At 40.8% G+C, this 230,686-nt stretch carries 247 protein-coding genes, 1 pseudogene, 7 riboswitches and 1 other annotated feature (1 of these 256 cut by a window edge); of the genes and pseudogenes, 62 read left to right on the top strand and 186 right to left on the bottom strand.

Features of this window, described 5'->3' with window-relative positions; all coding sequences use genetic code 11:
* Positions 1-307, bottom strand: partial view of a YceD family protein gene (locus MHI20_RS01235; protein ID WP_268355677.1) — the 5' portion only. 212 nt of this gene lie to the left of the window's left edge; the window shows 307 of its 519 coding nt (coding positions 1-307); its start codon is at positions 305-307; its stop codon lies beyond the left edge, outside the window.
* Between the two features lie 206 nt (positions 308-513).
* Here MHI20_RS01235 and MHI20_RS01230 point away from each other — a divergent pair, with 206 nt between their 5' ends.
* On the top strand, positions 514-1,761 hold the full coding sequence (locus MHI20_RS01230; RefSeq protein WP_363368245.1) for a nucleotidyltransferase: 1,248 nt from the start codon (positions 514-516) through the stop codon (positions 1,759-1,761).
* Positions 1,762-1,793: 32 nt separating this feature from the next.
* On the opposite strand, the gene MHI20_RS01225 is transcribed toward MHI20_RS01230, so the two are convergent.
* Positions 1,794-2,822, bottom strand: a complete 1,029-nt coding sequence (locus MHI20_RS01225; protein ID WP_017359372.1) for a SepM family pheromone-processing serine protease — start codon at positions 2,820-2,822, stop codon at positions 1,794-1,796.
* Positions 2,823-2,826: 4 nt separating this feature from the next.
* Positions 2,827-3,606, bottom strand: a complete 780-nt coding sequence (locus tag MHI20_RS01220) for a patatin-like phospholipase family protein (RefSeq protein ID WP_017367186.1) — start codon at positions 3,604-3,606, stop codon at positions 2,827-2,829.
* 156 nt (positions 3,607-3,762) lie between these two features.
* Here MHI20_RS01220 and ylbJ point away from each other — a divergent pair, with 156 nt between their 5' ends.
* Positions 3,763-4,971, top strand: coding sequence for a sporulation integral membrane protein YlbJ (gene ylbJ / locus MHI20_RS01215; RefSeq protein WP_056704698.1), 1,209 nt, complete (start codon positions 3,763-3,765; stop codon positions 4,969-4,971).
* Positions 4,972-4,984: 13 nt separating this feature from the next.
* On the opposite strand, the gene coaD is transcribed toward ylbJ, so the two are convergent.
* The 9 genes from coaD to MHI20_RS01170 all read right to left on the bottom strand — a co-directional run bounded on the left by coaD (position 4,985) and on the right by MHI20_RS01170 (position 10,046).
* The gene (gene coaD, locus MHI20_RS01210; RefSeq protein ID WP_007499803.1) at positions 4,985-5,467 is read right to left on the bottom strand and encodes a pantetheine-phosphate adenylyltransferase; all 483 of its coding nucleotides are present in this window, start codon (positions 5,465-5,467) and stop codon (positions 4,985-4,987) included.
* Between the two features lie 3 nt (positions 5,468-5,470).
* On the bottom strand, positions 5,471-6,028 hold the full coding sequence (rsmD, locus tag MHI20_RS01205) for a 16S rRNA (guanine(966)-N(2))-methyltransferase RsmD (RefSeq protein WP_340936347.1): 558 nt from the start codon (positions 6,026-6,028) through the stop codon (positions 5,471-5,473).
* A 312-nt stretch (positions 6,029-6,340) separates the two neighbouring features.
* Positions 6,341-6,613: a YlbG family protein gene (locus tag MHI20_RS01200; protein ID WP_008345023.1), complete on the bottom strand. Its 273-nt coding sequence runs from the start codon at positions 6,611-6,613 to the stop codon at positions 6,341-6,343.
* Positions 6,614-6,678: 65 nt separating this feature from the next.
* The gene (locus MHI20_RS01195) at positions 6,679-7,128 is read right to left on the bottom strand and encodes a YlbF family regulator (protein ID WP_007499807.1); all 450 of its coding nucleotides are present in this window, start codon (positions 7,126-7,128) and stop codon (positions 6,679-6,681) included.
* 57 nt (positions 7,129-7,185) lie between these two features.
* Positions 7,186-7,593 (bottom strand): hypothetical protein, encoded by a 408-nt coding sequence (locus MHI20_RS01190; protein ID WP_007499810.1) that lies wholly within the window; start codon positions 7,591-7,593, stop codon positions 7,186-7,188.
* Between the two features lie 73 nt (positions 7,594-7,666).
* A complete protein-coding gene (locus MHI20_RS01185; RefSeq protein WP_017359376.1) occupies positions 7,667-7,915 on the bottom strand; it encodes a YlbE-like family protein in 249 nt (82 codons plus the stop codon).
* A gap of 19 nt (positions 7,916-7,934) precedes the next feature.
* Positions 7,935-8,348 carry a YlbD family protein gene (locus tag MHI20_RS01180; protein ID WP_024720298.1) on the bottom strand — a complete coding sequence of 138 codons (414 nt, stop codon included), beginning with the start codon at positions 8,346-8,348 and terminating at the stop codon, positions 7,935-7,937.
* A 109-nt stretch (positions 8,349-8,457) separates the two neighbouring features.
* Entirely contained in the window at positions 8,458-9,501 is a 1,044-nt protein-coding gene (locus MHI20_RS01175; RefSeq protein ID WP_008345031.1) for a CAP domain-containing protein, read from the bottom strand.
* A gap of 122 nt (positions 9,502-9,623) precedes the next feature.
* On the bottom strand, positions 9,624-10,046 hold the full coding sequence (locus tag MHI20_RS01170; RefSeq protein ID WP_205474900.1) for a CBS domain-containing protein: 423 nt from the start codon (positions 10,044-10,046) through the stop codon (positions 9,624-9,626).
* 161 nt (positions 10,047-10,207) lie between these two features.
* Between MHI20_RS01170 and MHI20_RS01165 the strand changes: the two genes are divergently transcribed.
* Positions 10,208-10,573 (top strand): YugN family protein, encoded by a 366-nt coding sequence (locus tag MHI20_RS01165; RefSeq protein ID WP_008345035.1) that lies wholly within the window; start codon positions 10,208-10,210, stop codon positions 10,571-10,573.
* 238 nt (positions 10,574-10,811) lie between these two features.
* On the opposite strand, the gene ctaG is transcribed toward MHI20_RS01165, so the two are convergent.
* From ctaG to cyoE, 6 genes are all read right to left on the bottom strand, one after another.
* Positions 10,812-11,690, bottom strand: a complete 879-nt coding sequence (ctaG, locus tag MHI20_RS01160) for a cytochrome c oxidase assembly factor CtaG (RefSeq protein ID WP_017367183.1) — start codon at positions 11,688-11,690, stop codon at positions 10,812-10,814.
* Positions 11,691-11,720: 30 nt separating this feature from the next.
* Positions 11,721-12,050 (bottom strand): cytochrome c oxidase subunit IVB, encoded by a 330-nt coding sequence (gene ctaF / locus MHI20_RS01155; protein ID WP_003211520.1) that lies wholly within the window; start codon positions 12,048-12,050, stop codon positions 11,721-11,723.
* A gap of 2 nt (positions 12,051-12,052) precedes the next feature.
* The gene (ctaE, locus tag MHI20_RS01150) at positions 12,053-12,673 is read right to left on the bottom strand and encodes a cytochrome c oxidase subunit III (protein ID WP_412055227.1); all 621 of its coding nucleotides are present in this window, start codon (positions 12,671-12,673) and stop codon (positions 12,053-12,055) included.
* A complete protein-coding gene (ctaD, locus tag MHI20_RS01145; RefSeq protein ID WP_007499823.1) occupies positions 12,673-14,544 on the bottom strand; it encodes a cytochrome c oxidase subunit I in 1,872 nt (623 codons plus the stop codon). Before ctaD ends, ctaE begins: the two co-directional genes overlap by 1 nt.
* Before the next feature lie 188 nt (positions 14,545-14,732).
* Positions 14,733-15,800, bottom strand: a complete 1,068-nt coding sequence (coxB, locus tag MHI20_RS01140; RefSeq protein ID WP_039168612.1) for a cytochrome c oxidase subunit II — start codon at positions 15,798-15,800, stop codon at positions 14,733-14,735.
* A gap of 278 nt (positions 15,801-16,078) precedes the next feature.
* Entirely contained in the window at positions 16,079-16,996 is a 918-nt protein-coding gene (gene cyoE / locus MHI20_RS01135) for a heme o synthase (protein WP_007499825.1), read from the bottom strand.
* Positions 16,997-17,385: 389 nt separating this feature from the next.
* Between cyoE and MHI20_RS01130 the strand changes: the two genes are divergently transcribed.
* The gene (locus MHI20_RS01130) at positions 17,386-18,309 is read left to right on the top strand and encodes a COX15/CtaA family protein (RefSeq protein ID WP_024720295.1); all 924 of its coding nucleotides are present in this window, start codon (positions 17,386-17,388) and stop codon (positions 18,307-18,309) included.
* 39 nt (positions 18,310-18,348) lie between these two features.
* Here the strand turns inward: MHI20_RS01130 and MHI20_RS01125 are convergent, their stop codons facing one another.
* The 5 genes from MHI20_RS01125 to glsA all read right to left on the bottom strand — a co-directional run bounded on the left by MHI20_RS01125 (position 18,349) and on the right by glsA (position 26,363).
* Positions 18,349-19,782 (bottom strand): cryptochrome/photolyase family protein, encoded by a 1,434-nt coding sequence (locus MHI20_RS01125; protein ID WP_340936337.1) that lies wholly within the window; start codon positions 19,780-19,782, stop codon positions 18,349-18,351.
* A 299-nt stretch (positions 19,783-20,081) separates the two neighbouring features.
* A complete protein-coding gene (gene pyc, locus MHI20_RS01120; RefSeq protein WP_041092203.1) occupies positions 20,082-23,528 on the bottom strand; it encodes a pyruvate carboxylase in 3,447 nt (1,148 codons plus the stop codon).
* 79 nt (positions 23,529-23,607) lie between these two features.
* Positions 23,608-24,819: a putative lipid II flippase FtsW gene (gene ftsW, locus MHI20_RS01115; protein WP_008345051.1), complete on the bottom strand. Its 1,212-nt coding sequence runs from the start codon at positions 24,817-24,819 to the stop codon at positions 23,608-23,610.
* 210 nt (positions 24,820-25,029) lie between these two features.
* On the bottom strand, positions 25,030-25,311 hold the full coding sequence (locus MHI20_RS01110) for a YlaN family protein (protein WP_003212509.1): 282 nt from the start codon (positions 25,309-25,311) through the stop codon (positions 25,030-25,032).
* Between the two features lie 122 nt (positions 25,312-25,433).
* Positions 25,434-26,363: a glutaminase A gene (gene glsA, locus MHI20_RS01105; RefSeq protein WP_019743436.1), complete on the bottom strand. Its 930-nt coding sequence runs from the start codon at positions 26,361-26,363 to the stop codon at positions 25,434-25,436.
* Between the two features lie 120 nt (positions 26,364-26,483).
* Between glsA and MHI20_RS01100 the strand changes: the two genes are divergently transcribed.
* The gene (locus MHI20_RS01100; RefSeq protein WP_340936334.1) at positions 26,484-26,966 is read left to right on the top strand and encodes a peptidyl-prolyl cis-trans isomerase; all 483 of its coding nucleotides are present in this window, start codon (positions 26,484-26,486) and stop codon (positions 26,964-26,966) included.
* Between the two features lie 15 nt (positions 26,967-26,981).
* Here MHI20_RS01100 and MHI20_RS01095 read toward each other — a convergent pair whose 3' ends face one another.
* Positions 26,982-28,304, bottom strand: coding sequence for a PhoH family protein (locus tag MHI20_RS01095; RefSeq protein ID WP_340939186.1), 1,323 nt, complete (start codon positions 28,302-28,304; stop codon positions 26,982-26,984).
* A 140-nt stretch (positions 28,305-28,444) separates the two neighbouring features.
* Here MHI20_RS01095 and MHI20_RS01090 point away from each other — a divergent pair, with 140 nt between their 5' ends.
* Together MHI20_RS01090 and MHI20_RS01085 are read left to right on the top strand one after the other, a co-directional pair.
* Positions 28,445-29,062: a YhcN/YlaJ family sporulation lipoprotein gene (locus MHI20_RS01090; RefSeq protein ID WP_039168625.1), complete on the top strand. Its 618-nt coding sequence runs from the start codon at positions 28,445-28,447 to the stop codon at positions 29,060-29,062.
* A 309-nt stretch (positions 29,063-29,371) separates the two neighbouring features.
* Positions 29,372-29,602, top strand: coding sequence for a YlaI family protein (locus tag MHI20_RS01085; protein ID WP_340936331.1), 231 nt, complete (start codon positions 29,372-29,374; stop codon positions 29,600-29,602).
* A 29-nt stretch (positions 29,603-29,631) separates the two neighbouring features.
* Here MHI20_RS01085 and MHI20_RS01080 read toward each other — a convergent pair whose 3' ends face one another.
* A complete protein-coding gene (locus MHI20_RS01080; RefSeq protein WP_045034298.1) occupies positions 29,632-29,913 on the bottom strand; it encodes a YlaH-like family protein in 282 nt (93 codons plus the stop codon).
* Between the two features lie 96 nt (positions 29,914-30,009).
* Positions 30,010-31,848: a translational GTPase TypA gene (gene typA / locus MHI20_RS01075; protein WP_012009833.1), complete on the bottom strand. Its 1,839-nt coding sequence runs from the start codon at positions 31,846-31,848 to the stop codon at positions 30,010-30,012.
* 113 nt (positions 31,849-31,961) lie between these two features.
* Here typA and MHI20_RS01070 point away from each other — a divergent pair, with 113 nt between their 5' ends.
* Together MHI20_RS01070 and MHI20_RS01065 are read left to right on the top strand one after the other, a co-directional pair.
* Positions 31,962-32,141, top strand: coding sequence for a DUF5325 family protein (locus MHI20_RS01070; protein ID WP_003211596.1), 180 nt, complete (start codon positions 31,962-31,964; stop codon positions 32,139-32,141).
* 273 nt (positions 32,142-32,414) lie between these two features.
* The gene (locus tag MHI20_RS01065) at positions 32,415-33,050 is read left to right on the top strand and encodes a hypothetical protein (RefSeq protein ID WP_340936329.1); all 636 of its coding nucleotides are present in this window, start codon (positions 32,415-32,417) and stop codon (positions 33,048-33,050) included.
* 43 nt (positions 33,051-33,093) lie between these two features.
* On the opposite strand, the gene MHI20_RS01060 is transcribed toward MHI20_RS01065, so the two are convergent.
* The 4 genes from MHI20_RS01060 to MHI20_RS01045 all read right to left on the bottom strand — a co-directional run bounded on the left by MHI20_RS01060 (position 33,094) and on the right by MHI20_RS01045 (position 36,069).
* Positions 33,094-33,387 (bottom strand): anti-sigma factor family protein, encoded by a 294-nt coding sequence (locus MHI20_RS01060; protein ID WP_024720289.1) that lies wholly within the window; start codon positions 33,385-33,387, stop codon positions 33,094-33,096.
* A complete protein-coding gene (locus MHI20_RS19185; protein WP_445661732.1) occupies positions 33,384-34,829 on the bottom strand; it encodes a sigma factor-like helix-turn-helix DNA-binding protein in 1,446 nt (481 codons plus the stop codon). The genes MHI20_RS01060 and MHI20_RS19185 overlap by 4 nt, the downstream gene beginning before the upstream one ends.
* Before the next feature lie 111 nt (positions 34,830-34,940).
* Positions 34,941-35,747: an inositol monophosphatase family protein gene (locus MHI20_RS01050; RefSeq protein ID WP_100324953.1), complete on the bottom strand. Its 807-nt coding sequence runs from the start codon at positions 35,745-35,747 to the stop codon at positions 34,941-34,943.
* A gap of 133 nt (positions 35,748-35,880) precedes the next feature.
* Positions 35,881-36,069: a hypothetical protein gene (locus MHI20_RS01045; RefSeq protein ID WP_008345085.1), complete on the bottom strand. Its 189-nt coding sequence runs from the start codon at positions 36,067-36,069 to the stop codon at positions 35,881-35,883.
* Between the two features lie 287 nt (positions 36,070-36,356).
* On the opposite strand from MHI20_RS01045, the gene MHI20_RS01040 reads away from it, so the two are divergent.
* Positions 36,357-36,992, top strand: coding sequence for a DUF1054 domain-containing protein (locus MHI20_RS01040; RefSeq protein WP_045034227.1), 636 nt, complete (start codon positions 36,357-36,359; stop codon positions 36,990-36,992).
* 27 nt (positions 36,993-37,019) lie between these two features.
* Here MHI20_RS01040 and MHI20_RS01035 read toward each other — a convergent pair whose 3' ends face one another.
* On the bottom strand, positions 37,020-37,289 hold the full coding sequence (locus MHI20_RS01035; RefSeq protein ID WP_113766998.1) for a UPF0223 family protein: 270 nt from the start codon (positions 37,287-37,289) through the stop codon (positions 37,020-37,022).
* Between the two features lie 190 nt (positions 37,290-37,479).
* Here MHI20_RS01035 and MHI20_RS01030 point away from each other — a divergent pair, with 190 nt between their 5' ends.
* Positions 37,480-38,952 carry an aminotransferase class I/II-fold pyridoxal phosphate-dependent enzyme gene (locus MHI20_RS01030; RefSeq protein ID WP_110487304.1) on the top strand — a complete coding sequence of 491 codons (1,473 nt, stop codon included), beginning with the start codon at positions 37,480-37,482 and terminating at the stop codon, positions 38,950-38,952.
* 43 nt (positions 38,953-38,995) lie between these two features.
* Here MHI20_RS01030 and MHI20_RS01025 read toward each other — a convergent pair whose 3' ends face one another.
* A complete protein-coding gene (locus tag MHI20_RS01025; protein WP_003212464.1) occupies positions 38,996-39,115 on the bottom strand; it encodes a GapA-binding peptide SR1P in 120 nt (39 codons plus the stop codon).
* A gap of 318 nt (positions 39,116-39,433) precedes the next feature.
* Between MHI20_RS01025 and MHI20_RS01020 the strand changes: the two genes are divergently transcribed.
* A complete protein-coding gene (locus tag MHI20_RS01020; RefSeq protein ID WP_223255627.1) occupies positions 39,434-39,814 on the top strand; it encodes a hypothetical protein in 381 nt (126 codons plus the stop codon).
* 326 nt (positions 39,815-40,140) lie between these two features.
* Here MHI20_RS01020 and lpdA (MHI20_RS01015) read toward each other — a convergent pair whose 3' ends face one another.
* From lpdA (MHI20_RS01015) to MHI20_RS00995, 5 genes are all read right to left on the bottom strand, one after another.
* Entirely contained in the window at positions 40,141-41,553 is a 1,413-nt protein-coding gene (gene lpdA / locus MHI20_RS01015; protein ID WP_003211097.1) for a dihydrolipoyl dehydrogenase, read from the bottom strand.
* A 4-nt stretch (positions 41,554-41,557) separates the two neighbouring features.
* Positions 41,558-42,901 (bottom strand): dihydrolipoamide acetyltransferase family protein, encoded by a 1,344-nt coding sequence (locus MHI20_RS01010; protein WP_008345100.1) that lies wholly within the window; start codon positions 42,899-42,901, stop codon positions 41,558-41,560.
* Positions 42,902-43,009: 108 nt separating this feature from the next.
* Positions 43,010-43,987, bottom strand: coding sequence for a pyruvate dehydrogenase complex E1 component subunit beta (pdhB, locus tag MHI20_RS01005; protein WP_007498597.1), 978 nt, complete (start codon positions 43,985-43,987; stop codon positions 43,010-43,012).
* A gap of 3 nt (positions 43,988-43,990) precedes the next feature.
* On the bottom strand, positions 43,991-45,106 hold the full coding sequence (gene pdhA, locus MHI20_RS01000; protein ID WP_007498599.1) for a pyruvate dehydrogenase (acetyl-transferring) E1 component subunit alpha: 1,116 nt from the start codon (positions 45,104-45,106) through the stop codon (positions 43,991-43,993).
* Between the two features lie 567 nt (positions 45,107-45,673).
* Entirely contained in the window at positions 45,674-46,342 is a 669-nt protein-coding gene (locus tag MHI20_RS00995; RefSeq protein WP_327855279.1) for a YkyA family protein, read from the bottom strand.
* Positions 46,343-46,577: 235 nt separating this feature from the next.
* On the opposite strand from MHI20_RS00995, the gene MHI20_RS00990 reads away from it, so the two are divergent.
* Positions 46,578-46,757 (top strand): YjcZ family sporulation protein, encoded by a 180-nt coding sequence (locus tag MHI20_RS00990; RefSeq protein ID WP_026050085.1) that lies wholly within the window; start codon positions 46,578-46,580, stop codon positions 46,755-46,757.
* Positions 46,758-46,869: 112 nt separating this feature from the next.
* On the top strand, positions 46,870-47,427 hold the full coding sequence (gene def / locus MHI20_RS00985) for a peptide deformylase (protein WP_008345111.1): 558 nt from the start codon (positions 46,870-46,872) through the stop codon (positions 47,425-47,427).
* A 38-nt stretch (positions 47,428-47,465) separates the two neighbouring features.
* Here the strand turns inward: def and MHI20_RS00980 are convergent, their stop codons facing one another.
* Positions 47,466-48,245: a Cof-type HAD-IIB family hydrolase gene (locus tag MHI20_RS00980; RefSeq protein WP_340936319.1), complete on the bottom strand. Its 780-nt coding sequence runs from the start codon at positions 48,243-48,245 to the stop codon at positions 47,466-47,468.
* Positions 48,246-48,639: 394 nt separating this feature from the next.
* On the opposite strand from MHI20_RS00980, the gene MHI20_RS00975 reads away from it, so the two are divergent.
* Together MHI20_RS00975 and rnjA are read left to right on the top strand one after the other, a co-directional pair.
* Positions 48,640-48,849 carry a DNA-dependent RNA polymerase subunit epsilon gene (locus tag MHI20_RS00975; protein WP_008345114.1) on the top strand — a complete coding sequence of 70 codons (210 nt, stop codon included), beginning with the start codon at positions 48,640-48,642 and terminating at the stop codon, positions 48,847-48,849.
* 5 nt (positions 48,850-48,854) lie between these two features.
* Complete coding sequence (gene rnjA, locus MHI20_RS00970; protein ID WP_008345116.1) at positions 48,855-50,522, top strand: ribonuclease J1; 1,668 nt, start codon at positions 48,855-48,857, stop codon at positions 50,520-50,522.
* A gap of 99 nt (positions 50,523-50,621) precedes the next feature.
* Here the strand turns inward: rnjA and ade are convergent, their stop codons facing one another.
* The 5 genes from ade to MHI20_RS00945 all read right to left on the bottom strand — a co-directional run bounded on the left by ade (position 50,622) and on the right by MHI20_RS00945 (position 55,904).
* Complete coding sequence (gene ade / locus MHI20_RS00965) at positions 50,622-52,352, bottom strand: adenine deaminase (RefSeq protein WP_041507360.1); 1,731 nt, start codon at positions 52,350-52,352, stop codon at positions 50,622-50,624.
* Between the two features lie 263 nt (positions 52,353-52,615).
* The gene (locus MHI20_RS00960; RefSeq protein ID WP_008345123.1) at positions 52,616-53,284 is read right to left on the bottom strand and encodes a potassium channel family protein; all 669 of its coding nucleotides are present in this window, start codon (positions 53,282-53,284) and stop codon (positions 52,616-52,618) included.
* 37 nt (positions 53,285-53,321) lie between these two features.
* Entirely contained in the window at positions 53,322-54,164 is an 843-nt protein-coding gene (locus MHI20_RS00955) for a gamma-glutamylcyclotransferase (protein WP_045034222.1), read from the bottom strand.
* Positions 54,165-54,191: 27 nt separating this feature from the next.
* Complete coding sequence (locus tag MHI20_RS00950; RefSeq protein WP_110487262.1) at positions 54,192-55,481, bottom strand: ATP-binding protein; 1,290 nt, start codon at positions 55,479-55,481, stop codon at positions 54,192-54,194.
* A gap of 144 nt (positions 55,482-55,625) precedes the next feature.
* A complete protein-coding gene (locus MHI20_RS00945) occupies positions 55,626-55,904 on the bottom strand; it encodes an AbrB/MazE/SpoVT family DNA-binding domain-containing protein (RefSeq protein WP_017359400.1) in 279 nt (92 codons plus the stop codon).
* Between the two features lie 276 nt (positions 55,905-56,180).
* Between MHI20_RS00945 and mreBH the strand changes: the two genes are divergently transcribed.
* From mreBH to MHI20_RS00930, 3 genes are all read left to right on the top strand, one after another.
* The gene (gene mreBH, locus MHI20_RS00940) at positions 56,181-57,188 is read left to right on the top strand and encodes a rod-share determining protein MreBH (protein ID WP_017359401.1); all 1,008 of its coding nucleotides are present in this window, start codon (positions 56,181-56,183) and stop codon (positions 57,186-57,188) included.
* Between the two features lie 74 nt (positions 57,189-57,262).
* On the top strand, positions 57,263-57,394 hold the full coding sequence (locus MHI20_RS00935; RefSeq protein WP_003210922.1) for a protein YkpC: 132 nt from the start codon (positions 57,263-57,265) through the stop codon (positions 57,392-57,394).
* A gap of 106 nt (positions 57,395-57,500) precedes the next feature.
* Positions 57,501-58,733, top strand: coding sequence for an aminopeptidase (locus MHI20_RS00930; RefSeq protein WP_008345134.1), 1,233 nt, complete (start codon positions 57,501-57,503; stop codon positions 58,731-58,733).
* Between the two features lie 40 nt (positions 58,734-58,773).
* Here MHI20_RS00930 and MHI20_RS00925 read toward each other — a convergent pair whose 3' ends face one another.
* Entirely contained in the window at positions 58,774-60,393 is a 1,620-nt protein-coding gene (locus MHI20_RS00925; protein ID WP_007498620.1) for an ABC-F family ATP-binding cassette domain-containing protein, read from the bottom strand.
* A 144-nt stretch (positions 60,394-60,537) separates the two neighbouring features.
* Here MHI20_RS00925 and MHI20_RS00920 point away from each other — a divergent pair, with 144 nt between their 5' ends.
* Positions 60,538-60,813, top strand: coding sequence for a hypothetical protein (locus MHI20_RS00920; protein ID WP_008345136.1), 276 nt, complete (start codon positions 60,538-60,540; stop codon positions 60,811-60,813).
* A gap of 63 nt (positions 60,814-60,876) precedes the next feature.
* On the opposite strand, the gene lepB is transcribed toward MHI20_RS00920, so the two are convergent.
* From lepB to MHI20_RS00880, 8 genes are all read right to left on the bottom strand, one after another.
* On the bottom strand, positions 60,877-61,449 hold the full coding sequence (lepB, locus tag MHI20_RS00915) for a signal peptidase I (RefSeq protein WP_034647709.1): 573 nt from the start codon (positions 61,447-61,449) through the stop codon (positions 60,877-60,879).
* Between the two features lie 210 nt (positions 61,450-61,659).
* Entirely contained in the window at positions 61,660-63,552 is a 1,893-nt protein-coding gene (locus tag MHI20_RS00910; RefSeq protein ID WP_008345139.1) for a PTS fructose transporter subunit IIABC, read from the bottom strand.
* A 13-nt stretch (positions 63,553-63,565) separates the two neighbouring features.
* On the bottom strand, positions 63,566-64,477 hold the full coding sequence (gene pfkB / locus MHI20_RS00905; protein WP_100324945.1) for a 1-phosphofructokinase: 912 nt from the start codon (positions 64,475-64,477) through the stop codon (positions 63,566-63,568).
* A complete protein-coding gene (locus tag MHI20_RS00900; protein WP_008345143.1) occupies positions 64,474-65,229 on the bottom strand; it encodes a DeoR/GlpR family DNA-binding transcription regulator in 756 nt (251 codons plus the stop codon). Before MHI20_RS00900 ends, pfkB begins: the two co-directional genes overlap by 4 nt.
* 335 nt (positions 65,230-65,564) lie before the next feature.
* Positions 65,565-66,758 (bottom strand): ABC transporter permease, encoded by a 1,194-nt coding sequence (locus tag MHI20_RS00895; RefSeq protein ID WP_024719554.1) that lies wholly within the window; start codon positions 66,756-66,758, stop codon positions 65,565-65,567.
* Positions 66,759-67,445: an ABC transporter ATP-binding protein gene (locus MHI20_RS00890; RefSeq protein ID WP_061418958.1), complete on the bottom strand. Its 687-nt coding sequence runs from the start codon at positions 67,443-67,445 to the stop codon at positions 66,759-66,761.
* Positions 67,442-68,548 carry an efflux RND transporter periplasmic adaptor subunit gene (locus MHI20_RS00885; RefSeq protein WP_340936310.1) on the bottom strand — a complete coding sequence of 369 codons (1,107 nt, stop codon included), beginning with the start codon at positions 68,546-68,548 and terminating at the stop codon, positions 67,442-67,444. The genes MHI20_RS00890 and MHI20_RS00885 overlap by 4 nt, the downstream gene beginning before the upstream one ends.
* Positions 68,549-68,568: 20 nt before the next feature.
* On the bottom strand, positions 68,569-69,189 hold the full coding sequence (locus MHI20_RS00880) for a YIP1 family protein (protein WP_193804261.1): 621 nt from the start codon (positions 69,187-69,189) through the stop codon (positions 68,569-68,571).
* Positions 69,190-69,707: 518 nt separating this feature from the next.
* On the opposite strand from MHI20_RS00880, the gene MHI20_RS00875 reads away from it, so the two are divergent.
* Positions 69,708-70,085: a Rok-like winged helix domain-containing protein gene (locus MHI20_RS00875; protein ID WP_039168668.1), complete on the top strand. Its 378-nt coding sequence runs from the start codon at positions 69,708-69,710 to the stop codon at positions 70,083-70,085.
* 47 nt (positions 70,086-70,132) lie between these two features.
* On the opposite strand, the gene moaD is transcribed toward MHI20_RS00875, so the two are convergent.
* Genes moaD through MHI20_RS00845 form a run of 6 tightly spaced genes read right to left on the bottom strand, consistent with a single transcriptional unit; the run spans position 70,133 to position 74,263 of the window.
* Complete coding sequence (moaD, locus tag MHI20_RS00870) at positions 70,133-70,366, bottom strand: molybdopterin converting factor subunit 1 (RefSeq protein WP_008345159.1); 234 nt, start codon at positions 70,364-70,366, stop codon at positions 70,133-70,135.
* On the bottom strand, positions 70,359-70,850 hold the full coding sequence (locus MHI20_RS00865) for a molybdenum cofactor biosynthesis protein MoaE (protein ID WP_045034216.1): 492 nt from the start codon (positions 70,848-70,850) through the stop codon (positions 70,359-70,361). Before MHI20_RS00865 ends, moaD begins: the two co-directional genes overlap by 8 nt.
* Positions 70,843-71,370, bottom strand: coding sequence for a molybdopterin-guanine dinucleotide biosynthesis protein B (gene mobB / locus MHI20_RS00860; protein WP_045034297.1), 528 nt, complete (start codon positions 71,368-71,370; stop codon positions 70,843-70,845). Before mobB ends, MHI20_RS00865 begins: the two co-directional genes overlap by 8 nt.
* Positions 71,352-72,626 (bottom strand): molybdopterin molybdotransferase MoeA, encoded by a 1,275-nt coding sequence (locus MHI20_RS00855; protein ID WP_340936304.1) that lies wholly within the window; start codon positions 72,624-72,626, stop codon positions 71,352-71,354. The genes mobB and MHI20_RS00855 overlap by 19 nt, the downstream gene beginning before the upstream one ends.
* A gap of 9 nt (positions 72,627-72,635) precedes the next feature.
* Positions 72,636-73,652, bottom strand: a complete 1,017-nt coding sequence (locus MHI20_RS00850; RefSeq protein ID WP_045034214.1) for a thiazole biosynthesis adenylyltransferase ThiF — start codon at positions 73,650-73,652, stop codon at positions 72,636-72,638.
* A gap of 29 nt (positions 73,653-73,681) precedes the next feature.
* The gene (locus tag MHI20_RS00845) at positions 73,682-74,263 is read right to left on the bottom strand and encodes a molybdenum cofactor guanylyltransferase (protein ID WP_019743805.1); all 582 of its coding nucleotides are present in this window, start codon (positions 74,261-74,263) and stop codon (positions 73,682-73,684) included.
* A gap of 84 nt (positions 74,264-74,347) precedes the next feature.
* On the opposite strand from MHI20_RS00845, the gene MHI20_RS00840 reads away from it, so the two are divergent.
* Positions 74,348-75,265, top strand: coding sequence for a sigmaE regulated sporulation protein (locus tag MHI20_RS00840; protein WP_340936300.1), 918 nt, complete (start codon positions 74,348-74,350; stop codon positions 75,263-75,265).
* Positions 75,266-75,327: 62 nt separating this feature from the next.
* Here MHI20_RS00840 and MHI20_RS00835 read toward each other — a convergent pair whose 3' ends face one another.
* From MHI20_RS00835 to ahpA, 3 genes are all read right to left on the bottom strand, one after another.
* Positions 75,328-75,909 (bottom strand): Rok-like winged helix domain-containing protein, encoded by a 582-nt coding sequence (locus tag MHI20_RS00835; RefSeq protein ID WP_007498648.1) that lies wholly within the window; start codon positions 75,907-75,909, stop codon positions 75,328-75,330.
* Between the two features lie 481 nt (positions 75,910-76,390).
* Entirely contained in the window at positions 76,391-76,849 is a 459-nt protein-coding gene (locus MHI20_RS00830; protein WP_008345174.1) for a TlpA disulfide reductase family protein, read from the bottom strand.
* Between the two features lie 276 nt (positions 76,850-77,125).
* On the bottom strand, positions 77,126-77,668 hold the full coding sequence (gene ahpA / locus MHI20_RS00825) for a biofilm-specific peroxidase AhpA (protein WP_007498654.1): 543 nt from the start codon (positions 77,666-77,668) through the stop codon (positions 77,126-77,128).
* A 271-nt stretch (positions 77,669-77,939) separates the two neighbouring features.
* Between ahpA and MHI20_RS00820 the strand changes: the two genes are divergently transcribed.
* Positions 77,940-78,749 (top strand): mechanosensitive ion channel family protein, encoded by an 810-nt coding sequence (locus tag MHI20_RS00820; RefSeq protein WP_096881345.1) that lies wholly within the window; start codon positions 77,940-77,942, stop codon positions 78,747-78,749.
* A 22-nt stretch (positions 78,750-78,771) separates the two neighbouring features.
* On the opposite strand, the gene MHI20_RS00815 is transcribed toward MHI20_RS00820, so the two are convergent.
* The 15 genes from MHI20_RS00815 to fadH form a co-directional block, all read right to left on the bottom strand.
* The gene (locus MHI20_RS00815) at positions 78,772-79,014 is read right to left on the bottom strand and encodes a YkuS family protein (RefSeq protein WP_003211408.1); all 243 of its coding nucleotides are present in this window, start codon (positions 79,012-79,014) and stop codon (positions 78,772-78,774) included.
* A gap of 50 nt (positions 79,015-79,064) precedes the next feature.
* Positions 79,065-80,243, bottom strand: a complete 1,179-nt coding sequence (locus MHI20_RS00810) for an N-acetyldiaminopimelate deacetylase (protein ID WP_144716501.1) — start codon at positions 80,241-80,243, stop codon at positions 79,065-79,067.
* A gap of 34 nt (positions 80,244-80,277) precedes the next feature.
* Positions 80,278-80,988: a 2,3,4,5-tetrahydropyridine-2,6-dicarboxylate N-acetyltransferase gene (gene dapD, locus MHI20_RS00805; protein ID WP_008347987.1), complete on the bottom strand. Its 711-nt coding sequence runs from the start codon at positions 80,986-80,988 to the stop codon at positions 80,278-80,280.
* A gap of 109 nt (positions 80,989-81,097) precedes the next feature.
* Entirely contained in the window at positions 81,098-81,523 is a 426-nt protein-coding gene (locus tag MHI20_RS00800; RefSeq protein WP_414642621.1) for a flavodoxin, read from the bottom strand.
* A 49-nt stretch (positions 81,524-81,572) separates the two neighbouring features.
* Positions 81,573-82,466, bottom strand: coding sequence for a WD40/YVTN/BNR-like repeat-containing protein (locus tag MHI20_RS00795; RefSeq protein ID WP_073414345.1), 894 nt, complete (start codon positions 82,464-82,466; stop codon positions 81,573-81,575).
* Positions 82,456-82,932: a flavodoxin gene (locus tag MHI20_RS00790; protein WP_008347992.1), complete on the bottom strand. Its 477-nt coding sequence runs from the start codon at positions 82,930-82,932 to the stop codon at positions 82,456-82,458. The genes MHI20_RS00795 and MHI20_RS00790 overlap by 11 nt, the downstream gene beginning before the upstream one ends.
* A gap of 190 nt (positions 82,933-83,122) precedes the next feature.
* Positions 83,123-83,530 carry a DUF4275 family protein gene (locus MHI20_RS00785; protein WP_340936287.1) on the bottom strand — a complete coding sequence of 136 codons (408 nt, stop codon included), beginning with the start codon at positions 83,528-83,530 and terminating at the stop codon, positions 83,123-83,125.
* 96 nt (positions 83,531-83,626) lie between these two features.
* Positions 83,627-84,508, bottom strand: coding sequence for a LysR family transcriptional regulator (locus tag MHI20_RS00780; protein ID WP_039168691.1), 882 nt, complete (start codon positions 84,506-84,508; stop codon positions 83,627-83,629).
* Between the two features lie 96 nt (positions 84,509-84,604).
* Complete coding sequence (gene cbpB / locus MHI20_RS00775) at positions 84,605-85,048, bottom strand: cyclic-di-AMP-binding protein CbpB (protein ID WP_007498671.1); 444 nt, start codon at positions 85,046-85,048, stop codon at positions 84,605-84,607.
* A gap of 146 nt (positions 85,049-85,194) precedes the next feature.
* Complete coding sequence (abbA, locus tag MHI20_RS00770) at positions 85,195-85,386, bottom strand: antirepressor AbbA (protein WP_008347999.1); 192 nt, start codon at positions 85,384-85,386, stop codon at positions 85,195-85,197.
* A 149-nt stretch (positions 85,387-85,535) separates the two neighbouring features.
* A complete protein-coding gene (locus tag MHI20_RS00765) occupies positions 85,536-86,051 on the bottom strand; it encodes a ribonuclease H-like YkuK family protein (RefSeq protein ID WP_024719568.1) in 516 nt (171 codons plus the stop codon).
* 139 nt (positions 86,052-86,190) lie between these two features.
* On the bottom strand, positions 86,191-86,433 hold the full coding sequence (locus MHI20_RS00760; protein WP_003212254.1) for a YkuJ family protein: 243 nt from the start codon (positions 86,431-86,433) through the stop codon (positions 86,191-86,193).
* Between the two features lie 184 nt (positions 86,434-86,617).
* The gene (locus MHI20_RS00755; RefSeq protein WP_335352726.1) at positions 86,618-87,514 is read right to left on the bottom strand and encodes a manganese catalase family protein; all 897 of its coding nucleotides are present in this window, start codon (positions 87,512-87,514) and stop codon (positions 86,618-86,620) included.
* 260 nt (positions 87,515-87,774) lie between these two features.
* The gene (locus MHI20_RS00750) at positions 87,775-88,995 is read right to left on the bottom strand and encodes an EAL domain-containing protein (RefSeq protein WP_024719569.1); all 1,221 of its coding nucleotides are present in this window, start codon (positions 88,993-88,995) and stop codon (positions 87,775-87,777) included.
* Positions 88,996-89,059: 64 nt separating this feature from the next.
* A complete protein-coding gene (gene fadH, locus MHI20_RS00745; RefSeq protein ID WP_019743904.1) occupies positions 89,060-89,824 on the bottom strand; it encodes a 2,4-dienoyl-CoA reductase in 765 nt (254 codons plus the stop codon).
* 139 nt (positions 89,825-89,963) lie between these two features.
* Here fadH and MHI20_RS00740 point away from each other — a divergent pair, with 139 nt between their 5' ends.
* The 3 genes from MHI20_RS00740 (at position 89,964) to MHI20_RS00730 (ending at position 92,826) form a co-directional block, all read left to right on the top strand.
* Positions 89,964-90,821 carry a metallophosphoesterase gene (locus MHI20_RS00740; RefSeq protein ID WP_340936283.1) on the top strand — a complete coding sequence of 286 codons (858 nt, stop codon included), beginning with the start codon at positions 89,964-89,966 and terminating at the stop codon, positions 90,819-90,821.
* A gap of 156 nt (positions 90,822-90,977) precedes the next feature.
* Complete coding sequence (locus MHI20_RS00735) at positions 90,978-91,475, top strand: L,D-transpeptidase family protein (protein WP_041507380.1); 498 nt, start codon at positions 90,978-90,980, stop codon at positions 91,473-91,475.
* A 73-nt stretch (positions 91,476-91,548) separates the two neighbouring features.
* Positions 91,549-92,826 (top strand): MFS transporter, encoded by a 1,278-nt coding sequence (locus MHI20_RS00730; RefSeq protein WP_340936282.1) that lies wholly within the window; start codon positions 91,549-91,551, stop codon positions 92,824-92,826.
* A 209-nt stretch (positions 92,827-93,035) separates the two neighbouring features.
* On the opposite strand, the gene MHI20_RS00725 is transcribed toward MHI20_RS00730, so the two are convergent.
* Entirely contained in the window at positions 93,036-93,212 is a 177-nt protein-coding gene (locus MHI20_RS00725; protein ID WP_162837046.1) for a hypothetical protein, read from the bottom strand.
* Between the two features lie 165 nt (positions 93,213-93,377).
* Here MHI20_RS00725 and MHI20_RS00720 point away from each other — a divergent pair, with 165 nt between their 5' ends.
* Together MHI20_RS00720 and MHI20_RS00715 are read left to right on the top strand one after the other, a co-directional pair.
* On the top strand, positions 93,378-93,593 hold the full coding sequence (locus tag MHI20_RS00720) for a hypothetical protein (RefSeq protein ID WP_058337408.1): 216 nt from the start codon (positions 93,378-93,380) through the stop codon (positions 93,591-93,593).
* 477 nt (positions 93,594-94,070) lie between these two features.
* On the top strand, positions 94,071-94,532 hold the full coding sequence (locus tag MHI20_RS00715; RefSeq protein ID WP_007498684.1) for a YkyB family protein: 462 nt from the start codon (positions 94,071-94,073) through the stop codon (positions 94,530-94,532).
* Positions 94,533-94,567: 35 nt separating this feature from the next.
* Here MHI20_RS00715 and MHI20_RS00710 read toward each other — a convergent pair whose 3' ends face one another.
* The 3 genes from MHI20_RS00710 to MHI20_RS00700 form a co-directional block, all read right to left on the bottom strand.
* On the bottom strand, positions 94,568-95,476 hold the full coding sequence (locus MHI20_RS00710) for a chemotaxis protein (protein WP_024719666.1): 909 nt from the start codon (positions 95,474-95,476) through the stop codon (positions 94,568-94,570).
* A gap of 73 nt (positions 95,477-95,549) precedes the next feature.
* Entirely contained in the window at positions 95,550-96,860 is a 1,311-nt protein-coding gene (locus tag MHI20_RS00705; protein ID WP_007498688.1) for an MFS transporter, read from the bottom strand.
* 124 nt (positions 96,861-96,984) lie between these two features.
* Positions 96,985-97,524: an RDD family protein gene (locus MHI20_RS00700; protein WP_282900922.1), complete on the bottom strand. Its 540-nt coding sequence runs from the start codon at positions 97,522-97,524 to the stop codon at positions 96,985-96,987.
* Between the two features lie 300 nt (positions 97,525-97,824).
* On the opposite strand from MHI20_RS00700, the gene MHI20_RS00695 reads away from it, so the two are divergent.
* Positions 97,825-97,977, top strand: a complete 153-nt coding sequence (locus MHI20_RS00695; protein ID WP_017367142.1) for a hypothetical protein — start codon at positions 97,825-97,827, stop codon at positions 97,975-97,977.
* Between the two features lie 64 nt (positions 97,978-98,041).
* On the opposite strand, the gene MHI20_RS00690 is transcribed toward MHI20_RS00695, so the two are convergent.
* Entirely contained in the window at positions 98,042-98,926 is an 885-nt protein-coding gene (locus tag MHI20_RS00690; protein WP_178930096.1) for a cation diffusion facilitator family transporter, read from the bottom strand.
* Between the two features lie 294 nt (positions 98,927-99,220).
* Here MHI20_RS00690 and MHI20_RS00685 point away from each other — a divergent pair, with 294 nt between their 5' ends.
* Positions 99,221-100,393 (top strand): aminotransferase A, encoded by a 1,173-nt coding sequence (locus MHI20_RS00685; RefSeq protein WP_007498694.1) that lies wholly within the window; start codon positions 99,221-99,223, stop codon positions 100,391-100,393.
* A gap of 25 nt (positions 100,394-100,418) precedes the next feature.
* Here the strand turns inward: MHI20_RS00685 and MHI20_RS00680 are convergent, their stop codons facing one another.
* Positions 100,419-102,245 carry a PAS domain-containing sensor histidine kinase gene (locus MHI20_RS00680; protein ID WP_041507383.1) on the bottom strand — a complete coding sequence of 609 codons (1,827 nt, stop codon included), beginning with the start codon at positions 102,243-102,245 and terminating at the stop codon, positions 100,419-100,421.
* Between the two features lie 156 nt (positions 102,246-102,401).
* Positions 102,402-104,525 carry a peptidoglycan D,D-transpeptidase FtsI family protein gene (locus MHI20_RS00675; RefSeq protein ID WP_138278460.1) on the bottom strand — a complete coding sequence of 708 codons (2,124 nt, stop codon included), beginning with the start codon at positions 104,523-104,525 and terminating at the stop codon, positions 102,402-102,404.
* A 336-nt stretch (positions 104,526-104,861) separates the two neighbouring features.
* On the opposite strand from MHI20_RS00675, the gene MHI20_RS00670 reads away from it, so the two are divergent.
* Positions 104,862-105,659 carry a CAP domain-containing protein gene (locus MHI20_RS00670; RefSeq protein ID WP_340936279.1) on the top strand — a complete coding sequence of 266 codons (798 nt, stop codon included), beginning with the start codon at positions 104,862-104,864 and terminating at the stop codon, positions 105,657-105,659.
* Between the two features lie 114 nt (positions 105,660-105,773).
* Here the strand turns inward: MHI20_RS00670 and MHI20_RS00665 are convergent, their stop codons facing one another.
* The 17 genes and pseudogenes from MHI20_RS00665 to MHI20_RS00590 form a co-directional block, all read right to left on the bottom strand.
* Positions 105,774-106,646 (bottom strand): NAD(P)-dependent oxidoreductase, encoded by an 873-nt coding sequence (locus MHI20_RS00665; protein WP_340936278.1) that lies wholly within the window; start codon positions 106,644-106,646, stop codon positions 105,774-105,776.
* Positions 106,647-106,659: 13 nt separating this feature from the next.
* Positions 106,660-107,445 (bottom strand): SDR family oxidoreductase, encoded by a 786-nt coding sequence (locus MHI20_RS00660; RefSeq protein ID WP_340936277.1) that lies wholly within the window; start codon positions 107,443-107,445, stop codon positions 106,660-106,662.
* Between the two features lie 76 nt (positions 107,446-107,521).
* Positions 107,522-108,469: a methyl-accepting chemotaxis protein gene (locus MHI20_RS19180; RefSeq protein WP_370529227.1), complete on the bottom strand. Its 948-nt coding sequence runs from the start codon at positions 108,467-108,469 to the stop codon at positions 107,522-107,524.
* A pseudogene (locus MHI20_RS19175) lies at positions 108,461-109,483 on the bottom strand (cache domain-containing protein); the annotation flags it as partial. The pseudogene MHI20_RS19175 and the gene MHI20_RS19180, both read right to left, overlap by 9 nt.
* A 115-nt stretch (positions 109,484-109,598) precedes the next feature.
* Positions 109,599-110,627 carry a spore photoproduct lyase gene (splB, locus tag MHI20_RS00650; protein ID WP_007498710.1) on the bottom strand — a complete coding sequence of 343 codons (1,029 nt, stop codon included), beginning with the start codon at positions 110,625-110,627 and terminating at the stop codon, positions 109,599-109,601.
* A gap of 80 nt (positions 110,628-110,707) precedes the next feature.
* A complete protein-coding gene (locus MHI20_RS00645; protein WP_034646394.1) occupies positions 110,708-110,950 on the bottom strand; it encodes a transcriptional regulator SplA domain-containing protein in 243 nt (80 codons plus the stop codon).
* Between the two features lie 98 nt (positions 110,951-111,048).
* Positions 111,049-112,767, bottom strand: coding sequence for a phosphoenolpyruvate--protein phosphotransferase (ptsP, locus tag MHI20_RS00640; protein WP_008348058.1), 1,719 nt, complete (start codon positions 112,765-112,767; stop codon positions 111,049-111,051).
* Positions 112,767-113,033 carry a phosphocarrier protein HPr gene (locus tag MHI20_RS00635; protein ID WP_003211078.1) on the bottom strand — a complete coding sequence of 89 codons (267 nt, stop codon included), beginning with the start codon at positions 113,031-113,033 and terminating at the stop codon, positions 112,767-112,769. The genes ptsP and MHI20_RS00635 overlap by 1 nt, the downstream gene beginning before the upstream one ends.
* Before the next feature lie 93 nt (positions 113,034-113,126).
* Positions 113,127-115,226 (bottom strand): glucose-specific PTS transporter subunit IIBC, encoded by a 2,100-nt coding sequence (gene ptsG / locus MHI20_RS00630; RefSeq protein ID WP_024719659.1) that lies wholly within the window; start codon positions 115,224-115,226, stop codon positions 113,127-113,129.
* A 202-nt stretch (positions 115,227-115,428) separates the two neighbouring features.
* Positions 115,429-116,283 (bottom strand): glucose PTS transporter transcription antiterminator GlcT, encoded by an 855-nt coding sequence (glcT, locus tag MHI20_RS00625; protein WP_144666397.1) that lies wholly within the window; start codon positions 116,281-116,283, stop codon positions 115,429-115,431.
* A gap of 55 nt (positions 116,284-116,338) precedes the next feature.
* On the bottom strand, positions 116,339-117,328 hold the full coding sequence (locus MHI20_RS00620; RefSeq protein ID WP_340936273.1) for a LacI family DNA-binding transcriptional regulator: 990 nt from the start codon (positions 117,326-117,328) through the stop codon (positions 116,339-116,341).
* A gap of 292 nt (positions 117,329-117,620) precedes the next feature.
* On the bottom strand, positions 117,621-118,715 hold the full coding sequence (locus tag MHI20_RS00615; RefSeq protein ID WP_039169129.1) for a M24 family metallopeptidase: 1,095 nt from the start codon (positions 118,713-118,715) through the stop codon (positions 117,621-117,623).
* 104 nt (positions 118,716-118,819) lie between these two features.
* Positions 118,820-120,739, bottom strand: a complete 1,920-nt coding sequence (locus tag MHI20_RS00610; RefSeq protein WP_340936271.1) for a heavy metal translocating P-type ATPase — start codon at positions 120,737-120,739, stop codon at positions 118,820-118,822.
* Positions 120,740-121,033: 294 nt separating this feature from the next.
* The gene (gene stoA / locus MHI20_RS00605; protein ID WP_045035136.1) at positions 121,034-121,522 is read right to left on the bottom strand and encodes an endospore biogenesis thiol-disulfide oxidoreductase StoA; all 489 of its coding nucleotides are present in this window, start codon (positions 121,520-121,522) and stop codon (positions 121,034-121,036) included.
* Positions 121,523-121,576: 54 nt separating this feature from the next.
* Entirely contained in the window at positions 121,577-122,893 is a 1,317-nt protein-coding gene (locus MHI20_RS00600; RefSeq protein WP_041507392.1) for a polysaccharide biosynthesis protein, read from the bottom strand.
* Positions 122,894-123,006: 113 nt separating this feature from the next.
* Positions 123,007-123,660 (bottom strand): cell wall hydrolase, encoded by a 654-nt coding sequence (locus MHI20_RS00595; protein ID WP_045035134.1) that lies wholly within the window; start codon positions 123,658-123,660, stop codon positions 123,007-123,009.
* Positions 123,661-123,966: 306 nt separating this feature from the next.
* Positions 123,967-124,161 carry a hypothetical protein gene (locus MHI20_RS00590; protein WP_056704847.1) on the bottom strand — a complete coding sequence of 65 codons (195 nt, stop codon included), beginning with the start codon at positions 124,159-124,161 and terminating at the stop codon, positions 123,967-123,969.
* 167 nt (positions 124,162-124,328) lie between these two features.
* Between MHI20_RS00590 and MHI20_RS00585 the strand changes: the two genes are divergently transcribed.
* Positions 124,329-124,517 carry a YkvS family protein gene (locus MHI20_RS00585; protein WP_003211747.1) on the top strand — a complete coding sequence of 63 codons (189 nt, stop codon included), beginning with the start codon at positions 124,329-124,331 and terminating at the stop codon, positions 124,515-124,517.
* A gap of 124 nt (positions 124,518-124,641) precedes the next feature.
* On the opposite strand, the gene MHI20_RS00580 is transcribed toward MHI20_RS00585, so the two are convergent.
* The 6 genes from MHI20_RS00580 to MHI20_RS00555 form a co-directional block, all read right to left on the bottom strand.
* Positions 124,642-124,860, bottom strand: coding sequence for a hypothetical protein (locus MHI20_RS00580; protein WP_061418803.1), 219 nt, complete (start codon positions 124,858-124,860; stop codon positions 124,642-124,644).
* 258 nt (positions 124,861-125,118) lie between these two features.
* Positions 125,119-125,616 carry a preQ(1) synthase gene (gene queF, locus MHI20_RS00575; protein WP_003211403.1) on the bottom strand — a complete coding sequence of 166 codons (498 nt, stop codon included), beginning with the start codon at positions 125,614-125,616 and terminating at the stop codon, positions 125,119-125,121.
* 15 nt (positions 125,617-125,631) lie between these two features.
* The gene (gene queE / locus MHI20_RS00570; RefSeq protein ID WP_024719652.1) at positions 125,632-126,363 is read right to left on the bottom strand and encodes a 7-carboxy-7-deazaguanine synthase QueE; all 732 of its coding nucleotides are present in this window, start codon (positions 126,361-126,363) and stop codon (positions 125,632-125,634) included.
* Positions 126,356-126,796 carry a 6-carboxytetrahydropterin synthase QueD gene (queD, locus tag MHI20_RS00565; protein ID WP_039169139.1) on the bottom strand — a complete coding sequence of 147 codons (441 nt, stop codon included), beginning with the start codon at positions 126,794-126,796 and terminating at the stop codon, positions 126,356-126,358. The genes queE and queD overlap by 8 nt, the downstream gene beginning before the upstream one ends.
* Positions 126,797-127,453 (bottom strand): 7-cyano-7-deazaguanine synthase QueC, encoded by a 657-nt coding sequence (gene queC, locus MHI20_RS00560; protein WP_008348090.1) that lies wholly within the window; start codon positions 127,451-127,453, stop codon positions 126,797-126,799.
* 159 nt (positions 127,454-127,612) lie between these two features.
* Positions 127,613-127,657, bottom strand: a riboswitch (PreQ1 riboswitch).
* Between the two features lie 71 nt (positions 127,658-127,728).
* Positions 127,729-128,772, bottom strand: a complete 1,044-nt coding sequence (locus MHI20_RS00555; RefSeq protein WP_058337417.1) for a YkvI family membrane protein — start codon at positions 128,770-128,772, stop codon at positions 127,729-127,731.
* Between the two features lie 245 nt (positions 128,773-129,017).
* Here MHI20_RS00555 and MHI20_RS00550 point away from each other — a divergent pair, with 245 nt between their 5' ends.
* The 3 genes from MHI20_RS00550 to motB all read left to right on the top strand — a co-directional run bounded on the left by MHI20_RS00550 (position 129,018) and on the right by motB (position 133,241).
* Positions 129,018-131,123: an ATP-dependent Clp protease ATP-binding subunit gene (locus tag MHI20_RS00550; protein WP_061418800.1), complete on the top strand. Its 2,106-nt coding sequence runs from the start codon at positions 129,018-129,020 to the stop codon at positions 131,121-131,123.
* A 563-nt stretch (positions 131,124-131,686) separates the two neighbouring features.
* A complete protein-coding gene (gene motA, locus MHI20_RS00545; protein ID WP_008346088.1) occupies positions 131,687-132,481 on the top strand; it encodes a flagellar motor stator protein MotA in 795 nt (264 codons plus the stop codon).
* Positions 132,474-133,241 (top strand): flagellar motor protein MotB, encoded by a 768-nt coding sequence (motB, locus tag MHI20_RS00540; RefSeq protein ID WP_024719648.1) that lies wholly within the window; start codon positions 132,474-132,476, stop codon positions 133,239-133,241. The genes motA and motB overlap by 8 nt, the downstream gene beginning before the upstream one ends.
* A gap of 186 nt (positions 133,242-133,427) precedes the next feature.
* Here the strand turns inward: motB and MHI20_RS00535 are convergent, their stop codons facing one another.
* Positions 133,428-133,883, bottom strand: a complete 456-nt coding sequence (locus MHI20_RS00535; protein ID WP_003211701.1) for a MarR family winged helix-turn-helix transcriptional regulator — start codon at positions 133,881-133,883, stop codon at positions 133,428-133,430.
* Between the two features lie 204 nt (positions 133,884-134,087).
* Here MHI20_RS00535 and MHI20_RS00530 point away from each other — a divergent pair, with 204 nt between their 5' ends.
* Positions 134,088-135,587, top strand: coding sequence for an ATP-binding protein (locus MHI20_RS00530; protein ID WP_340936259.1), 1,500 nt, complete (start codon positions 134,088-134,090; stop codon positions 135,585-135,587).
* Positions 135,588-135,638: 51 nt separating this feature from the next.
* Here MHI20_RS00530 and MHI20_RS00525 read toward each other — a convergent pair whose 3' ends face one another.
* The 6 genes from MHI20_RS00525 to MHI20_RS00500 all read right to left on the bottom strand — a co-directional run bounded on the left by MHI20_RS00525 (position 135,639) and on the right by MHI20_RS00500 (position 140,675).
* On the bottom strand, positions 135,639-135,881 hold the full coding sequence (locus tag MHI20_RS00525) for an aspartyl-phosphate phosphatase Spo0E family protein (protein ID WP_008346101.1): 243 nt from the start codon (positions 135,879-135,881) through the stop codon (positions 135,639-135,641).
* 301 nt (positions 135,882-136,182) lie between these two features.
* Positions 136,183-136,713, bottom strand: coding sequence for a 1,2-dihydroxy-3-keto-5-methylthiopentene dioxygenase (locus tag MHI20_RS00520; protein WP_024719646.1), 531 nt, complete (start codon positions 136,711-136,713; stop codon positions 136,183-136,185).
* Between the two features lie 16 nt (positions 136,714-136,729).
* A complete protein-coding gene (locus tag MHI20_RS00515) occupies positions 136,730-137,362 on the bottom strand; it encodes a methylthioribulose 1-phosphate dehydratase (RefSeq protein ID WP_340936258.1) in 633 nt (210 codons plus the stop codon).
* Entirely contained in the window at positions 137,326-138,021 is a 696-nt protein-coding gene (locus tag MHI20_RS00510) for a 2-hydroxy-3-keto-5-methylthiopentenyl-1-phosphate phosphatase (RefSeq protein ID WP_340936256.1), read from the bottom strand. The genes MHI20_RS00515 and MHI20_RS00510 overlap by 37 nt, the downstream gene beginning before the upstream one ends.
* The gene (gene mtnW / locus MHI20_RS00505) at positions 138,022-139,239 is read right to left on the bottom strand and encodes a 2,3-diketo-5-methylthiopentyl-1-phosphate enolase (RefSeq protein ID WP_340936255.1); all 1,218 of its coding nucleotides are present in this window, start codon (positions 139,237-139,239) and stop codon (positions 138,022-138,024) included.
* 99 nt (positions 139,240-139,338) lie between these two features.
* Positions 139,339-139,440, bottom strand: a riboswitch (SAM riboswitch).
* Positions 139,441-139,484: 44 nt separating this feature from the next.
* A complete protein-coding gene (locus MHI20_RS00500) occupies positions 139,485-140,675 on the bottom strand; it encodes a pyridoxal phosphate-dependent aminotransferase (protein WP_268361423.1) in 1,191 nt (396 codons plus the stop codon).
* A 164-nt stretch (positions 140,676-140,839) separates the two neighbouring features.
* Positions 140,840-140,997: riboswitch (SAM riboswitch) on the top strand.
* Between the two features lie 80 nt (positions 140,998-141,077).
* Between MHI20_RS00500 and mtnK the strand changes: the two genes are divergently transcribed.
* Positions 141,078-142,271, top strand: a complete 1,194-nt coding sequence (mtnK, locus tag MHI20_RS00495; RefSeq protein ID WP_045034961.1) for an S-methyl-5-thioribose kinase — start codon at positions 141,078-141,080, stop codon at positions 142,269-142,271.
* 6 nt (positions 142,272-142,277) lie between these two features.
* Positions 142,278-143,339, top strand: coding sequence for an S-methyl-5-thioribose-1-phosphate isomerase (gene mtnA / locus MHI20_RS00490; protein ID WP_017367119.1), 1,062 nt, complete (start codon positions 142,278-142,280; stop codon positions 143,337-143,339).
* Between the two features lie 24 nt (positions 143,340-143,363).
* Here the strand turns inward: mtnA and MHI20_RS00485 are convergent, their stop codons facing one another.
* The 3 genes from MHI20_RS00485 to MHI20_RS00475 all read right to left on the bottom strand — a co-directional run bounded on the left by MHI20_RS00485 (position 143,364) and on the right by MHI20_RS00475 (position 146,276).
* Positions 143,364-143,498 (bottom strand): hypothetical protein, encoded by a 135-nt coding sequence (locus MHI20_RS00485; RefSeq protein WP_017359454.1) that lies wholly within the window; start codon positions 143,496-143,498, stop codon positions 143,364-143,366.
* 89 nt (positions 143,499-143,587) lie between these two features.
* Complete coding sequence (locus MHI20_RS00480; protein WP_041507397.1) at positions 143,588-144,079, bottom strand: methylated-DNA--[protein]-cysteine S-methyltransferase; 492 nt, start codon at positions 144,077-144,079, stop codon at positions 143,588-143,590.
* 1 nt (position 144,080) lies between these two features.
* On the bottom strand, positions 144,081-146,276 hold the full coding sequence (locus MHI20_RS00475; protein ID WP_041507398.1) for a PAS domain-containing sensor histidine kinase: 2,196 nt from the start codon (positions 146,274-146,276) through the stop codon (positions 144,081-144,083).
* 293 nt (positions 146,277-146,569) lie between these two features.
* Here MHI20_RS00475 and MHI20_RS00470 point away from each other — a divergent pair, with 293 nt between their 5' ends.
* On the top strand, positions 146,570-147,589 hold the full coding sequence (locus tag MHI20_RS00470; RefSeq protein WP_017367116.1) for an acyltransferase family protein: 1,020 nt from the start codon (positions 146,570-146,572) through the stop codon (positions 147,587-147,589).
* A gap of 32 nt (positions 147,590-147,621) precedes the next feature.
* Here MHI20_RS00470 and MHI20_RS00465 read toward each other — a convergent pair whose 3' ends face one another.
* The 5 genes from MHI20_RS00465 to htpX form a co-directional block, all read right to left on the bottom strand.
* Positions 147,622-147,804, bottom strand: a complete 183-nt coding sequence (locus MHI20_RS00465) for a hypothetical protein (RefSeq protein ID WP_008346122.1) — start codon at positions 147,802-147,804, stop codon at positions 147,622-147,624.
* Positions 147,797-147,961 carry a hypothetical protein gene (locus tag MHI20_RS00460; protein WP_017367114.1) on the bottom strand — a complete coding sequence of 55 codons (165 nt, stop codon included), beginning with the start codon at positions 147,959-147,961 and terminating at the stop codon, positions 147,797-147,799. Before MHI20_RS00460 ends, MHI20_RS00465 begins: the two co-directional genes overlap by 8 nt.
* Positions 147,958-148,485 carry a DUF421 domain-containing protein gene (locus MHI20_RS00455; protein ID WP_045034960.1) on the bottom strand — a complete coding sequence of 176 codons (528 nt, stop codon included), beginning with the start codon at positions 148,483-148,485 and terminating at the stop codon, positions 147,958-147,960. Before MHI20_RS00455 ends, MHI20_RS00460 begins: the two co-directional genes overlap by 4 nt.
* A gap of 297 nt (positions 148,486-148,782) precedes the next feature.
* On the bottom strand, positions 148,783-150,129 hold the full coding sequence (locus tag MHI20_RS00450; RefSeq protein ID WP_007498761.1) for a TrkH family potassium uptake protein: 1,347 nt from the start codon (positions 150,127-150,129) through the stop codon (positions 148,783-148,785).
* Between the two features lie 143 nt (positions 150,130-150,272).
* Positions 150,273-151,172 carry a protease HtpX gene (htpX, locus tag MHI20_RS00445; RefSeq protein ID WP_008346130.1) on the bottom strand — a complete coding sequence of 300 codons (900 nt, stop codon included), beginning with the start codon at positions 151,170-151,172 and terminating at the stop codon, positions 150,273-150,275.
* 279 nt (positions 151,173-151,451) lie between these two features.
* Between htpX and MHI20_RS00440 the strand changes: the two genes are divergently transcribed.
* Together MHI20_RS00440 and MHI20_RS00435 are read left to right on the top strand one after the other, a co-directional pair.
* Positions 151,452-152,168 (top strand): DUF1836 domain-containing protein, encoded by a 717-nt coding sequence (locus tag MHI20_RS00440; protein ID WP_045034959.1) that lies wholly within the window; start codon positions 151,452-151,454, stop codon positions 152,166-152,168.
* A gap of 124 nt (positions 152,169-152,292) precedes the next feature.
* Positions 152,293-152,487 carry an alpha/beta-type small acid-soluble spore protein gene (locus tag MHI20_RS00435; RefSeq protein ID WP_008346135.1) on the top strand — a complete coding sequence of 65 codons (195 nt, stop codon included), beginning with the start codon at positions 152,293-152,295 and terminating at the stop codon, positions 152,485-152,487.
* Positions 152,488-152,526: 39 nt separating this feature from the next.
* Here the strand turns inward: MHI20_RS00435 and MHI20_RS00430 are convergent, their stop codons facing one another.
* The 4 genes from MHI20_RS00430 to MHI20_RS00415 form a co-directional block, all read right to left on the bottom strand.
* A complete protein-coding gene (locus MHI20_RS00430) occupies positions 152,527-153,720 on the bottom strand; it encodes an anti-sigma factor domain-containing protein (protein ID WP_045034958.1) in 1,194 nt (397 codons plus the stop codon).
* Positions 153,717-154,472, bottom strand: a complete 756-nt coding sequence (gene sigI, locus MHI20_RS00425) for an RNA polymerase sigma factor SigI (RefSeq protein WP_008346139.1) — start codon at positions 154,470-154,472, stop codon at positions 153,717-153,719. The genes MHI20_RS00430 and sigI overlap by 4 nt, the downstream gene beginning before the upstream one ends.
* Before the next feature lie 215 nt (positions 154,473-154,687).
* Positions 154,688-155,479 carry a TerC family protein gene (locus tag MHI20_RS00420; RefSeq protein ID WP_045034957.1) on the bottom strand — a complete coding sequence of 264 codons (792 nt, stop codon included), beginning with the start codon at positions 155,477-155,479 and terminating at the stop codon, positions 154,688-154,690.
* Between the two features lie 32 nt (positions 155,480-155,511).
* Positions 155,512-155,682: riboswitch (yybP-ykoY riboswitch) on the bottom strand.
* A 78-nt stretch (positions 155,683-155,760) separates the two neighbouring features.
* Complete coding sequence (locus tag MHI20_RS00415; RefSeq protein ID WP_045034956.1) at positions 155,761-156,375, bottom strand: DedA family protein; 615 nt, start codon at positions 156,373-156,375, stop codon at positions 155,761-155,763.
* Positions 156,376-156,623: 248 nt separating this feature from the next.
* Between MHI20_RS00415 and MHI20_RS00410 the strand changes: the two genes are divergently transcribed.
* The gene (locus tag MHI20_RS00410; protein ID WP_045034955.1) at positions 156,624-159,047 is read left to right on the top strand and encodes an EAL domain-containing protein; all 2,424 of its coding nucleotides are present in this window, start codon (positions 156,624-156,626) and stop codon (positions 159,045-159,047) included.
* A 235-nt stretch (positions 159,048-159,282) separates the two neighbouring features.
* Here the strand turns inward: MHI20_RS00410 and MHI20_RS00405 are convergent, their stop codons facing one another.
* From MHI20_RS00405 to MHI20_RS00395, 3 genes are all read right to left on the bottom strand, one after another.
* The gene (locus MHI20_RS00405; RefSeq protein WP_088004396.1) at positions 159,283-159,747 is read right to left on the bottom strand and encodes a MarR family winged helix-turn-helix transcriptional regulator; all 465 of its coding nucleotides are present in this window, start codon (positions 159,745-159,747) and stop codon (positions 159,283-159,285) included.
* Between the two features lie 356 nt (positions 159,748-160,103).
* Positions 160,104-160,268, bottom strand: a complete 165-nt coding sequence (locus tag MHI20_RS00400) for a hypothetical protein (RefSeq protein WP_008346148.1) — start codon at positions 160,266-160,268, stop codon at positions 160,104-160,106.
* A gap of 38 nt (positions 160,269-160,306) precedes the next feature.
* Entirely contained in the window at positions 160,307-160,462 is a 156-nt protein-coding gene (locus MHI20_RS00395) for a hypothetical protein (RefSeq protein ID WP_008346151.1), read from the bottom strand.
* A 192-nt stretch (positions 160,463-160,654) separates the two neighbouring features.
* Between MHI20_RS00395 and MHI20_RS00390 the strand changes: the two genes are divergently transcribed.
* Positions 160,655-160,984 carry a MerR family transcriptional regulator gene (locus MHI20_RS00390; RefSeq protein ID WP_007498778.1) on the top strand — a complete coding sequence of 110 codons (330 nt, stop codon included), beginning with the start codon at positions 160,655-160,657 and terminating at the stop codon, positions 160,982-160,984.
* A 257-nt stretch (positions 160,985-161,241) separates the two neighbouring features.
* Here the strand turns inward: MHI20_RS00390 and MHI20_RS00385 are convergent, their stop codons facing one another.
* Positions 161,242-161,604 carry a cupin domain-containing protein gene (locus MHI20_RS00385; protein WP_081105410.1) on the bottom strand — a complete coding sequence of 121 codons (363 nt, stop codon included), beginning with the start codon at positions 161,602-161,604 and terminating at the stop codon, positions 161,242-161,244.
* Between the two features lie 208 nt (positions 161,605-161,812).
* Here MHI20_RS00385 and MHI20_RS00380 point away from each other — a divergent pair, with 208 nt between their 5' ends.
* Positions 161,813-162,676, top strand: coding sequence for a LysR family transcriptional regulator (locus tag MHI20_RS00380; RefSeq protein ID WP_039170301.1), 864 nt, complete (start codon positions 161,813-161,815; stop codon positions 162,674-162,676).
* Between the two features lie 133 nt (positions 162,677-162,809).
* Here the strand turns inward: MHI20_RS00380 and MHI20_RS00375 are convergent, their stop codons facing one another.
* The 9 genes from MHI20_RS00375 to MHI20_RS00335 all read right to left on the bottom strand — a co-directional run bounded on the left by MHI20_RS00375 (position 162,810) and on the right by MHI20_RS00335 (position 169,603).
* On the bottom strand, positions 162,810-163,208 hold the full coding sequence (locus tag MHI20_RS00375) for a hypothetical protein (protein ID WP_007498783.1): 399 nt from the start codon (positions 163,206-163,208) through the stop codon (positions 162,810-162,812).
* Between the two features lie 101 nt (positions 163,209-163,309).
* Positions 163,310-164,668 carry a magnesium transporter gene (gene mgtE / locus MHI20_RS00370; protein ID WP_007498785.1) on the bottom strand — a complete coding sequence of 453 codons (1,359 nt, stop codon included), beginning with the start codon at positions 164,666-164,668 and terminating at the stop codon, positions 163,310-163,312.
* A gap of 207 nt (positions 164,669-164,875) precedes the next feature.
* Positions 164,876-165,039: riboswitch (M-box (ykoK) riboswitch) on the bottom strand.
* Between the two features lie 131 nt (positions 165,040-165,170).
* Entirely contained in the window at positions 165,171-165,314 is a 144-nt protein-coding gene (locus MHI20_RS00365) for a hypothetical protein (RefSeq protein WP_008346168.1), read from the bottom strand.
* A gap of 174 nt (positions 165,315-165,488) precedes the next feature.
* Positions 165,489-166,007, bottom strand: coding sequence for a PepSY domain-containing protein (locus tag MHI20_RS00360; RefSeq protein ID WP_008346169.1), 519 nt, complete (start codon positions 166,005-166,007; stop codon positions 165,489-165,491).
* Between the two features lie 93 nt (positions 166,008-166,100).
* On the bottom strand, positions 166,101-166,790 hold the full coding sequence (locus MHI20_RS00355) for a PepSY domain-containing protein (protein WP_041507401.1): 690 nt from the start codon (positions 166,788-166,790) through the stop codon (positions 166,101-166,103).
* A 66-nt stretch (positions 166,791-166,856) separates the two neighbouring features.
* Positions 166,857-168,206 (bottom strand): ATP-binding protein, encoded by a 1,350-nt coding sequence (locus tag MHI20_RS00350; RefSeq protein WP_039170294.1) that lies wholly within the window; start codon positions 168,204-168,206, stop codon positions 166,857-166,859.
* Between the two features lie 3 nt (positions 168,207-168,209).
* Positions 168,210-168,896, bottom strand: a complete 687-nt coding sequence (locus MHI20_RS00345) for a response regulator transcription factor (RefSeq protein ID WP_008346176.1) — start codon at positions 168,894-168,896, stop codon at positions 168,210-168,212.
* Between the two features lie 199 nt (positions 168,897-169,095).
* On the bottom strand, positions 169,096-169,299 hold the full coding sequence (locus tag MHI20_RS00340; protein WP_008346178.1) for a helix-turn-helix transcriptional regulator: 204 nt from the start codon (positions 169,297-169,299) through the stop codon (positions 169,096-169,098).
* Between the two features lies 1 nt (position 169,300).
* Positions 169,301-169,603: a hypothetical protein gene (locus tag MHI20_RS00335; RefSeq protein ID WP_041092341.1), complete on the bottom strand. Its 303-nt coding sequence runs from the start codon at positions 169,601-169,603 to the stop codon at positions 169,301-169,303.
* A gap of 460 nt (positions 169,604-170,063) precedes the next feature.
* Between MHI20_RS00335 and MHI20_RS00330 the strand changes: the two genes are divergently transcribed.
* The 3 genes from MHI20_RS00330 (at position 170,064) to MHI20_RS00320 (ending at position 174,386) form a co-directional block, all read left to right on the top strand.
* Positions 170,064-171,023 carry a S8 family peptidase gene (locus MHI20_RS00330; protein ID WP_007498796.1) on the top strand — a complete coding sequence of 320 codons (960 nt, stop codon included), beginning with the start codon at positions 170,064-170,066 and terminating at the stop codon, positions 171,021-171,023.
* A 112-nt stretch (positions 171,024-171,135) separates the two neighbouring features.
* Positions 171,136-171,328, top strand: a riboswitch (cobalamin riboswitch).
* 156 nt (positions 171,329-171,484) lie between these two features.
* Entirely contained in the window at positions 171,485-173,773 is a 2,289-nt protein-coding gene (metE, locus tag MHI20_RS00325; protein ID WP_041092339.1) for a 5-methyltetrahydropteroyltriglutamate--homocysteine S-methyltransferase, read from the top strand.
* A 142-nt stretch (positions 173,774-173,915) separates the two neighbouring features.
* Positions 173,916-174,386, top strand: coding sequence for a nucleoside deaminase (locus tag MHI20_RS00320; RefSeq protein ID WP_008346184.1), 471 nt, complete (start codon positions 173,916-173,918; stop codon positions 174,384-174,386).
* A gap of 76 nt (positions 174,387-174,462) precedes the next feature.
* On the opposite strand, the gene MHI20_RS00315 is transcribed toward MHI20_RS00320, so the two are convergent.
* Positions 174,463-174,879, bottom strand: a complete 417-nt coding sequence (locus MHI20_RS00315) for an organic hydroperoxide resistance protein (protein WP_340936235.1) — start codon at positions 174,877-174,879, stop codon at positions 174,463-174,465.
* Positions 174,880-175,040: 161 nt separating this feature from the next.
* Between MHI20_RS00315 and MHI20_RS00310 the strand changes: the two genes are divergently transcribed.
* Positions 175,041-175,487, top strand: a complete 447-nt coding sequence (locus MHI20_RS00310) for a MarR family winged helix-turn-helix transcriptional regulator (RefSeq protein ID WP_024719627.1) — start codon at positions 175,041-175,043, stop codon at positions 175,485-175,487.
* A gap of 33 nt (positions 175,488-175,520) precedes the next feature.
* Here MHI20_RS00310 and MHI20_RS00305 read toward each other — a convergent pair whose 3' ends face one another.
* The 6 genes from MHI20_RS00305 to purU all read right to left on the bottom strand — a co-directional run bounded on the left by MHI20_RS00305 (position 175,521) and on the right by purU (position 181,090).
* Complete coding sequence (locus tag MHI20_RS00305) at positions 175,521-175,949, bottom strand: organic hydroperoxide resistance protein (RefSeq protein WP_007498801.1); 429 nt, start codon at positions 175,947-175,949, stop codon at positions 175,521-175,523.
* 176 nt (positions 175,950-176,125) lie between these two features.
* Positions 176,126-176,260, bottom strand: a complete 135-nt coding sequence (locus MHI20_RS00300; protein WP_008346190.1) for a hypothetical protein — start codon at positions 176,258-176,260, stop codon at positions 176,126-176,128.
* A complete protein-coding gene (locus MHI20_RS00295; RefSeq protein ID WP_024719625.1) occupies positions 176,250-177,386 on the bottom strand; it encodes a Rap family tetratricopeptide repeat protein in 1,137 nt (378 codons plus the stop codon). Before MHI20_RS00295 ends, MHI20_RS00300 begins: the two co-directional genes overlap by 11 nt.
* 124 nt (positions 177,387-177,510) lie before the next feature.
* Positions 177,511-178,758: a glutamate-5-semialdehyde dehydrogenase gene (locus MHI20_RS00290; RefSeq protein ID WP_041092333.1), complete on the bottom strand. Its 1,248-nt coding sequence runs from the start codon at positions 178,756-178,758 to the stop codon at positions 177,511-177,513.
* 12 nt (positions 178,759-178,770) lie between these two features.
* A complete protein-coding gene (proB, locus tag MHI20_RS00285; protein ID WP_061420873.1) occupies positions 178,771-179,868 on the bottom strand; it encodes a glutamate 5-kinase in 1,098 nt (365 codons plus the stop codon).
* Positions 179,869-179,924: 56 nt separating this feature from the next.
* Positions 179,925-180,144: a binding site (T-box leader), on the bottom strand.
* A gap of 43 nt (positions 180,145-180,187) precedes the next feature.
* Positions 180,188-181,090: a formyltetrahydrofolate deformylase gene (purU, locus tag MHI20_RS00280; protein WP_340936225.1), complete on the bottom strand. Its 903-nt coding sequence runs from the start codon at positions 181,088-181,090 to the stop codon at positions 180,188-180,190.
* A gap of 163 nt (positions 181,091-181,253) precedes the next feature.
* Between purU and MHI20_RS00275 the strand changes: the two genes are divergently transcribed.
* Positions 181,254-181,439: a hypothetical protein gene (locus MHI20_RS00275; RefSeq protein WP_017359125.1), complete on the top strand. Its 186-nt coding sequence runs from the start codon at positions 181,254-181,256 to the stop codon at positions 181,437-181,439.
* Positions 181,440-181,472: 33 nt separating this feature from the next.
* Here the strand turns inward: MHI20_RS00275 and MHI20_RS00270 are convergent, their stop codons facing one another.
* Both MHI20_RS00270 and MHI20_RS00265 read right to left on the bottom strand, forming a co-directional pair.
* Positions 181,473-181,787: a DMT family transporter gene (locus MHI20_RS00270; RefSeq protein ID WP_017367096.1), complete on the bottom strand. Its 315-nt coding sequence runs from the start codon at positions 181,785-181,787 to the stop codon at positions 181,473-181,475.
* The gene (locus MHI20_RS00265) at positions 181,784-182,113 is read right to left on the bottom strand and encodes a DMT family transporter (protein ID WP_024719620.1); all 330 of its coding nucleotides are present in this window, start codon (positions 182,111-182,113) and stop codon (positions 181,784-181,786) included. Before MHI20_RS00265 ends, MHI20_RS00270 begins: the two co-directional genes overlap by 4 nt.
* A gap of 66 nt (positions 182,114-182,179) precedes the next feature.
* Positions 182,180-182,289: riboswitch (guanidine-I (ykkC/yxkD leader) on the bottom strand.
* 199 nt (positions 182,290-182,488) lie between these two features.
* On the opposite strand from MHI20_RS00265, the gene MHI20_RS00260 reads away from it, so the two are divergent.
* Positions 182,489-183,532, top strand: coding sequence for a bifunctional transcriptional activator/DNA repair enzyme AdaA (locus MHI20_RS00260; protein WP_029575425.1), 1,044 nt, complete (start codon positions 182,489-182,491; stop codon positions 183,530-183,532).
* An 18-nt stretch (positions 183,533-183,550) separates the two neighbouring features.
* On the opposite strand, the gene MHI20_RS00255 is transcribed toward MHI20_RS00260, so the two are convergent.
* From MHI20_RS00255 to MHI20_RS00235, 5 genes are all read right to left on the bottom strand, one after another.
* On the bottom strand, positions 183,551-184,096 hold the full coding sequence (locus MHI20_RS00255; protein WP_041507405.1) for a GNAT family N-acetyltransferase: 546 nt from the start codon (positions 184,094-184,096) through the stop codon (positions 183,551-183,553).
* Positions 184,097-184,117: 21 nt separating this feature from the next.
* Positions 184,118-184,606 (bottom strand): small multi-drug export protein, encoded by a 489-nt coding sequence (locus MHI20_RS00250; RefSeq protein WP_007498817.1) that lies wholly within the window; start codon positions 184,604-184,606, stop codon positions 184,118-184,120.
* Positions 184,607-184,716: 110 nt separating this feature from the next.
* Entirely contained in the window at positions 184,717-185,469 is a 753-nt protein-coding gene (locus MHI20_RS00245) for an HAAS domain-containing protein (protein ID WP_041507406.1), read from the bottom strand.
* Between the two features lie 4 nt (positions 185,470-185,473).
* Positions 185,474-185,800 carry a PadR family transcriptional regulator gene (locus MHI20_RS00240; protein ID WP_019743451.1) on the bottom strand — a complete coding sequence of 109 codons (327 nt, stop codon included), beginning with the start codon at positions 185,798-185,800 and terminating at the stop codon, positions 185,474-185,476.
* A 114-nt stretch (positions 185,801-185,914) separates the two neighbouring features.
* A complete protein-coding gene (locus MHI20_RS00235) occupies positions 185,915-186,436 on the bottom strand; it encodes an acyl-CoA thioesterase (protein ID WP_008346212.1) in 522 nt (173 codons plus the stop codon).
* Between the two features lie 179 nt (positions 186,437-186,615).
* On the opposite strand from MHI20_RS00235, the gene MHI20_RS00230 reads away from it, so the two are divergent.
* Positions 186,616-187,476, top strand: coding sequence for a dimethylarginine dimethylaminohydrolase family protein (locus MHI20_RS00230; protein ID WP_056407837.1), 861 nt, complete (start codon positions 186,616-186,618; stop codon positions 187,474-187,476).
* Between the two features lie 61 nt (positions 187,477-187,537).
* Here the strand turns inward: MHI20_RS00230 and MHI20_RS00225 are convergent, their stop codons facing one another.
* The 10 genes from MHI20_RS00225 to proG all read right to left on the bottom strand — a co-directional run bounded on the left by MHI20_RS00225 (position 187,538) and on the right by proG (position 197,933).
* Entirely contained in the window at positions 187,538-188,506 is a 969-nt protein-coding gene (locus MHI20_RS00225; RefSeq protein WP_008346217.1) for an ABC transporter ATP-binding protein, read from the bottom strand.
* Complete coding sequence (locus MHI20_RS00220; RefSeq protein ID WP_041507408.1) at positions 188,496-189,413, bottom strand: C40 family peptidase; 918 nt, start codon at positions 189,411-189,413, stop codon at positions 188,496-188,498. The genes MHI20_RS00225 and MHI20_RS00220 overlap by 11 nt, the downstream gene beginning before the upstream one ends.
* Entirely contained in the window at positions 189,413-190,492 is a 1,080-nt protein-coding gene (locus MHI20_RS00215; RefSeq protein WP_041507409.1) for an enolase C-terminal domain-like protein, read from the bottom strand. Before MHI20_RS00215 ends, MHI20_RS00220 begins: the two co-directional genes overlap by 1 nt.
* Positions 190,489-191,430, bottom strand: a complete 942-nt coding sequence (locus MHI20_RS00210; RefSeq protein WP_041507410.1) for a S66 peptidase family protein — start codon at positions 191,428-191,430, stop codon at positions 190,489-190,491. The genes MHI20_RS00215 and MHI20_RS00210 overlap by 4 nt, the downstream gene beginning before the upstream one ends.
* 114 nt (positions 191,431-191,544) lie before the next feature.
* Positions 191,545-193,164 carry a peptide ABC transporter substrate-binding protein gene (locus MHI20_RS00205; protein ID WP_041507411.1) on the bottom strand — a complete coding sequence of 540 codons (1,620 nt, stop codon included), beginning with the start codon at positions 193,162-193,164 and terminating at the stop codon, positions 191,545-191,547.
* Positions 193,161-194,174, bottom strand: coding sequence for an ABC transporter ATP-binding protein (locus MHI20_RS00200; protein ID WP_041507412.1), 1,014 nt, complete (start codon positions 194,172-194,174; stop codon positions 193,161-193,163). Before MHI20_RS00200 ends, MHI20_RS00205 begins: the two co-directional genes overlap by 4 nt.
* Before the next feature lie 7 nt (positions 194,175-194,181).
* Entirely contained in the window at positions 194,182-195,144 is a 963-nt protein-coding gene (locus tag MHI20_RS00195) for an ABC transporter permease (RefSeq protein WP_024719611.1), read from the bottom strand.
* Positions 195,141-196,076: an ABC transporter permease gene (locus tag MHI20_RS00190; RefSeq protein WP_008346233.1), complete on the bottom strand. Its 936-nt coding sequence runs from the start codon at positions 196,074-196,076 to the stop codon at positions 195,141-195,143. The genes MHI20_RS00195 and MHI20_RS00190 overlap by 4 nt, the downstream gene beginning before the upstream one ends.
* Before the next feature lie 18 nt (positions 196,077-196,094).
* Positions 196,095-196,919, bottom strand: a complete 825-nt coding sequence (locus MHI20_RS00185; protein ID WP_041092312.1) for a M55 family metallopeptidase — start codon at positions 196,917-196,919, stop codon at positions 196,095-196,097.
* A gap of 189 nt (positions 196,920-197,108) precedes the next feature.
* Positions 197,109-197,933 carry a pyrroline-5-carboxylate reductase ProG gene (proG, locus tag MHI20_RS00180; protein WP_100324906.1) on the bottom strand — a complete coding sequence of 275 codons (825 nt, stop codon included), beginning with the start codon at positions 197,931-197,933 and terminating at the stop codon, positions 197,109-197,111.
* A gap of 169 nt (positions 197,934-198,102) precedes the next feature.
* Between proG and MHI20_RS00175 the strand changes: the two genes are divergently transcribed.
* Positions 198,103-199,422, top strand: a complete 1,320-nt coding sequence (locus MHI20_RS00175) for a S1C family serine protease (protein ID WP_268356845.1) — start codon at positions 198,103-198,105, stop codon at positions 199,420-199,422.
* A 41-nt stretch (positions 199,423-199,463) separates the two neighbouring features.
* On the opposite strand, the gene MHI20_RS00170 is transcribed toward MHI20_RS00175, so the two are convergent.
* Complete coding sequence (locus tag MHI20_RS00170) at positions 199,464-200,414, bottom strand: ring-cleaving dioxygenase (protein ID WP_340936204.1); 951 nt, start codon at positions 200,412-200,414, stop codon at positions 199,464-199,466.
* Positions 200,415-200,743: 329 nt separating this feature from the next.
* Here MHI20_RS00170 and MHI20_RS00165 point away from each other — a divergent pair, with 329 nt between their 5' ends.
* Positions 200,744-202,069: an APC family permease gene (locus MHI20_RS00165; protein ID WP_268356844.1), complete on the top strand. Its 1,326-nt coding sequence runs from the start codon at positions 200,744-200,746 to the stop codon at positions 202,067-202,069.
* 13 nt (positions 202,070-202,082) lie between these two features.
* Here the strand turns inward: MHI20_RS00165 and MHI20_RS00160 are convergent, their stop codons facing one another.
* The 18 genes from MHI20_RS00160 to ggt form a co-directional block, all read right to left on the bottom strand.
* A complete protein-coding gene (locus tag MHI20_RS00160; protein WP_024719605.1) occupies positions 202,083-202,412 on the bottom strand; it encodes a hypothetical protein in 330 nt (109 codons plus the stop codon).
* Positions 202,413-202,475: 63 nt separating this feature from the next.
* Complete coding sequence (locus MHI20_RS00155; protein WP_007498849.1) at positions 202,476-203,432, bottom strand: sugar-binding transcriptional regulator; 957 nt, start codon at positions 203,430-203,432, stop codon at positions 202,476-202,478.
* Between the two features lie 92 nt (positions 203,433-203,524).
* Positions 203,525-204,310, bottom strand: a complete 786-nt coding sequence (locus MHI20_RS00150) for an SDR family NAD(P)-dependent oxidoreductase (RefSeq protein WP_327859506.1) — start codon at positions 204,308-204,310, stop codon at positions 203,525-203,527.
* Positions 204,288-204,983 (bottom strand): SDR family NAD(P)-dependent oxidoreductase, encoded by a 696-nt coding sequence (locus MHI20_RS00145; RefSeq protein WP_268431435.1) that lies wholly within the window; start codon positions 204,981-204,983, stop codon positions 204,288-204,290. The genes MHI20_RS00150 and MHI20_RS00145 overlap by 23 nt, the downstream gene beginning before the upstream one ends.
* Positions 204,984-205,014: 31 nt before the next feature.
* Entirely contained in the window at positions 205,015-206,397 is a 1,383-nt protein-coding gene (gene lpdA, locus MHI20_RS00140) for a dihydrolipoyl dehydrogenase (RefSeq protein WP_045034935.1), read from the bottom strand.
* A 12-nt stretch (positions 206,398-206,409) separates the two neighbouring features.
* Positions 206,410-207,732, bottom strand: coding sequence for a dihydrolipoamide acetyltransferase family protein (locus MHI20_RS00135; RefSeq protein ID WP_045034934.1), 1,323 nt, complete (start codon positions 207,730-207,732; stop codon positions 206,410-206,412).
* Between the two features lie 17 nt (positions 207,733-207,749).
* Positions 207,750-208,730, bottom strand: a complete 981-nt coding sequence (locus tag MHI20_RS00130; RefSeq protein WP_026050078.1) for an alpha-ketoacid dehydrogenase subunit beta — start codon at positions 208,728-208,730, stop codon at positions 207,750-207,752.
* A 31-nt stretch (positions 208,731-208,761) separates the two neighbouring features.
* Positions 208,762-209,745 (bottom strand): pyruvate dehydrogenase (acetyl-transferring) E1 component subunit alpha, encoded by a 984-nt coding sequence (gene pdhA, locus MHI20_RS00125; protein WP_048001645.1) that lies wholly within the window; start codon positions 209,743-209,745, stop codon positions 208,762-208,764.
* Positions 209,746-209,924: 179 nt separating this feature from the next.
* Complete coding sequence (locus MHI20_RS00120; RefSeq protein WP_163116631.1) at positions 209,925-210,956, bottom strand: alcohol dehydrogenase catalytic domain-containing protein; 1,032 nt, start codon at positions 210,954-210,956, stop codon at positions 209,925-209,927.
* A complete protein-coding gene (locus tag MHI20_RS00115; protein WP_008346260.1) occupies positions 210,953-211,399 on the bottom strand; it encodes a hypothetical protein in 447 nt (148 codons plus the stop codon). The genes MHI20_RS00120 and MHI20_RS00115 overlap by 4 nt, the downstream gene beginning before the upstream one ends.
* Positions 211,400-211,461: 62 nt before the next feature.
* On the bottom strand, positions 211,462-211,740 hold the full coding sequence (locus MHI20_RS00110) for a PTS sugar transporter subunit IIB (RefSeq protein WP_017367077.1): 279 nt from the start codon (positions 211,738-211,740) through the stop codon (positions 211,462-211,464).
* A gap of 19 nt (positions 211,741-211,759) precedes the next feature.
* Positions 211,760-213,133 (bottom strand): PTS galactitol transporter subunit IIC, encoded by a 1,374-nt coding sequence (locus tag MHI20_RS00105; RefSeq protein ID WP_007498866.1) that lies wholly within the window; start codon positions 213,131-213,133, stop codon positions 211,760-211,762.
* 50 nt (positions 213,134-213,183) lie between these two features.
* On the bottom strand, positions 213,184-213,651 hold the full coding sequence (locus MHI20_RS00100; RefSeq protein WP_008346265.1) for a PTS sugar transporter subunit IIA: 468 nt from the start codon (positions 213,649-213,651) through the stop codon (positions 213,184-213,186).
* Between the two features lie 240 nt (positions 213,652-213,891).
* Positions 213,892-214,623, bottom strand: coding sequence for a sulfate/molybdate ABC transporter ATP-binding protein (locus tag MHI20_RS00095; protein ID WP_024719598.1), 732 nt, complete (start codon positions 214,621-214,623; stop codon positions 213,892-213,894).
* A gap of 15 nt (positions 214,624-214,638) precedes the next feature.
* Positions 214,639-215,508 carry a sulfate ABC transporter permease subunit CysW gene (gene cysW / locus MHI20_RS00090; protein WP_041507422.1) on the bottom strand — a complete coding sequence of 290 codons (870 nt, stop codon included), beginning with the start codon at positions 215,506-215,508 and terminating at the stop codon, positions 214,639-214,641.
* A gap of 5 nt (positions 215,509-215,513) precedes the next feature.
* Positions 215,514-216,359 (bottom strand): sulfate ABC transporter permease subunit CysT, encoded by an 846-nt coding sequence (cysT, locus tag MHI20_RS00085; protein ID WP_024719596.1) that lies wholly within the window; start codon positions 216,357-216,359, stop codon positions 215,514-215,516.
* 11 nt (positions 216,360-216,370) lie between these two features.
* A complete protein-coding gene (locus MHI20_RS00080) occupies positions 216,371-217,402 on the bottom strand; it encodes a sulfate ABC transporter substrate-binding protein (RefSeq protein WP_340936189.1) in 1,032 nt (343 codons plus the stop codon).
* Positions 217,403-217,664: 262 nt separating this feature from the next.
* Positions 217,665-219,419, bottom strand: a complete 1,755-nt coding sequence (ggt, locus tag MHI20_RS00075; protein WP_035700423.1) for a gamma-glutamyltransferase — start codon at positions 219,417-219,419, stop codon at positions 217,665-217,667.
* A 227-nt stretch (positions 219,420-219,646) separates the two neighbouring features.
* Between ggt and MHI20_RS00070 the strand changes: the two genes are divergently transcribed.
* From MHI20_RS00070 to MHI20_RS00045, 6 genes are all read left to right on the top strand, one after another.
* Positions 219,647-220,105 carry an ASCH domain-containing protein gene (locus MHI20_RS00070; protein WP_073414248.1) on the top strand — a complete coding sequence of 153 codons (459 nt, stop codon included), beginning with the start codon at positions 219,647-219,649 and terminating at the stop codon, positions 220,103-220,105.
* A gap of 206 nt (positions 220,106-220,311) precedes the next feature.
* Entirely contained in the window at positions 220,312-220,929 is a 618-nt protein-coding gene (locus MHI20_RS00065) for a DUF47 domain-containing protein (RefSeq protein WP_017359157.1), read from the top strand.
* Between the two features lie 15 nt (positions 220,930-220,944).
* Entirely contained in the window at positions 220,945-221,943 is a 999-nt protein-coding gene (locus MHI20_RS00060) for an inorganic phosphate transporter (RefSeq protein ID WP_340936185.1), read from the top strand.
* Between the two features lie 148 nt (positions 221,944-222,091).
* Positions 222,092-222,862 (top strand): type II toxin-antitoxin system SpoIISA family toxin, encoded by a 771-nt coding sequence (locus MHI20_RS00055; RefSeq protein WP_017359599.1) that lies wholly within the window; start codon positions 222,092-222,094, stop codon positions 222,860-222,862.
* Positions 222,831-223,007 carry a type II toxin-antitoxin system SpoIISB family antitoxin gene (locus tag MHI20_RS00050; RefSeq protein WP_281215410.1) on the top strand — a complete coding sequence of 59 codons (177 nt, stop codon included), beginning with the start codon at positions 222,831-222,833 and terminating at the stop codon, positions 223,005-223,007. Before MHI20_RS00055 ends, MHI20_RS00050 begins: the two co-directional genes overlap by 32 nt.
* A 99-nt stretch (positions 223,008-223,106) precedes the next feature.
* Positions 223,107-223,238: a hypothetical protein gene (locus MHI20_RS00045; protein WP_255290884.1), complete on the top strand. Its 132-nt coding sequence runs from the start codon at positions 223,107-223,109 to the stop codon at positions 223,236-223,238.
* Here MHI20_RS00045 and MHI20_RS00040 read toward each other — a convergent pair.
* Positions 223,227-224,126, bottom strand: coding sequence for an N-acetylmuramoyl-L-alanine amidase (locus tag MHI20_RS00040; protein WP_017359601.1), 900 nt, complete (start codon positions 224,124-224,126; stop codon positions 223,227-223,229). The two genes, MHI20_RS00045 and MHI20_RS00040, sit on opposite strands and share 12 nt — an antisense overlap.
* Positions 224,127-224,437: 311 nt before the next feature.
* Here MHI20_RS00040 and MHI20_RS00035 point away from each other — a divergent pair, with 311 nt between their 5' ends.
* Complete coding sequence (locus tag MHI20_RS00035; protein ID WP_281215411.1) at positions 224,438-225,022, top strand: ImmA/IrrE family metallo-endopeptidase; 585 nt, start codon at positions 224,438-224,440, stop codon at positions 225,020-225,022.
* On the opposite strand, the gene MHI20_RS00030 is transcribed toward MHI20_RS00035, so the two are convergent.
* Complete coding sequence (locus MHI20_RS00030; RefSeq protein WP_047945590.1) at positions 225,013-225,636, bottom strand: poly-gamma-glutamate hydrolase family protein; 624 nt, start codon at positions 225,634-225,636, stop codon at positions 225,013-225,015. The two genes, MHI20_RS00035 and MHI20_RS00030, sit on opposite strands and share 10 nt — an antisense overlap.
* A 245-nt stretch (positions 225,637-225,881) precedes the next feature.
* Here MHI20_RS00030 and MHI20_RS00025 point away from each other — a divergent pair, with 245 nt between their 5' ends.
* Positions 225,882-226,253, top strand: a complete 372-nt coding sequence (locus MHI20_RS00025; protein ID WP_017359605.1) for a DUF5412 domain-containing protein — start codon at positions 225,882-225,884, stop codon at positions 226,251-226,253.
* 39 nt (positions 226,254-226,292) lie between these two features.
* Here MHI20_RS00025 and MHI20_RS00020 read toward each other — a convergent pair whose 3' ends face one another.
* Positions 226,293-227,117, bottom strand: coding sequence for a methyl-accepting chemotaxis protein (locus MHI20_RS00020; RefSeq protein WP_019743472.1), 825 nt, complete (start codon positions 227,115-227,117; stop codon positions 226,293-226,295).
* A gap of 221 nt (positions 227,118-227,338) precedes the next feature.
* Here MHI20_RS00020 and MHI20_RS00015 point away from each other — a divergent pair, with 221 nt between their 5' ends.
* Positions 227,339-228,808, top strand: coding sequence for an NAD(P)/FAD-dependent oxidoreductase (locus MHI20_RS00015; RefSeq protein WP_340936167.1), 1,470 nt, complete (start codon positions 227,339-227,341; stop codon positions 228,806-228,808).
* A 32-nt stretch (positions 228,809-228,840) separates the two neighbouring features.
* Here the strand turns inward: MHI20_RS00015 and hag (MHI20_RS00010) are convergent, their stop codons facing one another.
* Together hag (MHI20_RS00010) and hag (MHI20_RS00005) are read right to left on the bottom strand one after the other, a co-directional pair.
* Positions 228,841-229,662: a flagellin Hag gene (gene hag, locus MHI20_RS00010; RefSeq protein ID WP_024719584.1), complete on the bottom strand. Its 822-nt coding sequence runs from the start codon at positions 229,660-229,662 to the stop codon at positions 228,841-228,843.
* Between the two features lie 288 nt (positions 229,663-229,950).
* On the bottom strand, positions 229,951-230,686 hold a 736-nt coding region (hag, locus tag MHI20_RS00005; protein WP_340936164.1), incomplete at its 5' end, for a flagellin Hag.

Here is a 230,686-nt window from a genome sequence, read left to right as displayed (position 1 = left end):
CTACAACAGATACGTCTTCATCTTCTATATCGTCTGTCTTATGAAGTACAAATAGTTCTTTTGTTGAAATCGCAAATGGATAATTTACATCAACAAGCGTTCTTGAACAAGGCAATGTCATTTCACCTGTGATGGTTAAATCAAATGCGACTTGCTTTGATTCGATCACTCCAGTCCCATTCACCTCTACTGGTGAAATACGACGTATATCTGAATGAAGGCTAGTAAGTTCATTTAAGTCAACCGTCTCATGAAAATCGAAGCTGTTTTTAGCTTTTTGATGTAACTGATAAACTGTCCATTTCAATTGTATCACCTCTAAGAGCAACAAACATGATTATAGCTTTCATCATGCTATTTGTCAATATTTTTTCTTTACAGTCCTTCATGATGTCAAAGGGCTGTTTGACATCAGTTCTCGGAATGCCTACACTGAAAAAAATGGTCTTCATTTTTCCCTTATGCTACTGTAGCACAGACCATTTAACCATAGCAAGAAAGGCGGAACATCTATTGAAAGCAGTGGGAGTCGTTGTCGAGTACAATCCATTTCATTATGGGCATGCCTATCATGTGAATCAGGCGAAAAAACAAACCTCCTCAGATGTTGCCATTGCCATCATGAGCGGTTCTTTCCTCCAGCGCGGGGAGCCTGCCATCGTCTCAAAATGGGCACGTACAAAAATGGCACTGCAAAACGGCGTAGACATTGTGTGTGAGCTTCCATACATATATGCCGTACAAAAGGCAGAAACCTTCGCCAATGGCGCTGTGTCCATCCTCGATGCATTAAAATGCCATTCTCTTTTTTTCGGCAGTGAGGATGGAGAGATCAACGCATTTGAGCGCACAGCACACGCTTGGCATGAAAAAAAGGCAGAGATTGATCTTTTAACAAAAGAAAAGGTGAAAGAAGGTCTTAGTTATCCCGCAGCAGCAGCAGGTGCGTTTCAAGAGGCCATTCATACTGAACACTTACTGGATTTGTCCAAACCAAATAACATTTTAGGCTTTCATTATGTTAAAGCCATCTTAGAGAGAGCTCCTCACATGCAGCCTTTTACGTCTCAAAGAATTGCATCTGATTATCATGATGAAGAACTGCCTGACAACCAAAAAATCGCAAGCGCCACAAGTATCCGAAAAGCTTTAAAAGAACAGAGCTCATTTCAAGCAGTCACGCCCTACCTCCCGGACGCTACTTTAAAGCAATTACACGACTATCATTCTTCATATGGTCTTTTACATACGCAAGAAGCCTATTTTCGCTTTCTGAAACATGTTTTTCATACAATGGATACGAGTGAACTAGAGGGCATATATGAAATTGAAGAAGGCATTGAACACCGCATGCAAAAAGCCATGACACATGCATCTTCCTACGAGGAGTATCTATCACTTGTCAAAACAAAACGATATACGTGGACAAGGTTACAGCGGATGAATACGCATCTATTAATGAACGTGAAGAAAAAGACGATGCACGAGCTGCTTGAAAAGAAAAAAGCGCCCTATATTCGTTTACTTGGAATGACAAGGAAAGGACAACAGTACTTGTCTCTTGTAAAAAAAGAGTTGGATGTACCACTTGTGAGTAAACTGTCTTCCTTTTCACATCCCGCCCTTGATCTTGATATTCGCGCTTCAAGGGTGTTTAGCCTTCCCATCTCTGAACCCATGCAAACAGAATTAACAAAAGCAGAGTTTAAAACATCACCGATTCGATATGATGAAGAGAGCGGACTCTTTTCATCTCGATAGAAAAAAGCAGCCTGATTGCAGGCTGCTCTTTTTTATGATGCTTTCTCTTTTAATTTGTTTAAATAGTTTAGTGCGTCCTGCATGGTATCCACAGGAACGATTTTCATATCACTTTTAATATCTTTTGCTGTTTTGACTGCATTTTTGTAATCAGAGTTTGGGTCACCTTTATCATTCGGTGCAAAGAAGATGTCTTTCCCTGCTTTGTCTGCTGCAACAACCTTTTGATCAATTCCGCCAATCGGTCCGACTGTACCATCTGCATCAATCGTTCCAGTTCCTGCGATCGCATAGCCGTGTGTTTCATCTTCTTTTGTCAGCTGATTGTAAATTTCAAGTGACATCATTAAACCAGCCGATGGACCGCCGATGTTTTCAATATCCACTTTCACAGAAGGAGACACTTTCACATGACGGTCTGTAAATAATGATACGCCAATTCCCACTCGTTTTGGCTCTTCTTTAAATGGTTTTAACGTCACGTTCTGCGTGATTTCTTTGCCATTACGTTCAAGTACAAAACGGACAGTCGTGCCTGCTTTTTTACTGCTGATATACGAAACCATTTTATCTGCTGACTCATATGTATGGCCGTCGACGCTTTTGATCTTATCGCCAACTTCAATCTTCCCATATGCAGGCATTCCTTTCATCACATAGCTCGCATATACCCCATTAAACGTATAATCTACTTTTTTTCCCGCTTTTGTATAAGCGGCAATCATCGCATTTTCTTGAGAACTTTTCATGAGCTGCAGCTGCCGTTTCATATAATCCTCATCAGACTCTCCGTCCGCTTTAATATTTTCTTCTGGAACGATTTCGTCATACTTGTTCATTTTTGCAAGCAAATACGTATATGGATTGGCTGGACCTACTTTAATGGTCATAAGAGAAAAGCTGCCCTTCTCGCCATATCCTCCGTCCACTTGAATGTGTGGCGCAATTTCTGTTGCATCACCTGGCTTTGTGACGTAATAGGGCAGTTTCACAAAAGTTAAGCCAAATAAGACTAGAACAACAGCAAAAAAGCTGAGCCAGCGAATATTTAATTTTTTCATTCGATTAACACTCCCATTTATCAATGACATCTTTCAGTTTTCCTTTTAGTTGGTCGGCGGCGAGTTCACCTGCTTCAATCATTTCTTGAACCTGTGTAAACGCACTAGAGCTAAAGGTCTCGAGCTTCGGCCGAATCATGAGATCTGCATGAATGGTTTGGTGACGAACCAATTCATTTTGAAGGATGTCCAAACTTTGCATAATGACATCCGATAATCTCGTTGCCTTTTCTGTTTTTTTCACCCTTGATACATCAGAGGCGATAATGAGATCTGCCCCCATTTCTTTGAGAACAGAAACAGGAATGCGGTCCACTACCGCTCCATCCACCAATTGCCTGCCGCCTATTTCATGCGGAACAAACACACCCGGAATGCTAATGCTTGCCCTGACTGCTTGTGAGACAGATCCTTCTTTGAACACAACCTTCTCCCCTGTCTGAAGGTCACAGGCGACAATTGCAAGAGGCACGCGCATTTCTTCAATATTCTTCCCATATGTAAACGTGTGAATCAGCTGCAAAATTCGATTTCCTTTTAACAGACCGATTTTTGGCAGTGTATAGTCAGCATAATACTTTCTTCTGAAGACAAGTGCAAGTTTTTTCATTTTTTCTACGTCTTGTCCTGCTGCATAAAAGCTCCCCACAAGAGCACCAATACTGCTTCCTGCGATCATATCCACCTGAATTCCTTGTTTCTCAAGACTAGATAAAACCCCGATATGCGCCATCCCTCTGGCACCCCCGGAGCCCAGCGCAAGCCCGATAATCGGTCGTTTCATGAATCCACCCTCCTCTTTCTATGCATATATACGAATCTATAGGTCTAAACATGCCCCTTCTCATCGTATAGTAATAGAAGACAGGCTCGGCTAGCATCTCTTTTTCTTTAATCACGAGCTCGCCAATAGATTATAACGGCAAGGGGCGACATCTCCATGAAAAAATGGAACACTCTGTTCATCGCTGCTTTTTTTATCTTTTTAACAGCCACTGTGATTACACATCCACAAGCCTCTTTGCAAGCATCGAAAAATGGACTTGCAATGTGGTGGGAAGTGGTTTTTCCATCGCTGCTACCTTTTTTTATTTTGTCCGAGCTATTAATCAGTTTCGGGATTGTCAGATTTGTCGGCGTATTATTAGAGCCATTTATGCGGCCTATCTTTCGGGTGCCTGGTGTCGGCGGATTTGTACTGGCGATGGGAATGGCCTCTGGTTTTCCTTCTGGCGCTAAATTGACGACAAGACTTCGGCAGGAAGGACAGCTGACAAGAATTGAAGCAGAACGCCTTGTGTCATTTACCAATTCTTCAAACCCTTTGTTCATTTTTGGAGCAGTGGCTGTAGGATTTTTTCATCACCCAGCTTTAGGCATTGTGTTAGCCTGTGCACATTATTTAGGAAATCTCGCGGTTGGGGTGACAATGCGCGGATATAAAGCACGTCATGATGCGCACCTCAGAAGCCGAAAAGGATTTTTATTGCCTCCAATTCGAGAAGCATTCAGCGCTCTTCATACGGCAAGACTTGCAGAGAAAAGACCACTTGGCCAAATATTAAGTGACGCTGTCATGTCATCTGTTCAAACGCTCTTTATGATTGGCGGCTTTATCATTTTATTTTCTGTCTTTAGTCAAATGCTCGCTGTCGTTCATGTGACAGATCTTCTCTCTATCGGGATCGGCTCTATACTGAAAACGATGCACCTTCCGCCGGAATTAGATCTAGCCATGATTGCGGGTCTATTTGAAATCACATTAGGAAGTCAGCTCACAGGATCACAAGAGGTTTCCATGCTCGCTAAAACAATTGTGGTCAGCTTTATTTTAGGATTTAGCGGATTCTCCGTTCAAGCTCAGGTAGCCGGGATTTTGGCAGCCACCGATATACGCTTTAAACCGTTTTTCTTCGCCCGTTTGCTTCACGGTATTTACGCAGCCGTCTTTGCTTTTTTGTTATTCAAACCCCTTTATGTCTCTAAAGCAGACATGGCGCTTCCAGCAGGGGCATTTGAAACAAGCGAGCAAGTCGTGATGTTTAGCAGCATGTTATGGAATCAGCTTGTATCTGCTGGTCCCCTCATCACCTTGTTCAGTCTGATCGTGTATATTGCACTCTATTATCAGAAATTAAAAAATGGATGAGTGCACAATGCACTCATCCATTAAATTTCTCTTTCAGCGCAGCTTCGACCTCTTGCGGTACAAGCTCTTTGACTGATCCATGATATTTCGCTACTTCTTTAACAATGCTTGAACTTAAGAAGGAGTATTGATTATTCGTCATCATAAAGAACGTTTCAATGTCATCATTCAACACTTTGTTCATTGATGTCCCTTGCATCTCGTATTCAAAGTCCGTCACCGCTCTAAGTCCGCGTAAAATGACTTTCGCCTCTTTTTGTTTCGCATAATCAACGAGCAGTCCATGAAAGGATTCCACTTTGATATTTGGTAGCTCCTTTGTTGCTTGACGAATGAGTTCACATCGCTCTTCAACAGTAAACAACGGCTTTTTTGACGAGTTATTGAGGACGCACACATATACTTCATCAAAAATCTTTGCCCCTCTTTTAATAATATCCAAATGGCCCAATGTGACTGGATCGAAGCTACCCGGACAAACGGCTATATTCCCCATGCTTTAATTTCCCCGCTTTCTATAGATCGTAATGCCAGTCATTCCGTACATTTCCTGCCTTGAGATATGCAGCTGTCCTGCTTCCTCTGGCAGTGTCACATCTTTATCATGCTCACACACAATGACGCCATCATCTGCTAATAAGGAATGCTCATCAATCGTATCAAGAAGTGCTTTCAACTTTTGATCTTTATACGGCGGATCAAGGAAGATGGCTTGAAAAGATTCTTCTCGCTTCACTACAGCGGCGAGTGCACGGTTTGCATCATTTCGAAACACTTCACTTTGATCCATCAGCGACAATTGATTCAAGTTGCCTTTAATCGTCTGAATCGCCTTCATATCTCGATCCACAAATATACAATGATCGAATCCTCTAGAAAGCGCTTCAATACCTAAACCACCACTTCCAGCAAATAAATCAAGGGCCCATCCCCCATTAAAATACGGTCCAATCATATTAAAAATGGATTCTTTTACTTTATCTGTTGTTGGTCTTGTTGATTGGCCAGGTACCGCTTTAAGTGTACGGCCTTTTTTTGTTCCAGAAATCACTCTCATTTTTCCACCACTTTTTCTGCTTGCATCTATTGAATATTATTTGATGACAAAAAATTCAACATTATCTTACCATATCCACTCCACATGGGACAATGCACTGAATTCCATTCATTTTCTATGTATAGATCACAAAAGAGAGGGTCATACTACTGTTAACAGCATCTGATGTGGTGCTGTTGCCAACCGCGGAGAAGACTTACGTTTCCCCATAAGTTCTTCCTCCGGTTTCTCCTCTCCCTTTGCCTTCTCCTTAATGAATCATTAAGAATAGAAGGACCCCGCGGGTGATGCCGCGGGGATTTTTTTGTGTCTTTAAAAGCCCACCTTATAATCATACTCTTTTGCTTTGTCCAATTTCGATTCGTACTCTAATTTAATAAAAGGTTTATAGGAAGGCTCAACACGTTTTACAAATGGCAATGAACTGAGCTTTGCCATGTGGCGCTCAAGATCATTCATATCACAATAAATCACTGCATATTTCATTTTCCTTGAAATATAGTGAACATTCCCAAATTTCCTTAGCGCTTTTGACTGCTTTAACGAATGCAGCCAAACGACCATCCCTTGACGTTTGGTATCCATCTTTTCACCTGCCGCTTTTCAATTCTTTCCGTTCATTATGTAAAAGACGAGACGTTCAAGTCTCGTCAAGATACTTTACAGCCACAGCTGCCTCCTGATCCACAGCCACCGCCGCATGATGATAGACCATCAAAATATGGGTTCCCTGTTGGAACTTTAATATATGCTGATACAGCTTGACCGATTTCAATACTAATCTCATCTAAGATGGATTGAATCGCTGTTTCTGCTTTTTTGAAATCAACCACTGTATCGTGAAGATCTAGCTTTCTTTTGACCTCACGCATTTCTTTTGAGATCGTTCTATAGTCCGGATGGTATTTGCCGAACCGCTGCACATCTTCATATTGCTCTTTTACTTTTGTAAAATGGGCAATAATTTGTTGGGCTTCTTCGTCTTGCTGGAGACGCTTAAAGCAGTTGCGGTAATGTTCAGCCTCCTCCGACTGAAGAATCATGGCAGCCAATTGATTTGCTTCCTCTTGGAGCTCCACAGATTCGATTGTCGCATACATAAATGTTGCACCTCCAATTCATAGTTTACCACGAAACCTATGGATCAGAAAATGCTTTTACGTGACAAATACATCCCACGTCTCTCTTTTCTGCTTATATTCAGGGTGACGAGAATTTAGCACAACGGTCATTTTATGCTTTCCTTTTGAAAGGTGCTTGACCACAAACGCCGCAGTATACTCATTGCCTGCCCGTTTCCCGTCTACATACACTGTAAAATATCCCGCCTTCTTATCCTTTTTCAAGGGTGAAGGTTCAAGGTGAAAATCTTGAAGTGTACTTTCTATATACACAACAGATCCCTGCACTTTGTATTTTAAAAAGCCTTGCTGCTTCATTTCACTTTGCGTCTGTTGCATGACTGGTACTGCTGGTTCTTGCCTAGTTACTTGCTCTTGATCATGTTGACTTTGACATCCGGTGAGAAGAAAAAGCAATGCGCATATTGACAGCATCCATTTCATGTTCTGATTCTCCTTTCGTCTACTTTCATAGGATGCTCATGAAATAGACATCTTAATCAACTCAAAAAAAGCCTCACCCGGCTCCATTTTGATTGCGCATTGCTTGGAACATCTGGATCATCATTTCAGCCATTTGGACACTATTGCTCAACTGGCTCACACGATGAGGAATGGTTTTTTCGTAAAAGTTCATTTTATCTAATTCAAACGAAGTGACATTTTCAGGATGCCGCGTTAACTGTCTATACCAGAGTGGGCGCTGCCTGATGAATTTGATTCGATCCTCTTCGGCCATGACAAACTCTTGTACTTCTCTCCGCACCAAAAGCATCCCCTTTCAATTAATCTTTCCTGAAGGAGAATGGGTGCTGGCTGCCTCCAGATGAACCCTTCTTTGAGCCATTTGATGAAAATTGACCGAGTAAGCTTTGTAAAGAGGAAATAGACTGGCTCATTTTATTAATTTGTTCATTCATTTGATCAGCGTCCATTTTTTTCACTGCAGAAACCATTTTAGACATAAAATCTGCTTTTCCCGGTTCACTTTGCTTAGCGGCTTTTTCTTCTTTTGCTTCTTCCGTTTGTGTTTGCCGGTAAGGAGACCACATGTCATCTTCCTCACCAAACATGACCCAATTCTCGTATAAACTTTGCCAGCTTTTTTCTTGCGTCTGCACTTCTTGAATTAATTTCGGATGGCGTCTGACGAACTGTTTAAATTCATCAATGGATGTTTGCTTTTGCTTATTTGTCATATCCTCACCCCCCATACAAATGCCTACTATACTATATACATCTGGGTCTATTTTGGTGAGCCCTTTTCATAAAAAAACAGCCGCCATCTGTGCGCAGCTGTTTAGAGGATTAAGACGTTTTCTTAATGAAGTTTTGTGTATAATACTTTTCTTTCACACCAACGCCAAGGTGCGTGTAATCTTGATTTAACAATGCCTTCCGGTGACCTTCGCTATTCAGCCAGCCTTCTACAGCTGCAGGGCCATCAACATAATTATACGCAATGTTTTCCCCCGCAAGCTGAAATGCGACCTCGCCTCTTTCTAACCGGTCTTTCAGCGTGCCATATTTTTTAGATTCATGGGAGAAATAATGATGATCCTTCATGTCCTCACTATGCATGAATGCCACTTCAGAGGTTTCATCGTCCCACTTTAAGGTCGGCAGTTTGTACTTATGGCGGATAATATTGGTCATATCAAAAATTTGTTTTTGACTCGACGCTTCAATATCCTTCCACTTTTCGCCTGATATCGCCTCAGGTTCAATTAATTGACCTCGATAAACGACTTCATACGGCTTTTGTTTGACAAATGTATCTGCATTAAAGGCTCGAATGCTCGAAAGAGTGCTTTCAAACTTATCCATGTAGAGCTGGACATACACATCATCTCCCACTTTCACCGTCGGCCTGGTATTCATATCATCTTCTGAGAATTCAAAGCGATATGAATTTCCCTCGTCCTCTACATGAATGTAAGGAGCGATTTGTGTTTTTTTAAATACTTCACTTGTGGCTTGACCGATTTTAAACGGCTCAACATTCAGCCCATCCCCTGTCGCAAACAAGGTCACCACTTTACTGTCCTTTACCCCTACTTGAATATAGTGCTTCTTCGATTGATTGTATATCCACCAGTCATAATCATATGCGGAAGGATCAATGCGATCTGGTTCCCCTAGCTGTTTAAGCACTTCGTTTGAAGACTTCCCCATAAAGGACATGAGACCTTTTTTCGGAATGTTGATCGGCTTATCGCTAGATGTTTCTTCATTAGACACCTTCGGCTCATTGCTGTTTTCTTTTTCTGGTGAAGATCCATATTGAATAAACAGAACGTACGTTCCAGATATAATCAGGAGGATGAAGAGTGTTTTCAGCACAGTTTTCAAATAAACACCTCCGTTAAATTGGCAAGGTACAAAAAGTACCTTCTACTGTCATTTAAACAAAACTTGCTCCATTTATCAACGACAATACAGCCTATTTAACACGAATTTAAAATATGCCCCTCCTAATGAAGAAATCCTTGGCCATGATCCTGGTCTTGTTGAGAGATTTCCGTCAGGGCATCACCTGCACGATCGTTTGATAAATCTTCAACTGATAAATCCCCAAGGGCTACGATTCCTGTGAGTGCCCCGTTTTTGACAACCGGGATACGGCGGAGCTGATGTTCTGACATCAACCTGACAATTTCTTCTAGGGTTGCATCTTCTTCAGCTGTCAAAACTTCCTTTGTCATGATGGCACCAACCTCTTGTGAGTTCGGCTTTTTCTCAGCAATACCTCTAAGTACAAGGTCGCGGTCTGTGACAATACCAACAAGCTGATCTCCGTCGACTACTGGAATGGCACCAATGTCATTATCTTTCATTTTGACTGCCGCTTCATACGCATTGTCGTCCTTTTGCAACGTCACTACTTTTTTCGTCATGATATCTTTGATTTTTTTCGTTTTCACGTTGATTCCTCCATCCGTTATTTTCTTTATTACTGTAACCAGCTTATAAAAGAACATACCCTTCACAGTTGAAAGTTTAACGCTTTCATACTATGATTGTCAGTAAAGGGAATTTTTATAAGGAGGGGTTTTGGGTGAAGTTTGAAGGTACGGGGATTGAAAAGGTATCAGCTGACTTAAATAAATTGGATTTCATTATGGAAAGTGAAGGATTTGTACGAGCCGATCAATGGGATTATGAGCGTGTGACGTACGACAGGAAGTATAACATGGTAGAGGGGACGTTTTACTTACGGATCTCTGGCTACGCCACTGAGGGAGATGTCGGCTCCAAAAAAGCCCACATCCAGCTGCTGACACCTTTACTTGGAAAGCACTATTATCCGCATGGTGTTGAATATGGAGAAGGCGAAGATTTCCCTAAATCTCTTATTCAATCCAGCAAAAAAACGCTGAACCAATTGAAAGAAAAACTAGAAGCGATAACTGCTGAAGCATAAAAGAAGCACAGCCCCTACGGCTGTGCTTTCAGCGTGTAGACAAACCCTCGCATTCGTTGTCAGTCCTGTGCGCTGGTGCTCACGAATGCCAAATTCGCTCCGCTCCAGTGCTCGTCCTTCCTAGGACTGCAAAGGTTTTCTATCACGCTGAAAAAAAGAAGACAAAGGGCTAAAATAAAGTTCATTTTAGCCCTTTGCCAACAATCTGGAAGCACAGCCCTACGGCTGTGCTTTTCATTTATTCATATTTCGGAATGAGCGCATCTGGTACGGCATCTTTCGCTCTTTCTTTTCTCGCCCAGTCAAAGAAGACAACAGCAAGAATCGATCCGTATACAATCTCCTGAATGATTTTCATCAAAATAGCACCTAGCTGCTGATCTTCTAGCAGCGGCAATGTATGAAACATGTCAGGTCCCGTAAGCGCAAGACCTGCAAGCATATCACTCGGTACACATAGGTGCAGTGCTTGTATCCATGCGCCGGCATCTGAATAAGTGGCATAGATAGGCGCTTCACTAAACATAATGAGTGCGCAGGCAGGTGTCATTAAAATCCCATCTGCCATAATATATCCAAGCTTTAAAATGCCTGTAATCTGCGGCTGACTTTGCACTTTATGGACAAGCGGCCACCACATGAAAAAGGCAGCGATAAAAATGACAACCGTCATCAATGCGTGATAAAACGGATCTGTTTTGACAAAATCGAACACAAGCGGAATATGATACAGCGAAAACAACCCGTTAAAACCGAGTAAGGCAATCAACGGCTTAGAAAACAAGCGGAAAATCGGCTGAATACCCCGTGTTTGAATGATCCGCTCCCAAATCGCCGCAGGTAAACCTGTAATAAGAAGGGGCGGGATGACCAAATAGAGCACTGCCATTTGCGCCATATGCGCACTGAACATAATATGCCCCATTAAATCAATCGGGCTCCCCTTCACTGCATAAAGCAACACAAGCCCCGTGAGAAACAGCGTTTTCTCTTTCACCGTCGCACGGTGCTTACCCTTCGTCACGAGAAGCAGATAAAAAGCGGCTGCTGCTACAATACATGTCAAATAGTAAGGACTCCATAATGCACGAAATCCAAATATCTCTAAGTTTTCCATTGCTGCGCCTCCTTCAAGGGCAAAGCGAGCTTACCACCAAATAATGGTCAAAAAGGCTAAAACGGTAATAAACGCGACAAACACACCTGAGTAAAGAAACAACGCGGGTGTTTCATGCCCTTTTTGGTTCATGTGCATAAAATAATAAAGCTGAAAAGCGACCTGAATCACTGCAAGCAGTAAAATAAAAGGGACAGCGAACCAATTTCCGACGTCTTCAGAGGCGATTGTTAAAAAGGCAACAAACGTTAAACCAATCATCAAGCCGAAAGAAATGAGCTGATGCTTCATTTCTTCGGCATTTTTCTTTTTCCGATAGACAAGATCGACTTTGGACTGATTTGTGTTTTTATTTCCCATTCTTATCCCACCATTCCCATTAAATATACAACGGTAAAGATGAAGACCCACACAACATCAATGAAGTGCCAATAAAGGCTTGCCACATAATATTTTGGTGCATTGTATAAATCGAGTCCGCGTCTCATATTCCGAATCATCAGAGCGGTGATCCAGCAAAGTCCAAATGCGACGTGAGCCCCGTGTGTTCCAACAAGCGTATAGAAGGAAGAGCCAAGTGCAGAGCTCGTAATGGTAAATTCATACGCATGCACATAATGATAAAACTCATAAATTTCTACCCCTAAAAATCCAGCACCTAAAAGAACGGTTACACCTAACCAAAGCTGCATTTTTTTAAAGGCAAAGTTTTTCATATGATACATAGCATACACACTCGTTAAACTGCTCGTTAACAGAAGCATTGTGGCAATAAAGACAAGTGTGAGGTCAAACATTTCAGTTGTTGTTGCGCCGCCTGCATTTGAATTTTTCAGCGCCAAATAAGTGGCAAACAAAGATGCAAACAGGACCGTTTCTCCCCCAAGAAACAACCAGAACCCGACGAACTTATTCTTTCCTTCTAACGTGGCTTTCTCAGGAGAAGCCGGAAAGGTTTCCACTGTCATTTTTTGTGGTTCCATTATGCTTTCACCCCTTTGTCATCGTCATCCGTCAAATCTTCTTTGTGAATATGGTATCCATGATCATCTTTAAGAGAGCGAACGAGCATGGTCGCAAACGTGATGCCAAGACCAATGAAAATCACCGGTAGACCCCAGCTGTGTTCTTGACGATACATAAAACCAAACGCTGACACAAATAGACCGAATGAGATAATGATAGGCAAGATGGAATTATTCGGCATGTGAATATCATCGAGCGGTTCAGATGCTGTCATTCCTTTTTTACCATCCATTTTCTCAATCCATAATGGATCAAGTCCCCGCACAAGAGGCAGCTGCTTAAAGTTATATTCTGGCGGAGGTGAAGATACTGCCCATTCAAGCGTTCTTCCATCTCCCCAAGGATCGCCCGATACACGCTCCCCTTTTGCTGTCGTCCAGATGATATTAATCAGCATGATGACAACTGCTACAAACATGAACAGTGCCCCAATCGTACTCACCAAGTTCCCAAGGTCTAGACCCTGACCTGGCAAGAATGTAAAGACTCGGCGCGGCATGCCCCAAAGACCGAGAAAATGCTGGATAAAGAACGTTAAATGGAAACCGACGAAAAACAGCACAAAGCCAATTTTCCCAAGCTTCTCATTCAGTATTTTCCCAAACATCTTCGGCCACCAATAATGCACACCAGCTAAAATACCGAAGACCACACCACCGATAATGACATAGTGGAAATGCGCCACAACGAAGTACGTGTCATGGAACTGATAATCCGCTGCTGCTGCTGCAAGCATGACGCCGGTTACACCGCCAAGTAAGAATGACGGAATGAACGCAACGGAATATAGCATCGGCGTTGTAAACTTCACATTACCGCCCCATATGGTGAGCAACCAGTTAAATACTTTAATTCCAGTTGGCACCGCAATCGCCATTGTGGCTACGGCAAAGATCGCATTGGCAATTGGACCAAGTCCTGTTGTGAACATGTGATGCGCCCACACCATGAATCCAAGGAAACCAATTAATACAGTCGCAAACACCATGGACGAATAACCAAACAATCTTTTTCTTGCAAACACCGGAATGATCTCAGAGAAAATCCCAAATGCCGGCAAAATCAAGATATACACTTCTGGGTGTCCAAAAATCCAGAACAAATGCTCCCAGATGATTGTATTTCCTCCGAGCTCTGGATTAAAAAAGCTCGTATCAAACATTCGATCAAGCATCAGCATCGCAAGCCCTGCTGTCAGCGGCGGGAATGCGAATAAAATTAGTGCAGATGCCACAAACGTCGTCCAGGTAAAGAGTGGCATTCTCATATACGTCATACCTGGTGCTCTCATATTAATAATCGTTGCAAGAAAGTTGATTCCGGCAATTAGCGTACCAATACCCGCTATCTGCAACCCTAAAATATAGAAATCCATGCCGTGCCCTTCTGAATTCAGCGTGAGCGACGCATAGGCAGTCCAGCCTGCATCAGGTGCTCCGCCCATAAACCATCCAAGGTTTAAGAAAATACCTCCGAAAAAGAACAGCCAAAAACCAAGTGAATTCACAAATGGAAACGCTACGTCACGTGCACCAATTTGAATGGGTACAACCGCATTCATTAATGCAAATAAAAGCGGCATTGCTGCAAGGAAAATCATCGTTGTTCCATGCATAGTCATGACTTCATTGTAAAACCCTGCACTCACAAAATCATTTTCAGGGATGGCTAGCTGAATACGGATAATCATCGCTTCCAGGCCACCAATTAAAAAGAAAAATCCCCCTGCCACTAAATATAGTATGGCAATTTTTTTGTGGTCAACCGTCGTTAAGTAATCCCATAAGACAGCGCCAAACCCCCGCTTTTTAGCTATTGTACTCACCATGAAATCCCCCTCTTATCTCCCATTTGCCCCTTTTCATATCAATGTCTATCTTCACGCTCTAAAAACAGACTATATCTGACAGATGACTTATTCTTGGATGTAGAGACTTATTCGGGAGCTCTTAACAAAAACTTCACATAGATCGTATACCCTTTTGAATGTGCGCAACTTCAAGCTGCTCAAGGCATTTACTGTATTTTAAGACCTTTTAAATACTCGTAGAGTGCGTCTGCTTCTGAGTCATTTAGTTTAGGGTACGTCCCTGTCATCTTATTACCTGGTTTAAAGCTCTCTGGATCTTTCAGCCATGCTTTGACATTTTCTTTGTTCATGTCTTTAATTCCAGCTACTTTTGTCCGCTCTCCGAAGGTTGCAAGGTTTGGTGCAGTCCTTGCCGCCTCTGGCCGTTCATCTCCAGGCTCTACCGCATGACAGCTTAAACAGTTTTTCTCTTTAAAGAGTTTTTCACCCTCAAGGGCTAGATCTGACGTAGATGCAGGCTTCTTATAATCTGTCATCTTTTTCGTCCAGCCTAAAAACTCATCTTGAGAAAGCGTTTTAACTTTAAAGTCCATTAAAGCATGTGATGGACCACAAAGCTCTGCACATTTCCCATAGAAATATTCTCCAGCATCTTTCGTTCGTTTTGAGTCAAACGTTAAATAAAACTTGTTCTCGTTGTCTGTATTTGTATCAATTTTACCCCCAGCTGATGGAATCCAGAATGAGTGTTTCACATCAGATGCTTTCAGCTTAAAATAAACCTTTTGATCAGTTGGAACAATCAATTCCTGACTTGTCACAATCCCATAATCAGGGTATTCAAATTCCCACCAATATAAGCTGGCTCTTACATTCACTACAAGTGTCTTTTCAGGATCTCGTTTTTTCTTATCCATGGCGCTTGTATCCCCTAGCTCAAGCGTGTATGCCACAACAGGTACAACGAGAATAATGAGTAGAAGTATCGGAATCGCTGTCCACGTAATTTCGAGGTTACGGTTCCCTTCTACCTGTTTAGGAATCGTATCTTCTCCCACTTTAGAACGTTTGAATTTAATGATGACGTAAAAGAAAATGATCGATACAACAATAACGACAAGAACCATAATAAGTGTACTCAGTACCGTTAGGAAAAACTGTTTATCTGCTACTTCCCCAACTGGCTTGAGTGTTGATAAGTATGGTTCACCGCAGCCCGCCAAAACGAGCGTCAGTAAGAGAAACAGTGAATAAACACGCCATTTTCTTATCATAATTTGTCCCAACCCCTTTTGCTTGATCTCCTTTGCCTTTCGCTTTTACCTCTTATTTATAAAATCACCTTTCACCCATCCATAACCCCCGCCTCTTATAAAAGCACTTACATTTCCTCTTTTCATAAAAAAATGATGTTTTTACTCAAAATACCATCTATGTATAAACAGAAAGCCGCCTAAATAGAACTGAATATCAGGCGGCTTTCATAGTTGTAAGAAAATGTTGTGTTATAAGATATAGCCATTGTTTTGATGTGATCAAAGTGTATTTCACTCTAGAATAGTGTAATAATAATCATCGCAACGAAAAAGATCGTTAAGTAGTTTAATGAATAAACGAACATGAGTGTTGACCACTTCATGATATCTTTCATTTTAAAGCCCATAAGCCCAATGACGAGCCATCCAATGTTCAGCAATGTGCCAAGTGCGACAATCGGCCATCCTAATCCACCTAAGAAAAATGGAAGCGGAAGAAGACATGCTGTCCAAATGATGATTTGGCGTTTTGTGACTTCAAAGCCGTAAACAACTGGCAGCATTGGAATACCTGCTTTGCGGTAATCTTCCGTTTTCTTAATCGCAAGTGATAAGAAATGCGGAATTTGCCAGATGAACATAATCATAAACAGGACCCAAGCCGTTGTGTCGATGGTGCCTGTAACAGCTGTCCAGCCAATTAATGGCGGAACCGCACCAGATACACTCCCAATGACTGTATTAATGGTGTAATGACGTTTAGACCACATCGTGTATAGAACTGCATAAGTAAAGACACCGATAAATCCAATCACTGCTGATGTAACAGTTGTCATCAGAAGCATAATCAGTCCAAGTACAACAAGCAGAATACCAAATGCATACGCTTGACCTGGCTGAACTTTACCTGTCACCGTCGGTCTTGTTTTTGTTCTTTCCATTAGTATATCAATATCACGGTCAAACGCATTATTAATGGCGCATGAACCGGCAATAATAAGAGAAGAACCAATCATTGTTAACAGCACAATATCAAGATTCCCAAGGAAACTCATATCTGTAAAATAAAAAGCAAGCCACATTCCAGTAAATGTTGTAATGAAATTGGAATTGACGATGCCCATTTTAATAAGAGCAAGAAAATCTTTTAAAGCGGTTGTTTCTTCTATTTGTCCATGAATAGCTGCTTCCGCGGCTGTTTTGGAATTTGCCAATGTGTATAACCTCCCTTGCCCAAACCTTCAAACGAACGAATAAAACGTAAAATCGTTACAACTCTATCATACAAGATAAAGAGCTGTAAAAAAACATCCTATTAAATAATAAACGACAAACTTGAAGTTATTTGTGAACTTTTCGTGAATTTATTAGGATGTGCGTTTCAGAAGGCGGTGCAAAATGAAATATTCTCTCCTCTATTTCTATCAGACTGTCAAAGAAAGATCAAGCACTCTAAATCTGTAAACTTTGTGAACTAACATATCATTTTTTTGTGAACTTTGGTCATTATGAATTGCAACAGAACACGCATTTGGCTTAAACTTGAGAGCATGTGAGGTTTTCATTTAGATCAGAAGTTATTTAGAGAAGGTGAAATCATTTGATGAAATTTGCTTTAAGGTTATTGAGCGTTGTCACAACATTTGTGATGCTGATCGTTCTGATTGGCGGTGCGCTTGTGACGAAAACTGGCTCCGGTCTTGGCTGCGGCAGACAGTGGCCCCTTTGCCACGGTCGTTTCTTTCCAGAAATGAACCCTGCTTCCATTATCGAATGGAGCCACCGCATGTCAACAGGAGTTTCCACCATTCTTGTATTGGCACTGGCGGTCTTATGCTGGAAAAAAATCAGTCCAGTATTCCGTGAAACCAAGTTTTTGGTCATCATGTCCATTATATTCTTACTGCTTCAAGCACTGTTAGGGGCACTCGCCGTTGTGTTTGGTTCTAACGCACTTGTCATGGCACTGCACTTCGGTATTTCACTGATTTCTTTTGCTTCCGTTTTACTGCTGGCACTGCTTGTGTTTGAAGCCACCAGATCTGAAACAAAGCTTGTGAAGCCGCTTCATATCGGCAAAAGAATGCAGTTCCATATTTATGGGTTGATCACATATACGTATATTGTGGTGTATACGGGCGCCTATGTGAGACATACAAAATCAAGTCTTGCATGCTCTGTCTTCCCATTTTGTTCAAAAGACGGCGCACTTCCAGCGTATTTTAATCAATGGGTTCAAATGTCTCACCGAGCAGCAGCCCTTCTTTTATTCGTCTGGATATTTGTTGCGATGTTCCATGCCCTTAAACATTATAAAGAACAAAAGCAGCTGTATTATGGATGGATCATTTCAGCCATTCTGATTACACTTCAAGCGATCTCTGGTGTCATGTCTGTTTATTCTCAGCTCGCACTCGGTTATGCGCTTGCTCATTCATTCTTTATTTCTTGTTTGTTTGGGGTACTATGCTACTTCTGCTTACTCATTGCCCGGTTTAAATATGAAAATAGAGAGCCTTTCAGATAAACATACAATCCCCCTTTCATCCGAAAAGGGGGATTTCTTTTATGTTTGTTTCGCTTCTTCAAATAGCGAAATGGCCTTTTTTCGTCTTTCTTGATGATCGACTGTAGGCAGAGGATATGTATCCCCCAACACACATCCCGATTTCATTTGCTCATCTATCGGCATTTTACTCGGTTCATGAATCCATTTTTCATTCACATGCTTTAGTTCTGGTACATACCTTCTAATATATTCTCCGCTTGGATCAAATCGTTTCGACTGGGTCGTTGGGTTAAAAATACGGAAGTAAGGAACAGCATCCGTTCCGACAGAGGCTGCCCACTGAAATCCTCCAATATTCGAAGCCTCATCATAGTCGACAAGTTTTCTCGCAAAATACGCCTCGCCCATTCTCCAATCGATGAGATAATCTTTTGTCAGAAATGAAGCCGTCACCATTCTCAAACGGTTATGCATCCAGCCTTCTTCATTTAACTGTCTCATCCCAGCGTCAACGAGCGGGAAGCCTGTTTGTCCTTTACACCAAGCTTCAAAAAGTGTCTGATCATCATTCCATTTTATATGTTGAAAGGAGGAGTTGATTTCTTTTTCTTTCATCTCTGGATAATGCGCAAAGATCATATGATAAAAATCACGCCACGCTAGCTCTTTCATAAATGTTTCCTTGCCCTTATCTTCAAAAAGTTCTTCCTCATTGACCGCATGAAAGATTGTGCGAATAGAAATGGTTCCGGTTTTTAAGAACCGAGACAGCTTGCTCGTCCCAAAAACAGACGGAATATCTCGTTTCTCGTGATAATGCGTCAATCTTTCTTGAATAAAGCCGCCTAGCGTGCTCATCGCTTTGTCTGATCCAATCTGATCGAATTTCCTTGTACATTTCTTGATGATGTCCCTTAGTTTCTCATCTCCCTTTTCAGAAAGTGACTCATCACAAATCGTATGCTTGCTGCTCAGAAATGATTTGTCAACTTTTATCACAGACTGCTTCTCCTGCTTCCTCCACGCTTGATAGTATGGAGTAAACACTTGATAATGAGAACCATCCGCTTTTAAAATATCTCTCGCCCCATGCAGATGCGTATCTTGCCACTTTGACACATGAATGCCCTTTTCTTCTAAGAAACGGGTCACTTGCTCATCACGTGTTTGACCATTTCCTACTTCGTCTTCATTAAAAAAGACCGCATTGATGTCATAAGCATTCATGAGCTTTTGAAAAGCGGACAAAATATCATCATGAATGAGATGAACATACATGTGAGATTCTCTCGCTTCCTTGACGAAATTGGCCAAGTTTTGAAAGAAATGTTCGTTGTTCAAATCCAGTTCCATTTCTGTAAAAAACGGATCTAGATGATAAAAAGCAAATAATCGGTACTGATGTTTTTTTGCATATGTGATCGCTTTTGATAAGGCGATATGATCATCCAATCGCATATCTCGGCGAAACCAAATCACGACAATTTCCACTCTTTCTTCACCTCATTCTATAGTGTAATCACTCTAGCGGGCGGCTGCACATTTTAATGCGCTCAAAAAAAGACACATCGCAGGGGATGTGTCTTGGATTGTTGACAAAGGGCTAAAATGCTCTTTATTTTAGCCCTTTGTCTTCTTTTCAGCGTGATAGAAAGCCCTTGAAGTCTAGGAAGAACGAGTACTGGAGCGGAGCGAATGTGACATTCGTGAGCGCCAGCACGCAGGACTGACAAAGAATGCAAGGGTTTGTCTATACGCTGAGACACATCGCAGGGGATGTGTCTCACTCATTATTCAGGCTTTAAGACAATCAACAGATCTCCAGTTTGAATCCCTTCTCCATTCGTGACATGAATTTCATCCACGACTGCCGAGAACGGTGCTTGTACCGTCGTTTCCATTTTCATCGCTTCATTGATCATCAAATGCTCACCTTGGGAAATTTTCTGTCCTTTTTCAACAAGTACTTTGATGACAGTGCCTGGCATTGATGCCGCAATGTGATTTGGATTTGAGCGATCTGCCTTCATTTTTTCTTGAACGGAGGATTTGATGCTTTCATCCTTAATGACCACTTCACGCGGCTGTCCATTCAGTTCAAAGTAAAGCACTCTTGTAGCGTCCGGATTCGGTTCTCCAATGGACACGAGTTTGACAATGAGGGTTTTCCCTTTTTCAATTTCTACCTCAATTTCTTCACCAAGTCTCATCCCGTAGAAGAAGGTTGGTGTGTCAAGAACAGAGATATCTCCATAGCTTTCTGCTGTTTGAACAAATTCAGAAAAGACTTTCGGGTATAAAGCATATGCAATGGCATCTTGTTCTGTCAACGTCAGATCATGTGATTCTTTGAACTGCTTTTTGATCTCTTCAAAGTCCACAGGCTTCAGTTTCTCACCCGGTCTGACAGTAAGCGGCTCCTCCCCTTTTAAAATCAGCTTTTGCAGCTTTTCTGGGAATCCGCCATGAGGCTGCCCTAAATAACCTTTAAACAATTCAACAACCGAATCTGGGAAATCCAGTGTTGCTCCTTTTTCATAAACATCCTCTTCTGTCAGATCGTTTTGCACCATATAAAGTGCCATATCTCCGACCACTTTAGAAGACGGTGTCACTTTCACAATGTCACCAAACATGTCATTTACACGTCTGTACATTTCTTTTACTTCATTCCAGCGTTCGCCAAGGCCGACACCTTTCGCCTGCTGCTGCAGGTTACTATACTGACCGCCAGGCATTTCATGCTCATAAATTTCTGTATGCGGTGAATTCATTCCGCTTTCAAACTCATGGTAATATTTTCTGACGGAATCCCAATATTGAGAAAGACGTTCAACCGCTTGAACATTCATTTCTGGCTTTCTTTCATGTCCGTCTAAAGCATAATATAATGAGCTCGCACTTGGCTGTGATGTGAGACCCGCCATAGAGCTGACTGCAACATCAACAATATCAACACCTGCATCAATCGCTCTTGCATAGGTGAAGAGTCCATTTCCACTCGTATCGTGTGTATGAAGATGGATTGGAATCGTGAGCTCGTCTTTTAGAGCCGATACAAGCTCATAAGCCGCTTGCGGTTTTAATAATCCCGCCATATCTTTAATGCCTAAAATATGAGCGCCTGCGGATTCAAGCTCCTTCGCAAGAGAGACATAATATTTCAAATCATATTTCGGACGTGATGGATCAAGAATATCACCTGTATAACAAATCGCTGCCTCTGCCACTTTGCCGGATTCACGAACAGAATCAATGGCAAGCGTCATACCTTTGACCCAGTTTAGACTGTCGAAAATACGGAAAACGTCAATGCCTGCCTCTGCCGATTCCTTTACAAATGCTTTAATCACATTATCCGCATAGTTTGTATATCCGACAGCGTTTGAAGATCTTAATAGCATTTGGAACAAAGTGTTTGGCACTTCTTGACGAAGCTCTTTCAATCTTTCCCAAGGATCTTCTTTCAAGAAACGATATGCCACATCAAATGTAGCACCGCCCCACATTTCCATACTGAATAACTCTGGCCATAAGCCTGCTGTTGGCTGCGCAACTTTCTTTAAGTCGTGCGTTCTAAAGCGTGTTGCAAGCAGCGATTGATGTGCGTCTCTAAAGGTTGTATCTGTTAAGAGTACACCGCTTTGTTCTTTCACCCAATTGGCGAGTCCCTCAGGTCCATGCTTGTCTAACAATTGTTTTGTTCCAGAAGGAATCGTTTCATGGACAGCAAGTTTCGGCACATTTGGTTGATCAAAATGAGGCTTCTTATTTTCCGAAATACCAGGGAACCCATTAATGGTAACGTTACCAATATAAGTAAGCATTTTCGTTCCGCGGTCTTTTTGCTTAGGGAAGTTAAATAGCTCAGGTGTTGAATCAATAAACGATGTATCATATTCCCCTCTTAGAAACTTCTCGTGCTTTGCGACGTTTTCAAGAAACGGGATATTTGTTTTAATGCCGCGAATCCTGAATTCTTGTAAATTTCGGACCATTTTAGCCGCAGCTTGATCAAATGTAAGTGCCCAAGTTGACAGCTTGACCAACAGTGAATCGTAATAAGGTGTAATCACCGCACCTTGGAAGCTGTTCCCTGTATCAAGACGTACACCAAAACCACCGCCTGAACGGTAAGCCATGATTTTTCCTGTATCTGGCATAAAATCATTCAAAGGATCTTCTGTTGTGACCCTTGATTGAATGGCAAATCCATGTGTAAAGATATCTTCTTGTTTTGGTATCCCTACTTCTTTGCTGTGAAGGTCATGTCCTTTTGCGACAAGAATTTGGGTTTGGACGATATCGACACCTGTGATCATTTCTGTGATCGTGTGTTCCACCTGGACCCTAGGATTGACTTCAATAAAATAAAACTCGCCATTTGCCACTAGGAATTCTACAGTCCCTGCATTGATATACGATACATTCTGGGCCAGCTGAACAGCCGCTTCACAGATGTCTTCACGTAATTGATTAGAAAGAGACACACTTGGTGCAACCTCAATGACTTTTTGATGACGCCTTTGAACAGAGCAGTCACGCTCGTATAAATGAATGATATTGCCGTGATTGTCTCCAATCACCTGCACTTCAATATGTTTCGGATTTTCAATCAGCTTTTCAACATATACTTCGTCATTTCCAAAAGCCGCTTTCGCCTCTGACTTTGCACGGTCATAGGCTTCGTTCAGCTCCTCTTTTGATCTGACAATCCGCATACCTCGGCCGCCGCCTCCAAGTGAAGCTTTAATAATAAACGGGTAACCGTATTCTTCACCGAATTTTTCGACTTCTTTGACCGAATCAACTGGCCCGTCACTTCCTGGAATGACTGGAATTCCAGCTTTTTTCGCTTCATCTCTCGCTTTTACTTTATCTCCAAACATATCTAAATGTTGAGAAGTTGGGCCGATGAATTGGATGCCTTCCTCTTCGCATCGTCTTGCAAAATGAATGTTTTCAGATAAAAATCCGTATCCTGGATGAATCGCATCCACGTCATTTCGTTTTGCAATTTCGATGATCCCCTCGATATCAAGGTAGGCATCAATCGGCTTTTTCCCTTCTCCAACTAGATATGCTTCATCGGCTTTATAGCGATGATAAGAGCCCGAGTCTTCTTTGGAGTAAATGGCCACTGTACGTAAGTTGAGCTCCGTACAGGCCCTAAAGACTCTGATAGCGATTTCCCCTCTGTTTGCAACTAGAACCTTTTGAATTGTTCTCTGTGACATTCTCACTCCTCCATATCCCTTAAAATTTTATATGTACTCTATAATAAAGGAAGAAATGAAAACTGTACACTTTTGTTTTCTAAAGATTCAAAGTTTTCTGCAATCCATTTTTTTGAATCGATGGTTTGCTGATTGATTTTTTCTTTTTATAACGCTCTTTATATTCAGTAAACATGCTGATATTCAGCAATATTCCCATACATCCACTCAGTAAAATGATAGAGGATCCCCCGTAGCTGATAAACGGAAGTGTGACCCCAGTGATCGGAATGAGACCTGAAACACCGCCCAAATTAATACACGTTTGGATGGCAATCATTGAAGAAATTCCTATTGCAAGCAAACTTCCAAACGGATCTTCACACTTTCTCGCAATGTAAAAACCTTTCACGACAATAAAGCCAAGGAGAGCAAGGACAAAAAATACACCGAAAAAACCAAGCTCTTCCGAGATAATTGCCATGATAAAATCTGTATGAGGTTCTGGAAGGTATCCATACTTTTGTACACTCTCTCCGAGACCAAGCCCAAAAAAGCCGCCTGATCCAATCGCATAATATGAATTAATCAATTGATGCCCAGAAGCGCCTGCGTCTTTAAATGGATCTTGGAAACTCTCAAAACGTCCAAGACGATTCTGCGTGAAAATTTTATCCCAAAAAAGAATAATAAACGGTGTCACAACAACCATCACCGCACTAAATAATGCGAGCAGCTTGGCCAGCGTTTTACCGCTAAACCCTGAGCATAAAATCATCGCAAGGGCAATCATACCAATGATAAAAGCTGTCCCATAGTCTGGCTGCAAAATAATAAATCCGCATAGGATGGAGACAACCACAATTGGAGGTGTAACCCCTCTTAAAATATGGTCAATATAATGCTGCTTCTTTGCATAGACAGCAGCAAGATAAATGATGACAACGATCTTAACGAATTCTGCTGGCTGAAGACTAAAAGGCCCAAATTTGATCCAGCTTCTAGCATTCCCTGCAATGTGACCGCCAAAATACACATAAATGAGAGAAAACACAGATAGCAAAAGCATCACAATTTGGAATCTTTTATTTAAGAGCAGCTGATACGGAATGAGGGCTGTAAAAATCAAGATGACCGCCCCGACAATCATAAATAAAAGCTGTTTCTTGAAAAAATTATCTGGCGCAGCATCATATCTGATCACAGATGTAATCATACTTGAGCTATACACCATCACCAAGCCGAATGCGCTAATTAATATAATGGCGAACAATAATGAGTAGTCATACGATTTTAGCATTCTCTTTAACATATAATCCTCTTCCTAACGTCTATTTCTATCGCTTGATATTCTCTTCTCTTAGCTGTTCTTATTCTACTACATTTTCTCCGTTTGATCCCGTTTTACCTCTTTATATTGTTCGTCTTTCATGAGACAATCAAGTCCGTTTGGCATCAATCAAAATAAAAAGGCGGACAAAAAAACTCAAACTTATGTTGTGGAAGTTTGAGTTTTCAATCATTATTTTTTTGTGAACGCATCATGAAGTGCGGATAGTTCTCTCTCAAGTTTATCGAGTAGTTTTTTGCCTTCATGTTGATCAACTAATCCAAGCCGGACAGCGAAATCAATTTCTCTCGATAATCCGAACATTTGAGTATCTAAAACCTCTTCATAAAGAGGACATTGCGGCATCGTTAAGTTGTCCATTTGCACTTGGATCAATTTTAAAATTTTATCTGCATCCAATTTTAATAAAGCCAGTGCTTTTTGCCGATGATCGACTAAAATTTCTGACGCCAAAAGTATCCCTCCGTTCCCCAGGCGAGTACCTAATTCTTCTATTTATCATAAAGCGAAACGCCCAAAATTGCAAGCAGATTTGTACAGTTCGCTCTGTAAAAATAAAAAGAAGCCATTCGTCATTAAAAGATACTCATCTCATATTTTTCACTCATGAGTTCAAGCAGCTTAATACCCGCAATACTATTCCCTTTTTCATCCAAAGCAGGCCCAAATATACCTATCCCAAAGTCGTATGGCGCCGCCCCCATAATTCCGCCTGAAACACCACTTTTAGCAGGGATTCCGATATTGATCGCAAATTCCCCGCTCGCATTGTACATACCGCATGTGACCATAAACGTTTTACAAATTCTAGCAACATCTTTCGAAAGGATTTGCTTTCCTGTCTCCGGATGCCTGCCATCTAATGAAAAAACACACGCGATCTTCGCCAAATCCAGGCTATTCATCATGACGGCGCACTGCTTCGTATAGACATCCATCACCTCTTCTACATTCCCTTTAATGATATGATATTGCTTCATATAATAGCACATTGCGCGGTTAATCATTGATGTTTCAAATTCGGATGCAGCGGTTTCTTTGCAATATGTAATGGTGGTGTCATTGGCAAGCTCTCTAATAAAACCAAGCAGCCGGTTCAGCTGATCTTGCGGCGTTGCCCCTCTTATTAAACTTGTAACGGCAAGTGCTCCTGCATTAATCATTGGATTAAGCGGCTTATTGGGGCTTGCAGTCTCTAGTTTAATCATCGAATTAAACGGGTCGCCAGTCGGTTCTTGTCCAACATATTGAAACACTTTTTTCGGTCCTTCTTCTGAGAGCACGAGCGCCAGGGCTAATACTTTTGAAATACTTTGCAGGGTGAATCGTTTATCAACATCTCCCGCTGAGTGGCACGTATTACTCACATGATAAACAGCGACAGATAAATCCGATTGATCCGCTTTACCGAGTGCCGGAATATAGGATGCTACCTTTCCATTTTTGGCCACCTTTTTTGCCTCTTCTACAAATCGCTGAAGCTCTTCATTGTCACGACATGCCATGCCCAAAATCCTCCCTATTTTTCGTCTAATCATAGTGTGTACAAGGAGGTGCATGTTTATGAAAGTGACAAAGCGGGCGAAAACTTCTATAATTTATGTTGGAAAGGGGTTGTCTTGAACATGAGCATTATTCAAATCAAGGGGAACGTACAATACAAGATCACCATTGATCCGAGTGTATGGATTTTTGATGACCGTAAATTTTTAATGGATTCATTTTTTGAGAAAAGTGCAGCAAACGAAGAGCAGCAGCTAGATCAGGAACTCGATCAAGAGCGGGTCATAAGAGAAGGTCAAACACTTCCACCCACATTAAAAACAGAGAAAAAGTACGAAAAAGAAAGACTTGTCACAGGCAGCTTCGGGATGAAACTTGGCGACATGATAAAAAATGCAGAACCGCTCGAACAAGCGGAGACGTGTGAATTTGTCACAGAAACAGAAACAATTGCTGTTCCGCTCTCTAAGGCGATGGATAGCATTGCCCATTTCAGCCAAAATGGAAAGCCTATAACAGAAGAAGGACCAATCCACGTATATTTCGAGGATCAGTCCAACATCACTCATCCGATTAAAGGCGTCAAAGAGTTAATCATTACATAAGATGACGGGTCTGGACTATAATAAATCAGCTGCAAGCTGTGCAAGTCCAGACCTTTCTCCTTTGACAAGCTTGACATGTCCAGATATTTGCTGCCCTTTGAAACGCTCAATGACATATGTGAGCCCATTATTTAAGCTGTCTAAATAAGGGTGATCAATCTGCTCTGGGTCTCCCATCAGCACAATTTTACTTCCCTCACCAACCCGCGTTAATAATGTTTTCACTTCGTGTTTTGTTAAATTTTGCGCCTCATCGATAATGATAAATTGATCAGGGATACTTCTCCCGCGAATATACGTTAAAGCTTCCACTTGAATTGAACCGATGCCCGCTAGTATCGCATCGAGTTCACCAGGTTTTTTTGTGTTAAATAAAAATTCTAGGTTGTCATAAATCGGCTGCATCCACGGTCTGAGCTTCTCTTCTTTTTCGCCTGGCAAATACCCTAAGTCCTTACCGACAGGAACAATAGAGCGGGCCACGATGAGCTTTTTAAACATGCCGAGGTCCTCTGTCTGCATTAATCCAGCAGCAAGTGCAAGCAGTGTCTTTCCTGTTCCCGCTTTTCCGATAAGTGTCACAAGCGGAATATCGCGGCGTAAAAGTAACTCAAGCGCCATCGTTTGCTGGACATTTTTTGGGCGAATTCCCCAAATATGTTCTTGGTCATAAATAAGCCGTTTCACATGCTCTGCTTTTTGATCAAGCATCCCCAAAGCAGAACCACCCTCATTTCCCTTCATAATAACAAATTGATGAGGGTTTAATGGCGTTTGGGTGACGTCTTTTATCGGTAACTGATTTTGCTTATAAAATGTATTCAGCTGCTCAGTCGGAATATAGAGCTCGAGATAGCCGTTATCAATGTCTTCATTTTGTAGCACTCGATCGCTTAAGAAATCCTCTGCTTGCAGACCAATGGCATCCGCCTTTACTCGCACTAGGACATCTTTGCTGACCAAAATAACAGGCCGGCCATCCGGTTTTGTTTCTTCCTCTAAGCTCAAATTCTTCGCAACAGCCAAAATCCGGTTATCGTTTGTTTTTTCGATGAAAATTTCTTGAAGTTCATGGAAAGAGCGATGATTCAGCTCAATACGCAGCGTTCCTTTTGACTCCAGCGTAATTTTTTCATGCAGTTTCCCTTTCGATCTCAACCCGTCGATTAAACGTGAGACACGTCGTGCATTTTGCCCAACCTCGTCCATATATCTCTTCTTCGAGTCTACTTCTTCTAACACTACGGCCGGAATCACGACCTCGTTGTCTTCAAATGAAAAGATTGAATTCGGATCCTGTAATAACACATTTGTGTCTAATACATAAATTTTACTCAGGTCCTTCGCCTCCTGATCGGGGTTTCATTCATCCTTGTCTTTCCAAAAACGATTGTTAAAATATATGTTTTCATGAATAAAGTTAGAAGGTTAATTCAACAATAAAATAAATCATGCAGTTTGTGAAGGAGGGAATACACATGCGACTATTTTTGACGTTATTCATGGTTCAAACCATTCTTTTATTAGGCGCTTGCCAGCATCAAGAGAAGCCTTTGGCACAAGAACATCAAGACGGAAACAAGCATTTAGTAAGAGTATCAGACTCATCCAAGAAAAACACTGACAAAGCCCGCCCATCAACAGATGTGGCAAAGCACCTAGTGAATGTGACTGAGCATGTAGCAGATGTAAATGACGCAACAGCGATCGTCATCGGCAAGTATGCTGTCGTCGGCATTGATGTAAAAGATGATTTAGATAGAAGCAAAGTTGAAACCATTAAATATTCAGTCGCCAAAGCTCTGAAAAATGACCCAGAAGGTGCGAATGCTGTTGTCGTCGCTGATCCAGATACAGTGAGCCGTTTAAAGGAAATGGGCAAAGAAATACAAGCTGGCAGGCCAGTAAGCGGAATTATGGACGAACTAGCAGCTATTGTGGGCCGTGTTATGCCAGAAATGCCTCGAAATGAAATCGACCGTAACGAAATAGATCCGACAAATGATCCGAACCATCAGCTCAAACAACAAGATCAAAAGCAATTAGAAAAAAACCAAAATGATCAATCAAACCATCATATGAATCAGAAGAAATAATGAGAACGGCTTATATCTATTGTGATATAAGCATCAGATTGTTGACAAAGGGCTAAAATGAACTTTATTTTGGCTCTTTGTCTTCTTTTCAGCGTGATAGAAAACCTTTGCAGCCCTAGGAAGGACGAGCATCGGCGCGGAGTGAATTTGACATTCGTGAGCACCGAAGCGCAGGACTGACACCGAATGCGAGGGTTTGTCTACACGCTGCGGCTTATATCTCTTGTGATATAAGCCTTTTTTATGCTGATTTTAAGTGGCTCAAAAAACATGCTATAATGAAGGCATGACCAAAGTGAGGTGAAAATGATGAGAGTGAAGTGCTCATTATGTGAAAAACTTGAAACCATTAATAATGATACACTTGTTGCTAAACGGTTAAGAAATCGACCGATTCATACATATATGTGCGATGACTGCCAAGAAAGAATTAAAGTAAAGACAGAGGCACGCATCAAAACTGGCAGATTCTCTCTTTATCAAGATCCTGCGACGAAAGAGAAAAAGAAGAAAAAAGGAAAAAAAGAACAGAAGACATAAAAAAGACCTGACACAAGTTCAGGTCTTTTTTACGTACTTACTGTTCCTTCTTTTTTCGCACGATGCAGCCGTATTTTATAAATAATCAAAATGACAGCTGCCACAACCAGGCCTTCTGCGACTGGCAAGAAGATACCTAGAAATGTGAGAAACGTGCAGCCAAAAATCAAAAACAAATAAATGACAAGTGCTTTTAAAATCGGTAAACGTCTAGCAAATCCGAGTTTAAAAACAATAATCGCTAAAACAAGGATGGTGCCATATAAGAGCCACATCCCTGTTTGCGGATTTTCATCGACACGAAACAGCATCGCGAAAAAGGATAGATTCTCACTTACTTCCTGATCATTCAAAAAGATTCCCTCCCCTTATCTTTCAGGGTTCTATCTTTTTAATTCTTCATGGAATTAAGATAATCCTGCTAGCTTTTTCTTCTTCGCAGCTTTCTCACGTTCGTTTTTATCTAAAATTTTCTTTCTTAAACGGATCGATTCCGGTGTAACCTCACAGTATTCGTCTTCATTTAAGTACTCAAGAGATTCCTCAAGTGACATAATACGTGGTTTTTTCATACTAACCGTTTGATCTTTTGTCGCTGAACGTACGTTTGTTTGTTGTTTCATACGGCTCACGTTGACAACAAGATCGTTTTCACGGTTATGCTCACCAACAATCATTCCTTGGTATACTTCAACACCCGGCTCAACGAAAATCACACCGCGCTCTTCAACGCCTTGGATTCCGTAAGCAGTTGCTTTACCTGTTTCCATTGAAACAAGTACACCTTGACGGCGTCCGCCAACTTGACCAGACTGCATCGGCTGGTAGCTGTCAAACGTATGGTTCAAAATACCAAAACCACGAGTTAATGAAAGAAATTCAGTTGTATATCCGATTAAACCACGTGATGGCACTGTAAAGATCAGGCGAACTTGACCATTACCATTATTGATCATGTCAATCATTTCACCTTTTCTTGCGCCCATTGATTCCATGATAGAGCCAGTGTGCTCTTCTGGTACATCAATTTGAACGCGCTCAACAGGCTCACATCGAACACCGTCAACTTCTTTTACAATAACTTCTGGCTTCGATACTTGCAGTTCAAATCCTTCACGTCTCATATTCTCAATCAGAATGGATAAGTGAAGCTCACCGCGTCCTGATACGACCCAAGCATCAGGTGAATCCGTTGGATCTACACGAAGACTTACGTCTGTTTGAAGCTGCTGTTCTAAACGCTCTTCAATTTTACGTGACGTCACGTATTTTCCTTCACGACCTGCAAATGGGCTGTTGTTCACAACAAATGTCATTTGAAGTGTCGGCTCATCAATACGCAGGATCGGCAAAGCCTCTTGGTGTTCTACCGGGCAGACTGTTTCTCCTACGTTGATGTCTTCCATACCAGATACTGCAACAAGATCTCCAGCTTTCGCTTCATTGATTTCCACTCGTTTTAACCCTTGGAAACCAAAAATCTTCGTCACGCGGAATTGTTTTACACTGCCATCCACTTTCATTAGAGCAACTTGCTGTCCTACTTGCATCGTTCCTCTAAATACACGGCCAATTCCAATTCTTCCAACATAATCATTGTAATCAAGTAGCGCCACTTGGAATTGAAGCGGCTCTTCATGGTTGTCGACTGGGCATGGGATATGGTTGACAATCGCTTCAAACAACGATTCCATGTTTTCATCTTGCTTACTAGCATCGTTACTTGCTGTACCATTGATTGCTGATGCATATACAACTGGGAATTCAAGCTGTTCTTCTGTTGCATCCAATTCAATGAACAAGTCAATGACTTCATCGACTACTTCAGCTGGACGAGCAAAATCACGGTCAATTTTATTGACAACAACAATTGGTGTTAAGTTTTGCTCAAGTGCTTTTTTTAGCACGAATCGTGTTTGAGGCATACAACCTTCATATGCATCCACAACGAGAAGTACACCATCTACCATTTTCATGATACGCTCAACTTCACCACCGAAATCGGCGTGTCCTGGTGTATCTAAAATATTAATGCGTGTATCTTTATAATGGATCGCAGTATTTTTAGCTAAGATCGTAATACCGCGCTCTCGCTCTAAATCATTTGAATCCATGGCTCTCTCAGCGATATTTTCATTCGCACGGAAAGTACCAGCTTGATGGAGCAATTGGTCAACAAGCGTCGTTTTACCATGGTCAACGTGGGCAATAATTGCGATGTTGCGAAGGTCTTTTCGAAGTTTCACATTTTCATCTCCTAAAATAATTAGATAACTTTCATATTATATCACAATCCCCTTTAAATGCCGATCGTTTTTCTGTAAACTTATATTAACTCTAAAAAAAGGGATGGAGACAAATGAAACAAATCAAATGGCTTCTATTATTATGTGCATTACTTGCGGTTGTCAGTATGGCGTTTATTGGGGTAACTCTTGCAGAAAAAAACGTGCTGGGTATTTGTCTAAGTATTGTGTTCGCCATGATTTTCATGGGTACAGGATTTACATTAAAACGAAAATTAAACGTACAATCATAAAATTTATGAAAAGCCTTTTACATTTTACATGTAGAAGGCTTTTATTTTAGGTAAAAACAAGACCAACCACCTATGTAATCCTAATGATTCAACTAAAAAATTCATATAGTGTTGGCAAATCTAAGCAATCTGAACTCTTCCATTTTTCGACAAGAACTTTTATAGTTCTCCAAAATCAAACACAAAGTTACATTTTTCCTATTCTTCCACAAAGTTTCTCATGGTATGCTGTTCTTGCAACAAAATTTAACAGAAAAGGGAGAGAAAAGAAGCATGAAGAAGTTTTTGAGCAAATCGCTCAGCTCTGTTGTATTTTTCGCTTTAGCTATCATTTTTACTTTCACAACAGTAGCTCCTGGGCAAGCAAGTGCTGCAACTTTCAAAGGGATTCCTTTTGAGCAGCAACAAATTATTAAAGAATTATTGGAGAAAAACGAGCGTGTCATCAACATTCTCATCAATTCATTTGTTGAGGAAGACAACAACTACACATTTGATGTGAAAAAAGCTGTTGAGCTCGGTTTGACTGAAGAAGAAGCGGCGACTGCTGAGAAATTCTTAGATCGCGCAGCTGTTCTTACAATCGTTTTCAGTGAAAGCATCTCTAAAAACGAAAAAGGGAAATTGGTTTTTGATGCAGCGAAAGCTGTTGAACTTGGTCTTACTAAAGAAGAAGCAACTAAATTCGAAAAGCTTTTCAAATCAGTGATCAGAATTGCTGATCTTGCTGGTGATGCACTTGTTCTAGACAAAAAAGGAAACGTTGTAATTGATTCTAAAATCGCTAAAGGTCTTGGATTCAGCTCTACTGAATTACTTGTTTTCAACCAATTGCTTAAGAAAGTTCCTCAAGAGCAATTAAAAACATTCTATGATGCAGTTCAAATTGCTAAAGAAAAATTGAACTAAGCTCAAAAACCCCCATCCGGTTCATCCAGATGGGGGTTCTTTCTTATATCCAATAGATCAAGAGCATGATGAGATAGACGATACTAAAAACGATACTTGCCCGTAATAACAGTTTTCCATAGTAGCGCTTTTCAAGTTTTCTTTTTTCTTCTTTTTCATCTATGAACGGTATGAAATCTGTTGACTCTGCAATAGAGACTGGTTCTTTCATTTCTTCATATAGATGAAGGCATTTTTTGCATGAACGTAAGTGCTCATTCACTAATTGATTTGTTTCTTCACTCGTGTCCCCTTCTATATAAAGTGGTAATAGTTCTTCAATCAAATAACAGTTCATTTGTTGAACTCCTCACAATGTAGCTTTCGTTTCAGCTCTAATCTTGCTCGATGAAGGGTTGTCTTTACTTTAGATAAAGTCCAATTCAAAATTTCCGCTACTTCTTCATACGATAATTCCTGAATATCTCTTAAAATGAGGACTTCTCGGTAAGAATCCTTCAATTGAAAGATGGCGTTCCCATATTGCGCTTGTCGAAGCGTCTCTTTTTTCCAGGTGGCAAACGCTAAGCTCTCATCTTTATTCTGAGACATTTTTGGCAACAGAAGAACGCTTGTCTCCCCGTCTTCTTTTTCAATCACTACACGGATGCGGTCTAGATCAACGGATCGGCCGCTCCTTTCAAAAAATTCAATGGTTTTTTCCCTATATTCTTTATCGGTCAAATGCTGACCCTTTGCGCGACCATGATAAAAATAGCTGTTTAATTCACCTGTAAACGCAGAAACATTCACTTCATACTGATCGGCTGCAAACACGTAGTTATCAGAGATCGGCTGTTTAATAGTCGTTGAATATAATGTAGTGTCCGCTGGTACAAACTTTGAAGCGAATGCTTTTGCACTTGCTTCAGATAAAGGGCGATATTCTTCTGAGAAAGTATCTGTCAGTTCCGTTTTAGTAAATTGAAACATGATATGTGGAAGATTTAAGATCGGGTTCAGCATCAGCATAAAAAAGACGACAATTCCCCAAGCACCCCACTGTCTCAACTTCACCTTGTTTTGTAGTAACGCACATAACGAATGTAATGTCATAAAGCTTCCTGCGGCCGCTACTAAAATCACAATGGATTTAAACGAAGATTGCAGCTCATGCTTCGAGATAGAAGGATAAAAAATATACAGCAGCGCAGCGAAAATCAGGCCATAGAAAAACAGCAATTCTTTCCACTTCTGATGCCAAAACAAACGAAAGAATAGGTAAAGTACCAAAGCGGCAAAGCCAATCATAAGCACAATGGTCATCAAATTTCTCCATACCAGCTCCGTATCACCGCTGAGAAAGAACTTTTTGCTTTCAACTAACACAATAAATACCGTTTGACATAAAGGCAGAAGTAACACAGATAAATCAAACGCAAAAAACATGCCCCTATTTTTTAAATAAGGAAGAGAAATCACATAAAAAAGTGATGCAAGCAAGACATAACCATAGATGAGAAATTGCATGAAATCTGTCAGCACTTCAAATGTTTCGATCGTATACTGTCTAGCTAGCACTTGGTGGATCATCTCAAGTGTCATACGCCCTAGCAGAACTACTCTTAATATGATTCCAGCATAAAATACATAACTACTCTTCTTTTCTTTCCATATGGGAAGTGTAATAAAAAGGACAAATAGTCCAAGCACACACCATTGAATCATGTGGATACTGTACTCATTTAAAATAAAAAACCTTTCAAAATGGAGGGATAAATCACTAAACAAATCAAACATCGCTACACAATCCTTTACTTCAAATTAAGGCCTCGTTCGTATAGACATTTGACTTGTCAAAAAGTTTCATCAAATACAAAAAATCACTTCATTCTCATGAAGTGATGTTGTTTATTTTTTATTTCCGCTTCCTTTTATGTAATCATGCAAGATTTTTTCACAGATGGATCGATTTCCAGCAACAATGCTATTTTTCTCTAGAAATGTCAAGCGTTCGCCGTGAATATTCGAGTAAACAGCGCCTACTTCATCAAGTAACACACATCCAGCCGCATAATCCCAAGGCGCTAACCTTAACGTGACATATGCGTCGCTTCTTCCGCTTGCAATATAAGCTAGTTCAAGTGCAGCTGACCCAATCGTTCGTGTTCCTCTCACATCGCGTACGAGACGGGCAAACGGCTTAGCGTCAAAATGGGGGCTTTCAATCGCCCATGTTGGGTTAATGCCGACAATGGCTTTTTCAATGGCAACATCTTTTAAAGGCGGGAGTAAGGTATCGTTCATATACGCCCCTTCTCCTTTGACTGCATGATAGAGCTCGTCATGGATGACGTCATAAATAAGGCCGATTTTCCCCACACCATGTTCAAATATCCCAATTGAAATGGCAAAATTTCGTTTTTGATGGATAAAGTTCATGGTGCCATCAATTGGATCAATGATCCATACTATCCCGTCTAGAGAGGTCACTTCTTCCCCTTGGCCCTCTTCTCCTAAAATATGATGATCTGAAAATGTCGACTGTATCTTTTCAATAAAGAAACGTTCTGTTTCTTTATCGATGTTTGTGACAAGATCATTTGGATTTGATTTTGTTTCAATTGATAGACCTTCCTGCATGGATGCTTTAATGCGGCTACCCGCTTCTTTTACCCAAAGCTTTGCAAGTCGGTCAATTTCCACCCAGTTTGTCATCGGACTGTAAACCTCTTTTCTATGTAGTACCTATTTGTATTAGCATACTGATATTATGTACGTAAAAGCAAGAAAAAAGCAGCTTCATACAAAAACGAACCGATGAATTGGTTCGTTTTTACCTCACCTTGTTTTACCCTTGAAGCTGCTCCCATTCTTTTCTTAGGCGCTCAAGCTTTCGTTTGCTGCGTTCTACCTGGATATCATCTTTTTGCTCGATGGCTTCATGAAGCGTAGAAAGCTCATAATCAACCTCTAATCTCCACACAGCGATGCGATTCTTCTTCTCTTGTCTATACCCATGCTTCACGATTTGCTTCACTGGTCAACGCCCCTTCCAGAGAATGATTCATTCCTTGTCAGTTTTCATTGATAAAAAATACAATCGATAAGAGAAATGGTTCTTGCTTATATCGTATGAAGCGATCGCATAACCGCAACGACATTCTGAAAATTGTGTTTTTACCTATTTGTTATGTACCACAAAATCGAAGTTTTTAAACGCCGAACCAAGATCCCTGCTATCTTTCTCTTTAAAGTGCATCTTTTTTTGAGCTTGACCCAAGCTATGATAAAATATGATCAGCGAAAAGATACAGGAGGCATAACATGAGTGAAATGCGTTTTAGAGATGAAGATTTTGAAACATTCACAGTAGACGGTTTAGATGAACGTATGACCGTATTAAAAGAGAGAGTCCGTCCAAAGCTTGAAGCACTTGGTGAACATTTTGCACCGCTTCTTTCTTCTATTACAGGTGACGAAATGTTTGTCCACGTGGCAAAACATGCAAGAAGATCAGTCAACCCGCCAAATGACACTTGGGTGGCTTTCGCTAACAGTAAGCGTGGGTATAAAAAGCTCCCTCATTTTCAAATTGGGCTTTGGAAAACTCATGTATTTGTATGGTTTGCGCTCATTTATGAATCTCCAGTGAAAGGTGAATATGGGCAACTATTCGAAAAAGAGCTGGACACGATCCAAAAGAAAATACCTCAAGACTTTGTTTGGTCTAAGGATCATATGAAACCGGACGTCCTCCGCCACAGCGAACTTGATGCTGAACAGCTGAGAACACTATTTGAACGTGTTCAAACAGTCAAAAAGGCCGAACTCCTTTGCGGCATCCAGCTTCCTAGAGAAGAAGTTATTCAAATGAATAATGAAGAATTCTTATCAAAAATTGAAGATGCCTTCCGCACAGTAACTTATCTATACCGCTTTACACAAAAAGAATCTGTATAAAAAAACGAGCCAATATTGGCTCGTTTTTTACATCCGTATCATAGCTGTTTCTTCAGCCTCTATTGCACTTTTTACTGTGCGATAAGGGGAATACCCACTTCCCTTTTCAAACGCCGCACAATGCGTCTTTTCTTCTGCTTTTGATGGTACAACTTCTTTAAATCGTTTATAAGCCTCTAGTAACGCTTGTTTCGCAATTCCTGTTTCATAGGCTTTTTCAACGGCTTGAAAAAATGAAATGACCGCCATCTTTTCTTCAGTTGTCCAGTCGACGTCCATTGGATATTGATATTCCATTTACTTGTCCCTCACTTTAATCCACATTTCTTATTTGAACTTTTATTATAGCATCTGTTTGATCAGAATCCGATTGATTTTATGCTTTACATTCCGATCAGTTCATAATATAATTCTTTTGTTTTATGCAATGAAATCTGCTGTTATTGGGATAATAATAGCAGGTATTTCGATGAAGGTGGGAAAGCAATTGTCACAACATGATACACCCTTATACACTGGACTAAAAAAACATGCTTCAACCAATCCAGTCCAATTTCACATTCCAGGCCATAAAAAAGGAGCCGGAATGGATCCTGAATTTAGAGCATTCATTGGAGACAATGCATTAAGCATTGACCTTATTAATATAGAACCTCTTGATGATTTACATTCGCCTCGAGGAATGATCAAAGAAGCACAGGAGCTTGCAGCAGAAGCATTTGGTGCAGACCATACGTTTTTCTCTATACAAGGAACAAGCGGTGCGATCATGACAATGGTGATGACCGTCTGTGGCCCTGGAGACAAAATTATTGTTCCACGTAATGTCCATAAATCGATTATGTCTGCTATTGTATTTTCTGGTGCAGTACCTGTTTTTATTCACCCGGAAATTGACAAAGAGCTTGGCATCTCTCATGGCATCACGCCAGAGTCAGCTAAAAGAGCGCTGACTAAACATCCAGATGCGAAAGGGCTGCTTGTAATTAACCCAACGTATTTTGGCATTTCAGCTGATTTAAAAACCATTGTAGAGATTGCTCATTCATATGACGTACCTGTTCTTGTAGATGAGGCACATGGTGTGCATATTCATTTTCACGATGAGCTTCCATTGTCTGCGATGCAGGCGGGAGCTGATATGGCAGCAACAAGTGTGCATAAACTTGGCGGCTCTCTCACCCAAAGCTCGATTTTAAATATAAAAGAAGGGCTTGTTTCAAAGGATCGAGTACAATCTATTTTAAGCATGCTGACAACTACGTCTACTTCTTATTTGCTTTTAGCCTCCCTGGATGTCGCTAGAAAGCGATTAGCGACTGAAGGAAAGGCACTTGCAGATGAAGCCATTCGATTAGCTGAATCAGCAAGAACTCGTTTAAACGAAATTGAAGGTATTACTTGCATTGGTCAAGAAATTCTCGGTTCACCTTCTACTTACGATTATGACCCAACAAAATTAATCATCTCCATTAAAGACCTTGGACTGAATGGCCATGATGTGGAGAAATGGCTGAGAGAAAGCTACCGAATTGAAGTAGAGCTCTCTGACCTATACAACATTTTATGTATCGTAACGCCTGGCGATTGTGATGAGACGATCGATACGCTTGTAACGGCTATGGAGGAAATTGCGGCCACCTCTGCACGTCAAGGCGGCAAACAAGCCGTGACAGAAGTGTTATTGCCTGAGATCCCTTCGCTTGCGATGACGCCGCGTGACGCTTTTTACGCAACAACGGAAGTCATTCCATTTAAAGAAGCGGCTGGCCGGATCATTGCAGAATTTGTCATGGTTTATCCGCCTGGTATTCCTATTTTTATACCAGGAGAAATCATCACAGAAGAAAATATCTCCTATATCTTTAAAAATATCGAAATCGGTCTTCCTGTTCAAGGACCTGAAGATTCCACACTAGATATGATTCGTGTCATTAAAGAACAAAAAGCCATTTTATAAAAAAGAAACATGCAGCCCCAATTGGGGCTGCATGCTTTTTTATTTATTCAGAGGCTTCATCACAGCAATGACAGTGACCACATGTTCCATAAAGTGTTGTCACTTTTTCATTTTCAAATTGATCAATGGTTTCATTGCAATCTTGACAAATAATTGTACCCACTTGTACATTCCCCTTTTCTTTACTCAAAGTTTGAAAGCGTTTAATCTATTTCATATCTCTATAATATGATGTCACATTTAAGTTGTCAACGGTTAATTGTATGACACATTTAATCATTTTTTATAAAAATATGCTTTTTTCTCATCATATTGAGGAAACGTTTCAAATGTATTTTGCTTCATATCAATTCTGTAACAATTGAGTAACAATCGAAAATTGTCAAAAAGGACGTGATACACTAGAGTGACTAACAGGGAACTGGCTCCTAAAAATGTTGGTACAACCCCAAAGGATTTTGAGGTGAATAGATTGAATTTTATGAGGACCCTTCTCATTATATTCCCTATGCTCTTTGTACTTAGTTCATGCTCATTTGCGTATATCATACCGAATCAGACAGACCAGGTCAGTCATATTCAAAAGCCGAGAATTCTCTTTTTTACTGATGCAGAAAATCTTGATAAAGAAAGTCCTTATTATGACGCAGTGCTCGATTTAAAAAATGAATATCCGAAGGAAATGTCCAAGATGATTGTCAAAGAAGATCGTAAAGGCTGGAAAAATGAAGTAGACGAACTGCCGGCTATTTTACTTGTCAATAATGAAAAGGTCATTGTGAAGGTGGAAGGTAATGTCCGAAGTAAAGAGGATATCTTATCACCCATATGCCAAGCATTAGATCGAGTGAATACAAATTAACGGTTCGACTTTGCACTTATATATCCATATGAAAAAAGCCCTCAGCTCATGAGGGTTTTTCGTTTTCAGCGAGGTTTCACATACATAAAAAAACCCTCTCCATGTGGAGAGGGCTTCAGCGTGTAGACAAACCCTCGCATTCTTTGTCAGTCCTGCGTGCTGGTACTCACGAATGTCAAATTCGCTCCGCGCCAGTACTCGTCCTTCCTAGACTTCAAAGGTTTTCTATCACGCTGAAAAGAAGACAAAGGGCTAAAATCAAGTTCATTTTAGCCCTTTGTCAACAATCTGAAACCCTCTCCGTGTGGAGAGGGTTTCAACGTTCATTATTTTACGATATGGATTGGGCTTCCGATTGCTACTTCAGCCGTTTCCATTGTAATTTCACCTAAAGTTGGGTGAGCGTGAATTGTCATTGCGATATCTTCAGCTGTCACACCAGCTTCAATTGCAAGGCTAAGCTCTGAAATCATATCAGAAGCACCAACACCTGCGATTTGTGCACCGATAACTAGACCATCCTCTTTACGAGTGATCATTTTCATGAAGCCATCAGTTGCATCAAGAGAAAGTGCACGTCCGTTCGCTGCGAATGGGAATTTCGCTGCAACGATGTCGATTCCTTCTTCTTTTGCTTCTGCTTCAGTGTATCCAACAGTTGCAAGTTCTGGCTCAGAGAATACAACAGCAGGAATACCAAGGTAATCAATTTCAGCTGGCTCTCCAGCGATTGCTTCAGCAGCAATTTTACCTTCGTAAGAAGCTTTGTGTGCAAGTGGTGGTCCATCAACGATGTCACCAATTGCATAGATGTTTGAAACGCTTGTACGGCATTGTTTGTCAGTTTTGACAACTCCACGGTCTGTCAATTCAACACCAACTTGCTCAAGACCAAGCTCATCTGTGTTTGGACGACGACCAACAGTCACAAGTACGTAGTCAGCATCGACAGTTTTTTCTTCACCTTTTACTTCGAAAGTAACAGTGACACCGTCAGATTTTTCTTCAACGCCTTTTGCAAGAGCGTTTGTGTGAATTTCAACGTTTCCTTTTTTCTTCAGGTTACGTTTCACTAATGAGCTCATTTGCTTTTCAAAACCTGGAAGGATTTCGTCTCCACCTTCAAGGATGACAACTTCTGTTCCAAAGTTCGCATAAGCAGTACCAAGCTCAGTACCGATGTATCCACCACCGATGACAACTAACTTTTTAGGTACTTCTTTAAGCGCTAAAGCACCAGTTGAGTTAATCACGCGGTCTGTGTATTTAAATGTAGGCAATTCGATTGGACGAGATCCAGTTGCAAGAATTGCATTTTTAAATGTATAAGTCTGCGCTGAATTTTCATCCATGACACGTACAGAGTTGCTGTCTACGAAATAAGCTTCACCTTTGACGATGTCTACTTTATTTCCTTTTAGAAGACCTTGAACTCCACCTGTTAATTTGTTTACAACAGAAGCTTTCCACTCTTGAACTTTTGTGAAATCAACTGTTACGTTTTCAGCTTTGATACCCATGTCTTCAGAATGCTTTGCATTCTCGAAACGATGTCCAGCATTGATCAATGCTTTTGAAGGGATACAGCCGACGTTTAGACATACGCCGCCAAGTGTTCCTTTTTCAACGATTGTTACTTTTTGTCCTAGCTGTGCAGCACGAATAGCAGCTACATATCCACCAGGACCTGCACCGATGACAAGAGTATCTGTTTCGATTGGGAAATCTCCTACTACCATGAATTTACGCCTCCATTAAAATTAATTGTGGATCATTCAATAAACGCTTGATGTGGTTAAGGGCATTTTGCGCAGTAGCTCCATCAATCATACGGTGGTCAAAGCTTAGGGAAAGAGCTAAGACTGGAGCTGCAACGATTTCGCCATCACGAACAACCGCTTTTTCAGCGATACGGCCAATACCAAGGATCGCTACTTCTGGGTGATTGATGACTGGAGTAAACCATTGTCCACCAGCAGAACCGATGTTTGTGATTGTGCAAGATGCACCCTTCATTTCAGCTGGAGCCAATTTACCATCACGTGCTTTTGTTGCAAGCTCGTTGATTTCGTTAGATACTTCGAAAATCGCTTTGCGATCTGCATTTTTCACAACTGGAACAAGCAAGCCTTTTTCAGTATCAGCTGCAATTCCGATGTTGTAGTAATGCTTTTGAACAACTTCATCTGTTTTATCATCGATAGAAGTGTTAAGTACTGGGTACTTTTTCAAAGCAGAAGTTAGAGCTTTTACAACGTAAGGCAAGTAAGTTAACTTGATTCCTTGATCAGCTGCAACTTGTTTGAATTGTTTACGATGTGCAACAAGGTTTGTTACATCAACTTCATCCATTAATGTTACGTGAGGAGCTGTGTGCTTAGAGTTCACCATTGCTTTCGCGATCGCTTTGCGGATTCCGCTCATTTTCTCGCGAGTTTCTGGGAATTCTCCTTCTAGAACTGGAGCTGCTGCCGCTTTTGGAGCCGCTTCTTCTTTCGCACTTTCAGCTGCTTGAGGTGCTGCTTCTTGAGTTGCTGCAGAACCGCCATTAAGGAAGCTGTCGATATCTTCTTTTAGCACGCGGCCATTTTTACCAGTACCTGCAACTTTGTAAATTTCAACGCCTTTTTCACGCGCATATTTACGTACAGATGGCATAGCAATAACGCGTTTGTTAGGATCAGCATCTACTTGCTCTTGTGCGCCAGCACCAGTTGCTGCTGCCGCTTCTTCTTGAGCAACTTCTTTCTTTTCAGGCTCGTTACCAGCTTCAGCAGTACCTTGTACTTGAGCTTCAGTTTTCGCTTCGCCTTCTTCTTCGCTGCCTTTAAATTGAAGATTTTCGTAACCAGGTGCATCAAACGTAATGATTGTTTGTCCTACAGTTGCAACTGTTCCCTCTTCAACTTTTAATTCTAATACTTTTCCTTTAACAGGTGAAGGAATTTCTACAACTGCTTTATCATTTTGTACCTCTGCTAAAACGTCATCTTCATTGATTTCGTCGTTTGGTTTTACAAACCACTTAACGATCTCACCTTCGTGGATACCTTCTCCGATGTCCGGAAGTTTAAATTCAAATGCCACTGTTTTTCGCCTCCTAGATTATGTTAAACCCTTGTTCTGTCAACATTACACGGTCATGTAATTGATAAAGGGGAAGAGAAATAAATTCTTTTCCCCTCTGTCATTTAATTAAAATTCAAGAACTTTCTTAGCTGTTTCAAGCACGTCTTTATGGTTTGGAAGCCATACGCTCTCAGCTTGAGAGAAAGCAAATACAGTATCAGGTGCAGCTACACGAAGTACTGGTGCTTCTAGGCTAAGAATTGCTCTATCATTGATTTCAGCTACTACGTTTGCTGCAATACCAGCTTGTTTTTGTGCTTCTTGAACAACGATCGCACGGCCTGTTTTTTCAACAGAAGCGATGATTGTTTCAATATCAAGCGGGCTCACTGTACGAAGGTCAACGACCTCAGCAGAAACGCCTTCTTTTTCAAGTTCTTCAGCAGCTTTAAGTGATTCGTGAACCATTGCACCGTAAGTGATGATTGAAAGGTCAGAACCTTCACGTTTCACGTCAGCTTTACCGATTTCAATTGTGTACTCTTCTTCAGGAACTTCCTGACGGAAAGAACGATAAAGTTTCATATGCTCAAGGAATACAACCGGATCGTTGTCACGGATTGCAGAAATTAATAGTCCTTTTGCATCGTAAGGTGTTGAAGGAATAACAACCTTGATACCAGGCTGTTGTGCAATAAGACCTTCTAAGCTGTCAGCGTGAAGCTCAGGTGTGTGAACTCCTCCGCCAAATGGAGAACGGATTGTCACTGGAGAATGCCAGCGTCCACCAGAACGGTAACGCATACGAGCCATTTGTCCAGAAACAGAATCTAATACTTCGTAAACGAATCCGAAGAATTGAATTTCCATTACTGGGCGGAATTCTTGTAGTCCAAGGCCAATTGCAAGACCGCCAATACCAGATTCAGCAAGTGGAGTATCGAATACACGATCCTCACCAAACTCTTTTTGCAATCCTTCAGTCGCACGGAATACGCCGCCGTTTTTACCAACGTCTTCTCCGAAAACAAGAACGTTTTCGTCATTTTTCAGTTCTGTGCGTAACGCATCAGTGATCGCTTGAATCAATGTCATTTGCGCCATGGCTTACTTCGACTCCTTCTGTTTGTAGATTTCAAGCTGTTCAACCAAGTTAAATGGTTTCACATCGTACATGTTTTCAATCAAATCAGTGACTTTCTGCTTAGGCTGTTCGTCAGCTTCTTTGATTGCTTGTTTGATTTGTTCTTTTGCATCTTCGATAACTTTATTCTCTTCTTCTTCAGACCAAAGGCCTTTGTTTTCCAAGAATTTGCGGTAGCGTACCAATGGATCTTTTTGCTCCCACTCATTTTCATCTTCTTTTGTACGATATCTTGTTGGATCGTCACCAGCCATTGTATGTGGGCCGTAACGGAATGTAAGAGTTTCAATTAATGTTGGACCTTCACCATTTACAGCACGCTCACGAGCTTCAGCAGTCGCTGCATATACAGCTAATGCATCCATACCGTCAACTTGTACGCCTACGATACCAGCTGCAGCTGCTTTTTGTGCAATCGTTTGTGCAGCAGATTGCTTTTCAACAGGTGTAGAGATCGCATATCTGTTGTTTTGGACAACAAAAATCGCTGGCGCTTTGTAAGCCCCTGCAAAGTTAATACCTTCGTAGAAATCACCTTGTGAAGCTCCACCATCACCAGTGTAAGTGATTGCAACAGCATTTTTACCGCGCTTTTTCAAACCAAGAGCTACACCAGCAGCTTGAATGATTTGTGCACCGATAATAATTTGCGGAGAAAGTGCATTCACATCTTCAGGCATTTGGTTTCCAACAAAGTGTCCACGAGAGAACAAGAATGCTTTTGTTAGTGGAAGACCATGCCAGATTAATTGTGGTACATCACGATATCCTGGAAGAATGAAATCTTCTTTCTCAAGTGCAAAGTGAGTTGCAAGCTGAGAAGCTTCTTGTCCAGCTGTTGGCGCATAGAAGCCAAGACGTCCTTGACGGTTCAATGAAATTGAACGTTGATCTAATACACGTGTAAACACCATACGGCGCATTAATTCTTTTAATTGGTCATCTGAAAGATCTGGCATTGCCGCTTCGTTTACGACTTCGCCTTTTTCGTTTAAAATTTGGAACGTTTCAAACTGCTTTTTGATGGCATCGAATTGCTTTTTGCTATCAACAATTGCTTTTTTTGTTTTTGCAGCCATTCTAAAGTCACCTCTTCCTTTCTTTTAACAGTCAATTTGTCGTGAATCCATTTATACATACAGATATAGGATAACCCAAAATGCTCATATGACTCCTGTATATAATAGCCACAAAGATCATTGTCGAAACATTGGATGATCGCTTGCTTTTGAGTTTTTCTAACTGTATTAACGATAGTTCACAAAAAACTAATACAACTTCTGTTAACAAGGAATAGTTTACAACAAGAAAAATAGTCCGTCAATTGATTTAACGGCTTTATTTAAATAAATGTATTCGCTTTACTTTTTATGGTGACCTGTATCAATCTGTTTAATCAACAGCACAAACTGTACTAGTATAGAGTGGATCACTGTACTACAATAGCACATGTTTGTTTTTGTCGAAAAATAAAAAAAGAGCTATTTTCAGCTCTTTTGAACTTGATGGACAAAGGGCCAAAATGAACTTCATTTTAACCCTTTCTCTTCTTTTCAGTTTGACATCTTGGAAAAACGAGTAACGACACGCAGGCACTTTGGGAGTAGCAGCGATAAACAGAACTAGCAAATATGGAAGTACTGTTTTTAGCTGTTTTGTGATTCTTTCTGAGCTGTTTTGTATAAAGCTTGTTTATATTCGTTCAATTGATCTGTATATTGATTGAACTTCTTGCTTTCTTTTCTAACTTTACTATAGGAACGATTGACTGTTTTCAGTTTGGATTTCAGTTCGACGTATCCTAAGTCTTTTCTTTTTAAGGATTCATACAAGTGCTTGTCTTGTTTCAGCGCCTTTTGATACTCACGGTAAAGCTGATCATACGATGCATATCTTTTTTCAATTGATTTGACTGTTTGTTCTGCTTTGTCTTTTACTTCTGCATCTTTTATCTGTCCAGCGAATTCCTTTACAGATTGAAATTCTTTTTTCGATTGATCCATGCTGTCTTTTTCTGTTTTTAAATGTTCTTCACGCTTTTCTGCCGATGCTAATGCTTGATCAGACAAGTTTGAGACTGTTTTTGTGTGGTCTTTTGTTGTTTGAATCATTTTTTTATACAACTGCTGCTCTTTTTTTTCATAGCTTTGCAGTGCGCCTTGTTCTTTTTCAAAGGATGCTTCTTTTTCGCTCATTTTTGTCATGGCATCTTGCATCTCATAAAGCGGATTTTGACCTCCGCAGCCCGCAAGCAAGAGGGTGCATATCCCCGCTAAAGTTGCACCTGCTTTTATTCTTCTTTTCATCTGTTTCAATTACAAGGTCCCCCTTTACATCTCCACATACCACTATAATTTTTCAGGGCGGTTGTGACAAGGAAAGAGGATGGTTTTTTGAGGGGAAAGAAGATTTTTTTCATGCTCTAGGCTCATGACTATACAAATAGTGCATTCATACATAGTTTATATTACACGCTTCGCCTTCACTTATGAGAGGCCGAGTGTATTTCCAAAGGAGGTCAAAAGTATGTCTAATTATAGTCATGGAAGTATGTATGGTGGATACGGCGGTTACGGTTATGGATACGGCGGCGGTTGTTGCTATCCAAGTTATGGTGGTGGATACGGTTGCGGTTACGGTGGTGGACGTACATTCGCTTTAATCGTCGTCCTATTCATTCTATTGATCATTGTTGGCGCAGCATTCTTAGGCGGCGGTGGCTGCTGCTAATGGCTGAATAAGCCTCTGACCGGTCTCATACGACCGGTCTTCTTTATTTCATTGCATATGTTGTGTATCATTTTATATACTTTACATACAAAGGAAATAGGAGTGAAGTTTTGTGATTACCATGGATGATATCGTACGAGACGGGCATCCCGTCTTAAGACAAACAGCTGAAGCGGTCGAACTCCCGCCAACAGAAGAAGAAAAACAGCAATTAGCTGACATGATTGAATTTGTCAAAAACAGTCAGGATGCAGACATTGCTGAAAAATATGAACTTAGACCCGGTGTTGGCCTAGCAGCTCCGCAAATCAATATCAGTAAACGAATGATCGCTGTTCACTGTGAAGACGAGGGCGGAGAACTTTACAGCTATGCATTATTCAATCCTCGCATTGTTAGCCATTCAGTCAAAAGAGCTTATTTAGCTACTGGAGAAGGCTGTTTATCTGTTGATGAAGCCATCCCTGGATTCGTCCCGCGCTATGAAAAAATCAGGGTGAAAGGTACAACGCTTGAAGGTGAAGATATTGATATTCGCCTCAAAGGGTTTCCGGCCATCGTTTTTCAGCATGAAATTGACCACTTAAATGGCATTATGTTTTATGATCATATTCAAAAAGATCATCCATTCGCCGAGCCAGACAACGCGGTTGCGATCGGCAGATCATAACATAAAAACAAGACCCGTCCATCAGCGGGTCTTGTTTTTTATTCATCAATAAGGCCTAATTCATTCACAGCGTGGAATATGCCATCCTCATCTACAGGTTTGGTGACAAAGTCAGCTAATGTTTTTAATTCATTGACTGCATTCCCCATCGCAACGCCTGTTCCAACAAACGAAATCATTTCTCGATCGTTCAGCCCGTCACCGAAGGCAATTGTGTCCTTTTGATCGTACGGAAGTCTTTCAATGACTCGTTTAATTCCTTCAGCCTTTGATCCACCTTTTGGCAGGACATCCGTAGACAGCTCATGCCACCTGACGAGATCAATTTCTTCACGGAACGCTTCATATAGATGTTCCTCTTCTGCTTTACAAAATAACAGCATTTGATAAATGACGTTTTCTTTAAAGAATGACAAATCGTGCTCGGGATGCTCTGTTTTTAAAGTGCCAATCCCTTCATGGATAAATGGATGGTTGGGCACAGACGCCTTCATCGTCTTCTCTCCCATGAAAACAAGCGGATGATCATGTTGATCCGCTGTTTCATAAATTTTATCCATCAGCTCTTGCTTAAGCGGATTGCCGTAAATGACTTCTCCTTCGCACATGACATACTGACCGTTATAAGCAATAAATGAGTCAAGCCCTATTTCTTCTAAAATAGGCTGGATGAGAAAAGGCGATCGGCCAGATGCAATGAAGAGATGATGCCCTTTTTCTTTTAATAAACGAACAGCTCGCTTCGTTGATTCAGGTATTTTTTTATCATGGTCATATAAAGTACCGTCGATATCAAAGAAGATGACTTTTTTATTCATATCTCGTCTCCTGTCTCTTGTTATGTATACCCTCTCCCCTTCATCATACAGAAAGATCTTCACTGACGAAACCACTTCCTCTTAAAACGCCCATTTCCCACATATAACCATGTAACATTAAGTGGAAACATCATATAATACAAGTATATAGAGAGAACGGAACAAATGGCTGAATGAGACTCATACCGAAAGGAGGCGATCCGCGATGCTTCGTCGTCTGCGCAAGAAAATTCGAAGACAATGGAAGGACATGCTTCGTAAAAAATCGATTGCTTAAAAGGATCTTCCGCACATTTGCTGAAGGTCCTTTTTTCTCTGAGACTTTTCTTATGCGCGTTTTTTTAATATAATAGAATAAGCGAGTGTAACATACGGTATTTAAGGAGAGATTTGGATGATATATAAGGTATTTTTTCAGGCAAGTACGACTGAGGTACCTGTGAGAGAACACACAGATTCACTATACGTTGAAGCGGTTTCTGAAAGAGACGTACGCGATAAGTTGAAAAAACATAACTACAATATTGAATTCATTCAGCCTGTAGACGGTGCTTTTTTAGACTATGAACGAGAAAGTGAAAATTTTAAAGTATTGGAGCTATGAGAGGAATGAAATTTGTAAAAAACGATCAGGCGGCAGTTTTTGCACTCGGCGGATTAGGCGAGATCGGTAAAAACACGTATGGCGTTCAATTTCAAGATGAAATCATTTTGATTGATGCTGGTATTAAGTTCCCTGAAGATGAACTTCTTGGAATTGATTACGTCATCCCTGACTATACGTATTTAGTTAAAAACGAAGATAAAATCAAAGGTCTTTTTATTACTCATGGACATGAAGACCACATCGGCGGTATCCCTTATCTTCTCAAGCAAGTGAATATTCCAGTTTACGGAGGCAAACTCGCAATCGGCCTACTTCGTAACAAATTGGAAGAGCATGGTCTATTAAGACAGACCAAACTTCACATCTTTGAAGAAGAAGATACGATCAAATTTAGAAAAACAGCTGTGTCTTTCTTTAGAACGACGCACAGTATCCCAGATTCTTATGGAATTGTCGTGAAGACACCTCCTGGTAACATCGTACATACAGGAGATTTCAAGTTTGACTTTACTCCTGTTGGCGAGCCTGCCAATTTAACGAAAATGGCTGAGATCGGGAAAGAAGGCGTTCTTTGTCTTCTATCTGACAGTACAAATAGTGAAATTCCAGAATTTACGATGTCCGAAAGACGTGTAGGTGAAAGCATTGATGACATCTTCAGAAAAGTAGATGGACGTATTATCTTTGCTACATTTGCATCTAACATTCACAGACTTCAGCAAGTCATCGAGTCAGCTGTTGCCAACGGCCGAAAAGTCGCTGTGTTTGGGCGTAGCATGGAGTCTGCCATTGATATTGGACAAGAGCTCGGATATATCAAATGTCCAAAAAACACGTTCATTGAACACAATGAAATCAACCGCCTTCCAGCAAACAAAGTAACCATTCTTTGTACTGGTAGTCAGGGCGAACCGATGGCCGCTCTTTCTCGTATTGCCAACGGTACGCACCGCCAGATTTCAATTAACCCTGGAGACACTGTTGTCTTCTCGTCTTCACCGATCCCAGGTAACAATATTAGCGTAAGCCGTACCATTAACCAGCTTTATCGTGCTGGTGCTGAAGTCATTCATGGCTCACTCAATAATATTCATACCTCTGGACACGGCGGGCAGGAAGAACAAAAGCTGATGCTCCGTTTAATTAAACCAAAATTCTTCATGCCGATTCACGGTGAGTACCGCATGCAAAAAACGCATATTAAACTTGCAAATGATTGCGGAATCCCTGAGGAAAACTGCTTTATCATGGATAACGGTGAAGTTCTTGCACTGAAAGGTGACGAAGCAAGTGTCGCTGGCAAAATTCCATCAGGCAACGTGTATATCGACGGTAGCGGTATTGGTGATATCGGCAACATCGTGTTAAGAGACCGCCGCATTCTTTCAGAAGAAGGTCTTGTCATTGTTGTTGTCAGCATGGATATGAAAGAATTCAAAATTTCTGCAGGTCCTGATTTAATCTCAAGAGGTTTTGTCTACATGAGAGAATCTGGAGACCTCATTAATGACGCGCAAGATCTCATTTCAAAGCATCTTGAAAAAGTAATGGAACGTAAGACGACTCAATGGTCAGAAATTAAGAACGAGATTACTGACACTCTTGCTCCTTTCCTTTATGAAAAAACAAGACGCCGCCCAATGATCTTACCGATTATTATGGAAGTGTAATGACGTACAAGGAGACACAGCCAATTGGCTGTGTCTCTTTTTTATGCGTAATAAAAAAACCCGCATATCTGTACGATACGTGCGGGTTCAGTCATTGTTTTACGATTGAATCGGGAGATGCTGAAAACTTCTCACATCAAACAATCCTTGTGTTGTCATTTTCACATCAGGAATGACTGGCAGTGCTAAGAAGGATAATGTCAAAAACGGATTAAAGTCTAAGACAAAGCCTGTTTCCTTTAAAGCATCATGAAGTGCATGAAGGCTTTCATTGACCGTATGTGCAGGTTGATCTGATAATAAACCGGAAATCGGTAATGGAAGCGTATGAAGAACTTCTCCGTCTTTTACAACGGTCAAACCGCCCCCTGCTTCTTTTAACGTCTCAATGGCTTTGATCATATCAGCATCATTTGTTCCAACGGCAATTAAGTTATGCGAGTCATGGGCAACTGTTGTTGCAATCGCCCCCTCTTTTAAACCGAAACCGCTGACAACCCCTATCCCAATTTCAGATAGACCTTTATGGCGTTCGACAAGTACTATTTTTAATACATCTCGATCAATATCACTCGTAAATTGTCCATCGCTTCCAGAAGGAGATATTTGTTCTAATTTCGTTTCAAGCTGATTCGGTATAATGCGAATGACATTCATCTTTTGATGATCTGTTATAGACAGCGTTAGATCTTTCTCTTGAACGTCCACTGCATGTACCGATTGCATGAGCGAAGAACTTGGCGTGATCTTGTCGACACTTGGCAAATATTCTCCATGTTCAGAGACCAATTCTCCTGCAATAAAGACGCTTGTAATTCCTACCTCATGTAAGTCAGAAATGAGCATAAAGTCCGCGTCAAAGCCTGGTGCAATCGCTCCCTTTGTTTTGAGACCGAAGCACTCCGCTGCGTTTAAACTTCCCATTTGATATGCTAAAAAGGGGTCCAATCCTTCTTGTATCGACATCCGTACTTGTTCATCAATACTTCCTTGAGCCATTAAATCATCTAAATGTTTATCATCCGTACAAAAGAAAAAGCGTCTCGCATTCTTCTCATTGACAGCAGGTAATACGTTTTTCACGTTTTTAGCAACAGAGCCTTCTCTCAGCATGACATACATGCCTCTTTTGACACGTTCAAGGGCCTCTTGAGCTGTTGTCACCTCATGATCCGTTTGGACATTAGCTGTTCGGTACACATTAATTAATCGGGCCGTTAATCCTGCTAGATGGCCATCAATGAGTTTATGTTCATGTTGAGCATCAAGCAGTTTTTGAAGCATATCTTCTTCCGCTTGTTCCACTGCGACATAATCCATCACTTCGGCAAGACCAAGCACTTCTTTCTCCTGATAAAGAGGCTTTAAATCTTTTGCTTTTAGTGTAGCACCTGATCGTTCAAAGCTGACTGCCGGTACACAGGATGGCAGCATGAAATATATATTTAGAGCAGCTTTTCTCGCTTCTTCGAGCATAAAACGGATACCTGCAACACCGGATACATTGGCAATTTCATGCGGGTCTGTTACAACAGTTGTCACACCGTGAGGAACGACAGCTTTGGAAAATTCAGCAGGAGTCACCATCGAGGATTCGATATGAACGTGGCCGTCAATGAAACCGGGAACAAGCATTTGACCTGTTGCATCCAGCTCCTGTTCTCCTTCATACTCCCCAATTCCTACTATTTTTCCATTTTCAACAGCGACATCAGCGTCTATCCATTCCTGGTTAAACACGTCCATAACCTTCGCATGTTTAATCACTAGGGCTGCTTTTTTTCTCTTTGCAGCTACCTCAATTTGATGTCTGAAAAGCTCCTTATCCAACGACACTGCCTCCTCCGAGTAAACAATATAATGTTTCTTATCGTAAACGAATCTGTTTGCCCAGTCAATGACATTTAGAGAAAATCAACCATATCAAAAGATTGATTTTTATTTCTGAATAGTGATAATTGGCTGAAAAATAACCATGTTCTATTTTGCTGTTCTTTTAGAAAGTAAACGGCTCTTTTCCACTTTGTTCTCTCCCGCAATGTCCGCCCCATATGTACACTTCTAAAGCAAAAAAACACCCCTTCTCGGAGTGTTTAATAGTCGTTCTGCATTTCCCGTTTTTCAAAGCGCCCGATATCTGCCACTGCCCCAATGACAATGAGGATATCTTCTTTTTGAATCATTTCATCTGCGAGCGGTGAAACGATCACTTCTTTCCCGCGTTTAATTGCCACGATATTGATCCCGTACCTTGCACGAATGTCGAGATCTAACAAAGAGTGCCCAGCAAGTCTGCTGTTGGCTACGATTTCAATGAGGCTGTACTCATCTGACAGCTCTAAATAATCAAGCACGTTGTTAGAAATAATTTTATGTGCAATCCGTCTGCCCATGTCTCGTTCAGGATGGACAATACGGTCCGCACCAATTTTATTCAAAACCTTTTCATGGTAGTCATTTTGAGCTTTCACTGTGACCATTTTGACACCAAGTTCTTTCAGCATAATCGTTGTTAAAATACTCGCCTGAATGTTTTCACCTATCGCCACGATCACATGATCAAAATTGCGGATGCCTAGGTTTTTTAGGACAGATTCGTCCGTCGAATCACCAATCACGGCATGTGATGCAATTTTAGCATATTCGTTCACACGATCTTCATTCATATCCATGGCCATGACTTCAAGTCCTTCTTCGCTTAGCGCCTTGCAGATACTTCCGCCGAAGCGTCCAAGACCAATGACTGCATATTCCTTTTTCATGTTCAGACTCCTTTTATATCACTTACCATGCATTTTACTACGGTTTCATTAATGAATCCATATGCGACCGTATTTTTTTACGAAACGCTTCACTTAAGTAAAGGTCTGCTCCTTTTTCGATTTCACTGCGATAATGACCAGGAGGCGCAATTTCTTCGCTCTTTTTTAAAACGAGAAACGTTAAGCAGTCCTCATACACTTGATCACCTACTGTGACATCGACAAATGCTGGACGATAAGTTCCTTCATTTACACCTTCTCGTTTGTACAAATAACGAATGGCATCAAAAGGTACTTCATATAGAACACCCTCTGTTTCTCCGCCGTCTTCTACCATATCTGCTCTTGATCCATCAGGGCGCACCAATGTAAACCTTGTGGTAAAACGATCAAGTGTGCCGCCGCCGATGATTTGTTTGAAATAATGTTCCACTTTCGCAAGCTTAAACCTTGCATCATCCATACAGGACCCATAGGCAAAATAATAGAAGGAAGACGGTTTGCGCTCCCATAGTTGATATGACTTCCAGCAGCCGCTTTCAATCTCCTTTAGACTCGATGCCTTCTGCTTACATATTGTATAAGCAACGGCTGACCTTGGCCCCTGGTCTGTCATAACCTCTATTTCCTGCTGGTCATACCCTTCCTCTAGCTCATCTATCTTATGCAGCGTTTCATCACTGACCTCATACAATTCTCCATATACTGTGCTTTGTTCCGAGACAACACACACAGGGTAACCCTCACCTGTATCGTACAGTCTCCCTTTTATCCAAGCAGATGCTGCTAATGGACTGCTTTCTTTCATCAATGTCTCGTGATACTTTTCGTGCTTTAAAAGTGTCCCATACACAAATAACGTCTTTGTCTCCTTCGTCATCACACATCACATCCTCTCACCTTGCTACTATCTGCTTTTTTGATACACAGGTAAGTAAATATCAAAAGCCGTCCCTTTGCTGAGCTCGCTCTTTACATCCATTCTTCCATGGTGATCTTTTAAGATCGTCGCACAGATCGTTAAACCAAGTCCTGTACCTTCTTTTTTAGTCGAAAAGAAAGGATCATATATTTTCAGAATGTCCTCTTCGGACATTCCTTTTCCTTCATCTTGAATCGTGATTTTCCATTCATTCATCACTTTTTCTGTTGATATGTATATACTGCCGCCTTCAGGCATCGCCTCGATCGCATTTTTGATTAAGTTAATGAACAGCTGCTTCATTTGATTGGCGTCTGCTAATATCGTGCCAGCATCCTGCTTTTTAAATGGCTGTTTGAGATCAATATTTGAAAGAACGGCATTTGTCTTTAATAAGGTAATCACCTGCTCTAGCAAATCATGGAGCTGTACTTCTTGAAATTGAACCGATTGAGGTTTTGCTAAGACAAGCAGTTCACTTAAAACAAAATCAATGCGTTTAATTTCAGAAAAGATGATATCAAAATAATCGGTTCTTTCAGGATATTGCGTTTTCATCAGCTGCAAAAATCCATTGACTGAGGTGAGCGGATTTCTGACTTCATGGGCAATGCCAGCAGCTATTTGTCCTGCAACAGCCAGCTTTTGTGCCTGCATTTGCAGTTGCTGATTTGATCTTTCAAGTTCAAGCTTTGCCTGCTTTTGTTTCGTGATATCTGCAACCGTTCCAATACCTCCAGTAAACTGGTGCTGTTCATCGAAATAAAGCTTATAATGCACATCTCCCCATACCTTTTTTCCTTCTTTATGGAGAAGCTGCAGCTCCACCCGCCCCTCATCCTTATGCTCTTTGATCACAGACAACAAATGCTGAACGACATGCTCTTCTTGATCAAAGTACTGATTGTACATCGTACCTAGACACTCCTCTATGTCGTAACCCGTCATTTGTTTCCATGCTTGATTTAAAAAAATGATTTCACCTTTTTCATTGGTTTCAAAAACGATTTCTTGCAAGTTATCTGTTATTCGATTCAGCCGCTCTGTCAATTCGTGTGCTTCTTTTTCTCGTTTATTTAAATCTGATACAAGCAAATTCAACCGGTCCACATAGCCTGAGATGGTCCAAATACCGGCCAAAACAACGACTGTAAAGGCTAGATCGAGCGGCCAATTAATGTGATAGCCGCTAAGATAATAAAAGAAATCCCAGCTCAAAATTAATATAAATGCAAGAACGGATAACAGGATCCGTACTTGATATGTTTTGTTCAAATAATTCCACCTGCCGCCCTGAGATTCTTTGTCAATTGTACCATTTTCCACTTATTTTTTGAGGGAGATGCGGCATTTTTAAGGAACTTTTTTAGAAAAAATAGCCTGCTCTCAGCACAATGGGAGAGAACAGGCTATTTTTATTTACTGCTGAAGGGCTTCTTGAAGCTCTTTTAGCAGTAGTTCTGCGCCTTCAGCGCTTAATGTAATTTGACCATTTCCATACTCGTGGTTCTCAGATGTAATCTCACCAGTCATCAGGCAGACGCCCTCTGGCTGATATTTTTTCAAGACGATTTTATCTCCATCTATAAAAAATTCCATACTGTCTTTAATAGCGATATCAAGTGCTCTTCTCAATTCGATTGGCATCACTATACGCCCTAGTTCATCTACTTTTCTTACAACTCCGATAGATTTCAATTTCGTTCCCTCTTTCTTTCATTAGCTCAAGATCAATCTGTTTTTCACCAATTGATATATCGTAGACGTAAGAGATTCTTAAAAGGTTTCTCCTGCATAAAAATTTTTTTCAAAATCGAAAAACCAAAGGGAAAATTTATTGTGATTGTCAAAATGAGACTTGAATTTTACAGATTCATTTCAAGGTGATCACAAACCCCCACAAATGACCTCAACCCTCTGAACTTTTAAATGTAAAATTGTTTAAAACAGCAAAAATAGAGATTGGGTGAAAACATGTTTCAAAATGCCGAAATTGGAATTGATTTAGGAACAGCTAACATATTGGTTTACAGTAAAAATAAAGGAATTATTCTCAATGAACCATCCGTTGTGGCAGTAGATACGGAAACAAAAACTGTCCTTGCAGTGGGGTCAGAAGCAAAAGAGATGATTGGGAAAACACCTGGAAAAATTGTAGCGATCCGTCCGATGAAAGATGGTGTCATCGCTGATTATGATATGACAACCGATTTACTCAAACAAATTATGAAAAAAGCAGGAAAAAATATTGGGTTTACCTTTAGAAAGCCGACTGTGGTTGTTTGTACACCATCAGGTTCAACAGCGGTCGAACGCCGCGCGATCAGCGATGCTGTCAAAAATTGCGGGGCAAAGCATGTGCATTTAATTGAAGAACCCGTCGCAGCTGCAATCGGTGCTGATCTCCCGGTGGACGAGCCTGTTGCCAACGTCGTTGTAGACATTGGCGGAGGCACAACAGAGGTAGCGATCATTTCATTTGGCGGAGTTGTCTCTTGCCACTCGATCCGAATTGGCGGAGATCAACTGGATGAAGATATCATTACTTTTGTGAGAAAGAAATACAATTTACTGATCGGTGAACGGACAGCTGAGCAGGTAAAAATGGAAATTGGTTATGGACTCATTGAACACGAACCTGAGTCATTAGAAGTTCGTGGACGCGACCTTGTCACAGGTCTTCCAAAAACAATTACACTTGAATCAACAGAAATTCAAGGTGCTATGCGAGAATCACTTCTTCATATTTTAGAGGCGATTCGGGCTACATTAGAAGACAGCCCTCCAGAACTGAGTGGTGATATCGTAGATCGCGGCGTCATTCTAACTGGCGGTGGTGCACTATTAAACGGTATTCAAGAATGGCTCTCTCAAGAAATTGTCGTCCCAGTTCATATCGCAGCAAATCCTCTTGAATCTGTCGCAATTGGAACGGGTCGTTCATTAGAAGTAATCGACAAATTGCAAAAAACATTAAAATAATCTTCATATTCTACTTCTTTTTTCATCATTTCGATCATATCGTGATGAATGGATAAACGTGAAGGAGGAAGAACATGTTGCTTGATTTAGGTAAACGGGTCGTTGTCACAGTCATTTTAACCGGTATTATTTTAGGAGGAATGAGCCTGTCGTTTTCACATATGCCCCCTTCTAATGCACAGCCTGTGAAACAACTGAACCGCTAAAAAAGCCGCACGAAAGCGGCTTTTTTATTTTGCTTCGGGACGGCTCCCCATTTTCCTTTTCGGTCTTAAATCTGATATGATGAACATGACTAAAGGAGGGTTTTTTATGAGTTCATTCGAAAAACAACTAGATCAATATGCAAAAACCATCGTTGAAGTAGGTGTAAATGTTCAAAGTGGTCAAGAAGTGGTCGTATCTGCGTTCACTGAATCTGTAGACCTTGTCCGCCTTGTGGCAAAACACGCATATGAGCGCGGAGCGAAAAACGTACATATCCGCTGGAGTGATGGTGTTCTGACCCGTTTAAAATATGAACATGCCCCACAAGATGTGTTTGAGCAATTTCCAGAATGGGAAGCACAGATGATGGAAACCATCGCAAAACGTGGCGGTGCTTTTATTACGATCTTGTCAGAAAGCCCTGATCTTCTAAGTGGCATTGACTCGAAAAAAATTGCTTCACAGCAAAAAGCTGCAGGTTCAGCACTTCATACATATCGTCAATACGTTCAATCTGACAAAGTTGCATGGACAGTCGTCGGTGCTGCATCAAAAGATTGGGCGAAAAAGATTTTCCCTGAGCATGCAGATGAAGAAGCTGTTGCATTATTATGGGACCAAATCTTTAAAGTCGCCCGCGCTGATCAGCCAGATCCTGTTGAAGCGTGGAAAAAGCACGATGAATCACTAAATGAAAAAGTAAAAGTATTAAATGAACGTCACTACCACAAGCTGCACTATGAAGCACCAGGTACAGATTTAACGATTGAACTTCCAGAGCAGCATATTTGGGTAGGTGCTGGCAGCGTAAGTGAACGCGGCGTATCATTCATGGCCAATATGCCAACAGAAGAGGTCTTTACCGTACCTAAAAAAGATGGTGTAAACGGGACTGTCTCTAGCACTAAGCCACTTAGTTATGCAGGAAACATTATTGATGAATTTACGTTAACCTTTGAAAATGGGCGTATTGTAGATGTGAAAGCAAAAGAGGGCGAAGACATTTTAACCTCTCTCGTTGAAACAGATGAAGGCTCACATTATCTAGGTGAGGTTGCCCTTGTACCAGATGATTCACCAATTTCTAACTCAAATATCCTCTATTACAATACACTTTACGATGAAAATGCATCCAATCACCTTGCCATCGGCAGCGGTTACGCATTTAATATCGAAGGCGGTAAAGAGATGAAACGAGAGGAATTAGACGCAGCTGGTGTGAACAGCAGTATTACACACGTCGATTTCATGATTGGTTCAAAGGAAATGAATATTGATGGAATCACAAAAGATGGTAAACGCGAACCGATTTTCCGTAATGGAAATTGGGCTTTTTAAAGAAAAAAGACATCCTCATGTGGATGTCTTTTCTTTATGTTTATGCATACAGTTCTTGTAGTCTTTTTTGAATCTCTTGATCTGATAAGAACTCATCATAAGTTGTTTGTTTATCAACGATGCCATTTGGCGTCACTTCGATAATACGGTTTGCAACTGTTTCAACAAACTGATGGTCATGAGATGAGAAGAGCATAGCCCCTTTAAAGCTCATTAGACCGTTATTCAGCGCTGTGATGGACTCTAGGTCTAAATGGTTCGTCGGCTCGTCTAACAGCAAAATATTCGCTCCAGACAGCATCATTTTTGATAACATACAACGAACCTTTTCTCCACCTGATAAGACGCTTGCTTTTTTCTTCACTTCTTCCCCAGAGAAAAGCATACGGCCTAAGAAACCACGCAGGAAGCTTTCACTTTGATCATTAGGAGAATATTGACGAAGCCAATCAACAAGATCTAAATCGCTTCCTTCAAAATATTCGCTGTTGTCTTTAGGGAAAAAGGCTTGAGATGTTGTCACGCCCCATTTAAACGTCCCGCTGTCTGGCTCCATTTCACCAGCAAGGATTTTAAATAAAGTAGAGACAGCAAGCTCATTACGGCTTAAGAACGCAATTTTATCCTCACGATTCATAATAAAGCTGACGTTATCCAGTACTTTTACACCGTCAATCGTTTTTGATAGACCTTCTACTTGAAGGACATCATTTCCGATTTCACGCTCTGGCGCAAAATGAACATAAGGATATTTACGAGAAGATGGTTTAATGTCATCTAGCGAAATCTTATCAAGCAATTTTTTTCTTGATGTCGCTTGCTTCGATTTAGATGCGTTCGCACTGAACCGAGCAACGAATTCTTGAAGCTGCTTAATCTGTTCTTCTTTTTTCTTGTTGGCATCCTGGCTGAGTTTTAATGCCAGCTGGCTTGATTCATACCAGAAATCATAGTTTCCGACATACACTTGAATTTTTCCAAAGTCAAGGTCTGCAATATGCGTACATACTTTGTTTAAGAAATGACGGTCATGCGATACGACGATGACGGTATTCTCAAAGTTAATGAGGAACTCTTCCAGCCACTGGATCGCTTGTAAGTCCAAGTGGTTCGTTGGCTCATCGAGAAGGAGAACGTCAGGTTTACCGAATAGAGCTTGTGCTAACAATACTTTAACCTTTTCAGATCCGCCAAGCTCAGACATTTTCTTCGATTGCAAGCTCTCTGGAATGCCAAGACCTTTTAATAGGATCGCAGCTTCACTTTCCGCTTCCCATCCGTTTAACTCAGCAAACTCACCTTCAAGCTCTGCTGCACGAATCCCGTCTTCATCTGAGAAATCAGGTTTCATATAAATCGCATCTTTTTCCTGCATCACATCATATAGACGTTTGTGACCCATGATGACGACTTTTAACACTTCAAACTCTTCGTATTCAAAGTGGTTCTGTTTTAAAATCGCTAAACGTTCACCAGGACTCATATGAACATCGCCCGTTTGAGCTTCAATTTCTCCAGAAAGAATCTTTAAGAACGTTGATTTACCAGCTCCATTGGCACCAATTAGTCCGTAGCAGTTGCCAGGAGTGAACTTAATATTTACTTCTTCAAATAATTTACGATCAGCAAATCGCAAACTAACATTATTCACTGCAATCATTTATTAATCCTCCATCACTCATTCATCAATATGAAGTATAACATGAATAACGATTGATAGAAACGTCTCTCGCTAAGAACAAAGGCTTTTTGTCCAATATGGTATAATAAGTGGGAATGTTTTTATTGAAGGAGTTCGGGCGATTTGAGATTACTCACACTCATGGAATACTGTTTATTGATTTTCTTTATGGGCATTTATTTATCGGCGACTGGCTTTAATGCAAGAGACTTTGGCCTTTATATTGGCCTTGTCCTCATTTACACACTGGTCCATATCTTTTCAAAACGCTTTTTACAAAAGCGCGGAAAAGACAATGTGAAAATTGGATTATTCCGTTCTGTTTTGGCGATTACTGGGTCCGTTTTCGCTTCTGTTTTGGCCATTGTCATCATTGTCACGATGCTCACACCAAATTAAAAACGACCCTACATGAAGGGTCGTCCATTCAAGCACCTTTCTTACGCATTGAGAAAGGTGTATTTATTGTGTTTGTCGAATATCGCCAAATGGGAAGAAAACAAATTCTGATGTGCCGACAATCCGATCCTTTTCAATGAGTCCGAGTCCATTTCGACTGTCCATAGAATTCAGTCTGTTGTCACCCATAACAAAGTAATCGTTTTTCGGTACTTTCACTGGACCAAAATCTCCTGTTAAATGTACCTCATACTCTTTGGCATGCGCCTTGTTCTCTTTTAAATAAGGCTCATCTACTTTTTTACCATTAATGTAAAGCGTATCATCCTTCATTTCAATCGTGTCGCCTGGAAGGCCGATCAATCGTTTGACATAATGAATTTTCTGACCGTCTTTTCCATTAATAATCACGATGTCACCACGTTTGACTCCACCGAGATAGTTGATGGTTTTGTTAACAAACAGCTTTTCTCCATCATGAAGGGTTGGTTCCATTGACTCTCCTTCCACCACATACGGCTCAAAAATAAACGTACGGATGATGAGGACGAGGGCAAGTGCAATTAAAATGGCTTTGATCCATTCAAACAGAGAACTTTTCTTCTCTTTTTTGGCTTGTTTCCCATCAGATTGAATGTCATTTTCGTTTTGTTTGTTTTCTTCGTTCAAAATACTGCTTCCTCCTAAGACTTTCTGCTAAAAGACTTGAAACGCGAATTGAATAACTTTACTTTATCACATGTTATTTAAAAATTCACAAGACAACCATTCAATTAGATATTTTTTCCTAATTTGCTGATGATTAAACAAAAAGAAGCACCGCTCTTCACGATGCTTCTTTTCAAATTAAGCTTCTTGTCGGACTGGTTTTTTTAGAATTCCGAGAAGTAGCGCTGTAACAATGGCACCGATTAAGATGCTGATGATGTAAAGAACTGGATGGTTCGTTACCCAGAAAACGAATAGTCCGCCGTGCGGTGCAGGAAGCGTCACTCTAAAGAATTCTGTTAATCCACCTGCAACTGCTGCACCAATCACAGCTGAAGGAATGACGCGCAGAGGATCTGCCGCTGCAAACGGGATCGCCCCTTCCGTAATGAACGCAGCTCCCATGAAGTAACATGTAATACCTGCTTCACGGTCACGTTTAGAGAATTTGTTTCTAAAGATCGTTGTCGCTAGCGCAATTCCTAGAGGCGGCACCATTCCACCTGCCATAATCGCCGCATGCGGTGCATAGTTGCCAGCAGCAATCATCGCAAGACCAAATGTGTAGGCCGCTTTGTTAATCGGACCACCCATATCAATGGCCATCATACCAGCTAAAATAATCCCCATTAATACAAGGTTTCCAGTACCAAGTGATTCAAGCCAGTGTGTTAATCCGTCCATGACCATTTTAACAGGTGTGTTGACGATGTAATGCATGATAATCCCTGTAAAGAAAATACCGAACAATGGATAGAGCAGAACTGGTTTAATACCATCGAGCGACTGTGGTACAAAAGTGAATACTTTTTTGAGTAGCACCACAATGTAACCAGCAAGGAAACCAGCAATCAATCCGCCTAAGAATCCAGCTCCTGCTGCAGAGGCCATGAATCCGCCAACCATACCTGGTGCGAAACCTGGACGGTCTGCAATACTCATTGCGATAAATCCAGCTAATACAGCAACGATTAAGGCAAGTGCATTATCTCCGCCAATTCCTTTTAATACAGCTGCAAATGAATTGAAAGAAGGGTCTTTAGGGTCAGCTGAGTTAATTCCCCAGAAGAATGAAATCGCAACGAGGATACCGCCCCCAACAACAAACGGAAGCATGTTGCTTACACCGCTCATTAAGTGCTTATAGAATCCACTTCTTCCCTTGCCTGATGATTCATTTTCATCTTTTGAAGAACTGCCGCCTGAACCTTTATAAATCGGCGCATCTTGATTGATGGCTTTTTCGATCAATTCTTGCGGACGGCGAATTCCAGCTGTCACAGGTACTTCAATGACATGTTTGCCTTTAAAGCGTTCCATTTCCACTTGTTTATCAGCTGCCACAATAATAGCTGGCGCTTCTTCAATTTCTTTTGCTGTCAGGGCATGTTTAATTCCACTAGAGCCGTTTGTCTCAACTTTAATGTCAACGCCCATTTCTTTTGCCTTTTCTTTCAAAGCATCTGCGGCCATAAATGTATGTGCGATGCCTGTTGGACAAGCTGTCACCGCTAAAATTTTAGCAGGTTTTCCCGGTGCAGCCGGTTCCTCTTTGACTTCCTCTTCTTCTTCATCGTCTTTATCATGTGTATTGATAATTTCAATGATTTCATCTTCAGTAGCCGCTTCAAGAAGCTGCTTTCGGATCTCTTCACGCATGAGAAGTGTGGATAAACGGGAAAGTGCTTCTAAATGCGTGTTGTTTGCGCCTTCAGTTGCTGCAATCATAAAGACAAGATGACTTGGCTGTCCGTCTAATGATTCATAATCTACACCAGCTGTTGAACGACCAAATGCAATAGCAGGTTCTTTCACACTTGCTGTTTTTGCATGAGGAATCGCAATTCCTTCTCCGATTCCCGTAGAGCTTTGTTTTTCACGATTAACAACAGCTGCTTTGTAGCCTTCTTTATCATTTAATTTACCAGCTGTATCTAATACAGTGACCAGTTCTTCAATAACGGCTTCTTTTTGCTGGCTGTCTAATTGAAGCTTAATCGTATGCTTCGTGAGTAGTTCTGTAATTTTCATGATGACTCCTCCTTTAAATGCGTGTGACTTTTACTTGTGGCAATAATGTATCGACAAGCTCTTTTGTTCCAAGTTCCTCAGAAAATGCTGTAGCACTTCCTGATGTGACGCCAAGCTTAAATGATTCTTCTATGGAAAGGCCTTTAGAAACGCCAGCTAAGAATCCTGCAACGACTGAATCCCCTGCACCAACTGAGTTGATCAGCTTGCCTTTTGGAACATTAGATTGAAAGATCCCTTCCTTACTGAATAAGAGAGCGCCGTCTCCAGCCATAGACACAATGACATGTTCAGCACCTTGTTCCAACAGCTTTTTCCCATAAGGAATGGCTTCTTCTGCAGATGAAATAGTGGTTTCAAACATTTCACCTAACTCATGATGGTTTGGTTTCATTAAGAATGGTTTCAGATCTGCTGCTTTTTTTAAGGCTTCTCCAGAAATATCAAGTACTACTCTTACCCCTTGCTTCGCACATACTTCAGCAATGCGCTCATATGTGTTATGAGGCAGTGAAGAAGGAATGCTTCCTGCTAATACAACGACATCGCCTTCTGTTAATGACGTGAATTGGGATAAAAACGAATCGAACTGTGCTTCAGTAATACTTGGACCGAGCCCGTTGATTTCCGTTTCTTCGCCTGTTTTTAGTTTCACATTGATACGTGTATCTTCTGACACCTCATGAAAGGCTGTTTGTAATTGTTCGTTTTGTAAAAAGTCTTGAATATATTTGCCTGTAAAACCGCCAATGAATCCAAGTGCTTTTGATTCAACACCGTGCCGTTTTAAAAGCCTTGAGACATTGATTCCTTTACCACCTGGATATTTTTTGTCATAGGTTGAACGATTTAAACCGCCGACCGCAAAATCCTCCACGTGTACGATGTAATCAACTGATGGGTTTAAAGTAACTGTATAAATCATGTTTTCACTACCTTTATAACCGTTTTTTCATGGTAATTATCGAATGAATCCTCTTTTGCGTCGTTTGTGATAATGGTGGCTTCCTGTAAACTAGCAAAGGTTGAAAACGATATTTCGCCAAACTTTGAGGCATCTGTTAAGATGTAGGTTTTTTTCGCCTGCTTCATGGCTCTTTTTTTAATGAGCGCTTCTTCTGGATCAGGTGTTGTAAACCCTGCCTCGGGATGAATGCCGTTCGTCCCAACAAAGCTTTTGTCAAAACGGTAATTTTCCATAGCTGTCAAAGCTGCGGCTCCCACCATGGCTCCTGTTCGATGTTTCACTGATCCGCCTATCAAGTAAAAAGAAATGCCTTTTCTCATGAGTGCTTCAATGTGCATGACACCATTTGTCACCACCACGATATCTTGATCTGGATCGATAAAGTCAATCATTTGCTGTGTTGTCGTACCAGCATCTAAGTAAATACAATCGCCTTGTTTTAAAAGTGATGCAGCTGCCTCTGCAATCAATGACTTTTCATGAAGGTTTTTGGCAGATTTCTCAAACACATCTGGCTCAAGACGAATACTAGATATTTTAGCAGCTCCTCCGTGAACTCTTTTAAGAAAGCCTTTTTCTTCGAGGGCTGACAAATCTCTTCTAATTGTAGATTCAGACGCATCCGTCATAATCGTTAAGTCCTGTATTTTGATGACATCGTTTTCTTCTAAATAGTCGATAATGAGTTGATGTCTTTCTGGTGTTAGCATTGAAAACACCCCCTTTTGAAAACGTATTCATTTTGCGCGCACCTTTATTGTAATCGCTTTTTTCAACATTATCAATACAAAACAATCAAATACATTCAATAACTATCAAAATCTTTCACAATGGTCATCTTACCTTTATATGTACCATTTGTAAACTGAAAAATATGTGACATTGAGAAGAAAGTCATGATATTAGCATTTCTATCATTTTTCATTTCATTCAATTGAACGAAAAAAAGCCTTTATGCGTTTTGCATAAAGGCTTCAGGTGCGGAACAGCAGGCAACATATCTCGTTCTACCTTCTTGTCAGCACCTTGAACGTTAATTTTAGGATTATTCATATCTAAGTGATTCAATAGGATCGAGCCTCGCTGCTTTATTGGCAGGAATCAGTCCAAAAATAATACCAATGAGCATACTAAATAGGACGCCTCCACATACGATCTGCCACGATACAAGAGAAGGCCACCCTGCAAACAGTGACACAAGTGAAGCACCTCCTAAGCCAAGCGCGATTCCAAGTAACCCACCGATCAGTGTAAGGACGACAGACTCAATTAAAAACTGAACGAGTATTTGAGCCCTAGTTGCCCCAAGTGCCTTTCGAATTCCGATTTCTCTTGTTCTTTCTGTGACTGATACGAGCATAATATTCATGACACCAATGCCGCCGACAAGTAATGAGATACCAGCAATTGAGCCAATGATTGTTGTCATGACAGACGTAATCTGACCAATGCCTGCTGCAATCTCTTCCAGATTGATCATTTCGTAAGCATCGTCTGTATGGTGATTTTCATTTAATCGTGCAGCCGCACTCTTTCCTACTTCTTTCATTTGATCAGCATGTGCGACTTGAATAGACAACTTATCATATTCTTTCACACCAAATGCAGTTGTCAGCATTGCAAAAGGGACATATATTTCATTCATATCAAATGAAAACAGCCCTTCCTGTTTTGCTAAAACTCCGATCACCTCAACCGGCTGTCCATTCATCCAAATCAACTCGCCTACTGCCTTCTCTCCATTAAACAATTCTTTTTGTATCCCTTCTGAAATAACAGCTGCCCTTCTTCCGCTCCTAAAATCGATTTCACGTAAGTCCTGTCCTTCTGCTATATGTAATGAGTGTACATTCGTGTAGCCTTCATTAATCCCATTGACCGTTGCATCTATTGTTGTATCTTGAAATCTTAATTGCATGCCTTGTGCCGTGGAGGAGGCAACCTGTTTAACCCCATTCAATGCTTGAACACTTTGAATGTCTTCTTCAGTAAATGTGGCTTCAAATAACGCATTCGGATTCGCATTTAACTCCTCATCAGAGGGTGTATAGGTCATATCAATGGTATTGTTTGGCCCTGAAATTGATTCTTTCAGCATTTGCTCGCCGCCTTGACCGATGGCAACGACTGCAATCACCGAGCCAACCCCAATAATAATGCCAAGCATCGTTAAAATAGACCGCAATTTATGAGCAAGGACAGAATTCAGCGCTATTTTGATATTTTCAAAGAGTTTCATTCATTCGTCTCCTTGTATCAATCTATCTTGAGCGAGGCGTCCATCTCTTACAACGACTATCCGGTTTGTATACGCAGCTATTTCTTCTTCATGAGTAACGAGCACAACCGTTGTTCCTTCCTCATTGAGCTTTGTAAACTGTTCCATAATCGAGCCGCTCGTTTTTGAATCAAGAGCGCCTGTTGGTTCATCTGCCAAGATAAGCTCCGGCTCATTGACAATCGCACGTGCGATGGCTACTCTTTGCTTTTGACCCCCTGACAACTCGTTTGGCATATGCTTCATTCGATCTGCCAAACCAACCTTTTCAAGTGCCATTTCCGCACGTTCTTTTCTTTCCTTTTGACTGATACCAGCGTAAATCATCGGAAGTTCAACATTTCGCCTCGCATTTAATCTAGGCAGTAAATAAAATTGTTGAAAAACAAAACCAATGGATCGATTTCGAATCACTGCCAGTTCTTGATCCTTTGCTGCCGACAGCTCCATACCTTGAAAAAGGTACTGTCCGGAGGTCGGGTGGTCCAGACAGCCAATGATATTCATTAACGTTGATTTTCCAGAGCCGGACGGGCCCATAATGGACATATACTCGCCTTTACCAATGACGAGGTCCACTTCACTTAATACATCAAATGTCTCCTCAGCGACTTCGTAGCTTTTTGTCACGTTTGAAAGCTGAATCATTCAGCATTCACTTCCATTCCGTCATACATATCATCTGATGGCTCTGCAATGATTTGATCTTCTTTTGTTAAACCTTTCGTCACTTCAAGATCTTGACCTGACGTTTCACCTAATGTCACTTTTACTTTCTTCAGTGCATTCTTTTCAACAACATAAACGTATGAACCATCTTTCTCTTTTTTCACGGCTGTTTCAGGAATTGTGAGCACTTGACGCTTGTCCGTTTCAATTTCCATGATCATTTTAAAGCCTGGTTTTGCATCCGGCTTTTTCCCTTTTATTTCAATTTCGACTGGATATTGTACGGTTTGATCACTAGCAGCTGTTTCTGCTGTTGACTGGGCAGGCACAGCGCCCACTTTTTTCACTACTCCTTGCCAACTCTTTCCGCGAATGACATCAGACGTTACCTTTACTTTTTGTTTCTTTTTGACTTTCATAGCATCATACTCACTGATTAAGCCTCGTACAATCATTTTTTTCTCATTGCCAATATGGATTACCGGCTGTCTCTCTTCTAGCTTCCCTGCGCCAGCATCTTGCTCGACGGAGATGACTGTTCCTTCAATTTTGCTATGTATCGTTAAATCTTCTATTTGTGCCTTTACTTTTTCTTGGTTAAGCTCCGCTTGTTTTTGCTCTAATTCAGCGGCTTTGAGTTCGAGTTCAAGCTGATCTCGCTCGTTTTTCGAATCAGAGCCCGCCTTTTTTCCCTGATTTTCATCTAATGAATTGAGTCTATTTTGTAATTGTTCAAGCTTTAGTGTACTTGATTCAGCCGCAAGTGCTTGCTGCTGTTCTTCAAGCTCCAGTTCCTTATTTTCATATGTAAGGAGCGGTGTCCCAGCTTTCACCTTTTCTCCTTCTTTCACAGCGATATGATTCAGGCTTCCCTTCTCCTCTTCTGTATAAATAAATTGCTCCTCCGAGAATGAAAGTGTTCCAGGCGTCATCACCTTAGAGGTTATTTCTTTTGGTGTGAGTTTAACTGTTTTAAATGCTGCCGTAGACACAGGTTTTGATTGGTTTTTTGCAATGTTAAATCCAATAAATAAACCAATCACAATAATCAAAATGGATCCGATGATGATTTTCTTTCTCATAAAAACATTCTACCCCCAGCTTACTGCATGTTGATGGTGATCGTAGTTCCTACATATTGAAAAATTAAAGATAATACATAAAAGACACTCACAATAATCCAAGATATTCTTGGCGAAATGCGGCCGACCTTGATCAATAAAAAGCCTGTTAAAACAAGATTCCAGATCACAAAAAGGTCAATATTTCCTAACACAGCATGCCATGAACCAGACATTCGAATGAATGCGTTTAATGAGGTAATAGTGATATCTTTTGGCACATGAAAAATGATGATCGCTAAATGAGAAATGATCGTACCAATGATCGTAATAGGTGTGATATAAAGTACACCTGAAAATAGCTGCTGAAACGTTGCATCACCTTTTGCTAAAAAGACGATGAACTTGTATACGGCAGTATTAATGACAATCCCAATGACCAAACCAATGAGCGTTATCACATAAACGAAAGGGATTGGTAAAATTAAATCTGCCCACATTCCTTCATTCACTAGCTGAGACAAATAAGTGACAACAACTGTTAATACAAGCACACATGATAAAGGCCACCAAACGAATGGATGTTCCCACACTCTTTTCAAATGCTCTGATGGTCTTATGCTTACTCCTATCATTGTCGGTTTTGGCGTTGTTTCTTTCATCAAATGTCATCCTCTCCATGTGCTGTAAGTATGGAAACGTTTTTTCATACTCTTGTTGTTTCTATTTTATCAAAAGATTGCCAATAAGTGATAGATCATTTGATTTTCTTATTTTCATAGTGATAGGATTGAATCTATTATTCTATTTTCATGAACGACATCCTTCAAATGATACCTTGATCCGACCATATTCATATGAAAAAATCATGATTTTACTGACTGAAAAACATTTTATGAAGTAAACAACATGTCTTTCGGAATAAATATCCTTTTCCTTTGGATTCAGATGGTCTCAGTTAGACACAACAATTTTTTGTTAAAATATTCCTAGTAATTTCAATGAATCCCGGCTTTATAGGACTATGTTTAGCGCCTTTTATAGAACAGATGAGCCTTTAGTAACAATACTTTCATATTAAAAAAATAAAAATAAAAGGATTTTACTTGATCAAATGTTATTTTTTCATATAATGTAAAATAGAGGTAGGTTAAATGATAGTGGAAATGGAGTCAAGTGAATGTTAAGAGAAAAATTGAAACTGCAATTGATTTTACTTTATGAAAAGGAACAAGAAGCATGGCAATACTTTCGAAAGGAAAGAGAACTGATTTATCATGAGCTTAAATTACTTGATATGAAAGAGAGCAGACCTTCTAATGACAAAATATACTACGCAGCAAGGTGTGTAGATATTATTAAAGAAAAAAAGGGAAGCATCGTGAGCACAAAAGAACTAAAAGAACAGCTTCAAGCACGAACAGATTTCAATGTGAGACGAATCAGCGAATTGTATGATCTCATTCAACAGCTCGATCCTCACATTTCTAAAGCACGCCGGGGATGTTTTATTTACGAAGATCATACCCAAGTACCTCTACAATCTTTTCACACATAAAAAAATTGGTTACAGCCGCTGGCCATAACCAAATCCTCTAATATCTATTATCCACCACTTACAGGAGGAATGAGTGCAACAGTGTCCCCGCTACGCACTTCAGCATTTCCCCTCGTATATATTTCGTTGACTGCAACCATCACGTTTTGTGCAGTATCAACACCATATACCTCCTGTAATTCTATTTTAATCTCATCAACCGTTGTTTGATCTTTTTGAATGATGATTTGTTGTTTACCGGCCTTCTCAGCAAGGCCGGCGAACAATAATACGCTAATCATGCCGCTTCCCTTCTTTCTCGTTAAGTTGGAGAGTACTAGGTTTTCCTTCCGGGTATGAAACGGTTTCAAGCTGATCACCTATCCAAGCCTCTCCATCTTCCCAGTATTCCTTTTTCCAAATAGGAACTATTTCCTTTATTCGTTCAATCGCATATTCATTCGCTTCGTATGCAGCTTTCCGATGAGGTGATGAAACAGCTATTGCCACTGCAATGTCACATATCTCAAGAGTGCCAATACGATGCACAATAGCAGCTTCTGTATCGGGCCAGCGTTTTTTAATTTCTTGTCCAATTTGACTCAACATTTTTTCCGCCATTGGTATGTATGCTTCATATGTTAAACGCAGCGTTTTTTTGCCATTTGTCCATTCTCTTACCGTGCCTATGAATGTCGTAATGGCTCCCGCTTTGCGTCTTGTGACATGCTGAATCAATTCATTCACATCAATTGGCTCTTTTGTGATGTTAAAAAGTTCATTCATACGAGGCTTCCCCCTTCAATAAATTAAAAGCAAATGTGATCCCGCGCTTGTCAAATGCTGAAAACACAGGAAACGGGTATTTCTCAGTGAATTGTATTTCTTTATTGAAATAAATGGCTGCTTGTATATGAGAAAGTGTTGAAAGATCAATGAGTTCCTGTTCGTCTTTGACACACAGGATTTTGCGGTAAGGCGCCTGTTTGTATCCTTCGATCAAGACGGCATCTAAAGGAAGATGCTGACACATATTGAGTAGTTGTGCGAATGTCATGTGCCGTATGAAAAAGTGACATTCACCTTCTCCCTCCACACCTGCGGCAAATGCACCCGCTTGAACATATCGATCCGTATCTTTTTGTTTGAACAGACGGTCTGGTTTTCCGCCATGTCCATGATGTTTAAAGCAGCATAGCTTCAGTTCTTCTTTATCCGACAGCTGACATAATTTTTCGATCAGCGTCGTTTTACCACTATTTTGATAGCCCACGACTTGTAGAATGTTTAATTTGTCATCCAACATGGAGCACCGCCTTCGTGGTGAAATAGCAGAACGCTGACCTGGTCACCTGTACTAAACCCTCTTGTTCCTCCGGGCAAAACAATGAAACAATCAGCATGAGCAATAGATGTCACCGCACTAGATTTATCAAGACCTGTTGGCGTCACACTCAGCTGGCTGCCAGCGAAATCAAGTGATGCTCTAACAAATCGTGTGAACGGATTGGCTTTTGGAAAATCATGTGTCAGCTTCGCCTCAGCAAAAACGGGAAATGGATTTTCTTTCAAACACCATTTATAAATGATCGGTTTGACAAATAGTTCAAAGCCAACAAAACAGGCAGCCGGATTTCCTGACAGCCCATAAAGCAATTGACCATTTGGCAACGCAGCAACGGTCGTCACACTTCCAGGTCTCATGGCGACTTTATTAAACAACACATCTGCACCAAGTTTTTCATAAATAGCAGGTAAAAAGTCAAAATCACCTACCGATACACCACCTGTTGTGATGAGCATATCAACTTTGCTTAAGGCTGCTTTTACGGCTGCATAGCTTTGATCAAAATCATCGGATACACCGCCTAAATCAAGCGGTTCTCCTCCAGCTTCAAGAACCTGGGCGTACACCATACTTAGGTTACTATTTCTAATTTTACCGTCCACCATGGCATCACTTACTTGTAGGAGCTCGGTACCTGTTGAGATGATACCGATCACCGGTTTTTTGGCGACTGGCACAACCGCATATCCGAACGTTGCCAATATCGCCGTCACGCCTGGGGTAACTTTTGAGCCTTTTTTGATCATGACGTTCCCTTTGAGGGTCTCTTCTCCTTGCCGAGAAATATTGTCACCCTTTTTCAGAGGTCTTTTAAGTGACATCATTGATTTACCGTCTTTTTCAAACGTTTTCGTCAATTCGAGCATGATCACAACATTTGCTCCTTTTGGAATCTTCGCTCCTGTCATGATGCGAATCGCTTGAAAAGGGCCGATCGTTTTTGCAGAAACAATACCTGCCCCTATATGATCAATGACCTCAAATTCAACCGGATGCTCGCTCGATGCATCTTTTGTATCTTCTGCCCGAAGTGCAAAACCATCATACGGAGAACGATCAAAGGCAGGAACATCGTGGTCTGCTAAAATATCCTCTGCAATATATCTTCCAAGGCTATTCTTTAAAGGAACCCATTCGACTTGTCCATGTTTTTGAAATTGGTGGACTTTCTTTACTGCCTCTTCTACTGGAATTGGCTGTCGTCTTTCCATCACTTCTCACTCCTATATGCCTAGCAGTCTTGCTAGTAATGAATTGGCTACTTTTTCATCATTTGTCCCATGGATTAATACACGTCCTCCTTTAAAACAAACGATACGGTGTCTTTCATAGCGTATATGAATTAAAAAATCGTTCACTTCCACCTCACAAATAGAGGACAGACGCTCTTTTACATGCTGAAATGAAAGGTTTTCTAAATCCTTCGATATGATTTGAACGGTGTCACGTCCGCAAAGAACCGCTGTTTTTTTGCGCTGTTCCTGTAAATATGGATACGTTCTATTTGTGCCGCAAGAAGGACAGCTCTCCTGCTTCGTACGAGATACATCCATTTTAAACGAAGACGACTGCCACAAATCAAACGTGACAAACTTTCGCTCCATTTGCTCTTCATGCCCTGTTAAATATTTTAATGCCTCTGTTTGCTGATAAGCCGACACCATTTGGACAGCAGGAGAAATAATACCAGCTGTATCACATGTCAAACCCCCAACAGGCACTGAGGTAAATACACATGATAAGCAAGGTGTTTTGCCCGGCAAAATGGTCATATACATTCCCTGACTGCTCACACAGGCACCGTAAATCCAAGGCGTATTTGTTTCTAAGGATAAGTCATTCATCACCATTCTTGTCTCAAAATTATCAGTCGCATCAATGACGATATCTGCCTTTCGGAATAAAGGTCTTAACAGCTCTACTCCTGCATCTTCAATAAGAGCGTGAATGGTCACTTCATGATTGATCTCTTGGAGACGTTTTTTAGCTGCTGCCGCTTTTGGCACATGCATCTTTGCATCGTGTTCAGTGTACAGCTGCTGCCGCTGTAAATTTGAGAATTCCACATAATCACGATCTACAATCGTCAAAGTACCAATTCCTGAACGGACAAGCCCTTCAGCAGACGCTGTTCCAAGTGCACCAGCTCCAACAATAAGGACATGACTTTCGGCAAGCGCAGACTGCCCTTTTTCCCCTACCGGAGGGAACAAGATTTGCCTTGAATATCGCTCGTTCAATATTGTTCTCTCCTCCTCGTTTTTATGTATCATATCATACCGTTTTCAGGTAAATCGCTTCTTTTATTGATATTGTGAAATTCATTTGGTGCCACGTTCAGTTCGTCGGCTGGAACAACCTGGACGTGAAGTTTTTGTAATAAGTCTTTAATAGCTAATTGATTCTCTTTTAAGCACGCAGAAATAAACGGAAGACTGCGGCGGTGATAAAGCGCAAATAACGGCTGTAATCTTTCCTGCACCATCGGGACCACAGCATCTACATGCTCATGGCAATAAGAAGATAAAGCGACGGCTGTCTCTTTTCGTATGAATGGCATATCACATGCCGTCACTAAGTACCACTCTGCTTCTTGCTTTTGCATAGCGGTATATATGCCTGCAAGCGGGCCATACCCACGCACCTGTTCATCATCTAACCAAACAGCTTGTTCCCCTCTTGCTTTGAAAAAAGGCAGAAGCTTCGGGTGACTGATGATGATGGTTTCCCCTTTCAAAAGTTGCTCTTTCACATGTTCATATAGTGGTTTCCCCTGATAGACATGACTTGCCTTTGGCTCTCCAAAACGCCTAGAAGCACCTCCGGCTAGTATCACATTCACTATTCTCATAAATCTCATCCCCTTTGATATGGTTGTTCTAATCGCACTCATTTCGCATACTTTATTGATAACATGAATAAGGAGGGTCTACCTATGAACCGGCGCCATGCTTCTCCCCTATTCCATGATCTGTCTCAAGAAAATCTATTTTTAAAAGCTGAAACGGCCAAATATCAACAGATGATTTCAGATTTACAGTCCACGTATACCTATGCTAAAAACAAGAAGCTATCTCAAGAATATCATGAGATGAAAAAGGATTTCACTCAATTAAAACAACAATTGGATGAAATGACCATTGACCAAGACGAAGCATCATCTAAAATACAGGATCTCTCTTATAGCAAATCGGAATTATTACATAAAATCGTCCTTCTTCATGAAATGCTGCAAAAGGAAACCTATCATAGACGAAAAGAAACAGAGGAAAAGCACCGATTGCATTTGAAGGTTGTAAAATATAAGGAAATGTCTCAGCAACTACAGGAGCGATTACTAGACCAAGATAAACAGCTTGCAAAAGAGGAGAAAAAAGGAAATACTTTATCCGTTGTGATTGAAAAACTGCAGCAAACTCTAGGCGATAAAAACGCAGAGCTTCATTTATTACAAGAAGGCGTGCGGCATCTACAGGAGCGTTTTTATGAAACACAAGAAAAATTACTGCAAATCGAAAAAGCAAAAGAAGCCATTTTTTATGAAACACTCACGAGCTACCAAAAACAGTTAGCCGAAAGCGAGGAATGGATCGCTTCTCATTTTGCTGATATCGACCAGTCAGCCCAAACAAATGCCGAGCCGTTCTCACAAGAACCTATTTTGCAAACAACCGAAGAAATAGGACCGATTTTGAAGAAACTAAACGAACAAGTAGAAACGCTCCAGGCAAAAGTCGATGCTGTGCAGCGGAGTGGAGAGGTCATGACAGTGAAGATCGATGGATTTAAAAAACAGCGCGACAACATGCCCAAAGAACGAAAGATTGTCTATACAGTTGATCAAAAAAAGTGATCCGTTCATCACGTACGCAAGAAAAAACTGCTGGCATTTACGCCCAGCAGTTTCTTTTTTATTTATTCGTCTTCTGTTTGAATGTCGCCTTCTAAAATATACTGTCCGCGATAAGGTTTCTTCACTTCTGGGTACATTTTAATTAAGCTTTGCATAAACGTTGTCATATTTGGAATTTCAAGACCGCTCTCTTTTTCAATCTCTTTTTGAAGTTCAGAGCTTTTAATCGCAGCATTATGACGCTTTAATGTTTTGATTGCAGCTTCACGAAGCTTAGCTGCCTTTGATCCAGGTCTAGCTGTGCCTCTTCTGCGTCTTGTAGATCCTTCAGGAATACCTACAGGTGCACCATTTAGCTGACCTGTTCCTAAAGATGATGTAACGTTTGACTGCGTTTGCGCAGGCTGATTGTAGCTTCTCATTTCTTGTGCAGCCAACTCAGCTAATACAGGCAGTGAATCTGTTTTTCTCTCTGTACGCACTTCTTTTTTTGTATCTGTGACGAGACCTGTACCTTGACGGTCTAATTCTCTTAGTTTTGCGTAAATCGCATCTCGTTCAATTTGATATTCACGGATGACCTTTACTTCTGCTTCGTTTAATTGTTCCAATCGTAAACGTAACGCTTCCCTCTCATTAAACAATGGATTTCCCCCTCATCATATAAAAAATATTCTATAGTAAATATTAGATTAGAAAACTAATTTTATCAACTATTTTTTTATCATTTTACAGTTTGCTATCAGATAGGTATTTCCAACTAAAATTTTGCCAAAGAAGAAAAATCGGCACCCATTTCATTGCCACTATAGGCTTTTGACCACCTTTAAAATATTGTAAAAATTTTGAATAAATGCTTATACTACTTGATTTATATAGTTATTTACCAAACTGAAATTTCTTTTGTGCAAAAACGTTCTGAATAGTAAAAAGTTAAAATCTTTACATTTTCATTTCAAAACGAAAATGTAAATAGGTCATAATACCTTTTTGTTTCAGGAAATTTTTTTAATGAAATCCCTCATTTTCTCTTTTCTTAGGCATTCCACCTACAATCATATTCATCCAGTGCAATATGTCTCCTATTTTTCCCCATGAAAAAACCCCCATGAATGGGGGGAAAGCCTATTCTGCAGCCTTTTCAGACTCAGAAAGAACTCGATTGACACGTTTTTCAAGCATTTTCATACCGCTGCCGCCAGCTTGGAAGTGGCGTAAAGCACCTGTTTTATCGAATACATAGTAAGCTGGTACATATTCGTTCTCAAATGCTTCTGTTAATTTATGGTCGCTGTCTACAAAGATTGGCTGTGTGATTTCATGCTCATTTGCAACCTCTTTGATTTTTTCTAGATCTAGGTCATCCTCTGAACGTGGCATATGAACTGCGATCACGTTTAGTTGATCCTTGTATTCATCACGGAATTGGTTCACTTGCGGCATCGCCTCTTTACAAAGGTGACAGCTAACTGACCAGAAGTGGATCAATGTTGGTTTATCACCAATTAATTCTTCTCTTGTTACTTCTCCATTTAACCATTCTTTTGCACCAGTTAGTTCTGGCATTGGTTGACGTAATTTCATTTTGAAGCGCCTCCATCCATTGTATGTCTCGAAACAAAAAGGTCTAACATCAGTTAGACCCCAGCATGTAGACAAACCCTCGCATTCTTTGTCAGTCCTGCGTGCTGATGCTCACAAATGTCACATTCGCTTCGCGCCAGTACTCGTCCTTCCTAGGGCTGCAAAGGTTTTCTATCACGCTGAAAAGAAGACAAAGGGCTAAAATCAAGTTCATTTTAGCCCTTTGTCAACAATCTGAAGGTCTAACATCAGTTAGACTGTTTCTTCAACTATCAATTAAAGTGTTTTTTGACCAGGCTTCCAGTTCGCTGGGCAAAGTCCACCAGTTTGTAATGCTTGAAGAACACGTAGTGTCTCATCTACATCACGACCGATATTGTTGTGGAATACTGTTTGATATTGAAGTTCGCCTTCTGGGTTAATGATGAATAGACCACGAAGTGCAATTCCTTCTTCTTCAATTAAAACACCGTATTCTCTAGATACTGTGTGGTTTGTGTCAGCAGCTAGTGGGTATTTTAATTCTCCAAGACCATTGTCTTTACGATCTGTGTTGATCCAAGCAAGATGTGTATGGATTGTATCAGTAGATACACCGATGATTTCTGCATCTAAATCTTCAAACTCATCATAACGATCGCTCATTGCTGTAATTTCAGTTGGACAAACAAAAGTGAAATCCATTGGATAGAAGAAAAGAACTGTCCATTTGTCATTCTTGATGTTTTCCTCTAAACTCACTTTACCAAATTCCTTATTAGCAAGTACTGCTTCCATTTCAAAACGTGGAGCTTGTTTTCCTACAAAACGCTCTGCCATATGTAAATCCCTCCAAAAATAATATCTTTATACAGACTTCTTAGCTGTATATAAAATGAGAATCAATAGGTTAAATTCTCATTTAGTTAATAACTTCACAAATATAATTATAATACTTAAGCGATTTTTAGTCAATATTAATTAATAATAAATTTAATTAACGATTTGTCACAATCTCTCGCTCCAACTATTAAAAGTTTAACATGACTTGCATAAGGGAACAAATGATTAGCTTCTCATTTCGCACATACATAGAAAGGTTTTGAAGATCATGAAAGCACTTGAACAAGTAGATTGGGTTTCCATCATCATGAATATCAGTATGATTTTGCTAAAACTCATTGCTATTTTTGTGATTTATTTTATCATCAGAGCGATTGGAAACAAGATGATTAAGCGTGCCTATTCAGCATTCTCTGAGAAGCACGATGTCTCTTTATCACGAGCTCAAACGTTGCAAAGTCTTACCTTAAATATTTTCGCCTACTTGCTGATTTTTATTCTAGTTGTGATGATCCTCGACTTATTTCATTATAACCCAACCGCCTTGTTGGCTGGGGCAGGTGTTGTAGGACTTGCCATTGGATTTGGCGCTCAGGGATTAGTGAGTGATATTGTGACAGGCTTCTTCATACTGCTGGAAAAACAATTTGATGTCGGCGAGTATATAACGGTTGCTGGTTTCGATGGGATCGTTGAACAAATTGGACTGAGAACAACACAGCTTAGAAGCTTTGACGGCACTCTTCATTTCATTCCGAACCGAAGTATACTTAATGTAAGCAATCATTCACGAGGGACGATGCAGGCACTCGTTGATATCGAATTATCCCCAGATGAAAATGTGGATCAGATGATCACCACTTTGCAAGCAGCCTGTGATGAAGTTCGTGAGAGCATGCCGCAAATCATCGAAGGTCCTCAAGTCGTTGGAGTGGAATCATTTGGCTCCTCATCCCTGGTCCTTCGTATCATTGCAAAAACTGAAACGATGGAGCAGTGGCGTGTCGAACGAATTCTGCGCAAAAAAATGAAAGAAGCACTCGATCTAGAAAAAGAGCAAAAAGAACCAGGATCATAAAATCCTGGTTCTTTTGTTTGTTTTATTGAACACGCTGTTCTACTTCTTGACAAATTTCATCAGCCGTCATACCTGACGCTGTAATGACAGATGCCTTTGTCGTTGTGTCTGAAATGCCAAGAACATTTGAATCTAGTCCTGTGACCACATAGCAGTCACACTGATCCATTTGCTGTTCATTTTGAATACGTACGACATCATACCCTTTTTGCTTCAAAAGCTCTTCTACATCGGATAAAGATGGTTCTACACCAATTCTTGTCATAATCAAGAACACCTCCTGTACATAAGGTGTACAGGAGGTCATTTGATTATTCATTCACCTGCTTGCTTTTTAAAATAAGCCGTCATGACGTTCACAGCTGTTTCAATCGCATTTTCGTCAGGAGTCAGCTTGGCATGGTGCAGTCCATATTCTGAATCTACCCCTAACCAAAACATGAACCCAGGGTATTTTTTCAGCATGTAGCCGAAATCTTCTCCTGTCATCGCTTCTCTGCATTCAATAACATTCGCAAGCCCTTCTTCGGCTACATATGACATAAATTCCTCTGTCAAATCCTTTGAATTGTCCACTTCGTAATAAGCTGAAGGGTATCGAACTGTCGCCTTGCATTCGTAGCCAATTTCAATTCCCTTTGCCAGTGCTTCAATTCGTTTTCTCACCTTTTTCATAGACTCTGGCGAGAGCGTGCGAATGGTTCCATCCAGCTTTGCGTGCTGCGCAATGATATTTTGAGCAGTGCCACCTGTAATCGTGCCAACTGTAATGACGGCACTATCAAGAGGGTCCACATTTCGTGAAATCACCGATTGCAGCTGCCCTACTAGTGCACTTGCAGCCACCACCATATCATTTGCTAAATGAGGGTATGCGGCATGCCCGCCTTTTCCTTCAAGATCGATCACAAGCTCACTCGTATTAGCAAATAATAGGCCCGGCTTTGTTGCAATCGTGCCGACTGGATATTCAGGTGCAATATGCAGCGCTGTAATAAAGTCTGGCGTCCACTTTTTTAGAACATCACTTGTAAGCATTGGTTCAGCTCCGCCTGGCCCTTCTTCTGCCGGTTGGAAAATAAATAGCAGATCTTCTTTGATTGGCTGATGCACGAAATGATCAATGATACCAAGAGCAATGGTCATATGAAGATCATGTCCACATGCATGCATGTTGCCCTCATGTACCGATTGAAATGGATAGCCCGTTTCTTCAGGGATAGATAATCCGTCCATATCTGCACGATACGCAAAGACGCGCGTAGGATTTGTCCCTTTTACTTTCACAAAAAGTCCAGTCCGCCATGTTTCCATCTCGATTCGATCTGTTGGGTACGATTCGAGATGCTTGATGAGGTAAGCTTGTGTTTTAAATTCCTTAAAACCAAGCTCAGGGATTTGGTGCAAATCTCTTCGAATGGATATTAATTGCTCACGATTTAACAAGTGAACTCGCTTCCTTTCCTCTATACGAATAAGACGTGGATATATCATCCACGTCTATGTCTTCAGTTGCGAATTGTGTCAATTAAAGCTGACGCAGTTCTTGTTTGATTTCAGTTTTACCTTTTGTTTTTTCATCAATGTCTTTGATTTTCTTTGCAGGTGTACCTGCTACAACCGTGTAAGGCTCAACATCGTTCACAACGATCGCTCCAGCTGCTACAACCGCACCTTTCCCAATTGTCACACCTTCTAAAACAACAGCGTTTGCACCGATGACAACATCATCTTCTACTACAACTGGCTTAGCAGAAGGCGGCTCAATAACACCTGCAAGAACAGATCCCGCACCGATATGACAGTTCTTACCTACTGTCGCACGGCCGCCAAGAACAACGTTCATATCAATCATCGTACCTTCACCGATGACTGAACCGATATTAATAGAAGCACCCATCATGATGACTGCATTATCGCCAATTTCCACTTGATCACGAATGATTGCACCTGGCTCAATACGTGCTTTGATGTTTTTCAAATCCAACATAGGAATCGCAGAGTTACGACGGTCATTTTCCACGACAACATCTTCAATTTTGTCTTTGTTTGATGCTAGAGCTTCTTGAATTTCGCTCCACTCACCGAAGACAACACCAGTGTTACCTGTGATAAATGTTTTTGCATGTTCACCAAATTCAATACCTTCTAAGTCCCCTTTAATGTAGACTTTAACAGGTGTTGATTTTGTACTATTTTGAATAAATGAAATAATTTCATTAGCGTCCATTTGTTTCATGTATGTATGTCCTCCTCTTAATTTATACTTCATTACTGTACCAAAGGAGAGTTTTAATGACAAGTGAAAGAATTGTCTGCGCCTTGGCAAATAAAACAAGCGGGCCTCTTTATCCCGCTTCTTGCTGGTGAAGATGAACAAATTGTATCCCAAAAGAAATCAATTCCTCTTCCTCGTTTCCTTCTGGATTCAGCTCTATTTTGATGGATGGTAGGACGATATCACCGCCCAGCTCCTTCACTTTTTCTTCAATTAAATCCACAGCTCCACAAAAATGTTCATAAGATGTATCTCCAGAACCGAATACAGCAAATGCTTTACCCGTCAAATCAAGCTCTTCCATTTCTTCATATAGATCAATAAAATCATCTGGAAGATCACCATCTCCCCAAGTATATGCACCTAACAGAATGTGCGAGTAATCATGAAGAAGTTCAGCATCAATATCCATCGCTTCATGCCGGTCCACGCTAGCACCAGCTTCCTTTAATCCTTTTTCGATTAAATCAGCCATTGCTTCTGTATTTCCTGACATTGTGGCATACACCAATAAAACTTTTTTCGTCACTTTTTCTTCCTCCTTATTAATGAATCAGTGCAGGTTCCTCATAAGGCCTGACAAACTTACTTTCATATAAACCCGCACAGAAAAAATTCTCCTTTTGATTGGCGACACGAAAACCGTGCCCTTTGATCGTATCAAACCATTTGAGCTCTTTTTGCTCTATATCAAGCTGATACACTTTAGAAAATCCATGCTCATCCTGTGAAGTGGTCACGTACACAATGCCGTTATCCTCTGACACATCCAAAAATGATTCCTCTTGCGCAAAAGCTTGTGATTGAATATCATGCAGCATATTTGTATGTAAGTCTAAAATTTGAACAGACCCTCTTTTCCCTTTTTTAGAGCCCAACGCACAGACAAGGAGGTGTTCCCTGCAAAGCAGCATAGAAGCAGTCATTCGGTGCTCTTCTCTGTTTAGGAGAAAAATCTGTTCACTTTGCAAGTCATACACCCATATTCCTCCATGCACCTCATGAATCTGCGTTCCAATATAAAGATAATCACCGGCTACACATAATGAACGAATCACAGGGGGCTGATTCACATGAGCAAACGGCTTCATAATTTCCCAGGAAATTCCGAAATCGGTTGACACATAAATACTATGCTTTCCATGTGCGCATACAAACCCATCTTTGCGTCCTGTAATAGACCAAACAACTGCATTTGTTGGAAAAGATGATAGCGCCCATGTGTGGCCCTCATCTCCTGATCGTATGACAGTTCCATTTTCACCAACTCCGAACAAATACGGACCAATATAACTGATAGCGTGGATTTTATGCTTGAGCTTAAAAAGCTGCTGCCATCCGCCCTCTACACTGTAATGAAAAATACCTTCTCGTTTGACAGCAACAAAGTAGCCGCCACTTTTAGACGCAGCTACAGCTGTCGCACCTTTATGAAACATGATTTTCAACTCTTTTCTCAGACAATGATGCCCACGTTAAAAAGCTCGTTGCAAACTCCTCACAGCACGCCACATCTTCATCTGTATCTGGCGCAAGTTCCATTTTCAATGTTTCAGGAAATACGGATGCACCTGTTGATTTCAGCATGTCATGAAAGGTATGAACAGCCTCGCAAAACTTCGGATAACTGTAATCGCCTGATCCAAATACCGCCGCTTTGATGTGACTAAGTTCAAGAGCTGAGACCTCTTCATAAAAATCTTCAGCTTCATAAGGTAAATCACCGTCACCCCATGTGTAAGAGCCGATCATGACATAATCGTATGAAGAAAGATCTTCTGCGCTTGTGTCGTCAAATTCCATCATCTCTGTCTCTATCCCTTTTCCTTCAAGCGTTTGTTTTAAGATCGCTGCCATATCTTCCGTATTGCCAGACATACTCGCAAATGCAATTAGTGCTTTCATCTATTGGTCACCTCATCTAAATGATAATCATTTTCAATTATTATATGTACACTTTAAATGATAATGATTTTCATTGTCAAATGTTTTATGAAAAGGTGCTGTTCAAAATAAACATGTTGTACATCAAAAAACCGCTCATTCCAATTGGAAGGCGGCTCTAATTGATCGTGACCCTATGTCACTCGTTTTTTTATTTCTGAATAAAATATGGACCGCAATCGGATTCGTGCGTCATCACAAATGTCCAATTTTCTTCCCAATCCATGACATACAGATCGCTATAGTCCATGTGTCCGTCTGTATATGGCAATTCCTTCACTGACAGGTCAGCGGCGTTTTCAAACAGATACGCTTCTTGAGCAAATTGATAAAAAATAGTACATGTATGCTTTGATTGCTGATGAAAGGCGTTTATCGCTGCCTCTTTTTCAAGGCATTCAACTTTTCTCCAGCTACATAAGTGCCATAGGAAGCCATCCATCCCAATCTCTTTTTGTTCTTCTAAAGAAAGATGACTTGCAAAACGTCCACGCCATCTCTCGCGTAAATAAGTTCCCCACTTCGGTATATCCATCTTCTTTTGTTGTTGATTTCTCATCATTTCTTCCAGCTTTCTGCTTTTTCAGTAGATAAATCTATTAGAAACCTAATCAAACCACTTATCCTAAAAAAGCACCTCCTCTTCTAGAAGTACTTACACTGCCTCACTTTCAAGCATTTCTTTCACCACACCAACAAATGCTTGAACTTGTTTTAACTGAAAAGAGGCTTCATATCCTAACAGCCACGTGTCACGTCCGATTTGCTCTCCATTTGCGTCTACGAGCGGGGTTTTGTGTACGCTTTTCTCATGATCATATAAGGTGACCGAAGGCAAAATGGCGTAGCCGATACCGTGATAGGCCATTTGTTTACATGTTTCAATCTGGTCCACAAGAATCGTCTGTTTTGGCGACACTTTAAACTTTTGATGCCACCAGTGCTGAATTTCTTGATAATAGGTGCTATCACTTTTAAATTGAATAAACGGGCGTTCTGTCTCAATTAACTCATCCACGTCCTTGATGACAGAATCGACTAAATATAAATGATCGGTCATTAAGTATTCCTTTGTGCCCTTCCAATCAGGATTCCCGCGAATGATGCCAATGTGGACATGGTCTTCATACAGACTTTTAAGCATCTCACTGCTCCAGCCGGTCACAAGAGATACTTTGGCATTTGGGTATTTCTCGACATACCGCTTTAGCACCTTTGGCAGCCAGTGCTGACCAATAATGGACGCAACGGCAAGCTTGAGTGTACCGTGAATTTCTCCTTCAAGCTCGTCAATTCTCTCTCGCACTCGATCCTGCTCAGTCGTGACCTCTTTGGCGAATTGAATAATCTGTTCGCCAGCTGAAGTGACTGTCAAGCCTTTTTGTGAACGAAAAAAGATTTTGGTTCCCCACTCTTTTTCAATCGTTTGCAGTCTTTGAGATAAGGCAGGCTGAGAGACAAAGAGCCGCTCTGAAGCCTTTCTCATATTCAATTCCTCACTAAGTACAACAAGCATATGTAACTCTTGAAGCTGCATGAACGCCCTCCTTCTCTTGATAAGTTTTTCTTATTTTATATAGTCATTATATAAATAATAGCTTATGAAGGCAAAAAAAATAAGCTGGGCTGCAGCTCATTTTTTTGCGGAATGAATGACCTCATTTAAGCGCTTTAATACAACACGCCGAGTGAAAATTCCTTCGAATACTTGCTCTTCATTTTCCACACAAACAAATCCATTATTCGTCACAGCGTGAACGCCTTTTAAAACAGGATCCGTCGTTTTCAGTCTTGGAATATCTGATAGCATGACCTCTTCTACCTTCAATTGGTCGAGCTTTTCAAATTCAATTCGTTCTAAGCCAAAGATTTTATCCATGATCATATTTGTTCCAATTAACCCATGAAGGTGATAAGAAGCATCCAGAACAGGTATGGCTGTATATCCTGTTTTTGTCAGGACCAATAGGGCGTGCTCAAGATTATTTCCAATTTGAACGTGTGCCACTTTATCTGCATCAATCATATGCTCAGCTACTGTTGACTCAAGTAATTGAGCCGGTTCTATCTCTATCATGTTTCTTCGACCCCTTTTCTCTCAATCATCAATCATACATTCCCCTTTAACATTAAGCATAAACTAAAACGAATTTTGTCGAAAGATTTTTTTCTGCATAAAAAAGATACTCAGCGTAGAGTATCTAATAGAATGTTCAATCGATATTAATTCTCAAACCTTACTCTGTCATACAATGTGATCAATTTCTTATACGTGTTGTCGTCGACATTTTTTGTTCCACATTCTATATCATTGATCTCACTGCTTAGTAATTCGACAGCATATTCCTGATTCAGTAATACGTTTAATAATAGCTTTTTCTCTTCTTCATTAAAACGATTTTCGATGACGCTCATTCAACATCAGGCCCCCTGTTTCATATATGCTTTTATATTGATTAGCAGGCGTTTGAATGTCTGCTTCCTCTCTATACAGCTAGAATAAGGAACTAGAATCGAATCGTCAACCGCACGTTTCGACAACGTTTGGAGAAAAATGACGGAATTTATTTTGTGTATCGATTGGCGTAGCAAAATGCTGCGTATGAGTCGGGTTTTATTTTTGCTTCAATTCCCATGGCTGTGATCATTCCGGTCATTTCCTGGATCAGCTCTTTTGTACTTCCTTTTTTGCCAATATCTAGATGGACTTCAAAACGAAGGTCTGCCCCTTCCTCAGCAAACGGAAGAAGCAAATCCATCAGTTCTGTTAAAGGTCCCTCAAGGATGTCTGCACATACCTTTTGGCTAAACGCTGTCTCTAATGAAATTTTTTCTCTAAGACTTTGTACAGGCCGATTCAACACTTGCTGCGTGAGACAGCCCCAAGCTCCTTTGCCGATCCGGTGAAGATGAATTGCAGTCATAAATCTTGTGACATTCTGATTGACCTGAGAGTCCGTACCAATTGATAGTACATAAACAGATCTCGGGTCTTTCTGAATAAAGTCTTTCATTCTCATGACAACATCAGAAAACGCTAAATGCTCTTCAGAAAGATTAAAGAAAAAAGAATCACTCACAGAAAGGAACTCCTTTTCAATGGTCTCTTATCCGAATATTGCACTGAATGATCATCTTCCATTTGTTCATCACTTATGAAGTGTATGCTTCCGCAATCAACGAAGGAATTCTTAGAAAAAACATTTCATACGATTCAGCTTAGGATTGTAGAAGCTCAAAAATCTCAATCGAAATCATATCAATGTTGTCAAATGGGAAAGTGTTTGGCTTATCCCCTTGTTGAAAAACAGTCAATTCAAACGTTTGATTCTTTTCGAAATACTTAACACTACAGATTTTCTCACCGTTCACTTCGAAATAACGCTGTGCCGGCTCGTTTGCAGCTTCTGCTGTCTCTTGAAGACTTTGCAGCCTTGTAATGATACCCATTAATTGTGACATTCTAAAAAAAGACTCCTTTCAAAAAAACAACTCAAGATGAACCCGTATTGATTATACACAAGTCCTACAAAGCATCATACCATAAAGTGTTCTCAGATGATATTTTTCCTCTTGAATTCAAAAAAAGAAAAAGAATCTGTTTTTTTATTTTGAGTCTTTTTTCTTTTCTCATGCATCTTGTTTTTTATAAACCGGCCGATCTCATCAGGCGTTTCGCAATTTCGTCAAAATCTTCTTTTGAAATACCTGGAGCAAACTCTTCCGGCAAATCTCTATAATCTGGCACGGGTGCACCTTTTGGCGTGCCCTCAATAACTGTCAGCGGCTTTCCATCAATCGGATGGTTTCCTTTCCAAATTTGATTGATATCCTTATAATCCGTATCACTAAATGTATACAGTTTTGTATGAATATTCTGATCTTCAAACTTTCTTGCAGAGTCAAAGTATTTATTGTCGAGATTTGGAATTGGCAGCATCTTCCCAACATCTACCCCTGTCGCTACCTCAAGGGCTTTTGCATACGCCACAACATGAACGCCGCCTCTGACAAGTAAATAACCGATCATTTCTCTTGCCGTAGGGTGATCCGTCATTTCATATACGCGCATTTTATGCGTACGAGCTCCGCACTCTAGGAAGAAGTTATGAAGAAGATCCAGAATCAGATTACCACTTGAGAACACATTCTCACCTGTCCACGGCTTTGCCATGGAGTCAAACGGATAGCCTGTTTGTGCCGTTTGGATAAAATGCTGCGTATTTCGTTTATCAACAGCCGCTTTCATCGGGGTCGTATCTGGATCGCCCCCATGGGTGGTTCCCGTAATCATGAGATTGACTGCAGTTGTCACAAGCTCTACATGACCGAATTCTTCAGCTGTAATACTTGATACAAGATCATAAAATGGTTTGAGCTTTCGTTTCCCTCTAAAGTTAAACGATTGAAACATGTAGTTATTTAATGTGGACATTTCACCAAATTTTCCGCCGAGTAATTCTTGCACAGCCGCTGCACCATTTGCATCTGGGTGATTTGGCATTGGTAAATCAATCAGCAGCCGCTTGTCACGTTTGATCATGACTTTTCCCTCCTACTGTCTAACTATCATCATTTAAGGTGTATGGATGAATTGGGATGTCCTATGCATGAAGGGAATGATTGGCGCACAAAAAAAACTTGGCGGGGGTAGCGCCAAGTTTTTTGGATCTTGATCTGATAGAGGGGTTGGGGAACAGAGAGTAGCTTCTCTCTATAACTAAATGATAATGATTATCAGTTTCATTGTCAACCATTTTTTCTATCTTTTTTCTAATAAAAAAACAGCCATGACGGCTGCTTTTAAATTAATCCTTCCTGCTCATATAGATAAGCATACGGAAGATCTACAAACAAATACACGTCTCCCTCTAACGGATAAGAAAACGTACGTATTCGTTCTCCAGTTTCTAAATCACTGTAGATATCGCTGAAAAATCCTTTTCCGCTAATTCTCATTTGAAGAATATTTGCTAGAAAATAAGGGCGCCAGCTCCAGTTTTTCTCTATATACTCTGGCTGAAACAGCCATTCTTTCTCTTTCTTAAATACGTTTCCAGTGATTTGAAACCCTTCTTCATTACACATATAAATGCGAAAGCTGCAATCGGTTAGTTCAAGTGCCAGTTTTTGTATAAGTTCATCATTTGTGCTGCATGATTTTTTTAACGTACTGACGGCTTGATGAATTCGCTTATAAAAGGTTTCAGAATGTTCATAGACAGCTTGGAGTTTCTTTTTCTCATGGGCAATGAATTGTTGAAATTCTTCTTTAAGCTGCTCTTTTCGTTTGTTACGGTCAATTAATTGTGCGGCAGGCTCGTGAAGGTAGAAGCCTTGAAAATATCTTCCGCCATTTCTCCATGCATATTGCAGCTGAAAATTCGCTTCAATGTCTTCATAGATTAAAGCCGCTCCTATTTTTCTTGCAAGAAGTGAAATGCTGTATAACACATATTCATAGGAAGGAGATGGAGACGAAGCCCTTAAAGCCTGAAGATCTATTTTTAATAGATCAGGTGAAAGCAGAGCAATCCGGTCAAGATTGCTGCTTTCTTTTCCTATATTAGATACGGCGATTTTGATCCCATATGTACGATAATACGTTAACGTATGGTAAAGCTGTTCAATGTCGCCGCTAAACGTATGTTCAGTAATTTCAATGACAAACCGGTTAAGCTGAATACCCCTTGCTTCATATTCTTTTAAAAGTTCTAAGAAACTTTCGCCATGATCAAGCATGAGGACATTCGCATCATGATTAATAAAGATGAGCAAATCTTCATCTGCGGTCGTGAAGAGATCAAGCGCTTGACTTAATACTTTGTGATCTACTTCCAATTTATATTCGTCAGGAATAGATGAATCCGTAAAGAAGGAGCCTAGACTAACTGTTCCCGACTCAAGCTTCATTCTTCCAAGAATCTCATAGCCTATCACTTTTTGTTCCTCCGCACTGAAGATCGCTTGATAGTGCGGGAAAACATCTTCAATATTCGTTAAAATATCCAATGGATCGACCATTTTCATCACCTGCTTCTCTCTTTGTGTGATTATACCATATCAAAAGCAGGTCTTACACGGTCATTCAAAATGGTGATTGGTTGAGCCATTGCCCCCCATCCATCGTGATACAATCTCCATTAATATAAGATGCATGCTCAGATAATAAGAAACTCGCAAGTTCTGCAATTTCTTCTGGTGTGCCAAGTCTACCGAGCGGAACACTATCTAATGTTCTTTGGGCAGCCTCTTCTGATTCCCACAGTTTATCTGCACCACCTGTTCTTTCAATGGGTCCCGGCGCAATGGCATTTACGCGAATCCGATATTGCTTTCCCCATTCCACAGCAAGCGTTCGGGTAAGCGACAGTACGCCTGCTTTTGCGGCTGCTGAATGCGCTACACCAACACCAGCCCCCCATGCATATGTGGCGACCATGTTGATCATACTTCCGCTTTTCTTTTGACGAATCCAATAGTTGCCCACTGCATGGCTGCAAAAAAAGGTGCCATTTAGCACAATATCAATGACCGCTTTCCAGCCGTTAGGAGACAGTTTTTCTGCTGGAACTAAAAAGTTGCCTGCCGCGTTATTAATAAGTGCATCCACATCACCAAATGTATCTACCGCAAACTTCACCATTTGATCAGCATCTTCTGGATGTCGCACGTCCATTTGAAAATAAGCGATCGAACCACCTTGCTGTTTGATTTCATTTGCCGTTGTTTCAAGGGTCTCTTCTGTTCTTCCAGTAATCACAACATTCCAGCCCCCGAGTGCCAAATGAGTCGCCATCGCCTTTCCCATTCCGCTTGATCCTCCTGTGACAATCACTGTTTGCTTCGTCATTTGTTCTCCCCCTTTGTGTGTTTTGAATGACTGTTCATTCATTATCCATCTATCATATCATGATTTCCCCTCCATACACCATATGGGAGATTCATCAAAAATCATGCTATACTTAATTTTATTTTTAAAGGAGTCTTATATGAAGCAACTTTCCCGTAGGCAGTTTTTAAAAGGAGCAGCTGGTGCGAGTATTCTCGGGCTTTTGGCAACCACATCCGGTTATGGCTATGCTCGGTACATTGAGCCGCGCATGATCGACACCGTATCACTCACCATTCATGATGCTCAGCTACCGGCTTCTTTTGACCAGTTTAAAATTGCGCAATTTAGTGATGTTCATTTAAGTGATACATTTCCGGCAAAAGATTTAGAGACTGTTGTCCAAAAGATAAACGCTGCATCTCCACATCTCATTGTGTTTACAGGTGACCTTGTTGATTTTGAAGCATCGATTGAAGAACATGAAAAAGCCAAAGCCTCTTTGTCTAAGCTTGATGCTCCGTTTGGAAAGTTTGCCATATGCGGAAATCATGACTACGGACCCTTTGGCATTGATGTATATGAAGAAACGATGAAAGCTTGCGGTTTTACATTATGTAAAAATGAAGTGTTTCACTTAGAAAAAGAAGGCGGACGCATACAGATCGCTACACTCGATGATCTCATGATGAGTATGCCTGATTACCATTTCATCAAACGAGAAGTCTCTTCTGATCTCTTTACGTTATTGCTTGTGCATGAGCCTGATGCCGCACTAGAACTTGAAACAACACCTATTAACTTGCAGCTTTCTGGGCATACGCACGGCGGTCAAATACAGCTTCCTTTCTATGGACCGATTCTCACAGCACCTTTTGGGCGTACATATGTCGAAGGCTTATACGGTAGCTATCAGCACCGTATCTATGTCAACCGAGGGATTGGGACAACTAGACTGCCGCTTCGGTTTTTAGCCAAACCTGAAATCACTTTTTTCACCTTAACATCTCACGTGTAAAGAGAAGCCAAATCACCTTTTCCTGCATATGTATAAACAAAGATCATTCTCATGACAAATGTTAGGAGAAACCTTACTGGGCCTGATCCCGTCCATATAGTATATGTGAGGCGGGGATCATGGCTTCTTTTATTTGAGTAAAAGGAGTGTGCTTTCGTGCTGCGATACACGGTAAAAAGTGGAGAAACACTTGCTTCTATAGCACTTGATTTTCGAACAACGACAGATGATTTAAAGGCTGCAAATCCGTCACTTCAAGCCCGCGAGCCAGAACAAAATGAAGTCATCATCATCCCTGGATTACCGGATCCTAACACGATCCCTTACCGCATATCTGTGTCAATTTCAGCGAAACGTCTCGTGCTGTTTTCTGGATCACAGCTCTTGCGCTCATACCCGATTGCAACCGGCAGAATATTAAACATGACACCGACAGGTTCTTATTATATTGTCAACAGACAGCCAAACCCAGGAGGTCCCTTTGGCGCCTATTGGCTGAGCCTTTCAAAAATTCATTACGGCATCCATGGAACGAATAACCCGTCTTCAATTGGTAAAGCTGTGTCTAGAGGGTGCATTCGCATGTACAATCAGAATGTCATCGAACTTGCTTCAATTGTTCCAAATGGAACACCTGTGACCATTAGCCAGTAGGAGAAATTAATTGTACGAATGGTTAAAATTTTATATGATAGAAAGTGGGATCTTCAGGTTAAGGAGCGTATTTATGGATATTTTTAAAAACAGAAATTTTGTTCGTCTCTTTTTTGCAGCACTTGCCTCGCAAATGGGGACAACAGTAGGCAATATGGCGTTTGCCTTTTATTTGCTCGACCATTTTAGTCATCAGCCCGCTTACGCCACTTTAGCAGAGTTAATGTATTCACTGCCTACGATCTTTGTCTTTTTTATGGTCGGTGTGGTCGCAGACCGTTTTGATCGTAAAAAAGTCGCAGAGAATTGTGATTGGATACGAGCTGGGCTGACGATCGTTTTATTTATCGTCATTTATTTTAATTCACTGCCGCTTATTTTCTTGATCTTGTTTATACGAAGTGCCATTACGAAGTTCTTCTATCCAGCTGAAGCCTCTCTCGTTCAGGCCATTTTAAATAAAGATCAATATGCAAAAGCTGCTGGTTTAAATCAGATGCTGTTTAGTTTGTTTATGGTATTTGGTGTTGGAATTGGTGCCATTATGTATAAAACGATTGGACTTCACGGTGCCATTACCATTGATTTGGTCAGCTTTATTATTTCCGGTATTCTCATTCGATCATGCAATATTCCAATTGAAGCACGACAGCCTAATGGACAAGCAGGCTGGAAAGGCATGACCGTTAAAACGTCTCTAAAAGATTTTAAAGAAGGCATTCTCTATATTTTAAAAAACAAATTATTGGCTTCTTTAATTTTTGGCTTTTTTGTTTTTGGTCTTGTGAATGGCGCATTTGCCGTTCTTCCGATGTTTACAATGAAATACGGTCTTTCACCGGACCATTTTGAACTGCATACATCCTTTTTTACGATCGCGATCGGTGCCGGACTTCTAGTTGGAAGCTTACTTGGCTCTATTCTTGCGAAAAAGGTTAAGATGCAATATCTCATGTCGATTCCAATTCTAGTTGCAGGTATTTTAATTTTTGTCCTTGGTTCTACCCATACATTATGGTTATTTTATGTCACATCATTTGTCATTGGTACATGTATTGGTCCAGTCAACATTGTCATTGGAGGCTGGCTCCCAAGAATTGTTCACCCTCGTCTGATGGGACGCGTATCAGGATGGGTTGATCCGCTCACTATGTTTGCACAATCAATGACGCTAGGTTTAATTGCCGTGTTATTTCCAAAGCTCATCACCAATGTTTCTTACATTTATTACGGAATGGGTATTATTATTTTACTCGTCTTCCTTTTTTACTTCATTACACTGCCAAAGTTCAGCAGAGAAGCTGCTGACTTAGATGTACAGCGTGAATTAAAAGGTCAGGGAGCACAATAGATGAAGAAAAAAGGCTAAAATAATGTTTATTTTAGCCCTTTTTCTTCTTTTCAGCGTGATAAAAAACCTTTGAAGTCTAGGAAGGACGAGTACTGGCGCGGAGCGAATTTGCCACAGGACTGACAAAGAATGCGAGGGTTTGACTACACGCTGAGGACTTTCTTCTATAGAAAGTCCTTTTTTCATGGAAGTAACAACATAAACGACGCTTATTTTTTCTGCTCATCGAAATGATTTGAAGCAAAATGAACGATTCTATCGACTGTATAAATGCTAATAAATAAGATGAGAAAAAGAAGAAAAGGATGAATCGGCTGATCATCTATCACGTACACAATGCCTCCAACGACAAAAGCGACCAATAAAGGCGTTAAAATATCTTTCAATCTAAACCGTCCTTTCTGTTCTCATTGACTTTGCTCTTCTTATCTTATAACAAATTTTTCTTTTTATGAAATAAAAGGTATGTGTATAAATGCAACATTTTTAATAAAAATTCTTTACAATATTGGAAGTTTTATAGTAATATAGTCAGGTTGGAGGTGAGAGGTATGCTAAAAAGCTATTATTTTATTCATTCAAAAAATGAACAAGGACAATATGTTGTACATACAGAAGACTGCGCATTTTTAGGTGATGCAGCAAGCCGTACGTTGATTGGTCTGCACATGAACAGTGAAAGCGCCATGGATGAAGCCAAAAAAATGACGAGTGAAACTGATTTTAACGGCTGTTTTTACTGTGCTTATTCTAGCCATACGAAATAGTCCATGTTTTTAAGCCATATGTTCGACTTTGATTGTCTTGCATATGGTAAATTTTACACGATGAACCATCTATACATTGATAAACTACCCATTGATTCAAATAGGTAGTTACCTTGTTATGATAGTTCACTTTGTATACATTTCACTACATCCTCTAATGATCGAAAACAAACGATCTTTTAACTTATGCACCCCTACTGCATCTTCTACCAATGATCAGCCAATTCCTACCACTTGAATATTTAACATAATGGTATGCTTTTCATCTAAAACAGCGAGACATTTATCATAAAAGTGATAGAAAGATGTGTCGACCTCTTCAAATTTCAGCAAGGTTTCAACATTATGATTTTTGGCTATTTTAAATAATAACCATGTAATCTCATTGCTTTTTACAATAAGACTATTTGCAATTTACTAATAAAAACGTATAATTTATACTAAGCACAGGAAGACGAAAGACAAAGGAGAGAAAAAATGGACGATTATGCTCATACTAAAGACATAGAACCTACAGCAGAAAACATCGCAAAAGCCATTTATACTGTTAACCGCCATGCTAAAACCGCACCAAATCCCAAGTTTCTTTATCTTTTGAAAAAACGTGCGCTGCAAAAACTATTGCAAGAAGGTAAAGGAAGAAAAGTGGGCCTACATTTCTCTAACAATCCCAGATATAGTCAACAACAGTCCGACGTGCTGATTGAAATCGGAGATTATTATTTTCATCTGCCACCAACTAAAGAAGACTTCGAATTTTTGCCACACTTAGGAAATTTAAATCAATCATATCGCAATCCGAAAGCGAATATGTCATTAAATCGAGCAAAACAAATACTTCAAACGTATGTCGGTTTAAAAGAAAAACCTGCCGCCACAAAACAAAAATCACATTATACAAAACCCGTCTTCAAACGTCTCGGGGAAAGTTACTTTTAAACAGAAAAACCACTCAAAGCGAGTGGTTTTTTTCTTTAGATAATAAAATGATCTACTTTTTCAATCAGCTGATGAATTTCTGGTTTACTAATTTGATCATCTGCACCGATGGTTTCCCCTTTATGACGCAGATCGTCCGTAATTAATGAAGAGAAAATGAGAATTGGAATGGACTGTGTTAAAGGATTGTCCTTCAGCAGCTTTGTTAATCGATGTCCATCCATTTTTGGCATTTCTATATCTGTAATAATCATATCAATTTCTTCTGTCACACTAATGCCTTTACTGACGAGATCCATGACATGGTCATATGCTTGTTTCCCATCTTCAAAGGTCACAATGTTTTTATAGCCTGCCTCGGTTAATTCATTTGTTAATAAGCGCATGAGAAGCGGAGAATCTTCAACAACATACAGCTTCTTCCCTGTTCTTCTCTCGTCTTTCTCACCGTCAAACATATGATATGTGTCTACGCCAGATGCGGATTCAATATCATAGATGATTTTTTCGTAATCTGGAAGGAAAATCATTTTCTCGTCAAGCTTGATGATCCCTGTTAAATGACGGTCCATTCCTTGATTGAGTGCAGTTGGTTTTTCAATCTCTTCCCAGCTGACGCGGTGAATTTGTGATACCGTTCCTGTATGGAACACAAATTTCCGTTGGTTGAATTCAGTCACAATGTATTTCTCTTGTTCTGACTGATCTGACTCGACATTAAAAAAGGAAAATAGATTGATGACTGGTAAAATCTCGCCTCGTAAACTAATCATCCCTTCTACATCTTGGTGAGAGTGCGGTATAACTGTCACCTCAACTGGCTGAATAATTTCTCTTACTTTCATGACGTTAATGCCGAATTGATTTGAACCAATTTCAAACTTCACAATTTCCAATTCATTAGTACCAGAGTCAAGTAAAATTTCTTGTTTGTTTAAAGCCACGGAAATCCCTCTATTCTTCAATATAAGATTGTACTTTTTATATCGGCAGCATGGGTAAAAAGTTGACGTTTCTTTACGCTTTCTCTCGCACGAATTGATGAATCACAAGTCCTATGGCTGCAAGGATGAGCAAAGACCCTAATGCAAGACGGCTTGCGAGATTCCCATGTGCTGCAAATAGCAGTGTGACGGAGCCATAAATGATGGGACCGACGATTGAAGACACCTTTCCCGAAAACGCAAAGAGACCAAAAAATTGCCCTCGTTTTTCTTTAGGCGTCAGCTCAATAATGAGGATTCGTGATGATCCCCAGCTTGCACCAAGTGAAATTCCGAATAGACTGCCTGCTACCCAGAAGACCCATTCAGTTGTCGCTGTCACAGCTAGAATGAGCGCCACAATTAAAATGACATACACGACTGTAATCGAGCGCTTTGCCCCGATGGCCTTTGTGACATATCCGAATAGAAACGAGCCAATGATACTTGAAATCGTGGACACAAGATAAAGCAAAATAAATTGACCTGCCGTAAAGCCAATGATAATTTTCGCATAAACAGCCATCATCGCAATCGCTGTCTGCAACGCATCATTCATAAAAAAGAAAGCGATCATAAAAATAAAAGCCGGTTTGTACTGCTTCATCTCTTTAAACGTACGAATAATCTCTTTATACCCGCTGAAAAAAGACGCCTTTTTCTCTTGCTGCGGGAGAGGTTGAGGATCTTTTATAATAAAGAGAAAGGGAAGAAAAAAGAGAAAGAATAAAAGGGCTGTCGGAATAAATGCTTCATGAAACTGGTCATTTCCTACAAGTAAATAAACAGAAAGGCCGACAAGTGTACCTAAATAGCCGACAGCAATACCGAATCCAGAAATGAGGGGGATTTCATCCTTTGTCCCAAGATCGGGCAAAATGGTGTCATAAAAAACAAGACTAGAGTGATAGAAAAATTTGGCGATGACGAACAAAGTAACCACCACCAATAAGGAGACAGGAAGACCAAACCATTCGCTTGAGAAATCAATCCCAGCAAAGATCCCCATCATAAAGGTACAGGCAATACAAATCAGGGTAAACACCGTGATATACCGCTTCTTTTTCCCTGTACGATCAATCAGCACACCGTATAAAGGCGTAAAAATGACGAGGAAAAAGCTTGCAAGTGCGTTCGCATAAGAAATAAATGTACTGGCGATTTGATCCATCCTCGCACTGTCACCTATCGTCTCCTGCAAGTAAAATGGGAAGAAAATGGTGATCATATTCGATGAAAATATCGTATTTGCAAAATCATACAATGCCCAGGCCAAAACAGGTGCGGTGAAAAAGAGCCCGAAGCTTGCCCCTTTTTTTTGAACGGTCATTTTCCCTCTTTTCAATAGATTGACTCCCTTCTCTGCTTTATTTTCACTATCATTCTACTTTATGTGACGTTTCCCTCTTCCATACAAGCAATCTATACAAAAAGCACCCCTAACTATTTAGCAGAGGTGCTTCTTTTCATTATTTCTTTACGACAATGGTACTTGCAATCAAATCGTGAAGTGCTTGTTTTTTTTCTGTGAAAAACGCAATGATGTAGCCAATACATAAGATTGGAGACAAAAAGCCTTTTGCAAAAAAGCGGCCTGTCGCGCGCCCGAATGTTATTTTTCCACCCGTTACTTTTGTCACTTTGATTCCAAGAGCCATTTTACCAAGAGTTCCTTGCAGCTTTGATGATTCCATGATCGCATAATACAGCCAAGTCACCGCGATACCGACTAAAATCGTTGCGCCATAGAAAAAGATAAAGCCCATTATGACTGCCCATTCTTCATCCGTGATCACCGTAGAAGAATAGTAATAGCTATCATCATACATTAAAAATGCCGCCTCAGGGCTTGAGACAAAAAAGAGTGTGGCGAGAATAAATACAATGAATGAAAATGGTACACTAATAATGACAACGTCTAAAAGATGAGCAAGAAAACGATAACCTACTCCAGCTAGTTCAGGATGTTTTTCTTCTTGAATAGGTGCTTCTGACATGTTTGTTTCCATCCTATTTCTCCTTTATTATGTATGTTTTCTATAAATTTCTTATAATCATTCGTTATTATATCTTATGAATATCGCAAGATCAATGGAGCTTTTCATTTTTACATGAATTTTAGATCATTTTGCAATGATGATTTATGTGAATAAATACTGAAAATTCACGAAAATTATGGCACATCTAGTTCTTTCAACGCCTGATTTTTTAACATTTTGTGATATTTTTGTCTCATTTCGATTCTTCTGTTGACAATCACGTTTCACATGGTACAATAGTCAAGGATTTTTTAAAGAAAGGTGTTCATGATGGGAACTGTCGTACTATTAAAGAACAACGAAATGACTGTGATTGAAGATATTTGCGAAGCTGATTTTTTAGATATGAAACATGGTTTATCTAATGAAGATGCTGCTTATATCTCTTGGTATGAAGATTACGATACTGCTTATGGATATTGATTTCATTTCATAGATGAAGCGTAAAAAAAGGCGATACAACCTTCAAAGAGGTGGTATCGCCTTTTTACGTTTGTGTGCTTCTTTCACTTTCAGGTTCTACATGAATAAAGATTTGTGCATGCGGAAACGCCTGCTGAATGTTCTCTTCAATTCGATCACATAATTGGTGGACATCTTCAATGGTTGTTTTTCCATGAACAATCAAATGGAAGTCAATATATTCTTCAGCACCGGATCGTCTTGTTCGAAAGTCATGATATTCAATGAATTCTTGACTAAATGTTTGAATGATGCCCTCTATCGCTTGTTCTTCTTCCGGGGTTAACCGGGCGTCGACAAGCGGCGGGAAGGCTTCCTTCATGAGTTTAAATGCTTCACGCATAATATAGAGCGCTAGCACCATTCCAATAATCGGATCGAGGAAATACCAGTCCGTTAATGCAACAAGCAATAAACTAAAGGCAACCCCTAGTGACGTAAACACATCTGTTAAAAGATGCAGTGCATTCGATTTCATGGCAACAGAATGTACTCGCTCTGCCTCTTTGTTCACAACTCTCGACACAACAAAATTGATAAGTGCCCCGATCAGCATGACCACAATACCAAGTACCGGCAGTTTAACAGGCTCAGGATGCATTAATTTATGAACACACTCATAAATGATCCAAATCCCAGCTACAAAAATCAACAAAGTTTCAATCGTTCCAGAAATATTCTCAACTTTCCCATGTCCATAAGGATGTTTTGAATCTGCCGGCTTTCTTGAAATACGAACAGAGATAAATGCAATAAAAGAGGCCATTAAATCGAGAAAAGAGTGAATGGCTTCTGATAAAACCGCAACAGATCCAGTTAACACCCCTACAATGATTTTAAGGACCACAACAAACGTATTACTCATGACGGATAAAAAGGCTATTTTCGATGTCTTTGCTGATTGATCCATCTATTATCGTCCTCCTTCAGGAGATCGTATGCCTGTGAAAGCAATTCCCATGACTTGATTCTCTCGTTCTTTCAGTTTATACCGTTTTGCCTTATTCTAATCATCTTAAGCAGAGCTGTATTTTCCGAGCAGGTTACGCTATAATAAATGTTGCTCTTTCTTCATATATCACTCATGCTGTGATGGATGGGAGAATAGACTACATATAACGATATCCGAAGCCTTTCCGCAGGTGACATTTATGCAGTGAATGGTAAAATAGGATAAAAACATAAATTTTTAAGGTGATGAGAAATGGAGCATTTGCTGAATCCAAGAGTAAAGGATATTGAAATTTCAGGCATTCGAACATTTTCAAATCTCGTATCTTCATATGAGGATGTCGTTTCATTGACCATAGGTCAGCCCGATTTTTATACGCCGCATCATGTCAAAACAGCTGCCAAAACAGCCATTGACGAGAATTTCACCTCGTATACTCATAATGCTGGATTTTTAGAGCTAAGACAAGCGATCCAGCAGTACATCAAAAAGAAAGTCCATCTTGATTATGATGCAGAGACAGAAATCATTGTGACAACAGGTGCGAGTCAAGCAATTGATGCTGCGTTTCGAACCATTTTGACTGAAGGCGATGAGGTCATCCTGCCCGGCCCTGTGTACCCTGGCTATGAACCGATCATTCGGATGTGCGGTGCGGTGCCTGTGCATATCGACACAACAAATGCCGGTTTTAAATTAAACGCCAAGCTGATTGAAGATGCATTAACGGAAAAGACAAAGTGTGTTGTCCTTCCATACCCTTCAAATCCAACTGGGGTCACGCTATTAGAAGAAGAATTGAAAGAAATTGCACAGCTTCTTGAAGGAAAGGATATTTTTATTCTATCTGATGAAATTTATAGTGAGCTGACATTTGATCGTCCGCATCACTCCATTGCTTCTTTCTTAAAGGAACAGACGATTGTCATCAATGGACTGTCAAAATCTCATAGCATGACCGGATGGAGAATCGGCTTTTTATTTGCTTCCGCCCCTATTGCTAAACATGTATTAAAAGTACATCAATATAACGTGTCTTGTGCCTCGGCTATCTCACAAAAGGCGGCACTTGAAGCAGTGACAAATGGTGTGGATGATGCACTGATCATGAGAGAGCAATATAAGAAAAGACTCGACTATGTATATGATCGACTCATTTCTATGGGGCTTCCGGTCATTAAGCCTTCCGGCGCTTTTTATATTTTCCCTTCCATTGAATCGTTTGGGATGAGTTCATTTGATTTTTGCATGGAGTTGTTAGAAAGTACAAGACTTGCGGTCGTACCTGGTTCTGCTTTCTCTTCACTCGGAGAAGGATATGTGCGCCTTTCCTATGCATATTCACTTGAAACGTTAAAAGAAGGACTTGACCGTCTCGAACAATTTGTTCTTGAAAAGCGTTCCATACAATCAATAGACGGATGAAACAACGGCTCTCTTGCCGTTGTTTTTATTTTGCGGGAAACATGATGTGAAACACAGTCCCTTTCTCTGGGTCGCTATCTACCCGGATGGTTCCGTTGTGATTTTCTAAAATATTAAATGTCACCATGAGCCCAAGTCCTGTTCCCTTTTCTTTTGTTGTTAAAAAAGGTTCGCCGATCCGCTTCATGACCGATTCAGGAATACCAATTCCTTCATCTCTAATCGTGACAAGTATCCCTTCTTTTTCGGCTTTGGCGGTAATGTCTACCTTCCCTCCGTCCGGCATGGATTCGACGGCATTTTTGATTAAATTGATAAATACCTGCTTCAGCTGGTTTTGATCCCCATTCATCAGGAGATCCTCCTCGATATCACTTGTGTTCATCAAAATTCCATTTAAGTTGGCCTGTGTCTCTAACAGAGCGGTGACTTCGCTAATGATTTTTTTCAAATCAAGCGTCTGCATGGATGCTGTTTGCTGCGGCTTCGCAAGCATTAGTAGCTCACTTAAGATGATTTCAATCCGGCTCAGCTCAGAGAAGACAATTTCAAAATATTGATCACGGTCTTTTGTTTTTGGTTTAATGAGCTGTAAAAAGCCCTTAATCGCCGTCAGTGGATTCCTTATTTCATGTGCAATGCCTGCTGCCAATTGACCTGCGATTGATAATTTTTCAGAGCGCAGCATGAGTTCTTCTGTCTGTTTTCGTTCAGATATATCTCTTAAAATAATTTGAACGGCTGTTTCACCAAAAAATGTGGTAGGGATACAAACCATTTCTGTATAAATCAACCGGTGTTTAAACGTATGGCAGCTCATCGTCACAATCTCAGAATCTGATGCTCTTTCGATTATACGTGATAAGCTCTTTTTGACTTTTTGTTGATCACATGAATGGATTTGATGAAAGATATCTTTTCCGATTAATTTATCGTAATGTTCGGCTTCAAATAATTTAATACCTGATTCATTCATAAATACCCATTTATGATCGTGGATGACGGCAATGGTATCAATAGAATTTTGGATAAGCAGCTGATACCGCTCTCTGCTTTTCTGAAGAACGGTTTGAAATTTTTTACGGGAAGAGATGTCCACTAATAGTAAAAGTTCTGCCCGTTGATTTTGATAAATTGCCGGAGATGACTTCACCTCAATATGAATCATGCTCCCGTCTTTCCTTTTCCATATTTGTTCAATCATTCCGACTGGAAGGCCTTGCTGCAGTCTTTTGATTCGGCTTCTCACAATGTCATGGTACTCCTCGGCAATAAAATCAAACGCAGACTTGCCGATCATTTCATCTTTTGTACATACACCCATTAATTGCAGCATCGCATCGTTGGCATACACAATTTTCCCAAGCGCCGTAATACATAACGGATTTGGCAGCATGGCAATCAGATTTTCAGCTTCACTGACATCTTGGAAAGCCGGTAGACTGCCTAACGACTGTTCTGACACTTCTGTTGGTTGAAATGCTGCTTTTTGAGGCTCTGTATTCATTACCCTCATTTTCAGGATCATTTCTCTACTTAAATCGTTGTCTAACCCATCACAAGCAACAAAATCAATGCTTGCTTCTACCCATACAGCTGTAAGATCACTTCTAAGCAGTCTAAAGTGGCAAATCTCTAGCATGTGCTGATTATAGAAATAACTTTCGACGAGAAATTGATCTTCGGTATGAACAAAGTCTTTCAAAAAACACCCTAGTAAATCCTTTTGTTCATAGAGCAAAAGCTGCTTACAATTGGAAGAAATGTAGAGAAAGCGGCCATTAGAAGAAAGAACGGCATGTAAATCAATATTCGAGTACAGCTGATTCGAATCTTTCATTTTTTGTTCCATCGTCGTCCGACCCTCCTTTAATTTTTTTAGGGTTGTCCTTAGTTTGATGTATAAAAAGGATTCGCTAGAAAAACCGTATTTTCCTCCCAATCTCTTGTGAAACGTCCATATTTTCAGCAAAAAGGGAGCACTTTCTCTTGCTGTGCTCCCTGCTGTTTATTGCTTTTCATATTTCTTTTGTAATTCAACGTACTTATCAACAATTTTACTTGGAATGGTTTTAATGACAGGATCTTTATCTGATACATACGGTGTGACGACACTAAATGCCACTTTCGGATTGGAAGAAGGATAATATCCTCCAAAGGTTAAATTGTACGTGGCATTCCCCCACCAGCTCCGGTTGGCACCATAGTAGAAGGTTTGGGCTGTACCCGTTTTCCCTGCGACATCATGCTGACCGAACCGGCCAGCGGCAGTCCCGCCTGTTGATGTGACCATTTTTAGTCCCATTTTGACACGGTCGATATCTGCTTTCGAGTTGTTAATGGTGTTCAGCACCTTCGGCTCATATTTCTTCACAACAGGACCTACTTCTTCCTTATTCGTTGGGAAGTGAACACTTTTCACCACTCTTGGCTGAATACGGTTACCTCCATTTGCGATGGTCGACATGTATTGTGCGACTTGAAGTGGTGTATATGTGTCATACTGACCAATCGCTTCATCAAGCAAAAGTCCGCCGACTGTCTTAGGATGCGTCTGCATTCCGCTTGATTCCTGCGGCAAATCGATGCCTGTTTTTACGCCAAGACCGAATTGAGCATAGTAGTTTCTCATTTTTTGTAAGTGTTCAGGTCTTGCTGGTAACGGGCCATCCTTTTGATAGGTGATCCCTGCCATTCTCATCGCTACTTGGAACATATAAACGTTGGAACTCTTTTGGAGTGCCTGAAGGTCATTAACCCACCCAAGATCTTTGTAAGACCTCTTCGGTTTTCCACTTCCCGCAAAATACAGCGGTGTATCCGTATAGGATTGGTTGTGTGACATACCATCTTGATAACCAGAGAGGACAGTAGCTCCTTTGACAACAGAGCCCATTTCATACTGTGTCGTAAATGTTCCGATCGCATAATCTGTGACGTCTCTTCCGTCCATTTTCTTCCCTGACATTGCGAGAACATCACCTGTGTTAGGGTCCATCATCACAACAAAGGCACGGTCCATCATATAGTTTCTTGCACTAGCAGATCTTAGCTCTGACTCAACGATTTTGTCGACTTCCTTTTGCAGCTCCATATCAAATGTGAGTGCAAGGTCAAGTCCTCTTCGTCCTTCTGTCCGCTTGATTTCATCAAGCAGTTTGCCGCCGACCTGTGTATATTGAACAGTTGCTTTTTCTGGATTGAGAAAATCTTCATATTGATATTCTAAATAACTTTTTCCTACTCGGTCATTTCTCGAGTAACCTCTTGCCATATAGTAATCTTCACGCTCTTTTATAATGCCTTGCTCTGGGGTGGTGACACCGCCAAGGACATTATAGAGGGTTTTTTCGTACGGATATTTCCTTGTCCAGTCATTGATGACATTTACACCAGGCAGTTCATCAAGATGCTCTGATACTAGTGAGATCTCTTCGTATGTCAAACTTACGGATGATGTCTGTTTTGATTCTTTTGTTTCATCAAGCAACGCAACTTTTTCGTCCCCTTTTTTCTCTTCGTTCGGGTCCATTGCTTTCACGATTTGAGGTTCAAAGGCATATCCGCCTGTAAACCTGCGATAGATCGCTGCAACTGCTTTTTCCTCTGCATCTTTTTCGATCGCCTTGACTTCTTTCTTAGGCACACGCTCTACTTGAAGAGGATAGACATCTTTTGCTTTAAGATTCTTTTGCTCTGCTTTTGAAATGAGCTTATCCGCTTCTTTCGGATGGCTTGCCAGCCAAAAATCTCGAATGTCACGCTCTCTCAAAAAATCTGTATCCATTTTTATATAAGTCGCAAGTTTTCTTGCTACTTTAATCTTATCCTCCGCTTTCACACCGCTTTCTGATGTATAAACGATGGCAGGTACACTTTCGTTATCAACAACGACTCTTCCTCTCGCGTCATACATTTTTCCTCTTGGAGACGGGTATGATGCTGTTTTGACCTCAGTTCGGTTGGCTTGCTTTTTATAATCCTCACCATTGACGATTTGCAGCACACCGAGCTTGATGACAAGTCCAGCAAATAAACTAAATACAGCGAAGAAAAAGAGATTAATTCTCCAGGCGTTCCGGCGCTTCATTTTTTTCTGCTCGGCAGCACCTTGATGCTGTTTCTCTCCCACTTATGTAGCTCCTCTCATCCTTTCAATCTTTTACAATTACCACTCATTATTGTAACACTTTTGTAATAGTTGTTACAGCGAAACAAGTGAAAAAAAGCTGTCAATCCCTATTCTGCAAAAAAATATACTAACACTTTAAAATATTGGTATGTTTATGTCGTTTTCTTTAAATAGAAAGATTCTCCATTCATTGATATGAGGAGATTCTTTCTATGACTTTAACAAAAATGACAAATGGGCGTTGTCAATGGAGGATGCTGGTACGTTTATAACAAAAAGTCCATGTTATGATTTTCTGTGAGAAAACAAAACAAAGATTTTAGGAGGAGTTACAAAATGAAAAAGAAATCATTCATTTTTTCAGCGCTGACAGCTGCTGCATTGATCACGTTCACTGGAGGGCATTCAGCTGATGCGAAAGAGCTTAACCTGAAACAAGTCATAAACGTACAGCATCAAGCCATTGATCTTCATACATTAGCTGCAAAATTACATATCTCTTCAGATGTAAACAAGCTAAGCACTTCAAATCAAAAAGAGATCGAAGCTCTATTAAACAAGCTGATCAAAAGTGGTCAACCTGTTACTGGAACAAAAGTGGTGAAAGAAGTAAACAAAGCAAAAAATGAGCAAAAACAAGAATCAGTCAAAAAACCAGCTGCTTCTAAACCAAGCACACCAGCAAAAGCAAACACAACGAACAACAGCTCAAAATCTGATCAAAAAGACACAACTGCAACAAAAGCAGACAGCAGCTTAAATGCATTTGAACAAGAAGTGGTTGAGCTGACAAATAAAGAGCGTGCAAAACAAGGCTTAAAAGCTCTTTCTGTTGATTCTAAATTAAGCAAATCTGCTCGCGCTAAATCACAAGATATGAAAGATAAAAACTATTTCTCTCATACAAGCCCAACTTACGGATCTCCATTTGATCAAATGAAGCAATTTGGTATCACGTACAAAACAGCAGGTGAAAACATTGCGCAAGGTCAAAGATCACCTCAAGAAGTAGTCACAGCTTGGATGAACAGTGAAGGTCACAGAGCGAACATTTTAAACAAAAACTATACACATATCGGTGTAGGTTATGTAAAATCTGGTAACTACTGGACGCAGCAATTCATCGGAAAATAAGATCAAAAAAACCTGTCTCTATTTGGGACAGGTTTTTAGTTTGTCTTCTTTTTTCAGCAATGTGAGGGCTTGTTTACACGCTACAAACTGTTCCACGTAGGCGGAGCAGTTTTTTTATTTCACCCATAATTTATAGATGCTTTGTGTTCCGCTGTTTTCTTCGCCCTGTTCGCTGAGCTTTTCATATAATGACTTCGCTAATGACAGACCTGGCATCTCTTCTCCCATCAGCTCTGCTTCTTCAAGCGCAATGCCCATATCCTTAATAAAATGCTTCACATAAAATCCTGGCTCGAAATCACCTTTCAGCATTCTTGGTGCAAGGTTTGACAAAGACCAGCTGCCGGCTGCTCCTGTTGTGATGCTTTTAAGTACCTGCTCTGGATCAAGTCCTGATTTTTCCGCATAAGCCATTGCCTCAGCGACACCTACCATCCCTGCTGCGATAGCAATTTGGTTACACATTTTTGTATGCTGACCACTTCCTGCAGGTCCTTGATATTGAATATTTTCGCCCATTTGCTGAAATAGCGGCAGGCACGCTTCATAGGCTGCTTTTTCTCCGCCAATCATGATGGCCAGCGTGCCGTTTTGGGCTCCAACGTCTCCGCCAGAGACCGGCGCATCTAATGCAAATAGTCCTTTTTCCTTCGCTTTCGCTTCAATTTCTTTTGCCAGCTGAGGTTTCGATGTGGTCATATCAATGAGGTATGTACCAGGCGCAGCATGTTCCAAGAGTCCATCTTCTCCTAAATAGACTTCTTCTACATCTGATGGATACCCGACAATTGTGATGACGGCATCTGCCTCCTTTGCGATCTCCTTTACGGTCGATTTCCAAAGAGCACCTTTTTGAACCAATGTGTCTGCCTTTGCTTTTGTTCTTGTATAAACGAGAACTTCGTAGCCAGCATCCATTAAATGCCCTGCCATACTACGTCCCATTACACCGATTCCAATAAAACCAACTGTTTTGATTTGTGCCATCAAGAATTCCTCCTTATAGAGACTTTGTCAATCCACCATCAATGATGAGGGTTTGACCTGTCATATATGTATTGGCTTCAGATAAAAGAAAAGCCGCATATGTTGCAAATTCCTCTGGCTGTCCGTAACGGCCCAGCGGAATCATACGTTCAGCTTGTGCTTTGATCTCTTCAACCGATTGTTGCTCCTCTTGTGCACGGTGTTTGTCCAACTGTTTCACGCGCTCTGTTTCAATTTTCCCCGGGGCTAAGGTATTGATCAAAATACCATCTTTGGCAAGCTCCTGGGCAGCTGTTTTTGTCCAGCCGGTAATGGCCGGTCTAAATGTATTCGACAGCATCAAGCCTGGGATCGGTTCTTTGACCGACATAGATGCAATATTTAACACTCGTGCACCTTGTTTTTTTAAATACGGCAAGGCTTCTTTTAATAACCGAATATAGCTGAGTAAATGAAGCTGAAATGATTCCATCCAATCTTCATCTGTTAAGGTTTCAAGTGTTCCTGTTTGAGGACCGCCTGTATTGTTCACTAGTATATCAAGACGTTTTTCATCACCTGCTGCTGCGACGACAAGCGCTTTAATTTGCTTGGCATCAGATACATCACATACTTGATACGTCAGCTTCCCTTTTACAAGCGGGGATAATTCTTTGACCGCTTCTTGCAGCGTGTGCTCATGTCTTCCCGAGAGCATCACATCTGCTCCCTCTTTTGCAAGATGAAAGGCAATGGCTTTACCGATACCTTGACTGCTTGCTGCGACCAATGCTTTTTTTCCAGATAGATTAACATGCATGTTGGCACCCTCCTCTGTTCATATTTTATCATACAAAAAGAACCTTGCTCACATGGCAAGGTTCTTTTCTGCAAGATTATAGTTTAAACCGATTGACTGCCTGACGCAGTGCCTGACTTGATTCGTTCAACATTTCTGTTGATGTTTTCGTTCTTTCTAAAGCTTGTACTTGTTCGTCTGTGGAAGCATGTACTTCCTCAGCTGAAGCGGCGGATTCTTGTGAAATGGCCGCAATACTTTGAATGGAATCATTCATTTTCTGCTGTTCTTCAGTCATTTCATTGATTTGTGTATGAATGCTGTCAATGGAGCCGACAAGTGCCTGCATTTCCATTGTGATACTGCTGAGTGCCTCACCTGTTGAATTGATCGCATCACCTTGTTCTTCATTCATTTTGCTTGCTGCTGTCATCGCTTCAGCTGCCTTTTTCGATTCATCTTGAATGAGTTTTACGGTTTCACTAATATGTTTCGTTGATTCTGCAGATTGTTCAGCCAGCTTTCTGACTTCTTCTGCAACAACAGCAAATCCTCTTCCGCTTTCTCCTGCTCTCGCTGCTTCAATACTTGCATTCAGTGCGAGTAAATTCGTTTGATCTGAGATTTCAGAGATCGCTGTTACGACGTTTTCAATATTTTTCGTTTTATGCTCAAGGTCAAGCAGCATTTGCTCTACCTTCTTCGATTCTTCATTCGCTTGTGTTGATTTTTGGACGAGCAGACCAAGAGCATCAAGTCCTCTATAGCTTGCATCTTCCGATGATTTTGAGTTGGTTTGCATTTGCGTGGCAAGCTCACCCATATGACGAACTTTTTCATACAAATGCTCTGATTTTTCATTAATGGTTTCCGCTTCTGATGCTTGTTTCGTCGCTCCTACAGCGACCTCTTGAATAGCCGTTGCAATCTGTTCACTAGACAGCAAGGTCTCGTTTGAAATTTGGGTCACTTCATCCGTTGATTTCACAACCTGATCTGAAGACTCTTTCACTTTTTCAATTAAATCCCTGATGCCTTCAGTCATTTGATTAAAGCTTTTCGTCAGGAAACCTATCTCATCCTGAGACTTCGACTCAAGCGAGCTGGTTAAATCGCCTTCAGACACTTTACGAACATGCTCGATGAGGCGTTTAATTGGTGTTGTAATGCTTCTAGCCAATAAGTAGCTTAGAATCATGGCAAGTATAATGGCAATGACAGAAATAATGATACTTGTCTGATTCATTTGTTCAGTGATCCAAAGAAGTTTCTTTTTCTCGAAGCTCACACCGATCGTCCAGTTTGCCTCTTTAATTTTTGAGATGACGGTCAGCTGTTTGTCATCATCAATACCCGAGTTGTCGATCGCTTTTTTCACAGAAGCGACTTTTGAGATATTTTTTCCTTGCTCTGTTGGATGTGCCAAAATGGTCCCTGTGCCGTCAACTAAGAAAGCCGTTCCCATATAAGGAATCTTTTGTTCTTTTATATAAGACTGAATGGAAGCCAGTTTCAAGTCAAGTCCAGCGACACCGACTACTTTCCCGTTTCGTACGATCGCCTTCGTGGCTGAAACGACCATTTCATTTGTTGCTTTATCAATGTACGGATCTGTCCATAGGACGTCGTCAGGCTTTTCAGCCGCTTGAATATACCAGTCTCGTTTAGACGGATCATACCCTTCACCAAAATCGGACTCCGGGAAAGCGAACATTTTACCATCACTTGTTCCTATATAAGCAAGCGAGATGAGTTCATCCTGCTCCTGCAATCCTTTTAATTCATCGTTTTCAAATGCCAATGTCTGTTTTGTTTGTTTCTGTGCAAAATCTTCAGTAAGTGTACTTGTTGCCAATTTGTTAATCGTATCACCGTAATTCTCAAGCTTTAGTGCTATGATGTCTCTCATGCTTTCTGCCGTTGCTGCTGTCGTTGTTTTCGCATCTCGTTCAATCAGTGGTCTTAATACTAAATTGGAACCCACTTGAACTGCGACAACGGTTAAAATTAAAATAACTGAGATGAAAACAGCTATTCTCACTTGAAGTTTCTTAAACATCTCATCACCCCTACATCCTACTTTCGCATCTTAATGTGTATATCGGCAAAATTGGTACCGCATTCAATAGTTGTAAGAAAATTTAAATAGAAAAAACAAGCCATAATGACTTGTTTTAAGTAAAATATTCAATTTTTGCAGACGGAAAGTACTGTTCGATATATGATTCTAATGTCTGTCTAAGTTCTTGTTCTTCATCTTTTTGATAGATATATTTTCCAATTCCATATCTACCCCACTTATATCTTCTCTTTTCTTCATCTAGTTCTAGTTTTGTTTTTGGATAGTTTTTTTGGATGACACGCTTCGCCGGTTTTGTAAAACGGTGCTGAATCATTTCAAAGGTGATATCTTGTCTCACTTCTTCAGGGAGAGCTGCATCGAGTTTTTCAAATAGGACTTTATAGCCCTCTTGCCACCCTTCATGAATGTAAATAGGGGCAATAATAAAGCCAAGTGGATAGCCTGCTTTTGCTACCTTTACAGCCGCTTCAATCCGCTGATCGAGTGGTGATGTTCCAGGTTCGAAATATTTAATGACATAATCGGCATTGATACTAAAGCGGAATCTTGTTCGTCCATTGTGTTTTGCATCTAACAAATGGTCTACATGATGAAATTTCGTAACAAAGCGTAGTTTGCCAAGATCGGTTTGACCAAAGTATTCAATCGCTCGTTTGAGTGTGTGAGTCAAATGGTCAATTCCGACGATATCAGATGTACACGAGGCTTCAAATCGCGTGATATCAGGCGCACGCTCGTTCATGTACTGTTCAGCCTGATCTAAGATCTCTTCTACATTGACATATGTGCGAATGTACGGCTTACTCCCCATAGTCGTTTGCAGGTAGCAATAATGGCAATGCCCCATGCATCCTGTCGCAAACGGAATGGCATACTCTGCAGATGGTTTAGATGTATCAAATTTTAAGGTTTTTCTCACGCCGATAACGAGCGTCGACTTTGCATTACGGTACTTTTGCAAATCATTTTTCCCCGGAATATTTCTCACTTGGTTGTGTGAGGTTGTTTCTCTAATTTCAATTCCCATGCCTTCAAACTTTTCTTTCAGCTCTTGTCCTAATGGGTACTCTAGCGCCCGAGGTTCAATATACACAAGCTGGGGAACGAACGGTTTGATCATATTTAGCACACCCTTACCTTATAGGTTCATACCGTTACTTTAACCTCTCAGGATGGCTTCTATCCTTTCTAAAATCTCCCTTATTCAAACAGATCTTGATAAAGGGCTTCTGCTTCTTCGTATGTTGGAAATACGGCATCATCAGGGGCTAATGGGTGATATGTTTCAAGTAGAAATAGCGCAAGCTCTTGCTCATTGTAAGGATGTGAAACGATTTCCGCTTCTTTAATTTGTGCGACATTGGCTGCATGTGGATTTCGATAAATGACATATACTTGATCACCCGGCTTATAGTTAGAGAAAGACAAACTGGTCACCTCCATTTTTTATTTTAGGATGCCCTTCTCTGCAAGCGATATGACTGATTATGATAAAATTCGACAAAAAAACCAGACAGTTTGACCTGTCTGGTTCACATCGCCTAGTTATGTTGAAACGTTTTTTTCACGAAATCAACCACTTCTTCAGTTGTGCTCAGTGATAAGATATGCTCTTTAAATGATGCAGCTTCTTCCTTAGAAAGCTTGCTTAACTGCGTTCTTGCTGGAAGAATCGATGTTGCACTCATTGAAAATTCATCTAATCCTAATCCAAGTAGGAGCGGGATTGCGATTTCATCTCCTGCCATCTCACCGCACATGCCAACCCATTTACCTTCTTTATGCGCTGCTTCAATCACAAGCGTTATGAGGCGTAAAATAGCTGGATTGTATGGCTGGTAAAGATAAGACACTCGTTCGTTCATTCGATCAGCAGCCATTGTGTATTGAATCAAATCATTTGTTCCAATACTGAAGAAATCTACTTCTTTTGCAAATTGATCTGCGATAACAGCTGTTGATGGAATTTCTACCATCATTCCGATTTCAATGGAATCAGATACTTCTGTACCAGCAGCAACCAATGCTTCTTTTTCTTCAAGTAAAATAGCTTTTGCTTCTCTAAATTCTGATAACGTCGCGATCATAGGGAACATGATTTTCAAGTTTCCATATGTACTTGCACGAAGTAACGCGCGTAGCTGTGTTCTAAAAATCTCCTGCTCTTCAAGGCAAAGGCGGATCGCTCTATAGCCAAGGAACGGGTTCATTTCTTTTGGAAGCTGCAAGTAAGGAAGTTCTTTATCGCCACCAATATCTAGTGTGCGGACAACCACAGCTTTGCCTTCCATCTTCTCTAAAACGGTTTTATACGCATCGAACTGCTCTTCTTCTGTTGGGAGCTGATCTCTGCCCATGTATAAAAATTCTGTACGGTACAATCCAACTGCTTCGCCGCCATTTTCAAGCACACCTTTCACATCTTCAGGTGTTCCAATATTCGCAGCTAACTCTACGTGAACGCCGTCTTTTGTGACCGTTGGCTGGTCAACAAGTTTCGCCCATTCCGCTTTTTGAGCTAAGTAGTCTTCATGCTTTTTTTGATACGCTTTCACTTCATCTTCAGAAGGCTGAATGATGACGTCTCCACTAATACCATCAACAATGATCAGATCATTGTTTTTCACCGTTTTTGTTGCTTCTTTTGTCCCAACAACTGCTGGAATTTCCATTGATCTTGCCATAATCGCTGAGTGAGAAGTACGACCACCGATATCTGTCGCAAAACCTTTGACGAATTGTCTGTTCAGCTGAGCTGTATCAGAAGGTGTTAAATCTTCAGCAATGATAATGACTTCTTCAGAAATCATACTTGGGTTTGGAATGTCAACGCCTAGCAAATGACCAGTGACACGTTTTGTAACGTCGCGAATATCCGCTGCACGTTCTTTCATGTATTCATTGTCCATTGCTTCAAACATTGTAACAAACATTGTTGCTGTTTCTTTTAAAGCAAATTCAGCATTTACTTTATCCGATGTGATTTTATCCTTCACTGGGTTGAGCAGCTCTGGATCACTTAACACAAGAAGGTGTGCAGAAAAGATATCTGCTTTGTCTTGGCCAAGCTCTTTTAGCGCATGTTCTTTAATTGCTTCAAGTTCTTGTTTAGAAACATGAATTGCTTCTTCAAAACGCTTCACTTCTGTCTCTGGATCATTGATGTCTTTTTGGTGAACTGTTAAATCTGGTTCTTCCAGACGATATGCTTTTGCAATCGCAACGCCTGCTGAAGCACCGATTCCTTTCAGTTGTTGCATTACTCGCCTAGGCCTTCACTTTTCATTGTGTCTTTAAGTGCAGCAAGTGCATCATTTTCATCAGAACCAGAAGCAGAGATAGTGATTGTAGCACCTTTCGCAATTCCTAGAGACATTACACCCATAATAGATTTCAGGTTCACTGTTTTACCATTATATTCTAAGTTGATATCAGCATCATATTTACTAGCAGTTTGTACAAGAACTGTTGCAGGACGTGCGTGAATTCCAGAATCTGCAGTTACTTTGAATGTTTGTTGAGCCATTTTTATCAATCTCCTTTTTATACATTTCATACATCCACAATATTATATCATACTGCCGAGCTTGTCATCTAACAAGAACGGCAGTTATGAAAATTATTTTGAAATTTTCATGATGTTTTCTTGGCCAGCTTTGATTTCACCGGATTCTTGAAGGTCAATAAATTGTCCTTCACTTAAGTTTGTAAATACAATTGGTGTCATTAAAGATGGTACTTCTGACTTAATTTTATCAATATCAACCTCTAAAAGTTTTTGACCGATTTCTACTTGGTCTCCCTCTTGTACAAATGCTTCAAATCCTTCTCCTTTGAGGCTGACTGTATCAATCCCGAAGTGAATCAAGATTTCAAGTCCACCATCAGACTGGAGGCCGATGGCGTGTTTTGTTGGGAACACATTTAAGATTTTTCCTCTTACTGGTGAAACCACTGTTCCCTCTTTTGGCAAGATAGCAAAACCGTCACCCATCATTTTCCCTGAGAATACTTGATCTGGCACATCTGTAATTGGATGCAGCTCCCCTGTAATTGGTGAAGCAAACGTTTCTTCCCCTTGTTCGTTTTGAAGCGGTTTTGCAATGACTTCTTCAACCTGCTGGCTGACTTCTTCTTTTGCAGAAGGGTCTTTCGCTGGTCGAGGTGTGCGCCCTGCAATAATGTCTTGCATTTGTGTTTTTAAATTATCAGAGCGTGGTCCAAAGATGGCCTGGATGTTATTCCCTACTTCAAGGACACCTGAAGCGCCAAGCTTTTTCAAGCGGTCTTTATCCACTTTTTTCTGATCATTTACAGTGACACGTAAACGCGTAATACAAGCATCTAGGTGTTTAATGTTTTCTTGGTCACCCATTGCTTCAAGAATTTCATAAGGTAAGTCATCGCCTTTTCCAGATTGAGCGCTGCTTGCACCGTCAGCTGCTTCATCTTCTCGTCCTGGCGTTTTCAGATTAAACTTGCGAATCGCAAATCTGAATCCGAAGTAGTAAATGACAGCCAGTACGAGACCGACTGGAATAACAAGCCACCAAGCGGTTCTATTCGGCAGGATACCAAATAGGAAGAAGTCGATTAACCCTCCTGAGAAGGTCATTCCGATTTTTACGTTTAGAATATCCATTATCATAAAGGATAATCCAGCAAATACACAGTGAATCGCAAATAATATCGGTGCAACAAACAAAAATGAGAATTCAAGCGGTTCAGTGATCCCTGTTAGGAAAGAAGTAAGGGCCGCTGACCCCATAATTCCTGCTACAAGTTTTTTATTCTTAGGTTTTGCTTCATGGTAAATCGCAAGTGCTGCAGCTGGAAGTCCAAACATCATGAACGGATATTTCCCTGTCATGAATGTACCGGCTGTCAGCTGAACACCATCTTTGATTTGCGCCATGAAAATACGCTGATCACCACGGATAATATCTCCTGATAAGCTCTTATAGCTAAAAAATTCATACCAGAATGGTGCGTAGAATATGTGGTGCAGACCAAACGGAATTAATGAGCGTTCAATGACACCGAATACAAAGGCAGCTAGCGGCTCATTCGCTGCAAGCAGTCCAGTTGAAAATGAGTTCAATGCACCTTGGATTGGCGGCCAAATGACGAGCATCAAAAGCCCTAAAATAAGTGCTGAAATCGACGTAACGATTGGAACAAAACGCTTACCAGCAAAGAAGCCAAGATATTGCGGGAGCTCAATTTTGTAAAATTTATTAAACATATAAGCGGCTAATACCCCGACAATAATCCCGCCAAACACGCCGGTAGACAAGGTCGGTATGCCGAGCATATTCACATACGCTGGATGACTTTCCTTAAAGAACTTAGCCAATTTGATTGAATCGGATGGAATGGAACCGTTGGCCATTAATACGGCACTCATCGTTACGTTCATGACAAGGTAACCGATGATCGCGGCAATCCCTGCCACACCGTCTCCATTGGCAAGACCGATGGCAACCCCTACAGCAAATAGGAGTGGAAGATTCGAGAAGACAATATTCCCCGCATTCTCCATAACACTTGCAACAAGCTGAATTGTATCATTGCTTAAAAATTGAGCGACATCAATCAGCTGCGGATTTTGCATCGCATTTCCGAGTGCTAGTAAAATACCAGCAGCAGGAAGGATCGCAACTGGAAGCATAAGTGCTCGTCCAATTTTTTGCAACACACCAAAAAGTGATTTAAACACTGGTTGAACCTCCTTTTGTTTTCGCTTACAACATGCATTTCAATTACACACTGACGTACATTTCATAATTAACCGTTTACATTTCACTTTCAGAACACAAAAAAGGCATGGTGATATAAGGTTGCGCAAATAACAGGATCTTATCCTGTATTTACCTTAAGTCACTCATGCCTGATCGAATCAGTTACACGTTTCAAGGAAACTATGAAATTTTATTCGTCAATCTGTACAGGTGAAGTGTCAAATAGACAGCTTCGGCATCTTGTACAGGCTTTTTCAATGCATGTTGCAAAATTTTGATCATTTTCCAAGCAGTATTGTAGCATAAAGGATATTCATTTTTCAATAGATGAAGCAACTTTTCTGGCTCCTCTAATGATTCTTCCCGTTTAATACGCTCAATCGAAAACGTAATATGGCGCAGTAAGCGTAAATAATGAATACTTTCTCTGTCTACTTTCATATGAAATGCATCTTCGATGACTTGGACCATTTGTGACATGAGCTGCGAATGACGGTTGACCTCGGATAAAGGCCGGTTCGTTAAAGCAGAGTGAATGTGGAGCGCAATAAACCCAATCTCTCCTTCGGGCAGCTTTGTTTCAACATCTGGCCGCGCATTTATCAGTTCCACGACTTCCTTTGCGACCTCGTATTCTTTCGGGTATAAGGATTTCGTTTCAAGCATAAAAGGATTGGTGATATCATAGCCTTGCTTAACTCGCTTAAAACTAAAGGCAATATGATCTGTCAGTGCAATATGAATATGCTCATTTAAACGATGCCCCATTTTTTCTCGTATATGATAAATGACGTCATTGGCAAGCTCAATCATGTCCTCATTAATGTGGTGCAGCAATTGTTTGTATTCTGTTTGCTCTTTTGTGTTCTTTAACACAAACATTTTCTCAAATGCCGCTTGATCGAGAACGTCACCCGATTTTTTCCCAAAGCCGATCCCTTTATCAATCAGGACCACTTCGCCTAAAGAAGGGTGTTTTGCGATGATGACATTATTATTTAACGCTTTATCAACGGTGAAGGATTCCATGAACATCCCCACCTCCTTCTTATTCAATCCTTCTTATCGTACAAAACAGATGAAACGTGCGTCAACGATTGTTTTTCAAAATAGTCGTTGTGCGCTCAACGAGTCGATATGACAGCACCCTTTTTTCTGGTGCCTCACCTTGTAACACTCGATTAAACAAGTCAAATGCTTCCTGCCCCATTTGTTTGAGGGGAATGTCTATACTAGAAATCCCCAATGCTTCACTCAATTGATCGTTTTGAAAGCCAAGTATGGCTGGTGATTCTCCAACGTTTATTTGGTGACGCTGTGCTTCTAGTAAAAAACCTGCTGAGACATCATCGTTCGTAATCAGTAAGGCTGTCGGACGATTTTTCATCTCTTTCCATTCTGTAAATAATTGCTTGCCATCAAAAATGGTCAGTTTTCCTTCAATGACCCAGTCCTCATCAATGTCCTGCCCAAGCGACTGCATCATTTCTTGATAAGTCTGAATGCGAACTTGGCTATTCTCCCCTTCTGTTCTAGCAAGAACGATTGCGATTCGCTCATGACCGCATGCCGCTAAGTGTTCAAGCCCTTCCTTAAAAGCCTGATCATGCGCAATCGATACCGATGAACATGTATCATGCGGAGTAGGATGACAAAAGATAATAGGACCAGATTCCTGCCACTTTAAAATTTCTTGATCACTTAACGCATTTGAGCAAAAGATTAAACCATTCACACGCTGCTCTTTTAAGCTCATTAATGCTTCTTTTTCCTTTAATGGGTCATATCCTGTTTGAAACAAGGCAAAATGCATTCCGCACTCCTGTGCTTTCTCTGCAATCCCTGTGACAATTCCGCTGAAATAGGAGTGATCAATTGTCGGAAGTACAATTCCAAGCATATTGGAATAGCCCTTTGCTAAATGCACTGCCTGAATATTCCGTGTATATTTGAGCTCTTTCATCGCACTAAGTACGCGCTCTCGCTTTTCTTCTTTGACATAAGGATGATCATTCATCACTCGTGATACGGTGGTAACAGATACACCCGCTCTTTTCGCAATATCCCTTATGTTAGGCATTTTTTCTCCTACTTTCTCTTGATATGGTAAGCGTTTCATACTTTAAGATGTATGTGAGCTGAACAAATCACTGGGTGGAAAGGGGAATTCAAGATGGGTATTATCATATGGATCATATTATGTTTGACTATTTTGTTTTCTGCTCGATTCGCACTACATCCTTTAGGAAAAGAACATAAAATCAAGCCGTTTCAATCAATTGATGATTTTTTTGTTGATAAGGATCGCAAAGAGTGACAAAAAAATCACGATGACGCTCCCAACACTTGGACGTTCATCGTGATTTTTTTCATTACTTGATGATCGTCAACTCTTTTGGATAATTGGTTAAGGTGACTGGGCCATCTTTTGTAATGAGAACATCGTCTTCAATTCTAACCCCGCCGACTCCTGGTACATAAATACCCGGCTCGATCGTATAGACCATCCCTTCTTTTAGAAGGTCATCATTTGCTTGACTCATAGAAGGGAACTCATGAACAGAAACCCCGAGTCCATGCCCTAGACGGTGCGGGAAGTATTCGCCATATCCTGCTTCTGCGATCAGCCCTCTTGCTTTTAAGTCAAGGTCACCAATTCTCACACCCGGCTGGCTCATATCAAGTGCTGCCAATTCGGCTTTCAAGACGGTGTTGTAAATATCCTTTTGTTGTTCAGACGCTTCTTGATAGATGAAGGTTCTTGTAATATCTGAACAATAGCCATCCACAATCACGCCGAGGTCAAATAAAACAAAATCACCTTTTTTCAAGGCTGCCTGCCCAGGATTTCCATGAGGTTCTCCTGATTTTTCTCCGAATAGTACCATGGTTGAAAAGGACATGCCCTGAATGCCTTTTTTCTTCAGTTCATATTCGATGACAGCAAGAACTTCGGTTTCCGTCACCCCTTCTTTTAGGGCATGAACCCCAATTTTGACGCCTTCGTCTGCCAATTGAGCAGCTTTTTTCAATGTTTCAATTTCAGCTTCGTCTTTAATTAGTCTTAGCTGATTGAGCACATCTTCTGCCCGGACGAATGTTTCTGCCCCAGTGACAGCTTGAAGCTGCTCTGCTCTTTGCAAAGGAATGGATTCTTTTTCAATCGCTAGGCGAGTCGCTTTTACTCCTCGTTTTTCTAGTGCCTTTTGTATGAAATCAAAGGGGTTTTCATGGTCTTCATATCCAATGAGATCTCCAGCCCATCCCGCATTTTTTGCTTGCTCAACTTCCATCTTAGGCAAAATGAAAAATGGATCTGCTTCCTCAAAAACAAACAGCCCCATCACTCTTTCATGCGGCTCTGTGAAGTATCCAGATAGATAGAATACATTCTCCTTTGTATGTATAAATGCACCTTGAATGTCTTTTTTCTTAAGCCAAGAAGACAAGTTTTTCATTCGATTCATCGTGATCCTCCTCACACGTTTGACTACTGATCTATTGTATCAGTTTTCACTGTATTTCGCACAAAAGCGCACTGACCTAAAGCCAGTGCGCTTTTGTGATTTGCTTAAGAAGCACGAAGCAAACGAAGTCCGTTTAAAATAACCAAAATCGTACTGCCTTCATGCCCAATGACACCAAAAGGTAAATCAAGAACTTGTAAGAAATTCGCACAGATTAACAAACAAATAACTGTTAATGAAAAGATGATGTTTTGCTTAATGATTCGGTTCATCTTTCTTGAAAGACGGATCATCTTTGTTAGATTGTTTAAGTTATTTTTCATTAAAATGAGATCTGCTGTTTCTAAAGCAACATCTGTGCCTCCGCCCATTGCGACGCCAACATCCGCTGTGGCGAGTGCAGGTGCATCATTGATTCCATCTCCGACCATAATGATCGAATCACCTTGTTTTTTCAGTTGATTGACTTCGTGTACCTTTTCATCTGGAAGACATTCAGCGACAACGGTTTGGATGCCTGCTTCCTCTGCAATCGCTTCAGCTGTTTTTTGCTGATCCCCTGTGAGCATGACGGTTTGGATGCCTAAATCATTCAGCTCCTGAATCATTTTTTTGGCTTCAGGTCTGATTTGATCCTTCAAACCGAGACAGCCGACGACTTCTTGATTTTTTTGAACATAGACAACTGTATATCCTTTGGATGAAAGAACATCACCATTCACTTCAATATCACGATCCATTGAAGCTTTTCCGGCAAAATCTTTCTTCCCAATCCGCCATGTGTCCTCATTTAATTGTGCTTCCACACCAAAACCTGATGTTTCTTCAATGGTTACGTGGACTGCCCGCTCTGTATAATGCTCTTTTGCCATATCAGTAATGGCTTTAGCTAATGGATGGTTTGACTGACTTTCAATTTGATAGAGTGCATGATAAAAGGTCGATTCATCTTGCCCTTTTGCCAAGACCACTTTTTCAACAGCTGGTTTTCCACTTGTAATCGTACCCGTTTTATCAAATGCAATCATCGTACTTGTGCCCAGTTTTTCTAAAAAGACACTTCCTTTTACAAGCATACCGTTTCTTGCACCGTTTGAGATGAGTGAAAGAGCTGCTGGCATAATTGAGGCAACAAGTGCACAAGGCGAGGCAACTACCATAAACACCATCGCACGGTAGAACGTTTCACTCATGCTCCAGCCAAGTACAAAATGAGGTAGGAACATTAAAATCGCTACAGTGATGAGCACACCTTTTACATATGCACCTTCAAATTTTTCAATAAATGCTTGGCTTGGCGATACACTTTCTTGTGCAGATTCCACCAGCTTAATGATTTTATGAAAAAGTGTTTCTTCATTATGTTTTGTTACTTCTACTGTTAATGAACCATTTAAATTCACTGTTCCTGCAAACACATCTTCCCCTTGCCCTTTTTCCTGAGGCACCGATTCACCCGTTAAGGCAGATTCGTCTACACTTGTTCTTCCGCTCATGATCACACCATCTGCTGCAATTCGTTCGCCCGCTTTGATTAAAATACGATCGCCTGGCGTAAGTGAAGAAGCAGCGATTTGGATGGTGGTTCCATCTTCTTCAATTAAAGTGGCTTCATCTGGAGCGATACTCATTAAGGCCGTTAAGTCTTTTTTACTTTTATTTGACGTATACGTTTCTAGCGCACCGCTAAGCGAAAAAATAAAAATTAAAATGGCGCCCTCTGCCCAGTAGCCAATGATCGCTGAGCCTATCGCAGCAAATATCATTAAAAGTTCTACATTTAATGTCTTGGATGAAATGGTTTCTTCAATTCCTTCCTTTGCCTTTGCAAAACCACCAATAACAAAAGCAAGAATGAAAAGAGGAATACTCCACATCGTTTCATCCTTTAGAAACCATCCAATCAAGATGAGAATCCCCGAAATACCTGCTGCGATTAATTCTCCGTGCTGTGCCCATTTTTGAAAGAGCGAGTTGGATCCCTTTTGATCTGTCGTTTGATAAAGTGCTGTATTCTCATTCATGATTACTTTCTCCTCTCTAATTGATAATGATTTTCACATTATCAATCGTTGCCCGTTCCGTTTATCATCTATATTTTCTGCTATTTCAAGCTTTTTATAGGTCTGTAACTCATTATAACAGGTTCTGATCAATTTTCAATTAATAATTATTATAATTTCTTTTTGATAATAATTATCATTATTAGCATCCGACATTTCTTCCTCTTTCTGAGCACATTTTATTCATCTGAAAGATAATTGAACACAAAAAAGAACCAACGGATCGCCCATTGGTTCTTACAGAAAGCTTGTGTTCTAAGAATTTGTCCACTCTTTGATTTGTTTTTTCGTCAGCGGACCTACATGGTTTTTGACCACTTCACCCTTTTCATTGATGAAAAAGGTCGTCGGGATCGTAATGATTTGGTATTTCTTCATCATTTCTCCGTGTTCATCGAGAACGATCGGAAATGTAAACTTTCTGTCTTTCACAAATTGGGCAACTGCATGCTTGCTTTGCTCAGCACCAAGTAAATTCACAGTCAGTATGTCTACATCACTTTGATTTTCTTTCACGATCTGTTCAAAGGCTGGCAGCTCCATTTTGCAGGACGGGCACCACGTTGTCCAAAAATGCAGAATGGTCCGCTTCCCTTTCACCGGGATCACCTGCGTTTCACCTGTTAATGTAGGAGCTTCTATCCTCGGCGCCATGACAGGCTCTTTTGCTTCAGCCTCTATGTTCATCAGAAATAAAAGAAGGGTCATCACGAGAAGACTGGCGGGTAGATATTTACGATTCATCAGCATCTTCCTTCCTGATTTTCCTATAGCTTGCCCGCTAGCTGCACATGACATTCAAGCTTTTTTCAATGTAAGAAACATGGAGACGCCGAGTTCCTTGCAAATCGTTGCATAATGCAGAGCCGTTAAAAGCAGCATCCCCGTGTTCATTCCTAAGATAACACCCATCATATTTAAGGATTCGATGGATCCTAGGAAATACACCATAGAGAACGACACCACGTGCACCCATATATTATGTAGGAACACATCTTTTATGAGACCCATACCAATTAAACACGCTTGAAACGGCATCACGAACAAGTGGCATAAGAAATAAGGCCAGAGGAGCTGCAAGTAGACGGCTGCTTGCGGTGAGTCAAAAAAGAGCTGCGTGAGCGGATAAGCGAAATAATACATGATCATCACGGCTGGCACCCCATAGCCAAACGTAATGAGAATCGCTTGTCTGACACGTTTTTTCACGAGATCATACTGCCCCAAGGCATAGGCTTCTGATACATTCGGAATCATCACAATCATAATGGAATGAGCGATAAACGCCGGAAAAAAACCGATCGACATTGCTACGCCAGCAAGCATTCCGTAATGATCAACAGCAAGCGTACCAGAAATGCCCGCTGCAACGAGGGCTCCTTTGATTAAAAACGGTTCAACCGCATTGGCAATGGCATGAAAGATACGCATACCTGTTGTCGGAATGGAGACTGCTAACAAACGTTTTCTGACGTCAATCCCTCTTAACTCAACCGATCTGACATTCACAGCATTTTTCGCCATGACGTATTGGGAATATAAATAGATAAAGACGACGAGATCACTTGCAACAATCACACCAATCGCGATAAGCACCGCTGTTTCAATATCAAACGAATACCAATGAAAAAACAAAAACAAACAGATAAGCTGGATCGTTTTTTTCAGCATATTGGCTAGAGCAATTCTGCCCATTTGCTGCTTGCCCATAAAATAGCCGCGTGCAATGGACGTAAATGCGATGATTGGAATGAGTGACAGAACCAAGCCCTTCATCAGCGGATGATACGATTGAAATACAGGAATGAAAGGCAGTACAATGGCTGCTATTGTCGTTGTTGTGCATGTCACCACAAGCGTCATTTTAAATGCATGGCGAAGCATACTTTTATGAAGCCGCTCATGCGATTCTGCAATGAATTTAGAAATGGAGACTGGCAGCTCTAAGCTGGCGATCACAAGCACAAGCATGATGATGGGAAGGATGCTCATATATAAACCCATTCCATGTTCTCCAAGCTCTCTCGCTAAAATCATATTGACTAAAAACTCGATACACTCAGCAATGAAAGCTGCGACAGATAGCAGAATGACCCCTTTTACAAATCGATTCATGTAGCCTCCCCTTGTCTAAAAGCAAATTCTTTTCACATTCTATGAGACAAGTCCTGAAAATATTTTAATAATTGAAGACAAAAAAACAGCGACTGATTGATCGCTGCTTTTCTTTACACTGCAAACACGTGACGGCCAATGCGTTCTACAATTTTACGAGAACGAATCCAGTTATCTGTCGCCGTTTTTGGATTATAAAAATAAATCGCCTTTGTTGTTCTGTCATCTTCTTTGACAACCTGCTTCACAGCTTTTACGGAATCCTGGTCTGCCTTATCATTGATACTTCCATTTGATACGGGCTGGAAGGCATTTCGCTGATAAATCACGCCTCTGACACTGTCAGGAAAAGAGCGGTGTTCCACGCGGTTTAAGACGACGCTTGCTACAGCTTTTTTCCCTGCGTAAGATTCACCTTTTGCTTCGGCATGTACCAACCGAGAAAGCAAGTCCATTTCTTCATTAGAATAGTGTGATTGATTTCTTGAGCTTGCTGGCTTTGCCGTTTCCTTTTTCTTCGGCTTCGGTTTTGATGCCTTCTCCTCTGTTGACGTGCTTAGCATTTTCACTTTCGGCTGATGTTTCTCCTCTGAAAACGCTGGAATCACGGTATGCTTATTATCTTGATCTATATATGAAAGCTGATGCTTTTCAGGTGCTTGTTCAAGTTTCTGACTTAATGTGCCCTCTTGCTCTTGTATATTGTCCATCTTGATCGCTGAGATGAGCATAAGGATGGCAAAAAGAGCTGTATGAATTTTGATCATTCGCCTCATTCCTCCCTTAATTAATGTAGGCCGTAAGATACTTGTCCACTCTAACAAGAGCTTCTTCTATTTTCACGCACAAAGATTTTCATGCCTGTCCAAATTCCGTCATTAAATGGCATGTCCTAGTTGAAATACGCATGAACTGGTAATGTAAGCGTTTAATATAGTCTCTTTTTAGCCTATAATCATCCTTATGCTCCTGATTATGGGTTATTACATTTTCTTTTCATATGTATCAAGCTGGTTTGAAGTGTGACAAAAGAACCAAAATAAAAAGCTTTTTCTCATGAATGAGAAAAAGCTTTAGCTTCTTGCTTCTTTAAGATATTCAAAAATAACATCTCCACCATGCTTGGCGATTCCGCGAAAATGTTTAAAATCATCTTGATTGACCAATACAGAACGAAATGTTAAAAAATCATCCTTTTGAATGGTCACTTGTTTTTCAGTACCATCCCGTAATGATTCTAGTATTGTGTTGATGTGTTCTTCAGTCAAAAAAATCGCTCCTTTTCAGCCTTGATCAAATATTAAATATACCATTCGTTTTCAAAGCGTACAACGAAAACGAAAGAAAAACGTCTTTATCCTTTACATTGGTATGAAAATATTGCAAAATACTTTTTAATAGGGAATGAAATCTGTTTTTAAAGGAGAGGGATCGGTTGAAGATTGCAAAAATTGGGAATGTGATCGAATTTAGAAATGGTTTAACAGGTGTAGTTGAAAAAGTGAATGAAAACTCTGTTATTGTGGATGTCACCATTATGGACAACTATAGAGATTTAGAACTGGATTCACTAACAGTCGTTAATCATAAAAACTATAAAATCATCAAAGACTCCGTACATTAATTTGCAATCCTCAATTCAGACTACCGTTACATAAAGATATACACAGCAAAGCTGACTCGTGTCACAGCTCTGTTCTCTTTTGACCATCACATATGAAAAAGGCTGACAACCATATAAAGTGGCGTCAGTCTTTTTGCGCGTGAAAGGTTTGCATTTCCGCTTTTGTTTTGTACATATCAACTTCTTCAGGTGTTATCACGCCTTTATCAATTAAAAGGGCGATCACTCCAAGTAATGTGGAGGCATTCCACTTATATCGTTCTTTGTTTTGATGTTCAAGCATCTGAAGCTCTTCCCTTAATTCCATTAGCAGCTTCTCTGTTTTGTCTTCTTTGTTTGCCAACACAAACGCCTCCATTTTCATTCGCTCGTTTCAATTTTATCTTAAAGTAAATATATGAAGAATAAAAGCATGATACACCTTTACAAACATACGTTCTGTCATGTATACTATACATACGAGCTGGTAGCCCCCAGCCGTCCTAGCAAGTTCTATTCCTATTGGTATGAGAAGAGTGACATGACTCTTCTCTTTTTTTATGTGACATCATAATCTATTCCATAAAAAAAGACATGTCATCCACATGTCTTTTCTTATTTATTAGCGATTATCAATCGTTTCTGGATACATATCGTGATTCATCATACGATACGATGCCATCTCTTCATACTTTGTCCCAGGTTTTCCGTAGTTCGTATACGGATCAATTGAAATACCGCCTCTTGGTGTAAATTTGCCCCATACTTCGATATATCTTGGGTCCATTAATTCAATGAGGTCGTTCATGATAATATTCATACAATCCTCATGGAAGTCACCGTGGTTACGGAAGCTGAACAAATATAATTTTAATGATTTACTTTCGACCATGATTTCATTTGGGATGTAGCTGATATACACAGTCGCAAAATCTGGCTGCCCTGTTTGCGGGCAAAGTGATGTGAATTCTGGGCAGTTGAATTTCACAAAATAATCTCTATTCGTATGTTTATTCGGGAACGTTTCAAGCACTTGTGGTGCATAGTCAAACAAGTAATTGGTCCCCTGGTTTCCTAGTAAAGTGACACCTTCTAATTCTTCTGGTTTTCTTGTCGTCATTTTGTTTCTTCCTTTCTATACGCCTCGTTTATTTCCCCACAATAGCGTGTGCAGTTGTGGTAAGACTCTCACACGATTCAAATCAGGGTCTTGCGCTACTTGATCTACAAGCATTTCGTATTTCTTTAATAAGTGCGTCAATAGGTACGCATCATCAGCTGTTGTTGTATCATCATTTCCCACCTGCAAATAAAAGGGGAGTTCTGGGTATTTCGCATGAACATCCTTTGCATAGGCTAGATCAAGATCATCAAAGATCACGACCTTCAGGCTTGCATGTTGCAATCTGTTTCCATTTTTCAATTCATCTATGATACGTGTAAGTTTCGTAAAATCTGTTTTCATATTTGAACTTGGTGGTTTTGGAGAAATGGTTAAATCATCTATCTTCAAAAACCAATCTTGATACATCGTTCCCTGCGTTTCAAGCGCCGTATCAATTCCTTCTTCATGCAATAAATCAATAAGTGATTCCATTTGTTTTAAAAGCGCAGGATTCCCACCTGAAATGGTGACATGAGAAAAAGCCTTTCCACCTATTCTCTTCAGCTCTTTTACAATGTCCTCTGCCTGAAGCCACTGAATATCATGCTTAGCTGATCCATCCCATGTAAAAGATGAATCACACCAGCTGCAAGAGTAGTCACAGCCAGCCGTTCTGACAAACATGGTTTTTTGGCCAATGACCATTCCTTCTCCTTGAATGGTTGGACCAAAGATTTCTAAGACAGGAATCGCTTTAGTCATTGAGCTCAACTCGTTTCGGACGGTAAATGCAGTAGCTTGTTGGTGTCTCTCTGACAAAAACTTGAACACATACTGGTTTGTTCGCTAAAGTCGATAAATATGCTGCGACTTTATCATACACAGTCTTTGCGACAACCTCAGTGGTTGGCATCGCGTATGGATCATTTGATGAGAATTCTTCATGGTCATTGAGCAGTGTATGGTCGTACTGTCCATGAATGAGTTTTTTTAGCGTGCTAAAATTCACAAGGAAACCTGAATCATCTAGATGATCTCCTGCAATCGTAATGTTAATCGTATACGTATGACCATGTACGCGGCTACAAGCGCCAGCATCTTCTCTCGGGATAAAATGGGCTGCCGATACATGCATATCTTTATTTAATTCAAACGAAAATGGATGATTCGTCTGTGGATAGATTTGAGAAAGCATTTAGTTCGCCTCCTTCATGTCCATATAAGTGTCATAGCCATTTTTCCGAAGCTTACATGCAGGACATTCCCCGCAGCCATCAGAAATGATGCCATTATAGCAAGTGAGTGTTTCATTTTTCACAAAATCTAGCGCATTCAGTTCATCAGCCAGCTTCCACGTTTCAGCTTTATTCAGCCACATGAGCGGCGTATGGATGACAAATGGTTTTTCCATTGCCAAATTCACGGTGACGTTACAAGATTTCACAAACTCATCTCGACAATCTGGGTAGCCGCTAAAGTCTGTCTCGCACACACCCGTAATAATATGACGTGCTCCAATTTGATACGCAAGAATGGATGCAAAGGATAAGAAAACTAAGTTTCTCCCCGGAACAAATGTGGAAGGCAGTTCTCCTTCTTTTTCTTCAATATCAATGTCATCTCTTGTTAAGGCATTGGGTGCAAGCTGATTTAAAAGAGACATATCTAATAGATGATTTTTCACACCTAGCTTGTCAGCAATTCTTTTGGCGACATCAATTTCTTCTTGATGACGCTGATTATAATGAAAGGTTACCGTTTCAACCTCTTTAAATTGTTGAAGTGCCCATAGTAAACATGTCGTACTGTCCTGTCCCCCGCTAAAGACAACGACCGCTTTTTCATTTTTCATTTTTCCTTTTCCTCCTTTTGCAGACCCGTACCTCCGCACAAAGCTGCATCTGAAAGGTTCATGAAAACCCCTATTTTTCTCAAAAGAAAAGACACCTTTACATGTGTATGAGGTGTCCCAGCCATAAAAAATAAAAAATGCCACATCCAAGGATACGGCAAGTCCTTAGTTTTTTATAGAGGGTTTTGCTAGAACCTCTCCCGTTTTCACGGATTTTTGTTCAATTTTCACAGAGGATAGTGTACCACATAATTGGTGTACAAGCTATCCCTTCTTTACTTATCACGTGATGCAGGCACTTTTTTCAGACAAAGAAAGAGGATAAAAAAGATACTGACATAGCCAAAAACAGGGTAAACCGTTGAAATGAGTGTACCGTATCCAATTTTACTGATGACATAACAGCAAAGCAGAATAAAGGATATCGTATACATACTGTTCAATCGAATATACGCCCTCACCTGTCTTTCGAGACCGTATAAATTCCCTATAACGGATGTAAAGACTTCACCAAAGATCACGAATAAATAGATGAGATGAATGGAGTTTGCGACTTGATACACCACTTGGGCCATCGGAATATCATACGCCTCCAGCATTTCTAATGAAGAAAGGGATAAAAAGCAGGCGAGCAGAATGAGTGTCAGCATCAGACCTCCAAGCACCGCTCCCCTTTTTATAACGGCTTCGGATGTCATTTCGTTTGCGACCGGCACTAATACGGCTTGAGACAACGCTAAATTAAATGCACCATATGAAATCGCAGACAACATCCATTCGCCCTCTCCCATTTGCAGCCCCAGAACGTGGCTTTCACCGCTACTAAACACAAATGAGTCTAGAAACACAATCAGCGAAAAGAAAATCAGCATGGGAACGACAAGTACATTGACACCAAATAACCCTTTTGAACCTTTAAAAAGGACAATGACACTTAAAATAATCGTTAAAAAAATACCATATTCTTTTGAGATGCCAAGTTGTTCTTCAAAAATAGCGCCTGCTCCAGAAATCATCACTGACGTCACACCTAGTAATATAAAAAACATGACGATGTTAATATATCGACTCGCAGCAGCTCCAAATAAAAACCGATTCATATCTTGATAAGACTCCGCTTCAATTCGTTTGGAAATAAGCATCATTTTTGCGCCAAGGCCGGTAAAAATAACACCGCTAATCAAAATCCCGATCAATCCAATCCAGCCAAAACGAACAAAAAATTCTACGATTTCTTTTCCTGTCGCAAACCCAGCTCCAACCACTGTTCCTACATATACAAAGGCAAGCTGAAAAGCGGATTCATTTGAACGTTTCATATGACCCCTCCGCACCCATCACTTTCGATTGTCTCTTTTTTATCCTATGAGACAAGTTCCTTGAAAAGAAGGACAAACCATGATTAAATGCAAAAAAGGATTTTTCATTCAGCGATGAGCAAAACAGTTGAAAGTCAAAATAGGTCAGAGTATACTATAGTCAAAGATGGTCAAACAACAGACCATTTTATTTAACATTCATTGGTCAAATAAAGTCAAACTTTATTTTAAGGAGGTCATGGCTCATGCGTTGTCAACATTGTCAAGTAAATGAAGCAACTATTCGCCTGAATATGCAAGTAAATTCGTCCCGTAGCCAAATGGTTTTATGTGAAGACTGCTATACCTCTTTGATGGAACAGTCAAAAATGAAAATGGGTCCTAACCTGTTCGGAGGCGGTTCATTCTTCTCTGAGCAAGCAGGACATGCGACGAGCCAAGAGCGGCCTAAACAAAAAGGCTTACTCGATGAGCTTGGCCGGAACTTAACGGATGGCGCACATGCTGGTTTAATCGATCCTGTCATTGGCCGTGATGAAGAAGTCACAAGAGTCATTGAGATTTTAAATAGAAGAAATAAAAACAATCCTGTCCTCATTGGTGAACCTGGTGTTGGTAAAACGGCCATAGCCGAAGGACTAGCACTAAAAATTGCAAATGGAGATGTACCAAATAAATTAAAGAACAAACAAGTTTATTTATTAGATGTCTCTTCACTTGTGGCAAACACAGGTATACGTGGTCAATTTGAGGAACGGATGAAGCAATTAATCAAAGAATTGCAAAGCCGTAAAAATATCATCTTATTCGTTGATGAAATTCATCTTCTTGTAGGCGCAGGCTCTGCCGAAGGGTCAATGGATGCCGGAAACATTTTGAAACCAGCTCTAGCTCGAGGGGAACTGCAGCTAGTAGGTGCGACAACATTAAAAGAGTATCGTCAGATTGAAAAAGATGCTGCCCTTGAACGCAGGTTCCAGCCTGTCATCGTTGATGAGCCAACACAGGATGAAGCATTCGAGATCTTAAAAGGCATTCAAGATAAGTATGAAGCCTATCATGGCGTCACCTATTCTGACGAAGCCATTAAAGCGTGTGTTCAATTATCTTCGCGGTATATTCAAGACCGCCACTTGCCAGATAAAGCCATTGATTTAATGGATGAAGCAGGTTCAAAAGCGAATCTCTCCATTGATGCAGCAAGTGAAGATGAATTAACAAACCGTCTTGCGCAAATTGCCGCTGAAAAACAAGCCGCTTTAAATGAAGAACGCTATGAAAAAGCAGCAAAACTTCGAGACGAAGAAGAAGCGATTGAAGCGAGATTGCAAAACAAAACAAATGACAAAGAACATGTCGTCACAGCTGAGGACATTCAGTCGATTGTAGAACAAAAAACAGGTATCCCTGTCGGCAAACTACAAGCAGACGAACAAACAAAAATGAAAGAAATTGATGTCCGCTTAAAAGCCCGCGTCATTGGTCAGGAACATGCGGTTGAAAAAGTGGCGAAAGCCGTAAAAAGAAGCAGAGCCGGCTTAAAATCAAAACATAGACCAACTGGCTCCTTCCTATTCGTTGGGCCAACAGGCGTCGGGAAAACCGAATTGTCTAAAACATTAGCGGAAGAATTATTTGGCTCAAAAGAAGCGATCATTCGTTTAGATATGAGTGAGTACATGGAGAAACACTCCGTGTCCAAAATCATCGGTTCTCCTCCTGGTTACGTTGGACATGATGAAGCCGGACAGCTCACGGAAAAGGTTCGCAGAAAACCATACAGCATCATTTTGCTCGATGAAATCGAAAAAGCGCACCCTGATGTCCAGCATATGTTCCTTCAAATCATGGAAGATGGCCGGCTAACAGACAGCCAAGGCAGAACCGTCAGCTTTAAAGACACAGTCATCATTATGACAAGTAACGCTGGCAGCACAGATAAAAAAGCAGTCAAAGTCGGATTCCAGTCTGAACAAGAAGAAGCCATCGAAGAACAATCATTGATTGATTCACTGAGCGCTTATTTCAAACCGGAATTCTTGAACCGTTTTGACAGCATCATTCAGTTTGATTCATTAGATAAAGACGATTTAGTCAAAATTGTGGATCTTCTGCTCAAAGATTTGTCAGAGCAGTTAAAAGAACAAAATCTAACTGTTCACGTCACAAACGAAGCGAAAGAAAAAATCGCTGAACTTGGTTATCATCCAGCATTTGGGGCTCGTCCGTTACGAAGAACGATTCAAGAGCATGTTGAGGATCAAATGACGGACATCTTGCTTGAAGAAGAACAACTTACTGGATTTACAGTCGATGTTGAACATGACGAAATTGTTGTGAAAAAGAGCTAAGTACATCCTAAGGAGGATCTTCAGCTCCATCATGTTGCAGTGTCTAAATTCCATCTGAGCGCCGACGCTCCCCCGCCTCTTTTCCTTTACGATAAAAGAAAAAGAGGTGGATCACATGGATCACATGACCAATTGGAACTACGATTTGATCAAAATCATACATGAAGAAAAATTAAAAGAATTGCTCTTAGATGAAACAGCTCAAAAAAGATGAAGTTTCCAGATTGTTGACAAAGGGCTAAAATGAACTTGATTTTAACCCTTTGTCTTCTTTTCAGCGTGATAGAAAACCTTTGCAGCCCTAGGAAGGACGAGTACTGGCGCGGAGCGAATTTGGCATTCGTGAGCACCAGAGCGCAGGACTGACAAAGAATGCGAGGGTTTGTCTACACGCTGAAAACTCCCTTTTATATGAGGGAGTTTCTTTTTTTGCGGCTTTCAGAAAGCGCTTTCGTCAAAATTTCTTCACATAAACTGTCTTAATTTTATATTCTGACTAAAACCCTTCTAGAAGACACCGATATTAACTATAGAAAAAGATAGTTAAAGGATTTGGTGAGATAATGGACAAAACATCGTTAATTGGTATTATTTTAGCATTTATTGCACTGAGTGTCGGTATGGTTTTGAAAGGTGTGAGTCTAACCGCTCTTATCAACCCGGCGGCTATATTGATCATTGTGGTTGGGACAATTTCAGCTGTTGTCATTGCCTTCCCATCTAGTGAAATTAAGAAAACACCAAAATTATTCGGCAAAATTTTCAAAGATAGCAAGCTTCCAACGATACAAGAAATGATTCCTCTATTTTCAAACTGGGCACAAATTGCTCGTCGTGAAGGTCTTTTGGCATTAGAGGCAAATCTTGAGGAAGTCGATGACGATTTTCTAAAGAACGGCTTAAGCATGGCAGTTGACGGTCAAAGTGCTGAATTTATTCGCGACGTCTTAACTGAAGAAGTCGATGCTATGTCGGAGAGACATCAGTCAGGCGCATTAATCTTTACACAAGCTGGTACATACGCTCCGACTCTAGGGGTACTTGGTGCCGTTGTCGGACTTATTGCCGCACTTGCAAACATGGGAGACATTGAAGCACTTGGACATGCGATTAGTGCTGCCTTCGTCGCCACACTGCTTGGGATTTTTACAGGGTATGTGTTGTGGCATCCATTTGCCAACAAGCTGAAGCGTAAATCAAAGGAAGAAGTAAAGCTTCGCCTCATTATGATTGAAGGGATTCTTTCTGTCCTTGAAGGCCAGTCTCCAAAGGTCATTGAGCAAAAACTTCTGATGTACTTACCAGCAAAAGAACGTGCAAATCTTGTCATTGAAGAAGGAGAAAAACAGAATGGCTAGGAAACGTAAAAAACATGATCATGAAGACCATGTAGATGAGTCTTGGCTGATCCCTTACGCCGATCTTCTTACGCTTCTTCTCGCCCTCTTCATTGTGCTGTTTGCATCTAGCTCCATTGATGCGGCAAAATATGAACAGATGGCTAAATCGTTTAATGTTGTCTTTACTGGCGGCACTGGCGTAATGGACCAATCAAGCATGCAGAGCACCGAAGAAACAGAAAACAGCAATCAAACCAAAAAATCAGCAGAAGATGAAGAAGAAGAAGCAAAAGCGAAAGCTCGTGACCAAGCGGTATTAACAAAGGTTAAAAAGCAAGTAGATTCATTCATTGCGGATAAAAAACTTGGTTCGAAGCTTGAAACAAAGCTGACGGATGAAGGTCTGCTTATTACAATTGAAGACAGCATCTTCTTTGATTCTGGGCGAGCGGTGATCCGCTCGCAGGATGTTCCGTTAGCCAAAGAAATATCCAAGCTGCTCGTCATTAACCCTGCTCGTGACATCGTCATTAGCGGACATACAGATAACGTTCCGATTCGGAATTCTGAATTTGAATCCAACTGGTATTTAAGCGCCATTCGTGCGGTCAACTTTTTAAATATTCTCCTTGAAAACAGCAACCTAGACCAAGAGAACTTTAGCACAAAAGGTTACGGTGAATTTAAACCGATTGCCTCTAACGATACCGCAGAAGGCAGAAGTAAAAACAGACGCGTCGAAGTTCTTATTTTGCCAATTGAGAAAAAAGCTAAATAAATAGGAAGCCAGCAGCTTCCTTTCAGATCATGACAAAGGGCTAAAATGATGTTTATTTTAGTCCTTTGTTTTTCTTATGAGCGCGATTGAAAGCGCTTGTCGTTTATCGGTGCGCAGGACTGACACCATATGCGAGGATTAGTCTACATACTAAAAAGGAAGCCAACGGCTTCCTTTTTTATGTGTTTATTCTTTATGATCATATAAATGCTTGGCACGCAGTCCTACATGTTTGAGCATATCGATGCAGGCATCCTTTTCCTCTTCACTAAGCACACTGATCATCTCGTGAATCTCTTTTGCATGATCTGGGAAGATGTCATCAAGTAAAGCTCTTCCCTGCTCCGTAATATGTGCAAATGTCACCCTGCGGTCTTCTGCACAAGCTTTCCGGCTAAGGAGTTCTTTTTTCTCCAATTTATCAACCACATACGTGATGCTTCCGCTTGCGAGTAAGATCTTATCACCTATTTGCTGAAGCGGCTGATCACCTTTATGATACAGCAATTCTAATACAGCAAATTCAGTCGGATTCAGACCGTGCTTCACAATATGTTTGTTCATGTGGTGATTAATGGAGCGATAGGCACGTGATAGTACAATAAATAATTTCAAAGATTTCTCAACATTATGATTTTCCATTTTTTATCATCCTTTATGAAATGCAACCCACTAATGTGACATTAATAAACAATAAGTAAAATGTCAACATGTTGAACCATTTTTTGCATGAAAAAGAGACCAGAACGAATCACCTAATTTTTTAAAAATCTCACAAGTCATCGTAATAAAGATAGGTTCAATGCTATAATAAGTCTATTAGGTAATACGTTGGAGCGATGAATCATGAGTATACTGAAAGGGTTTTGGAAGAAGATCAAGCTTTACCTTATTTTGGTCGTAATTCCAACCCTCATCATTAGTTATTTTATCTACGAAAAAGAAACTGAGAAAATTGATGTAAAAAACAAACAAACCGCTACACTTATGTTAAATATTCACAAAAACCAAATGAATTATTTAATCAGTGAAACAGAAGCAAGATTAACTTCCCTTGCCATGGGATTTGACCAGCCGCTTGAAACGAAAAGAGTACAAAACATCCTAGAGAAAATCTATAAACAAGAACCTCGTTTTTCAGGCCTGTATCTCCTAGACCAAAAAGGAAATGTCACAGCCAGCACCACACCATTAAAGGAAAAAATCAACCTGTCATTTAGAGATTACTTTAAACGTATTCAAGTCACAAAACAGACCGTCATCACAGATAACTATGTAAGCCGCATTACTAAGCAGCGGATTCTCTCCATTTGTGTCCCTGTTTTGAATGAAAACGACGAAGTCACAGATGTGCTAGTCGCTGCGATTCAAATTGATTATTTAAGAAATATTATGAATGTATTAAACCCAGAGCTTCATTTTAAGATGCTGAATCAAAATGGAGACGTTGTGTTTACAAGTGGTCCACAGCCAGCATCCGAAAGTGATAGCACCGTGTCTACATATTTAGATGAAAACAGCTGGAAGCTGGAGGTTTTTCCGCAGCGTGCCACAACAAGTGAAGTCCTGTCTGTGATGCTGTTTCCTTTATCCAGTGCATTTATTCTCTTAAATATCTTATTCACACTCGTCCAATATAACATTTTAAGACGACAAACCCAGCAGGAACGCCACCAAAATGAAGCACAAAAGCTTGAACTCATTGGAACACTTGCGGCAAGTACAGCGCATGAAATTCGCAATCCATTAACAGGCATTAGCGGGTTTATTCAACTTTTGCAAAAGAAGTATCGTTCAGAAGAGGATCAGCTTTATTTTTCTGTCATCGAGGAAGAAATTAAACGGATTAACCAAATCGTCAGTGAGTTTCTTGTGCTAGGAAAACCAACGGCTGAAAAGTGGCAAAATAATTCTGTGAAGGAAATTGTGAGTGAGATCATGCCCATTGTATTTTCTGAGGCGAACCTTTATAATGTCGAGGTTGATTTGCAAATCAATACCATTCAAGATGTTGGCGTGTATTGCACGAAGGATCACATTAAACAAGTGGTATTGAATGTAGCGAAAAACTCGTTAGAAGCGATGCCAAATGGCGGTCATTTGAAGATTGTCATTGAGGCTGAAAAAGAACAGGTCATCATAAAAGTGAAAGATACAGGTGAAGGTATACCAGAAGAGATGCTGAAACATATCTTCCTCCCTTTTATTACGTCGAAGGAAAAAGGAACAGGTCTTGGGCTTGTTGTGTGTAAACGAATCATTTCGATGTATGGGGGGACAATCGATATCGAGAGCGAAGTGAACAAAGGAACAACCGTAATCATCATGCTCCCTGCTGCACACTAATAGCTGAAGCATTCATCCGGTTTTGCTAATGGCAAGACCGGTTTTTTGATGTCAATAAGAAGGACGATTGACAGAAAGGAGACTCATTTGTGATACAAGATCATGAAAGGAAGCAACAGATTGTTGTTCATGAAAAAGAAGATACTGATACTCATTCATCAGGTTGTCCAGTTCTTGACTATATTTAATTGTCGTCTCACCTGTATAGCCTTCTACTTGAGCAGCTTCTACCATTTGTCTTCTCTTTTCATCAATTGACATTAATAACTGTTCTTTCCGTACATAAATATTCATGATCTCAGCTCCCGCTATGAATTCGTCTGTCTACGCTCTAAATGATCCGACACCAAAATTATACTTTATTTGTAAATTAAATTAAATATGCTTATTTTATTTAATTTTTTACAGCCTAAAGACCTTTTACCCAATGAATTCTGGGGGTAAACTTCAAAATTGGACAGGATTGACACATTGATTAAACAGAATTTTATCCTATGCAGAAGACCAAAATCAACTATTTTCTCTCTCATTTTATGTCTATTTTCCTAAAAAAAAACTGATCTTCCGCCTCATGCGAAATGATCAGCTCCCACTATTAAACCGTTTCTTCTTCGTAAATTGGCACCCAGCCCTCAGTTGTGACAAATATGCGAACTGCGACGACTTGACGATCTTCTTGAAGTGTAAAGTAGTGACGAATATTCGGAGGCACAGAAATTAAATCACCTGGATTCAGTCTCACATCAAAAAAGACGCCGTCTTTGCCTTGAATGGCAAAGATTCCATGACCGCTCACGATAAATCTGACTTCATCATCCGTATGATGATGCTCACGTTTAAAGTTTTGAAGCAGTTCATCCAGGTTAGGGGTCGCATCTGATAATGAAATCACATCCTGCGCTTTGTATCCTCTTCGCTCGGAAATACTCTTTATTTCCTCTTGAAACACAGTTAAAATTTCTTCCTTTTCATCATCTGTTAAATCGTACTTTTCTGATAACTGTTTTGGTAGTTTTTCAATATCCCAATGTTCATAAATGACCCCTTGCTGTTCTAAATACGCCTGGACCTCTTGTTCGTTCTCAAGTAACGTGTTCTCTTCATTATGAATGTAAATGGTCGCCATGTGTTTTTCCTCCTTTTTATTTAACAAGCTGCTTTTGATAAAGCGCTACTTTCAAATGATAGGTAAATAAAAATTCATAAGCCTCTAAGACTCGTTTGGCTTCAAATGCGGTTTTCCCCCAAACGGTGATGCCATGATTACGAATGAGTACAGCACCAGCATCGTCCGTCAGGTGCACTGCAAATTGCTCTGCAAGGTGCGGAATATGAGCTGGGTTTTCAATAATAGGAACAGCAACTTCTGCATCCTCTTCCCAATAACCAAGCGCTTTAATGATTTCATTACCTTTAAAACGAACTTCTCCTTTATCGCCATACAGCTCAGAAATGACATTGTTATCGATCGTGTGGACGTGAAGACAACATCCTGCTTTCGTCCGCTCATAAACGTATGTGTGAAGCAGTGTTTCAGCTGATGGCCTGAGCGGCTCATTCGGATGAACCGGCTGACCTGCTGCATCAACAAGAACAAAATCTTCATCGGTTTCTTTTCGTTTATCTTTGCCGCTTGCCGTCACCAAAAACGTGATGGGATCATCTGACACTTTTATCGATAAATTGCCACTCGTTCCGTAAAACCAGTCTCTTTGTGCCAATTCGCGTTTGACGTCTGCTAGTTCCTTCCAGCGTTTACTCTTCTCTTCTGCCATTCCTTCACTTCCTTTATTTGATCAAATTGCGCTTTTAGATCAACAAATGTTTCATACTCTTTATGTACGAGCCCTAGCTCTTTACATTCGTTCAGTAAATAATCACGCGCAAACGTGAGATCCGCATGTTTCGCTGCCTCAATATCAGTCACTGAATCACCAATCATGATAATAAAATCATCTTCCTGCGTCAGCTCTCGAATAATGGAAGGCTTGCAGCAGCCACAGCCATTTTGGCATTCTGAATCACAGGCATGCGGCCATTCAATTTGAATATGGTCTTCTTTAAATGATGCATGGTTACAATAAATATTCTCTTGTTCGACAATCCCTTCAAGGATGGGATAGACAAAAAAGTCCATACCGCCGCTGAGTACATAGAAAGGAATGTCTGCTTTTTTGACATCATCGACAAACTGTTCAAATCCTTCACGAATCTCTGTATCCTCTAAAATAAATGACCGAATGGCTTCTTTCTGATCACTCGTCAGTAACTGAAACATCTGCCCGACGCCTTCTTGGATCGTGATCTCTTTTGCTAGAACACCATCCTTCCATTTCGTCCATTCTTTTGGAGCAAACTGCTTCATGATGCGAATGATATTATCATTTTTCGTAATCGTGCCATCAAAATCACAACATACAATTGGTTTTTTCATTTATTCTGCTACCCTTCCCCAAAGATCAAGTGCTGCTTGTAAATCTTGACAAGTTGATGCTTTTTCTTCGATAGACTCTTTTTTGATCACCGCATCAATGATCGAACGAAAGGCTTTCCCTCCTCCAATTGCTCCCCGCGGATGTCCGTGAATTCCCCCGCCTGCATTAATGACATGATCAAGTCCAAAATCTTTGATTAAGATCGGCACCATTCCCGGGTGAATGCCTGCTGAAGGGACAGGAAATGTTTGTTGAACTGTATCCTCTTTCACACATGCTTCGAAAATGCCAATGGCATCTTTTTTCGGAAGGGCGACTGATCCATAAGGAGAGGGAAAAAGACTTAAATCAGCACCAGCATATCGATTTAATTTGCCTAAAAGAAGAGAATGCGAGAATCCATAGTCTGGAGATGATGTCATTGCACCGCTCACTGCCGGATGTGCCATGATCGGCAATGGGATCTCTGGATCTTCAGCCAAGCTTTGCATGACATCAAGTCCATAGGCAAAAACGTTGAATAAAAGCGCATCAGCCCCGAGTTCGGCTGCCTTTCTTGCTCGATCTTTCAAATCAAAAGTTCTACCAGTTAAATTAACAGCATAAAGCGTGCGATGTCCTGTCTCTTCATATGTTTCTTTTAATATCTTTTTTCCTTCCTTGATTCGATCTTCAAAAGGGGCTAATGGGCTTTCAAATAAAATCTCATCATCTTTGATGAAGTCTACTCCACCTAAAGCCTGTAAGCGGAGCTGTTCTTTTAAATCCTCCATATCACGACCGATCACGCCTTTAAATATACTCATCAATAGCGGCCGATCAAACACGCCTACTTTCTTTCGTATCCCCTCAATGCCAAATACCGGTCCTGGCAGACAGCTTTTAAACCTTTCCGAAAATTCGATATCAACGAGCTTTACTTTCCCATCCAGTGAAAGCTTTCCAAAAATCGTCGTCAACACCGCTGGTATATCAGCTGAAAAGTTCGCCTCAGGATAAGCAATGGTCACCTCTGATTGATACAGACCACCAATTGAGGGAGACTGTTCTTTTACGCTCACCACACGGCCTTTATGTTTTTTCAGCTGCTCCTTTTTGAGCTGCGGCAAGTCCGTCCATGACCCGACCGTTAACCCAAGTGCGATCTGCTCTGCTTTTCGGTCTATTTGTTCATCCTCTCGATGTGTTAGTACGTATGTTGCCAGTAGTTCACTCACTAGGAATCCCCTTTCGATTGCGTCCTGTATATGGTCAATAAAAAAACCTCTTTAAGTGCTTGATCAGCGCGTTAAAGAGGTTTCGTCTCATTCATCCGAATCTTATCTCTCAGCGCTTGCTGCAAGAATTAGCACCGTGCTTCATGGAAGTCGGTTGCCGGGCTTCATTGGGCTAGTCCCTCTGCCTACTCTTGATAAGAATATTCAATTTTCTTAAATATTGCCTGAATTATCGCACCATTTTTTTACGTTGTCAATGGCTTTTTTTCAAATAACTGCAAGGCAGCGATACGATCAGCGGCTTCCTTTAGCCGCTCCTCACTTGTTAAAAGCCCGACTCTGACGTAGCCTTCACCATGAGCACCAAAGCCATTCCCCGGTGCCACAACAACATGTGCTTTTTCTAATAATACATCAGAAAAAGTTTCCGATGTATACCCTTCAGGCACCTTTAACCAAGCAAAAAATGAGCCCTTTGGCGCACTGACGTCCCAGCCAATCTCTTTGCATGCAGCAATCCAAGTGTTTCGTCTTTTTTCGTACCGATCATTTTGTACTTGTACGCACGTTTGATCGCTTAAAAGTGCTTCTGCTGCTGCATCTTGAGTTGCTTTAAACAGTGACACAAACAGGTGATCCTGATAAAGCTCAATGGCTTCGATAACAGAGGCATTCCCTGCTGCAAAACCGACTCTCCAACCAGCCATATTATACGTTTTGGACAATGTATAGATTTCAATACCTGTCTCTTTTGCTCCGTCTATTTGCAGGAAACTAAGGGGCTTTTCGCCGTCAAATCCTATGCCGCCATATGCAAAATCATGGACTACACACATCTTATTTTCATTCGCAAACGCAACAGTATCTTCAAAAAATGTCCGGGTTGCAGTCGCACCAGTCGGATTATTTGGGTAATTTAAGTACATCAACTTTGCTTGATTCTTATCCTGCTCTGACAATTGGTGGTAGTCAGGTAAAAAATCATTTTGTTCAAGAAGAGGCATTGTGACCATGCGAGCTCCGGCAAGCACAGCGCCTGACCAGTAATCAGGATATCCTGGGTCTGGAACAAGCAGCGTATCACCTGGATTCAGTAAGCATTGCGGCAATTCGACTAGTCCCGCTTTCCCTCCAAATAAGATGGCAATCTCTGTCTTTGGGTCAAGCGTGACGCCATATTCTCTTTCATAAAAAGCAGCTGCAGCTTTTTTTAGTTTCGCTGTCCCGCGGAATGAGGAGTATTGATGATTTTCAGGTTTTGCTACCGCTTCCTGCATCGCTTTCACAATATGTGGAGGAGTGGGCTGATCAGGATTTCCTTGACCTAAATTAATCACATCTGCCCCTTCCTGCACTTTTTTCTGTACTTTTTGTACAAGCGACGCAAAAAATTGTTTCGGTAAATGTTTCAATACATCCGATTGCTGGAATTCCATTTTTTCACCTTCTATTCAAGTTACATGACAATACAATCACTGTAATGGATTGTTTTATGAATTGTAAAGCAATTTTGAAAAAAGATTGACATGTGAACTGCAGCTCTGATAATATCTAGAATTAAGAAATGCAAGCAGACATGAAACAATTACATATTGATTTCTCTTATCGAGAGTTGGGCGAGGGATTTGGCCTTTTGACCCCAACAGCAACCGACCGTTAATACCACTGTGAAGTGGGGCGCAGCAAGTACAGCGCCAAGACAATTGTCTTATAGGGCACGGTGCTAATTCCATCAGACGTATGTGCTGAGAGATAAGAGAGGCTTCGAGCATACACGCCATCAAGCCTCTTTCTCTCAGGAGAAAGAGGCTTTTTTATATGATTTGGAGGGGAAGCAATTGGTTACACTTACGGCATCATATGAAGAATTAACAGAAAGTTCGGCAGTTGCACTTGCCATTAGACTTGGATTGATTCAGGAGAGCAGTCATTTAACATGCACTGAAATCGGTGACGGAAATTTAAATTACGTCTTTCATATTTATGATCACAAACAAGCAAAAGGACTGATTATCAAACAGGCCCTTCCTTACGCAAAAGTCGTTGGAGAAAGCTGGCCGCTGACATTAGATCGTGCAAGAATTGAAAGTGCAGCACTCATCAAGCAGTCAGAGTATGCACCTCATCTTGTACCAGCCGTCTATTATTCGGATACAGCTCTTGCAGTGACGGCAATGGAGGATCTATCACACCTTGAAATCGTCAGAAAAGGGCTAATTGCCGGAAAACATTATCCGTATTTATCAGATCATGTCGGAGAATTTTTAGGCAAAACACTATTTTACACGTCTGACTTTGCCACAAATCCTAAAATCAAAAAACAATTCGTGAAGCAGTTTACGAATCCTGATCTTTGTGACATTACAGAAAAACTCGTTTTCACAGATCCTTTCTTTGACAGCGAGACGAATGACTTCGAAGAGGAATTAAGAGAAGAGGCACAAGCACTATGGGCTGATCTTGAACTGCAAGCAAAAGCTGCCGAATTGAAACGGATCTTCTTAACCTCTGCTGAAACACTGGTACATGGAGATCTTCATACAGGCAGTATTTTTGCAAACGAAACAGAAACGAAAATCATTGATCCAGAGTTCGCTTTTTACGGTCCTTTCGGATTCGATATCGGTCACTTTATTGCCAATCTGTTCATAAATGCTTTATCTCATGAGAATGAACAGGATCAGCAGCACCTTTTTGATCATGTCGTCAATGTGTGGGCAACATTCAAAGAAGTGTTCACAAAAGCATGGAAAGAAGACAGTATTGAAGCGTTTAGTGTATCGGACAGCTTTTTAGAAACAACGTTTGACCGTATTTTAAAAGAAGCCACCGGCTTTGCTGGCTGTGAGCTTGTTCGCCGAACCATCGGTCTTGCGCATGCGGCTGATCTCGATGCGATTCCATCACATTCTAGAAGGCTTCAGCAGAAAAAAGCAGCACTTACACTAGGAAAAACATTGATCAAACAATATCAAGCAGTGGAAACAGCGTCTGACCTCGTCGCATTATTCCAGCAAACTGTAAAGGAGTGACGAGTTTTGTCTAAAGAATTTGAAGTTCCCCGTTCCGTCGAATGGGAAGAAAACCGTATCAACATTTTGAATCAGCAAAAATTACCCGCTGAAACCGTGTTTGAGCATTTATATACAAAAGAAGATGTGTATGATGCCATTGTGACGCTAAAAGTGCGCGGAGCACCTGCTATTGGCATTACAGCGGCTTTTGGGCTCGCACTCAGTGCACAAGAGATTGATACAGAAGACATTGATCTCTTTAAGCGAGAAGTCGCTCGCCTGAAAGAATATTTAAACAGTGCTCGTCCAACCGCTGTGAATCTTGCCTGGGCATTAGACCGGCTTTATCAGCGCATTGAGCGTGCTGCTTCGGTGAATGCAGCCAAAACTGATCTTGTCCATGAAGCCATTCAAATTCAAATCGAAGATGAAGAAACATGTCGGCAAATCGGTCAAAATGCTCTTCAGCTCTTTAAATCTGGTGATCGAATTATGACCATTTGTAACGCAGGCTCCATTGCCACAAGCCGTTACGGAACAGCGCTTGCACCCTTTTATTTAGCGAAAAAGAAAAACCTCGATCTTCACATTTACGCATGTGAAACACGTCCTGTCCTTCAAGGCGCTCGTCTGACGACATGGGAATTGATGCAGGGCGGCGTAGATGTGACGCTTATCACGGATAATATGGCAGCCCATACGATGAAAGAAAAACAAATTTCTGCCGTTATTGTTGGTGCAGATCGAATCGCTAGAAACGGTGATACAGCAAATAAAATTGGAACGTTAAGTCTGGCTATTTTAGCTAAACACTTTCAAATTCCATTTTTTGTGGCTGCGCCTCTTTCGACCTTTGATGTGTCAACTCAGGATGGGTCAGATATTCCGATTGAAGAACGCGACCCACAGGAAGTAAAGGAATTAAACGGCATCCAAATTGCGCCTCCTGACGTGCAGGTATTTAACCCTGCCTTTGATGTTACTCCTCATCATCTCATTTCCGGAATCATTACAGAAAAAGGCATCATCACTTCCAACTATACAGAAGAGATTGATGCACTATTCACTGAAAGCGTGTCACTTTAATCAAACAAAAGCGCGGGGTTCTTATCATTTAAGAGCACCGCGCTTTTTTGTTTCGTTCGTTTTTGCTAATATTTCTTTTTTCTGTTCTTCTGTCAACACGTTCATTTTGACACATAGTGATGTGACGGCGTACATTTTATCTTTTTTGCCCCATAACATGTTAGCAGCCTCCTTTTTCCCTAGACCAACTTTTTTAGCTTAATAAAAGGATATGTCGCTCGCTAAACATTTGGAACAGGTCAATTTATTTATTTTTGAACAAATGGGATGCCTTCTAATTCTAACAGGATCGCTTTCATCCCTGTCTTCGTCCCTGCATAACCCGTCAAAGTCCTGTCTTTTCCAATGACCCGGTGACACGGGATAAAAATAGGCAACGCATTGCGTCTATTAGCTTGTCCAATGGCTCTGACAGCCTTTGGATTGCCGATCGCTTCTGCAATATCAGCATAGCTTTTTGATTCACCATACGGAATAGCAGAAAGTTCCTCCCACACTTGCTCTTGAAACGGAGAGCCTGCTTGCTTGAGCGGGAGATCGAACACTTTCCGATCGCCCTTAAAATATTCATCCAGCTGTTTTTTCGCTTCTTTTAATACAGGCGTGTCTTCTTGTTTAAAACGGTCTCTCTGCTTTTTGACCAAAAACGATTCATCATCAAACTTCACTTCAATGATGGCACCATCTTTCTCTAGTATGTATAATGCCCCGATTGGTGCGGTATAGACTGTATAATACACATTAAAGCTCCCCTTCTTGTTTCTGCTGACGGAGTGGAAGCGTGAGATGGAACACTGTTCCGACCCCTTCTTCACTCTCAACTTCAATGGTTCCTTGATGCTCTTCAATAATTTTATAACTAACCATTAACCCAAGTCCAGTTCCTCTTTCTTTTGTTGTATAAAATGGTTCTCCGAGACGCTTTAGTTTATCCTCTGTCATGCCGCAGCCTTCATCACGAAGAGAAATGACAATGTGCTCCTCGCCCTTCCTTTGAATGCTCACGTATACATTTCCTTTCTGAGGCATTACTTCAATCGCATTTTTTAAAATGTTAATAAAGACTTGCTTCAATTGATTTTGTTCACAGTAGATGAGCGGAATATCATCCAGCACATTTAAGTGCATTTGCACATTGCCAAGATTGGCCTGTGCGTGAAGAAGATCCATTGTGTCTTTGACAATTTGCACGACATTTTTTTCTTCATAGATGATGGCCTGCGGTTTTGCTAAAATCAGAAATTCTGTAATAATGGATTCGATTCTTTTTAGCTCTGATGTGATGACATTAAAATAGAGCGAATACTCCCCTTCAATGTTTCCTTTGAGCAGCTGAATGAAGCCTTTTAAAGCCGTCATTGGATTTCTAATTTCATGGGCAATTCCAGCGGCAAGCTCTCCGACAACATGAAGCGTATCCGATTTTCTTACCCGCTCCTCTAATTCCTTGCGCTCAGTCACATCTCTAAAAATGGCCAAATTCATGTTATGAATAATATTTCGTTTAAAAGAAAACTCCAAAATACGTTGATCTGGATGGTTCAGCACAAATGGAACTTCATTGTCCATCTCATCTAATGACATCGCCTGAGCTGGCTGCGCCAAATTTTCAATTTGATATGGCGCAAGGATATGAAAAAGGTTCATTTCCGTTAAGTGATCATCTTTGAGGCCAAGTAGTTCACTTGCGGAAGGATTCACATCAATAATCCGGTATTGATTATCGAAAAGAACAATGCCATCCATAGAGCCATTAAATACTTTACGGAATTTGAGCTCACTTTCTCGCAGCTCCTCTTCCATTCGCTTTCTGTCACTGACATTCCGTAAAATGGTTAAGTGCTGTCCTTCTAATACCGCATGCTTAGAGGTGAACTCAAGCTCTTTGAATTGGCCATTCGCCATTCTAAAGAGGAGTTCTTCTCTGATTTCAAGATTCCTTATATACCGTCTTCTTGTCGGCCGGTATCTGCGATCAGATTTGACTAGAAAATCCATGAGTTTCTTGCCAATCAGCTGATGCATCGGTAATTCAAAAATTCGGCAGGCTGATTCATTTGCCCTGACAATTTCTCCATCATCCGCCCAAATGATGATGGCATCCATCGCATTTTCGAATATTTCTCTAAAACGTTCTTCACTTTTTAGCAGCTTTTCTTCCATTAATCTTTTTTCTGTAATATCACGCATGATGGACATGTAAAAACCACTCATCACATTGGATGTGATGGTCAGTTCGAATAATTTGTGCTGCCCAGATTGTAGGGTAACAGGAAGTTCTCCCTTTGCTTTCCCTGTTTCTTTCAATGAAGTTAAGAGCTGCTGGAGCGCTGGAAGGTTTTCTTCTTCAACAAATTCATTTAAGTAGCGGTCTGTTAAATCTGTTTTTTGAAGTTCAAAGCTCTGGCAAAAAGAGTGATTGGCGTCAATCATACAACCATCCTGATCAAAAATGACCATACCGTCAATCGCTCGATCAAATAAATCTTTAAACAGCTGCTCATTCATCGAACGTTCTCGCTCTAATATTTTCTTTGAAGAAATATCACGCATGACGACAATATATTGTTGATTCACCACGTCGTGCTCTGCTACAAATTCAATATATTTTGTCTCTCCATTTTCAAGTTGAATGGAGATCTCTCTTTTTAACGTTCCTTTTCGAAAAAAAATCTCAAGTGAGCAGTCAATTTTGTTTTTCGGGATGCCGTATAGGAAATCTAGAACGGATTTATTGAGGAGGTCTTCTTTCGGTGTTTGCACAAGCCTGCATGTCGCTTCATTGGCTTGGATAATGTTGAGGTGCTGATCAAATATAAAGATGGCATCTAACGTCTTATTTAACAGCATTTTGTGCTGTACCAATTCATTTCGCAAATATTCGTTCTCTTTTTCTAATTTTCTGATATTTTTCGCACCATCGAGCGTTTCAGTCATTCTCTTACACTCCTTTTCCAGCCTCATTCCTCTACAATATTTCTACAAGATTTTCATTGTTCCTTCATTCGACTCATAAAAAAAGAGAACTTTTTACACGAGGCTTGCTTCATTTGTTTCATTTGGATGACACGATTGTATAACGATTCTCTTTTCTTACGCTTCTTTTACAACCGTTCTACAATTTCACATCAAATAGCGAAATGAGCCAATTTGTATTTTAAAATGGGGCAAATGAGGGAACAGTGCACTTAGAACGTTTATGTTCGAAATGAAGCAGGAAAGGTGATGTTATGACGTCAACGAGAGACAGTTATTTTGATAATGCAAAATTTCTTCTGATTTTTCTAGTTGTTTTTGGTCATTTGTTACGGTCATTCATACATGATAATGACTGGATACTCTACTTATATAAATTTATTTATACATTCCATATGCCCGCTTTTATATTAGTGTCTGGCTTCTTTGCCAAAGGTTTTAGAAAACCAGGTTTTATGAAAAAAGTCGCAGTTAAGCTGATCATCCCATATTTGATTTTTCAGGTCATCTATTCTGTGTATTATTATTTCTTACAGGATCAAAGCATCTCTAACTTAAATCCGATTGATCCACAATGGTCTTTATGGTTTTTAATCAGTTTATTCTTTTGGAACTTACTACTCATTCCTTTTTCAAAACTGCCATTCCACTGGGCAATGATTGTTAGTTTATCGATGGCGTTACTTGTCGGTTACGTGGACAGCATTAGCGATACGCTCAGCCTATCTCGTACGTTTGTCTTTTTGCCGATGTTTTTAGCTGGCTTTTATTTAAAAAAGCAGCACTTTGAATTTATCCGAACAAGCAAAGGGAAACTGACTGCACTTCTTGTACTGATGGCCGTGTTCATGTTTTGCTATTTTTATGAATTCGATTATTCCTTTTTATTTGGGTCACAGTCTTACGCTTCTCTTGGAGATGAAGGACTCATTGCAGCTATGAAACGAATGGTATGGTATTTACTTGCATTTGCTGCTACCTTTAGTTTCTTTGCATTAGTCCCAACACGCCGGTTCTTCTTTACCAAATGGGGCACAAGAACGCTTTATGTCTATTTACTTCATGGCTTTGTGATTAAGCTTTTAAGAACGACTTGGTTTGATGATTGGGCTCTAAATACGGCAAGTGTATTGATTCTATTGCTGCTTACGGTTCTCTTAACCTTTACACTATCTAGCACATTTGTTAAAACTGTTGCACAACCAGTCATCGAGCTCAAAATGACCAGTCTGATGAGAACCATTACTGGCAGACAAAACAGTTATATTAAATAGAAAAAACGATCTCTTTGGATCGTTTTTTCTATTTATTTTTTGTTTTTCTGTTCAGTATGACATTCATCGTTTTTTTTAGGCTTCATTAAGGTATCAATCCATTTACTGCTGTTTATATCTCCCAGCTCGCTGCCAAATTCCTCTTCCAAGATATCGGGGTTCATCGGTTTTTTATGGTCTTTCATATCTTTACTTTTCACATGTTTTTTAGTCACGAGATGCTCCCCCCTGTTTACCTTGATGAGAATTTCGGTTCGCCTGGCGGTCTTCTGATTGCTCGTCAAATTGTGTTTGTCCTTGATCGTGTGCCATGCTTTCTGTAGGCGTCATATTATTCGTGAGTGCTTCATTTTTTGCTGCTTTTCTTTTCATTTGTCATCATTCCTTTTTAACATGTTTAGTTCTTCGCTCAATTGATCAAACAGCTCTTTCATTTGTTTGACTGTCACTGGTTTTTCCTCAGGCTTTAACTCATATCCAATTTGCCCATTCGCTTCTAGCGTTGCTTTTTTGAGACTGCTGATGTCTGTGATGCCCTGCTGCTTTAAGCGCATTTTGAATTCGTCCCTTGTCAGACGCGTTTTTTTCAGCTTGTGATCAAGCATTTCTCCATCCTCTAAAATCACCACAGACTTCCCTGAAACCAATTTTTCAAAGAAATCAAACCGAATTGACAGCTTTTCCATCACCACAAGTGCCACAATAAAGATGGTCGCTGCATAAATGGTTTCAAGTAAATTATGCTCAATGAAGGGTTGGATAATAATCGATCCAATTGAAATCATGATGACTGTCTGTTGAACCGTTAATTGACTAATGGATTTAGGTCCTGCTATTCTCAGCAGCAAGGTACCAACGAGTAGCATTACAATTGCTTTCCATAACACATCCAGCACGTCTCTTTCACCTCTTACCTATAGATTGCGAACATCCTTTGTGATTTAGCCAGTTATATAATGGAAATAAAAAAACCCGCATTCAGTAGGAATGCTGGTCTGATTGTTGATAAAGAGTTAAAATGATCTTTATTTTAGCTCTTCTTCTTTTCAGCGTGATAGAAAACCTTTGCAGTCTAGGAAAGTCGAGCACCGGAGCGGAGCGAATTCGACATTCGTGAGCACCGGAGCACAGATTTGACAACGAATGCGAGGGTTTGTCTACACGCTGAAACCAGCATTCAGTAGGAATACTGGTTAGCCGATGATCACACGCTCTTTCGGATAATGATAATTCGCTTCACTTTCCCGGCGGCCAATTAAATACAAGAAGCTTGGAATTCCAATCCGTCCTATAAACATGACGACCATAATAATACACTTACCAAATACGGACAAGTCAGACGTAATTCCGAGCGACAGTCCCGTTGTTCCGAAGGCAGAACAAACTTCAAATAAAGTTTCAAGAAGCGTATGATGGTCTGATAAAGTTAACAGAAACGTAGCACCAAACACTAAAATAAAGGCCATCATCGTCACCATGAGGGATTTATTAATATCCGCTTGATGAAGCTCTCTTTTAAAGATTTTAATGGACTTATTTCCTCTCGCAAAATGAAACAAAGCAAGTAAGTTAAGGGCAAACGTGGTTGTCCGAATTCCGCCCCCTACCGAGCTTGGAGATGCCCCGATAAACATCAACAAACATAAAAATAACAGTGTCGGCTCTGTCAATTGCGTAATATCTAATGTCGAAAGCCCGCCACTTCTAGTAGCTGTTGATTGAAACAAAGAATAAAACAAGATTTCATGCCAGCTCTTCCCTAGAAAAGTAAACCGGGCTTCAAGTGCATAAATCCCAATTGCCCCAACGACAACAAGGAGGCCAAACGTGATCGTTGTAATTTTCGTAAACAATGAAAACGATGCATGTTTTCGGTCTTGATTGAATAAATAATCCTTTACTTCGACAAGTACCGGAAAGCCAATAGCGCCAAAAATGATGAGCAGCATCGTGATAAATTGGACGAAATAGTCATCTTTATAAGGAATTAACGAATTCCCTGTAATATCAAAGCCTCCATTGGTTGTGGCACTGATACTAGAGAAAAATCCGTGTAAAAAAGCGCCTTGCACATCGTAATACTTTAGAAAATACATACTTAAAATCAGACCGCCTACAAACTCAATCAGCAAGATTAAATATAAGACCTGCTTCATGAGTTTTACGATACCTGATAAGTTGCTCTGGTTTTGGTCTGCCATAATTAATTTTCTTTCTTTAATGCCGATCCTTTTTCGCATAACCAGCCAGACGAATGTACCAAGGGTCATAATGCCGATACCCCCGATTTGCAAAACAAATGCAAGGATCCACATCCCGGTCACACTAAATGTTTGTGACGTATCGACAACAGTCAGACCCGTGACACTGACAGCACTCACAGCTGTAAACAGCGCATCAATAAATGTCCATTTGACTCCTTCTTGATGAGCCACTGGTAGACTGAGTAGTATGAACGACACGGTCACAGCAAGAAAATAATAAAGGGCAATCAACTGAAAAGCCGACAGCCGGTCGATTAGTTTTTTCATTGGATTCATGGTTATTCCTTCTTTTATCTTTCTTTTCGAATACTATATCATTTTAATGAAAAGAAAGAAGATTTTAAAGGTATTTTGTGCTTTATTTACTTTTTCATCAAAAAGAAAAAGACATCCTTACGCAGAATGTCTTTTGATCTTTCTTATTTTGCTTCTAGTCTTCTAATTCTTTCGTTTAAATCAGGGTGTGTTGAGAAAAGAGAAGCTTTTCTTTTACCACTGATTTTCAGTGTAGCAACAGCTGCTTGATCGTCATCTTTGATTCTTGATGTATACGCCTCTAGTGAACGAAGCGCATGAATCATTTTATCTTTTCCTGCAAGGTCCGCACCGCCGCGGTCTGCATGGAATTCGCGATGTCTAGAGTAAGCAAAAACGACAAGGCTTCCTAAGATAGAGAAAATTATTTGGAAGACGATCACAGCGATAAAGTGAACAATCGGCACAAGCTCTTCACGTGGAACGAAACGGCTTGCGATCCATGCCGCAATTCTTGAAAGGAAGACAACAAACGTGTTGACGATCCCTTGGAGTAACGTCATTGTAACCATGTCACCGTTCGCTACGTGAGCGACTTCGTGAGCGATAACCCCTTCAACTGCTGCATCATCCATTTCATGAAGCAATCCAGTTGATACGGCAACAAGCGATCTTCTTTTAGAAGGACCTGTCGCAAATGCATTTACTTCAGATGATTGGTAAATACCGACCTCAGGCATTTTAGAAAGGCCTGCTGCTCTTGATAGTCTGTGAACGCGGTCAACAAGCTGCTGCTCATCATATGTTAATGAATCCTTTTCTGGATTTAACACACGCACACCCATCATCATTTTTGCCATCCAGCGAGACATCGCTAGTGACATAAACGAGCCTACAAAACCAACAACTGCACTGAATACAAGAAGATAAAGGATATTAAGTCTTCCGTCTGCTCCTATATAAGAACCAACACCAGTTGCTGCACTAATAACCGATAGGACAATACCAATCGTAGTGATAACAAGAATGTTCGTTAATATAAACAGAAATATTCTTTTACCCATACATAACCTCCGCTGTCATATTAAGTTCATTTGAACTTATTAATAAAATTATAAAAATAAACGTCTCAAATTGCAAGGAAAAAGGAATCGTTTTCTATGTTTATCATACTGGCTAAAACCTCGTCATTTCAATGATTACGCTACTTGCATCCGCAAACAAGTGAACAAATTGTGACGCAGCGGTCCTATTTTAGTTTATTTTGCATTTTCATTAAAAAGAGATTATGATGTTGAATTAGATCAATAATCACGTTTTTGACGTACAAAATGAGGTGGAACATGGTGACTTTTAAATTAACGAGAATTGACATGACGAGACTTCTGTATTCTCTAAAAGGCGAGGGAGATCTGACTCCGCTTCAGCTTTTGAATTTATCTGTAAAAAGCGATAAGGAACATGAATATGATGAATTAAAAATCCCTTCGTTTTTTGAAAAACTCGAACGGCGGAAGCAAAAATCAGAGCACGGGCTTTCAACGAACGAAATCGTTGAGCTTGGCAACTTGTGTGAACTGACTTCACTTAAATCGACAGCCATTCAAAACTGGATCAAGCGCGATATTAAAGATATGATCGGCCATCCAGAGCTTGGCAAGAAGTACTCCATTGATCAAGTCGTTATTTTATTAATTGTCCGGGATTTAAAATCAGTATTTGATTTTGATTCTATTCGTACGATCTTATCTGCCTTATTTAATACGATCACAGATCGAACGGATGATATTATCAGCCCCATCCGTTTTTATGAAGCATATGCGCACGTCCTTGATTTTATTTATCACCATACACATTTCCCATTAAAGGAAACGAATTTACGAGAAATGACAGAAGAGCAAACGGACAAACTCCACGAAGAGTTTACAGAATTGACGAAGCCGCAATGGCATTTGATTAAAGGCATTATCAGTTCTACCGTTTTCTCCGTTTTCACTTCTCACTTGCAAAGCACAGCGCAAGAAATGATGTTGAATACGCTTCAGCTGAAAAAGGCTTAAAACTGAGCCCGAGGTGACTTTCATCACCTCGGCTTTTTTGTGCAGCAATTGCCAGCATAATTGCAGGCTGTTTTTTTCAAAATAAGAAGGCGCAACAAACATGAGGTGAAAGGAGGAATATGTGATGGCAAATCGAAATCAACTTCTTGTTCCTGGAGTAGAACAAGCTTTAGATCAATTTAAATACGAGATCGCTCAAGAATTTGGCGTGAATCTCGGTTCAGATACAGTCGCACGTTCAAACGGTTCTGTTGGCGGCGAGATGACAAAAAGACTCGTACAGCAGGCGCAATCTCAAATGGGCCATTCAACTAAATAAAGACATGGTGAAATACGCCGGATCTATTCTGGCGTTTTTTTACTGTTCATATGTAGGCTCATCCCGGTTTTCACGGTATGAGGGCGATGTGTTTTTTCCTTTTTGTTTGACGCCATCTCTGTTACGTTCGCCGTACGGACGATTCTGACCACTGTCGTTTTTTTTTACATGCTTTTCAGTATCACCACGTGATGTGCCATTTGGATGTTTTTTTTCATCTGGATCAGTCGTGTGATTTTTTTTTTGCTCTTTGTCTTTTTCAAAAGAGCGATCCTTTTCTTCTTTTCCCTTTTTCTCTTTGTTGTCAAGATGAGGGCTTGTTTGGTGAGGCTTTTGAACAGCTCCTTGCTCTTCCCTCTCAACTTCCTTCTGCTCTTTGTCTTCGCCTTCAGGAGCTTCTTTATCAGGCTGCATCTCATCGCTATCGTCTGTCTTTATGTCTTCTTTTTTGTCTTCGTCTTTTTGATCTTCATCAGCATTTTTCGGCTCTTCTTCTTTGACAGCCTCGTCATCTGCTGGATCTTCATCATCTTTTTTAAAGTCCTCTTGTTCGTTGTCTTGCATTTCTTGATTTCTAATATAAGTTCCTGTTGAAATGCCTGCTTTTTGTGCCTTTTCTCTTGTTTCCAGGTCACCTTCCACAGTTTCCAGCTTATAATTGCGCTTTTGATATTCCCCCGAGATGGTGCTGATTTTACTTTTTACGTTTGTTTTGTATGTATGATCCTGCTTGTTTTCATAAACAGTTGAAATATAAATGCTTTTAGAGTGGTTCACGTATCCTTTTTTATCACAATCATCGATGATTTCCTGCACGACTTTGGTCATGTCGTTTTTTTCTAAATCTTTCATACTGGCCAGTACTTGCTTCGCATCTTTATTCAGCGGAGTGACACCGATCACTTGATAATTGTGATCGAGTTTCAGCTCAAAGCTTGGGTTAATGTCAATCGTCATATATGCATATGCTTTTTGACTTGAGAAAGATGGCATCATAGTGAAAATCACGACAATAATTGCTGCAATTGATAGAATTCCTGCATTTAACGGACGTAAACGAAGCAGGTCAAAAAAACCGGCTCTTTTTCTTTCGAGACGTGATTCATTCGGAAACGTCACTTCTTGACCGATTTCATAGTCTTGCTGTTCATACTTTGTCCGCAGAAATTGTCCATCAGGGGTCAGCAGTGTGACATATTTTTTGTTTTTCTCGACTATAATGCCTCTTCTCATGAATTAAGCACCCCTTTAAGGTAATCTTTCAAATACACATAATCACCTGTCATAATGATCGCCATCGCAATAATATATTTTCTATTTCTCTCAATCGTTTTGCGGCTGACTTCCACTAGCTTTTCCAGCTGTTTGACTGGCAATTGTTTTTTCTGAAATAAAATGGTTCTCAGTTCATCGTGCTTAACGAGTGTATGGGCCACTTTAATGGCATTTTGTCTCGCATCCGCATGCTTTGGTGAATGCTCAAGCAGTTCTTGAAACGTAAGACCATATACTTTCAATCGTTCTTTAAAATGTTCAATCTCTTCTCTTCTATGTTCTTGTTCAATTAAACGCCTATATTCATTTGCAGAAAGCTCTGCTTCAATCATGCTTTGCGAGTATTCGCCATTCTCACTTTCTTGAAGGTCCATTTGAACCGTTGGCGCGTTTCTTGCTTCTTTTCGAATATAGTCGATTACTTTTCTTTTAATAATTAACTCCGCAAATGCAAGGAGTGAGTTGCCTTTTTCGGCAGAGTATTTTTCTATCGCTTCATTAAAGGCAATTAAGCCTACGCTAAATTCATCATCTTTTTCATCTATATATCGTTTACAAACGGATGAAACCGTCTTAGCGACAAATGGTTTGTATTGCTCTATTAATGCATTTTGCAGCTCGGTATCACCCTGTTGGATGTTGATTGCCGACTGCTCTAATGTTTGCTTTTTCTTTCCCTTTTTAAACAAAAGGCTAAGCAATGGTTTCACCTCAGTTCTCCCTATATTACTCATTTATGATAGCTAATTTATGAGGGAAGCGCAAAGGAAGAAATGAGGAATTCATTTCCTGTTACTCAATTGTGACATGTATTTCTTTATCTACTTTACAACGTTTCGTTTAAAAGCAAAGAAATAAGGGGGTATCCCCCCCTTTTTTGTAATATACGTGTTATGAAAATGAAATGATATTTCTTTCAAAAAACCTACTCTTCCAGCCGCTTCTCTTGTTTTTCCTCGTTTTGTTGGCCGCCTTTTCTTGATGGACTTGATAAAAACCAGCCAAATGCTGCAATCGCGAGAAGGACCGTCCAGAAAATGATTTTCCATAATGTTGAATGAATGAAATGAGAGGACACGACCCCAATAGCTGGATGAGAAAGTGTATAGAGCGTCAGCTTCACGCCAACCCATCCGACAATGACAAATGCTGCTGTTTCTAGGCTTGGTCTCGTTTTAAGCAGTTTCACAAATACAGTCGCCGCAAACCTCATGATCACTAGACCAATGATACCGCCTAATAGAATGACAATAAATTGACCGCCATCAAGCCCGCCAATTTGTGGAAGGTTTGTTGCTGGCAAAGTCACAGCTAATGCAACGGCTGCTAAAATAGAATCTACTGCAAATGCAATGTCAGCAAGCTCAACTTTTACGACGGTTGCCCAAAAGCCGCTTTGTTTCATGTTTGTGTCTGCTTCCTTTTTCTTAAATACGTGCGATTTTAAAATATGGTGAATCGAAATATAGAGAAGATAAATTGCGCCAATGGCTTGAACTTGCCACACATCTACTAAAAACGAAATAAGAAAAAGAGAACCGAATCGCATGACAAATGCTCCCGCAAGTCCGTAAAACAATGCCTTTTTTCTTTGTTTTTCAGGAAGGTGTTTGACCATCACAGCCATAACCAGCGCATTATCAGCTGCTAAAATCCCTTCTAATCCAATCAATACGAGAAGAACCCACCCGTACTCTAAAATAATTGCTGCATCCATCATCATTCCTCCTTATTTTTTATCTATTGTCCCACAACAGACAAAGGCTTATGAATGCAAAAAAGACCTTTGCCTATAATGGCAAAGGTCTTGCTAGACATGTGATATGTAAATCATGCCAACAAAGCCGATGGAATGAGATTCCATGTAATGACGACTTTGTTTCCGGTGATAACCGGACGCTACTCCCCTTTGGTGGGATTAAGAATATTTAGATTACTTATATCATAATCAACAGACCCCGGATTGTCAACAGGTGACTTTTCATCTTCACCCGCTGATTAAGCCGTTGGTGTTTCTGTTTTTCTTTTTCTTCGTTTGAGCCACACGTAGAAAACAAACAACAAGAGCATACCAATCCCAATCGGCAATACATATGGTTCTAAAATGGTTCCAACCTCTTGCCAGTTCTCTCCAAGGACAAATCCTAAATACACGTACACAAATGTAATCGGCGTAATCGCCAAAAACGTATACAGGCAAAAAACCCACACATTCATCTTCGCAATCCCGCACGGAATGGAAATAAGGGTTCTGACCCCTGGAATAAACCGGCCGCTAAACGCAACAAATCCGCCATGCTTTTCAAAAAAGGCATCCGATTTATCAAGTGACTCAGGTTTAACAAAGAAATACTTCCCATATTTATTTAAAAAGGGTCTCCCTCCATAACGCCCTAACCAGTACAAGGTCAAGGGGCCTGCCACACCGCCAATAGAACCGGCAGCCACAACACCAATGAAGGCCATGTCCCCTTTTGAAACCCAGTAACCTGCAAGAGGCAACACCACTTCAGCAGGAACAAATTCAATGCATAATGCAAGAAAGATGCCGAAGTACGACAAATTCTTAAAGGCATCAGCTAATGAAATAATAAAATCTTCGATGTTTATCAATCCCTTTCACACATAATCAGTTTGACAGGCTATGCTTGCAAATCGTACCGTGCCACCTATTAAACGAATAAAAAACCAAAAATGATTCACTTTTCTTCGTTTTTTTACATTAAATTTGATTTTACTATAAAAAATGTTCAAAAAAAATGCTGAATGCCCTTTTTAAGTAAAGGAAAAGTGAACACAGGCGCCACTTGATCCGATATATTAAGTATATGTCTGTTTTTAGATACAGGAGGTTTTCTTACATGACACATTTAACAGGAAGCTACAACGGATGGCTTGTCTTTCTGTCAGTCGCTGTCGCCGCTGTCGCCTCCTACTCAGCTCTTCAATTAGCCAGCCGGGTGATCCAGTCGAGCGGCGCAAAGAAAAGAGTATGGTTGATCATTGGTGCGATGATCATGGGGATGGGAATATGGTCAATGCATTTTATTGGCATGATGGCGTTTCATCTACGCTCTGGTATCACATATGAAACACCCTTACTCATTTTATCGATTTTGACCTCTTTTATCGGTTCTTTCATTGCTTTTTCAATATGTATTCAGCAGCAACTTTCCACAAGGCGACTTTTGATTAGTTCGATCACGATGGGCTCAGCTATTTGCAGCATGCACTACCTCGGATTGGAATCAATGGCGAATGTCACCATCAGCTATGACCCTGTTCTCTTTTTTCTTTCTTTTTTTATTGGTGCGCTCGCTTCATTCTTTTCATTACACCTTTTTTTCCGGCTTCATCACTCTGAGAAAAGGCGGGAGGATCAGCTGTTAAAAATAGCGGGTGCACTGATGATGGGCGGTGCTGTTGCGGGCATGCATTACACTGGCATGGCGTCTTCGACGATGTTTTTTCATTCAGATGGTCAGGTCGCTGCGGGTGGTTCTCTTGAAATGTCACCATTTAGCCTGTCCATTTTCATCGGTCTGATGACGCTTATCGTCCAATCACTCATGATTTTCGGCGCCTATATTGATCACCGAATTATGTCACAATCAGATCAGCTAAAAGAAAATGAACAGCGGTTCCAATCACTGATCAAACATAATATAGATGGGATTATCGTGTTATCTGTTGATCGAAAAGTGATATCTGCGAATGACCCAGGCAAACACATTTTGAAAATGTGCAATTCCTGGATTGGTGATGATGTGAGTCAATACGTCATGCCAACTGAGATGTGGGAAGACTTTATTTATCAATCAAAAAAAGCAATTACGCGTGAAGCAGAACTGAAAGCAGCAGATCGGTTTTATTATTATCATGTTACATACATACCCGTACACGTCAACCATACACTTGACAGCATTTATCTCGTTTTAAAAGATTTAACCCAGCAGAAGATTGCTGAAAAAGAAATTCATGTGATGGCACATTATGATGCATTAACTGAACTTCCGAACCGTCGTCACGGAATTAATCATTTAAATGATGTTTTATCCGCTCAAGAAGAGACAAAAACGTCAACGGCAGTTCTTTTTCTTGATTTAAATCGGTTTAAAATTATTAATGATGCCCTTGGTCATAACATAGGCGATCTGCTGTTGAAAGCCGCCGCAAACAGACTAACCAAATGTTTGCCTGACAATGGCTTTATTGCAAGAATTGGCGGGGATGAATTTTTAATGATCTTTCCTCACATGGAGCATAACACACATAAAATTGAACAGCTTTTGGAAAACATCATTCGCCAATTTGAACGTCCTTTTTTCATTCAAAACCATCAGCTCATTACATCCATTAGTATTGGAATCGCCATCTCTCCGCAAAACGGAAAGAATGGTATGGAATTGATGAGAAAAGCAGATATGGCCATGTATTTATCAAAGAAACATAAACAAAGCCGCTATGAATTCTTTACTGAATCTATGGAGAGATTGAGTGAGGACAGACTCAATCGCGAACTGGAGCTACGAGATGCCATTCAAAGAAAGCAGTTTGTGCTTCATTATCAGCCGCAAATCAGCGCCAAAACAAGACAGATGACAGGTGTTGAAGCCCTTTTAAGAATGAAAGCACCAGACGGTTCTCTAAAATCACCAGAGGCTTTCATTGAGCTTGCTGAAGAATCGGGCCTGATTATCGATATTGGAAGATGGGTCATTGACACGGCATGTAAGCAGGCAAAATTGTGGTATGACAAGCAATTGAAAATCCCTGTTGCGGTCAATTTATCTGCTAAGCAGTTTAACTCTGAAGACTTAATTGATTTGATCAAACTAACGCTAAAAAAATACGACCTTCAACCATCACTTCTTGAGCTTGAAGTGACAGAAAGCATGACAATGGACAACATCAAGCAGTCAAAACAAGTACTGACATCTCTAAAACAACTTGGCGTCCGTATTAGTATTGATGATTTTGGTACAGGCCACAGCTCTTTAAGCTATTTGAAGGATTTGCCGATTCACCGCCTGAAAATTGATAAATCATTTATCGAGGATATTTTGAGCGATTCAAAGTCTGAGCAAATCACAGGGGCTATTATTGCAATGGGGCACCAGCTATCTCTAGAAGTCATTGCTGAAGGTGTTGAAACTTTTGCACAAGCGCAACTTTTATCTGCGCAGGGCTGTGACGATCTACAAGGCTTTTATTATGCCAAGCCACTTCCAGCTAGTGATATTGAAAAATTTATCGCCTATCCTGCTCATCAGCTGGATACATGAAAAAGGTGCCAACCAATGGCACCTTTCAGCGTGTAGACAAACCCTCGCATTCTTTGTCAGTCCTGCGTGCTGGTGCTCACGAATGACAAATTCGCTCCGCGCCAGTACTCGTCCTTCCTAGACTGCAAAGGTTTTCTATCACGCTGGGCTGAAAAGAAGACAAAGGGCTAAAATCAAGTTCATTTTAGCCCTTTGTCAACAATCTAAAAGGTGCCAACCATGGCACCTTTTCGTTTTATCTAAATAACAAATGCTGACTGTGAATACCTGCTTTTTTCAGCAGACTAATTAATTGCTCCTGTTCTTCACGCGAAAGACCAGAAAACGCCCGCGCAATTCGAAGAGAATGGATTGGATAAATCTTATCCAAATAACTGCGCCCTTTATCCGTTAAATGAGCATAAACTGACCGCTTATCCTTTGGGTCCTGTTCTCTTTCAATGAAACCATTTCGTTCTAACTTGTCAATTACGTACGTAACATTCCCGCTGACAAGCAGGAGTCTTGAGCCGATTTGCTGAAGTTTTTGAGCACCTCTCGTATACAGTAATTCGAGAACGGCAAATTCAGTTGGATTGAATCCATGCTCCTTGCTGTCTCTAATACTGTGTTCGGAAACGCTTTTAAATGCCCTTGCAAAAACTTTGTAAAGCGTCATTGAACGTTCTACTTCTTCTTCATTAAACGATAGTCTCATCACATATCTACCTCTTATAATATTTTTTTAACTTCAAGGCTTTCTTGCGGTGCAGTTGGAGCCTTTCGTAAAAAATAGAAGTACGTTTTTGAAAACCCTTTCAACCACATAAGTGACTCCATTCGTGTTATGTATAAGATTTCGATATAAACTTTTAAAATCCTTCTTATTTTTCACAATCATCTCGAAAAAAAGCTTTTCCAGCAAACCATCATGTTACGACAAATTTTAACATAATCTGTAAAGGCTCTATATTTTCTTACATTTGATTCGTCAAATTTCTACAAAATTCAATATTGCTATAATATTAAACACACAAAAAAGAACCCTTCATGTGACAAAGCACATGATAAGGGATGTTAAAGATAGCGATCGGTTTTGTTGAAAAAGAAATGATACTCTTTTTTTAAGTCACTAATTGTCATGTTCTTGGTCATATCAGGGCTATACACCCCAAGTGAGCAAAGCTGCTTCGTATAATAATGTCTTTCTTTCGCTAAAGCTTCTTTTAATATACGCCGCATGACATCTCCCCTCCTATCAATGGATATGGATCGGGTGCTTATGAGGACTTTTTATACAAATCATTTTGTACGGCTCTAAGAAGAGCATGTGCATTCTGACCCGCAGCCTGCATGAACTGCTCCAGCAGTTCATCCCTCTTCACATCTAATGCGATGATTTCTTTTGCCATACGGATGATCTGTGTTTTCTCCATCAAGTGCGCCTCCTCCTTATTTTTTCTTTTTCTTATCATATGTTCACGTGATATAATTTGCACTTTATATGTTAATTTTCCTTCCATTGTTTTTCACTTTATTCATTTTTGTGTTATATTATCTAACAAACGTTAGGTTTTTTTACTGACTGTTCGATATAATATGAAGAAAAGACTTGCAGGGGTGAGGATATGACGCAGGAAGATGTATCTTATAAAGATAAAAAAGTCATTTCAATCGGGATTGTCAGTGAATTAACAGGACTTTCCGTCAGGCAAATCCGATATTATGAGGAACGTAAACTCATCTACCCCCAGCGCTCAACAAGAGGCACACGGAAATATTCTTTTTCTGATGTAGAACGTTTAATGGATATCGCCAATAAACGGGAAGATGGTGTGCAGACAGCGGAAATTTTAAAAGACATGAAGAAAAAAGAACAGGCATTAAAAAGCGGACAATATAAGAAAAAAATGCTGGAAGGCCAAATTAACGCACACTTCCGGTATAAGAATCGATGAACTAAATAAAAAATGCTTACTCAGCAAAATAGACTTAGCATCTGACGACCTGTTTATGAAACGATGAAAGCACGAACTGACCCAAAGGCCGATTCTTACTGAAGAGTCTATTTCAGGTAGCGAAAGGAAATGCGTTACAGCTCATCTTGAATCATTGAAGCAACAAAACGAGGCAGCAATTGCAGCCTCGTTATTAGCTAAAACAACCATTCAACTATTTATCCCCTAAGGTACTTGATCTTTAACGTTTTAGTTTTTCAAATTTGTTCAGGAATCGAAACAGTTCGTTCATTGAGCACATTCCCCGTGTTTAGCGTCGTTTTGGGTTCTATTAAGAGCAAGTGAACTTCTTCTTCAGCAATTGGCTGATGTTCAACTCCTTTTGGAATCACAAGAAATTCTCCTTCATGAAGCGTTATTTCCCTATCCCTAAAACGGATGACTAGATTGCCTTTCCACACAAAGAACATTTCATCCTCATCATCATGGTGATGCCAAATGAATTCACCCTTCATTTTTACCATTTTCATGTATGAGTCGTTCAACTCTCCACCTATTCTAGGATTCCAATAATCATTTATTTGCGAAAATTTTTCTTCGATATTTACCTTTGAAATCAATCGATTCCCCTCCTTATTAAATGGAAACGTCTGTTTTAGTTGCCACAGCTAAAAAATTCTCATTTTCTCCTCTCGATCAGATAAAAGGGACGCCGCAATGAGCATCAACCTCTTCTATCATTTAGTTTACATACTTCTTTGGATCACGTAAAATCAAAAAATAGCATATAGATCATCACAATTTGTGATGCAAAAAAGGAGAGTTAGTTTGGATATTAAATCTTTGGAAGTATTTAAAGCCGTTGCCATTGAACAAAGCATCACAAAAGCTGCTCAAAAATTAAATTATGTGCAGTCCAATGTCACCGCAAGAATCCAACGTCTTGAACAAGAGTTAGGTGTACCTCTTCTCTATCGATATCATAAGAAAATATCTTTAACGCCTGCAGGACGTGAACTGCTGCCCTATGTAAATAAATTACTATACGATTACGAAGAAGCGATAGAAGCAGTAAAGCTTTCCTCTACTCCGCGGGGTTCTTTACACATTGGATCTATAGAGTCCACCGCATCTACAAGATTGCCCAGCATTTTCACAGAATATCACAAAAAATTTCCACAAGTAGAATTGAGCTTGTATATGGCACCTACAGTCGACCAAGTTAGCGCTATCCTCAACTACAAAGTAGACAGCGCGTTAGTAGATGGGCCAATTCTTCATCCAGAAATCATCGAGTATCCTGTATTGGAAGAATCCCTCGTTCTCATTACAAGCTACTCCACGGAGCAATTCCAGGTAGAATCTATTTTACATGAGCCGTTGCTCTCGTCATTCGCCCATTGTATTTATTTAGGACGATGGCAAAAGTGGCTAGAGAACAACGGCTATCCTCCTATGAAGGTCATGGAATATGGTACGTTAGAGGGCGTCCTTAAATGTGTTGAAAGCGGGCTGGGAGTGACTATATTACCAAAATCTATGGTTGAATCTCGGGGGGAAGGCAAATTTACCTGTCATCCATTACCGGAACCACATCGGATCGTGCCCACTGTGTTGATCAGGCGACGTGATTCGTACATGACCAGTGCTCTGTCACAATTTATGGAGTTAATAGGCATTACGAATATGTGATCTGAGACAAATCATTGTTTTCATTAATAAGATCATGTGTGTTAAAAAAAGAGGATAGATAGAGCGTCATTCTTTCAGCTCTTCTATCCTTTTACATTATCTCAACTTATGCCAAGCATATGAACGATTCTTTTTATTTAGATGAAGCGTCAGTTCCTTCAACAACCCCTACAAAGTCAATTCGTACGCCGCCTTTTTCAGGATCTTCTTTCACCCGAAAGGCAAGCGCCTTTTTTTCTCCAGTGTTTGCATCTTTATAATTTGCATGAAAGACGTGGATGCTGGCTTCTTCCAATTGAAAATCTTCATAAGAAAGCGTCTCAATTCCCCATTCCTTTTTCGATTTAAGAATGTCACTTGGGCTTGGGACTGCGCCTTCGACATAGACATTGTCCATTTTTCGTTTATTTCCTTCAGTTATCGCTTCTAACATATGCTCTGATGCCACAAGTCTTCTGTCTTTCCCCTCGTCTTCTCTTGAACATGCACTTAGCAAAACAATGCACATGAAAATGAATAAAAACTTCTTCATTTTTTTCTCCCACCTTCTCCTTAAAATGTAAAGGATGGAAGCGCTATATGCAATCTTTATTCAAAAAAGACTGTAAAACGTTACATTTTACAGTCTTTTGACTACATCAGTGTATGAAGAAATGCTGTTGCAATTCCAAAATAGATGAGTAAGGATAAAATATCATTCAATGTTGTGATCAACGGTCCAGATGCAATGGCTGGGTCGACGTTTAATCTGTGTAAAATAATCGGCACGACCGTACCTGCCATTGTCCCAATAATCAGTGTTGCAAGAAGCGAGGAACCAACAACAAAACCTAAAATCATATTGCCCTGCCATACCATGGCAACGACCGTAATAATGATTGAACAAACAATCCCAATATAAATACTTGTTCTCAGCTCTCTGAAAATCAAGCGCATAATGGTTTTTTTCGTTAATTCTTCTTTTGACAATCCTCTAATGACAACCGCTAGAGACTGTGTCCCTGTATTCCCTGTCATACCTGCAATCATCGGCATGAAGAATGCTAAAGCAACGACTTGCTGCAAGGTATCTTCAAAATAATTCAAGATACTGCCTGAAATCAGCCCAATGAATAGAAGCAAAATGAGCCATGGAAGACGGCGGTATGCCGCCACAAATGCCGGTGTGTCGAACGTGATATCTTTACCAGAGGCAGCAAACTTTTCATAGTCTTCTCCTGCCTCTTGAATCACAACATCAATGATATCATCGACTGTCACAATTCCGACTAAGACATTGTTCTCTTCTACAACAGGGATGGCAAGGAAATCATATCGCTCAATGAGCTTTGCGATTTCTTCCTGGTCTTGAAAGGCACCAACGGCAATGACTCTTGTAAACATAAGATCCTGCACTTTTTCATCCGGTTCACCTAAAATAAGATCCCTGTATGAGAGTACCCCTACAAGCTGTTTTTGATCATTTATGACATATAAGTAGTTGATCGATTCTGCAATTTCAGCAAAGCTTTTCAGCTTCACCACGGCATCCTGAACCGTATAATGCTGCGGAATCCAAACGTACCGATTGGTCATGATCCGGCCTGCTGTCTCAGCAGGGTAATTCATGAGAAGCTGGACGGCCTTGGATTCCTCTGCTTCCATGTTAGATAAAAGCTGATCCTTCAGCTCATCCTCCATCTCATCAAACAAGTTGGCTAGATCATCGTTATCCATTTTGTTTGTGACGAAGGTGGCTTTGTCTTTCCCTACTTTTTCAAGAACAATCTCTTGATATTCCCGCTCCAGTTCACCCATCATTTCCGTCACGTCATCGACTGTTAAAAAGCTGAGAAAGCGGCCGCGGTGTTTTTCTGGAAGCTCCTTGAATAAGTAGGCCATATCATAAGGCTGAAGTTCTTCCATAATGTTTTTAAATTCTTTACGTTTTCCATCTCTTAGTAAAATAATGATGCGTAAAATGAGTTCATCGTACGTAATATTCTGTATCATCGCTGTTACCTCCCCAAAATCAGGAGATACCCGAATCCCTTAGATTGTGCGGGGGTCAGGATCTCCTCTATCTGATGCGTCAATCTGATCTTTTGAGATACTCTCTATGTGTCTCGAATCGGGATGATCCATCCCCACACCTCCTTTTCTCATAAAAAAGCACCTTCAACCGAATGAAGGCGCTTTGTAAGCATGACAAATAAACACTTGCTCCTTCAATCGTAGAGCTTTAGCACTGTATGGCATAGGATTCATCCAGCTGCATTAAAAATCACCTTATGTCGATGATTCCTGTTGACCCATTGGCGTCTTTGGACATTTTTGGGCAGCAGCGTATCTCCATACAGGAGCCTCACCTAACGAAGTCTCATATTGTTGACACACTGAGATTACAGAAAAAGCGCAATGATGTCAATAAGCAAGATGCCAAGTTTTCTGATGTATTCGCTTACTTTTCAAAAAAAGAGCGATAGACAAGTTGACCATCGCCCTTTCATGTCTTCTATTCCTCTTCTGGCTGATTCATATCCTCTTGGGAGAGGAGATGAAAAGAATCATGCAAAAACAAAGCATATCCTTCTCCATCAGGATGGGGAACATATTCCGCACGATCCATCGTCTGTTCTTCTTCTTTTTTCTTCATCATATTCTCTCGCCTCCTTTCCAGTAGTTTGTCCCAATGAAAAAACCTTACACATAAAAGTGTAAGGTTCAGCGTGTGCGTGCTGGTGCTCACGAATGTCAATTTCGCCCCGCGCCAGTACTCGTCCTTCCTAGGGCTGCAAAGGTTTTCTATCACGCTCAAAGGTTCATTTATACCTTAATCGTCCCATTCTTGCTTGAGGATTTTGCCTGTTTTAGCGGAAATCTCAAAATCAACTTCTTCGCCGCTTGGTGTCGTAATTTCAATTTCATACAAGTACACACCATTTTCTTTATCTAATTCTGAATCTGTGACTGTTCCTTTTACTTTTGCAAGGGCAATTTGTTCAGCCTGTTTTTTGGTGATTTTTACATTTTGTTTCTTTTCTTTGACTGGATCATTGAGCGCTTTGCCTGTTTTGGCATCGACATATACTTTATATTCAAAGCCGCCTTTTTTAATCTCGACCTCATATACCCATTTTCCTTTTTTACGCTCAAGATCTACATCATCTACATAGCCTTTCACAACTTTTAATGCTGCTTTTTCAGCCTGTTTCTTTGAGACAAAAGAAGATTTCTTTTGCACCACTTGTTCGGCATTTGCCGTTTGATTGGTATTTTGCGCTTGAAGGGTGAAACCACCTGCGACAAGGGCTCCTGTGAATGCTGTAGCTACTAGTACTTTTTTTATCATATTTCATTCCTCCTCTGTTTGATTTCTCCTTTATCTTAAAAAAACAAGATGATAAAGGAAGGAAAGGAACATGAGAAAATCATGAGAAAATGATTAGTTTTCGTACGTAATGCCTTCAATATCTCCTGTATAGGCATTCACTAACACCTCTGCCTCTCTTCCATCCGGCAAATCAAGCTCTACCTCAAACACGAGCATTCCGCTAAAAGTTTCAAGATCTGCATCATCCACTGTGCCGCCCACTTCTTTTACGGCAATCTGAATGGCTTCTTCTACCGTTATTTTTGTCAGCTTCTTTTCTTTAGAGGTTGGCTTTTTCTTTTCTGCTTCAATCACCTTGAACGTGTCTTTCTCAACATCCACTTGATACAGTTCTTTTTTTGATTGAATCGTAAAGATAAAGCGATCCGATTTTTCTTTCTTTTGAATCACGGTACCCTTCACTTTTTTCACTGCCACTTCTTCTGCTTGGAGTTCGGCATTTTTCTCATTTGGTTTTTGATAGCTCTTTAACTGTTTCATCTCTTTCATTTGACCGCTTGAGGAAGATGCAATGATTTGATAGATGCCATTTGAATTTTCAAGCGTCAATGTATAGTCCTGTTTATGATTGATCAGATCAATATTTGTGATGTTTCCATTGTAGTCTTTTGCGATGATTTTTTTAATGTCTGCTTCGCTTAATATTTTTTGGTCAATGGTTTGAATCATGAGCATTGCAAAGGCCACAAGAATGAAAAGACATCCTGTGAGCGTAAGCAGCATTTTCATTTTTTTAGACATGCAGCGCCTCCTTCCTATTTCCTATTTTATAAGGAGGAAATGAGAAATTGATGAGAAAAGACCTACTTATTTCTGAAAAAGAATGGTCATCACGGTTCCTTCACCGATACGGCTGTCTACCTTTAGCTCAGCCCCATGCTCTTCAGCAATTTGCTTCGCAATTGACAGGCCAAGTCCAGTCCCGCCCGTCTCACTGTTTCTCGCTTCATCCACACGGAAAAAGCGGTCAAAGATTTTCGGCAGATCCTCTTCTTTTATGCCTATTCCTTTGTCAACAACCGAAATAAACGGTTTCTCTCCTGCTCGTCCGCAGTTCACATCAACTGGCTCTGCACTATATTTAACCGCATTATCAATCAAGATGGTCAAAAGCTGTTTGATCTTCTCTTCGTCTCCTTCAGCAATCACAGGCTGATCTGTTTGTACATGAGTAAGGATGGTTCGATTGGTTGCCACTTCAAGTGTATGACCAACTTGGCTGCACAAATGACCAAGATCAACCGGCTTCATGTCCAAGTAAAGCGGCTGCCCATTTTTCGCCAGTGTGAGTAGTTGATCTGTCAGCCTTTTCATTTTTTTTGCCTCATCATGAATGGCTTGAGAGGATTCTTCTACGACCTCTGGCCGGCTTTGCCCCCAGCGTTTTAGTAAATTGCTGTAGCTCATGATGACGGTAATGGGTGTTTTCAATTCATGAGAAGCATCGTGCAAAAATTGCTGCTCTTTCTCATAATGTTTCTCGAGAATTTCGGCCATTTCATTAAAGGTTTGACCCATTTGATACAGTTCATCCTTTGAATCGCCTGTTAATTCAATTCGTTTAAATGCCTTTTCTCTCATACTTGCTTTCATCGTATTGGTCATTCGACTAATTGGGCGGACAATTTGTTTTGTTAAAATGTGGCCTGCAAAATAAGAAAGCACAATAAACAAAACGCCAGTAGTGATTAAAATCATTTTTAATAACGCCAAGTTCTCTTCTGTATTTTCAATTTCTTCATATACTTGCAGCGACACAATGTCCCCATTCGTCCAAATGACAGGGATAGCCGCGAACGCAATCATATGCTTATTGTATTCTTGAATTTCTGCTGTCTGACCAGATTCGTATGTAAAAGGAAGTGAGCTGAACGTAGATTCCTTCGTGACGGTCAGCTTTGATTCACCTTTCTCTGTGACGACACGGATCATACCATTTTGAGGCAGATACGCTTTCAGAAGCTCTGAAGATGGAAGGCCCTCTTCTTCTGACTTCTTTAGTGCAATCGCAATATTTTCAGCTACTTCCGACAGTCTGGACATATCTTTTTGCGTCAAAGTCATTGAAAAAATAAAATAAATCGCTGTATGAAACAGCAGCACCATTAAAAACAAGGACAACGATGTATAAAGCTGGATCTTATTTTTTAATCTCATGCTTTAACCTTTCATCACATAACCCACACCTCTCACTGTGTGAATCAATTGTTTTTCAAACGGGTAATCGATTTTTTTCCTTAAATAGCGAATATAGACATCAACCACGTTCGTGTCACCAAAATAATCAAAACCCCAAACAGCTGTTAAAAGCTGATCTCTTGTGAGCACTTGCTGCTGATGTTTCAATAAATGAACAAGCAGGTCATATTCTCTTGGTGTCAGCTCAAGCGTCTGACCGCCTCTTTGAATTTCTCTTGTTTTCTCATTCACCGTTAAATCTGCAATACTTAGCTCAATTTCCTTTTCCTCTTGCGCATTGTGATTGAACCTTAGCTGTGCACGAATTCTCGCTAATAATTCTTCTATGTCAAAGGGTTTTGTAATATAATCGTTTGCCCCAAGATCAAGACCGCTGACCTTATCGGGAACACTTCCTCTTGCGGTAATCAAAATGATCGGTGTTGCCGTATTTGTCTTTCGAACCCTTCTAAGCACTTCAAGTCCGCTTAATTCTGGAAGCATGACATCTAGAAGCACTAAATCAAAACTCTCCTCCTCGAGCGCCTGGAGTCCTTTCATCCCTGTATCTTGGACTGTGACCTCATATCCTTCATATTCAAGTTCTAATGACAGCACTCTTGCAATTTTCTTTTCATCTTCTACCACGAGTATCTTCCCTTTGTTCATCTCTATCTCTCCTATCTGAAAGGCAAGCTTGTCTTTCCATTATTATATGTTGCCTTTCTCCATTGGAACAGTCACAATCTTCATATTCTATTTTTCATGAATGAGGAATTGTTATGTAATATGGTTGATTTTTATTTTCAGCTGAACCTTTCACATTACACAAATCAACAAAAAAAGCCTCTTTTCTGAGGCTGGTCCCTTACTTCTTTTTAGGTTGACTGACAAAAAGCTCATCTACAGTCGTATTCAAAACAGAGGCGATGTCAAAGGCTAATTGTAAAGTAGGGTCGTACTTATCGTTTTCAATGGCATTGATGGTTTGTCTCGAGACCTTACACCGTTTAGCAAGTTCTTCTTGGGATAATTTAATGGATTTCCTTAGTTCTCTTATATGATTTTGCAATTTAATCACCATATTTTTTTCTGTATATGAGTAATGTAACTAAATATATGACCGAAATCACAGTTAGGAACATGATGGGAGAAATCCCAAACCCCTTATCAGAATTGTTCCCTTGGGTCGTTAAAAATATAGACTCTGCGACTTCTAATAAAAGCATACCAATGACCACCATAAATGCATACGATTGAGCTTTTGAGTAGATAAATCTCTTTCTTTCATCACCCTTTTGAATCATAGGCGCGATAAAAATGAACAGTCCGACCACTAATAAGATGACTGAATACACAACTTTGACAACATCCAACGGTTAGTCCCCTCCCAATCAAAATGTCAAATACTTTTTACATTTCAATCATATCATCCGCTTAAAAAATGTCAAATACTTTTTACATTTTATATTCCTTCGATCATTATAATGAAAAAACAATTATCTGCACATGCCATGTACCTTTTTCTTTTCTGTCATCCTCTATCTCTTTATATGATTGTTTTTTCGATCTGCCTTTTTTAGTTCTTTTCACCCATTTTCATCTGTACAGGTGCAAGCTCACTATGCAACATTTCATTCTTTTTCATATGATACTAAGAGTTTTCCTCAAAAGGTGACTTCTTTCGGCAAGATATGAGGAGAACTGCACAATAAATAATTATTTGATTATTTGAAAAATTATTACAATTGACCCTTTCCGATCAAACATTTGTTTTATACAATAACATTACGCAACCTGAATCTACTTTGAAAACAAAATAAGGAGGGCTTTCTTATGAAAGGTGAAATTCGCTTAATTCCGTATGAAGTAAAAGCCAATGTGATGGAAGCGAAAGAGACGCCGGAAAGTATTCAGGAGATTAAAGCACCCGAACTTTGGTCAAGTGGCTTCAAAGGAAAAGGCATAACCATTGCTGTCCTTGATACAGGTTGCGACACGGAGCATCCCGATTTAAAAGATCAGATTATCGGAGGAAAAAACTTTACCGATGATGACAATGGCGATGCTGAGAATGTAAAAGACTACAACGGGCATGGTACCCATGTATCAGGAACGATTGCAGCAACGGATCAAAATGGCGGCATTTTAGGTGTTGCGCCTGAAGCCAAGCTGTTGATCGTGAAAGTTCTTGGAGGGAAAAATGGCAGCGGGAAATACGAATGGATTATCAATGGCATTAACTATGCGGTTGAACAGAAGGTTGATATTATTTCCATGTCTCTCGGTGGGCCAAGCAATGAACCAGAACTGCAAAAGGCCATCCAACATGCGGTAAGCAGCGGTGTGCTTGTTGTCTGCGCAGCAGGAAATGAAGGTGACGGAGACGAGCGTACTGAAGAGTTCTCCTACCCAGCTGCATACAACGAGGTCATTGCCGTCGGCTCTGTCTCTCTTGCAAGAGAATCCTCTGAATTCTCCAATGCGAATAAAGAAATCGACCTCGTCGCTCCAGGTGAAGACATTTTGTCCACTCTCCCTAACCATAAATACGGAAGACTAACAGGCACTTCCATGGCTGCCCCTCATGTGAGCGGTGCACTCGCCATTATTAAAAATGCCGAAGAAGAAGCGTTCCAGCGTAAGCTGACAGAACCTGAGGTATATGCTCAGCTCGTACGGAGAACCCTTCCGCTAAAACAATCGAAAACCCTTGTAGGAAACGGGTTTTTATATTTAACTGCACCAGATGTACTTCTTGAGAAAACATTAGAAGCAGAACTTTTGTCTCTATAGGTACATGTTAGGTCCTGAGAAAAGATAGAATTTTCTCAGGATTTTTTTAATTAAAATTATTCAAAATTTACTTTGACGAAATGAAGTGAACGTTATATAATCGAACACAATAAATTCATAGTTTGAGAGTCGGTAATTCGATCACACGTCGAATTTTAATTGGGAAGACCGGTGAAAATCCGGCGCGGTCCCGCCACTGTAAGTGAGGAGAGCTTTTCGTTAATCATCCACTGTCGTGAAGATGGGAAGGATGAAAAGCTTGCAGATTCACTAGCCAGGATACCAGCCGCTCTATCACATCAAACCCCCTACGGTTGATAGGAGATGTCGGAAAAGCGTTCGTCATTGATACTTACGCCTTCTTTCGCACACACATTTTGTCTTTTTAAACCAGACATTTGCCCTCATCAATCTTGACCATGAGTGTGAGTGTCTTTTTATATTTAGAGGAGGAATTGGAATTGACAATTGTTAAAACAAGTAATCTAGGTTTTCCGCGAATTGGTTTAAACAGAGAATGGAAAAAAGCACTTGAGTCTTATTGGAAAGGTCAAACTGACCGAGAAACCCTCTTAAGCACACTCGATGAACAATTTTTAGCCGCTATTAAAACTCAAATTGATCAACAAATTGACGTTGTTCCTTCTGGGGACTTCACCTTCTACGATCACGTGCTGGATACTGCCGTTATGTTCAATTGGATTCCAGAGCGCTTCCGCAGCTTGAAAGACCCGCTAGATACATACTTTGCGATGGCAAGAGGAACAAAAGATGCTGTCTCAAGTGAAATGACAAAATGGTTTAATACAAACTATCACTACATCGTTCCAGAATACGAAAAAAGCACAGAATTCAAACTCACACATAACAAACCGCTTGAAGCATACGAAAAGGTGAAAAAAGCGTTTGGTGTTGAAACAAAACCTGTCGTTCTTGGTCTTTATACATTTGTTTCTCTTTCTAAAGGCTATGAAGCCAATGAAGTGAAAGAGATTCAGCAACGCCTAGTGCCGCTTTATACTCAGTTGTTAAAAGAGCTTGAAGAAGCCGGTGTAAAATGGGTTCAAATTGATGAGCCTGCTTTAGTCACAGCTTCAAGTGAAGACGTGAAAGCAGTAAAAGCCATCTATCAAACGATTAAAGAAGCTGTACCTGCCTTAAACGTTCTCCTTCAAACATACTTTGACTCAGTAGATGCCTATGAAGAGCTTGTGACGTATCCTGTTGAAGCCATCGGTCTTGATTTTGTCCATGATCAAGGACGAAACCTTGAACAATTGAAAAAACACGGCTTCCCAAAAGATAAAATTTTAGCAGCCGGTATCATCGACGGCAGAAATATTTGGAGATCAGATCTAGGAGAAAGATTATCGTTTATTTCTGAAGTGATTGCTGACGTGCAGCCGAAAGAAGTATGGCTGCAGCCTTCAAGCAGCCTGCTACATGTACCAGTTGCAAAACATCCGAGCGAACAGCTTGAAGAAAAACTATTAAACGGACTTTCTTATGCCACTGAAAAACTGGCTGAATTAACGCTATTAAAAGAAGGCTTATCAAAAGGAGCGGCTGCCATTGATGCAGACATCCATGCAGCAAATGAAGCACTTCTGACGTTAAAAGAATTCGCGAAAGGAACGAATGCGGACCTGACAGCAGAGCGCAACAGCCTTTCATCAAAGGATTTTAAACGTCCAGTTGCTTTTGAAGAACGACTACGCATTCAAAATGAATCTCTTGAACTGCCGCTTCTTCCAACCACAACAATCGGAAGCTTCCCTCAGTCAGCTGAGGTGCGCAGTGCTCGTCAAAAATGGCGCAAAAATGAGTGGACAGATGCAGAGTATGATGAATTTATTAAAAAAGAAACAAAAAGATGGATTGATATTCAAGAAGAGATTGGCCTAGATGTACTCGTTCATGGAGAATTTGAACGTACAGACATGGTTGAATACTTCGGTGAAAAACTCGCTGGATTTGCCTTTACAAAATTCGCTTGGGTTCAATCTTATGGATCACGCTGCGTGAAGCCGCCGATCATTTATGGAGATGTAGAATTTACAGAGCCAATGACAGTGAAAGAAACGGTTTACGCTCAAAGCTTAACAGAGAAAAAAGTCAAAGGAATGCTGACAGGGCCTGTCACGATCTTAAACTGGTCTTTCCCAAGAACAGATATCTCTCGTAAAGACATTGCCTTCCAAATCGCTTTTGCTTTACGTAAAGAGGTAGAAGCGTTAGAAGCAGCGGGTATTCAAGTGATTCAAGTGGATGAACCTGCGCTAAGAGAAGGTCTTCCTTTAAAAGAGAGTGATTGGGCAGCATACTTAAACTGGGCAGCAGAGTCATTCCGTCTATCGACATCGTCTGTTCAAAATGAAACGCAAATTCATACACATATGTGCTACAGTAACTTCGAGGATATTGTTGATACGATTGAAGACCTTGATGCAGACGTGATTACGATTGAACATTCACGCAGTCATGGCGGGTTCCTCGATTATTTAGAAAAACACCCGTATTTGAAAGGCCTTGGACTTGGGGTATATGACATTCACAGCCCGCGCGTTCCATCTGTTGAAGAAATGAGTAAAATCATTGATGATGCACTGAACGTATGTCCGACAGATCGCTTCTGGGTCAACCCTGACTGTGGACTGAAAACAAGACAAGAACCTGAAACCATTGCTGCTTTGAAAAACATGGTGACAGCTGCTGAAGTCGCTCGTAAAAAGCTAGCGCAGCACGCATAATGGACTCACTCTTCCCCTGCTGAACATTTGGCAGGGGTTTTTTATCCGCAAATTGTCCTGTTCGATCTCCTCCTACAATGATTCCTTTTCTATCATGATTCGTTTATACTAGAGAAGTCAGTCGAACAAAGGGAGGAAGACAATGAATCACGAAGCTTTTTTACAACGCGCAATTGATCTTGCAGTAGAAGGAGTAAATAGTGGCACTGGCGGCCCTTTTGGAGCGGTCATTGTCAAAGACGGTCAGATTATTGCAGAGGGAAGCAACAATGTCACAACGAGTAATGATCCAACTGCACATGCAGAAGTGACAGCTATTCGAAAGGCGTGCCAAACACTACATACATACCAATTAGAAGACTGTATTTTGTATACAAGCTGTGAGCCTTGTCCAATGTGTCTTGGTGCTATTTATTGGGCTAGACCAAAGGCCGTATATTTTGCCGCTGGACACAAGGATGCAGCGACTTCTGGTTTTGATGACTCCTTTATTTATGAAGAAATCAATAAAGAATACGAATCAAGAAACATTCCATTTTACCAGCTGACCCTTCAAAAAACCCTTGCTCCATTTGAAGCATGGGACACATACGACAAAAAGAAAGAATATTAAAAAAAGACACCTGCTCCACAGCAGGTGTCAGTAGGTGCTTGAGAAAGGGCTAAATTTTAGCCCTTTTTTCTTTTCATTAGTCCGCCACTTCGAGCTCTACTTCGATGTTTCCTCTTGTTGCTTTTGAATATGGACAGAATTCATGTGCAGCCTCAACAAGCTCTTTCGCTTTGTCATGATCAAGCCCTTTAGCGGAAACAATCAGCTTCACGCCAAGTTTAAAACCGCCATTACTTTCATCTTTTAATAGACTGACATGTCCTTCTACTTCTGATTCAATTTCGACACCTTGCTTCTTGGCGACTTGTTCAAGCGCCCCTCCGAAGCAGGCCGCATAACCCGCTGCAAATAATTGTTCAGGATTCGTACCAGTTTCTCCATCTTTCTTTGCGTTTGGCATCACAATGTTGTGGTCAAGCACACCATCATCAGAACAAACATGTCCTGCTCTTCCGTGCTGTGCTTTTACTTTTGCAGTAAATAATGGTTTCATCTTGATCTCCTCCTTCTTCTACTTATACCTTTCACGTTCTATTCGTTGCTCAAACATTTATGGCACATTGAAGAATTTTTCATTTTTAGTCTGTATTTATTTTAAAAAGGAAGAAAATCTTATACAATGATAAGTATGACAAAAAATAGTTGGTGACAGATATGACAAATGAATTTGAACATATGAAGCTGGAAAATCAGCTTTGTTTCTTGTTATATGCAAGTTCAAGAGAAATGACGAAGCAATATAAACCATTATTAGAAGAGTTAAATATCACATACCCGCAATATTTGGCACTGCTTTTGTTATGGGAGCATGGGATATTAAATGTGAAAACAATGGGAGAGCTTTTATATTTAGACTCCGGTACACTCACACCTATGCTAAAACGAATGGAACAAAATGGACTCATCATCCGTGAACGTTCAAAAGAGGATGAGCGTTCGGTCCAAATTCGTTTAACAGAATACGGAGAAGCTTTACAAGAGAAGGCCACTTCGATTCCATTTCAAATGCTGTCTGGAACAGGCAGATCAGAAGAAGAGCTGAAAACACTTCGCGCTTCTTTACATGAGCTTTTGCAAAAATTAACACAATCAAAAGGCTGAGGGAATATTCCCTCAGCCTTTTTTTGATGTTTATTATTGAGCGACAGCTACTAATTCTACTTCAATGTTTCCTTGCGTTGCTTTTGAGTATGGGCAAACGCCGTGTGCTTTATGAACAAGTTCATCAAGTGCAGATTGCTCAATTCCAGTTCCTTTTACTTCTAATTTGACACCTAGTTTGAAACCGCCGTCTGAACTGTCTTTGATTAAGCTTACATGTGCCGTTACTTCACTTTCAAAACGGATACGCTCTTGTCTTGCGACCATTTGAAGGGCTGAATCAAAACATGCAGAATAGCCCGCTGCGAATAATTGCTCTGGATTCGTTGCTTTCTCAAGCTTTTTCGCTCTTGGCGTTCCTGGCATTGCTACATCATGCTCTAGTACACCATCTGTTGAAACAACCTTACCTTCTCTTCCTCCTACAGCTGATACCGTTGCAGTAAATAAAACTTCTGACATGGATATAACCCTCTTTCGCTCTATTAATATTTTCTACAATTGAATTGTACACAATCTAAATTCAAGAGTCAATGAAAAACACTCACTTTCATCTTTCCTCCATTTTTTATTTTTATGAATGTGCAACCTACGATGATTGAAGCGGTCAATAAAAAAAGCCCTTTAAAAAGGGCTTTTCAGATCGTGATATGCTGCGGATTCGGTTTTTCTAGCGTATGGTTTCTGTTATCGGGGTCGGCATTAGGTGATGTGATCCATAATGCCAAGATCGTGATGCTTGTACAGACGACTGCCCATTTTTTAAAATTCATATAAACAATCCCCTCTCTGAATATAGATACGAGCATGTTCCGCTTCCCCATAGAACATGGAAGATTTTTCATAATCCTCCATTTCATTATAATACTTTGCGGTGTCTAAAGCCAGCTCTTCTATATCTGGATATGCATAAGAAGATTCTAAAAAATGGAAAATCCGTTTAATATGCTCTGCATCTTGTCGTAAGTACAACGCTTCTAAAAAAATGGTCTTCTGAATATGAATGTCATCCTGCAGAGCTTCTGCTCGTTTCATACATTCTTCTCTGTAATATAATGCTTCATCGTTTTTACCTTGTTTGTATAAGATCTGAGCGGCTGTATAAAGAGGGTCTATCGATCGACGAAGATGATCAGATTGGTTTTGATCAAATAATGAAATGGATTCTTTCATTAAGTCGAGTGCGCGGTTCAAGTCTCCCATTCTGTAATAACTGTTGCCCATATTAAACAAAGAAGAAGCAATAAAACGCACATTCTGAAAGTCTCTTGACCTTGCAAGTGCTCTTTCGAGATGTGGCAATGCCTTTTCATGCCTTCTCATATCATCATAATTACCGGCTACAATAAATTCACACTGAATGGTACGAAGCGCATATAGTTCGTGCTGAATATAGACATCCAGCGCTAGTTTGGCATGGTGCATCGAAATGTGTGTTTGTTTCATGTGATAATATATTTCTGACATTTTAAAATGAAATTCTGCACGTTCAATATCGTCGGATACAAAAGAAAGCTTGTGCTCTGCCTTTTGATAGGACGATATGGCAGCAATGTACTCTCTCCGGCCGAACTCATACATGCCTCTGAAGAAATGATAGTAATATTCAAGCATGCCTGTGACATGCGTTTGATGCTCATCTATTTCTTTCGAAAGCTCGGAAAAGTTGGCGCGAAGCTTTCCTTCCTTTAATGGCTTTAAATAATCAAGCATGACCTCATGTCTGAATTCCATTAAAGAAAAATAGAGAAGCAAATTCTGATCTTCTTCCATTGAATCAAGAGAGGTGCGAATTTCCTGCTTTAACTGTTCTGCTTGTTCTGAATCAAATCTGCGGATTAATTCATACCACTTGTTGATTTTCACTCCAATATCCGAAGAGGGAATGATTTTCGCCATACGTTGCCTTCTCCAATCTTCTCAAAATATAAAACATTACCATATTTTATCATACTTGACCGAAGAAATACAAAAATGAAAGGAAAAAGAGAGCCTTGTGCGATAAGACTCTCTTTTGGATGGGTTATTCTCTTATTTGTCCTTGACCACGAATCACAAATTTTTCAGAGGTTAGGGCTGGCAGACCCATTGGTCCTCTAGCATGCAATTTTTGTGTGCTAATGCCGATTTCCGCTCCATAGCCAAATTCAAAGCCATCTGTAAACCGGGTAGATGCATTATGATACACAGCGGCAGCGTCAACGGCTGTTAAGAAAAGTGCCGCATGCTGCTCGTTTTCCGTAATGATCGCTTCAGAATGCTTAGAGCTATACATTTGAATATGCTGTATCGCCTCTTCCATGGTCTTGACGGTTTTAATACTGACAATCGGCGCTAAAAATTCCGTTTCAAAATCAGTGGTCGTCGCTAATGTGGCACTAGGTGCAAGTGCACATACTGCTTCATCGCCCCTTATTTCTACACCATGTGTCTGAAGTGCTTCAAAAAGCGAAGCGCCATGTTCTTTTGCCCATGTTTCATGAATGACAATGCTCTCAATGGCATTACAAACAGATGGTCTTTGTGTTTTCGCATTCAGAACAATTTGTTCAGCCATTTCTTTTTGGGCTGTTTCATCAATGTAAATATGACAATTCCCTGCACCCGTCTCAAGTACTGGAACAGTAGACTCTCTCACAACAAGATCAATTAAATGTTTCCCGCCTCGTGGAATAAGGACATCTAGATAGTCATTTAAAGTGAACAGGGTTTTAGCCGTCTCACGGCCTGTATCTTCAATCAATTGTACACTGTCTACGGGAATATCCGTTGGTTGCAGCGCTTCATGAATGACTTTCACAATCGCTTTATTACTATGAATGGCCGATGAACTTCCTCGAAGAATCACAGCATTTCCAGTTTTCAAGCAAAGAGTGGCCGCATCGACTGTCACGTTTGGTCTTGCTTCGTAAATCATCCCAACCGTTCCAAGAGGCACACGTACTTTTTCAATGAGAAGCCCGTTTTCTTTTTGAATGGTCTCTAATGTTTCACCAATTGGGTCTTTGAGCTGAATGAGTTGATGCGTAGCGTCTGCAATCGCTTCAATTCTCTCTTCTGTTAATGTAATTCTGTCGATCACAGATGGCGTGAACTCTTTGTCTATAGCCGCCTGAACATCTTTTTGGTTTTCGGCAATTAAATAAGCTGAAGATGCTTTTAATGCTTTTGCAATAGCGTCTAATGCAGCATTCTTTTGTTCAGTCGTTTTTAATAGCAGCTGATCTTTGGCTGCGCTTGCCTTTTTTGCTTTTTCTAGAACTTCATTCATCGTTTTCCCTCCTCAGTTTTGTACGTGCTGAACCCAGTGATCTCGGTGAATGACTTCAGGTTTTTCATAAGAAAGCTCATGACTTCGCATCCCTTTAATGCCAAGAAGCTCATCTGAATCATACAATGTTTGTCCTTTACCGACTAATCCGTTTGGACCAACAACTTCGACGACCTCTCCTTTAGAAAATTCACCAGCTACATCAATGACACCAGCTGGAAGAAGACTCCTTCCATTATGCAAAATCGCCGCCTCTGCCCCCGCATCAATCATGATCTTCCCAGAGACTGGTGAGTGGAATTGAATCCATTGGCGACGGTTATTGACTGATGATAAGTCTTGTTCACCAATATATGTGCCGTCCCCCTGACCAGCGAGAATGTGAAGAAGCTTGTCTTCCCCTGTACCTGTGCCAATGAAGACTTTAACGCCAAGGGAGAGAGCTGTTTGTGCAGCTGAAAGCTTAGATTTCATCCCGCCTGTTCCAACCTTTGAACCCGTACTCTTCGCATATGAGAACAATTCATCTGAAATGTGAGTCAGCACATCAAACCGCTTCGCATCAGGATTCTCACTTGGATTGGCATCATAAATTCCGTTGATATCTGTTAAAATGATCAATTGGTCTGCATGAATTAAGCCACTGACCAGTGCTGACAGCATGTCATTATCACCAAAGGTAAGCTCTTCGATGGACACAGAGTCATTTTCATTAATGATCGGTAAAATTTTTCTTTCGAGCAGTTCCATCATCGTTGCGTAAGCATTTCGATATCTTGTACGATCTGAAAAGTCATTACGTGTTAAAAGCATTTGTGCAGGCGTCATCTGAAACTGTGAAAATAGTTCTGTATATTTCTGCATTAACAAGCCTTGACCAACAGCAGCAGCAGCCTGCTTCCCTTTTAAGGTCACAGGTCTTGACGGATATCCTAAACTGCCAAATCCCGCCGCAACGGCACCTGACGAAATGAGAATGATTTCATGCCCTGCCTCTTTTAGCTTTGCGATGGCTTTGACATGATCCTGCATTTTGTGTTCATCAATGGCTCCCTTTTGCTCTGTTAATGAACTGCTACCAATTTTTATGACGATCCTTTGCTTTTTCATCATTGATTCCCTCCGCTATACCTTTCACCACATAAAAAATCCCTTTTTCTCCTTATGTAAAGGACGAAAAAGGGATTTTCCGTGGTACCACCTTCATTGAATAAGCATACGTCTGCTTATTCCACTCAACTCCTGTAACGCCAGGCATGCGCTTAGATTTTTCCTCTAAGGCTCAAAGGGTAGGTTCAGCAGCTGTCTGCGGCAAATGTTTCAGCGTGTCATTTGCTCTCTTTTACACAGCAGGTCCTGCTTACTATTCCTTCTCAACGCTCGTTAATTTTTTTATATTATCACCAATTGCTTCAGAAAAGTCAAGCGGTCAATTAAACACAATCGTTTTATTCTCATGAACAATGATTCGATCTTCCAGATGCCATTTGACAGCTCGGGCAAGCACACTGCGCTCAATCGTGCGGCCAATATTTTTTAATGCCTCTGCATCATCTCTATGATCTACCCGCTCAATATCCTGTTCAATGATTGGCCCTTCGTCTAAATCATTTGTCACGTAATGAGAAGTCGCACCAATCAGTTTAACCCCTCGCTCATATGCACGCTTGTAAGGGTTAGCCCCTATAAAAGCCGGCAGGAAGGAATGATGAATATTAATGATTTTGTTCGGGTGCTGTTCAATAAAGGCTGGCGTCAAAATTTGCATGTATCTCGCAAGCACAACCGCATCAATATCATATTCTTCTAATAATGCAAGTTGTTGTTTTTCTGCATCTTGGCGAATGTCTTTATTTGCTTTCACGAAGTGGAATGGAATGCCGAGTGCTTCGACTATATCTTTTGCCGTTTCATGATTGCTGATGACAACCGCTATTTCAGCCATTAAATTACCGCTTTGCCATTCCCATAAAAGTTCATGTAAACAATGAAGCTCTTTGGACACAAAGATCGCCAGCTTTTTCAGATCACTTGCACGCGACATGCTCCATGTCATGTGAAATGATTGCGCAATTGGCTCAAAACTGCTTTTCAATTGATCTAAGTTGGCCGAAATGTCTTTCCAATCAAATTCAATTCTTAAAAAGAACCGGCCGCTCTCATGATCTGTTGTGTATTGACTAGATTCAATGATGTTTGCTCCATGTTCAAATAAAAAAGTAGAAACAGCTGACACAATACCAGGCTGATCCGGGCAGCTGACTAAAAGCCTTCCTTTTTGCTCATGCTTTTGTCTGTGTAATTCAAGTTTCTCTGTAATCAATGTTCTCATGTCTTATGACCTCATTTACATTTTTCATTCTAATGAAATATTATACTGGACTGGAAAGAGAAAAAGCAATTAAGCGTCGTGTTTTTTATTGAATATTCATTCAATTCTGCACCTGGCGTGATATAATATGGATAGACCTTTTATCACAAAAGGAGTGATGGAGATGAAAAACATGACTTTGTTTGGTAAAGTGAGCTTTTGGCTCGGCATCGTATGTCTAATCACGGGCATTTATCTATTTATGACCGGAGAAAGACTCATTCCTTTACTTACATTTGGTGTATGTTTTCTGCTTGTGAGTCAGCTTTACCGCAAAAATGAAAACGATTCCAATCATCATTCGATGTAGCAAAAAGGCTGGCACATGTTTGCCAGCCTTTTCTTATTCAATGATTTTTAACCCGACCGCTGCTGATAAAATCAGTGCGATAAAGAAAATACGTTTTGCGTCTTTCGACTCACCATAAAACAGCATCCCAACAATCGCTCCTCCAGCTGCTCCGATTCCTGTCCAAATCGCATACGCCGTTCCCATCGGAATTGTATTCATCGCAAGAGACAGCATCAGAAAGGAAAGCGAAAAGCCAGCTGCTATGAAGAAAATCCATTTGACATGGCGATCTTTCTGGAATTGATTCATCATGGTGACACAAAGCATTTCTAAGATGCCTGCCCCAATGAGTAAAAGCCAGCTCACGATTCAGCCTCCCCTTTCTTTTCACCTGTGGTCAATTTGAGTCCTAATACACCGCTTAAAAGCACCATGATCAAAAGTAATTTTACTAGCTGTACCGGCTCACCCATGACCATCCCTACTATGACCGTACCGGCTGTTCCAAGTCCGGTGAAAACGGCATAAAGTGTGCCAACTGGAAGTACAGTCGTGGCTTTCAGGAGTAAATAAAAGCTGACAACAATACAAACGATGGTTGCACTCCATTCCAATATAGAGCCAGCATATTTCAACCCCATCACCCAGCCGACTTCAAATACGGCTGCAATCAAAACATTTCCCCATTTCATTCGATCTCTTCCTTTCTTACCGATTCCAAGCAATAAAAAAAGCCCGGAAATCGATCGTTTGATCAAATCTCCCGGGCTTTTATCCCTCCGTGTCCATACGGTCTATTGTCTAGACCCTATGTGTTTTCTCTCGGTCCAGACTGCGCTGCCCGCACGGAACCCTAGAAAACCAATTCATGATAATCAGATCTAGCGTAGAGCCGATTCTGTATGAAAAAGTGTATCACACCCTGATATGCCGGTCTACCACTTTGCTTTTTCCCTTCAAATATACTTGTTCATTTTTCGAAAGAAAGTGGATGAAAGCGAAGTATACTAAATGATAGAAAGAGGAACGACCACATCACTGATATAATAAAACAAGAGGTGGATCAAATGATGATGACCGACGAACAAAAACACGAATTTTATCAAGCACTTGTTGATAAGAATCCGCAATATGACGGCACGTTTTTTGCTGGTATTAAAACAACCGGCATCTTCTGCCATGCCACGTGCACTGCTAGAAAACCAAAATATGAGAACTGCGAGTTTTTCTTTACAGCAGAGGAGGCGCTGCTTGCAGGGTATCGGCCGTGTAAGCGATGCACGCCTTTAACATATCCTAACAGCATTCCAGAAGAAGTCAAAACACTTGTATCAGCAGTTGAAGAGAGTCCTGAGAAACGGTGGAAAGAAGAAGATTTTCGCCAATTAGGGATTCACTCTGCAACAGCTCGGAGAAAATTCAAAGAAATCTATGGAATGACCTTTGTTCAATATGCTAGATCACGCCGAATGGGGCTAGCGTTTAAAGAGATTCTAAACGGAAAAAAAGTCATTGATCAGCAAGTCACCTTCGGTTACGAGTCTTCCAGTGCCTTCAATGATGCCTTTACGAAAATCATGGGGAATCCACCCAAAAAGGCGCAAGTCAATATTTTGCATGCGAATTTTATTTCTACTCCGATTGGGCGGATGATGAGCATTTCAGATGCAACCCATGTGTATTTGCTTGAATTTATGGACAGGCGAGGATTAGAAAGAGAAATTGAGAACATCAGAAAAAAACATCATGCCCGTATTTTAGTTGGAGAAACAAACGTCCATCAGCAATTAGCAAAGGAATTGGCCTTATATTTTGAAAAGAAACTCACGCAGTTTACTGTGCCACTTTCTATACATGGCACCCCTTTTCAGAAAAGGGTATGGGATCTTCTATTACAGATTCCGCCAGGCGAAACGAGATCGTATCGAGATCTTGCCATCATGCTTGGCGATCCCCATTTGGTTCGGGCAGTTGGAAATGCAAATGGTGCCAATCAGTTGGCCATCATCATTCCTTGTCACCGAGTCATTCAAACAAGCGGTGAACTTGGCGGATATGGCGGGGGAATCGAACGAAAGAAATATTTACTTCAGTTAGAACAGCGTCTATAAAAGAAAAAGCGGCTCTCCTTATGATTCAAGCGAGCCGCTTTTTCCGTCACGAGTAACACTGTAAACATCAATCATTTGATCCCATTTTGAAATAGTTTTTTCTTTTTTCATCCCCATTTTCATTGCGACCTTGACTGACGCTTCATTGTCAGGGCGAATTAAGCTGACCATTCGCCTCACCTTCATTTCGTCAAAACCATACGCAAGACAGCCTTTTGCGGCCTCAACAGCATATCCTTTTCCCCATGCCGATCTCTTTAGCATATAGCCAATTTCAAGCTCTGTTTGTCCTTCGACGTTTTGGAGAACAATTCCGCTTTGACCAAGTGGCTCCTTCGTTTCTTTTTCTTCAATGATCCACAGGGACGTATGAAATGTGCGGTCATTCTTTTGATTCCAAGCAATCCACTCTTTTGTCTGCTTTTCATCCTTTAGTGAAGGATAATACTTCATGACCTCTTCATCTTGGAACAGCTTTTCATATAAAAAAGGCGCATCGTCTTCATCCATTGTTCTCAGTCTGAGGCGCTCTGTTTCAAGCACGATCCGTGTTTGATGTGTCATTTGTTATCCTCTCTCCCCTGCTTACTTGCTAAAAATATCTCCGAACAACCCATTTGAATCTGGGGCAAAGTAATGGAACCCCGCACCCGTTAAACTAGCAGCTAATGCGGTCCACATGATTAAACTGACCGTCATCCACACAGTGACTTGTTTTCTTTTCGTACCGAAGCTCATACACATAAAAGCCGCTAAATGACTGCCAATAATAAAAGGACCAATAAGTGCCAGACCAGGGAGACCGTACCGTTCCCAAACCTTTCTGGCTTTCAACTGTTTTTTCTCTCCTTTTTCATCATGTTTCTCCTCTTTCCTCTTCAGCCACCACGCTTTAAATCGGTCCACGAAGACGATGAGTAGCAAGACGGTAAGAAAATTGCCGACGAATCCAATAACTGCCGTTGTCACAGGATGCAGACCACTTAAAATCCCCAGCGGAACGACACCAACCACTTCAAAGAAAGGTAAAGCAGCCAATATAAAAACGAGTACATACCCCCATACAATATCCAATCACAGAACCCCTTTTCATTTTTGTCCTCTTCTCATTGTAAAGAAAAATGTGATCCCATATCTACATTTTTTTAGAAAAAGAAAAGCACATCGCAAGTGATGTGCTCTATCTACATTAAATGTTCATTTTTCTTGTTTGTTTTCCGTAAAAAAGCGATTGTGAGCAAGATTAAAATGACAATGGATACCAGACTTGTGAAAAGAAGCATGAGAGGTGATGTCCATCCAAGCCATTCGAATAGGAGTTGCGGTCCAAAGAAGATCAACGGAATGAGCGACATCATATTCGCCTTTAATATGGCATTCAATAAGACAATACACAGCAGCAACAGAAGAATGACGCCCCATCTTTGGCTCGAGGTCAGCACAAGTAAAGGAGTACCAAGTTTTTGGTCCAATAATTTCACTGTGATCAAGGCTGTCATCTGAAAAACACCTAATATCCAAAAGTAAAAGAATGCCCTCCTGCTTGTTTGAAAGGCAGAAGCCCTAAACATCACAATGGTCATGATCACATTGGCCACTATGATTAGCGGATAACCAATGAGTGCATACCAAGAATATGATAAACTTTGACTGATGGCATCTGCTAACATCATGTAAAAAAGAGATCCAATTAAAAAAGCACTGACAAACGGAACCCAGTCTTTATGATTTCTAGAGAGCTCTTTCGCTAGCTCGTCAGCAAAGCCCCGTGGATCTCCGCCAAATACATCTTCCCCTGTTTTCCCATCTTTCTCAGCTTCGACAGCGTGTGTCGTTAATTCATCCATCACTTCGTCGATCTCGTCCTGATTTTTCCCTTTTGATATGAGATAGAGTTGCAGCTCTAATAAGATGTGTCTCGTTTCTTTTGTTACCATCTTCTCACTTCCCTTTATGTAATAATCGCTCTACATTCCCTGACAGCTCATTCCATCGCATGGTAAAATCCGTCAGCGCTTCTTCGCCTCTTTGTGTGAGCGTATAGTATTTCCTTTTCGGCCCACTCGCCGATGCTTTTGTGGACGTACTGACCAGCTGTTCTTTTTGCATGCGCAGCAAGATCGGATAAATACTACCTTCACTAATTTGATCAAACCCATAGTGAGCAAGCTTCTTTGTCATTTCATAGCCATAAATTTCACCTTCAGAAATAATCGACAGCAGGCATCCCTCTAAAATTCCTTTTAGCATTTGTGTTGATTGTGTCATCATCGATCCTCCGCTTTCAGTACCTTGCATGACAAGATAGTTTGATCTTACCACACACTATCTTGCCATGCAAGATACCGACTCAGAAAAAAATCACCGCTTAAAGGGTGATTTTTACGCCCAAGGCTTATCCGTCCCAAGTGCGTCAGCCAAAGCTTTACTATGCTTCCGGCGGCTTTTTCTTTCCTCTGCCCGCTGCTTCGCTGTTTGATGAAGCATGATTTCTTCCTCTGTTTCCGGCATGACTTGTGGAACTCGTTTTGGCTTCCCGTTTTCATCAAGCGAGACAAAGGTAAGAAATGAAGTTGCTGCGAGTCTGCGCTCTCCAGACATCAAGTTTTCCTTAATGACTTTGACGAATACTTCCATAGAAGATGTGCCGACCCATGTCACATAAGATTCTAAGCAGACGGACTCTTTCTGTCCAATCGGCTCTAAAAAATCAACTGAATCCATTGATGCGGTGACTGTTTCACTACGGCTGTGTCTTGCTGCCGAGATGGAAGCAATGTCATCTATATAACTCATTAATTTCCCGCCAAATAACGTTTGGTGGTTATTCGTATCGAGGGGGAATACCCTGCTGGTTTTCACAACTTTTGATTCCTTGCAGTATTTGAAATTTTCTTCACTCATCGTCATAGCTCCTTCTTGCTGTTTTCGTTGATGCGGAACGACTTTTATTAAACACTATTCTATTAGGTTTGTCTAAACTTTTTGCTTTAGTCTCTCATGAGAGATTTTCTTTCGGAAATGTTTCAACATTTACTAGAAGGAGGAATAATATAACTATCGATAAACAAGGAGGCCCTTTGATGGATTCTATGAAATCAGAGAAAGTGTATAAAACGCCGCAATGTATGAGTGAATATGATGATTTACAAGAAGTCCTCTTATGCAGTCCAATTTATATGGAAATTAAACAGATCATCAATGAAACCCAAAAGCATTTTGCAAGAGAAAATATTTCTCAAATCAAAGCCCTCACGCAGCATAAACAATTCATCCAAACGCTGAAAAACCATCATGTCCGGCCTGTCCTTCTTCCTGCAAATGAACGTTTCCCTGAACAAGTCTTCACTCGGGATATTGGGTTTACAATTGGACAGACTTTATTTGTTTCAAACATGGCAGCCCCTGTCAGACAAGGAGAAGAACATTCCTTAAAAGAATGGGCACAGACAAAAGGATGGACAACCATCACGCTGGATGATGGAACGATTGAAGGCGGCGATGTGCTTGTAGACCAAACCCGGGTATTTGTGGGGATCAGCAAAAGAACAAATCTAGCCGCCATCCAGCAGCTCAAAAAAGAACTGCCGAATCACGACATCATTCCTATTCATCTTCCTTCTCACATTTTGCATCTTGATTGTGTGATGAATATTCTTTCTCATCATGAGATCTTGATTTACCCTGAAGCTTTTACGGAAAAGGATCTTCATATGCTCAAAAAGCATTATGATCTCATTGAAATAAGTGAGCAAGAGCAGTTCACACTTGGACCAAATGTGTTGTCCATTGGTCAGAAAAAAGTCATCAGCTTACCAATCAACCAAGAAACAAATGCTGCATTAACAGCCCACGGCTACACCGTCATTGAAGTAGATTTTTCAGAAATCATTAAATCCGGCGGCTCTTTTAGATGCTGTACATTACCTATTAGGCGTTCATAAAAGCCAAAAAGCCAGCTTGTCTACTCGCTGGCTTTTTAAATGCTTACCTTCTTCCCTCTATCTATTTCCTATCATATAAATGACAAGCCACTTCATGCCCTTCTTCGACTGCTTGTAATACTGGCTTTTTGTCCGCACATACATCCATTGCAGCAGGACATCTTGTCCGAAATACGCAGCCGCTTGGCGGATTCACTGGACTTGGAATTTCTCCCTTTAAAATAAACCGCTTGCGTTTATCTTCCACATCAGGATCTGGAATCGGGATAGCAGACAGCAATGCTTGTGTATATGGATGAAGCGGTGTTTTATATAAAGCATCACTGCTAGTCATCTCCACGAGATGTCCTAAGTACATGACACCGATTCGATCGCTAATATATTTAACCATCGATAAATCATGGGCAATAAATAAAAACGTCAATCCCTCTTCTTTTTGCAGTTTTTTCAGCAAATTCACGACCTGAGCTTGAACGGATACATCTAGTGCAGAAATCGGCTCATCTGCCACAATAAACTTTGGCGATAAGGCGAGTGCTCTAGCAATCCCTATTCTTTGCCTCTGACCTCCGCTGAATTCGTGAGGATAGCGTGTAGCAAAATCATGACTTAGCCCCACCGCTTCAAGCAGTTCCTTCACACGCTCGAGTCTTTTCTTTTGACTGCCATACAATTGGTGGATCTCCATCGGTTCTAGCATAATATCTTTTACAGAGAGCCTAGGATTTAAAGAAGAATACGGATCTTGAAACACCATTTGAATTTGCCTATTGAAATCAAATGATTCTCGGTTCGATAAGTGATGGAGACTTTTCCCTTCATACAAAGCCTCACCTTCTGTCGGGTCATAAAGCCGCATGAGCACTTTTCCAAGTGTAGATTTACCGCAGCCTGACTCACCAACAAGACCAAAGGTTTCGCCTTGTTTCAGCTGAAAGGTGACACCATCTAATGCTTTTAACGTTCTTCCTTTCGATAGATGAAAATGCTTTTTTAAGTTGTTGACTTGCAAAAGTGGTTCACTTCCCATCACATCTCCCCCTCTCAGCTTTCAAATACCGCCTTGTTCCTGCCCATTCCTGTTCATATGAAGTACCAGAAAGAGAAAGGAGTTCAATCTGTCTGCCCGTTTTAGGTGAGTGAAGCATCATGCCATCTCCAGCATACATCCCTACATGGCGAACTGCTCCCTTCCCATTGTCATTGGCAAAAAACATGAGATCACCTGGCGCCAAATGGTTTGATGCGACTGGAGTTCCTTGAACTGCTTGGTCACTTGCGTCTCTCGGTAATAAACATCCACACGCTTTGTACATGCTGTAAACAAAACCCGAACAGTCGTAGCCATAGCTGCTCATGCCGCCCCACAAATATGACAGTCCAATAAATTGTTTTCCTATAGCTAAGGCATCCTTACCGCTCATAGAAGAAGGTGATGAAGCACGGCGCACATCTTCTTTTTTGATTTCTCTTCTTCCTACTGGAGTTAGAACATCAAAGGAATCGCTCATTTCTTCAACAGGTGCTAGTTCTGTTAAAAAACTAACCTCCATATCCGGTGTTCCGTTTTGATATAAAACCGCTTTTTTCTGACAAACAATCAAGGGACTAGCAGGTGGTTCACTCTCTGATACTTCATTTAATTGCTCTACAGGGATATAACCTGGATAGCCTTGCGGGTGTTTCCGGCTTGCCTGCTGCGGGATGACAACTTTCATCCAGCCATCTGTCTCCTCCAGCCCAATGACTCGTTCGCCAAGCAGTACTTGGGTTTGAATAAGGTTTTCTTCACATAAGGCCAATTTCTGTTCATATGTTTGCTCATCAATCCATTCTTTGATCTGGACGGAACTTTGAAGAACGTGTCGATCCATTTCTCTCGGCGACTGCGGTGCTGTCCATATATTTGCGACTGGAACCTTTGATTCATATAACATCATAAGACCCCTTTCACTCTTTGAATGCCTAACCCATGATGCGGTGGAAAGAGAATATCTTTTCCTTGATAGATAATTCCTCCGTCTATTAAGTCCTCTTTTAGCATAAGCGGCGCATCAAAATCGTAACGGGTAATATTCGGTTGGCTTGCAGCAAGATGAGCGGCTGCGGTAATCCCTAGTTTTGATTCGATCATACTGCCAACCATGCACTTGACGCCGTATGCTTCTGCTAAACTATTGATTTTCAGCGCTTTTTTGATACCACCTGTTTTCATTAATTTTAAGTTGATGAGATCACAGCTTCTCGTTTCTAACACCTTGATGGCATCATGGAGGCTAAAAATACTTTCATCTGCCATAATCAATGTGTCTGTTGCTTCCGTCACCCGGCGCAGACCCTCGATGTCTTCTTTAGGCACTGGCTGCTCGACTAGTTCAATATCGAGTGCCTCCATTTTTCGAATGGCGACAATCGCTTCCTTCCATGTCCAGCCTTGGTTGGCGTCAAGCCTGATTTGAATATCCGGCCCGACTTTTTCTCGAATCCGTTTGATCCGCTGAATATCCGTATCTATATCATCTTTTCCCACTTTGATCTTTAAGGTACGAAAGCCTTCAGCTGCATATTGCTTCGCATCCTCTGCCATTTCTAGTGGACGGTTGACACTAACCGTGTAATCCGTTTCCAGCTGATTACGATAACCACCAAGATATTGATAAAGCGGCAGGCCAGCCTGCTTCGCTAAACCATCGTAAATCGCCATATCTATTGCAGCCTTTGCACTCGTGTTCCCTACAAGTACACGTTCGATCGCTGAAAAGATTTGTTCATATTGTGACAATGAGGCCCCAATCAAGAGCGGCCTCATCACAGCGCAAATAGCATAGTCGATGCTTTCCAGTGTTTCACCTGTAATGACCGATGTCGGCACTGCCTCTCCATAGCTGACATCACCTTGATCATAGGTGATGATCACAATAAGAGATGCCGCGTCATACACCGTTCTTAATGCTGTTTTGAAAGGCTTCTTTAGCGGTACAGTCGTTCTGCATGTGCGAACATCTACGATTTTCATTTGATCGCCTCTTTCGCTGCAACACCTGGGGAAATATGCAGTTTTTTCCCTGTAGCATCTAATGTAGCCTGCACGCCGATTGGAATGGCGAAGTTTGGAGATGAATGACCGATCCGAAAACCGCCAAGTGCAGGTTTCTGTTGCGGGACAATATACGTCTCCCATAACTGATCGAGCGTCAACGACTGCTCTTTCTTTTTCGGCTCACATTGATGAAAATCACCAATGATAAATCCCGCCGCATCATGTAATTTTCCTGCAGAGGCTAGGTGCTGCATCATTCGATCGATTTTATATGGTTCTTCGTCAATATCTTCTATCAATAAAAGCTTCCCCTTTGTATCAATTTCAAAAGGTGTACCAAGTGTCGTGACAATAAGGGCAAGATTTCCTCCGGTGATTTCGCCTGAAGCCGTGCCATGATAAAAAGTGTGAAGAGGTGACAGGTGGTTCGTATACGAAAAGGCTTTTGGAGTGAATAGCTGTAAAAAGGTATCCTTTGTATACGGATGAACCTCTTCAAGTCCCACATCAGAGGAGAGCATTGGACCATGAAAGGTCACAAGACCCGTCTGCTGCTGAATGGCTGTATGTAAAAACGTAATATCACTGTATCCCCAAAAGATTTTTGGGTTCCGGCGAATCAAGTCATAATCAATGGCTTCTGCAATTCTTCCTGTTCCGTATCCTCCGCAAGCACAAATCACTGCCTTCACGTCTGGATCTTGAAACATGTGATGAATATCTTCCACTCGTTCATGATCATGACCTGCTAAATAACCATACCGGGAGTCGATATACTTCCCCTTTTTCACCTTTAGCCCTAAGCTTTCTAAAAAAGAAATACCTCTTGCTAATTTCAGCTCATCAGGCGGGCTTGCTGGTGCAATGATTCCCACTGTATCTCCTGTTTGAAGTGCCACTGGCAGCTGGTTCATGCCAATCCCCTCTTTCTCTTCGTTTCTTTCAATCTATGGGCATCTTCTTCATAACATGAACAAATAAAGGAACAGACGCTTTTTACAAAGCGTCCCGTTCTCTCATTTTTTCATTTACTCTCCATCTACCTGTGCCCATTTCAAATCAATGTAACCAACCGGATGACGGACAATGCCCTTTACGCCTTCTTTTTGTAAATAGACTTGGTTATAAAAATGAATGGGAATGATCGGTGCTTCTTCCATCAGAAGTGCCTCGGCATCATGCAGCATACGATTTCTCTTTTGTTCATCTGCTTCTTGACTCGCCTTTTTGATCAGCTGATCATACGTATCATTTGACCAACCTGTCCGGTTCATCGCATTTCCTGTTTGGAAGCTCTCTAAGAAATTGATTGGATCTGCATAGTCAGCTAGAAATGAACTTTGCGAGAATTGGAATTTGAGTGCCTTTTGATCTTCTGCAAACACATTTGCTTCCATGTTGGCAAGCTTCACATCTACCCCTAGCGCTTCTTTTAATTGTTGCTGAATAGCTTCTGCTTTTTTCTTATTTTCAGGCTTTGTACTATATGTTAATGTGACGGGCGGCAGCTTTGAATAGTTCTCTTCCTTCAACCCTTTTTCTAATAGTTTTACAGCTTCACTCGTATCATGTTTGACAAGATCGCCGCCAGCTTCTCTGAAATCTTCACCCTTTGAATCTAAAATTCCTGGTGAAACGAAGGCACGTGCTGGCTTCTCTTCATTTTTCGTCACATACTCTACAATATCCTGAGGATTGATCGCCATTTGAAAGGCTTTGCGAATGTTCTTATTTTGAAAAGGCTCCATGTTGACATTTAGACGATAAAAAAACAGCCCTGCTTGATCCTCAATTTGCACATCTTTGCTTTTTAACAGGTCTTCACTTTGTTCTGCCGGAACGAAGGCCGTATCTAAATCTCCTGATTGATACATTTGGTAATCTGTGTTTCGGTCACTGATCATGAGCCATTTCACTTGGTCTAGCTTGACCGTTTGTTTGTCCCAATACGTGTCACTTTTTTCCATTGTAAAGCTTTCATCATGCTTCCACTCTGTCAGCTTAAACGGTCCATTGCCGACAAAGGTTTTCACATCCTTGGCCCAGTTCGGGTCCTTTTCCACTACCTTCTCATTCACTGGAAAAAAGGCAGGGTTTGCCGTCATATTTAAGAAAGATTTCTGCGGGTATGCTAGCTTGACTTCTAGCGTTTGATCATTAACAGCCTTGACTTTTACATCTTCTTTCTTCCCTTTTCCGCTGTTAAACGCTTCGCCCCCTTCAATCATATAAGCTAAGAATGCCGCAGAAGAGCCCGTCTTTGGATCTAGCAGCCGCTTCCACGCATATTCAAAGTCACTTGCTTTGACTGGATCACCATTTGACCACTTTATCCCGTCCCTTAAATGGAACGTGTACGTTTTTCCGTCCTTTGAGATGTCCCATTTTTCCGCCATGGCAGCAGATGGTTCGTGCTTCTCATTCAGTCTCGTTAATCCCTCCATTAAGTTATTGAGCCCTTGCCAGGACACATTATTAAAACCAATGGGCGGATCAAATGATGTCGGTTCGTTTTCGTTATTTAATGTTAAAACTTTCTCTTCCCCCTTGCTTGAAGATCCTTTACCTGCTTGCTCATTGGCTGTACATCCTGCAAGCAGCATCACTGCGATAAAGCACATACTGAGAATCCAACCTGTTTTTCTCATGAAAAACTCCCCCTTTGTGTTGAAGATAAAACCGTTTGCTTCGCTCGTTCATCTTGAAGCCAGCAATGTACTGCATGTGTAGGTGAACGCTGCGTTTCATACGGCATAATATGATCACACACTTTCATCGCAGACGGACATCGATCGGTATATGGACAACCTTTTGGCGGAGCAAATAAATCTGGCGGGCTTCCTTCAATAGGAATGAGTTCATCTTTCATATCCAGCCTTGGAACGGATTGCAGCAGCCCTTTTGTATAGGGATGCTGTGGACTGTAAAAGATATCTCGCCTTGTCCCAACTTCAACGATTTTCCCCCCGTACATGACAGCCACTCGATCAGCGACTTGTGCTACGACCCCTAGGTCATGTGTGATTAAAATAATCGTCACGCCTGTTTTTTTCTGAATCTCTTTAAATAGTTCTAAAATCTGCGCCTGTATGGTGACATCTAGTGCAGTTGTCGGTTCATCTGCAATCAGCACCTTCGGCTCACAAATAAGAGCCATTGCAATCATGAGCCGCTGCCTCATGCCACCGCTGAATTGATGCGGATATTGCTTCAGCCTCTCTTTCGGCTGCGGAATCCCCACCAAATCAAGCATACGAAGCGCCTCTTCTTTCACTTCTTTTTTTGTCAACTTCTGATGCACTTTTGCAGCCTCCATCAGCTGATCTCCAATTGTCAGCGTCGGATTGAGTGCCGTCATAGGATCTTGAAAAATCATGGAGATATCGACACCACGTATGCTTCGCATGTCTTTTTCAGATAATGACAGCAAGTTGCGATCACGAAACCAAATTTCCCCTTGATCGACTTGTGCACTGTATGCAGGGAGAAGCCGCATGATACTTTGAGACGTCACACTTTTTCCGCAGCCTGATTCTCCGACAATGGCGAGGGTTTCTTTTTCATACACATCCACATTCACCCCGCGTACCGCTTGAACAGAACCGCCATATGTCCGAAAGCTAACATGCAGATCGATAATCCGAAGCATTTTTTTCATCACGCCATCACCTCTTCATCTTCGGATCAAGCGCATCTTGCAAGCCATCACCTAAATTATTAAAGCAAAACATCGTCAGCGAAATAAAAAATGCCGGAAAGAATAAACGCCACCAGTGACCATTATCTGACAGCACCGTCGGCAAGGCATCATTGGCCATCACACCCCAGCTTGCAAACGGCGCTTGAATGCCTAAACCGAGAAAACTTAAGAATGCTTCAGCAAAAATCGCTGTCGGTACAGTTAGCGTCATCTGGACAATAATCGGTCCCATCGTATTCGGCAGTAAATTTCTGCGGATGATGCGCAGACTTTTTGCGCCAAAGGTTTTCGAGGCAAGGACATATTCTTGGCTTTTCAGCTGAAGGACTTGACCTCTCACGATTCTTGCCATCCCAATCCATCCTGTGACAGTGAGCGCCACAATAATAGTGACAAGCCCAGGCCCCATCAGAACCATCAATAAAATGACGACGAGTAAATACGGCAGACCGTAAAGAACCTCGACGATCCGCATCATGACATGATCATACTTCCCGCCTTTATAGCCTGCAATACCGCCATAGATGACACCGATTGCAAAATCAATGAGAGCGGCCATCACGCCCACAAATAATGAAATGCGTGCGCCGTACCAAGTACGTGTAAACACATCACGTCCAAGTTCATCTGTTCCAAACCAGTGAGCAGCTGACGGTGGCAAGTTTTGCATGGAAAGCCGCTGTTCTGTCACACTATTCGGTGCAAGGAGTGGGCCTAATACAGCCATGACGAAAAGAAAAATCAGCACCGATAAACTAAACATAGCGAGTTTATTTTGTTTTAACCGTCGCCAAGTATCTGCCCAATACGAAAGTGAGGGTCTTTTAATGGCATGGACTTCAGATGTCTTTTGTTCTTTAGGAGCAAACCATTCATCTGGCACTTCATGTGCTTGATTCGTTTGATCATGCTGAAGGTGTATACTCATGCCTTTCCTCCTTTCTGATGCAGCTGGATCCTTGGATCAAGCAGACGATATGTCACATCTACAATGAAAAGAAGGGTAATTAAGATGATGCTGTAAAAAACAGTGGTTCCCATGATGACAGGATAGTCACGATTATTAATACTCTCAACAAAGTATTTTCCCATTCCAGGGATCGCAAATATTTTTTCAATCACAAAACTGCCTGTTAAAATACTTGCGACAAGTGTGCCAAGGATCGTGACAACAGGTAAAAGTGCATTCCGCAGGGCATGTTTAAACACAATTTTATAAGGGGAAAGTCCTTTCGCTTTTGCAGTTCGAATATAGTCCTGCGACAGCACTTCTATCATGCTCGATCTCGTTAACCGGGCAATGATCGCCATTGGACCTACCGCCAGTGCAATGGTAGGAAGCACCATATGCATTGGACTTGTCCACATCGCTGTAGGAAAGAGCTTTACATTCACAGCAAGCTGCTGAATTAATAAGGTAGCAAAGATAAAGTTTGGTATGGATATACCGAAAACAGCAATCGTCATGGCGATATAATCAATCAAGCCATTATGCCGGAGGGCAGCCATGATTCCGAGCAAGATACCGGAGATGACAGCAATCAAAATAGAGATAAGACCAAGTTCTAATGAGACTGGAAAACCTCTCGCCAATAAATCATTGACACTTTCAGAAGGCTTTTTAATGGAAGGACCAAAATCAAAAGTAACGATGGATTTTAAATAGATCATATATTGAACATAGAGTGGTTCGTCTAAGTGATAGTAGCTTTCGAGGTTTCGCTGGACAGTTTCGTTTGTATTTCGTTCTTCATTGAAGGGCGATCCTGGGATGACCTTCATTAAAATAAACGTTAAAGTTGTGATGGTTAAAATCGTGGCAATCATGGCAATCAAACGCTTGAGCAAAAAGCTGGCCATCTGCTGTCTCCCCCTCGCTTAACAAAATGTTGTACGTGCGGCAAGCTCTGTCATGACAAGCATCGCTTGGTAGGCTTCTAATATATTCTCTGCTTGGTACGTCACCGTTGTTGTCCCTTCGATGATGGCCGTACCTGGCATTAAATTCGCCCATTCGGCTTGTCCATAATTGGCAAACTCGATTTTCAGCACTGGCTGCTCAGGAGGCGTGAGCGGCTTCATTTGATGAATTTGTTTCATGGCAGCTTCCACTTGCTGCGAGATGAGGGTGCTTACTTTCGCTGGTGTTAAGCATTTCACAGCAGATCTTGAAATGGTTTCTTTCACCGCCACTGTTTTCACGCCAGGCATTAACTTTTCGGCTTCAAGTGCCGCTTGATCGTCTCCACATACAAGAATGACCGGAACACCATAATAGCCTGCGACATACGCATTAAAGCCCATTTCACCAACTGGATGATCATTTATGTAAAAATGTCTGACACCAAAAATCATACTGTGAGACATCACACCTTTCATTGATGCCCTCGCATGGTAGCCTAAAAAAACAGCGGCATCATACGTTTGATCTAATCCTTGAACCATTGAATAAGGCTTTACATCGCCTGATATGAGAGATGCTTCCTCATGCAAATCTTCAATCAACAGATTATTCATTTTAGAATGGCTATCATTCACTAAAATATCGGTCGCCCCATGTGTAAGAAGAGCTTCTACACAGGCGTTCACTTCACCTGTCATGATTTTTCTCCCGCGCTCATAATTGTGCTGGCGGCTATCAACAAATGTATGATCAGCTAGACCAGTAATTCCCTCCATATCGACTGATACATAGAGCTTCATCCCCATCCCCCTTTAATTAAACTTAAAATTTGTGTATATTTTTCTAAATTTTCTAAAAAATTATATGAGAACTTGATTGATTTTTCAATACAATGTCTGAAAATAAGGTAATTAGACTCAGGTAATACAGGTCAAAAGCATTGATGATAAAGGATTTATTTGACAGAAAAAACACCACTAGCTATGTCTTTAGTGGTGTTTGTCTGCTTCATCGATTTGCGATTTTAGCTGCGCATATTTTTTCATCGTTTGTGTAAACAAGTCATCGAACATTTGCGGTGCCTGCTGCTGGATGACTGCAGCGCCTTCTCCTGTAATCCCGCCTTTTGTTGCGACCCTATTCACCGTTTCAGCAAATGTCAGTCCTCGTTCAACAAGAACTTGTCCTGTACCGAGCAGCGCATATGTTAAAAATTCATAGGCTTCTTCTAAAGACAGCTCACTATTCCGAACAGCGGCTCTCGCCATTTCTTCAAAGATTGCTGCAATAAAGCCCGGAGAAGAGCTTGTCAAATTACTCGCCGCATCAAACCGGTCCTCTTCCACTTCCCTGACGATACTAAAAGCTGAAAGCAGCCGGTGGAGTCGTTCTTGTGCCTCCTGCCCAGCGGTTTCACCATGCGCCACAAGGGATACACCCGTCCCTACGGCTGATGTCAAAGTGGGAATGTATCTAGAAACCGGCTGATTCGTATGTTGCATTAATTTGTCTAACGTGACAGCCGCTGCCACTGATACGATATGAAGAGATGTCTTTGCGGGGCTCAGCTGATCTAAGACATCAAGTACAGCAAGCGGTGGTACACAAACAAACACGACATCACATGATGCAGAGATGTCATCTAAAGAGCAAATGTTGACATGCTGGTTCTTCTCTTTCAGCTGTTGCAGCTGCTCCGTTTCACTTCTTGTATGGATCATAAACTGACTGGCATGAAGTACTCCTTTGTCCAGCCATTTTTGTACCATCATATCTGCCATACTTCCATATCCAATGATTCCAATAGTCTCCACAGTTTAATCTCCTCTATTTTGCTTAGATTCACTACTTATTTTAACAATTTCCCACAATGTTTTCATTTTTATCCCACACTTTTTTCTTACGATAAAGTCAGTATCCACCACATACGGTCAATCACCTTACACACATACATGTAAAAATCGATGAAAGAGAGTGATTTTGATGACACATCACAAAGATGAAAAACACACTTCTTATGAATTACAAACCATTGAACAGCCGAAACAAAAGCAGAAGAAGCCAAGTGGCTGGCTGAAGCCATTTGTCAGCGGGATTGTAGGAGGTACGTTAGCGTTAGGTGTTTACGTTCTAACTCCATATGCTCAGCATTCAGAAAATCATTCAACTGATTCGTCAACGAAAACAGCCGCTGTATCGACAAATGATACAAGTACAAATTCGTCAAAAACAACAGCGTCACAAACATCGAATTCGACCAGCAGTATTTCAAATATGGTTGAAAACGTATCACCAGCCATCGTCGGCATTACAAACTATCAAACACAAAGTCAAACAACCACAGATTTTGGCGATATGAACACACCTTTTGATGGATCACAGCAAAATCAAAACAGCAGCAGTCAAGAACAAGAAAGCGGTACCGGATCAGGGGTTATTTTCAAAAAATCCGGCAGTAAAGCCTATGTATTAACAAACAACCATGTGATTGAAGGAGCAAATAAATTAACAGTCTCCTTGCATAATGGCAAGACGGTAGCAGGAAAAGTGGTTGGTTCTGACCCGCTGACTGATCTTGCTGTCGTGGAAATTAGCAGCAGCGGCGTTACAAAAGTCGCTGAACTTGGAGACTCCTCATCCCTTCGTGCGGGAGAAACCGTCATCGCAATCGGAAACCCGCTTGGTGAAGATTTATCAAGAACAGTGACACAAGGAATTGTCAGCGGTGTCGATCGAACAGTTTCTATGGATACATCAGCTGGCGAAAGCAGTATTAATGTCATTCAAACAGATGCCGCCATTAACCCCGGTAACAGCGGCGGACCGCTTTTAACAACAGACGGAAAGGTTGTGGGGATCACCAGTATGAAAATTTCTGAAACAGGTGTGGAAGGTATCGGGTTTGCGCTCCCAATCAATGATGTCAAACCAATTGCAGAGCAGCTTCTCACAAAAGGAAAAATCGAACGACCTTATATCGGTATCAGCATGCTGGATCTCGAACAAGTACCAGAAGCTTATCAGAAGGAAACGCTTGGACTGACAAGCAATCAGCTCGATAAAGGCGTGTACGTAAAAGAAATCGCTGCTGGCTCACCTGCTGCAAAAGCTGGATTAAAGGCAGAGGATGTCATCACCGCCATCAATGGCAAAAAAGTGACAACCGGCAGTGAATTACGCCACGAGCTTTACACGAATGCAAAAGTAGGAGATACCATCAGCATCACACTCGTTCGTAATGGAAAAGAAGAAACAAAACAAGTGACATTAACACAATCTGAATCAAAGCAAGTCAGTTCTTAACGAAAAAAGCAGCTCATAAAATTGAGCTGCTTTTTTCATGTTCACTTGATTGGGACTAATCTTTGTTCAATTTCTGCTCGTTTGTGCTCTAAAAATGGTGGAAGTGCTAATTGATCACCAAGCTCATCCACGCTTTCATCCACTGTAAATCCCGGACCGTCTGTTGAGATTTCAAACAAAATGCCGTTTGGCTCTCTAAAATATAGGGCTTTAAAATAAAAACGTTCTACAACACCAGAGTTGGTGAAACCGGCTTTGGCTATTTTATCATGCCATTTTTCAAGCTCTTCTGCGTCCGCTACACGAAAAGCTACGTGATGAACACTCCCTCTGCCAGATCGCTCAGCAGGTCCTTCTGCTTTTTCAATGACATGAATCTCTGTTCCAGCTCCGCCTTGTCCTGATTCAAAAATCGTCACGATTTCCCCATCATTTGATTGTTCACGTGCTTTTTCTGTGAAACCAAGGATGCTCGTTAACACACTGATCGTTTTATCTGCTTCTGCGACTGTTAATTCTACTGGTCCCAAACCTCTGATCGCAAAATCAGCAGGAATCTCATCATGCACTGGCGGCTTCGTTCCATCTTGCACGCTTGGTTCTACAGTCAAAAACAGCTGCTGTCCTTCTGGATCTGTAAATTTCAAGGCAGGTCTGCCGCCTCTTAAAGAAGCTGTTTCTTTCTTTACACCTTTTTCTTCAAAGCGCTTTTCCCAAAAGGTGATTGCCTCTTCTGAAGAGACAATCAGACCTGTGCGTGAGATCGCATTTGTTCCGTCCAGCCGGCGGGCGAGCATCGGTATTTCAAAAAACGTCAGCTCTGTACCAGGTGAGGCGACCTCATCTCCATAAAATAGATGATACATCGATGGATCATCTTGATTGACTGTTTTTTTCACCAGTTTTAAGCCAAGGATTTGGCGGTAGAAATCAACGTTTTTCTGAGCATTTGCTGTTAGTGCTGATACGTGGTGAATCCCATTTATTTTCATTGTGTTCACTCCTATTATAAAACATCTCGAATTCAAGATAATATCCTTATGAATAAAATAGGTCATTTTAGAAGAAAAGTCAACCATTCGACTGCATCTTTATTGGATGTTCGGTTTTCGCCCATTAAATTAACATTACACCAAAAATATTCTTATATTGTTCGCTTTTAAGATAACATTCATCCTAATATCTCCAATAAATGAACACTTTTAAATACAAATACGAAAATCAGAAAATTTTTTTAATTCTTGTTTTCCTAAAATCGTATTACAATGAACAAAATACATGTCACAGTAACGTACGAAAGTGATGCAGGAGGTCGTGTGTAATGAACAAAGAACAACCAGCGTTAAAACAAGACATCGGCTTATTTTTTGCCCTATCTCTTGTCATCGGAACAATTATTGGATCTGGCGTTTTTATGAAGCCTGGCAACGTCCTTTCTTATTCAGGAAGCTCAGGCATCGCCTTATCCGCATGGCTGTTAGGCGGGATCTTAACCCTTGCAGGCGGACTCACAGTCGCTGAAATTGGTACACAAATCCCACGTACTGGCGGTTTATATGCCTATCTTGAAGAAGTATACGGTGAATTTTGGGGCTACTTATGTGGCTGGGTGCAAATTATTATTTACGGGCCAGCGATTATTGGTGCTCTTGGTCTTTATTTTGGTTCATTATTAGCTAATTTATTTTCTCTTTCATCTATATGGGCTACAACCATTGGCATTATCACCGTTCTTTTTTTATGTGTGATCAACATCATGGGAACGAAATACGGTGGTTTTGTCCAAGGACTGACCACGATCGGAAAGCTTGTTCCAATTGCAGCAATTATTGTGTTTGGCTTATGGAAAGGAAATGAACATATTTTCACAGCCGTCAATGAGAGTATCGCACAAATGAACTTCGGTGCAGCAATTTTGGCAACATTATTCGCCTATGATGGCTGGATTTTGCTTGCAGCGCTTGGCGGTGAAATGAAAAATCCAGAGAAACTGCTTCCTCGTGCGATGGCAGGCGGTATTTTAATTGTCACAGCATGTTATCTCTTTATTAACATCGCCCTTTTGCATGTGTTACCAGCTGATCAAATCGTTCAACTAGGTGAAAATGCAACAAGCACAGCTGCTACAATGCTCTTTGGTCCAATTGGCGGTAAAATTATTAGTATCGGAATCATCATTAGTATCTTTGGCTGTTTGAATGGAAAGGTTCTTTCGTTCCCGCGTGTCATTTTTGCGATGGCAGAACGAAAACAAATTCCGTTTGCCAAAGCCATTTCACGCATTCATCCTACTTTTCAAACACCTTGGATCGCTGTATTTGTACAGATTTTGATTGCCATTGTGTTTATGATCGTCAGTAATCCCGAGAAGCTGTCAGAGGTTTCGATTTTCATGATTTACATCTTTTATGTGATGGCCTTTTTCGCTGTCTTTAAGTTAAGAAAACAAAACAAGGGAATGAAGCGCGCTTATAGCGTACCACTTTACCCGCTCACACCGATCATTGCGATTATCGGCTCTTTCTTTGTCTTAATCAGCACCATGATCACCGATTGGCAAAGCTGCCTGATCTCCATGCTGATCGGCATTGCCGGACTGCCGATTTATTACTACATGAAAAAAACACAAAATAAAGCAGAGCGCTAAGACAGCCTCTGCTTTATTTTTTATATTGCTTAATGACCTTATAAGATTCGTTTAAATATCTCATCAGCCGGTATGGCTTACTTAAAACCCGGATGGGGAGTCTTGAAATAAATCCATTCAGATTCGCCTTATACTCCTGCGTCATCCGCTTCGGCTTTGTGGCAATTTTTTCATATACTTCTTTGTAAAATTCCTTCATGATGTCGACTTGCACACTGATCTTCTGATGACACTCTGTACACTCAACGCTTTTCATCTGATCATTCACATAAACGATGCTGTGGAGGGTCTCTTCTTGGCACCGAGTACAGTGTAGGTTTGCTTCCATTTCGGTTTGCTTCAAGATACACAGCTCCTTTCTCGTTTGATGTTGCTCTTTTTATACAATACGATGGCTGTCAGCTGTTTATTGGACAGATGCTTCCTTTAAAATAGCTGCCGCAGTCAATTCATCGGTGACGAGCACCTGAATAAAGCCGCCGTTTAAGGCTCCTAAAATACTTTCAGCCTTATGGGTTCCTTCCACAACGGCGATGACTTTTTTCACGCTCTTTAATTGTTCTAACGATAATCCAATCACCTTTTGGTTCAGCTCATCTTGGACTGGTTTCCCTTCCCCGTCAAAGAAACGAAAACCAATATCACCAACAGCTCCTGATTGCCTTAAACCAGACAAATCTTCTTCTTTTAAATAACCGACTGTTTTCAATGTAGAGCCTTTATGGGGATTCCCAATACCGATCAGGGCAATATCAACATTTCTGCCTTCTTCAAGCACAGCTTCTATGTCCTGCATCGCCATCAGCCGCTCTTTTAATTCTTCTGTTTCTAAAATCGCAGGTGCATATAAATAGGAGCACGTACCATTCATCTTCTTTGCCAGCTCATATGCCAGCTGATTCGCGTGAATGTCGACTGCCTGCCTGCCCATTCCGCCCTCTAAAGGAATGACTTTGACATCGTTTCTTCGCTCAAATGGATATTCCTTGACGAGCTCGGCAAGTGTGGTTCCCCATGAAATACCGATTTTCTCAGCGCCTTTCATGTTTTTAGACAGATAATAGGCGCCCGCTTGACCGACTGCCCGTTTGACCATCTCAGACATTGTCCCGACACTTGGGACAACGACAGCATCCGTTAATTGAAAGGTCGTTTCCAGCTGCTTTTCAAGTTCCACTGTATGAATACTTTCGTCTTTAATGTACACTTCAACGATTCCCACATCTTTTGCTTTTTGTAAGAGCTTTGAAATGACTGGTCTTGAGACATTGAGCTTTTTTGCAATCTCCTGCTGCGTCCACCCGTCTGTATAATAAAGATGAGCAACCTTGACGAGCTGTCGTCTTTCTTCCCAATTCAGCATGTGACATCATCCTTTTAATATACTATGATTACCAGTATACCAAACATTCGTTTCTAATTGGAACAATTGTTATGAAAATAAAAAAAGAGCGATTAACTCTCCGCTCTTTTTCCCTCGCTATATTTAGGCTGATACGTTCTCCCGCCATCTAATAAGAGTATCTGTCCGTGCAAATAGCTTCCCTCGTCACTTGCGAGAAATAAAGTGACTCCAGCAATATCTTCTGGTTTTCCTAATCTCCCGATAGGAATAAGGGATCGAAGCTGACTTTTCTCAAGCTCAGTCGGATAGAGCGTATCAAGCATCTGAGATTCAATGACGCGCGGTGCAATGACATTGATGCGGACATGATGGGAACCCAATTCCTTTACAAGCGAACGCATGAGACCAAATGCCCCGGCTTTTGACGCGTAATACTGGATGCCGCCGCCAGAGCCTGTTATCGCAGATCCTGATCCAATAATGACGACGCTGCCTTCTTTCCGCTCACATAGATAGGGTGCTAATGCTTTAATGCAGTAGAAAAGACCATATAGATTCACAGCCAGTGTCTTTTTCCAAAGTGAAAAATCAACCTCTAAAAAAGGAAGGGATTTCGTCATTCCTGCTGAATAGACAAGATGCCCAATGCCACCCAACTCCCTTTCAGCTGCTGACGCCATTTGCTGAACACTTTCCCACGATGAAACGTCAGCTTGGAACGTCAGCAGCTGAGGATGCTGTTGTTTTAAAAGCGAAAGTCCCTGTTTATCTATATCTGACACAGCTACACGATGCCCTTCTTTTAAAAAACGCTGAGCAATTTCTTTGCCGATTCCTTGGGCGCCACCTACGATGAGAACTGGTTTTTGTTGATTAGCCAGCGCTCTCACCCCCATCAAGCATAATTGCTGCTCCATCTGTAAATGCACCGTACGACGTACTTAAGAAAACCGTCATATGAGCCACCGTCTCCTTGATTTGCTCTTTGTCAGGAAGCAAATGGAGAGGCGGCGGAAGTAGTGCCAATACTCGGATGCCTTTGTCTTTAAATTCGCGCGCTAATCCTTTTGTCATGGCATTCAACATACTATTTGATGTAGCATGTGAGATCCCGCCATCACCTGTTATGCTGCCTGATGAGGAAATATTAATGATGCAGCCCTGCTTCTGATCCACCATATGCCACACAGCGGCTTGACTGGAAAGAAAGACTGTATTTACGGATCTTTCCACTTCATCGACCCATATCTCAGGACTTACGTCATTAATCCCCCCATCTGCTTTTTGCTCGGCTTGATTGACTAAAATATCAAGCTTGCCGCATGTATCGATGACTTGTCTTAGCATAAGCGTAGCATCACGCGGTGTCTCAAGCGGATTGATGACAACAGTCGATTGGCCGCCTAATTTTTCAATGTCTTCGCTTATCGACTTTGCTTTTGATTCATCACGAAAAGCGTGTATGAAAACATGTGCACCTGCCTGGGCCAAAGCTAGGCAGATGGCTTCTCCAAATCCATCTGTGCTATCTGTCACAAGTGCCACTTTCTGATGAAGCTGGACGTGCACACGGATCTCCTCCCTATCCCTTATTTGGCATTTATTTTCTCAGCTTACTTACAATATCAAGAGCTGCTTCATAAAAGCCTTCTGAGATGGTTGGATGCGGGTGAATCATTTTGGCCATCTCTTCCGCTGTTCCTTCTAAATACATAAATGAGGAAGCCTCTGATATCATCTCCGTTACATGCGGACCAACCATTGTAGCGCCAATGACTTCACCATATACGGTATCGTACACGAGTTTAATAAAACCGGTTTGAACACCTGCTGCCAACGCTTTTCCGCTTGCAGCTAAATCAAATCGCTCTGCCCGCACGTTCAGCCCTTTCGCTTTCGCCTCTTTCTCAGTCAGTCCAACACTCGCTACCTCTGGCAATGTATAAATACATCTAGGAACGATGTCGTGATTCATTCTTTCAGGTTCGCCGCATATATTGCTGACCGCAACGGCTGCCTCTGCCATCGCCGCATGAGCGAGCTGATAGCCGCCGGCTACATCTCCAATTGCATATACACCTTCAACACTTGTCTTCATCTCGTCGTTTACTTTAATAAAAGGACCATCCAGCTGAAGATCAAGCTGACTGACAGCAGAGACATTTGGTCTTCTTCCGACGCAAACTAGCAGTCTTTCAGCCGTAAAGATGTGCGTCTCTCCTTTATCGTCTGTCGCATGAATCGCTTTGACTCCTTCGCTTTCTGTTACCTCTGTCACCGTCGTTTTCTTTGCGATATGGATGCCTTTTTTCTTCAATTCTTTTTCTAGTAATTTCGCCGCTTCTTCATCTTCCTGCGGAATAATCGACGGAGCGGCTTCTATAATGGTGACTTTTGATTGGAGACTCTGGAAGATGCATGCCAGCTCAAGACCAATTACACCCCCGCCAATAATGACGACAGATGCAGGAATATCTGGGATGTCAAAGATCGTATCACTTGTGTCAAATTGAATCTCTTTGAGCCCTGGAATAGGCGGAATAGCAGGTGATGAGCCAGTGGCAATGATCAGCTCTTTTGTTTCAATCGTTTCTGATCCATCTTGTTTTTCAATGTCAATACGATTTTTTGTCACAGCTGTGCCTCTGCCGTTATATACATCAATCTTTCCTTGCTTTAATAAAAAGGCGATTCCGCCCCTGAGTTTTTCGATGACATCATCTTTACGTTTTCTCATTTTATCGAAGGAAAGAACCATCTCACCTGTTTCGATTCCCCAGCTTTTTGCTTTCTCAATGGATTCAATGACTTCTGCATGTTTGAGCAGTGTCTTTGAAGGGATACAGCCTCGATTTAAACAAGTCCCCCCTAGAAAATCCTCTTCAATCAATGCAACTTTGTGTCCACGTTCAGCGGCTTGAAGGGCGGCAGTGTATCCGCCAGGCCCTCCGCCAATGACTGTCAGATCATACGTTTTTGTCATCCGATTCATCTCCTACATTAGCAATTCAAATGGTTGTTCAAGCACTTTTTTAAGGTCTGTTAAAAAGGCTGCTGCTGGTGCACCATCTACCACTCGATGATCAAATGATAAGCTGACGCCCATCATTGGCCGCACCTGAATTTCTCCATCGATCACTACAGGTTTTTCTTGAATGCGTCCAACACCTAAAATCGCCACTTCCGGCTGATTAATAATTGGGGTAAACGTGTCAATGGCATACATCCCTAAGTTACTAATGGTAAATGTAGACCCCTTCAACTGGTCTGGCAGCAGCTTTTGATCGCGTGCATTTCGACCAATTTCTTTTGCTTCTTTTGTGAGCTGTTTCAGCCCTTTTTGATTTGCATGAGAGATGACCGGAACCATTAAGCCGTCTTTCACAGCAACCGCAAGACCAATGTGCACATCCTCATGGAAATGGAGCTCATTTTGTTCAAACGTCATATTGATTTGCGGATGGCGCGTGAGGACACTGCTGACCGCATGGATGATGATTTCTGTAAACGACAATCTGTAGCCTGTCTCTTTTTCAATCGCTGGGAGCAGCTGTTTGCGCACTTCTTTTGCTTTTGTCATATCAATTTCACTTGTTAATGTGACGTGCGGCGCTGTAAAGGCACTTTGTGACATGCGATCTGCGATCACTTTTCTCATCCCGGCTAGTTTTTGTGTTCTCACTGGAGCAGCCTCTGCCTTTTGTGCGCCTGCTGCTGTCACATCACTCTTCATGATTTTTCCGTGAGCGCCAGAACCAGCAACATTCGCTAAGTCGATTCCTTCACGAGCAGCCACTTTTCCTGCAAGTGGTGATACGCGTTGGCCTTCCTCGTTCGTCTGAAGGGCCGCTTCGACATCCCGTTTTTGAATTCTGCCTTTTGGTCCTGTACCAGATACTTCTTGAATGGCTACTTGGTGATCTTTTGCCGTTTTTCTCGCTGCAGGTGTTGCGCGTACTTTCTCACCCACCGCTGGTTCAACTTCAGTCGAAACAGATGGTTCAGATGGTGATGACGTTCCGCTGTCTTCAGAAGATGCTTCTTCTGACTGCGCTGGCGGCTCGCTCGGTACCTGCTCATTAGCCTCTCCGATATATCCAATGACAGCATTAACTGGAATCTGATCATCTGCTTCGTAATATTTCTTTAGAAAAACGCCATCATCATAGGCTTCAACCTCGATATTGATTTTGTCTGTCATAATCTCAAATAGAGGCTCACCGATTTCAACCGAATCTCCTTCTTCTTTAAACCATTGAAGCAAGGTACCGATCTCCATCGTACTGCTTAGCTTCGGCATAAATATCTCTTTTGGCATGATCTTCTCCCCTTTACTTAAGAGCGCACGAGCTCTTTTGCTGCTTCAATAATATCTGGCACTTGTGGAATGACTGCTTTTTCCAGCGTTGGGTTGTACGGTATTGGGACGGCAAGACCGCCAAGTCGTTTAATAGGTGCATCTAAATAGTCGAAGGCTTCACTTTCCGCTATCATACTGGCAATCTCTCCGCCGTAGCCGCCTCGTTTCACTGCCTCATGCACAACGATACATTTGCCTGTTTTTTTCACAGATTCAATAATGGTTTCTTCATCTAATGGGACGAGCGTTCTCGGATCAATGATCTCGACATCGATTCCTTCCGCTTCTAGTTCCTTCGCTGCTTCGAGCGCTTTGTGCACCATAATGGCTGTTGCGACAATTGTGACGTCCTTTCCGCTTCTCTTCACATCCGCTTTCCCTAAAGGAATCGAATACTGCTCTTCTGGTACTTCACCGATTGTTTTATATAAAAGCTTGTGTTCATAGAAAATGACAGGGTTGTCATCATCCATTGCTGCTTTTAAAAGTCCTTTTGCATCATAAGCTGTTGAAGGCTGAACCACCTTTAGTCCAGGAATATGAGCCATCCACGCTTCTAAGCTTTGGGAGTGCTGCGCTGCGGCACCTGTCCCGGAACCTGCTGGTGTTCTGACAACAAGCGGCACCTTCCCTTTTCCGCCAAACATGTAACGTGTTTTCGCTGCTTGGTTTACAAGCTGATCCATTGCAATTGTAATAAAGTCAGAGAATTGTAGTTCTAAAATCGGACGCATCCCTGTCAAAGCCGCTCCGACTGCGCCTCCTGCGATGGCAGCCTCTGAAATCGGCGTATTGCGGACGCGTTCTGGACCGAATTCCTCGATCATCCCGCGCGTGACACCAAATGCGCCACCGTATACGCCGATATCTTCACCTAAAATGAAGACATCTTGATTTTTTCTCATTTCCTGACTCATTGCTTCTCGAACGGCTTCTAAATATGAAATCTCTCTCACTGTCGTGTTTGTCACGTGATTCCCCTCCTAATTAGGCGTATACATCCTCTAATAGTGTGTCAATTGATGGTTCTTTACTATTTTTCGCAAATTCAACAGATGCCTCGATCTCTTGCTTCGCTTCTTCTTGTAAACGAGCAGCCTGCTCTTCTGTCAGAACATCTAGCTCCATTAAGAGTGACTTAAAGCGTTTAATTCCGTCTTTTTGTCTCCATTCTGTCTCTTCTTCACGTGTACGGTATTTTTTCGCATCACTCTTTGAGTGACCCTTCCAGCGATACGTTTTCATTTCAATGAGTGATGGACCTTCTCCAGCTCTTGCACGGCTGACCGCTTCATCTACTGTGTTCATAATCTCAACCATGTCATTTCCATCAATCGATTTTCCTGGGATTCCATAGCTTTCTGCTCTTGTTGAAATGTCTTCAATGTTGATCATTTCTTTCACAGGACCAGACATGCCGTATTGGTTGTTTTCACAAATAAACACAACAGGTAAATCCCAAATGGAAGCAAGATTCAGCGCTTCATGGAAGCTGCCTTCATTTGTGGCGCCGTCTCCGAAGAAACAAAGGACCACAAAGCCTTCCTTTTTCATCTTGGACGTGAGCGCCGCACCTGTTGCAAGCGGAATACCGCCGCCAACAATTCCATTTGCCCCAAGGTTTCCTTTTTCTAAGTCGGCAATATGCATGGAGCCGCCTTTTCCTTTGCAGTAACCCGTTTCACGTCCGAACAGTTCAGCCATCATTTTATTGACCTCTGCACCTTTTGCAATACAGTGACCATGTCCGCGGTGTGTACTGACAATCTTATCTTCATCCTTTAACACAGCAATAGATCCAACAGCCGATGCTTCCTGTCCAACACATAAATGGGTCGTTCCATGGATTAATCCTTTAGCAAAGAATTGATCGACCTTTTCATCAAAATATCTTACTAACCACATTTGTTTATATAAATCTGCTAATTTCTCATGACTAATCTGTTCAGGCAAAGTGATTTGTTTTTGCATTTCTTCTCTCCCCTTTACATTTGTTCTTATGTGTTACATTTGTAATTATCATACGTTTAACTCTCATTGAAGTCAAGCATTTCCGTTTATTTTTTAAGCGTTTTCATTTTTTTCAGAAAAAAAGAGAAAGGCAAAGCCCTTTTCCAAAGACCTTCTCTTTCTCTCCATCTCGTACATTCTCATTCATCTGGATACATCATGATTTTGACGCTTTCACCTTCTGGATGCCTAGCGCATTCTATCGCCTGACGAAGCTGACTTAATGGATATCGATGCGTCACCATTTTTTCTGTATGAACGACTTTCGCTTTTAAGAGCTCTAGCGCTTCACGATAATGGTATGGATGCGAGGAATAAGCTCCGACTACTTTCACTTCATCATGGAAAAAACGTTCTGCTGGAATGGAGACATCCCCTTTCGGAAAGTGAGCAAAGACCAAAATCGTTCCGCCTCTTGCGACAGCTTGAAATGCTTCTTTTAAAAGCGCACTACTACCCACAGAAATAATGACAAGGTCCGCTCCCTTTCCATCTGTTTCTTTCATGACGCGGTTTTCTACTGGCTCAGTTGCTGGATGAAAAGCGACGTCCGCCCCAAGATTTCTTGCTTGAAGGAGCCTGTTCTCATTTACGTCTGTGATCATCACTTTTCCAGCCAAATAATATTTGGCAAGCTGTAATTGAATGCAGCCAATTTGCCCCGCTCCAAGAATCAAGACCGAATCTCCAGGATGAACGGGCGCCCTTTCAAAGCCGTGAAGACAGCAGGCAACCGGTTCGACCATCGCTCCTTGTTCATATGAGACGTCATGTGGGAGCTTGCCCATTGTATGCTTAACATGTAAAGCAGGAACACGAATATATTCCGAAAAACCGCCCGGCTCTACATTTGTGGCTGCAAATTGCGGGCACATTGTATAAAATCCTCTTTGACAAAAGTCACATGTAAAACAAGGAACATGATGCGCTACATACACCCTGTCTCCCGTTTGAACATGTGTAACGTGACGGCCTGTTTCGATAATGTCACCAGCGATTTCATGCCCTAGCACTGTGCCAGGAGGTACCGTCTCATGTGTCGCTTTATAAATATCCGTCCCGCATAACCCGCAGGCACGCATTTTTAATAATACTTCGTCGTCACCAATGGCTGGCCGCTTCCGCTCCTCGTAACGAATGTCCTCTGAAGAATAAAAGACAGCTGATTTCATTTAGCCGCATCCTCCTTTTCATCACATGTCGCAAGACTCTGCAAGGATTGAACGAGCTGCTTGTACTCACTCATCTCACTTGAAATCCAGTAGCGTCCGCCAAATATTCGCGCAGGTCCCACTCTGACATATACTTTCCCGATATGAGGATATGGTTTTAAAAACAATTTTCCTTTAATATCGGACACGGCATATGTGTGCCACCTGCCAAAAGCACCTATTTTCAGCTCATCTTCACTAATCATGATATTCGTTGGCTGATTCAGACCAGTGATGCTAGAAAGCATAAGGATAGGCAGCGTATAAACACCTAACACAGCTAATGGCTCAGGTCCTGCCGACATCAACGTATAAAGAGACCAGAGAAAAAACACACATATTAACAAGGCCGGAAGGAAAATAGAAAACATGGCAGACGTTCGGCTATAAGCATGCTGCTGCATGAGAGCTCCCCCTTTCAAATGACATGGAAGGAGCTTTCGCAGCTCCTCCACGCAATCATCGTTCACTTAATATGATCGATAATTTTTTCAATATCATCTTCAATGCCAAATCCCGTTAAAAAAGATAACGTTTGAATCACAGGCGTTCCTTTTGTATCACTAACAGGCGTTGTCGTCACAATTAAATCAGCACCCTCCGCTTTCTGCGGAACCTCAGATGCCTTACATTGTTCAACGATGACATCGTATCCTTTTTCCTTTAATGTCTCTTCTACCTTTTTTGCCACAACCGTTGACGTCGCAACTGCCGTTCCGCAAGATACTAATATTTTTTTTGCCATGAGAATCCCTCCAGGTCGTTTATTGATCTTTCTGATCTAAGCCCATTTCTTTTGCATACTGCTTTTTAATATCATTTCGCACCCAGTACCAAAGAAGCGCATATGCCAGTGCACAGACAATCGCTGCAATGAAGTAAGGATTGCTCGGATCAAGAAGTCTCACCATGATCCAAGGAATGACGTGTGAACCAAGATCGATACCAGAGATCATATTTGCCCCTTCTGGGAAGTCGAAACCAACTGCTTTCCCCATTGTTGTGGCGAGTGGTGCAAGGTTCGTTGCAATGAAGAAGACAATCATTAAGGTAAAAATACTGTTAATGAGGCCGCGAATAATATTCCCACGAGCGGCTGCTACTGCCCATACTACTGTAAATGGCAGAACCGATAAGTCTGCAAACGGCAACATACCATTGTAAGGAAGAACGACAGCGAGCAAAATGGTGATTGGCACCATCAAAAGGGCGACAGCCATATTCGCTGGATGACCAATGACAATCGCTGTATCCAAACCAATATAGACATTTTTTCCAGGGAAACGCTTTTGAATATAAGAACGAGCACCCTCAGAGATTGGAATAAGTCCTTCCATTAATAAAGCAACCATTCTTGGCATTAACACAAGCACTGCAGCCATTTGAATTCCAAGGGTCATGACACCTTTTGCATCATAGCCCCCAAGAAGACCAATAATGATACCAAGTATAAGACCCATCACAAGCGGTTCACCAAAGATGCCAAAACGTTTTTTCAAAGTTTCTGGATCCGCATGAATTTTGTTTAGACCAGGGATTTTATCAATCACGCGGTTTGACGCATACATGAGCGGAGCGAAGTTGACCGTTTCAGCATGAGCCATCGATACGCCTTTTAATCCGAAATGGTGTTCAATCGTCGGTGCCGTCCAATCGGCAAGTTTTAGTGTAATCGCAGAAACGATTAAACCAACGGCAAGAGCTAAGAACATATTATGATAAGCGTAGTAAGTAACAGAAGCAGCGAAAATCAAATGCCAGAAATTCCAAATATCCACATTCAATGTTTTCGTAAAGTTAACAGACAGCAAAATGACATTTAACAAGAGCACAAGAGGAATCATCAAAGGGGCTACAGGTGTACCAAATGAAATGGCGGCTCCAATCGGCCAACCGACATCTAAAATATCAAGCTTTAATCCAAGGGAATTGACCATGGCTTTGGCTGCTGGTCCAAGACCGCTTACAAGTAAATTAATGACCAGATTGACCCCGACAAATCCAATTCCGATGGTAATACCTGCACGGAAGGATTTTTTAAATCCTTGCCTTAAAATCATACCGAATAACGTCATAATAATTGGGAGCATAATTGTTGGCCCTAAGTCTAAGATGAAATCGACGGCTTGCTTGATCATACATCCACCTCCTGATTTTAAATAAAGCGCTTACATTATGTCTTGAATAACTATTGGTTTAATTCTTTTTGAAGTACATCAACGGCTTCTTCATACGATGTCATGTGAGATAAACTTGTCATTACTTCTTCTTTTCTGAAAAGCGTCATCAGTTTCTCTAACATCACGAGCTGCTTACTAGGTTCAGAGATTGCCAGAACGAACACAATTTTGGCTTGAACTGTCTCATGAGGGCTTCCCATCTTATGAAAAATAACAGGTTCTTTTAATGTCGCTACACTGATCGCCGGTTTGTTTACATGTTCAGGATCTGTATGGGGAATGGCTACCCCAAAGGTCGCAAGAGGAAGACCGGTCGGATATGTTTTTTCTCTTTCAAGCACTGCTGGTAAAAAGCTCGATTTAATATACCCTCCAGTTTCTAACCTTTCTGCTAAATAGGCAGTCACCTCCTCACTTGAAGATGCTTCGTACTGCAGCTCAATCAGCTGTTGATCTAACTCAAACAAGCTGTTCAAACAACCACCCCTTTCATTTGGTATAAATATGAACACATGTAACAAAAAGAATGAACATTTTAAAATAGAACCTTTTGTAAAGCGCTTACAAACAGACGTTTTATAAAATGTTCAATACTGTTACCTTTGTAAAGATATTATAATATTCGAAATTATAAGTCAATGTTCCTAGGAAAATTTTTATAAAAAAAGATGCAGCTTTTTGCCGCATCTCTTTCATTACATCACATCAACTTCTTGTTAAATATGGCTTCCTATATCTAAAAATTCAGCTACAAAAAGGTTGTCTGTCTGCTCTGTCATTTCTTTTTTTGTGCCGATTTTTTCGATTCTGCCCTCATTCATCACCACAACACGATCAGCGATATCAAACGCTTCTTCTTGATCATGCGTTACAAAGATGGTCGTCATTTGAAATTCTTGATGAACTTTTTTCAGCCAATGTCTTAAGTCTTTTCTCACCTTTGAATCTAGTGCACCAAAAGGTTCATCTAAGAGAAGAGCTTTCGGTTTGACAGCAAGTGCACGCGCGAGTGCTACACGCTGCTTTTGTCCACCTGACAGCTGCTCTGGATAACGATGTTCATACTGCGTTAATTGAACGACTTTCAGCAGCTCATGCACCCGCTCTTTGATGTCTTTTTTAGGCAGCCTTTCTCCTCTAGGTTTCATCTTCAATCCATAAGCCACATTATCAAATACCGTCATATTTCGAAAAAGCGCATATTGCTGAAAGACAAAACCAATTTGCCGTTTTCGCACTGGAATGTAAGTATAATCCTGTTCTCCAAATAAGATCTGTCCAGTATTCGCATCATCAAGCCCTGCAATAATTCTTAATAAAGTCGTCTTACCTGACCCAGACGGTCCAAGTAAGGAAATCAATTCCCCATTTCCGATCGTCAAATCCACGTTTTGCAAAACCTTCGTCTGCCCAAATTGCTTTGATATTTGTTTCACTGTAATCCCCAAGGCTGATCCCTCCATTTATTTTGAACGCTTGCCAAGCCTATGATCTCTCTGCTGAATGATCTGCTTGATGATTAATGTGATGACCGCAACAAACGCCATGAGAGAGGCCACGGCAAAAGCCGCTTGGAATTGATACTCGTTGTATAGAATTTCTATATGAAGCGGCATCGTATTCGTCATTCCGCGGATATGACCGGATACAACCGACACTGCACCAAATTCACCAATTGCCCTAGCCCCTGCTAAAATGGCGCCGTAAAAAAGGGCCCATTTTATATTTGGAAGTGTCACAAGGAAAAAGGTCTTCCACCCACTGGCACCAAGCGTAAGCGATGCTTCTTCCTCATGAATTCCTTCATTTTGCATAAACGGAATTAACTCTCTCGCAACAAAAGGAAATGTCACAAAGATGGTCGCAAGAATCATCCCCGGTACAGAGTAAATCACTTTCCATCCATTTGCTAAAAGCCATGGTCCTAAAAGTCCATTTGAACCAAATAAAAGTACAAATACAAGTCCTGCAATGACAGGTGACACCGCAAACGGAAGATCAATGACAGTCGTTAACAAACGTTTTCCCGGGAAATGAAATTTTGTGATGAGCCAAGCAGCACTGACCCCAAAAATCATTTGAAGCGGCAATGTGATCATCACAATGAAAACAGTCAATTTAATTGCCGCAAGCGTGTCTGGATGCGAGATGGCAAGAAGATAAGAACTCCATCCTTTCTCAAAAGCCTTTGAAAACACAGCAATCAACGGCATGAGTAAAAACAAAATCAAAAAAGCATACACCACACCAATCAACATACTCTTCACCGCTTTTGATTCCGTCACAGGACTCCTGTACTTGATGCGGTGCTCTTTAAGAAGCTCCCTTTCCAATCGTCTCACCTCACTTCCACTTGTTTTTTCCGCTCGACAAACCACTGCAATCCGTGAATCAATAACAAAATGACAAATGATAAGAGCAGCATGAAACAGGCAATGGCTGCGGCACCTTGATAATCATACTGCTCAAGCTTAGACATGATCATCAGTGGTGTAATCTCTGTTTTAAACGGAATATTTCCCGCTATAAACACAACGGAGCCATATTCACCGAGTGCTCTTGCAAATGCAAGAGAAAATCCAGTCAGCACTGCTGGAAACAAGGCAGGCAGCAGTACATGAAAAAAGGTCTGTTTTCTTGTAGCACCAAGTATAGCTGCGGCCTCTTCCACTTCCTGCTCAAGCCCCTCAATGACCGGTTGAACCGTTCTTATGACAAATGGAACGCCAATAAAAATCAGTGCCAAAATAATACCGAGCGGGGTGTATGCCACCTTCACATGCAAAAATTGCCCAATCCACCCATTCGGAGAATAAAGAGTCGTCAAAGCGATGCCAGCCACTGCCGTTGGAAGAGCGAACGGCAAATCGATGAGGGCATCCAGGATGTTCTTTCCTGGAAACGAGTACCGCGTGAGAACCCATGCGATCAGTACACCGAAACCTGCATTGATGAGTGCAGCTGCAAAAGAAGTCGTAACCGTAAGCTGCAGCGACTTTAGCACCCGCGCATCACTAAAGACATTCCAAATTCCTTCTGCTCCTAATGAAGCCGTCCAAATAAATACCATAGATAAAGGAATCACGACAATCGCACTGACATAAACAAGTGTCACTCCGAGACTCAGCCCGAATCCAGGCAATACACGTTTTCTTTTATTGGCGGCAGCATAGCCTTTCTTCATCACGTCGCCCCCTATTTTTGTCCGCTATATATTTGATCAAATAATCCGCCATCATCAAAAAATCTTTTCTGCGCCTTTCGCCATCCGCCAAATGCCTGATCAATGGTCACCATATCAATCTCTTTAAATTGATCTTTATATTTGTTTAGCACTTCTTGATTTCTTGGTCGATAATAGTTTTTCGCCGCAATTTCCTGTCCTTTTTTAGAATACAAATAATCTAAATAAGCCTTTGCCACTTTCTCTGTTCCTTTTCGTTTCACATTTTGGTCGACAACGGCAACGGGCGGCTCTGCTAGAATACTAATGGAGGGACTGACAATCTCAAATTTGTCTTTGCCTAATTCATGCAGTGTCAAATAGGCTTCATTTTCCCAAGCAATTAACACGTCACCAAGACCGCGCTCGACAAAAGTTGTTGTGGCGCCACGAGCACCTGAATCGAGCACCTCGACATTCTCATATAACTTTTTCACAAAATCCTTCGTTTTTTCTTCATCCCCATGAAAGGTTTTATCGGCATATGCCCATGCGGCTAAATAATTCCATCTTGCACCACCTGACGTTTTTGGATTAGGTGTGATGATAGATACACCTGGCTGAATCAAGTCATCCCAGTCTTTAATTTTTTTGGGGTTTCCTTTCTTCACAAGAAACACAATAGTAGACGTATAAGGTGTGGACTGATTCGGAAATTCTTTTTGCCAATCCTTTGAAAGTAGCCCTCGATCTGCAATGGCATCAATGTCGTACCCAAGAGCAAGTGTAGCCACGTCTGCTTCGAGTCCATCAATAATCGATCTCCCCTGCTTACCCGATCCTCCATGAGACTGCTGTATCGTCACATCTTCACCGGTTTTGTCTTTCCAATAAGTCTGAAAGGCTTGATTGTATTCCTGATACAATTCACGTGTAGGATCGTATGACACATTCAACAGCTCAATCTTTCCCTTTTGATTTGAGGCTTCATTCGCATTTGAGCATGCAGCACTTGTGATGATGAAAAGTGTCATCGCAATAAAAATCCATATCCATTTTTTCATGTTATCCGCTCCCTTTCACATTGAATAGTGACACCAACCTTGCCGTTTTCAGTTCTACACGCAAAAAAGGCCCTCAGCGATTGAAGTACAAAAAAGTCCTGTACGTCAATGCCAAGAGCCTTCGGTTGTCCGATCAGCTATGTATGATTGATGTTAGTCTATATATTATTCAAACTATTCACAGGTGTCAACTGTGTTTTTATTTTAATGAAAACTAAAAAGAAACGCCTTCTTGATGAGGCGCTTCTTTTCCCGGGAAATGCTATTGATCTGCAGCTACCTTTAGATTGACACCTACAGCAGTTCCATTTCTCGTTGAATCAGCTACTCCAGTAAATGTCCCTGCTTTTCGATCAATCAGTAAAGCTTGCACATTCCCTATATCAATAGGGGAACTGCCAAACTGGTGACCCATATCATTTAACTTTGTTCTTACATCTAGAGGGACACCTACTTCATAACGATACGAAGTTAAGCTGTTTGTGTAGATTCTTGGCTCTTCTACCGCATCTTGAAGCTCCATGTCATATTCAAGTAAATTGAGAATCGTCTGTGAAACAGAAGCAATGATCGTCGTTCCACCAGGAGACCCAACAGTCATGACAGGCTCTCCATCTTTAAAAATGATCGTCGGAGTCATACTTGATAACGGACGTTTATTGGGCTGGACTTCATTTGCCCCGCCTGGCCTTGCATCAAAATCAGTCAGTTCATTATTTAAGAAAAATCCATACTCTGGAACAAGAATTCCTGTACCAAATAATTGTTCAATGGTAGTGGTAAATGACACAACATTTCCCCACTGATCTGCAACAGTAAAATGGGTCGTCTCACCAATGGTTTTATCTTCTGGCTGAGGAACAATTGGGGATGGATTTTTCTCATCCTCATATGCCCAAGGATCTCCTTCTTTCGGGCTGCGATTCATTTGATCTAATTGAATGAGAGAGGCTCTTTCTGAAATGTAATCATCGTCTAGTAGTCCTTTTAGTGGAACATCTACGAATTCGGGGTCGCCGGCATATGCGGCTCGGTCAGCATAGGAGAGGTGCATTGTTTCAGCAAGCAGCTGATATTTTTCGAATGATTTGGGGTCATACTGAGACAGGTTAAAATGGTCAAGTATTTTGAGAATTTGTAGCATAAACACCCCGCCTGAGCTTGGTGGAGGCATGCTTGCAAGCTGATATCCTTTATAGTCTCCCCAGATTGGCTTGTCAGTCTTGACTTCATAACGTTTGATATCTTTTGAAGTCATCGTCCCGCCAAAATCTTGAACTGTATTTGCAAGTGCCTTTGCTACTTTTCCTTCATAAAACGCTTTGCTTCCTTTTTTCGCAATGAGTTTAAATGTTTTTGCAAGACCTGGCTGGACAAGCAGATCTCCTTCTTCGAGTGGCTGATCATTTGGAAGAAAAATTGGCGCTGCGGCCGTTTTTTTCAATTTTCCTTGGTGATCATCAATCGCATTTGCCAAGACAGAATCAATTTCAAAACCATCTTCTGCAAGTTGAATGGAGGGCTCAATCAATTCCTTCATAGAACGAGTACCCCACTTATCTAATGCAGCTTCAAGACCTTTTACAGTCCCTGGAACACCTACCGCATTTCCATGTGTAGATCGCTCAGCAAACGGAATCACTTTTCCATCATCTGTTAAAAACATGTCAGGTGTTGCGCCCTGTGGTGCTCGCTCTCTGCTATTGATGATGGATGTTTCCTTTGTCTTCCCATCATAAACCATCATAAATCCGCCGCCGCCAATTCCAGACATCATTGGCTCTGTTACGTTAAGTGCGTACTGAATGGCAACAGCAGCATCCACTGCGTTCCCACCTTTTTTCAATACGTCAGCACCAATCTCCGATGCAAGCGGATGTGCAGTAGCCACCATACCATCTTTGCCAACAGCTACTTTATTCCCATGAGTTTCGTTTGCAGTGACTTGGCTGACCGGCAGGAAAAACGAGAAAACAAACAGACATATGGACAAAACAGTTAGAGAAATGCGTTTCATGAACAACACCCCTTCCATATTCTTACTTTGACCTTACCGACTTCTTGACCAGAATACAATAGATTATTCTAAAATTTCAAAATTTTTCATTCTATCATCCTATATCTGCCAAACAAAACACATGTTTTCAAAACATATGACATGCACATCTCGTAGTAATAAAGACATACGTTTTCCAAGTTTGAAACTTCACGATATAATAAACTCATAACAAAGGGGGAAAAAGAATGAACCACAAAAGCACTTTATTTTGGGAATCTTATTGGGAAGAAAAATCAGAAAAAACTCCTGATCACGCCTCTGTTTCTGCTTGGGCATTTGGCGCAAATCCAGATCACTTGCTTGACCTTGTACAACAAGGAAAAAAAACAGCCACTTGTTCTGGATACCTTTTTTACGAAAAAGAACAAGAGCCTCTTCCAAAACCCGGTCAATATGCGGTCATTTTGGATAGCCAGGAGGAACCAAAAGCCATCATAGAGATCACGCAAGTAGATATCATGCCAATGAATGAGGTTCCTGAATCATTTGCAAAAGCAGAAGGTGAAGGCGATCTTTCATATGACTATTGGTACAAAGAACATGAAGAATTTTTCACAGAAGCCCTTAAGCCGTACGGATTAACATTTAAGGAAGATATGCTCCTTGTTTGTGAGCGATTTAAGCTTGTTTATTCAGCTTCTTAACTTTTAAGCGGTGCCAAAAATGGTCCGCTTTTTTGCTTTCTTTTCCCCTTTCTGAAAAAGGTGAGTTGAGATCACATCTTTAGGTCAGAATAAGATCAAATAGAAAAAGTGAAGAAATTTTCGACTACACCTGTTTTTTTTCGACAAAAGAATATATAATTATTTGATGTGTGCATTGTCTCATTTATACAATGGAGGGTTTTTACATGTTAAAAAGGAAAAAAGACAAGTTTTCCGTCTTGTTAACGGAAATTGCTAAAAATTTAGATGAAACTGCTGAGTATTTTGTTAGCTATAAAGTAACAAATCAAACCACTCTGAAAGAATTTTCTGACACATTGAAGGAATATGAGACAAAAGGTGATAATCATGTTCATACCATGATTAAAGAGCTGAACAAAGCCTTTATTACACCGATTGAACGTGAAGACATTCTTCAATTGACGAATAGCCTCGACGATGTTTTAGACGGCATTGAGCATTTTTCAGCAACTTTAGAAATTTATTCAATTACAAGCTCTGACGAACATATCGACAAATTCAGCCACTACATCAGAGAATGTGCGAAAGAAATTCTAACGACTATTGAATTACTGGCTGATAATCGCTTGAAAGATATTCATCCGCACGCAATCAAAATTAAAGAGATTGAGCATAATTGTGACAATCTTCACCGCAAATCACTAAAGAACTTGTTTGGAAAAGAAACAGACCCAATTAAGGTCATTCAATACAAAGAAATTTACGAAACACTTGAAGAAATCGCAGATTCCTGTCAAAGTGTTGCCAACAATCTAGAAACAATCATTATGAAGAATGCGTAACGGGGTTAGTTAAACATGGATACATTACTCATCCTTACCATACTTATTGTCATTTGTGCACTTGCTTTTGATTTCATTAACGGATTCCACGATACAGCAAATGCCATTGCTACTTCAGTTTCAACAAAGGCGTTAAAGCCAAGACATGCTATTATTATGGCAGCGTTTATGAACTTCTTAGGAGCAATGACATTTACAGGTGTGGCAAAGTCCATTACAAAAGACATCGCAGATCCTTTTACACTTCAAAACGGATCTGTCGTCATTTTGGCTGCTTTAATTGCAGCCATTACTTGGAACTTGCTTACTTGGTATTACGGGATTCCGAGTAGTTCTTCACACGCACTGATCGGGTCAATTGCAGGAGCTGTTATTGCCTCCGCTGGTTTTGGCGCTTTAAACTATTCGGGATTCATTAAAATCATTCAAGCACTATTGCTTTCACCTATCCTGGCTTTTGTTTTGGGATATATCGTGTATACCATTATCAAAATTTTATTCCGAAACAACAATCTCGCAAAAACAAATAAACAATTCCGACGTGTTCAAATTTTAACGGCTGCACTGCAATCGTATACCCACGGAACAAACGATGCGCAAAAAGCGATGGGAATTATTACGATGGCTTTAATTGCAGGTAATTTGCATATAACAGACGACATTCCTTTCTGGGTACAATTCTCTTGTGCGCTTGCAATGGGACTAGGTACGTCTATTGGCGGCTGGAAGATTATTAAAACAGTCGGCGGTAAAATCATGAAGATTCGTCCAGTAAACGGAGTATCTGCAGACTTAACGGGTGCAGCTATTATCTTCGGTGCAACATTTATTCACTTACCTGTTAGTACCACTCACGTGATCTCATCTTCTATTCTAGGTGTAGGTTCTGCACATAGAGTAAAAGGAGTTAACTGGGGTACGGCAAAACGTATGCTTGTCACTTGGGTGATCACATTACCGATTTCGGGAACTCTAGGGGCACTTATATACTTTGTGTTAAATGCGATTCTTTAATTTAAAAGACCTGTTAGACAGGTCTTTTTTTATTTGTTTGCATCCTCAAAATGCTCTTTTTCTGCAAGCCATTTTTTCATGAAGCAGGGTTTCCAATCATATCCATAGAAATAAAGTAAGTATCCATCTGTCTATGGGAGAGAAGAACATGCTATTATTTTTTCAATTGACTGTTTGGTTATTGCTAGGTGCTCTTGCTGTATATGTATTTGCGGTATGGCGCTTTGAACAAAAAGTAAAAGAAAAGATGTTTGCGATTCGTAAAACGTGGTATTGGATTTATGTAGCGGGTGCTGTTGTGTACTGGACAAATGACCCTGCTTCAATCTTCACCGATTGGATGCACTACCTGATTATTGCTGTTTTTTTCGCATTAACTGATGCCTTTATTTTCCTCAGCTCCTATATAAAAAAACTCGGAAATCATGAACTTGAAACCGACACCCATCAACTCCTAGAACAAAATAACGACCTGCTTCATTCTTACCTCAATAAACTAAAAACGTACCAATACCTATTGAAAAACGAACCGATCCATGTATATTATGGAAGTATAGAAGCATATATAGAGGGAATTGAACGACTGATCTATTCTTTTGCAGAAAAAATGAATATTCAAGCAGTTCTTTGTCCTTATGATACGCAGGAGCAAAAAGATGACCTGCTGCGGACACTTGATCAGAGAGCGCTCATTCAAGCAAAGCTTGACAGGCAGGAAGTGTATTACGATGATTTCGGCAAATTGGTTCTCATCCCGTTTTCAGTAGCGGATGCACACTTTGTGATTAAGCTGACCTCTGAGGAAATTGTCACTGAATTCGACTATTTATTAATGACTTCACTTACAACGATTTATGACCTAATCTTGCCTGACGAAGAGGAAGGTGATGAAGATGGAACACGCACTTCAAGGGGATAATAACAATCGCAAGAAAAACCCATTTAAGATTTTAAAGAAAAAGCGCTATATTAGTATGGCTGATTACAAAGTAAGTCCCCATACGGAGCGTATTTTCAAAAAGAATGAACAGCTCCTAGATGAGTATAAAAATAAAAAAGCTTGATTACACTAAAGGACGCGGAACTTCATCCGCGTCCTACTTCCGTTTTCACATTTACTTGCATACAATAAAACCAACTGCTGCAACGATTGAGGTGCCAATATGAAAAAGAAACTTAAACAATTGAGGTATGTTCAGTTTGCTGAATTTAAGCCATCCCCTTATGTCTGCCGATTACATGAAAAAAGTGAAGCCGTCATTCAAGCGGCCAAAAAGAAAGACTCACTGATTTAATAGTTGAAGCAACTTCACTTTTGTTTTAGGACCGTATACTCCATCACTTGTTAGACCATTCATCAGTTGAAATCGCGCGACGGCATTGGCTGTTTTTTCCCCATAAACGCCATCAATGCCCTTATCTACAGCTGTTTTGTCAGGATAAAAATACACAGCAGCAAGCGCTTTTTGGACGAGACGTACATGCTCCCCCTTTGTCAGAGGTGATGTCACCTTTAACACCCCATCTGGCAGTTCATAACTGAGCTTTTCTTCTGCATGATAAATCTTGAGAACTTGTCCAACTCGAATCATGTTCGGGTCACTAATCTGATTCCATGTCTGTAAATCACTCACTGTGACACCATGGGCTTTGGCAATACTCGTTAGCGTATCCCCGCTTTTCACCACATATGTGATAACCGTTTCCGGATCACCTGCAGTCTCAATTCCTCTTTTAAATTCATCCCATGTAGCTAGCAGCAGACGTGGACATGTTTTTCCTGACCAATGCTGATGCGTCACCACATTTGCTAATGGAATGCCATGTTCTTTTAAAAGCTTTTGAATAAGCCACTGGGCATGTTTGACAGCTTGTTGAAAGTTTCCATCCTCATTTTCACAAATTTCAATGCCAATCGATTTTCGGTTGCCATCTCCATGCCCATCCCCAGCATGCCATCCATTTTCATTTAAAGGGAGATGCTGAAAAATTTCCTTGTCATCCACTGTAAAGTGCCAGCTTACCTCTGTTGTTGAGCGTTTGACATATGCCGCGTGACTTTTTGCGTCAGCTCCCTTAGATGTATTGGCTGTGTTATGCACAGTTACATAAAGCGGCGTCATAGCATATCCTGGCCGATTTCCGTTTCCAACTGGAATAAAATCTTGATAAATTTGTACCATGTTTTGCACTCCTTTTTGTTAAATTGATGTTTGATCTTGCTCATCAATCGGTGGCAAACGTAAGACAAATTTGTTTGTTTTCGTCATAAGACTATGGTAAAATTTGAATTCAATCGCCGTTTTATCTTTGTAAAAAATAAAAAATTAGAATAAAAAACAGGAAAAACTTCCAATTTTCTTTGATTTTATGTTAAAATTGTTAAAAACAAGCCGATATAAAAAGTAAGCGATAGCTTTATTAGCCATTTAGTCCTATATGGACTTTTCTTTTACGGCAAAAATAGAACATACGTTTGTATGGAGGTTTTGACATGACTTATTTTTTAACCCATTTAGAAGAAGATATTAAACGGTTATACACTCAACTGAAAATAAGCGGTCCTGCCTATGTAGACATGCATAGGATCGCCGCTGAATTTCATGTATGGGTACACTACGAGGATACTGGCAGCATGATGATCAAACATCAAGGTCTTTACAGTATTATTTTAAACAGAGCCTTATCGTCAGAAGAACAGTGGCAGGATTTCGCCCACGAGCTTTGTCATGTGCTGAAGCATACAGGCAACCACTTTAACATGCACAAGCTCTTTCGAGAACTGCAAGAGTTTCAAGCAAAACAATTCATGTATCACTTTTGTGTTCCGACTTTTATGCTGCTGCAAATGACGCTCCCAAACCTTAGGCAGCAAGCCATTTTGCATATTGCTCAAACATTTCATGTCACTCGGGCTTTTGCTGAAAAACGGCTTGCTCTATTTGAACAGCGAAGAGCCGGCATTCAATTTCAAAAAGAATTCACTTCTTATTTAATGAGAGCCGGCAAGGTCGCAGAAAATGAAGCTGCGTATCAAACAAAAGCGTCTGCACACGTGACGTCAGAAGTTTATTCATAAAGGCTTAACACTTGTTTCAGTACATTTGTGTATTGATAAAATTGTTCGGTTTGTGTATCACGCCTACGGCTCCGCCTAAAGTCTTGAAAGAAAGCTCTTCTCTGAGCTTGGCTAATTTCAATTTGAACACTTTTTCCTGTGAGGCATTGATTATTAATATTTTGAGGATGTGTTCCAGCAAATTGATCCGATTCAGATAAAAGTAAGGCATGGAAGCCATTTTGTGTGAGACACTTCACTGTTTCAGCAGCTTTTTCCCTGTCGGTACCGCCAACTAAAGTTTGTAGGACGTCTGTTTCTCCATAGCCGTGGAGTGCAAATGTATAATGATGTGTATGCACTTGAGAAAGACAAATCGGCTCATCAAAACGTGTGCTCGTAATATGAAGAACATGATTGCCTTTCACTTTAAGGCCCTCGAATAAATACATAGAATAATCGGTTGCTACTTCATGGACCAGCTCGCTCACGCCAGATTCAATTCCTCCCGCATGAGGTGACAGGACGAGAAGCTGATCCCCTTTCCGCTGATGAAGAATTTGATAGTCGATCCCTTTTCTTTCATGAGCGGAAAGCTCTTCATAATTTTGATACGTATCTATGATTTGATTCATTCCATCTGCCCCATTTCTCTATATGAGCATAAGTCTACTGATCGCAAATTCTTTTGTAAAGTGTTTTCGAATAACCAGTGTGATCTGAAAAGCATCCTTAAAATTTCCTTATCTTTACGGGCTAACTGTTGAATGTTGAGAAAAAATGACCGATAATTGAAATGAATAGAACTTTTGGACTATATGAATCTTTTTGTAATCTCTCTCATATATTAGAATATTGCGATCTACACCTGGAGGAATTCATGTTTAAAAAGAAAACCACCATCATCCTTGCCATCTTATGTCTTAGCTTCGCCGGAATTATTTACTGGAAATGCTTCTCTCTTCAAGGCGTGTCTCACGGCACATTCATTCGCTCGATATCATCACCTGATGGAACCTATACCATTAACACATATCGACATAGCGGAGGAAAGCTAAAAGAGAATGCGGTCAGAGCAGAAATTGAAAACAAACTCACCCATCACAAAAAAACAATCTACTGGAAGTACCCTGATAAAGATCCTCTGATCAAATGGGAAAATGCACAGCTCGTTCAAATTGGACATGAGTTTTTAAATGTGGTCAAAGGTGAAACATACGATTATCGCTTTGATCAGAAAAATAGAAAATAACGAGCCAGCAAAAAAACGAACCCTTTTTGGATTCGTTTTTTACGTTGACATCACCTTTTGCATAAATTCTTTCATTTCTTTGCTAACCGTCGTCAACCTGTCTACAATTTCACTAAACTCCGTCACTAATAAAGCTTGTTCTGAAGATGACCCTTTCATATGGCCCATACTCTCAAGTAATGTATGTATATTAGAGGAAATCCCTTGCAATGAGCTTTCTATGTTTTCTGTTGCACGTGAGGTTTCGCTTGATAGCTTTTGAACCTCGCTCGCTACCACACTAAAACCCGCTCCCTCTTTTCCTGCCCTGGCCGCTTCAATTGAAGCATTCAACCCTAGCAAACTCGTTTGCTTAGAGATACCTTTGATCATTTTTGTAATATCTGAAGTTTTTTTCGAGCTTTCAAGTGTTTGCTGTGTTTGGAATGTCATTTCCTCACTTGTCGCAGAGAGCTCTTCTGAATGAGCCGCCACCACATGCACTTTTTCTTGAATACTTTGAATGATGTCGTTCAATGACTCCATATACGCCTCAAGTTCTATTTGATTTTTAAGCGGAAAACCTAAAGCGATTGCACCAATGACTTGTTGATTTTCATCGAAAATCGGCAATCCCATTGCATTTAAAGGCGTCCCATACACCGATTCAGGTACAAATGTACTTGATGTTTCGCCTCTAAGCGCATTTTTCATATTCTGATCATCTGGTTTAATGGGATCTCCTGTCCGTATTTGAAAATCCACATCTTTTGATGGCAAATACAGCAAGAATTTTTCCCGATCAATGACCCCCATCGTCACTTCATCTTTTAAAATCTTCATCATATAAGGTGCTGCTGTTACAATACTCTGTAGTATATCCATCTTCTCTACCCCCTTAATGTATTTATCGGTCATTCCTCTTAAATTTGATCATTATTTTTTAAAAATAATGATCATGATTGAAGTTTTTTTCATATTTACGAGTAAAAAGTATGCCAATTCCTTTCTATATTCAAAAAAACGAGAATTTGCTATACTTAAAAAATCAACATATGATGAAATGGTCATGTAACCATTTTATATATTCACTGGAGGCGCATGTTGTGACACAACCCATGAAGTATGAGCGGGCGATCGTCATCGGAGGCGGAATAACGGGAATGCTCGCTGCAAAGGTTTTATCAAGTTTTTACCTGGAAGTATTGATTATTGAAAAGGACGAATTGCCAGACGCTCCTGAAAATCGTCTTGGCACGCCTCAAGCTTTTCATCCACATAGAATGTTGCCACTAGGCAAACAAATCGTGGAACGTCTATTTCCTGGTTATACAAAAGAATTACTCGAAATGGGCGGGTACAACACATGGCATCAGACATCTCGATTTATGACAAAAGATGGCGAGTTAGTACTCACCGATACTGAAGAAACAGCTGTCACACGACGTGCCATGCTAGAGTGGGTGCTGATGCAAAGAATGTTACGTGAGGATCGTGTTCAATTTTTAGAAAAACATGAAGCGATCGCTCTTCTTTTTGAAGAAGAAACGACTAAAGTGAGTGGATTACAGGTCAAAGATCGGAGGATAAAGCCTGGAATCATCAACAAAATGAGTGCGGACTTAGTCATTGATACGTCTGGAAGAATGTCTAAATTGCCAAAATGGCTGAAAAGCGCAGGACGAACCTTGCCTCAGACAGATGAGCTAATCGTGTCTCTTGGCTATAGCACGAGATACTACCAAATACCATCTGAGGCACCGAACCTAGAACCAATGGTCATCGTTGGACAGCCAAATAAAAAAATTCCAACAGGACTGTTTGAACGAGTAGATCATGATTTAGCAGCGGTTCTTCTCTCTGCAGCTGGCGGCTCTCATTATCCAACAACGGACGCTGATCAGTTTGATGTAGAGACCGCTAGGCTGACCAATCCCTCGATAGCAGAAGCCATCACTCATTTAATTCCCTATACGAAACCAAAAGGATTTAGAGTTCCGGCTTGTGTCAGAAACCACTATGAACAAATGGAAGATTGGCCAAGCGGCTTATTGGTCATGGGTGATGCCTTATGCACATTAGATCCAATACATGGTCAGGGAATGACAAAGGCCGCTCTTGAGGCACAGACACTTGAGCGTATGCTCAAACAAGCACAAGAAGATGAGCTTATTTCTTTTGAACGGCATACCTTACAACAAATGCAGCACGCCAATGAGCTTGGCTGGTGGCTTTGTGCAATTGCGGATATGGCTTGGGAAGGCGTCGAGTTAAAAGGAACCCCCATTTCCCATCTGACATTTGTACAAGAATTTTTCAATTATTATGTACAATATGCCGTTCAAACAAAACAACCTAAATGCCTTGAGGCGTATCATCGTATGCATTCATTCTTAATAGAACCGAGAAAAATCATCAACCTAGAGCAGCTGCAAGACATGATTCAAGCTGACTCCACTGGTGAGGTCGGCCACTGGTGGCATAGGTGGGATCAAAAGAATGATGAATTAAATCGAGCTTTCTTCTATGAAGCTGTTCCAGACTTTCAATTACATCAATTGCTAAAATCAAACTAACATAAAAAAAGCCCCTCAAAGGGGGCTTTTAATTAACGTAATAACTGAAGTACGTTTTGCGGCTGTTGGTTCGCTTGTGCAAGCATTGCTTGAGAAGCTTGAGAAAGAATGTTGTTCTTCGTGAACTCACTCATTTCTTTCGCCATATCAACGTCACGAATACGAGACTCAGCAGCTGTTAAGTTTTCAGCAGAAGCGCTAAGGTTGTTGATTGTGTGCTCTAGACGGTTTTGGACTGCACCAAGTGATGAACGTTGTTTAGATACAGCGCCGATTGCCGCATCGATTTTTTCAATTTCAGTATCGAAATTGAAGCCATCAACACTTACATCAATATCTTTAACTGTTAATGTTTCTGCATCCATTTTACCAATTTCAACAATAATATGTTGTTCCTTGTTCGCACCAATTTGGAATTGGAATCCGTCTGTAACATCTCCATTTAAAAGGTTCTTTCCGTTAAATGCTGTGCGGCTTGAGATACCATCAATCTCTTCAACAAGTGCTTTAATCTCATCTTGAATCGCCGTTAAATCCTCAGTCTGCTGTGTACCTACGTTACCCGCTTGCACTGTCAACTCACGCATACGTTGAAGAATCGCATGTGTTTCAGTTAATGCACCTTCAGCTGTTTGAATAAGAGAAATACCATCTTGTGCGTTTTTAGATGCCATTTCTAACCCCCGGATTTGTCCACGCATTTTTTCAGAAATCGCAAGACCTGCTGCGTCATCTCCTGCACGGTTGATACGAAGACCAGAAGAAAGCTTCTCCATGTTCTTTTGCCCTGCTCCATTATTTGCAGACAAACGGTTCAGTGTGTTAAGTGCTGCGATATTGTGGTTAATTCTCATATTAAATGACCTCCATGTGTTTGAACCAATTAGACATCCATGTCCAAAAGTTCTAAATTAGAATTTTTTTGTAAGCCTTACAATCCATTTATCGAACTTTAATGGAATATGTTTAACAAAAAAGGAATAAATAAGGAAAAAGTCTTATTCATTATGATTGTTTCGCTAGAGTATGCCAAATTTAAAGGTCATTTTTCATAATTTATCAGAGGGATTTAAGAATCATAATTAAGGAGAAAAAACGAAGAAAAAAGAGCATAAAAAAAAGCCCCATCAAGGGGCCTTTCATTAACGTAGTAATTGAAGTACGTTTTGTGGCTGTTGGTTCGCTTGTGCAAGCATTGCTTGAGAAGCTTGAGAAAGAATGTTGTTCTTCGTGAACTCACTCATTTCTTTCGCCATGTCAACGTCACGGATACGAGACTCAGCAGCTGTTAAGTTTTCACCAGAAGCACCAAGGTTGTTGATTGTGTGCTCTAGACGGTTTTGAACTGCACCAAGTTTAGAACGTTGATCTGAAACTTGTTTAATTGCATTGTCAACGATATCTAGTTGATCATCGAAACTAGTTGTTGCAAAATCAGTTACTTTAATAGCAGATACTGTTTTAGTAGCGTCAGCTGGATCTGTTCCAATTTTATCAGCAGACATCGCTTTGATGTTCACATCTAATTTTTGAGCTTTGTTTGCACCAATTTGGAATGTTAATGTATCTGTTTCAAAGTCGCCATTCAACAATTTTTTACCGTTGAATTCAGTACGATCAGAAATTCCATTTCCATCCGTTCCGCCACCGATTTCTTTGATAAGGTTGTTGATTTCCTCTTGAATTGCACCAAGATCTGTATCGTCTTGTGTACCCGTGTTTCCAGCTTGAACCACTAGTTCACGAACACGTTGAAGGATTGAGTGAGTTTCAGTCAATGCACCCTCAGCTGTTTGGATAAGTGAGATACCGTCCTGTGCGTTTTTAGAAGCCATTTCTAATCCGCGGATTTGTCCACGCATTTTCTCAGAGATTGCT

The sequence above is a fragment of the Bacillus sp. FSL K6-1106 genome (genome assembly GCF_038005245.1).
Taxonomy (GTDB): Bacteria; Bacillota; Bacilli; order Bacillales; family Bacillaceae; genus Bacillus; species Bacillus altitudinis.
Note: the sequence above shows the minus strand (reverse complement) of the source record. Positions and strands in the feature narration are given on the sequence as shown.

Bases quoted from the DNA above. Each gene is read 5' to 3' on its own strand.
- MHI20_RS01225 (WP_017359372.1), bottom strand. From the start codon at position 2,822: ATGAAAAAATTAAATATTCGCTGGCTCAGCTTTTTTGCTGTTGTTCTA.
- MHI20_RS01220 (WP_017367186.1), bottom strand. From the start codon at position 3,606: ATGAAACGACCGATTATCGGGCTTGCGCTGGGCTCCGGGGGTGCCAGA.
- ylbJ (WP_056704698.1), top strand. From the start codon at position 3,763: ATGAAAAAATGGAACACTCTGTTCATCGCTGCTTTTTTTATCTTTTTA.
- coaD (WP_007499803.1), bottom strand. From the start codon at position 5,467: ATGGGGAATATAGCCGTTTGTCCGGGTAGCTTCGATCCAGTCACATTG.
- rsmD (WP_340936347.1), bottom strand. From the start codon at position 6,028: ATGAGAGTGATTTCTGGAACAAAAAAAGGCCGTACACTTAAAGCGGTA.
- MHI20_RS01200 (WP_008345023.1), bottom strand. From the start codon at position 6,613: ATGGATACCAAACGTCAAGGGATGGTCGTTTGGCTGCATTCGTTAAAG.
- MHI20_RS01195 (WP_007499807.1), bottom strand. From the start codon at position 7,128: ATGTATGCGACAATCGAATCTGTGGAGCTCCAAGAGGAAGCAAATCAA.
- MHI20_RS01190 (WP_007499810.1), bottom strand. From the start codon at position 7,593: ATGAAATGGATGCTGTCAATATGCGCATTGCTTTTTCTTCTCACCGGA.
- MHI20_RS01180 (WP_024720298.1), bottom strand. From the start codon at position 8,348: ATGACAAATAAGCAAAAGCAAACATCCATTGATGAATTTAAACAGTTC.
- MHI20_RS01170 (WP_205474900.1), bottom strand. From the start codon at position 10,046: ATGACGAAAAAAGTAGTGACGTTGCAAAAGGACGACAATGCGTATGAA.
- ctaG (WP_017367183.1), bottom strand. From the start codon at position 11,690: ATGGAAAACTTAGAGATATTTGGATTTCGTGCATTATGGAGTCCTTAC.
- ctaF (WP_003211520.1), bottom strand. From the start codon at position 12,050: ATGGGAAATAAAAACACAAATCAGTCCAAAGTCGATCTTGTCTATCGG.
- ctaE (WP_412055227.1), bottom strand. From the start codon at position 12,673: ATGGAACCACAAAAAATGACAGTGGAAACCTTTCCGGCTTCTCCTGAG.
- ctaD (WP_007499823.1), bottom strand. From the start codon at position 14,544: ATGGTGAGTACAATAGCTAAAAAGCGGGGGTTTGGCGCTGTCTTATGG.
- coxB (WP_039168612.1), bottom strand. From the start codon at position 15,800: ATGATAAGAAAATGGCGTGTTTATTCACTGTTTCTCTTACTGACGCTC.
- MHI20_RS01130 (WP_024720295.1), top strand. From the start codon at position 17,386: ATGAAATTTGCTTTAAGGTTATTGAGCGTTGTCACAACATTTGTGATG.
- pyc (WP_041092203.1), bottom strand. From the start codon at position 23,528: ATGTCACAGAGAACAATTCAAAAGGTTCTAGTTGCAAACAGAGGGGAA.
- ftsW (WP_008345051.1), bottom strand. From the start codon at position 24,819: ATGTTAAAGAGAATGCTAAAATCGTATGACTACTCATTATTGTTCGCC.
- glsA (WP_019743436.1), bottom strand. From the start codon at position 26,363: ATGGCATGTCGTGACAATGAAGAGCTTCAGCGATTTGTAGAAGAGGCA.
- MHI20_RS01100 (WP_340936334.1), top strand. From the start codon at position 26,484: ATGAGCATTATTCAAATCAAGGGGAACGTACAATACAAGATCACCATT.
- MHI20_RS01090 (WP_039168625.1), top strand. From the start codon at position 28,445: ATGCGACTATTTTTGACGTTATTCATGGTTCAAACCATTCTTTTATTA.
- MHI20_RS01085 (WP_340936331.1), top strand. From the start codon at position 29,372: ATGAGAGTGAAGTGCTCATTATGTGAAAAACTTGAAACCATTAATAAT.
- MHI20_RS01080 (WP_045034298.1), bottom strand. From the start codon at position 29,913: ATGCTGTTTCGTGTCGATGAAAATCCGCAAACAGGGATGTGGCTCTTA.
- MHI20_RS01070 (WP_003211596.1), top strand. From the start codon at position 31,962: ATGAAACAAATCAAATGGCTTCTATTATTATGTGCATTACTTGCGGTT.
- MHI20_RS01065 (WP_340936329.1), top strand. From the start codon at position 32,415: ATGAAGAAGTTTTTGAGCAAATCGCTCAGCTCTGTTGTATTTTTCGCT.
- MHI20_RS01060 (WP_024720289.1), bottom strand. From the start codon at position 33,387: ATGAACTGTTATTTGATTGAAGAACTATTACCACTTTATATAGAAGGG.
- MHI20_RS19185 (WP_445661732.1), bottom strand. From the start codon at position 34,829: ATGTTTGATTTGTTTAGTGATTTATCCCTCCATTTTGAAAGGTTTTTT.
- MHI20_RS01050 (WP_100324953.1), bottom strand. From the start codon at position 35,747: ATGACAAACTGGGTGGAAATTGACCGACTTGCAAAGCTTTGGGTAAAA.
- MHI20_RS01040 (WP_045034227.1), top strand. From the start codon at position 36,357: ATGAGTGAAATGCGTTTTAGAGATGAAGATTTTGAAACATTCACAGTA.
- MHI20_RS01035 (WP_113766998.1), bottom strand. From the start codon at position 37,289: ATGGAATATCAATATCCAATGGACGTCGACTGGACAACTGAAGAAAAG.
- MHI20_RS01020 (WP_223255627.1), top strand. From the start codon at position 39,434: ATGAGGACCCTTCTCATTATATTCCCTATGCTCTTTGTACTTAGTTCA.
- lpdA (WP_003211097.1), bottom strand. From the start codon at position 41,553: ATGGTAGTAGGAGATTTCCCAATCGAAACAGATACTCTTGTCATCGGT.
- pdhB (WP_007498597.1), bottom strand. From the start codon at position 43,987: ATGGCGCAAATGACATTGATTCAAGCGATCACTGATGCGTTACGCACA.
- pdhA (WP_007498599.1), bottom strand. From the start codon at position 45,106: ATGGCTGCAAAAACAAAAAAAGCAATTGTTGATAGCAAAAAGCAATTC.
- MHI20_RS00990 (WP_026050085.1), top strand. From the start codon at position 46,578: ATGTATGGTGGATACGGCGGTTACGGTTATGGATACGGCGGCGGTTGT.
- MHI20_RS00980 (WP_340936319.1), bottom strand. From the start codon at position 48,245: ATGAATAAAAAAGTCATCTTCTTTGATATCGACGGTACTTTATATGAC.
- MHI20_RS00975 (WP_008345114.1), top strand. From the start codon at position 48,640: ATGATATATAAGGTATTTTTTCAGGCAAGTACGACTGAGGTACCTGTG.
- rnjA (WP_008345116.1), top strand. From the start codon at position 48,855: ATGAAATTTGTAAAAAACGATCAGGCGGCAGTTTTTGCACTCGGCGGA.
- MHI20_RS00960 (WP_008345123.1), bottom strand. From the start codon at position 53,284: ATGAAAAAGGAATATGCAGTCATTGGTCTTGGACGCTTCGGCGGAAGT.
- MHI20_RS00955 (WP_045034222.1), bottom strand. From the start codon at position 54,164: ATGACGAAGGAGACAAAGACGTTATTTGTGTATGGGACACTTTTAAAG.
- mreBH (WP_017359401.1), top strand. From the start codon at position 56,181: ATGTTTCAAAATGCCGAAATTGGAATTGATTTAGGAACAGCTAACATA.
- MHI20_RS00935 (WP_003210922.1), top strand. From the start codon at position 57,263: ATGTTGCTTGATTTAGGTAAACGGGTCGTTGTCACAGTCATTTTAACC.
- MHI20_RS00930 (WP_008345134.1), top strand. From the start codon at position 57,501: ATGAGTTCATTCGAAAAACAACTAGATCAATATGCAAAAACCATCGTT.
- MHI20_RS00925 (WP_007498620.1), bottom strand. From the start codon at position 60,393: ATGATTGCAGTGAATAATGTTAGTTTGCGATTTGCTGATCGTAAATTA.
- MHI20_RS00910 (WP_008345139.1), bottom strand. From the start codon at position 63,552: ATGAAAATTACAGAACTACTCACGAAGCATACGATTAAGCTTCAATTA.
- pfkB (WP_100324945.1), bottom strand. From the start codon at position 64,477: ATGATTTATACAGTTACTTTAAACCCATCAGTTGATTACATCGTACAC.
- MHI20_RS00900 (WP_008345143.1), bottom strand. From the start codon at position 65,229: ATGCTAACACCAGAAAGACATCAACTCATTATCGACTATTTAGAAGAA.
- MHI20_RS00895 (WP_024719554.1), bottom strand. From the start codon at position 66,758: ATGAAACTCTTTGAAAATATCAAAATAGCGCTGAATTCTGTCCTTGCT.
- MHI20_RS00890 (WP_061418958.1), bottom strand. From the start codon at position 67,445: ATGATTCAGCTTTCAAACGTGACAAAAAGCTACGAAGTCGCTGAGGAG.
- MHI20_RS00885 (WP_340936310.1), bottom strand. From the start codon at position 68,548: ATGAGAAAGAAAATCATCATCGGATCCATTTTGATTATTGTGATTGGT.
- MHI20_RS00880 (WP_193804261.1), bottom strand. From the start codon at position 69,189: ATGAAAGAAACAACGCCAAAACCGACAATGATAGGAGTAAGCATAAGA.
- MHI20_RS00875 (WP_039168668.1), top strand. From the start codon at position 69,708: ATGTTAAGAGAAAAATTGAAACTGCAATTGATTTTACTTTATGAAAAG.
- moaD (WP_008345159.1), bottom strand. From the start codon at position 70,366: ATGATTAGCGTATTATTGTTCGCCGGCCTTGCTGAGAAGGCCGGTAAA.
- MHI20_RS00865 (WP_045034216.1), bottom strand. From the start codon at position 70,850: ATGAATGAACTTTTTAACATCACAAAAGAGCCAATTGATGTGAATGAA.
- mobB (WP_045034297.1), bottom strand. From the start codon at position 71,370: ATGTTGGATGACAAATTAAACATTCTACAAGTCGTGGGCTATCAAAAT.
- MHI20_RS00845 (WP_019743805.1), bottom strand. From the start codon at position 74,263: ATGAGAATAGTGAATGTGATACTAGCCGGAGGTGCTTCTAGGCGTTTT.
- MHI20_RS00840 (WP_340936300.1), top strand. From the start codon at position 74,348: ATGAACCGGCGCCATGCTTCTCCCCTATTCCATGATCTGTCTCAAGAA.
- MHI20_RS00830 (WP_008345174.1), bottom strand. From the start codon at position 76,849: ATGAAATTACGTCAACCAATGCCAGAACTAACTGGTGCAAAAGAATGG.
- ahpA (WP_007498654.1), bottom strand. From the start codon at position 77,668: ATGGCAGAGCGTTTTGTAGGAAAACAAGCTCCACGTTTTGAAATGGAA.
- MHI20_RS00820 (WP_096881345.1), top strand. From the start codon at position 77,940: ATGAAAGCACTTGAACAAGTAGATTGGGTTTCCATCATCATGAATATC.
- MHI20_RS00815 (WP_003211408.1), bottom strand. From the start codon at position 79,014: ATGACAAGAATTGGTGTAGAACCATCTTTATCCGATGTAGAAGAGCTT.
- MHI20_RS00810 (WP_144716501.1), bottom strand. From the start codon at position 80,243: ATGATATATCCACGTCTTATTCGTATAGAGGAAAGGAAGCGAGTTCAC.
- dapD (WP_008347987.1), bottom strand. From the start codon at position 80,988: ATGAAACAAATGGACGCTAATGAAATTATTTCATTTATTCAAAATAGT.
- MHI20_RS00800 (WP_414642621.1), bottom strand. From the start codon at position 81,523: ATGTCAGGAAATACAGAAGCAATGGCTGATTTAATCGAAAAAGGATTA.
- MHI20_RS00795 (WP_073414345.1), bottom strand. From the start codon at position 82,466: ATGTTTCATAAAGGTGCGACAGCTGTAGCTGCGTCTAAAAGTGGCGGC.
- MHI20_RS00790 (WP_008347992.1), bottom strand. From the start codon at position 82,932: ATGAAAGCACTAATTGCATTTGCGAGTATGTCTGGCAATACGGAAGAT.
- MHI20_RS00785 (WP_340936287.1), bottom strand. From the start codon at position 83,530: ATGAGAAATCAACAACAAAAGAAGATGGATATACCGAAGTGGGGAACT.
- MHI20_RS00780 (WP_039168691.1), bottom strand. From the start codon at position 84,508: ATGCAGCTTCAAGAGTTACATATGCTTGTTGTACTTAGTGAGGAATTG.
- cbpB (WP_007498671.1), bottom strand. From the start codon at position 85,048: ATGATAGAGATAGAACCGGCTCAATTACTTGAGTCAACAGTAGCTGAG.
- abbA (WP_008347999.1), bottom strand. From the start codon at position 85,386: ATGAGCGTCATCGAAAATCGTTTTAATGAAGAAGAGAAAAAGCTATTA.
- MHI20_RS00760 (WP_003212254.1), bottom strand. From the start codon at position 86,433: ATGTCACAATTAATGGGTATCATTACAAGGCTGCAAAGTCTTCAAGAG.
- MHI20_RS00755 (WP_335352726.1), bottom strand. From the start codon at position 87,514: ATGATCAAACGTGACAAGCGGCTGCTGATTGATTTACCAATGCCAAAT.
- MHI20_RS00750 (WP_024719569.1), bottom strand. From the start codon at position 88,995: ATGGTCGATCCATTGGATATTTTAACGAATATTGAAGATGTTTTCCCG.
- fadH (WP_019743904.1), bottom strand. From the start codon at position 89,824: ATGACGAAGCAAACAGTGATTGTCACAGGAGGATCAAGCGGAATGGGA.
- MHI20_RS00740 (WP_340936283.1), top strand. From the start codon at position 89,964: ATGAAGCAACTTTCCCGTAGGCAGTTTTTAAAAGGAGCAGCTGGTGCG.
- MHI20_RS00730 (WP_340936282.1), top strand. From the start codon at position 91,549: ATGGATATTTTTAAAAACAGAAATTTTGTTCGTCTCTTTTTTGCAGCA.
- MHI20_RS00720 (WP_058337408.1), top strand. From the start codon at position 93,378: ATGCTAAAAAGCTATTATTTTATTCATTCAAAAAATGAACAAGGACAA.
- MHI20_RS00715 (WP_007498684.1), top strand. From the start codon at position 94,071: ATGGACGATTATGCTCATACTAAAGACATAGAACCTACAGCAGAAAAC.
- MHI20_RS00700 (WP_282900922.1), bottom strand. From the start codon at position 97,524: ATGGAAACAAACATGTCAGAAGCACCTATTCAAGAAGAAAAACATCCT.
- MHI20_RS00695 (WP_017367142.1), top strand. From the start codon at position 97,825: ATGGGAACTGTCGTACTATTAAAGAACAACGAAATGACTGTGATTGAA.
- MHI20_RS00690 (WP_178930096.1), bottom strand. From the start codon at position 98,926: ATGGATCAATCAGCAAAGACATCGAAAATAGCCTTTTTATCCGTCATG.
- MHI20_RS00685 (WP_007498694.1), top strand. From the start codon at position 99,221: ATGGAGCATTTGCTGAATCCAAGAGTAAAGGATATTGAAATTTCAGGC.
- MHI20_RS00680 (WP_041507383.1), bottom strand. From the start codon at position 102,245: ATGGAACAAAAAATGAAAGATTCGAATCAGCTGTACTCGAATATTGAT.
- MHI20_RS00670 (WP_340936279.1), top strand. From the start codon at position 104,862: ATGAAAAAGAAATCATTCATTTTTTCAGCGCTGACAGCTGCTGCATTG.
- MHI20_RS00665 (WP_340936278.1), bottom strand. From the start codon at position 106,646: ATGGCACAAATCAAAACAGTTGGTTTTATTGGAATCGGTGTAATGGGA.
- MHI20_RS00660 (WP_340936277.1), bottom strand. From the start codon at position 107,445: ATGCATGTTAATCTATCTGGAAAAAAAGCATTGGTCGCAGCAAGCAGT.
- MHI20_RS19180 (WP_370529227.1), bottom strand. From the start codon at position 108,469: ATGACTGAAGGCATCAGGGATTTAATTGAAAAAGTGAAAGAGTCTTCA.
- splB (WP_007498710.1), bottom strand. From the start codon at position 110,627: ATGATCAAACCGTTCGTTCCCCAGCTTGTGTATATTGAACCTCGGGCG.
- MHI20_RS00645 (WP_034646394.1), bottom strand. From the start codon at position 110,950: ATGGAGGTGACCAGTTTGTCTTTCTCTAACTATAAGCCGGGTGATCAA.
- ptsP (WP_008348058.1), bottom strand. From the start codon at position 112,767: ATGCAACAACTGAAAGGAATCGGTGCTTCAGCAGGCGTTGCGATTGCA.
- MHI20_RS00635 (WP_003211078.1), bottom strand. From the start codon at position 113,033: ATGGCTCAACAAACATTCAAAGTAACTGCAGATTCTGGAATTCACGCA.
- glcT (WP_144666397.1), bottom strand. From the start codon at position 116,283: ATGTTCATGGAATCCTTCACCGTTGATAAAGCGTTAAATAATAATGTC.
- MHI20_RS00620 (WP_340936273.1), bottom strand. From the start codon at position 117,328: ATGCCTAACATAAGGGATATTGCGAAAAGAGCGGGTGTATCTGTTACC.
- MHI20_RS00615 (WP_039169129.1), bottom strand. From the start codon at position 118,715: ATGAATCGAATGAAAAACTTGTCTTCTTGGCTTAAGAAAAAAGACATT.
- MHI20_RS00610 (WP_340936271.1), bottom strand. From the start codon at position 120,739: ATGAATGAGAATACAGCACTTTATCAAACGACAGATCAAAAGGGATCC.
- stoA (WP_045035136.1), bottom strand. From the start codon at position 121,522: ATGAATCGTAAATATCTACCCGCCAGTCTTCTCGTGATGACCCTTCTT.
- MHI20_RS00600 (WP_041507392.1), bottom strand. From the start codon at position 122,893: ATGAATCGATTTGTAAAAGGGGTCATTCTGCTATCTGTCGCAGCTTTC.
- MHI20_RS00595 (WP_045035134.1), bottom strand. From the start codon at position 123,660: ATGATCAAAATTCATACAGCTCTTTTTGCCATCCTTATGCTCATCTCA.
- queF (WP_003211403.1), bottom strand. From the start codon at position 125,616: ATGACGACAAGAAAACCAGAAGAATTAGAAGGTGTCACTTTACTAGGA.
- queE (WP_024719652.1), bottom strand. From the start codon at position 126,363: ATGACTAAAGCGATTCCTGTCTTAGAAATCTTTGGTCCAACCATTCAA.
- queD (WP_039169139.1), bottom strand. From the start codon at position 126,796: ATGCTTTCTCAAATCTATCCACAGACGAATCATCCATTTTCGTTTGAA.
- queC (WP_008348090.1), bottom strand. From the start codon at position 127,453: ATGAAAAATGAAAAAGCGGTCGTTGTCTTTAGCGGGGGACAGGACAGT.
- MHI20_RS00555 (WP_058337417.1), bottom strand. From the start codon at position 128,772: ATGAAACGTTCAAATGAATCCGCTTTTCAGCTTGCCTTTGTATATGTA.
- MHI20_RS00550 (WP_061418800.1), top strand. From the start codon at position 129,018: ATGCGTTGTCAACATTGTCAAGTAAATGAAGCAACTATTCGCCTGAAT.
- motA (WP_008346088.1), top strand. From the start codon at position 131,687: ATGGACAAAACATCGTTAATTGGTATTATTTTAGCATTTATTGCACTG.
- motB (WP_024719648.1), top strand. From the start codon at position 132,474: ATGGCTAGGAAACGTAAAAAACATGATCATGAAGACCATGTAGATGAG.
- MHI20_RS00535 (WP_003211701.1), bottom strand. From the start codon at position 133,883: ATGGAAAATCATAATGTTGAGAAATCTTTGAAATTATTTATTGTACTA.
- MHI20_RS00530 (WP_340936259.1), top strand. From the start codon at position 134,088: ATGAGTATACTGAAAGGGTTTTGGAAGAAGATCAAGCTTTACCTTATT.
- MHI20_RS00525 (WP_008346101.1), bottom strand. From the start codon at position 135,881: ATGAATATTTATGTACGGAAAGAACAGTTATTAATGTCAATTGATGAA.
- MHI20_RS00520 (WP_024719646.1), bottom strand. From the start codon at position 136,713: ATGGCGACCATTTACATTCATAATGAAGAGAACACGTTACTTGAGAAC.
- MHI20_RS00515 (WP_340936258.1), bottom strand. From the start codon at position 137,362: ATGGCAGAAGAGAAGAGTAAACGCTGGAAGGAACTAGCAGACGTCAAA.
- MHI20_RS00510 (WP_340936256.1), bottom strand. From the start codon at position 138,021: ATGAAAAAACCAATTGTATGTTGTGATTTTGATGGCACGATTACGAAA.
- MHI20_RS00500 (WP_268361423.1), bottom strand. From the start codon at position 140,675: ATGGAATTCCAGCAATCGGATGTATTGAAACATTTACCGAAACAATTT.
- MHI20_RS00485 (WP_017359454.1), bottom strand. From the start codon at position 143,498: ATGTTATGGGGCAAAAAAGATAAAATGTACGCCGTCACATCACTATGT.
- MHI20_RS00475 (WP_041507398.1), bottom strand. From the start codon at position 146,276: ATGACTGAAACGCTCGATGGTGCGAAAAATATCAGAAAATTAGAAAAA.
- MHI20_RS00470 (WP_017367116.1), top strand. From the start codon at position 146,570: ATGACGTCAACGAGAGACAGTTATTTTGATAATGCAAAATTTCTTCTG.
- MHI20_RS00460 (WP_017367114.1), bottom strand. From the start codon at position 147,961: ATGAAAAGAAAAGCAGCAAAAAATGAAGCACTCACGAATAATATGACG.
- MHI20_RS00450 (WP_007498761.1), bottom strand. From the start codon at position 150,129: ATGAATCCAATGAAAAAACTAATCGACCGGCTGTCGGCTTTTCAGTTG.
- htpX (WP_008346130.1), bottom strand. From the start codon at position 151,172: ATGGGTAAAAGAATATTTCTGTTTATATTAACGAACATTCTTGTTATC.
- MHI20_RS00440 (WP_045034959.1), top strand. From the start codon at position 151,452: ATGGTGACTTTTAAATTAACGAGAATTGACATGACGAGACTTCTGTAT.
- MHI20_RS00435 (WP_008346135.1), top strand. From the start codon at position 152,293: ATGGCAAATCGAAATCAACTTCTTGTTCCTGGAGTAGAACAAGCTTTA.
- MHI20_RS00430 (WP_045034958.1), bottom strand. From the start codon at position 153,720: ATGAGAAGAGGCATTATAGTCGAGAAAAACAAAAAATATGTCACACTG.
- MHI20_RS00420 (WP_045034957.1), bottom strand. From the start codon at position 155,479: ATGGATGCAGCAATTATTTTAGAGTACGGGTGGGTTCTTCTCGTATTG.
- MHI20_RS00410 (WP_045034955.1), top strand. From the start codon at position 156,624: ATGACACATTTAACAGGAAGCTACAACGGATGGCTTGTCTTTCTGTCA.
- MHI20_RS00400 (WP_008346148.1), bottom strand. From the start codon at position 160,268: ATGCGGCGTATATTAAAAGAAGCTTTAGCGAAAGAAAGACATTATTAT.
- MHI20_RS00395 (WP_008346151.1), bottom strand. From the start codon at position 160,462: ATGGAGAAAACACAGATCATCCGTATGGCAAAAGAAATCATCGCATTA.
- MHI20_RS00390 (WP_007498778.1), top strand. From the start codon at position 160,655: ATGACGCAGGAAGATGTATCTTATAAAGATAAAAAAGTCATTTCAATC.
- MHI20_RS00375 (WP_007498783.1), bottom strand. From the start codon at position 163,208: ATGAAGAAGTTTTTATTCATTTTCATGTGCATTGTTTTGCTAAGTGCA.
- mgtE (WP_007498785.1), bottom strand. From the start codon at position 164,668: ATGATACAGAATATTACGTACGATGAACTCATTTTACGCATCATTATT.
- MHI20_RS00365 (WP_008346168.1), bottom strand. From the start codon at position 165,314: ATGATGAAGAAAAAAGAAGAAGAACAGACGATGGATCGTGCGGAATAT.
- MHI20_RS00360 (WP_008346169.1), bottom strand. From the start codon at position 166,007: ATGATAAAAAAAGTACTAGTAGCTACAGCATTCACAGGAGCCCTTGTC.
- MHI20_RS00355 (WP_041507401.1), bottom strand. From the start codon at position 166,790: ATGTCTAAAAAAATGAAAATGCTGCTTACGCTCACAGGATGTCTTTTC.
- MHI20_RS00350 (WP_039170294.1), bottom strand. From the start codon at position 168,206: ATGAGATTAAAAAATAAGATCCAGCTTTATACATCGTTGTCCTTGTTT.
- MHI20_RS00345 (WP_008346176.1), bottom strand. From the start codon at position 168,896: ATGAACAAAGGGAAGATACTCGTGGTAGAAGATGAAAAGAAAATTGCA.
- MHI20_RS00330 (WP_007498796.1), top strand. From the start codon at position 170,064: ATGAAAGGTGAAATTCGCTTAATTCCGTATGAAGTAAAAGCCAATGTG.
- MHI20_RS00320 (WP_008346184.1), top strand. From the start codon at position 173,916: ATGAATCACGAAGCTTTTTTACAACGCGCAATTGATCTTGCAGTAGAA.
- MHI20_RS00315 (WP_340936235.1), bottom strand. From the start codon at position 174,879: ATGAAACCATTATTTACTGCAAAAGTAAAAGCACAGCACGGAAGAGCA.
- MHI20_RS00310 (WP_024719627.1), top strand. From the start codon at position 175,041: ATGACAAATGAATTTGAACATATGAAGCTGGAAAATCAGCTTTGTTTC.
- MHI20_RS00305 (WP_007498801.1), bottom strand. From the start codon at position 175,949: ATGTCAGAAGTTTTATTTACTGCAACGGTATCAGCTGTAGGAGGAAGA.
- MHI20_RS00300 (WP_008346190.1), bottom strand. From the start codon at position 176,260: ATGAATTTTAAAAAATGGGCAGTCGTCTGTACAAGCATCACGATCTTG.
- MHI20_RS00295 (WP_024719625.1), bottom strand. From the start codon at position 177,386: ATGGCGAAAATCATTCCCTCTTCGGATATTGGAGTGAAAATCAACAAG.
- MHI20_RS00290 (WP_041092333.1), bottom strand. From the start codon at position 178,758: ATGAATGAAGTTCTAGAAAAAGCAAAAAAGGCAAGCGCAGCCAAAGAT.
- proB (WP_061420873.1), bottom strand. From the start codon at position 179,868: ATGAAAAAGCAAAGGATCGTCATAAAAATTGGTAGCAGTTCATTAACA.
- purU (WP_340936225.1), bottom strand. From the start codon at position 181,090: ATGAGAACATTGATTACAGAGAAACTTGAATTACACAGACAAAAGCAT.
- MHI20_RS00275 (WP_017359125.1), top strand. From the start codon at position 181,254: ATGAAAAACATGACTTTGTTTGGTAAAGTGAGCTTTTGGCTCGGCATC.
- MHI20_RS00265 (WP_024719620.1), bottom strand. From the start codon at position 182,113: ATGAAATGGGGAAATGTTTTGATTGCAGCCGTATTTGAAGTCGGCTGG.
- MHI20_RS00260 (WP_029575425.1), top strand. From the start codon at position 182,489: ATGATGATGACCGACGAACAAAAACACGAATTTTATCAAGCACTTGTT.
- MHI20_RS00255 (WP_041507405.1), bottom strand. From the start codon at position 184,096: ATGACACATCAAACACGGATCGTGCTTGAAACAGAGCGCCTCAGACTG.
- MHI20_RS00245 (WP_041507406.1), bottom strand. From the start codon at position 185,469: ATGGTAACAAAAGAAACGAGACACATCTTATTAGAGCTGCAACTCTAT.
- MHI20_RS00240 (WP_019743451.1), bottom strand. From the start codon at position 185,800: ATGACACAATCAACACAAATGCTAAAAGGAATTTTAGAGGGATGCCTG.
- MHI20_RS00235 (WP_008346212.1), bottom strand. From the start codon at position 186,436: ATGAGTGAAGAAAATTTCAAATACTGCAAGGAATCAAAAGTTGTGAAA.
- MHI20_RS00230 (WP_056407837.1), top strand. From the start codon at position 186,616: ATGGATTCTATGAAATCAGAGAAAGTGTATAAAACGCCGCAATGTATG.
- MHI20_RS00225 (WP_008346217.1), bottom strand. From the start codon at position 188,506: ATGGGAAGTGAACCACTTTTGCAAGTCAACAACTTAAAAAAGCATTTT.
- MHI20_RS00220 (WP_041507408.1), bottom strand. From the start codon at position 189,413: ATGTTATATGAATCAAAGGTTCCAGTCGCAAATATATGGACAGCACCG.
- MHI20_RS00215 (WP_041507409.1), bottom strand. From the start codon at position 190,492: ATGAAAATCGTAGATGTTCGCACATGCAGAACGACTGTACCGCTAAAG.
- MHI20_RS00210 (WP_041507410.1), bottom strand. From the start codon at position 191,430: ATGAACCAGCTGCCAGTGGCACTTCAAACAGGAGATACAGTGGGAATC.
- MHI20_RS00205 (WP_041507411.1), bottom strand. From the start codon at position 193,164: ATGAGAAAAACAGGTTGGATTCTCAGTATGTGCTTTATCGCAGTGATG.
- MHI20_RS00200 (WP_041507412.1), bottom strand. From the start codon at position 194,174: ATGAAAAAAATGCTTCGGATTATCGATCTGCATGTTAGCTTTCGGACA.
- MHI20_RS00195 (WP_024719611.1), bottom strand. From the start codon at position 195,144: ATGAGTATACACCTTCAGCATGATCAAACGAATCAAGCACATGAAGTG.
- MHI20_RS00190 (WP_008346233.1), bottom strand. From the start codon at position 196,076: ATGGCCAGCTTTTTGCTCAAGCGTTTGATTGCCATGATTGCCACGATT.
- MHI20_RS00185 (WP_041092312.1), bottom strand. From the start codon at position 196,919: ATGAAGCTCTATGTATCAGTCGATATGGAGGGAATTACTGGTCTAGCT.
- MHI20_RS00175 (WP_268356845.1), top strand. From the start codon at position 198,103: ATGACACATCACAAAGATGAAAAACACACTTCTTATGAATTACAAACC.
- MHI20_RS00170 (WP_340936204.1), bottom strand. From the start codon at position 200,414: ATGAAAATAAATGGGATTCACCACGTATCAGCACTAACAGCAAATGCT.
- MHI20_RS00165 (WP_268356844.1), top strand. From the start codon at position 200,744: ATGAACAAAGAACAACCAGCGTTAAAACAAGACATCGGCTTATTTTTT.
- MHI20_RS00155 (WP_007498849.1), bottom strand. From the start codon at position 203,432: ATGCTGAATTGGGAAGAAAGACGACAGCTCGTCAAGGTTGCTCATCTT.
- MHI20_RS00150 (WP_327859506.1), bottom strand. From the start codon at position 204,310: ATGGGGGTGAGAGCGCTGGCTAATCAACAAAAACCAGTTCTCATCGTA.
- lpdA (WP_045034935.1), bottom strand. From the start codon at position 206,397: ATGACAAAAACGTATGATCTGACAGTCATTGGCGGAGGGCCTGGCGGA.
- MHI20_RS00135 (WP_045034934.1), bottom strand. From the start codon at position 207,732: ATGCCAAAAGAGATATTTATGCCGAAGCTAAGCAGTACGATGGAGATC.
- pdhA (WP_048001645.1), bottom strand. From the start codon at position 209,745: ATGCAAAAACAAATCACTTTGCCTGAACAGATTAGTCATGAGAAATTA.
- MHI20_RS00120 (WP_163116631.1), bottom strand. From the start codon at position 210,956: ATGAAATCAGCTGTCTTTTATTCTTCAGAGGACATTCGTTACGAGGAG.
- MHI20_RS00115 (WP_008346260.1), bottom strand. From the start codon at position 211,399: ATGCAGCAGCATGCTTATAGCCGAACGTCTGCCATGTTTTCTATTTTC.
- MHI20_RS00110 (WP_017367077.1), bottom strand. From the start codon at position 211,740: ATGGCAAAAAAAATATTAGTATCTTGCGGAACGGCAGTTGCGACGTCA.
- MHI20_RS00105 (WP_007498866.1), bottom strand. From the start codon at position 213,133: ATGATCAAGCAAGCCGTCGATTTCATCTTAGACTTAGGGCCAACAATT.
- cysT (WP_024719596.1), bottom strand. From the start codon at position 216,359: ATGAAGAAAGGCTATGCTGCCGCCAATAAAAGAAAACGTGTATTGCCT.
- MHI20_RS00080 (WP_340936189.1), bottom strand. From the start codon at position 217,402: ATGAAAAAATGGATATGGATTTTTATTGCGATGACACTTTTCATCATC.
- ggt (WP_035700423.1), bottom strand. From the start codon at position 219,419: ATGAAACGCATTTCTCTAACTGTTTTGTCCATATGTCTGTTTGTTTTC.
- MHI20_RS00070 (WP_073414248.1), top strand. From the start codon at position 219,647: ATGAACCACAAAAGCACTTTATTTTGGGAATCTTATTGGGAAGAAAAA.
- MHI20_RS00065 (WP_017359157.1), top strand. From the start codon at position 220,312: ATGTTAAAAAGGAAAAAAGACAAGTTTTCCGTCTTGTTAACGGAAATT.
- MHI20_RS00060 (WP_340936185.1), top strand. From the start codon at position 220,945: ATGGATACATTACTCATCCTTACCATACTTATTGTCATTTGTGCACTT.
- MHI20_RS00055 (WP_017359599.1), top strand. From the start codon at position 222,092: ATGCTATTATTTTTTCAATTGACTGTTTGGTTATTGCTAGGTGCTCTT.
- MHI20_RS00050 (WP_281215410.1), top strand. From the start codon at position 222,831: ATGAAGATGGAACACGCACTTCAAGGGGATAATAACAATCGCAAGAAA.
- MHI20_RS00045 (WP_255290884.1), top strand. From the start codon at position 223,107: ATGAAAAAGAAACTTAAACAATTGAGGTATGTTCAGTTTGCTGAATTT.
- MHI20_RS00040 (WP_017359601.1), bottom strand. From the start codon at position 224,126: ATGGTACAAATTTATCAAGATTTTATTCCAGTTGGAAACGGAAATCGG.
- MHI20_RS00035 (WP_281215411.1), top strand. From the start codon at position 224,438: ATGACTTATTTTTTAACCCATTTAGAAGAAGATATTAAACGGTTATAC.
- MHI20_RS00030 (WP_047945590.1), bottom strand. From the start codon at position 225,636: ATGAATCAAATCATAGATACGTATCAAAATTATGAAGAGCTTTCCGCT.
- MHI20_RS00025 (WP_017359605.1), top strand. From the start codon at position 225,882: ATGTTTAAAAAGAAAACCACCATCATCCTTGCCATCTTATGTCTTAGC.
- MHI20_RS00020 (WP_019743472.1), bottom strand. From the start codon at position 227,117: ATGGATATACTACAGAGTATTGTAACAGCAGCACCTTATATGATGAAG.
- hag (WP_024719584.1), bottom strand. From the start codon at position 229,662: ATGAGAATTAACCACAATATCGCAGCACTTAACACACTGAACCGTTTG.